General features: G+C 40.1%; 186 protein-coding genes and 1 tRNA gene. 59 read left to right on the top strand and 128 right to left on the bottom strand.

The window, feature by feature from the left end:
• Positions 1-493: 493 nt before the first annotated feature.
• From lysS to pth, 12 genes are all read right to left on the bottom strand, one after another.
• Positions 494-2,023, bottom strand: a complete 1,530-nt coding sequence (lysS, locus tag AC6UD1_RS05380) for a lysine--tRNA ligase (RefSeq protein WP_500707474.1) — start codon at positions 2,021-2,023, stop codon at positions 494-496.
• Between the two features lie 56 nt (positions 2,024-2,079).
• Complete coding sequence (gene dusB / locus AC6UD1_RS05375) at positions 2,080-3,078, bottom strand: tRNA dihydrouridine synthase DusB (RefSeq protein WP_500707473.1); 999 nt, start codon at positions 3,076-3,078, stop codon at positions 2,080-2,082.
• A 93-nt stretch (positions 3,079-3,171) separates the two neighbouring features.
• Positions 3,172-4,065, bottom strand: coding sequence for an Hsp33 family molecular chaperone HslO (gene hslO / locus AC6UD1_RS05370; protein ID WP_500707472.1), 894 nt, complete (start codon positions 4,063-4,065; stop codon positions 3,172-3,174).
• A 58-nt stretch (positions 4,066-4,123) separates the two neighbouring features.
• A complete protein-coding gene (gene ftsH / locus AC6UD1_RS05365) occupies positions 4,124-6,232 on the bottom strand; it encodes an ATP-dependent zinc metalloprotease FtsH (protein ID WP_500693969.1) in 2,109 nt (702 codons plus the stop codon).
• Positions 6,233-6,307: 75 nt separating this feature from the next.
• Positions 6,308-6,847 carry a hypoxanthine phosphoribosyltransferase gene (hpt, locus tag AC6UD1_RS05360; protein ID WP_500707471.1) on the bottom strand — a complete coding sequence of 180 codons (540 nt, stop codon included), beginning with the start codon at positions 6,845-6,847 and terminating at the stop codon, positions 6,308-6,310.
• The gene (gene tilS / locus AC6UD1_RS05355) at positions 6,840-8,222 is read right to left on the bottom strand and encodes a tRNA lysidine(34) synthetase TilS (protein ID WP_500707470.1); all 1,383 of its coding nucleotides are present in this window, start codon (positions 8,220-8,222) and stop codon (positions 6,840-6,842) included. The genes hpt and tilS overlap by 8 nt, the downstream gene beginning before the upstream one ends.
• Before the next feature lie 50 nt (positions 8,223-8,272).
• On the bottom strand, positions 8,273-8,755 hold the full coding sequence (locus AC6UD1_RS05350) for a S1 domain-containing RNA-binding protein (protein ID WP_500693972.1): 483 nt from the start codon (positions 8,753-8,755) through the stop codon (positions 8,273-8,275).
• A gap of 89 nt (positions 8,756-8,844) precedes the next feature.
• The gene (locus tag AC6UD1_RS05345) at positions 8,845-9,228 is read right to left on the bottom strand and encodes an FtsB family cell division protein (protein WP_500699654.1); all 384 of its coding nucleotides are present in this window, start codon (positions 9,226-9,228) and stop codon (positions 8,845-8,847) included.
• A gap of 75 nt (positions 9,229-9,303) precedes the next feature.
• Complete coding sequence (locus tag AC6UD1_RS05340) at positions 9,304-9,591, bottom strand: RNA-binding S4 domain-containing protein (RefSeq protein WP_500707469.1); 288 nt, start codon at positions 9,589-9,591, stop codon at positions 9,304-9,306.
• Entirely contained in the window at positions 9,588-11,159 is a 1,572-nt protein-coding gene (locus AC6UD1_RS05335) for a putative polysaccharide biosynthesis protein (protein ID WP_500707468.1), read from the bottom strand. The genes AC6UD1_RS05340 and AC6UD1_RS05335 overlap by 4 nt, the downstream gene beginning before the upstream one ends.
• Positions 11,140-14,679, bottom strand: a complete 3,540-nt coding sequence (gene mfd, locus AC6UD1_RS05330; RefSeq protein WP_500707467.1) for a transcription-repair coupling factor — start codon at positions 14,677-14,679, stop codon at positions 11,140-11,142. Before mfd ends, AC6UD1_RS05335 begins: the two co-directional genes overlap by 20 nt.
• Positions 14,680-14,711: 32 nt before the next feature.
• Entirely contained in the window at positions 14,712-15,269 is a 558-nt protein-coding gene (gene pth / locus AC6UD1_RS05325) for an aminoacyl-tRNA hydrolase (RefSeq protein ID WP_500696915.1), read from the bottom strand.
• Between the two features lie 204 nt (positions 15,270-15,473).
• On the opposite strand from pth, the gene AC6UD1_RS05320 reads away from it, so the two are divergent.
• Complete coding sequence (locus AC6UD1_RS05320) at positions 15,474-16,427, top strand: L-lactate dehydrogenase (RefSeq protein WP_500693978.1); 954 nt, start codon at positions 15,474-15,476, stop codon at positions 16,425-16,427.
• A 102-nt stretch (positions 16,428-16,529) separates the two neighbouring features.
• Positions 16,530-17,201: a cyclic di-AMP binding protein CbpA gene (gene cbpA, locus AC6UD1_RS05315; RefSeq protein ID WP_500693979.1), complete on the top strand. Its 672-nt coding sequence runs from the start codon at positions 16,530-16,532 to the stop codon at positions 17,199-17,201.
• A gap of 54 nt (positions 17,202-17,255) precedes the next feature.
• Here the strand turns inward: cbpA and AC6UD1_RS05310 are convergent, their stop codons facing one another.
• From AC6UD1_RS05310 to AC6UD1_RS05285, 6 genes are all read right to left on the bottom strand, one after another.
• Positions 17,256-17,627 (bottom strand): type II toxin-antitoxin system PemK/MazF family toxin, encoded by a 372-nt coding sequence (locus tag AC6UD1_RS05310; protein WP_010022835.1) that lies wholly within the window; start codon positions 17,625-17,627, stop codon positions 17,256-17,258.
• A 26-nt stretch (positions 17,628-17,653) separates the two neighbouring features.
• Positions 17,654-17,917 carry a hypothetical protein gene (locus AC6UD1_RS05305; protein WP_500693980.1) on the bottom strand — a complete coding sequence of 88 codons (264 nt, stop codon included), beginning with the start codon at positions 17,915-17,917 and terminating at the stop codon, positions 17,654-17,656.
• Positions 17,918-17,940: 23 nt separating this feature from the next.
• Positions 17,941-19,083, bottom strand: a complete 1,143-nt coding sequence (alr, locus tag AC6UD1_RS05300; RefSeq protein WP_500693981.1) for an alanine racemase — start codon at positions 19,081-19,083, stop codon at positions 17,941-17,943.
• Positions 19,084-19,195: 112 nt separating this feature from the next.
• Positions 19,196-20,686 carry a degradosome RNA helicase CshA gene (gene cshA, locus AC6UD1_RS05295; RefSeq protein ID WP_500695764.1) on the bottom strand — a complete coding sequence of 497 codons (1,491 nt, stop codon included), beginning with the start codon at positions 20,684-20,686 and terminating at the stop codon, positions 19,196-19,198.
• 169 nt (positions 20,687-20,855) lie between these two features.
• Positions 20,856-22,232 (bottom strand): UDP-N-acetylmuramoyl-tripeptide--D-alanyl-D-alanine ligase, encoded by a 1,377-nt coding sequence (locus AC6UD1_RS05290; protein ID WP_500707466.1) that lies wholly within the window; start codon positions 22,230-22,232, stop codon positions 20,856-20,858.
• 80 nt (positions 22,233-22,312) lie between these two features.
• On the bottom strand, positions 22,313-23,101 hold the full coding sequence (locus AC6UD1_RS05285; protein ID WP_500701207.1) for a hypothetical protein: 789 nt from the start codon (positions 23,099-23,101) through the stop codon (positions 22,313-22,315).
• Positions 23,102-23,273: 172 nt separating this feature from the next.
• Between AC6UD1_RS05285 and AC6UD1_RS05280 the strand changes: the two genes are divergently transcribed.
• Both AC6UD1_RS05280 and AC6UD1_RS05275 read left to right on the top strand, forming a co-directional pair.
• Positions 23,274-23,783, top strand: coding sequence for a low molecular weight protein-tyrosine-phosphatase (locus AC6UD1_RS05280; RefSeq protein WP_500696918.1), 510 nt, complete (start codon positions 23,274-23,276; stop codon positions 23,781-23,783).
• Positions 23,770-25,005 carry a multidrug efflux MFS transporter gene (locus AC6UD1_RS05275; protein ID WP_500699646.1) on the top strand — a complete coding sequence of 412 codons (1,236 nt, stop codon included), beginning with the start codon at positions 23,770-23,772 and terminating at the stop codon, positions 25,003-25,005. Before AC6UD1_RS05280 ends, AC6UD1_RS05275 begins: the two co-directional genes overlap by 14 nt.
• A gap of 49 nt (positions 25,006-25,054) precedes the next feature.
• On the opposite strand, the gene AC6UD1_RS05270 is transcribed toward AC6UD1_RS05275, so the two are convergent.
• The 5 genes from AC6UD1_RS05270 to AC6UD1_RS05250 form a co-directional block, all read right to left on the bottom strand.
• Positions 25,055-25,306 (bottom strand): type B 50S ribosomal protein L31, encoded by a 252-nt coding sequence (locus tag AC6UD1_RS05270; RefSeq protein ID WP_500693987.1) that lies wholly within the window; start codon positions 25,304-25,306, stop codon positions 25,055-25,057.
• A gap of 110 nt (positions 25,307-25,416) precedes the next feature.
• The gene (gene murA, locus AC6UD1_RS05265; RefSeq protein ID WP_500693988.1) at positions 25,417-26,691 is read right to left on the bottom strand and encodes a UDP-N-acetylglucosamine 1-carboxyvinyltransferase; all 1,275 of its coding nucleotides are present in this window, start codon (positions 26,689-26,691) and stop codon (positions 25,417-25,419) included.
• A gap of 112 nt (positions 26,692-26,803) precedes the next feature.
• A complete protein-coding gene (gene pyrG / locus AC6UD1_RS05260) occupies positions 26,804-28,423 on the bottom strand; it encodes a CTP synthase (RefSeq protein WP_500707465.1) in 1,620 nt (539 codons plus the stop codon).
• 144 nt (positions 28,424-28,567) lie between these two features.
• Positions 28,568-29,143: a DNA-directed RNA polymerase subunit delta gene (gene rpoE / locus AC6UD1_RS05255; protein WP_500695768.1), complete on the bottom strand. Its 576-nt coding sequence runs from the start codon at positions 29,141-29,143 to the stop codon at positions 28,568-28,570.
• A gap of 45 nt (positions 29,144-29,188) precedes the next feature.
• Positions 29,189-29,623, bottom strand: coding sequence for a YwiB family protein (locus AC6UD1_RS05250; RefSeq protein WP_500695769.1), 435 nt, complete (start codon positions 29,621-29,623; stop codon positions 29,189-29,191).
• A 127-nt stretch (positions 29,624-29,750) separates the two neighbouring features.
• Between AC6UD1_RS05250 and AC6UD1_RS05245 the strand changes: the two genes are divergently transcribed.
• Positions 29,751-31,103 (top strand): HD domain-containing protein, encoded by a 1,353-nt coding sequence (locus tag AC6UD1_RS05245; protein ID WP_500707464.1) that lies wholly within the window; start codon positions 29,751-29,753, stop codon positions 31,101-31,103.
• A 1-nt stretch (position 31,104) separates the two neighbouring features.
• A complete protein-coding gene (gene yidA / locus AC6UD1_RS05240; protein ID WP_500707463.1) occupies positions 31,105-31,914 on the top strand; it encodes a sugar-phosphatase in 810 nt (269 codons plus the stop codon).
• Between the two features lie 56 nt (positions 31,915-31,970).
• Here yidA and AC6UD1_RS05235 read toward each other — a convergent pair whose 3' ends face one another.
• The 16 genes from AC6UD1_RS05235 to trpS form a co-directional block, all read right to left on the bottom strand.
• The gene (locus AC6UD1_RS05235; protein ID WP_500693994.1) at positions 31,971-32,963 is read right to left on the bottom strand and encodes a ribose-phosphate diphosphokinase; all 993 of its coding nucleotides are present in this window, start codon (positions 32,961-32,963) and stop codon (positions 31,971-31,973) included.
• Between the two features lie 79 nt (positions 32,964-33,042).
• Positions 33,043-34,422: a bifunctional UDP-N-acetylglucosamine diphosphorylase/glucosamine-1-phosphate N-acetyltransferase GlmU gene (gene glmU / locus AC6UD1_RS05230; RefSeq protein WP_500701211.1), complete on the bottom strand. Its 1,380-nt coding sequence runs from the start codon at positions 34,420-34,422 to the stop codon at positions 33,043-33,045.
• 24 nt (positions 34,423-34,446) lie between these two features.
• Positions 34,447-35,274, bottom strand: coding sequence for a pur operon repressor (gene purR / locus AC6UD1_RS05225; RefSeq protein ID WP_500693996.1), 828 nt, complete (start codon positions 35,272-35,274; stop codon positions 34,447-34,449).
• Between the two features lie 107 nt (positions 35,275-35,381).
• The gene (locus AC6UD1_RS05220; protein ID WP_500693997.1) at positions 35,382-36,182 is read right to left on the bottom strand and encodes a metal ABC transporter permease; all 801 of its coding nucleotides are present in this window, start codon (positions 36,180-36,182) and stop codon (positions 35,382-35,384) included.
• Entirely contained in the window at positions 36,175-36,873 is a 699-nt protein-coding gene (locus AC6UD1_RS05215) for a metal ABC transporter ATP-binding protein (protein ID WP_500695771.1), read from the bottom strand. Before AC6UD1_RS05215 ends, AC6UD1_RS05220 begins: the two co-directional genes overlap by 8 nt.
• A 209-nt stretch (positions 36,874-37,082) precedes the next feature.
• The gene (locus tag AC6UD1_RS05210) at positions 37,083-37,313 is read right to left on the bottom strand and encodes a Veg family protein (RefSeq protein WP_500695772.1); all 231 of its coding nucleotides are present in this window, start codon (positions 37,311-37,313) and stop codon (positions 37,083-37,085) included.
• Positions 37,314-37,385: 72 nt separating this feature from the next.
• Positions 37,386-38,276, bottom strand: coding sequence for a 16S rRNA (adenine(1518)-N(6)/adenine(1519)-N(6))-dimethyltransferase RsmA (gene rsmA, locus AC6UD1_RS05205; RefSeq protein WP_500695773.1), 891 nt, complete (start codon positions 38,274-38,276; stop codon positions 37,386-37,388).
• Positions 38,269-38,838 (bottom strand): ribonuclease M5, encoded by a 570-nt coding sequence (rnmV, locus tag AC6UD1_RS05200; protein WP_500695774.1) that lies wholly within the window; start codon positions 38,836-38,838, stop codon positions 38,269-38,271. The genes rsmA and rnmV overlap by 8 nt, the downstream gene beginning before the upstream one ends.
• A 1-nt stretch (position 38,839) precedes the next feature.
• Positions 38,840-39,613, bottom strand: coding sequence for a TatD family hydrolase (locus tag AC6UD1_RS05195; protein ID WP_500707462.1), 774 nt, complete (start codon positions 39,611-39,613; stop codon positions 38,840-38,842).
• A 60-nt stretch (positions 39,614-39,673) separates the two neighbouring features.
• Positions 39,674-41,716, bottom strand: a complete 2,043-nt coding sequence (gene metG / locus AC6UD1_RS05190) for a methionine--tRNA ligase (RefSeq protein WP_500695776.1) — start codon at positions 41,714-41,716, stop codon at positions 39,674-39,676.
• 66 nt (positions 41,717-41,782) lie between these two features.
• The gene (locus tag AC6UD1_RS05185) at positions 41,783-42,631 is read right to left on the bottom strand and encodes a DUF72 domain-containing protein (protein WP_500707461.1); all 849 of its coding nucleotides are present in this window, start codon (positions 42,629-42,631) and stop codon (positions 41,783-41,785) included.
• Positions 42,632-42,639: 8 nt separating this feature from the next.
• Positions 42,640-43,350 (bottom strand): NAD-dependent protein deacylase, encoded by a 711-nt coding sequence (locus AC6UD1_RS05180; RefSeq protein WP_500707460.1) that lies wholly within the window; start codon positions 43,348-43,350, stop codon positions 42,640-42,642.
• 9 nt (positions 43,351-43,359) lie between these two features.
• Positions 43,360-44,331 (bottom strand): IpaB/EvcA family protein, encoded by a 972-nt coding sequence (locus AC6UD1_RS05175; protein WP_500707459.1) that lies wholly within the window; start codon positions 44,329-44,331, stop codon positions 43,360-43,362.
• Positions 44,318-45,583: a hydroxymethylglutaryl-CoA reductase, degradative gene (locus AC6UD1_RS05170; protein ID WP_500707458.1), complete on the bottom strand. Its 1,266-nt coding sequence runs from the start codon at positions 45,581-45,583 to the stop codon at positions 44,318-44,320. The genes AC6UD1_RS05175 and AC6UD1_RS05170 overlap by 14 nt, the downstream gene beginning before the upstream one ends.
• Positions 45,584-45,591: 8 nt before the next feature.
• Complete coding sequence (locus tag AC6UD1_RS05165) at positions 45,592-46,527, bottom strand: Ppx/GppA phosphatase family protein (protein WP_500707457.1); 936 nt, start codon at positions 46,525-46,527, stop codon at positions 45,592-45,594.
• Between the two features lie 51 nt (positions 46,528-46,578).
• Entirely contained in the window at positions 46,579-47,598 is a 1,020-nt protein-coding gene (trpS, locus tag AC6UD1_RS05160; protein WP_500707456.1) for a tryptophan--tRNA ligase, read from the bottom strand.
• A 307-nt stretch (positions 47,599-47,905) separates the two neighbouring features.
• On the opposite strand from trpS, the gene helD reads away from it, so the two are divergent.
• The gene (helD, locus tag AC6UD1_RS05155; RefSeq protein WP_500707455.1) at positions 47,906-50,218 is read left to right on the top strand and encodes an RNA polymerase recycling motor HelD; all 2,313 of its coding nucleotides are present in this window, start codon (positions 47,906-47,908) and stop codon (positions 50,216-50,218) included.
• 56 nt (positions 50,219-50,274) lie between these two features.
• Here the strand turns inward: helD and AC6UD1_RS05150 are convergent.
• Positions 50,275-50,347, bottom strand: a tRNA-Thr gene (locus AC6UD1_RS05150).
• 121 nt (positions 50,348-50,468) lie between these two features.
• Here AC6UD1_RS05150 and AC6UD1_RS05145 point away from each other — a divergent pair.
• Positions 50,469-51,311 (top strand): metal ABC transporter solute-binding protein, Zn/Mn family, encoded by an 843-nt coding sequence (locus AC6UD1_RS05145; protein ID WP_500707454.1) that lies wholly within the window; start codon positions 50,469-50,471, stop codon positions 51,309-51,311.
• Between the two features lie 35 nt (positions 51,312-51,346).
• Here the strand turns inward: AC6UD1_RS05145 and AC6UD1_RS05140 are convergent, their stop codons facing one another.
• A complete protein-coding gene (locus AC6UD1_RS05140; protein ID WP_500707453.1) occupies positions 51,347-52,117 on the bottom strand; it encodes a DUF4811 domain-containing protein in 771 nt (256 codons plus the stop codon).
• Entirely contained in the window at positions 52,117-53,598 is a 1,482-nt protein-coding gene (locus tag AC6UD1_RS05135; RefSeq protein WP_500694013.1) for an MDR family MFS transporter, read from the bottom strand. Before AC6UD1_RS05135 ends, AC6UD1_RS05140 begins: the two co-directional genes overlap by 1 nt.
• Before the next feature lie 184 nt (positions 53,599-53,782).
• On the opposite strand from AC6UD1_RS05135, the gene AC6UD1_RS05130 reads away from it, so the two are divergent.
• Positions 53,783-54,259 (top strand): MerR family transcriptional regulator, encoded by a 477-nt coding sequence (locus AC6UD1_RS05130; protein WP_500694014.1) that lies wholly within the window; start codon positions 53,783-53,785, stop codon positions 54,257-54,259.
• A 29-nt stretch (positions 54,260-54,288) separates the two neighbouring features.
• On the opposite strand, the gene AC6UD1_RS05125 is transcribed toward AC6UD1_RS05130, so the two are convergent.
• Positions 54,289-54,987, bottom strand: a complete 699-nt coding sequence (locus tag AC6UD1_RS05125) for a 2,3-diphosphoglycerate-dependent phosphoglycerate mutase (RefSeq protein ID WP_500694015.1) — start codon at positions 54,985-54,987, stop codon at positions 54,289-54,291.
• A gap of 42 nt (positions 54,988-55,029) precedes the next feature.
• Complete coding sequence (locus tag AC6UD1_RS05120) at positions 55,030-56,121, bottom strand: AI-2E family transporter (protein WP_500694016.1); 1,092 nt, start codon at positions 56,119-56,121, stop codon at positions 55,030-55,032.
• 202 nt (positions 56,122-56,323) lie between these two features.
• On the opposite strand from AC6UD1_RS05120, the gene AC6UD1_RS05115 reads away from it, so the two are divergent.
• The gene (locus tag AC6UD1_RS05115; RefSeq protein WP_500707452.1) at positions 56,324-57,502 is read left to right on the top strand and encodes a class I SAM-dependent methyltransferase; all 1,179 of its coding nucleotides are present in this window, start codon (positions 56,324-56,326) and stop codon (positions 57,500-57,502) included.
• 71 nt (positions 57,503-57,573) lie between these two features.
• Here the strand turns inward: AC6UD1_RS05115 and AC6UD1_RS05110 are convergent, their stop codons facing one another.
• The 13 genes from AC6UD1_RS05110 to AC6UD1_RS05050 all read right to left on the bottom strand — a co-directional run bounded on the left by AC6UD1_RS05110 (position 57,574) and on the right by AC6UD1_RS05050 (position 68,572).
• Positions 57,574-57,906, bottom strand: a complete 333-nt coding sequence (locus AC6UD1_RS05110) for an AzlD domain-containing protein (RefSeq protein WP_500694018.1) — start codon at positions 57,904-57,906, stop codon at positions 57,574-57,576.
• Positions 57,907-57,921: 15 nt separating this feature from the next.
• Entirely contained in the window at positions 57,922-58,698 is a 777-nt protein-coding gene (locus AC6UD1_RS05105; RefSeq protein ID WP_500696938.1) for an AzlC family ABC transporter permease, read from the bottom strand.
• Positions 58,699-58,824: 126 nt separating this feature from the next.
• A complete protein-coding gene (locus tag AC6UD1_RS05100) occupies positions 58,825-60,114 on the bottom strand; it encodes a D-alanyl-D-alanine carboxypeptidase family protein (protein ID WP_500707451.1) in 1,290 nt (429 codons plus the stop codon).
• Entirely contained in the window at positions 60,095-61,282 is a 1,188-nt protein-coding gene (locus AC6UD1_RS05095; RefSeq protein ID WP_500707475.1) for a sensor histidine kinase, read from the bottom strand. Before AC6UD1_RS05095 ends, AC6UD1_RS05100 begins: the two co-directional genes overlap by 20 nt.
• A 21-nt stretch (positions 61,283-61,303) precedes the next feature.
• A complete protein-coding gene (croR, locus tag AC6UD1_RS05090) occupies positions 61,304-61,990 on the bottom strand; it encodes a response regulator transcription factor CroR (protein WP_500694021.1) in 687 nt (228 codons plus the stop codon).
• 138 nt (positions 61,991-62,128) lie between these two features.
• Positions 62,129-62,869: a DUF1129 family protein gene (locus AC6UD1_RS05085; RefSeq protein WP_500699626.1), complete on the bottom strand. Its 741-nt coding sequence runs from the start codon at positions 62,867-62,869 to the stop codon at positions 62,129-62,131.
• Between the two features lie 9 nt (positions 62,870-62,878).
• Positions 62,879-63,976, bottom strand: coding sequence for a redox-regulated ATPase YchF (gene ychF / locus AC6UD1_RS05080; RefSeq protein ID WP_500699625.1), 1,098 nt, complete (start codon positions 63,974-63,976; stop codon positions 62,879-62,881).
• 14 nt (positions 63,977-63,990) lie between these two features.
• On the bottom strand, positions 63,991-64,182 hold the full coding sequence (locus AC6UD1_RS05075; protein WP_500696940.1) for a DUF951 domain-containing protein: 192 nt from the start codon (positions 64,180-64,182) through the stop codon (positions 63,991-63,993).
• A 13-nt stretch (positions 64,183-64,195) separates the two neighbouring features.
• Positions 64,196-65,080, bottom strand: coding sequence for a ParB/RepB/Spo0J family partition protein (locus AC6UD1_RS05070; RefSeq protein WP_500707450.1), 885 nt, complete (start codon positions 65,078-65,080; stop codon positions 64,196-64,198).
• A complete protein-coding gene (locus tag AC6UD1_RS05065; protein WP_500694026.1) occupies positions 65,064-65,837 on the bottom strand; it encodes a ParA family protein in 774 nt (257 codons plus the stop codon). The genes AC6UD1_RS05070 and AC6UD1_RS05065 overlap by 17 nt, the downstream gene beginning before the upstream one ends.
• A 15-nt stretch (positions 65,838-65,852) precedes the next feature.
• Complete coding sequence (gene rsmG, locus AC6UD1_RS05060) at positions 65,853-66,575, bottom strand: 16S rRNA (guanine(527)-N(7))-methyltransferase RsmG (RefSeq protein WP_500707449.1); 723 nt, start codon at positions 66,573-66,575, stop codon at positions 65,853-65,855.
• Between the two features lie 146 nt (positions 66,576-66,721).
• On the bottom strand, positions 66,722-67,639 hold the full coding sequence (rihC, locus tag AC6UD1_RS05055; RefSeq protein ID WP_500707448.1) for a ribonucleoside hydrolase RihC: 918 nt from the start codon (positions 67,637-67,639) through the stop codon (positions 66,722-66,724).
• 99 nt (positions 67,640-67,738) lie between these two features.
• Positions 67,739-68,572, bottom strand: coding sequence for an alkaline phosphatase family protein (locus tag AC6UD1_RS05050; protein WP_500694029.1), 834 nt, complete (start codon positions 68,570-68,572; stop codon positions 67,739-67,741).
• A gap of 124 nt (positions 68,573-68,696) precedes the next feature.
• Between AC6UD1_RS05050 and AC6UD1_RS05045 the strand changes: the two genes are divergently transcribed.
• Positions 68,697-69,320 carry an SGNH/GDSL hydrolase family protein gene (locus AC6UD1_RS05045; RefSeq protein WP_500707447.1) on the top strand — a complete coding sequence of 208 codons (624 nt, stop codon included), beginning with the start codon at positions 68,697-68,699 and terminating at the stop codon, positions 69,318-69,320.
• A 25-nt stretch (positions 69,321-69,345) separates the two neighbouring features.
• On the opposite strand, the gene AC6UD1_RS05040 is transcribed toward AC6UD1_RS05045, so the two are convergent.
• The 3 genes from AC6UD1_RS05040 to AC6UD1_RS05030 all read right to left on the bottom strand — a co-directional run bounded on the left by AC6UD1_RS05040 (position 69,346) and on the right by AC6UD1_RS05030 (position 72,930).
• Entirely contained in the window at positions 69,346-70,545 is a 1,200-nt protein-coding gene (locus AC6UD1_RS05040) for a zinc ribbon domain-containing protein (protein WP_500707446.1), read from the bottom strand.
• A gap of 97 nt (positions 70,546-70,642) precedes the next feature.
• Complete coding sequence (locus AC6UD1_RS05035; protein WP_500706712.1) at positions 70,643-72,082, bottom strand: zinc ribbon domain-containing protein; 1,440 nt, start codon at positions 72,080-72,082, stop codon at positions 70,643-70,645.
• An 11-nt stretch (positions 72,083-72,093) separates the two neighbouring features.
• A complete protein-coding gene (locus tag AC6UD1_RS05030; protein WP_500707445.1) occupies positions 72,094-72,930 on the bottom strand; it encodes a DUF6574 domain-containing protein in 837 nt (278 codons plus the stop codon).
• A gap of 253 nt (positions 72,931-73,183) precedes the next feature.
• Between AC6UD1_RS05030 and AC6UD1_RS05025 the strand changes: the two genes are divergently transcribed.
• Both AC6UD1_RS05025 and AC6UD1_RS05020 read left to right on the top strand, forming a co-directional pair.
• Complete coding sequence (locus AC6UD1_RS05025) at positions 73,184-73,441, top strand: hypothetical protein (protein WP_500694034.1); 258 nt, start codon at positions 73,184-73,186, stop codon at positions 73,439-73,441.
• Positions 73,442-73,566: 125 nt separating this feature from the next.
• Positions 73,567-73,794 carry a hypothetical protein gene (locus AC6UD1_RS05020; protein WP_500707444.1) on the top strand — a complete coding sequence of 76 codons (228 nt, stop codon included), beginning with the start codon at positions 73,567-73,569 and terminating at the stop codon, positions 73,792-73,794.
• Between the two features lie 45 nt (positions 73,795-73,839).
• Here AC6UD1_RS05020 and AC6UD1_RS05015 read toward each other — a convergent pair whose 3' ends face one another.
• Complete coding sequence (locus AC6UD1_RS05015) at positions 73,840-74,619, bottom strand: hypothetical protein (RefSeq protein ID WP_500707443.1); 780 nt, start codon at positions 74,617-74,619, stop codon at positions 73,840-73,842.
• A 117-nt stretch (positions 74,620-74,736) separates the two neighbouring features.
• Entirely contained in the window at positions 74,737-75,366 is a 630-nt protein-coding gene (locus AC6UD1_RS05010; RefSeq protein ID WP_500707442.1) for a YdhK family protein, read from the bottom strand.
• A 204-nt stretch (positions 75,367-75,570) separates the two neighbouring features.
• On the opposite strand from AC6UD1_RS05010, the gene AC6UD1_RS05005 reads away from it, so the two are divergent.
• Together AC6UD1_RS05005 and AC6UD1_RS05000 are read left to right on the top strand one after the other, a co-directional pair.
• Entirely contained in the window at positions 75,571-75,816 is a 246-nt protein-coding gene (locus tag AC6UD1_RS05005) for a hypothetical protein (protein WP_500694037.1), read from the top strand.
• Between the two features lie 68 nt (positions 75,817-75,884).
• Positions 75,885-76,550, top strand: a complete 666-nt coding sequence (locus AC6UD1_RS05000) for a type 1 glutamine amidotransferase (RefSeq protein ID WP_500707441.1) — start codon at positions 75,885-75,887, stop codon at positions 76,548-76,550.
• A gap of 34 nt (positions 76,551-76,584) precedes the next feature.
• Here AC6UD1_RS05000 and AC6UD1_RS04995 read toward each other — a convergent pair whose 3' ends face one another.
• Positions 76,585-77,115, bottom strand: coding sequence for a GtrA family protein (locus AC6UD1_RS04995; protein WP_500707440.1), 531 nt, complete (start codon positions 77,113-77,115; stop codon positions 76,585-76,587).
• A 130-nt stretch (positions 77,116-77,245) separates the two neighbouring features.
• Here AC6UD1_RS04995 and AC6UD1_RS04990 point away from each other — a divergent pair, with 130 nt between their 5' ends.
• The gene (locus AC6UD1_RS04990; protein WP_500695801.1) at positions 77,246-77,386 is read left to right on the top strand and encodes a hypothetical protein; all 141 of its coding nucleotides are present in this window, start codon (positions 77,246-77,248) and stop codon (positions 77,384-77,386) included.
• Positions 77,387-77,458: 72 nt separating this feature from the next.
• Positions 77,459-78,208 carry a winged helix-turn-helix domain-containing protein gene (locus AC6UD1_RS04985; protein ID WP_500707439.1) on the top strand — a complete coding sequence of 250 codons (750 nt, stop codon included), beginning with the start codon at positions 77,459-77,461 and terminating at the stop codon, positions 78,206-78,208.
• Positions 78,209-78,247: 39 nt separating this feature from the next.
• On the opposite strand, the gene AC6UD1_RS04980 is transcribed toward AC6UD1_RS04985, so the two are convergent.
• The gene (locus AC6UD1_RS04980) at positions 78,248-79,168 is read right to left on the bottom strand and encodes a metal ABC transporter solute-binding protein, Zn/Mn family (RefSeq protein ID WP_500707438.1); all 921 of its coding nucleotides are present in this window, start codon (positions 79,166-79,168) and stop codon (positions 78,248-78,250) included.
• Positions 79,169-79,286: 118 nt separating this feature from the next.
• Between AC6UD1_RS04980 and AC6UD1_RS04975 the strand changes: the two genes are divergently transcribed.
• The 7 genes from AC6UD1_RS04975 (at position 79,287) to phoU (ending at position 85,127) form a co-directional block, all read left to right on the top strand.
• Entirely contained in the window at positions 79,287-79,916 is a 630-nt protein-coding gene (locus AC6UD1_RS04975) for a TetR/AcrR family transcriptional regulator (RefSeq protein WP_500707437.1), read from the top strand.
• Positions 79,917-80,095: 179 nt separating this feature from the next.
• On the top strand, positions 80,096-80,983 hold the full coding sequence (locus tag AC6UD1_RS04970; protein ID WP_500694044.1) for a phosphate ABC transporter substrate-binding protein PstS family protein: 888 nt from the start codon (positions 80,096-80,098) through the stop codon (positions 80,981-80,983).
• Between the two features lie 20 nt (positions 80,984-81,003).
• Complete coding sequence (gene pstC / locus AC6UD1_RS04965) at positions 81,004-81,927, top strand: phosphate ABC transporter permease subunit PstC (protein ID WP_500707436.1); 924 nt, start codon at positions 81,004-81,006, stop codon at positions 81,925-81,927.
• Positions 81,928-81,929: 2 nt separating this feature from the next.
• On the top strand, positions 81,930-82,832 hold the full coding sequence (pstA, locus tag AC6UD1_RS04960) for a phosphate ABC transporter permease PstA (protein WP_500694137.1): 903 nt from the start codon (positions 81,930-81,932) through the stop codon (positions 82,830-82,832).
• Between the two features lie 3 nt (positions 82,833-82,835).
• Positions 82,836-83,636 carry a phosphate ABC transporter ATP-binding protein PstB gene (gene pstB, locus AC6UD1_RS04955; protein ID WP_500694046.1) on the top strand — a complete coding sequence of 267 codons (801 nt, stop codon included), beginning with the start codon at positions 82,836-82,838 and terminating at the stop codon, positions 83,634-83,636.
• 10 nt (positions 83,637-83,646) lie between these two features.
• Complete coding sequence (gene pstB / locus AC6UD1_RS04950) at positions 83,647-84,420, top strand: phosphate ABC transporter ATP-binding protein PstB (protein WP_500695808.1); 774 nt, start codon at positions 83,647-83,649, stop codon at positions 84,418-84,420.
• Positions 84,421-84,431: 11 nt separating this feature from the next.
• Positions 84,432-85,127: a phosphate signaling complex protein PhoU gene (phoU, locus tag AC6UD1_RS04945; RefSeq protein WP_500694048.1), complete on the top strand. Its 696-nt coding sequence runs from the start codon at positions 84,432-84,434 to the stop codon at positions 85,125-85,127.
• Positions 85,128-85,171: 44 nt separating this feature from the next.
• Here the strand turns inward: phoU and AC6UD1_RS04940 are convergent, their stop codons facing one another.
• The 3 genes from AC6UD1_RS04940 to AC6UD1_RS04930 all read right to left on the bottom strand — a co-directional run bounded on the left by AC6UD1_RS04940 (position 85,172) and on the right by AC6UD1_RS04930 (position 88,301).
• On the bottom strand, positions 85,172-85,888 hold the full coding sequence (locus AC6UD1_RS04940; protein WP_500707435.1) for a gamma-glutamyl-gamma-aminobutyrate hydrolase family protein: 717 nt from the start codon (positions 85,886-85,888) through the stop codon (positions 85,172-85,174).
• A gap of 140 nt (positions 85,889-86,028) precedes the next feature.
• Entirely contained in the window at positions 86,029-87,975 is a 1,947-nt protein-coding gene (locus AC6UD1_RS04935; protein ID WP_500707434.1) for an ABC transporter ATP-binding protein/permease, read from the bottom strand.
• Between the two features lie 95 nt (positions 87,976-88,070).
• Complete coding sequence (locus AC6UD1_RS04930; protein WP_500694051.1) at positions 88,071-88,301, bottom strand: hypothetical protein; 231 nt, start codon at positions 88,299-88,301, stop codon at positions 88,071-88,073.
• Between the two features lie 78 nt (positions 88,302-88,379).
• On the opposite strand from AC6UD1_RS04930, the gene AC6UD1_RS04925 reads away from it, so the two are divergent.
• Together AC6UD1_RS04925 and AC6UD1_RS04920 are read left to right on the top strand one after the other, a co-directional pair.
• A complete protein-coding gene (locus tag AC6UD1_RS04925) occupies positions 88,380-89,393 on the top strand; it encodes a zinc-dependent alcohol dehydrogenase family protein (RefSeq protein WP_500694138.1) in 1,014 nt (337 codons plus the stop codon).
• 31 nt (positions 89,394-89,424) lie between these two features.
• A complete protein-coding gene (locus AC6UD1_RS04920) occupies positions 89,425-90,237 on the top strand; it encodes a DUF6198 family protein (RefSeq protein ID WP_500695811.1) in 813 nt (270 codons plus the stop codon).
• A 51-nt stretch (positions 90,238-90,288) separates the two neighbouring features.
• Here the strand turns inward: AC6UD1_RS04920 and spxB are convergent, their stop codons facing one another.
• The 3 genes from spxB to AC6UD1_RS04905 form a co-directional block, all read right to left on the bottom strand.
• Positions 90,289-92,034 (bottom strand): pyruvate oxidase, encoded by a 1,746-nt coding sequence (gene spxB / locus AC6UD1_RS04915; protein ID WP_500707433.1) that lies wholly within the window; start codon positions 92,032-92,034, stop codon positions 90,289-90,291.
• 118 nt (positions 92,035-92,152) lie between these two features.
• A complete protein-coding gene (locus tag AC6UD1_RS04910) occupies positions 92,153-92,920 on the bottom strand; it encodes an ABC transporter permease (protein WP_500694054.1) in 768 nt (255 codons plus the stop codon).
• Entirely contained in the window at positions 92,913-93,569 is a 657-nt protein-coding gene (locus AC6UD1_RS04905) for an ABC transporter ATP-binding protein (protein WP_500694055.1), read from the bottom strand. The genes AC6UD1_RS04910 and AC6UD1_RS04905 overlap by 8 nt, the downstream gene beginning before the upstream one ends.
• 117 nt (positions 93,570-93,686) lie before the next feature.
• Here AC6UD1_RS04905 and rlmD point away from each other — a divergent pair, with 117 nt between their 5' ends.
• The gene (gene rlmD, locus AC6UD1_RS04900) at positions 93,687-95,099 is read left to right on the top strand and encodes a 23S rRNA (uracil(1939)-C(5))-methyltransferase RlmD (protein ID WP_500695813.1); all 1,413 of its coding nucleotides are present in this window, start codon (positions 93,687-93,689) and stop codon (positions 95,097-95,099) included.
• A 10-nt stretch (positions 95,100-95,109) separates the two neighbouring features.
• Positions 95,110-95,523, top strand: a complete 414-nt coding sequence (locus AC6UD1_RS04895) for a hypothetical protein (RefSeq protein ID WP_500694057.1) — start codon at positions 95,110-95,112, stop codon at positions 95,521-95,523.
• A gap of 61 nt (positions 95,524-95,584) precedes the next feature.
• On the opposite strand, the gene rbsU is transcribed toward AC6UD1_RS04895, so the two are convergent.
• From rbsU to AC6UD1_RS04880, 3 genes are all read right to left on the bottom strand, one after another.
• On the bottom strand, positions 95,585-96,505 hold the full coding sequence (gene rbsU, locus AC6UD1_RS04890; protein WP_500694058.1) for a ribose/proton symporter RbsU: 921 nt from the start codon (positions 96,503-96,505) through the stop codon (positions 95,585-95,587).
• A gap of 122 nt (positions 96,506-96,627) precedes the next feature.
• The gene (glpK, locus tag AC6UD1_RS04885; protein WP_500694059.1) at positions 96,628-98,145 is read right to left on the bottom strand and encodes a glycerol kinase GlpK; all 1,518 of its coding nucleotides are present in this window, start codon (positions 98,143-98,145) and stop codon (positions 96,628-96,630) included.
• A gap of 114 nt (positions 98,146-98,259) precedes the next feature.
• The gene (locus AC6UD1_RS04880; RefSeq protein ID WP_010022943.1) at positions 98,260-98,511 is read right to left on the bottom strand and encodes a hypothetical protein; all 252 of its coding nucleotides are present in this window, start codon (positions 98,509-98,511) and stop codon (positions 98,260-98,262) included.
• Between the two features lie 140 nt (positions 98,512-98,651).
• On the opposite strand from AC6UD1_RS04880, the gene AC6UD1_RS04875 reads away from it, so the two are divergent.
• Positions 98,652-99,455 (top strand): tyrosine-protein phosphatase, encoded by an 804-nt coding sequence (locus tag AC6UD1_RS04875; protein ID WP_500707432.1) that lies wholly within the window; start codon positions 98,652-98,654, stop codon positions 99,453-99,455.
• Positions 99,456-99,705: 250 nt separating this feature from the next.
• Positions 99,706-100,959 (top strand): tyrosine--tRNA ligase, encoded by a 1,254-nt coding sequence (gene tyrS / locus AC6UD1_RS04870; RefSeq protein WP_500707431.1) that lies wholly within the window; start codon positions 99,706-99,708, stop codon positions 100,957-100,959.
• Positions 100,960-101,085: 126 nt separating this feature from the next.
• Here tyrS and apf (AC6UD1_RS04865) read toward each other — a convergent pair whose 3' ends face one another.
• From apf (AC6UD1_RS04865) to AC6UD1_RS04850, 4 genes are all read right to left on the bottom strand, one after another.
• Positions 101,086-101,712, bottom strand: a complete 627-nt coding sequence (apf, locus tag AC6UD1_RS04865; protein ID WP_500707430.1) for an aggregation-promoting factor — start codon at positions 101,710-101,712, stop codon at positions 101,086-101,088.
• A 307-nt stretch (positions 101,713-102,019) separates the two neighbouring features.
• Positions 102,020-102,340 carry a thioredoxin gene (gene trxA, locus AC6UD1_RS04860; RefSeq protein WP_500694063.1) on the bottom strand — a complete coding sequence of 107 codons (321 nt, stop codon included), beginning with the start codon at positions 102,338-102,340 and terminating at the stop codon, positions 102,020-102,022.
• A complete protein-coding gene (locus AC6UD1_RS04855; RefSeq protein ID WP_500696965.1) occupies positions 102,315-103,097 on the bottom strand; it encodes a TerC family protein in 783 nt (260 codons plus the stop codon). The genes trxA and AC6UD1_RS04855 overlap by 26 nt, the downstream gene beginning before the upstream one ends.
• 29 nt (positions 103,098-103,126) lie before the next feature.
• A complete protein-coding gene (locus tag AC6UD1_RS04850; RefSeq protein ID WP_500707429.1) occupies positions 103,127-103,774 on the bottom strand; it encodes a glycoside hydrolase family 73 protein in 648 nt (215 codons plus the stop codon).
• A gap of 187 nt (positions 103,775-103,961) precedes the next feature.
• On the opposite strand from AC6UD1_RS04850, the gene AC6UD1_RS04845 reads away from it, so the two are divergent.
• Both AC6UD1_RS04845 and AC6UD1_RS04840 read left to right on the top strand, forming a co-directional pair.
• Positions 103,962-104,885 (top strand): magnesium transporter CorA family protein, encoded by a 924-nt coding sequence (locus tag AC6UD1_RS04845; RefSeq protein ID WP_500694066.1) that lies wholly within the window; start codon positions 103,962-103,964, stop codon positions 104,883-104,885.
• Between the two features lie 129 nt (positions 104,886-105,014).
• Positions 105,015-107,678, top strand: coding sequence for an MMPL family transporter (locus tag AC6UD1_RS04840; protein WP_500707428.1), 2,664 nt, complete (start codon positions 105,015-105,017; stop codon positions 107,676-107,678).
• A 40-nt stretch (positions 107,679-107,718) separates the two neighbouring features.
• Here the strand turns inward: AC6UD1_RS04840 and AC6UD1_RS04835 are convergent, their stop codons facing one another.
• The 4 genes from AC6UD1_RS04835 to AC6UD1_RS04820 form a co-directional block, all read right to left on the bottom strand.
• Positions 107,719-107,865, bottom strand: coding sequence for a hypothetical protein (locus tag AC6UD1_RS04835; RefSeq protein ID WP_500707427.1), 147 nt, complete (start codon positions 107,863-107,865; stop codon positions 107,719-107,721).
• Positions 107,866-108,101: 236 nt separating this feature from the next.
• Positions 108,102-108,872: an MFS transporter gene (locus tag AC6UD1_RS04830; protein ID WP_500707426.1), complete on the bottom strand. Its 771-nt coding sequence runs from the start codon at positions 108,870-108,872 to the stop codon at positions 108,102-108,104.
• Between the two features lie 533 nt (positions 108,873-109,405).
• Entirely contained in the window at positions 109,406-109,843 is a 438-nt protein-coding gene (locus tag AC6UD1_RS04825) for a MerR family transcriptional regulator (RefSeq protein ID WP_500694070.1), read from the bottom strand.
• A gap of 17 nt (positions 109,844-109,860) precedes the next feature.
• Entirely contained in the window at positions 109,861-110,517 is a 657-nt protein-coding gene (locus AC6UD1_RS04820) for a histidine phosphatase family protein (RefSeq protein WP_500695822.1), read from the bottom strand.
• 134 nt (positions 110,518-110,651) lie between these two features.
• Between AC6UD1_RS04820 and AC6UD1_RS04815 the strand changes: the two genes are divergently transcribed.
• A complete protein-coding gene (locus AC6UD1_RS04815) occupies positions 110,652-112,790 on the top strand; it encodes an LTA synthase family protein (RefSeq protein WP_500695823.1) in 2,139 nt (712 codons plus the stop codon).
• Between the two features lie 105 nt (positions 112,791-112,895).
• On the top strand, positions 112,896-113,708 hold the full coding sequence (locus AC6UD1_RS04810; protein ID WP_500707425.1) for a hypothetical protein: 813 nt from the start codon (positions 112,896-112,898) through the stop codon (positions 113,706-113,708).
• 40 nt (positions 113,709-113,748) lie between these two features.
• Here the strand turns inward: AC6UD1_RS04810 and AC6UD1_RS04805 are convergent, their stop codons facing one another.
• A complete protein-coding gene (locus AC6UD1_RS04805; RefSeq protein WP_500707424.1) occupies positions 113,749-114,717 on the bottom strand; it encodes a type I phosphomannose isomerase catalytic subunit in 969 nt (322 codons plus the stop codon).
• 86 nt (positions 114,718-114,803) lie between these two features.
• The gene (locus AC6UD1_RS04800) at positions 114,804-115,793 is read right to left on the bottom strand and encodes an NAD(P)/FAD-dependent oxidoreductase (protein ID WP_500707423.1); all 990 of its coding nucleotides are present in this window, start codon (positions 115,791-115,793) and stop codon (positions 114,804-114,806) included.
• Positions 115,794-115,943: 150 nt separating this feature from the next.
• Between AC6UD1_RS04800 and AC6UD1_RS04795 the strand changes: the two genes are divergently transcribed.
• A complete protein-coding gene (locus tag AC6UD1_RS04795) occupies positions 115,944-116,903 on the top strand; it encodes a nucleoside hydrolase (RefSeq protein ID WP_500707422.1) in 960 nt (319 codons plus the stop codon).
• A gap of 64 nt (positions 116,904-116,967) precedes the next feature.
• Here the strand turns inward: AC6UD1_RS04795 and AC6UD1_RS04790 are convergent, their stop codons facing one another.
• On the bottom strand, positions 116,968-117,777 hold the full coding sequence (locus tag AC6UD1_RS04790) for a Cof-type HAD-IIB family hydrolase (protein WP_500707421.1): 810 nt from the start codon (positions 117,775-117,777) through the stop codon (positions 116,968-116,970).
• 61 nt (positions 117,778-117,838) lie between these two features.
• Entirely contained in the window at positions 117,839-118,237 is a 399-nt protein-coding gene (gene spx, locus AC6UD1_RS04785) for a transcriptional regulator Spx (protein ID WP_010022968.1), read from the bottom strand.
• A gap of 202 nt (positions 118,238-118,439) precedes the next feature.
• On the opposite strand from spx, the gene AC6UD1_RS04780 reads away from it, so the two are divergent.
• On the top strand, positions 118,440-119,984 hold the full coding sequence (locus tag AC6UD1_RS04780) for a bifunctional metallophosphatase/5'-nucleotidase (RefSeq protein ID WP_500707420.1): 1,545 nt from the start codon (positions 118,440-118,442) through the stop codon (positions 119,982-119,984).
• Positions 119,985-120,027: 43 nt separating this feature from the next.
• Here the strand turns inward: AC6UD1_RS04780 and rny are convergent, their stop codons facing one another.
• On the bottom strand, positions 120,028-121,620 hold the full coding sequence (gene rny, locus AC6UD1_RS04775) for a ribonuclease Y (RefSeq protein WP_500707419.1): 1,593 nt from the start codon (positions 121,618-121,620) through the stop codon (positions 120,028-120,030).
• Positions 121,621-121,750: 130 nt separating this feature from the next.
• Here rny and AC6UD1_RS04770 point away from each other — a divergent pair, with 130 nt between their 5' ends.
• Entirely contained in the window at positions 121,751-122,158 is a 408-nt protein-coding gene (locus tag AC6UD1_RS04770; RefSeq protein ID WP_500694080.1) for a helix-turn-helix domain-containing protein, read from the top strand.
• Between the two features lie 9 nt (positions 122,159-122,167).
• Complete coding sequence (locus AC6UD1_RS04765; protein ID WP_500694081.1) at positions 122,168-123,013, top strand: SAM-dependent methyltransferase; 846 nt, start codon at positions 122,168-122,170, stop codon at positions 123,011-123,013.
• A gap of 190 nt (positions 123,014-123,203) precedes the next feature.
• On the opposite strand, the gene AC6UD1_RS04760 is transcribed toward AC6UD1_RS04765, so the two are convergent.
• Both AC6UD1_RS04760 and AC6UD1_RS04755 read right to left on the bottom strand, forming a co-directional pair.
• Positions 123,204-123,677, bottom strand: a complete 474-nt coding sequence (locus tag AC6UD1_RS04760; protein WP_500694082.1) for a hypothetical protein — start codon at positions 123,675-123,677, stop codon at positions 123,204-123,206.
• 15 nt (positions 123,678-123,692) lie between these two features.
• Positions 123,693-124,112: a hypothetical protein gene (locus AC6UD1_RS04755; RefSeq protein ID WP_500701272.1), complete on the bottom strand. Its 420-nt coding sequence runs from the start codon at positions 124,110-124,112 to the stop codon at positions 123,693-123,695.
• Between the two features lie 136 nt (positions 124,113-124,248).
• Here AC6UD1_RS04755 and AC6UD1_RS04750 point away from each other — a divergent pair, with 136 nt between their 5' ends.
• Together AC6UD1_RS04750 and AC6UD1_RS04745 are read left to right on the top strand one after the other, a co-directional pair.
• Positions 124,249-124,689, top strand: a complete 441-nt coding sequence (locus AC6UD1_RS04750; RefSeq protein WP_500694084.1) for a universal stress protein — start codon at positions 124,249-124,251, stop codon at positions 124,687-124,689.
• Between the two features lie 52 nt (positions 124,690-124,741).
• Positions 124,742-125,626, top strand: a complete 885-nt coding sequence (locus AC6UD1_RS04745; RefSeq protein ID WP_500707418.1) for an RluA family pseudouridine synthase — start codon at positions 124,742-124,744, stop codon at positions 125,624-125,626.
• Positions 125,627-125,682: 56 nt separating this feature from the next.
• Here the strand turns inward: AC6UD1_RS04745 and AC6UD1_RS04740 are convergent, their stop codons facing one another.
• From AC6UD1_RS04740 to AC6UD1_RS04725, 4 genes are all read right to left on the bottom strand, one after another.
• Positions 125,683-128,091 carry a phosphoketolase family protein gene (locus AC6UD1_RS04740; protein WP_500695833.1) on the bottom strand — a complete coding sequence of 803 codons (2,409 nt, stop codon included), beginning with the start codon at positions 128,089-128,091 and terminating at the stop codon, positions 125,683-125,685.
• 234 nt (positions 128,092-128,325) lie between these two features.
• Positions 128,326-129,831 carry a glutamate--tRNA ligase gene (gene gltX, locus AC6UD1_RS04735; RefSeq protein WP_500707417.1) on the bottom strand — a complete coding sequence of 502 codons (1,506 nt, stop codon included), beginning with the start codon at positions 129,829-129,831 and terminating at the stop codon, positions 128,326-128,328.
• Between the two features lie 150 nt (positions 129,832-129,981).
• On the bottom strand, positions 129,982-130,707 hold the full coding sequence (locus tag AC6UD1_RS04730; RefSeq protein ID WP_500707416.1) for a GntR family transcriptional regulator: 726 nt from the start codon (positions 130,705-130,707) through the stop codon (positions 129,982-129,984).
• A gap of 113 nt (positions 130,708-130,820) precedes the next feature.
• Positions 130,821-132,425, bottom strand: coding sequence for an Nramp family divalent metal transporter (locus AC6UD1_RS04725; protein WP_500694089.1), 1,605 nt, complete (start codon positions 132,423-132,425; stop codon positions 130,821-130,823).
• A 112-nt stretch (positions 132,426-132,537) separates the two neighbouring features.
• Here AC6UD1_RS04725 and AC6UD1_RS04720 point away from each other — a divergent pair, with 112 nt between their 5' ends.
• On the top strand, positions 132,538-133,038 hold the full coding sequence (locus AC6UD1_RS04720; RefSeq protein ID WP_500696981.1) for an aminoacyl-tRNA deacylase: 501 nt from the start codon (positions 132,538-132,540) through the stop codon (positions 133,036-133,038).
• A gap of 34 nt (positions 133,039-133,072) precedes the next feature.
• Here AC6UD1_RS04720 and AC6UD1_RS04715 read toward each other — a convergent pair whose 3' ends face one another.
• The 4 genes from AC6UD1_RS04715 to AC6UD1_RS04700 form a co-directional block, all read right to left on the bottom strand.
• The gene (locus tag AC6UD1_RS04715; RefSeq protein ID WP_500695835.1) at positions 133,073-133,714 is read right to left on the bottom strand and encodes an HD domain-containing protein; all 642 of its coding nucleotides are present in this window, start codon (positions 133,712-133,714) and stop codon (positions 133,073-133,075) included.
• A gap of 79 nt (positions 133,715-133,793) precedes the next feature.
• On the bottom strand, positions 133,794-134,765 hold the full coding sequence (locus tag AC6UD1_RS04710; protein ID WP_500694092.1) for an AEC family transporter: 972 nt from the start codon (positions 134,763-134,765) through the stop codon (positions 133,794-133,796).
• A gap of 133 nt (positions 134,766-134,898) precedes the next feature.
• Positions 134,899-135,870, bottom strand: a complete 972-nt coding sequence (locus AC6UD1_RS04705; protein ID WP_500695836.1) for an AEC family transporter — start codon at positions 135,868-135,870, stop codon at positions 134,899-134,901.
• Positions 135,871-135,886: 16 nt separating this feature from the next.
• Positions 135,887-137,542, bottom strand: a complete 1,656-nt coding sequence (locus tag AC6UD1_RS04700; RefSeq protein WP_500707415.1) for a malolactic enzyme — start codon at positions 137,540-137,542, stop codon at positions 135,887-135,889.
• 119 nt (positions 137,543-137,661) lie between these two features.
• Between AC6UD1_RS04700 and AC6UD1_RS04695 the strand changes: the two genes are divergently transcribed.
• Entirely contained in the window at positions 137,662-138,552 is an 891-nt protein-coding gene (locus tag AC6UD1_RS04695; RefSeq protein ID WP_500707414.1) for a LysR family transcriptional regulator, read from the top strand.
• A gap of 47 nt (positions 138,553-138,599) precedes the next feature.
• Here AC6UD1_RS04695 and adhE read toward each other — a convergent pair whose 3' ends face one another.
• The 3 genes from adhE to AC6UD1_RS04680 all read right to left on the bottom strand — a co-directional run bounded on the left by adhE (position 138,600) and on the right by AC6UD1_RS04680 (position 144,380).
• On the bottom strand, positions 138,600-141,218 hold the full coding sequence (gene adhE / locus AC6UD1_RS04690) for a bifunctional acetaldehyde-CoA/alcohol dehydrogenase (RefSeq protein ID WP_500694096.1): 2,619 nt from the start codon (positions 141,216-141,218) through the stop codon (positions 138,600-138,602).
• Between the two features lie 227 nt (positions 141,219-141,445).
• Positions 141,446-143,797, bottom strand: a complete 2,352-nt coding sequence (locus AC6UD1_RS04685) for an HAD-IC family P-type ATPase (RefSeq protein WP_500707413.1) — start codon at positions 143,795-143,797, stop codon at positions 141,446-141,448.
• A gap of 160 nt (positions 143,798-143,957) precedes the next feature.
• Positions 143,958-144,380, bottom strand: coding sequence for an Hsp20/alpha crystallin family protein (locus tag AC6UD1_RS04680; protein ID WP_500694098.1), 423 nt, complete (start codon positions 144,378-144,380; stop codon positions 143,958-143,960).
• A gap of 341 nt (positions 144,381-144,721) precedes the next feature.
• On the opposite strand from AC6UD1_RS04680, the gene AC6UD1_RS04675 reads away from it, so the two are divergent.
• The 4 genes from AC6UD1_RS04675 (at position 144,722) to AC6UD1_RS04660 (ending at position 151,269) form a co-directional block, all read left to right on the top strand.
• Positions 144,722-146,101: a hemolysin family protein gene (locus AC6UD1_RS04675; protein WP_500694099.1), complete on the top strand. Its 1,380-nt coding sequence runs from the start codon at positions 144,722-144,724 to the stop codon at positions 146,099-146,101.
• Between the two features lie 62 nt (positions 146,102-146,163).
• Positions 146,164-149,199, top strand: a complete 3,036-nt coding sequence (locus tag AC6UD1_RS04670; protein ID WP_500707412.1) for a YfhO family protein — start codon at positions 146,164-146,166, stop codon at positions 149,197-149,199.
• A gap of 129 nt (positions 149,200-149,328) precedes the next feature.
• Complete coding sequence (nrdI, locus tag AC6UD1_RS04665) at positions 149,329-149,814, top strand: class Ib ribonucleoside-diphosphate reductase assembly flavoprotein NrdI (RefSeq protein WP_500701307.1); 486 nt, start codon at positions 149,329-149,331, stop codon at positions 149,812-149,814.
• Between the two features lie 108 nt (positions 149,815-149,922).
• A complete protein-coding gene (locus AC6UD1_RS04660; protein ID WP_500707411.1) occupies positions 149,923-151,269 on the top strand; it encodes an FAD-dependent oxidoreductase in 1,347 nt (448 codons plus the stop codon).
• Between the two features lie 73 nt (positions 151,270-151,342).
• Here the strand turns inward: AC6UD1_RS04660 and AC6UD1_RS04655 are convergent, their stop codons facing one another.
• Complete coding sequence (locus AC6UD1_RS04655; RefSeq protein ID WP_500707410.1) at positions 151,343-152,521, bottom strand: aminotransferase class I/II-fold pyridoxal phosphate-dependent enzyme; 1,179 nt, start codon at positions 152,519-152,521, stop codon at positions 151,343-151,345.
• Between the two features lie 366 nt (positions 152,522-152,887).
• Positions 152,888-153,304 carry a hypothetical protein gene (locus AC6UD1_RS04650; protein ID WP_500694103.1) on the bottom strand — a complete coding sequence of 139 codons (417 nt, stop codon included), beginning with the start codon at positions 153,302-153,304 and terminating at the stop codon, positions 152,888-152,890.
• A gap of 194 nt (positions 153,305-153,498) precedes the next feature.
• Between AC6UD1_RS04650 and AC6UD1_RS04645 the strand changes: the two genes are divergently transcribed.
• A complete protein-coding gene (locus AC6UD1_RS04645) occupies positions 153,499-154,260 on the top strand; it encodes a hypothetical protein (RefSeq protein ID WP_500707409.1) in 762 nt (253 codons plus the stop codon).
• 45 nt (positions 154,261-154,305) lie between these two features.
• On the opposite strand, the gene AC6UD1_RS04640 is transcribed toward AC6UD1_RS04645, so the two are convergent.
• The 3 genes from AC6UD1_RS04640 to AC6UD1_RS04630 form a co-directional block, all read right to left on the bottom strand.
• Positions 154,306-156,579, bottom strand: coding sequence for an ATP-binding cassette domain-containing protein (locus AC6UD1_RS04640; RefSeq protein WP_500707408.1), 2,274 nt, complete (start codon positions 156,577-156,579; stop codon positions 154,306-154,308).
• Positions 156,580-156,590: 11 nt separating this feature from the next.
• Positions 156,591-157,784: an MDR family MFS transporter gene (locus tag AC6UD1_RS04635; protein WP_500707407.1), complete on the bottom strand. Its 1,194-nt coding sequence runs from the start codon at positions 157,782-157,784 to the stop codon at positions 156,591-156,593.
• 120 nt (positions 157,785-157,904) lie between these two features.
• Entirely contained in the window at positions 157,905-158,027 is a 123-nt protein-coding gene (locus tag AC6UD1_RS04630) for a hypothetical protein (protein WP_500694107.1), read from the bottom strand.
• A 279-nt stretch (positions 158,028-158,306) separates the two neighbouring features.
• On the opposite strand from AC6UD1_RS04630, the gene AC6UD1_RS04625 reads away from it, so the two are divergent.
• The 4 genes from AC6UD1_RS04625 (at position 158,307) to AC6UD1_RS04610 (ending at position 160,510) form a co-directional block, all read left to right on the top strand.
• The gene (locus AC6UD1_RS04625) at positions 158,307-159,143 is read left to right on the top strand and encodes a DegV family protein (protein WP_500707406.1); all 837 of its coding nucleotides are present in this window, start codon (positions 158,307-158,309) and stop codon (positions 159,141-159,143) included.
• Between the two features lie 63 nt (positions 159,144-159,206).
• Positions 159,207-159,593 (top strand): fluoride efflux transporter FluC, encoded by a 387-nt coding sequence (locus AC6UD1_RS04620; protein WP_500696999.1) that lies wholly within the window; start codon positions 159,207-159,209, stop codon positions 159,591-159,593.
• Complete coding sequence (locus AC6UD1_RS04615; protein WP_500697000.1) at positions 159,586-159,939, top strand: fluoride efflux transporter FluC; 354 nt, start codon at positions 159,586-159,588, stop codon at positions 159,937-159,939. The genes AC6UD1_RS04620 and AC6UD1_RS04615 overlap by 8 nt, the downstream gene beginning before the upstream one ends.
• A 67-nt stretch (positions 159,940-160,006) precedes the next feature.
• On the top strand, positions 160,007-160,510 hold the full coding sequence (locus AC6UD1_RS04610) for a TetR/AcrR family transcriptional regulator (protein WP_500697001.1): 504 nt from the start codon (positions 160,007-160,009) through the stop codon (positions 160,508-160,510).
• A 68-nt stretch (positions 160,511-160,578) separates the two neighbouring features.
• On the opposite strand, the gene AC6UD1_RS04605 is transcribed toward AC6UD1_RS04610, so the two are convergent.
• Entirely contained in the window at positions 160,579-161,415 is an 837-nt protein-coding gene (locus AC6UD1_RS04605; RefSeq protein ID WP_500695847.1) for an aldo/keto reductase, read from the bottom strand.
• A 111-nt stretch (positions 161,416-161,526) separates the two neighbouring features.
• Between AC6UD1_RS04605 and AC6UD1_RS04600 the strand changes: the two genes are divergently transcribed.
• The 3 genes from AC6UD1_RS04600 to AC6UD1_RS04590 all read left to right on the top strand — a co-directional run bounded on the left by AC6UD1_RS04600 (position 161,527) and on the right by AC6UD1_RS04590 (position 166,579).
• Positions 161,527-163,272: an ABC transporter ATP-binding protein gene (locus AC6UD1_RS04600; RefSeq protein ID WP_500707405.1), complete on the top strand. Its 1,746-nt coding sequence runs from the start codon at positions 161,527-161,529 to the stop codon at positions 163,270-163,272.
• Between the two features lie 92 nt (positions 163,273-163,364).
• On the top strand, positions 163,365-164,849 hold the full coding sequence (yjeM, locus tag AC6UD1_RS04595; protein WP_500707404.1) for a glutamate/gamma-aminobutyrate family transporter YjeM: 1,485 nt from the start codon (positions 163,365-163,367) through the stop codon (positions 164,847-164,849).
• Positions 164,850-164,992: 143 nt separating this feature from the next.
• On the top strand, positions 164,993-166,579 hold the full coding sequence (locus AC6UD1_RS04590) for an L-lactate permease (protein WP_500695851.1): 1,587 nt from the start codon (positions 164,993-164,995) through the stop codon (positions 166,577-166,579).
• A gap of 74 nt (positions 166,580-166,653) precedes the next feature.
• Here the strand turns inward: AC6UD1_RS04590 and AC6UD1_RS04585 are convergent, their stop codons facing one another.
• The 8 genes from AC6UD1_RS04585 to apf (AC6UD1_RS04550) all read right to left on the bottom strand — a co-directional run bounded on the left by AC6UD1_RS04585 (position 166,654) and on the right by apf (AC6UD1_RS04550) (position 175,020).
• The gene (locus AC6UD1_RS04585) at positions 166,654-167,034 is read right to left on the bottom strand and encodes a hypothetical protein (RefSeq protein WP_500707403.1); all 381 of its coding nucleotides are present in this window, start codon (positions 167,032-167,034) and stop codon (positions 166,654-166,656) included.
• A gap of 132 nt (positions 167,035-167,166) precedes the next feature.
• Positions 167,167-167,952: a TMEM175 family protein gene (locus AC6UD1_RS04580; RefSeq protein ID WP_500707402.1), complete on the bottom strand. Its 786-nt coding sequence runs from the start codon at positions 167,950-167,952 to the stop codon at positions 167,167-167,169.
• A 192-nt stretch (positions 167,953-168,144) separates the two neighbouring features.
• On the bottom strand, positions 168,145-170,514 hold the full coding sequence (locus tag AC6UD1_RS04575) for a hypothetical protein (RefSeq protein ID WP_500707401.1): 2,370 nt from the start codon (positions 170,512-170,514) through the stop codon (positions 168,145-168,147).
• Between the two features lie 84 nt (positions 170,515-170,598).
• A complete protein-coding gene (locus AC6UD1_RS04570) occupies positions 170,599-171,567 on the bottom strand; it encodes a WxL protein host-binding domain-containing protein (protein ID WP_500707400.1) in 969 nt (322 codons plus the stop codon).
• A 7-nt stretch (positions 171,568-171,574) separates the two neighbouring features.
• The gene (locus AC6UD1_RS04565; RefSeq protein ID WP_500707399.1) at positions 171,575-171,976 is read right to left on the bottom strand and encodes an LPXTG cell wall anchor domain-containing protein; all 402 of its coding nucleotides are present in this window, start codon (positions 171,974-171,976) and stop codon (positions 171,575-171,577) included.
• 20 nt (positions 171,977-171,996) lie between these two features.
• Positions 171,997-173,064: a DUF916 domain-containing protein gene (locus tag AC6UD1_RS04560; protein ID WP_500707398.1), complete on the bottom strand. Its 1,068-nt coding sequence runs from the start codon at positions 173,062-173,064 to the stop codon at positions 171,997-171,999.
• A 117-nt stretch (positions 173,065-173,181) separates the two neighbouring features.
• Complete coding sequence (locus AC6UD1_RS04555) at positions 173,182-173,862, bottom strand: WxL domain-containing protein (protein ID WP_500694122.1); 681 nt, start codon at positions 173,860-173,862, stop codon at positions 173,182-173,184.
• 327 nt (positions 173,863-174,189) lie between these two features.
• Positions 174,190-175,020: an aggregation-promoting factor gene (gene apf / locus AC6UD1_RS04550; RefSeq protein ID WP_500695858.1), complete on the bottom strand. Its 831-nt coding sequence runs from the start codon at positions 175,018-175,020 to the stop codon at positions 174,190-174,192.
• Between the two features lie 721 nt (positions 175,021-175,741).
• On the opposite strand from apf (AC6UD1_RS04550), the gene zwf reads away from it, so the two are divergent.
• The 3 genes from zwf to AC6UD1_RS04535 all read left to right on the top strand — a co-directional run bounded on the left by zwf (position 175,742) and on the right by AC6UD1_RS04535 (position 180,438).
• Positions 175,742-177,217: a glucose-6-phosphate dehydrogenase gene (gene zwf, locus AC6UD1_RS04545; protein ID WP_500695859.1), complete on the top strand. Its 1,476-nt coding sequence runs from the start codon at positions 175,742-175,744 to the stop codon at positions 177,215-177,217.
• A 106-nt stretch (positions 177,218-177,323) separates the two neighbouring features.
• Positions 177,324-178,754: an NADP-dependent phosphogluconate dehydrogenase gene (gnd, locus tag AC6UD1_RS04540; RefSeq protein WP_500694125.1), complete on the top strand. Its 1,431-nt coding sequence runs from the start codon at positions 177,324-177,326 to the stop codon at positions 178,752-178,754.
• Positions 178,755-178,890: 136 nt separating this feature from the next.
• A complete protein-coding gene (locus tag AC6UD1_RS04535) occupies positions 178,891-180,438 on the top strand; it encodes a multicopper oxidase family protein (RefSeq protein WP_500694126.1) in 1,548 nt (515 codons plus the stop codon).
• 191 nt (positions 180,439-180,629) lie between these two features.
• Here the strand turns inward: AC6UD1_RS04535 and AC6UD1_RS04530 are convergent, their stop codons facing one another.
• The 8 genes from AC6UD1_RS04530 to AC6UD1_RS04495 all read right to left on the bottom strand — a co-directional run bounded on the left by AC6UD1_RS04530 (position 180,630) and on the right by AC6UD1_RS04495 (position 190,580).
• Positions 180,630-181,181, bottom strand: coding sequence for an NAD(P)H-dependent oxidoreductase (locus AC6UD1_RS04530; protein WP_500695860.1), 552 nt, complete (start codon positions 181,179-181,181; stop codon positions 180,630-180,632).
• Positions 181,182-181,184: 3 nt separating this feature from the next.
• The gene (locus tag AC6UD1_RS04525; protein WP_500695861.1) at positions 181,185-181,781 is read right to left on the bottom strand and encodes a TetR/AcrR family transcriptional regulator; all 597 of its coding nucleotides are present in this window, start codon (positions 181,779-181,781) and stop codon (positions 181,185-181,187) included.
• Between the two features lie 13 nt (positions 181,782-181,794).
• A complete protein-coding gene (locus AC6UD1_RS04520) occupies positions 181,795-182,472 on the bottom strand; it encodes a 4'-phosphopantetheinyl transferase family protein (protein WP_500695862.1) in 678 nt (225 codons plus the stop codon).
• Positions 182,456-183,019 (bottom strand): hypothetical protein, encoded by a 564-nt coding sequence (locus tag AC6UD1_RS04515; RefSeq protein WP_500707397.1) that lies wholly within the window; start codon positions 183,017-183,019, stop codon positions 182,456-182,458. Before AC6UD1_RS04515 ends, AC6UD1_RS04520 begins: the two co-directional genes overlap by 17 nt.
• A 203-nt stretch (positions 183,020-183,222) precedes the next feature.
• Positions 183,223-185,022, bottom strand: coding sequence for an SDR family NAD(P)-dependent oxidoreductase (locus AC6UD1_RS04510; RefSeq protein WP_500707396.1), 1,800 nt, complete (start codon positions 185,020-185,022; stop codon positions 183,223-183,225).
• Positions 185,015-186,850, bottom strand: coding sequence for an ACP S-malonyltransferase (locus tag AC6UD1_RS04505; RefSeq protein WP_500695864.1), 1,836 nt, complete (start codon positions 186,848-186,850; stop codon positions 185,015-185,017). Before AC6UD1_RS04505 ends, AC6UD1_RS04510 begins: the two co-directional genes overlap by 8 nt.
• 12 nt (positions 186,851-186,862) lie before the next feature.
• Positions 186,863-188,059: an aminotransferase class I/II-fold pyridoxal phosphate-dependent enzyme gene (locus tag AC6UD1_RS04500; RefSeq protein ID WP_500695865.1), complete on the bottom strand. Its 1,197-nt coding sequence runs from the start codon at positions 188,057-188,059 to the stop codon at positions 186,863-186,865.
• 1 nt (position 188,060) lies between these two features.
• Positions 188,061-190,580 carry a beta-ketoacyl [acyl carrier protein] synthase domain-containing protein gene (locus AC6UD1_RS04495; RefSeq protein WP_500701296.1) on the bottom strand — a complete coding sequence of 840 codons (2,520 nt, stop codon included), beginning with the start codon at positions 190,578-190,580 and terminating at the stop codon, positions 188,061-188,063.
• 349 nt (positions 190,581-190,929) lie between these two features.
• On the opposite strand from AC6UD1_RS04495, the gene AC6UD1_RS04490 reads away from it, so the two are divergent.
• Both AC6UD1_RS04490 and AC6UD1_RS04485 read left to right on the top strand, forming a co-directional pair.
• On the top strand, positions 190,930-192,177 hold the full coding sequence (locus tag AC6UD1_RS04490; protein ID WP_500694127.1) for an MFS transporter: 1,248 nt from the start codon (positions 190,930-190,932) through the stop codon (positions 192,175-192,177).
• Positions 192,178-192,181: 4 nt separating this feature from the next.
• Positions 192,182-193,732 (top strand): bifunctional metallophosphatase/5'-nucleotidase, encoded by a 1,551-nt coding sequence (locus AC6UD1_RS04485; protein ID WP_500707395.1) that lies wholly within the window; start codon positions 192,182-192,184, stop codon positions 193,730-193,732.
• A gap of 30 nt (positions 193,733-193,762) precedes the next feature.
• On the opposite strand, the gene AC6UD1_RS04480 is transcribed toward AC6UD1_RS04485, so the two are convergent.
• The 7 genes from AC6UD1_RS04480 to AC6UD1_RS04450 form a co-directional block, all read right to left on the bottom strand.
• A complete protein-coding gene (locus AC6UD1_RS04480) occupies positions 193,763-194,524 on the bottom strand; it encodes an amino acid ABC transporter ATP-binding protein (protein WP_500707394.1) in 762 nt (253 codons plus the stop codon).
• Positions 194,517-195,986 (bottom strand): ABC transporter substrate-binding protein/permease, encoded by a 1,470-nt coding sequence (locus AC6UD1_RS04475; protein ID WP_500707393.1) that lies wholly within the window; start codon positions 195,984-195,986, stop codon positions 194,517-194,519. The genes AC6UD1_RS04480 and AC6UD1_RS04475 overlap by 8 nt, the downstream gene beginning before the upstream one ends.
• 144 nt (positions 195,987-196,130) lie before the next feature.
• On the bottom strand, positions 196,131-197,507 hold the full coding sequence (gene argH, locus AC6UD1_RS04470) for an argininosuccinate lyase (protein ID WP_500707392.1): 1,377 nt from the start codon (positions 197,505-197,507) through the stop codon (positions 196,131-196,133).
• On the bottom strand, positions 197,504-198,730 hold the full coding sequence (locus tag AC6UD1_RS04465; RefSeq protein ID WP_500694132.1) for an argininosuccinate synthase: 1,227 nt from the start codon (positions 198,728-198,730) through the stop codon (positions 197,504-197,506). Before AC6UD1_RS04465 ends, argH begins: the two co-directional genes overlap by 4 nt.
• A 96-nt stretch (positions 198,731-198,826) precedes the next feature.
• Positions 198,827-200,290 (bottom strand): APC family permease, encoded by a 1,464-nt coding sequence (locus tag AC6UD1_RS04460; protein WP_500695873.1) that lies wholly within the window; start codon positions 200,288-200,290, stop codon positions 198,827-198,829.
• An 18-nt stretch (positions 200,291-200,308) separates the two neighbouring features.
• Complete coding sequence (locus AC6UD1_RS04455) at positions 200,309-201,640, bottom strand: aspartate aminotransferase family protein (RefSeq protein WP_500707391.1); 1,332 nt, start codon at positions 201,638-201,640, stop codon at positions 200,309-200,311.
• Between the two features lie 377 nt (positions 201,641-202,017).
• Complete coding sequence (locus tag AC6UD1_RS04450) at positions 202,018-203,304, bottom strand: cation:dicarboxylate symporter family transporter (RefSeq protein ID WP_500707390.1); 1,287 nt, start codon at positions 203,302-203,304, stop codon at positions 202,018-202,020.
• Positions 203,305-203,478: the final 174 nt, after the last annotated feature.

Here is a 203,478-nt window from a genome sequence, read left to right as displayed (position 1 = left end):
ATCAAAATCTTGTTCAGTTTTCAAAGATCTACTCTTGATTGTTGCCGTTTGATTCTTCCTTAACGCAACATGTATAACTATACTACGTTGTGTTTTAAATGTCAACAGATAAACTCAATTATTTTAAATTTATTTGTTAGCAATCGGCAAAAACATCACTGCAACATCAAATATAATACAGTATTTTGCATTTCAGTGCAAGAGCAATATTTAAGATAATCAATCTTGTTCACAGTCAGTGACTTCATTAATTACCATCAAACTATTTTCCTCTCTCACTGAGCATTTACTACTATACATGCGCCCAATTACTTTGTCAACACTTTTGGTCAAAAAAGGTCAAACTTTTTTCAATTTTTATTTTCCATCTAATAAATGAACGTAATCGGACAAGTGATCAATCTTTACAAAAGCTACTCTAACAATGTTTCAAATCATTTTTGTACAAATAAAAAGAGATGATTAAAATCATCTCTTTTTCTATCAAACAAATCTATTTTTTATTATATTCATCCTGTGGATTATCAGAATTATCTTCTGGTCTCATAGTTGGGAACAAGAGAACATCACGAATGGATGGTGCGTCAGTTAAAAGCATTACCAAACGATCAATTCCAATTCCTAATCCACCTGTAGGAGGCATGCCATACTCAAGTGCTTCGATAAAGTCTTCATCGATACCCTGAGCTTCATCATTCCCCTCTTCACGTTCCTTAGCTTGAGCTTCAAAACGTTGACGTTGATCAATTGGATCATTTAATTCAGAAAAAGCATTAGCATATTCATTACCAAGAATATATAATTCAAAACGGTCCGTAAATCTTGGGTCATCAGCATTTTTCTTTGCCAAAGGAGAAATTTCAATTGGATGACCATAGACAAACGTTGGCTTCTTTAGCTTTGGTTGAACGAACTGTTCAAAGAAAGCATTAATGATATGACCAACTTTCCAGTATGATTCATAGTGCACACCGTGTTTATCAGCCAACTTCTTAGCGTCATCATCCGACATCTTAGGCCAAAAATCAACTCCCGTATATTTTTTCACGGCATCAACCATATGAATTCGATCGAATTCTTGGTTCAAATCAACTTCTTCACCCTGATACGTAACCTTACCATCATCACTAACGGCTTTGGCAGCGGCTCTAAAAATTCCTTCGGTTTCATCCATTACATCATGAAAATCAAAGTATGCCGCATAGGTCTCGAGTTCAGTAAATTCAGGATTGTGTTCCTTATCCATCCCTTCATTTCTGAACACACGGCCAATCTCGTAGACACGTCCCATGCCACCTACAATCAAACGCTTCAAATGAAGTTCCAGTGCAATTCGCAAATATAAATCAATATTTAAAGCATTATGATGAGTTATAAATGGACGAGCGGATGCTCCACCGGCAGTAGTGTGTAATACTGGGGTCTCAACCTCAGTAAAGTCCATCTTATTATCCAAGAAGTTTCGAACTGCCTTAATAATTTTACTCCGCTTCTGGAAACGCTCAAAACTATCACGATTTGAGATTAAATCAAGGTATCGCTGACGATACTTTTGTTCTTTATTTTGTAATCCGTGATACTTATCAGGAAGTGGACGAAGTGCCTTTGATAGGAAAGTAATGGACGTCGCACGAACGGTTAGTTGCCCCATGTCTGTCTTAATTACTTCACCAGTAAAGCCAAGAAAGTCCCCGATGTCAGCACGCTTAAAGATATGATACTGTTCTTCTCCAACAACGTCTTTTCGAACGTAAACCTGGATTTTGCCAGAACGATCAAGGATATCGGCAAATCCAACTTTACCTTTGCCCCGTTTAGCTACCATTCGTCCAGCAATCGTAGCCTTGACATCTTTTTGTTCTAATTCTTCCTTATCGTACTTATCAAACTCTTTGTCTAAATCTTTTGCCAAATAAGTTGGCTTAAAGGCATGACCAAAAGGATCAATTCCCTCATCTCGTAGCTCTTGCATCTTTTCTCTACGAACTTTTAATTGGTCATTCATTTTCTTCTCTTGTGCCAATTCAAATCCCCCAAACTAGTAACTTACATTCATAATAACATAGTTAAGCATCGTAATTATGCATTTTTCCGTGCGTTTCTCATCGCATCTTTTTCTAGAAAATCATCGAAGATCTGGTCCATCTCTGCTTCAGATTCAGCATTGTTTAACTTTACTTTGGTTCGAGCCGAATGAGAAATTCCTTTCAAGTAATAAGCGGCCTGACCTCTGAATTGTCTTGGCCCAACATATTCACCCTTAATTCGAACCAGCCCATGCAAATGTTCCTTAGCAGTGTTGATTTTTTTCTCAACACTTGGTTCCGGGATTAATTCGCCAGTTGCTAGATAGTGCTCAGTTTGCCTCAAAACCCAGGGATTTCCTTCAACGGCACGGCCCATCATTACTGCATCACAACCTACTTCATCAATCATTTGTTTAGCCTGTTGTGGAGTAGTCACGTCACCATTTCCAATGAACGGAATCGTCAATGCATCGGCAACTTCTTTTAAAATCTCCCAGTTAGCATGACCGGTATACATTTGTTTTCTAGTTCGACCGTGCATCGCAACAGCAGAAGCCCCAGCCGCCTCAGCAGCAAGCGCATTTTGCACCGCATAAACATGATCCTCATCCCAACCAGTTCGCATCTTAACCGTTACTGGCTTTTTAACGGCAGCAGTTACATATGACACCATTTCATAAACCTTATCAGGATCAAGGAGCCACTTAGCCCCGGCATCGGTCTTAACGACCTTATTTACGGGACAACCCATGTTGATATCAATAATATCAGCAGCCGTCTTCTGATCAATAAACTTAGCAGCCTCCACTAAAGTTTCTTTGGTTCCACCAAAAATCTGAATACTCATTGGGTGTTCATTAGGATCAACGTTAACCATGCTTAACGTTTTTTTGTTGTTATACATAATTCCACGATCGGAAATCATTTCACAGACAACTAATCCCGCACCAAACTTTTTACAAATGATTCTAAAGGCTGAGTTCGTAACTCCAGCCATTGGAGCTACTACTAATTGATTTGGAATCGTTACGTTTCCAATTTTCCACTCCATTTTTTCACCTCATCTAAATTGTTTCCAAACATTTTATATAATACCATACCAGTACAAAAAAGAGCGAACCGTATGACAGCACGCTCTTTGATACTACTTATCCTTCTCATTCAATAAATCAACCAATTCATCTTCCGAAAAGTTATACTTTTTACCACAAAAATTACATACAACCTGTGCCCCATGATCTTCATCAATCAATTGCTGCAGATCCTTCTTACCAATTCCCGCAATGTCTTTGGCAAATTTTTCTTTGGAACAATTGCAGACAAATTCGACTGGCATATGATCAATAACGTCCAGATTATCCGTGCCAAATAACTCATCCAAAATGTGATCAGGATTAGGATCCTTTTCTAACATTGACGAAATACTGGGCGCATTCTTTAAAGTCTGCTCCAACTTATCAATTGCCTCGTCAGAAGCACCAGGCATGACTTGAATCAAATATCCCCCGGCACTTTGGACGTTGTTTTTTCCGTCAATGTCAACTGAAACTCCAACGGCTGATGGAATCTGTTCTGACTTTGCTAAATAAAAGGTAAAATCATCACCAATTTTACCGCTTGCGAGTGGAACATCACTAGTGTAAGGCTCACTTGTTCCCTGATTTTTAACGACTTCTAAAAAACCATTCGTTCCTACACCCTTAGAAACATCAACTTTCCCATCCTTTGTGAGTGGCAAGTTAACGTGAGGATTCTGAATGTATCCCTTAATGTGTCCCTTAGCATCAGCATCAATAACCATTCCGCCGACTGGACCACGTCCATTTAAGCGAACGGTCATGCTTTCTTTTCCCTTTAACACTGAGGCCGACAGCATCAAGCTTGCAGCAATCGTTCTTCCAAGTGCTGCCGTTGATGTACTCCAGGTATCATGAATTTTTTGAACATAACTGACAATTCCAGTCGCGTTTAAGCCGTAAACCCGAAACATCCCATCTTTAGTAAGTGCCTTAACTAATACATCATTTTTATCATTCATTTTATTCCCTCCTTAGATTAAAAAAGAACGTGGGCTTTGATCCCAACGTTCTTTTCGTTTATTGATCTTGATTATCAGAATCTTGGTGATCTGAATTACTATCATGATTTTCATCGTGTTTTTCTTCAGAATGATCAATTTCTTGTTCAAGTTTCTTTTCGTGCTCGTGCTCCTTAGCGTCAATGGCTTTCTTAGCTTGTTCAAAGGTTTCATTTTCACTAGGGTACTCATCACTATTAGTTGAATGTTCAGGCATTTTACCGGTCTTGTAGAGACTCAAAATTTCCTTTTCATCCAACGTCTCGTATTTAAGCAACGCATCCGCAATTGCCTTGTGCTGATCACGATGACCCTCAATAATCTCCTTAGCTTCACCATGAGCTTCATCAATAAAGTACTTCACTTCATCATCAATCTTAGCTGCGGTTTCCTGTGAGTACTTAGGAGCAGCGTATGGATCTTGGTTAGGACTTTCGAGTTCCACGGTTCCAATCTTGTCACTCATTCCATATTGAGTAACCATGGCACGAGCAAGATTAGTGGCTTGCTCAAAGTCATTTGAAGCACCAGATGATTCAGAATGGAAAACGACTTCTTCAGCAGTTCTACCACCCATTAACCCAGCTAATTGTTCTTGAGCGTTCTTCTTTGAGATCAATTGTTGGTCTTCCTTAGGCAGCATGATGGCATATCCACCAGCACGACCTCTTGGAACAATGGTAACCTTATGAACAACTCGAGCGTCATTTAATACTAAACCAACGATGGTATGACCAGCTTCATGGTTAGCCACAATTTGACGTTCGTGTTCGTTAATAACCTTATTACGTTTAGCTGGTCCAGCAATAACACGATCCTCAGCTTCATCCATATCAGCCGCATTAATCTCATTATCACCATTTCTCGCGGCCAGTAAGGCAGCTTCATTTAGCAAGTTCGCTAAATCAGCACCAACAAATCCGGGAGTCTGTTTAGCAATTTCATGAAGGTCAACATCAGAAGCAAGTGGTTTGTCTTTGGCATGAACTTTCAAAATTGCTTCTCGTCCACGAACATCAGGCTGACCAACTAAGATTTTCCGATCAAAACGACCTGGACGAGTTAAGGCTGGGTCTAAAACATCAGAACGGTTCGTGGCGGCAATGACAATAACACCTTCATTACCAGTAAAACCATCCATTTCAACCAACAACTGGTTAAGGGTTTGTTCACGTTCATCGTGACCGCCCCCCATTCCGGATCCACGTTTTCGTCCAACGGCATCAATTTCATCAATAAAGATGATGGCCGGTGAATTCTTCTTAGCTTGAGCAAACAAGTCTCTAACACGACTCGCACCAACCCCAACGAACATCTCAACGAAATCAGACCCTGATAATGAGTAGAATGGAACGTTTGCTTCACCGGCAACCGCCTTGGCTAACAGCGTCTTACCAGTACCCGGAGGTCCCTCAAGCAAGACACCTTTTGGTATAACGGCACCCAGCTTAGTAAACTTCTTTGGATCCTTTAAAAATTCAACAACTTCGACCAGTTCTTGTTTTTCTTCATCTTCACCAGCAACGTCACTAAACTTAACATTACTCTTAACTGGTTTAGCCTGGCTCTTTCCGACTTTCATGACACCACCAGCGCCACCACCTGCTCCACCAGCTTGCTTCATCATAATGTAGAACAAGTAAATGAAGATTAATAATGGTAGAACTGATATTGCTAAGTTTAACCAAAAGCTATTCGATTGTGTTTCTTTAGTACTCATCGGCACCTTATTCTTATTAGCTAACTTGGTAATCTGACTAACCGATGAGTCATTCTTTAAAATGCTAGTAGTGAATCCATTTACCTTAGTGTAAGTATTGTTGCTCGACTTGGTAAGTTTTCCATTACTAAAATTAAGCGGAATTCCGTTATTTTTCTGCTTAACATTTTGGGGCTTCTTGTACTGACCAGTTATTTTATATACACCGCCAGAAGGTTGAACAGAGAAGTTTTTAACCTTGTTCGTCTGCAAATCATTTGTAAATTGACTTGAACGAATTCCCTGAGTTTGAGTGCTTTGTGATCCGCTGCCACCACCAGTGACAAGCATAATCACACCCATGACAACCACAAAGATGATGATATAAAATAGGCTACTCTTAAAAAGCCCATTTTTATTATTTTTCATTTGTGCCTCCCAATCTAATTTCTCGAAAAGATAACAAATAGAATGTTATCACTTTTACTTTAAATGGACGACCGTTTAGGCCGAATAAATTGAAGGTTTTAAAATTCCAATGTACGGTAAGTTACGATAAAAACCCTTGTAATCAAGTCCATAACCGACAATAAATTCATTTGGAACGTTAAAACCCACATAATCTGCCTTGGCAGGGACAACTCTTCCCTCAGGTTTATCAAAAATGGTACAAACTTTAATTGAATTAGCTCCTCGAGCTGAAACCAAATCCTCAAGAAATTGAAGGGTGCGTCCTGTATCAATAATATCTTCAACAAAAATGATATCGCGGCCACTAACATCACCATCAAGATCACGGATGAGCTCAACTTTTCCGGTTGAAGCAGTCCCACCCTTATAGCTTGAAACATCGACAAAATCAAGATCTAGGTATATGTCCATCTGGCGAATAATATCGCTCATAAATAACACTGCCCCAGTCAGCACACAAACCACTAGTGGCTTTTTGTCTCGATAATCATTACTTAACTGCTTCCCTAGCCTTTTTACTGCAGAAGCAATGTCTTTTTGACTATATAAGACCCGCTCAATATCGTCATTCATTTGTTATATCCTTTCGCGTAATTAAAAGTTCATACCCGTGAGTTGCACCCTTAGGCAACCACTTGCTTTCCTTATAACCAATGACGGCCAACACACTCTCCTTACTGTCCACCAGTACTTGCACGTGACGTCGCTTGGCACTTGGAACTTTCTGATTAATTAACAATCTTCTTAAACTCTGATGACCGCCATTCTTGAGTTCAACGGTATCATCCGGTTTAAAGGCTCTTTTGGACAAGGGAAACTGGGAGTCCGCCAAATCAAAATGACTTCGACGCCAAAAGTTTCCCTTTGGAACATGATTTTCATCAAAAATACCAAAATTAAATCCATTAACGTTGCGGTTCCACTGGTTTAATTCTACCACAAACGAACTTTCATCACGGTGATCATCGTAATTGTTAGGAGATTGTTTAAAAAACATGATTTTATTATAACTTTTTTCAAAAAAATAAGCATTTGAAATTCGCAATTTTCCCTGTGGTTTTCCAAAATCTTTAACTAAAGTCAAAATTTCAGTAATTTGATTATCAGAAAGAGTAACCGTTGACGTCAACTGTTTTAACAATGCGCGAAGTAAAATGGAAAGTTGATTAATTGACGTTGTATCGTACTTGGCACTTACGTAATCTCTTTTAATCTTTAAGTCATGTCTCAAAAGATCAGCTTGAGCGAAACCACTTGATCCGTCGAGTTCCGATTGCAAATTACTAGCAAACTTAGCAAAATGAGAGATAACATTAGGATTTTCTTTAATTAATTCTGGTAAAATCTGGTTACGAATCCGATTACGGAGGACCGTATTTTCAAAGTTAGTTTTATCATCATACCACGTTAATGAGTGTTCTTTAGCATACAAACGGATGGATTCTTTCGAAAACTGTAGTAATGGTCGAACCATCGTTCCTCCATTAAAGGGATGACTCTCTTTAATTCCTTGAACCTCAAACAAATTCCCACTGCGAATGAGTTTCATAAGGATGGTCTCGGCTTGATCATTTTCTTGATGAGCCGTTAACAAGACTGAAGCATTAAAATCATTCATGACTTCCGCAAAAAAATGATAGCGAAACTTACGGGCTTGATTCTCCACCCCACTCCTAATCTGGTCGTGATTCCAATTGCCAACCCGCAAATCAAGGTGGTGTTTCTTACAGTAATCAATCAGAAACCGTTCTTCAACCTCACTTTGTTTTCGTAAATGGTGGTTAACATGAGCAACAATAATATGAGGTTTAAAATCTTTTAAGTGTTGGAGTAAATCTAACAAAGCCATGGAATCAACTCCAGTTGAGACCCCAATCACAACATTTTCGTCTTTTTTCCACCATTGTTTCTTCTTAACCAACGAATTAATTTGATTACGTAAATTCAAATTAACCTCCAAAACAAAAAAGCCGAGCAATCTGCCCAGTTATTCGTTCATTAACTACGACGACCACCACGACCGCCGCGTTTTCCTTCTGTGTTTTTCTTAATGACGGACATCCGACTTTCGCTTTCTTTCATGAAGTCTGAAAGCAAATCATCAAAGCTTTCATTCTTACCCTTATGGCCATTACGATTGTCGCGGCCACTGCGATGTCCATGATTCCCGTTATTTGAGTGCCCGTAGTGTGAATGCTCATCATGATTATGTTCACCATGATGTTGATGTGATTCTTTTTCTGGATGATCGGAAGCTTTGCGAATTGATAGGCCAATCTTACCATCATCCCCAATGCTCAAAACCTTAACGGTCACTTCATCGCCAACCGACAGAATATCATGAATATCTTTTACGTAACCATCAGAAACCTCACTGATATGAACTAGTCCAGTCTTATGATCGCCTAGATCAATGAAAGCTCCAAAATTAGTAATTCCTGAAACTTTCCCAGTGACCTTCTCTCCAACCTTAATTGTCATAAAAAAGCCATTCCTCCTAATAAATGTTGTGTTAATTATAACATAATCCTTTAAAGTAAAATAAAAGAAGATTACATCCTAGTAATCCTCTATTCATTACCAATCTTACTATTCTGTGGGAAACTGTAAACAGTTTCGCCTGGTTTTGTATAATAATATTTAGCTCGCATCAATTCTTGAAGATAATTCTTGTTATTTAAAAGCTTAATTTGTTCATTAAGATTCTTTTCTTTTTGTTTTTCAACCTGGTAATCCTGTTTTTTTCTGGTAATTTGGGCATTCACACCGTGAATTTGATTCATTCCACTAACAATTTGCCACCCGAGCGCCAAAAAAGCCACGGCAAATATTGCCACGAGAGCAACCAGTCGCTTGGTTCTTTTACTTAACTTCTTATTATCTCTTTGATGTTGGTTTGCTTTACTTTTCCTTGAAGCAGAATTCAAGTATTCAACGTTGTTATTTCTGTTCATCAGGAATGCCTCCACGAATTTATATGAACATAGTACCACATGTAAAGCCAGAATATAATATTAATTCAACAATAATTATTCTAATTCATCATTTTCAGCCCGATAGTCACGATCATAGGTTTCCCTGATGGTCTTATACATCGTGTCTGAATCAGACTTTTTGGTGGTATCTAACAGTTGTAGCACCTCTACGGTTAAATTTTTATTTCCAAACTTAATCAGAATTTGATCGCCAACCGAAACCTTACTCGATGATTTGGCTGGCTCGCCGTTTACAAAGACTCGCCCTTGATCGGCAATCTTTTTGGCAACTGGACGACGTTTTATAATCCGTGAAATTTTTAGAAATTTATCAATTCTCATTTTTGCTTATCTCCTACAAACCGTTTCATAATTGGAACCATCGCTAACTCCGAAGCAGTCAAAACTTTTCCTTTCAGACACATTCCTAAAAACACGAATGCCCCAATCGGAATAACAATCATTAATTTAATAACATCCACCAGTCGACTGGTATCTCCAAGGACGTGGTTCAATCCGAATTCAGTTAAAACAACGACAATCACCATTACCATACTGATTAATGATACCTCTAATAGGAACTTCCAACTAAAAATGTGCTCATGAACCCGCTTTGGACTAGTATACCAGTTAACTAATAACACGATTAACAGAGCAATGATAGTTGATAATGAAGCACCAATGATTCCGAAATGAATTACGCACCACTTAGTGATTATTATTTTACAAATTAGACCTAACAAAATAGCGGTCCCCGTACTTTTAAAGTCATCAATACTCTGTAAAACCGAGTTAAGGGCTGTCACCATCGTAGCGAAGAGGATACTCAAACAGTATACCGAAAGCGTGATGTCTAAATCATAACTCCCAAACAAGAGATGATTTAATTGAGGCATAATACTAATCAGTCCGAAGGTAACTGCCATCGTCACTACCAGTGTAATGCGCATACTGTGGTTTACAAGGGTCTTAAATGACCTTTCTTTTCCAGCATGATGATAATACGCCATCTGCGGCAAGACGGTTGAAGAAATGGCCGTCCCAATCACTAATCCTAGTTGAACAATGGGCTGAGCGCGATCATAAATCCCCTTTTGGGTCTGAGCCATTAGATTACTTACACCACTTACTACCAACCCATTTTTTACCGTAAATGAATCGACCAACTGCATTAACACCATTAGAGCAGCTAAAACACTAAGCACACCACCCTGTAAGATGATTTGCTTCGCTAATTTCAGGTAGTTAAATTTCAAATCTTGAAAGTGAAAATGAGCAAGTATGTCACGTGCATAATATCCCAAGATAAGTGCTGAAAAAATCGCTGCTAATGGAGCCGATAACATTGCTAACGTCCCCATCTTATATAAGTTCCAATGCTGGACGGCTGCTAAATAGGCTACCACAATGATCATTGAAACCCGCACAAACTGCTCTACCACTTGAGAAGTCGCCGTTGGAATCATCTGCATGCTAGATTGAAAGTACCCCCTCACATCCGCTAAGAGGGGCATCAACAAAAACATCCAGCTTACCGCTTGAATTACGGGTTTTAATTCAAAGTCTCCCATTAAAGCAGCAATTTCTGATGAAAATAACTGTAATCCACCAAAAATAATCACCGAAATGATCATTAAGATCACCATGATTTGGAAAAACAACGTTTGTTTCTCCCCTTCAGTCTCCCGTTCCACAATCATCTTGGAAACAAACGCTGGAAGACCGGTCAAGGCAAACGCAACCCCAATCCCATAAATAGGATAAACCTGCTGATAGATGTAAAATCCAACGTTTCCAACAAAATTTTCCAGTGGAATCCGATAAACGGCACTTAGTACCTTTGAAATAATGGCAGCTACCGAAAGGATCAAGGTTCCACTAACAATCTTTTTACTTGTCTTTTGATTCATGTTCTTCTTGATCCAATCTTATTTTACTCAAGCTTTTGACAAATTGATAAAGCTGTTTCAACCAATCGGCATCTTTCATCGTTGGTTGAACAACTAACTTAATTTGAAAACACCCGTTAACCACTTTCACTGAGGAACGAAAATCCGTATCAGCAATGGCTTTCAAAATTTCCTTACTAGTGAATTTTTGGGTTCCTACCTTACTCATGGTAACGGTTAAATTATTTTGATCTTTGCGAATTTTATCAATCAGATCATAATCGGCAAGCATCTTAATGCGGTCAATTTCAAGCAGATTAGCTACTTCATCAGGATATTCACCAAACCGATCAATTAAATCACTTTGCAGTTCGGTAAATTGTTCCTCACTATCCATCTGTCGGATTCGCTTGTATAATTCAATCTTTTGTTGCTGATCCTCAATGTAAGTCGCCGGAAGATAAGCTTCAATCCCGAGTTCAACCTTTGAATCAGACTTTTCAACCACGCGATGCTGGCCCTTCTTCTTGGAGACAGCATCAGACAACATCTTAGTATACATATCATAACCAACTGAATTAATAAAACCGTGCTGCTGCTTTCCAAGCACATTTCCAGCCCCACGAATCGAAAGATCACGCATAGCCACCTTAAATCCTGAACCCAATTCAGTGAAATCCTTGATGGCTTCTAGTCGATTCTCAGAAACTTCGGTCAACACTTTATTTGGCTGGTACATAAAGTAAGCTTGTCCTACTCGATTACTTCGACCAATTCTTCCCCGAATCTGATAAAGCTGGGAGAGTCCCATCCGATCCGCATCCTCAACGAACAGGGTATTCGCATTAGGAATGTCAACTCCCGTTTCGATGATGGTCGTCGTAACCAACACATCATAATCTCCGTTAACAAAGTCGTACAGGATCCCTTCCATTTGATTTTCGGACATCTGGCCGTTGATGGAAGCAATCCGCGCATCAGGCAAAAGGGTCTGCAACTTGTCGACCGTCTGATCAATATCTTTAACCCGATTATGCAAATAAAAGACCTGTCCCCCGCGTTGCATCTCCCGTCTGATTCCGTCCACAATCGAACCCTCATTTTGTTCCATCACGTAGGTTTGAATCGGATAGCGATTAGCCGGAGGCGTTTCAATGACTGATAGGTCACGAACGCCCATCATTGACATGTTTAAAGTCCGTGGAATTGGTGTGGCAGTTAGCGTCAACACGTCAACATCCGACCTCAATTCCTTGATTTTTTCTTTGTGTTTAACCCCAAATCGTTGTTCCTCATCGACGATTAAAAGACCTAAGTCATTGAACTTCACGTCTTTAGACAGCAAACGGTGGGTGCCAACCACGATATCAATTTTTCCGTCCCTTAGGTCTTGAATGGTTTGGCGGGTCTGTTTGGGCGTGTCAAAACGCGAGAGAACTCCGATTTTAACCGGAAAACCATTAAATCGTTCAACCATGGTCTCATAATGTTGTTGAGCTAGTACCGTTGTCGGCACTAGAAAAGCCACCTGTTTCCCGGCTTCAACGGCTTTAAAGGCCGCTCTCAAGGCTACCTCAGTCTTTCCGTAGCCCACGTCTCCAACCAGTAAACGGTCCATTGGATGAGGACTTTCCATATCCTTCTTTATTTCATCAGTACTTCGCAGCTGATCGGGTGTCTCCGTGTATGGAAACGCCTGCTCGAACACAGCCTGATATTGATCATCAACCGGAAAGGCATACCCCGACTCGGCCTCCCGTTTAGCGTACAAGTCAACCAGATCATCAGCAATGTCTTCCACCTTAGAAGCGACTGACCGTTTGGTCTTGGCCCATTCCGTTCCACCAAGTTTATTAATCTTTGGATGTTTGTCCTCAGATGAAACGTATTTTTGTACCAAATTCAGTTGGTCAACGGGAACGTAGATCTTGGCACCCTTTTGATAGGTCAAAGTCATATAGTCCTGATGCCTACCATCGACTTCCATGGTCTTCATCCCATCGTATCGTCCAATTCCGTGATTAACGTGAACAACGTAGTCACCGGGTTTTAAATCGGTATAGCTTTTGATTCGCTCTGCATTAGAAAAGGTCTGTCTTCTAACTCGTTTCTTTTTCCCTTGTTCATTCACCCGCTTAAACATATCTGATTCAGAAACAAGCGCTAGGTTAGCGGCCGGCAAATCAAAGCCATTTTTTAGGTTAGCTGAAACAATCTGAGTTTTTCCCTTAATAATGTTATCAGTGGTTGATTGAATGGCATCAACACCAAAATCACTCAACGTTGACGAAACCTTTTCCACTCGTTTTTCATCACTAACGGCAATGACCACGGTTCGTTTCTCAGCTTGATAACGTTGCATTTCTGCTTTAAACATCGGCATTTGTCCAAAAAAACGCTGCATTGGGTGAACCTTGATGTCGATGATGTCAGAAAGCTTCATTCGCCCTAGTCCCTTTTGAAACAAAGAAAATAACAAGGTCGCATGATGGTCACTGCTAGTAACCGTTCTAAAATTAAGCGACAGTTTCTGGTCAGAAAACAGTTCATGATTATCTTCAACTGAATCACGCCAGTTCTGTTCGTCACTTTCAAGTTGCTTATTGGCATCCCTTATGCGACTGTAGTCATCATAGACTACCATTCCATTTTCAGGTAAATAATCTAAAATTGAGGTTTCCTTTTCAAAAATAAACTGACTATACTCACTCCATTTTTGGTCAATCGATTGGCCTTTGAGCCCGTCAATCACCTGTTGAATGTTATCAACTAAAACGTCACTGCCGTCGTCTTTGATGGTTTGGTTCAATCGTTTGGAAAGTTCCTTGATTCCATGCTTGCGATCGCTTTCGCTGGGTAAAAAATCAGAAGCCGGTAGCACACTAATCTCATCAATATTTGCCACACTTCGTTGGGTAGCAGCATCAAAATAACGCATGGAATCCACTTCCGTATCAAAAAAATCAATCCGAATTGGATAGTCCGAATTAAGTGGGTAGATATCCAAAATTGACCCACGATTAGCAAATTCACCGGGGGCGGAAACCATGTTCTTCTTCTCGTAACCCATTTGAACCAACTGTTGTTGAAGTTTGATAAGGTCCAAGTCGTCTCCAACCTTGACGTGTAATTGGGCTTGATTAAAACTAGCTGGCTCTGGTAGATATCGTTTAAGACCAGCCGTTGAAACAATCACCACCACTGGTTTCCCTGACTCAAGCGCGTTTAGGGCCCGCACTCTTTGAGCTCGATACTGCGGAGAGCTGGTTGCAATCTCTGCCGCGACGAGTTCTTCAGCCGGGAACTCAAAGACCTGATCTGAATCCATTACTTCATTAAAGGACTCGGTAATTTGATCCGCATGGTTCATCGTATCGGTTACGTATATCGTAGGTTTTTGCTTATCATTAATTAATTGTTTTAATAATAGAGTACGAGCGGATCCACTAGTCCCAGTGATCAGTTGCTTGGTATCAGGAGCAAGGTTTGAACTGATTTTTTCATACTGTGGCATTTCTTTTAACGTTTCATCTAGCTTCAAAAACTCATCTCCTCTTTTATTAATTATACGAATTAATTAAACTGATTTTCTAACTTACTGAAGGGAGTACCAGAAACCCACTCGTCTAATGCTTTAACCGCATGATCCTCCGCTTCTAAAAACGGTGCCCGTTGTTCCAGACTAAATTTACTCAAGACATAGTTCACAACACTTTCACGTTTGGGATGACTAGTCCCAATCTTAATCCGATTAAACTGATCGGTCCCAAGGTGAGCAATAATACTTTTGATTCCATTATGACCACCAGCCGAACCGTGGTTTCTTAGCCGAATTCGTCCCACTGGTAAATCCATGTCATCGTAAACAATCACTAAATCATCAAGATCTAATTTGAAAAATTGCATCAACGGATGAACTGCGCGCCCTGAATCATTCATCATCGTCGTTGGTTTGACTACCATTACCTTTTCACCATTGACTATTCCCGTACCATACATGGCATCCATCTTTTGTTTATTAATCGCAATCTGGTTTTGATCAGCAAACTTATCAACCACCATAAACCCCGTGTTATGCCTGGTACCATCAAATTCAGCACCAACGTTGCCTAATCCCACAATCATTTTCATTGCTATTGTCTCCCATTTACTTCTAATTAACCTAAAATGGCCGAAATGAATAATTACTCACTCGGCTTAATCATGTTTATTGTATCATAATAGATTAACGATTTGAGCTGATCCCGTACCATTAAGAATATGGTTCTGTATAAATAAATTCGTTCATGATATAATCGGTTTGTGAACAAACTAATTTCAAAAGGGAGAAATATTATGGCTGAAAAACACGAAAAAGTTGTTTTAGTTGGTGATGGTGCCGTTGGTTCATCATACGCATTCGCAATGATGCAACAAGGGATCGCCGAAGAATTTGTCGTTGTTGATATCGACAAAAACAGAACTGAAGGAGACGCATTGGACCTTGAAGATGCCCAACCTTTCACTTCTCCAAAAAAGATCTACTCTGGTGACTACAGTGACTGTAAAGACGCTGATTTAGTTGTGATCACTGCTGGAGCTCCACAAAAGCCCGGTGAAACTAGACTTGACCTGGTTAACAAAAACTTGAAGATTTTGACTACCATCGTTAAGCCAGTTGTTGATTCTGGTTTTGATGGAATCTTCTTAATTGCTGCTAACCCCGTTGACATTTTAACCTACGCAACCCAAAAGATTTCTGGCTTTCCTAAAAACCGTGTCTTTGGTTCAGGTACATCACTTGATACCTCACGTTTCCAAGTTGCCGTTGGTAAGAAGTTAAACGTTAACCCACAAAGCGTTAATGCTTACGTTATGGGTGAACACGGTGATTCAGAATTTGCTGATATTGATGAAGCTTCAATCGGAAACGTTCCATTGGTTGAATTTGCTAAACAAAATGGTGTTAGCAAGGACGACTTATTGAAAATGGAAGACGAAACTAGAAACAAGGCCTACGACATAATTAACAAGAAGGGTGCTACTTTCTACGGAGTTGGAACTGCTTTGATGAGAATTTCAAAGGCCATTTTAAGAGACGAAAACACCGTTTTACCAATCGGTGCCCCAATGAATGGTGAATACGGTTTGTCCGATATTTACATTGGAACTCCTGCCATTGTTAATGCTTCAGGAGTTGCCAAAGTCCTTGAAGTTCCATTAAGTGATGACGAAAAAGACAAGATGAGTGCTTCAGCTAAAACTTTAAAAGAAACCATTGCTAAGGGTATGAAGACCATCAACCTTTAAAAATAAGTTTAAAAAGAACAGACATTTATGTCTGTTTTTTTATGCTCCCAGTTATTTTGTGTTAATATTAATTAGAAATTACTTATGTGAGGAGCCTTAGCCATGATTTTGCAATCTTTAGTTAAACCTAAAAGTGACCTGATTACTGTTGATGAAAACACTGATCTCGACACCGCATTAAAATTAATGGAAAAGAATCATTTTCGTTGCATTCCCGTTTTAGATGCCACTCATAAAGCCTTCAAGGGTAACATTTATCGCATGCACATCTACAAACACGAAGCCGATGGCGGCAAGATGTCCGACTCGGTTATGACCCTGATTAGAAACGAAACTAAATTTGTTAACCTGAATTCAGCTTTTTTCAAGGTCTTCTTTACGATTAAGGATCTTCCATACATTGCCGTTCTTGACGAGTTCAACAATTTTTATGGCATTTTAACTCACACGAAATTGATGGAAAGCTTGTCACAATCATGGAACGTGAAATTTGGTAGCTACGTGATTTCAGTTGTCTCACCTGGTGAACGTGGGGACTTAGAAGAGATGGCTCACATTATTACTAGATATACCGCCATTTCAAGTGTGATCAGCTTGGATTCAGTTGATCGTTCTGGTAAAACGGTCTATCGAACCATGTTTACCCTCCCGTCTAAGGTGACTAAGGATCGTCTGGACCGCATCATTGCAGCTCTAGAACGAAAGGGATTCAAAGTTCCGGAAGTTGAAGATCTAAAACAAGAATCAAAAGAAACTCCAATTGAAGAAAATTAGATACAAAAAAGAACGTGGAATTATTCCACGTTCTTTTTTGTATCTTATGTATCATCAGACTTCGTGCGTGCTCTGACTGAGCCCTAGACTTAAACTAAGACCAGCATCAACTTTTCTCATGATATCTTTACTTAAATGAGTGACATGATCTTTAAGACGCTGCTTATCAATCGTCCTAATTTGTTCTAACAGAATCACCGAACTCTTCTCAATTCCGGCATTCTGAGGTGTAATACCCACGTGAGTAGGCATCTTTGGCTTAGTAATCCGAGCCGTAATTGCGGCTACAATCACAGTGGGACTATAATGATTTCCAACGTTATTTTGGACTACCAAAACTGGTCGCATTCCACCCTGTTCAGAACCAACGACTGGAGATAAGTCTGCATAGAAAATATCGCCACGTTTAATTTCAACGTTTTCCATAGACTATTCCTTCCGCATAAATAAACTTACAACCGTGACTTCTCGTCTTCATAATTGTCAAAGAGCCGTCTTGCAATCTCATCCTCACATGGAGAATATTCATCAACAATTATTGAATTTAGATTGGCCATGATTGAGTAGCCATAAATTAAAGAATTAATTAGAGGGTCTTTATCAAACGAGTCACAGTCCATGGCAACTTTGTGGTTGTCAAAAGAAAGTCCTAGTTTGGTGAAATATTCTTCATTTTTCTGAGACCAAATAGCATCAATCGTGTATTTGTATGTCATGGAGAACTCCTCCTTACAAATAGTTACTTCAAATGATTACTTGATTTATACACCCGTGGTAATCGATCCGAATACCCACATGCAATCTCATAGTGAATAGTATGACAATAGTCGGCAACGTCTTGGAGAGTAATAGTATGACCATGATCAGTTCCCACCAAGGTCACCTTCGTTCCAATTGGTAACTGATGTGGTAACTTCACCATCAGTTGATCCATACATACTCTTCCGACAATTGGACAATACTGTCCATCTACTAGAAGTGAAAATCCCTGCATCGAGCGACGAACTCCGTCTGCATATCCAACAGGAACCGTTCCAATCCACTCCTTTGAGTTGGATGTATAAGTTGCACCGTATCCAATTGAACGACCAGCATTAACCTCTTTAACGTAAACTAACTCACTGGTAAAGCTCAGTGCTGGTTTCAACTTAAATGGTGAAGCAATCTCAACCCCCGATGGATTCAAACCATAGCCAGCCACTCCAAAGCGGACCATGTTTCCACCCGCTGCTTTATGCCACATACTAGTAGCTGAATTTGCCACGTGAACATAACGAGGTTTATCGGGAATCGCAGTCATCAATTCGTTAAAATTATCCAATTGATACTTAAAATAATCATCATTAGCGCTATCTGCGGTAGAAAAATGAGTAAATACTCCCTCAAAGTCAATATACTCGCTAGTTCGGTTCAACTCAACTATTGCATCTCTAACTTCTGAAACAGTTTGGAGTCCGATCCTTCCCATTCCAGTATCCAAAGCCAAATGAACCCTAATCTTGTTCTTTAATTTCAGTTGCTCAGCTAAATTAGCTGCCTGCTTAATCCAATCAATTGAGCTCACCGTAACCGAAACATTGTACTTCGCAATTAATGGAACATTTGAAAGGTCACAAAGACCCAAAACAAGAATGGGTTCAGACACAAATCCAGCTTCTCGAAGCTGAATTGCTTCGTCTAAAATGGCAACACAAAAACCAGTAGCTCCTGCTTGTTTAGCAATCCTCGCTACTTGAACCGCACCGTGTCCATAAGCATTAGCCTTGACGACCATGAATAGATCCGACTTGGCATCCAATCGTTTTCGTTCCTCACTAATGTTATGAAAAATGGCATCTTCATCAATAACTAGTTGTGCATTTCGATTTCTTCCCACTGCCATAACGTATACTTCCTCGAATAAAGTACTATCTAATTATTCTTTGATAATTATTATAACACTTAATAAATTAATTTTCTAAATAAAAAAGAGAACCAAGAAGGCTCTCTCTTTGCTACTTATTCTTAATGACAAAATTCTTTGATTTACCGTGGTTACCACCATTATGACCTCGTGAATCACGACGTCTTGAGTCGTGACCACCGCGATGATTGCCAAAGCGTTTGTGACTGTTCCGGTCATTTCTCTTACCGCGATAACCGCCACCACGATGACCACCAAAGCCACCATGATTTTTAAGTGGTTTTTCGGCCGTAATGTGAACCTTAACCTGATCTCTTGTCATGTCATTCAAAAGAGCAGAAACCAAATCGACACTGTCATACTTTTCAAGGAGCTTTTTTGCGACCCGCTCAAACTTGGCAGTATCCGTCTTCTTTACTAACTTTTCAATATCATCTTCAGCAAATTTTAACTGACCAGCAAGGGCTTCGTCTTCTGAAGGTGGCTTTAAAGGAAGCATCCTAACTTTGGTAAGTCGTTCAATTCCCCTTAAATAACTCATCTCATTTGGAGTGACAAACGTTACTGAGGTACCATGATGACCGGCACGACCAGTTCGTCCAATTCGATGGACATAACTTTCTGGATCTTGGGGAATATCAAAGTTATAAACGTAAGTGACACCCGAAACATCAATTCCTCTAGCAGCCACATCAGTAGCCACTAAATAATTAATCTTGTCGTTCTTAAATTCGTTCATAATCTGAGTTCGCCGTTTTTGGGTTAAATCACCGTGAAGACCGGCTGCCCGATAACCACGCGCAATCAATCCCTTAGAAACTTCGTCGACTCGTCGTTTAGTTCGACAAAATACGATGGTAACCTTGGGTGTTTGAACGTCAAACAAACGGGTCATCGTATCAAACTTTTCGTTATCTTTAACCTTAACGTAGTACTGATCAACTAGGTCAGTGGTTAATTCCTTCGACTTAACCGTGATCTGCTTTGGATCTCTCATGAACTGAACCCCCACTCGTTTGATGGGTGCCGGCATGGTTGCTGAGAAAAGCAAAGTTTGCCGATCTTCTGGAATGTTCTTAATGATGCTTTCAATATCATCTAAGAATCCCATGTTAAGCATTTCGTCGGCTTCATCTAACACTAAGTACTTAACGTGTCCTAGTTTTAAGGTGCGACGATTAATGTGATCAAGAATTCGTCCTGGAGTTCCCACCACAATCTGTGGCTTCTTCTTCAAATCTCTAATTTGCTGGCGAATATCTGAACCACCATAAACTACTTGAACTCGAGCTCCTTCAACGCCACCAAGACGTTGCATCTCTTTTTGCGTTTGAATGGCAAGTTCTCTAGTTGGTGAAATTACAAGTGCCTGCACATCTGGATTATTCAGATCGATTTCTTGCAGGATTGGAAGGGCAAACGCAGCCGTTTTTCCAGTTCCAGTTTGAGCCTGTCCAATAACATCCTGACCCTTTAACAATAATGGAATTGTCTGAGCCTGAATTGGAGTGGGTTCGTCAAAGCCTGATTTTTCCACGGCTTTTAATAGACTATCAGATAGTCCTAAATCTTTAAACTTCAAATGTGTTCCTCCTATTGAAACTACAATTGTGAATTCAATGATTTGCTTGGAAAAAATCCGTTTTCCATAATGCGCAAATCGTCTGATTCACATTTATTTCTATATTCTTCAGCGATTACGTGTCTAAAACATATTACACCATCTGGCCTAATTTCACAAACCGAAGAACCTATTCTAACGCTTTTAAAACTCGTTCTAAGTGAATTCCGTGACTCCCTTTTAACAAGACTTCATCCCCAGTAGACAACTGGGAGTCTAGGCTTTTAGCTAATTGATCAAGCTGATCAACTGGATAATAATGAAGGGCATTTTGATTGGGATATTTTTTTTGCAACATTTGATATAGAGACTTCATAAGTGGTCCAACTAGGTAAACCTGGTTAATCAATTGCGGATCGATTGCATCAGAAATATCCTCATGCATCTCCACTCCCTTATCACCAAGTTCCAGCATGTCACCTAGAACTGCAACTCGCTTCCCTTGTAAATGAGTGGATTGAAACGCCTTTAAAACGGCTTTTAGAGCTGATGGGTTCGAATTATATACGTCACTTAAAATCATTTCACCATTTTGACCCTTAACCCATTCAGTTCGATTATTAGTAAAACTGGCATGGTCTAGTGCTGATTTCATGTTGGCCGGCAGGATTTCCGCTAGTTCACCAACTTCAATGGAAGCAAGTGCATTGTTGACGTTATAGTCACCAATTAGCGGAATGGTGAATTTCATGTTTCCAAACCGATTGGTCTTAAACGTCGTTTCGTGGTCGCCGTCATAGACATCCTTTGGGTAAATATCGTTAGTGTCTTTTCTTCCAAAGGTCAACTTTTCAACGTCAAGTGATTTAGCCCGTTCGTTTAATAAGGGTTCGTCACCGTCATAGACAAACACCCCATCTGGCCTAAGTCCATGGGTAATCTCCATTTTGGCATCCGCAATCTTAGCACGGGTTCCGAAAAACTCAATGTGAGCTTCCCCAATCATGGTAATGACGGCGATGTCAGGCTTAACTAGCTTACTTAAAAAGTCAAGTTGGCCGGGTCGATCCATCCCCATCTCTACCACCAAATATTCTGTGTTAGATTCCATGGAAAGGATCGTAATCGGGACTCCAATCTCATTATTAAAGTTAGCGTGCGTCTTAGTAACATTAAACTGAGTGGCAAGAATTGAAGCAATCATGTCTTTAGTAGTGGTCTTGCCATTACTTCCGGTAATTGCCACCACTTTAGGGTTAATCTTATTTAAATAGTGTCGACTGAGATCCTGTAGGGCCTTTAGTGTGTCATCGACTAAAATAACCGGAAAATCCTTCGGAACATCACTAATTCGACTTTGACTCCAAAACGTTGCGTTAGCCCCGTTTTTGATGGCACTAGCAATGAAATCGTGCCCATCATGATTCCCAGTGAGTGGAACAAAAAGATCATGCGGTTTTAATTTCCGACTATCAAACGAAACTCCCGTTATTTCAACGTTTTCGTATTTTTTTGAATTCAAGTCACCATTAACGGATTTTGCAACCTCTAAAAGGTTCATTTTCATAACAAAAACTCCTCTTAATTCGATGTAAATGCATTTAAAGTATATCAGAAAAAAATCAATAAAAAAGCGACTCAGCTGGTTTAAACCAAATCGTTTAATTCTCCCTCATCATCAACGTCTCTTTGAAGTTCCCACGTTTTAGTGGAAATATCATAAGTAATTTGACCAACTTTAAAGGCTCCACTTTTCAACTGGTCATAAGAGTTCCAAATTACCTTTGGAGATCGTTTTTTGTGTCTCATTAAGGGAATCTCAAGCTTTGGTCTCTTCATAACTATCATATCACACGGAATAATAACTCCCGTAATTCCCAGTTTTAACAACTTGGTCATGGTACGTTCGTCGATATCCCTAAACGGCACTGACTTTACGAACATTCGTCTACTGTTCCACTGCTTTTTTAGATGCCGTTTAATGCAGACAGCTAAAATTTGATTAATGGCACTAAAATGACGCATGTATACCTTTGTAAAGCCAGTGGATTCACCCAAAAACACAAATTGATTCTTCAATTTAACCGAAAATGGACTCGTTTGATTGAGTGGGATACCCATGTGACTCAAGTACAATAAATCTGCGATTTCATCCTCATTTAAAGAATCCAGATCCTCCCGGTTTCTAAAATCAACCCATTTCTTGGTACTAATTTTATTGTTAATCATGTACTCTCTAATTTCATTTTGACCGGTAATTAAATCAAATTTAGTGGACATATTGAAATCATTTGCGTAACGATAATCATCATTTAATAAAATAATATTTTGGGGATCGTTCTTAATTCCGTTTAAAAAATCCAACGGAAGAATTCCCCAACTGTAGGCAAAATTCTTAACTGGATTAACCTGAAAATACACTGTGTTAATTAACATATTTGTCTTGCTCCAATCCTTATTACCCCTTTCACCATAAAATAAGATTTTAATAACCATTTTTCCAACTCACGTCATTTTCTTACGTTATAATTAGCATTCATTTTTATATATATGAAGTTCAATTACTGTTAATATAGTAATAACGATTTAAATTTCGGGAGTGTGGATTATGAAAAAAACTAACGTTTTATTTGTCTGCTTGGGGAACATATGTCGATCTCCCATGGCAGAAGCAATGTTTAAAAAAATGCTTATAAATAAAGGACTTTCAAATCATTATTCAGTAAGTTCAGCTGCCACCGAAAACGATGAAGCGGGTAGTCGTCCTCATCCTGGTGCTCAAAAAACCATGGACGCTCATCACTTAGATTATAGTGGGAAACAATCCCACCCAATCACCGCTTACGACATCGATCATGCTGATTACATTATTACCATGGATGACTACAATATCAGTGATCTTAAAAAGATGATCCCCAAAAGTCAATGGAATAAGCTTCATTTATGCATGGACATTGTTCCCGGTAAAAAGGGAGTCAACATCGTTGATCCTTGGTATACCCATCGATTTGAGGATACCTATCAAATGCTGGATCAATCTTTGCCCTTGTGGCTAAAGTACATGCAAGAACATCATAACAGCAAACAGGAAGGAAGCGAATCATTTGAATCAGAATAAAGCCCCAATCTCTGATCCGGTTCCTTCAGAAATATGGCACAAAAACCTAGTAGCACTATGGTTTGGGATGTTCATGAATGGATTAGGTTTTAGTGAAGTCATGCCTTTTCTCTCCTTGTTCATCGCTACCCTAGGCCACTATAATTCTAGTCAACTAAGTATCTATAGTGGGCTTGCTTTCTCAGCCTCTTTCATTGTTACCGCCGTCGTCTCTCCCATTTGGGGATCTTTGGCTGACAGATACGGACGAAAAGTGATGCTTTTACGAGCATCACTTGGAATGGCAATCTGTCTAATATTGATGGGCTTTGTTACTGCTGTTTGGCAGTTAATTGCCCTTCGATTTATTCAAGGAATCTTCTCTGGATACATGAGCAATGCCAACGCCTTACTTGCGACTCAGGTACCAAAGCGAGAAAGTGGGAAAGCCCTTGGAATTTTAACCACCGGCAACGTCTCAGGAACCCTTTTTGGTCCCTTCATTGGCGGAATCTTAGCTTCTGTCTTTAGTTATCGTCTTACCTTCTTCATTACTGGTGGTTTACTCATTTCCGTCTTTTTTGTCACGCTATTTTTCGTTAAAGAACACTTTAAACCGGTTGCAAAAGAAGATAACCTATCTACCAAACAGGTTATTTTCGAACTTTCAAACGTCAAACTGATTTTTGGAATGTTCTTGACCACCCTGATTATTCAAGCCTCTAATTTCTCCATTTCACCCATTCTGTCACTGTACGTCAAAGAAATCATGCACAATAGTCCTCAAGTCACCTTCTACAGTGGAATTGTTGCCGCAGTTCCGGGGATTGCCACGCTTTTTGCCGCCCCCAAACTGGGAGCATTAGGCGATCGAATCGGGACCTCCAAGATTATGCTAGGCGGTTTCATCTTTGCCATCTTGGTCTACATCCCCATGGCGTTTGTAACCAACGTCTGGGAATTAATGGGACTCAGATTCCTAATTGGAATCTCCAACGCCTGTATGTTACCTGCCGTTCAAACCATTTTGGCTAAAAACACCCCATCTAACGTTACTGGTCGGATTTTTAGCTGGAACCAGTCCATGCAAGCAGCTGGAAACTGTATCGGACCCATCATCGGCTCCATTGTTTCTTCTTTGTTTGATTACTCAAGTGTGTTCATTTCAACCGCGATCCTTGTCTTCATTAACTTCTTGTTAGTATTAAACGAAACCAGAAACGAACAGAAGACCGTAAACTAAATTTAGACAAAAAAAGAGCCAACTAAAAGTTGGCTCTTTTTATTTATTATTATTTGTCGGCAAGACCATATTTCTTGTTGAAACGATCGACCGCACCATCTGCTTGGTTGAACTTTTGCTTACCAGTGTAGAATGGATGTGAATCAGATGAAATTTCAACTCGGATTAATGGGTAAGTGTTGCCGTCGTCCATTTTGACGGTTTCATCAGAGGTTGCAGTTGAACCAGTAATGAACTTAAATCCAGTACTTGAATCTTGAAAAACAACTTGATGAAAATCTGGATGAATTCCTTTTTTCATAATATTTCGCTCCTTTTGCCCTAAACACAGTTCAGAGATTGATTATCGAATATAACATCAACCATAATAGCTTAACATTATTTTTTGACGTACGCAATAGGACCCAGGCGTTAGTCGTCCTGGTCAATCATCTGGACGTTAGCGTGTAGATTGGTTAATTTATTAGTAATATTATCATATCCGCGTAAAATATTGTCCGCATTTTCAATGACGGTCTTACCACTAGCCATCAGCCCAGCAATGACCAAGGATGCCCCAGCGCGGATCTCTCCGGCTTGAACGGTTGTCCCATGGAGGTTCTCACTCTTACTGATAATAATTGAATTATCAGTTGGATTGACCTTGATATTAGCCCCCATCTTCTGGAGCTGGGCAATGTGATTCTGACGTTCCGGATAAATCGTATCGTGAATCACACTATCCTCGTCTGCTTTAAACAGCATGGGGGTAATTGGTTGTTGTAAATCCGTTGCAAATCCTGGAAATGGTGCCGTTTTAATCTCGATACCATTTAATTTCCCAGTCTTTGGAACATAAATACTGTCTTCGCCAACTTCTAATTGAACGCCGGCTTCAATCAACTTAGCTGTGTAGGCTTGTAAATGCTCAGGAATTACGTTCTTAACGTTAATTCCCTTCCCAACAGCGGCGGCTAACGTCAAGTATGTCCCCGCTTCAATTCGATCAGGGATAATCGTATGCGTCGCCTTGGCCTGGAGATGATCAACGCCTTGAATCCTGATGACGTCGGTCCCAGCTCCTCTGATCTTAGCTCCCATACTATTCAAAAACGATGCAATATCAATGATTTCCGGTTCTTTAGCGGCATTACTAATGGTAGTAACCCCATCAGCCTTTACCGCTGCTAGAATCGTGTTGATCGTCGCTCCAACCGAGACCATGTCAAAGAAAATTGAAGCCCCATGAAGTCCATTTTCCGTTGCATTAATATCGACCGAATCATCACTTTCATTGACTTCTGCACCCAAGGCCTTAAAGGCGCGAATGTGCTGGTCAATTGGCCGTGGTCCAATATTGTCTCCACCAGGGAAACTAATCGTGGCACGATGAAACTTGCCAAGAAGCGCTCCCATAAAATAATAGGAAGCACGTAGACTTTTAATTGCTTTACCGGGCAACTCACCCTCAAGTATATTAGTTGGATCAATGTTTAAGACACCATCTGAAAAATCAGATGTTACGTTCATCGACTGGAGGATTAGCATGAGATTATGCACATCCAGGATATCGGGAACCATGTCAAGTTCCACTGGACTATCCGCCAAAATAGCGGCCGGTATCAAAGCGACCGTACTATTCTTAGCTCCGCCAACGGTAACGTCGCCATATAGAGGATGTCCTCCTGATATTTTTAGTATCGTCATAATTGGTAATCCTCACTTATATCATATCTTTTAATAATAATCATAGGAAAGTTTTCACCAAAACACAATACAAAATCAGAAATTATTTTATTAAGATTATAAAGAAGCCTGGTTACTTCTTGTGATTATGCATGTGTTCTTTGTCGGAAGCGGCGACAAACGCCTTGAATAATCCCTCGGGACGATTTGGACGTGATAAAAATTCGGGATGGTATTGTGCTGCAACGTAGAAGTGATTATCAGGAACTTCGACCACTTCAACCAAGTGATCATCTGGTGAGGTCCCAGAAATAACTAAGCCAGCATCTTCCAGGTCTTTTCTAAATTTATTATTGAATTCATAACGATGACGATGACGCTCTGAGATTTCCCTTTTGTTGTCGTATGCACCGGCGGCTTTACTCCCTGCTTTTAACTTAGTCTTATAAGCACCCAAGCGTTGAGTTCCACCAGCATCAGTAACATCATTTTGATCGGCCATGAGATCAATCACATTGTGCTTAGTTTGCGGATCAAATTCAGTTGAGTTGGCATCCTTATAACCCACAACGTCTCTAGCATATTCGATGGTAGCAATCTGCATTCCAAGGCAAACACCTAAATAAGGAACATCATTTTCTCTAGCATATCGAGCGGCTTGAATCATTCCTTCGACCCCTCGATTACCAAATCCACCAGGAACCAAGATTCCGTCCATTCCCTTTAACTTCTTAGAAACGTTGTCTCTGTTAATCGTACCCGCATCAACCATGTGAATGTTAACTTTATCGTCAGCAGCATAACCGGCATGTTTTAAAGCTTCATTGACGGACAAATAAGCATCGTTTAGATCAACATACTTACCAACAATGGCAATGTTAACCTCACCCTTGAGATTTCTGATGTGCTTCTCCATCTTCTTCCAGTCTTTCATGTCAGCCTCTGGAGCTTTAACGTTAAAGTGCTTTAAAATCTCATCGTCCATGTCCTGTTTTTGAAAACTAAGCGGGATTTGGTACAAGTTAGGAGCATCGATGGACTCGATGATATCCTTAACCGGAACATCACAGAACATGGCAATTTTTTTCTTCATCTCATCACTAACTGGCTTCTCAGCACGAAGAACCAACATATCGGGTTGAATGCCAATTCCCCTCAATTCTTTAACACTGTGCTGGGTTGGTTTGGTTTTCATTTCCTTTGCGGCGTGCAGGTACGGAACAAGCGTAACGTGAATATAAAAAGTATTCTCATCACCGACTTCATGTTTCATCTGACGGATGGCTTCCAAAAACGGTAGGGACTCGATGTCTCCAACCGTTCCACCAATTTCTGAAATAACGATATCAGCGTCCGTGCTTTGAGCGGCACTCATAATCTTTTGTTTAATCATTCCAGTAATGTGAGGGATGACCTGAACGGTTCTCCCAAGATAATCTCCGTGACGTTCTTTTCTTAAAACTTCTTCATAGATTTTACCGGTCGTAAAGTTAGAGTACTTGTTTAAATTGTTATCAATAAAACGTTCGTAATGACCTAAATCAAGATCAGTTTCAGCACCATCATCGGTAACAAAGACTTCTCCGTGTTGATAAGGATTCATTGTTCCCGGATCAATGTTGATATATGGATCAAATTTTTGGATCGTAACGTTAAAGCCACGATTCTTCAATAATCTTCCGATTGAAGCCGAAACAATTCCCTTTCCTAAGGAAGAAACTACTCCACCGGTTACAAAAATATACTTAGTCATGCTTAACTCCTCCATCAAATTTAGGTTACAATATAAAAAAGCTCCCCATTCATTGAATAGGGAGCGGTTACTTATTCGAAATACTTCACATGTCTGTAAAGTGCCCAAGTAGTATGTTAAGTGATTCTACATAATTAGTCAAGTTTAATCATTGTCGTCGTCATCATCTTTTTTATCGTCATCGTCATCTGGATTGACCTCTGAGAGGTCGCCTTCAACACCATCATCATCGTCAATGGCGTCATCATCAGTATCAGGATTTTCTTCATCAAGATCCTTATGATACTTATCCTTGTCGTCAGGGGTATCATCAAAATCATCCTGATCTTCTGGATCATCGTTATCATAGTCGATCACGTCATCATCGTCAGCTGCATCAGCCATAAAAGCATTCACCTTACGATGCTTTTTGGGAGTATTACCGTTGTCTTCTTCACCTTCATTGATGGTGGCTTCGTTAATGGATTCATATGGATACCAAGTACGAAGACCCCAAACGTTATTGCCAAGGGAAATAAAACTCCCATCAACATTAAGGTCTGTATAGAATTGAGGTAAACGATCACGAATTACTTGGTTGCTGTCCCCCAAGTATTTTTGTACTTCGTTGGTTAAATCAACGAATGACATGGTTTTACCAGCATCAGCTAAAATTGCATGAGCCACTTCAACCATTGATAATTCGCTTTTATCTTGCTTGTCTAATTCTTTAAGTTCCAATTCGACCACGCCTTTCTAGATTCCTAACAGACTAATAATACTAGTTTAACATTTAAATTGCAATTTGACTCGATAGTCGCCGACTTTCTGTCCGTCGGTGTACAACTCATAGTTAATCTCAATCATTTGCCATCCGTTTTTATCATCTCTAGATTGCTTAATGCTAGTGGTATGTGCCCCAATTTTCAAATTACCAAATGGCGTTCGGTACAAGTCCTCGATTGTTTCGTTCGGTTTAAAATGAAGTTCAAGATGATTTTTGCCAGCACGAGTTAACCGAATCGCATTTTTTCCAATCCGGTAGGTGACAGGAACGTCCGGTTGTCCGTCAACGTGTTCAACGTAACGTAAATAACGATAGCCGTTGAGCATAACTAGTTGCCCATTTTCTTTAAAATGATGGTGTTCGACGTTTTCGTCCTGTTTTATTTCGATTGCAATCTCAACTTGAACTTTTTCGATCTTTTCGTTTTCTGTCAAAAATATCACCTCACAAATTTGATTTTACGCCGTTAGCAATGGAAATGCACTAACTTTGAGTTTGTCATGACGTTTATTTTTATTTCAGTTATAATGAAGAGAGATTAGTATAAGTGGAGGTCTTTTATTGAAGTATTACAATCAACCATTGAAATATGACAAAGTTTTTCGTGACCCAGTTCTGGGTCACGTTTACGTTGAACACCAAGTAATTCTTGATCTCATTAATACGCCTGAATTTCAACGTCTAAGACGAATCAAGCAGTTAGGAACTACTTCATTAACCTTTCACGGAGCAGAACACACCCGATTTAGCCACTCTTTAGGAGTGTATGAAATTACTAGACGAATTTGTGATAATTTTAAGCGAAATTATCCGTCTAAAAAAGCGGGTGATGGCTTATGGGACGATTCAGAACGAATTGTGGCCCTGTGTGCCGCTCTACTTCACGACGTTGGTCATGGAGCTTATTCACATACGTTTGAACACATTTTTCACACCAATCACGAACAGATTACCCAGCAAATCATCACTTCAAACGAAACGGAAATTAACCACGTCTTAAGTGAGGTCGGTCCCGATTTTCCCGAACGCGTCGCCAGTGTCATTAACAAGACCTATGACAATCCGCAAGTCGTCCAAATGATTTCAAGTCAAGTTGATGCCGATCGGATGGACTACCTTCTAAGCGATTCATATTACACCGGAGCACAATACGGTAATTTTGATTTGGATCGGATTCTTCAGGTGATGCGTCCGTACTCTGGTGGGATTTGTTTTTGGGCAAGTGGTTTACATGCGATTGAGTACTACATTGTTTGTCGTTTTCAAATGTATCAACAAGTATACTTCCATCCCGTCTCACGTTCGATGGAGGTTATTTTAAGTCACCTACTGATGCGGGCAAAAGAATTAGCGTTACAACCTAAGAGCACCTTTAAGCCTAGTCTTTTAATGCCAATCTTTTCTAATAACTACTCCCTAGATGATTATTTACAAATTGACGATGGGGTGCTTAACACCTACTTCGTCATGTGGCGAAAGTCGGAAGATCCGATTCTATCTGACCTCGCCAAACGTTTCTTAAATCGGCGTCCCTTTAAATCCGCTAAATACAATGATCAGACGGAATTTTTAATCCCTAAGCTACAAAAGATCATTGAAAAAGCCGGATTTAATCCAAAGTACTACACTGCCACTGACAACAGTTTTGATCAGCCCTATGATGTCTACAATCCCAAAAGTAAACATCAAAACGCCCAGATTGAACTGATGGAAAATGATGGTAATTTGGTAGAACTCTCTCAAACTAGTGACCTAGTTCGTGCCATTACCGGAAAACTAATTGGTGACAAGCGTTTTTTCTTTCCACGTGAAATGCTTAAGCCAACAAAAAACGTTGAACTTTTTCAACCTTTATACGATGAATTTCAAAAATACATTGATAATGACAACCTTATAATTCCAAAGGAGAACTAACATGGATATCAAATTAATTGCCATCGATATCGACGGCACCCTATTAAACGAAAAAAATCAATTAGCAAAAGCAACCATCGAAGCTATTACTAAAGCCTGCAATCAAGGCATAAAAGTGGTTCTTTGTACTGGTCGCCCCATTACTGGCGTAAAGCCATACCTTGATAAGCTCGGAATTGACGGAGACGATGAATACGCCATCACTTATAATGGTGCCCTAGTCGAAACGGTTAGTGGCAAAGTGTTAATCAAAGAAACGGTTAAGTATGATGACTTTTTAGAAATTGAAATGATGTCACGAGAAATGGGAGTTCACTTCCAAATCGAAACGGTTGATTCCATTACCACTACCGATCGTGATATTAGTCCCTTTTCCGTTGAAGAAAGCCATCTTGTTTCGATGCCCATCAAATATCGAACTCCTGGCGAAATCACCCGTGACGTCAACATTTACAAACTGATGTACGTCGATTATCCGGACAAGATTACCAAAGCAAAGGGCAATCTACCAAAATCAATCTACGACCGAATGAGTGTCGTTCAGAGTTCACCGGTCTTTCTTGAGTTTATGAACTCAAATTCAAGCAAAGGCAATGCCTTACAGGATCTTTCCGAAAAGCTTGGTTTAAAGCCAGATAACGTCATGGCCATTGGCGATCAAGGGAATGATATTTCGATGATCAAGTTTGCGGGACTGGGAGTGTCCATGGGTAACGGAATCGATGAAGTTAAAAAGAACGCCCAATTTGTTACTAAACCTAATTCAGAAGATGGGGTAGCATACGCCATCAATAAGTACGTTAATCAATAACAAACGAGCGCAAAAAAATAATCTTAGCATTTTAAGCTAAGATTATTTTTTATCCATTACTTTTTTTCATCATCCTTACCATAGTCAAACCGATGACTAAACAGCGGACTAACGGGACGATTTTCGTTAATTCTAGTAATTGCGTCTCCAATTAATGGTGCAACTGAAATTTGTTTGATCTTGTCAATTTTTTTATAATCGGGTAACTGAATGGAATCAGTCACAACCAGTTTCTTAATTGGCGAAGCTTCGATTCTTTCGGTTGCTGGCCCTGATAAGACGGGATGGGTACAACATGCATAAACTTCTGAAGCACCAGCATCCATTAAGGCTTGCGCACCTTTCGTAATGGTTCCAGCTGTATCAATCATATCGTCAATCATAATACAACGCTTCCCCTTTACATCCCCAATGATGTTCATAACTTGAGCAACGTTGGCTTTTGGGCGACGCTTATCAATAATAGCAATTGGAGCCTTTAAAAACTCAGCCATGGCACGAGCTCGACTCACCCCACCATGATCAGGTGAAACAACTACCGCGTCTTTTGCGAGTCCGTTCTTGATGAAGTAATCAGCAAGGAGCGGTGCCCCCATCAAATGATCAACGGGAACATCAAAGAATCCTTGAATTTGAGCAGCATGTAAATCAAGGGCTACCAAACGTGTGATTCCATCTTTTTCCAGCATGTCTGCCACTAACTTAGCGGTAATTGGTTCACGACTTCGTGCTTTTCGATCTTGTCTAGCGTAACCATAGTATGGAATAACCACGTTAATGGTTTTGGCACTTGCTCTTCTTAAAGCATCGATCATGATTAATAATTCCATTAAATTATCATTAACGGGATCAGAAGTTGATTGGATAATATAAACGTTATCGCCACGAATGCTTTCTTCAATATTAATTTGAATCTCACCATCACTAAAGCGACTGACGGAAGCCTTTCCCAAGGGAACTCCCACTCGTTTAGCAATCTTTTCTGCAAGCGGACGATTTGAATTTAAAGAAAAAATCTTTAATTTTGGATCAGCATACTTTTCAGCCATTATAACCCCCACATTTTTTTCCTACCTAATCAATTCCATTATATTATTTTCAGAAAACAATTTCACTATTTAGCTCAAATTAATTAGCGCCTTTAAAGGGAAGTTTTTTATAATAACCCGGCTTGTTAGTCTGGCGCTCTCTAGCAATTCCCATGTCATACTGATCCATGTCGTCGGTAATGGTCGAACCAGCCGCAATAAAGGTATGATCAGCGATGTGGACTGGGGCAATCAAGTTGGAATTACTTCCAATGAAAGAATCATCACCAACCGTTGTGGTGTGCTTATGGGCTCCATCGTAATTCGCAAAAATCACTCCGCAACCAATATTAATGTGTTTACCAAGTTTAGCATTGCCAACATAAGTCAGATGACCCATCTTGGTTCCCTCACCAATGGTGGCACTTTTAACCTCACAGAAGTTGCCAATGTGAACGTTCTTTTCAATCTTAGCGCCTGGTCTTAAATGACTATCGGGTCCGATATCAGAGCCGGACATCATCTCAGAATCTTCAATTACCGAAGAAAAGACCTTAACGTTATCATGAATTTTACTACCAGAAATTTTAGAGTGGGCACCAATGATACAGTTACTACCGATTTCCGTCCCATTTTGAAGTTGAACTCCTGGTTCAATAATGGTATCCTGACCAATTTTAATGTCACTATCAATATAGGTATCATCGGGATTAACAATCGTAACACCATTTTGCATGTGCTGACGATTAATCCGGGCTTGCATAATTTGAGTGGCACGGGCCTGAGCGACCCGATCGTTTACACCCATCGATTCATTAAAGTTCGCCATCTTGTAGGCAGCAATTGTGTGACCCTCATTTTTTAAAACTTCAATGGCATCAGTTAAATAATATTCACCCTGAGCGTTATCGTTATTAATCTTGTGCAAAGCCTCAAATAACGAATGATTATCAAACACGTAAACCCCAGTGTTAATCTCATGAATGCCCTGCTCTTCCGGCGTAGCATCCTTTTGCTCCACGATCTTTTCTACAATCCCAATGTCATTTCTAACAATCCGGCCATAACCAGTCGGATCAGGAGCTTTAGACGTCAAAATGGTCGCGGTGGCCTTTTTTTGTTCGTGATACTCAAAGAGTTGCTTAAGAGTAGAGGAGGTAAATAATGGAGTATCACCACTAATAACTAACGTCTCACCATCTGAGTTCTTTAAAAGTCCTTCAGCTCGTGCAACGGCATCGCCAGTCCCAAGTTGTTTATCTTGGACGACGTACTCACAACGATTGCCCAGTTCGTTTTCCACATCTTCAGCACCGTAACCAACAATCGTGATGATGTTATCCATATCTAACTTGGATACCTGCGTCAAAACATGGTCAACCATTGATTTCCCACAAATTCGGTGGAGAACTTTATATAACTTGGACTTCATCCGAGTGCCCTTACCAGCCGCTAAAATAATCGTATTCTTTGAACTCATTTTTGTTCCCCTTGTAATTAATTTTTAATTTGTACTCCCAAAAATTTTTTGGGCATAATTGCCAGGTTTAATCTCAATCTGATCATCTTTAATATCCATTTTAAGTAATGAAGTAAAATCAGTAACCTTTCTGTGACCTGGGTCATCGGTTTCAACAAAAACCGTACTGCCCACCAGATGACAATCAAACTCATCAATCAGGGACGTCAGACCAGAAATCGTTCCGCCACCACGCAAAAAATCATCAACAATCAAAACGTTAGAACCTGGCTTCAGGCTTCTTTTTGAGATGGTCATTCGTTTAACTTCCTGACTAGATGCCGAAACGTAGTTAACACTCACGGTCGACCCCTCAGTAATTTGAGAGTCGTGCCTAGCAATTACCAGTGGCACATTTAAATACGTGGCAGAAGCTTCGGCAACTGGAATTCCTCTCGTTGCCACCGTTAGTACTGCGTCAACTTTCTGAAACAGGTATTGGGTGGCAATGATCCGCCCAATGGTTTTCAACTTCTCCGGTTGGCCTAAAATATCGGACATATAAACATAACCACCAGGAAGATAACGATCGTTATCGTTTAAGATGTCAGAGACCTCTTTAATAAACTGATCAGCCGCCTCTTTTAAAATGTATGGCGTAAATTTGGCGCCCCCAGAAGCTCCGGGAACGGTCTCAACCAGACCAATCCCACGTTGTTGAAATGCTTGCTTCACAATGGCTAAGTCCTCACTAATGGAAGATTTAGCAGAATTGTAGCGCTTAGCGAAAAAAGTTAATGGTACTAATGTATGAGGACGGTTTAATAGATAGTTTGTCATATCTACTAATCGTTCACTTCTTTTAAATTTCATGCTTTCACCTCGTCATAAATTGGCACACAAGGAAATTTTAGCATAAATGTTCGTGTTTTACTTCACTTTATCGAAAAAAGAGTAAAAAAAAGAGGGACTAAATCAAATTAGCCCTCCCTAAAGTGATTATAAATAAGTGATCCAAAGTAAATGGCAACCTCAATAACAGCAATAAAGAAACTGACCGGCCAGTTCGTGTAGTATCCAAGCGTTAATCCAGCCCAAACTCCGATCAAACCAAAAACAATGGCCAGTCCAATCATTTTTCCGACTGAATGGGCAAAGTATTTAGCACTCGCAGCTGGCAAAGTCAAAAGGATAAAAATCAAAAGTGCCCCGACAATTTGAGCAGCCACGGAGACACTTAAGGCCAGCATCACTAGGAAAATCAATGAGAGGATTCCACTTGGAATTTTCTGGGCTCTGGCTCCCACTGCATCAAACGAATCAAACTTTAAGTCCCGATAAATACATAGGGTCACGATTAACACAATCACCGATAACCAAATCATCTGATGGACTTCAGAAGCACTGATTCCGACAATACTTCCGAACAAGATATTAGTGGCATAACTAGCACTACTGTTTGAAAGGGCTAGAAATAAGACTCCCAGTCCAATAAAGAGGGCCGAAACAGCACTGATGGTATCTTCTCGTCTTTCGGCAACGGAGCCAGCACTCATTCTCCCAACGAGAACCGAACTAATGGTGGTAAAGAGTAGCATCCCGTTTAACGGACTAATCCCAACAAACATTCCAAAGGAAGCTCCAGCAAAACCAATCTCGGATAGGGTGTGGGTCAGAAACGGCATGTTTCTTGAAACGACAAACACCCCGATGACCCCACAGACCACCGCAATGATGGTACTTGCTAAAAAGGCATTACGCATAAATTCAAAACTAAACATCGGCTTGCCCCTTCCAAAATTCTTCAACATTTAAGTTCTTAATTGGTCCAAATTCATAATTATCAGGACGCAAAAACAGGTATTCGTTTGCGAACTTCTTTGCTAGCGGAATGTCATGCGTAACAAAAATTACGGTTAACCCACTTTTGACGTTTAGATCGGAAACCACATTAAGCAGGTTCTCCTTGGCCTCTGGGTCAAGACTTGCCGTCGATTCATCCAAAATCAAAAGATCGGGTTTCACTACCAGCGCCTGTGCTAGATAAGCTCGCTGTTTTTCCCCCCCGGAAGTTCTTCCTAATGGTTCTTTGGCAATATCAGTTAGGTTAGTCTCAGTTAGGACCTGATTTAACGTTTCACGATCTTTTCTTGAAAGCCACGGTAGTTTAAAACCACTAAAAGCTAGAGCAACAAAATCTTTTACCGACAACGGATATTCGGTATCAATATTTCTAAACTGGGGCACATACCCAATCTTGACTTGGGAACGATCCGGGATAAACTGAACCTTTCCACTGGTGGGCTTCAATTGGCCAAGAATCACTTTGATCAAGGTGGTTTTTCCTACTCCATTCTGGCCTACAATACTTAAAAAACTACCACGTTTCACATTAAAGCTCAAATCACTTAAAACGTGTTTATCCGCAAAATTAACGGTTAAATTTTCTATCTTTAAAACTAAGTCATCCATATTTAAACTCCTACCATTTCGAGCTTCAATAGTACTAACGAAGCTTACTAACTAATCAATAGTTCTCAACTAATATAACACTGTTATCTTAAGACATGCAACTAACAGCTCGGGGAAATCATGGATTATCTTGACTAATTTAAATACCCACATCATCTTACTAACTACTAATAATATAAAGCAAAAAAAAAGACCTTTCGGTCAATTCATTAAACAAAGTTAATCTCGATGTTCTTGGTTAAAATATCAGTATAACTGTATGATACTTGTCCTAACTTCTCGTCTGGATCAAGTGTAATTAAAAATACAGCGGGAAATGTCTCAGCCAGAACCCCATTATATTCGTTAGTTCGTTTTCTTCCGGCTTGTGCAGTTACATGGATTTCCTGTCCAATGTGATTATCTAGAAATAATTTAATCTTAGATAGACTAGTTGGCATTATCAATCACCTCGCGTATTACTATTATACATTAAAATCAATATAATGTAAAGGTAATGGATGAATAGCCTGTTATGCCAGCAATCCACTTATGTGAAACTGATTTGCCATTTTCACAAATTGATCAACCGATAACTGTTCGGGACGGTCTGACTTATTAATGCCTAACCGTTTTAAATCCTGTTCAATTTGTTCTTTTACCTCAGGTTTCTTTCCAAAAATACCCTGCAAATTATTCCAGAGTGTCTTTCTTCGGTGCATGAAACATCCATGCGCAAAGCCAAAGAAAGCTTTTTCATCGTAAGCAATCACCTTTTTATCTGTTTTCGGGGTTAACTTGACCACCGCAGAATCAACTTTTGGTGAGGGAATAAAGGACTTGGCCGATACGTTAATTGCAATCTCAACGTTTTTAAGATACTGAGTGATAACCGTCAAAGCCCCATAGTCGCGATTGCCCGGCTTTGCGCTAATTCGTTCTGCCACTTCTTTTTGCATCATCAACACCGTTGAATTAAATTTAACGTTGCCCTTTAAAATATCCATCAAGATTGGTTTGGTGACATAGTAAGGCAAATTAGCCACAACTTTTAGGTGGTGTTTTCCATCAAAGTTTTCTTTAATTAATTTTGGCAGATTAGCCTTCAAGAAGTCTTCATTAATAATTTTAATGTTGTCATAGGGACTGAGAGTCTCATCTAAGATTGGGAGAAGATTCTCGTCAATTTCAAAGGCCATTACGGCGTGAGCTGATTGAGCAATTTGTTCAGTTAATGCCCCAATGCCAGGTCCAATTTCAATTACATCATCGGCTTCTGATATTTGGGCAACTGCAACGATTTCTTTTAAAACTCCAAGATCGTTCAAGAAATTTTGCCCCAAGCTTTTCTTCGCATTTAAACGGTATCGGTTCAAGATGGCCTGGGTCCGAGCTGGACTGCCGATTGCGGGAACTTTACTCATCTAATCCCTCCTTATCATCAACTTGTTTTAGTGCATCGTTAAACTGTTTTTTCGTGATGCCAAACATTTGCAATCTTTTTTGCATTTGTTTAGCGTTAACATACCCCAAATGAAGCAATTCACCAAGTTCCAGTCGGCGTTCCTTGGCTTCTTTCGTTCCTACTAAACCAGCTTGAATCAAATCCTGCTTACTAATGACTTCTGGATTCTCATCGCTTTCGGTGTACACTTCAGACAAGGCATTCCGAATTGCTTCTGGACTAGCATGCTCAACCCCAAGGGATCCCTTCTGTGTATCAGGAACTGCTTCCGACTTTTTCAAAAAGGCATGCTTTGCTTCTGGAATCTCATCTGAAATTATTTTTCTGATTTTTTCCCCAGAAAAATCTGGATCAGTAAAAACGATGATTCCACGGGTTTGTGCCAACCGATCAATTAGATCGAGGGTCTCATCCGAAATCGCAGAGCCCCGGGTTTCAATCGTATCAGCATCAACGGCTCGTTGAATTTGTTTGGTATCATCTTTTCCTTCCACCACAATTACTTCTTTAATTCTTTTCATTTTAATTATCCAATCCAAATATTCGATTCGTATTTTCGTACGTCGCCTTTGCGACCACATCAGGATCAATGTCTTTAAATCTGGCAACTGCTTCTAGGGTATACAAAGAATAAGCCGGTTCATTTTGTCGTCCGCGAAACGGCTCTGGCGTTAAATACGGGGCATCCGTTTCCACTAGAATCTTATCCAGCGGAGTTAAACGAGCGGCTTCATGAACCTCTTTGGTTTTCTTGAAGCTCACGACCCCACTGTATGAAACCACCATCCCTAAATCAACGAATTTCTTCATCCATTCACTATCTCCGTTAAAACTGTGGATAATGCCACCGACTTCACCAATATTTTCATCTTTTAAAATCCGATAAACATCCTCAAAGGCATCCCGGTTATGAACTGAGATTGGTAAATGCATGTTTTTGGCAATTTCAATTTGTCGCCGAAAGACTCGTTCTTGCACGTCTTTCGGTGTGACATCTTGAAAATAATCCATTCCAATCTCACCCACAGCGACAACTTGCGGATTTTCTAGTTGCTTTTCGAGCAGTTCTTCCTGCTCGTGATTGTAATTCATAGCGTCTTCTGGATGCCATCCAATAATTGAATACAGATTGTCGTACTGAGCTGAAATCTCCAAGGAACGCTCATTTAGCTCAGTATTGGACCCGACGTTAGCCATTCTAACAACACCAAGTCTTTTGCCGTGTCGAACGTAGCCCTCAATATCATTTTGGAATGGTTGATCGTTTAAATGAGTGTGGGAATCAAATATTTTCATTGACTATTCCTTTCATAATCGAAAAAGTTTCACTAATCATTGACTAGTGAAACTTTTTTACTACTCTAAAGTACTGCCATTATCTAAAGTTTGGTCAACAGTTGCTACTTTAATTGAACCGTCCTTTTGTTCAGCGGACAAAATCATTCCCTGACTTAACTCACCACGAAGTTTCTTTGGCTTTAAGTTAGAAACAATGATCACTTTTTTACCAATTAACTGTTTAAAATCTGGATACCACTTGGCAATTCCAGAAACAATCTGACGGTCACCGTCATCGCCAGCATCAAGTTGAAACTTCAATAATTTGTCTGCGTTTTCAACTTTAGCAACGTTTTTAATTTCTGCGACCTTTAATTCAACTTTTTCAAAATCACTAAAGTCCAAGGTCTTCTTCTCTGACTTCAAAATCGTTTTTTCTGGGTCAAAAGCTTTCTTTTGGTCAGCACGTTTCATTGCTGAACGACCCTTTGTTTTGTCAGATTGAGTCATCTGATCCTTAATGAATCTAACTTCAACGTCGCGATCTAAACGAGGGAAAATTGGTTCACCATTCTCAATTACCTTTTGTTTTTCAGGAAGTCCAGAAAGAGCGGCATTCTTGATATCAAACCCATCCATCTGATCAAGACCTAATTGACGATACATTTCATTCGCCGCATTTGGCATGATTGGACTTACTAAGATTGCAATCAAGCGCAGACTGGCAACCAAATGACTCATGACGTTTGCTAATTTAGCTTGGTCATCTGCGTCATCCTTGTTCTTAGCCAAGGTCCATGGCTCGGTCTGATCGATGTACTTGTTGGTTTGAGAAACTAATTTCCAAATCTCAGCCAAGGCATCAGATAAATGAGTGTCATTCATTAACCGTTTAAATTCTGAAACGGTTGTTTTAGCAACTTTTTGTAAATCAACACTCGGTTGATCATCAGAATCATGATATGAAGGTGTTACGCCATCTTCGTATTTATTGACCATTGCAATCGTTCGGTTCAACAAGTTACCAAGGTCGTTAGCTAGGTCATAGTTAACCCGATCAACAAAGTCTTCAGGAGTAAAAATCCCATCACTTGCAAACGGAATTGCTCTAATCAGATAGTATCTGGTAGCGTCTAATCCATAACGATCGATTAACGTCTCAGGATAAATTACGTTGCCCTTTGACTTGGACATCTTTCCGTCTTTCATGGTCAGCCAGCCGTGGCCATAAATTTTCTTTGGCAGTGGGAGACCAAGGGCGTGAAGAATAATTGGCCAATAAATGGTATGGAAACGAACGATTTCTTTTCCAACCATCTGTAGATCAGCTGGCCAAAATTTCTTAAACAACTCGTCATTATCACTGTCATAACCAAGGGCAGTGATATAGTTTGACAATGCATCAATCCATACGTAAACCACGTGCTTAGGATTTGACTTAACGGGAACTCCCCACTTAAAGGTGGTTCTCGAAACCGCTAAGTCATCCAAACCTGGTTTTAAGAAGTTGTTAACCATTTCGTTCATTCTAGAATGCGGCTCAATGAAGTCAGGATGCTCTTTGTAGTAATTCATTAACCAATCAGAATATTTACTCATCTTAAAGAAGTAACACTCTTCGTTAACAAGTTGAACTTCGTGTCCAGATGGGGCTTTTCCGCCAATCACGTTGCCTTCAGCATCACGATAAACCTCTGCTAATTGTGATTCGGTAAAGTATTCTTCGTCTGAAACCGAGTACCACCCCGAATACTGTCCAAGATAGATGTCGCCTTGGTCTTGTAACGTTTGAAATATTTTTTGCACGGCTTTTACGTGCTTATCATCAGTGGTTCTGATGAAATCGTCGTTAGAAATATCTAAATTAGCCCACAAGTCAGATATTTGAGTGGCCATCTTATCAACGTAACTTTTAGGATCAACACCCAATTTTTCTGCTTTTTGTTCAATTTTTAGTCCGTGTTCATCGGTTCCGGTTAAATAAAACACGTCGTAGCCAGATTCCCGCTTAAAACGAGCCAGTGCGTCACAGGCAACCGTCGTATAAGCGTTCCCGATGTGTAACCTTCCTGATGGATAATAAATTGGTGTTGTAATGTAATATGTTGGTTTTTCAGCCATCCCAATTCGCTCCTTTATTCCTATCGTACAAATTAAATCGTACCAATATTATACTACTTTTGCCCCTTAAAACAGATCGAGTTGCATGGGAGCTAACCCACCAAAGTTCAATCCTAAAATCTTTTTTAACTGAAGGGCATTGTCAGCCGCATCATGACCAGAATTGTTGTTAAAAATGACGCAAACTACCTTAGCTTTTTGGCGTAGATCATCAACAACTTCGGCAAAATGCTTTAATTCATCTTCGTTATAACGGTACAGAGTCCGTTTCTTACGCCACTGGGAGCTCTTTTCAAACCAGCCCTTTTGGTTTTGACCGTGCAGTCGAAGCATGACGAAATTTTTATCCGTAACAACAGGTTCAAAGGGCACGCCATCTGACAGGTTATGGGGCTCGTCAGCGATCACTTCACTCATTTTGAGGCTCTTTAGATAATCGTGGACATCATTTGAAATTTCATCACCATACCAGCTGGGATTTCGAAACTCAACTGAGATGGGTAAACTTCCCATCCACTCACGAACTAGTCGAAGGTACCTAATGTTATCGTTGTTTAAACGGAAGTACGGCGGAAATTGAAATAAAACGGATGCCAACTGGTTACTATCAACCAGTGAAGCAACCATCTCACCATACCGCATAAATTGCTCCCTTCTAACCTGCTCATTATCTTCACCAAACTGTGGCAAATGATGTTTGGTCATCAAATAATTGGCCTTTAAGATGAATTGAAAATTGTTTGGAACCTGCTTTTGCCAACTCTCCACCGTCTTAATTTTAGGGATGCCGTAAAACGGATTATCAACTTCAACAACGGGAAAATGTTCCGCATATTCTGATAAAGTAACTTTGCGATCTTCCCCATTAATCAGTGATGGATGATCAGACCAGGTTGTCAGTCCAATTAAAATCACGTTACCACCTATACTTTCAGTTTATCAAAGAAATCAACGGCATCTTCTTGCACCATGGTGAACGGAAACGGAAAATTAAGTGCCTCTTGGTTAATCGCAATCACATCGGCACTGGGATTACGGTAATCAAGTAATCCGGCAAACGGATAAACTCGCATTGAAGTTCCGACAATCACAATTAGATCACTTTGACTCATCAATCGAACACTATTTTCAATTGTTTGAGGATTAATTCCCTCACCATATAAAACAATGTTAGGGCGCAAAATTCCACCACAGTTTTGATGATACATACTCTTCATATATTCCTGATAATCAACGTGTTTGCCACATTTTTGGCAGTAAATATCATAGAGGTTGCCGTGAAACTCATTCAGGTTCTTTGCGTCAGCTTTTTCGTACAGATTATCAACGTTCTGAGTGATAATACTAGCCCGATTTTGACGGGTTAATTCCGCCTGCTTTTTGTGAATAACATTGGGTTGAGCATCTGGATAGTACATGTTCTTTTTGACGTACTCGTAGAATACCTCAGGTTCATTTACTAAGCAGTCGTGACTCAAGTAATATTCCGCTGGTTTACTGCTCTTGTCACTCGTATACAATCCGCCCTTAGAACGATAATCGGGAATTCCAGAAGGGGTAGAGATTCCGGCTCCCGTTAAAAATACGATGTTTTTAGCATTATCAAACTTTTCTTGAATATTATCTTGATTCATATTGTCACCTTATCTCAATAAATATGGAATCCGTAAGTCTTGATACAACTCTTTAACCGTCTTTGAATATAGTTCTTTGAAATAGTCTTCACTCGCCTTTTTACCAGCTGGACCATTTGTCACAAACGAATTTTGGTCATCCGATTTGGTAAAGCCCACGTACGCTCTTTTGTTAGTCTTGGTCTCCTTTAATTCTGAGTGATAAAGGTTAAAAACCTGTTTCACTTGCAAACCGAGTTGGCGCTTTGAGAAAACCGCCGTTAGCATCACAAAATCATTTAATTGTAAGGCTGGTAGTCCCCAGTTCTTCATCTGTTTATCAAAATCACGGTATAGTTTGACCACATCGCGTCTGAGGGTAAATGGTGAGTCCACCGGCTTCTCTGTAAGCATTGCGTAAAGTTCCTTAGCGGCCTTTAAAGAAATGGGAAAACTCGTTTGAAATACGTCTTCGTACTGATCAAAGTGGTCGCCAAGAAAAATCATGGCATCCAAAATGGTCACTAATCGTAATGGCATTTCATCGTCGACCCTCCCAGATTCAGGGGTAATCGTCTGTCTAACACCCTTAACATATTCTTTTTCAACCGCTTCATCAACTAAACCGTGCTTTCTCTGTTCAGCATACACGACAAAGTGACATACATCATCGTACAACTCAGTTCCCATGTACATTAACTGTTCATCAAGTTGCTTATCCCCACTAGTAAGGGGAAAGTAAATCTGTGGAAAACCACGGAGTGTCATTAACAAGTGTAACAACTCATGAGTAGCAGTAAAATCCGGCTCAGTCAGATCTCTAATCTGCACGTAAAGTCGATCACCATCTTGCACGACTTGCGCTTGGTCATGTCGCACATAACCGGACTTTAAGTTGCCAATAAATTGAACCTCAACATCCCCTGGAAAAAAGTGACTGACTTCGTTAATTAAGCCTTGCGTCGTCTTACTTAATTGCACATTATCATTATTTTCGGGCATCTGATCCAAACTTCCCTTCTATAATTTGTTTTGCGTTTTCTAAGTTTCTTTGATTTGTTGGTAATTTCTTTAATGCGTTAATCACCATGTCCAAGTTCTTACTGGAAGCTCCAGCAGACATGGCGAGTGATTTCATCTGGAGGTTCATGTGACCCCTTTGAATTCCATCGGTAACAAGGGCCTTTAATGCGGCCAGGTTTTGCGCTAATCCCACGGAAGCAATCACTTCCATGAACTCAATGGCGGAGTTAACGTTTAAAATTTGATAGTTAATCCTACTCATTGAAAAGAGCCGAGTTGCACCACCAATGATTCCTGAGGGTACCGGAATGGTAATTTCTCCCTTTAATCCGTCAGGAGTAACTCGCCATTGACTAACCCCACGATACTGACCATCCCTTGCGGCATAGGAATGAACCGCACTTTCAACGGCGCGCCAGTCATTACCAGTGGCAACGAGAACCGCATCAATCCCATTCATGATCCCCTTATTGTGAGTTGCTGCCCGTTTTGGGTACTTATTTGCAATTAATGAGGCTTCTGCGATTTTTTCAGCAACGTTTTTTCCGTCCAATTGACCTCGTTTTAGGGCCCGAAACGGAACGGTTCCTGATGCTGTAACCAAATTTTTATCCCCATAATTCGATAAAATACTCATTAAAGATGATTGACTAGTGTTGATTTCAATGTAAGTGGAAAGAGCCTCAAGCATCGAATTCATGATGTTAGCCCCCATCGCATCACCGACATCAACGAACAGTTCAATCACCAGATAATGATCGTAAAGAGGTGAGACGGTCAAATCGTGTATACCACCGTATTTATCAATTGTGGGATGAGCATCGTGTGCAACCTGCATTAATTTAACTCGATGAGTTTCAACCCATTCGGTAAATTGAACCGGATCCGAGACTCCTAAAATGACTTCACCAGTCAAGATGCGACTCTGAGACTTAGCCTGAATGCCGCCACCAACACGAAGCATGTTGGCGCCGTTACTAGCGGCCGCAATGACCGAGGGTTCTTCAATCACCATCGGAATTAAATGTTCGACTCCGTTAATTACAAAGTTAGTTGCAACCCCCTCTGGCAATCCGTAGTCGGTAAGGTAGTTTTCAATCATGTGGCTACTAGCATCTACGAAGTGACTTTCAATCACATCAAGTTGTGTTCGATCAAGATCGGCAAATTTGGCAACCTGCTGTAACCGTTTTTGATATGATTTTTTATAAAATCCATTAAAATCGTTCAAAATGACACCTATTTTCTAAAATGAGGACTATTCTCAATGTATTCATTAATCAGTCCCTCGCGCACGCCACCGTTTGAGAAAATGACCCGCTTGGAATCAATAAAATGCATCATGACAGTTAAACAAAGGGAACCACCAATGATGACGTCGGCACGGTCGTTTTCAAGCCCATTAATCTTTTGACGCTCAGCCAAAGTCTTACTCAGAAACATTTCCATCGTACTGTTGACTTGTTTTCTGGTTAACTGAAAATTTTGGATGTGATCAACATGGCTTAAATGTTGGTACTGCCGATTAATTCTTGCAATTGCGCGGGCCGCTCCACCAATCAAAACAATCGGATAATGAAGGGGCTTCTTAATCCAAGGAATCCGACTATACACTTCGATAACGTAAGACTCAGCCGCAAATAAATCAGCTGGAGTCACGTGGTTAATCAAATGAAATTGTTCCGAAATTTTTACTGCCCCAATGGGAACGCTGATACAATGGATATCTTTTTGGTTTCTAACCTGAATAATTTCAACACTAGCACCACCAACATCCATCAAGAGATAATCTTTAACCGCCAATCGATCAGAGATTCCTAGATAATCATAGTAAGCTTCTTCCTTGCCGGTTAACACGCGAATCTTAATGTGAAGCTGCTTATAAACATTGTGTAAAAAATCCTTTTGATTTTGAGCTTGGCGCACCGCTGCCGTAGCAATGGCACGAACCACAACGTTTTTATACTTTGAATACTCTGACTTAAAGGATCGAAGCGCCGAGATCGTACGATTCATTGCAGTTATCTGTAAAATGTTATTTTGTCCGATTCCCTCAGACAATCTCGTATCGTTCTTAACGCGTTTAATCTCATGATAACTTCCATCGGAATCGATGCAATAAATTGCCATTCTGACTGAGTTTGAACCGATATCAATGATAACAAAGTTCTCCATTCGATTCTCCTCCTCAAGTATTTATTCATATTTGGTGCTATGACAATTTATCTACTTAAAATAATTAATCCCCATGGCATCGCGAACTTCTTCAAGGGTGTTTTCTGCAACAATGTTAGCCGCGTCGCTTCCGTCTTTTAAGACCCTGTATACATACTCAGGATCCTTAGCTAACTTTTCTCGACGTTGTCGAATTGGCTTGAGTTCATCTTGCAAAACTTCGTTTAAATACAACTTAATTTTAACATCTCCAAGACCACCGTGTTGATATTGCTTTTTAAGTTCACCAACTTTTTGCTTGTCGTGAGCGAAAATATCCAGATACGTAAAGACCGTGTTTCCTTCAACTTGACCTGGGTCATCAACGTGAACGTGCTTTGGATCCGTGTACATGGACATCACTTTTTTCTTAATGGTATCGGCATCGTCAGCAAGGTAAATGGCATTATTAAGCGACTTACTCATTTTGGCATTTCCGTCGAGGCCGGGAATGCGCCCCATGCCTTTCGGTGGAAAGAAACCTTGTGGTTCAACCAATACGTTCTTGTGATAGGCACTATTAAAGCTTCTGACAATTTCCCTGGTTTGTTCGATCATTGGCTCTTGATCTTCTCCGACCGGAACCACGGTTGCCTTAAAGGCGGTGATATCAGCAGCTTGACTGACCGGATAAATGAAGAAACCAGCTGGTACACTTTCACCAAAATTTTTCTGTTTAATCTCAGTTTTCACGGTCGGATTTCGTTTCAACCGGGAAACCGTTACTAAATTAAGATAAATCATCGTTAGTTCATTTAAGGCTGGGATCTGAGATTGGACAAAGATTGTTGATTGATTTGGATCAAGTCCAACCGCTAGATAGTCCAAGGCTACCTGCAACAGACTGTTTTGAATCTTCTTTGGATCACGAGCGTTATCTGTCAAGGCCTGCATGTCAGCAATCATGATGAATGGATCGTAGTTACCCGAATTCTGCAACTCTAAACGGCTCATTAACGAACCAACGTAGTGTCCAATGTGAAGTTTTCCGGTCGGACGATCACCAGTTAATACAATTTCTTTTTTTGCCATCGTAATTTTCCTTTCTTTAATAAAAAACGTCCTATTGAATAATCAATAGGACGCCTTGCACGTGGTACCACCTAAATTGCAGAGGTTTCTCTGCCACTTAAACTATAAGGTTGTTACCCATTATCCAGTTCGTGTCGTCTGACTAATCTCAGTAAACATAGCCTCTCTGTTATTTGACTCCACTACTTACTAAACTAAATACATATTAACTTCATTTTATGCGATTTATGACGGGTTGTCAAAGCACGAAAAAATTGACAGTACCGGCTTTTCAAATTAGAATTATTCACGAATTAAAGGGAGGAGTATGCACTTGAATAAGGATGAAAAAAACAAAGAGCAAGAGCGGGTCACCTGGGTTGGTTCCCAGTTGGACGAAAAAATCCAAGACACCCAAACCGAATACCAAAAAGCCAAGGCAGAAACTCAACGAGTTCAAAAAGATTACGGGACCAATACATCCGCAAACTATTTAGAAGCTGATGACCGGATTGAAACCAGCGCTGACCTGCAACAACAGCGAAGTTTAACTAACAAAGTGGTTGAGGATCAAGCCATTATTGAGGGCCAACTAGCCACTTATCAGGACCTTAAAAAATCACCCTATTTTGGTCGAATTGACATCTCAGACGAGGGCTTTTCTGACGTTGATCACCTATACATTGGGAAGGCGTCTTTCATCGACAAAAACGGTGAATTCTTAATCTATGATTGGCGAGCTCCCATTTCAAGTATCTACTATAATGGTACGCTTGGAAAAGTCACTTACGATACTCCCAACGGTAAACAAGCCACTGACCTTCTAAAGAAACGTCAATTCCAGATTAAAGACGGCAAGATCATCAACATGTTTGATACCAACGAAACGGTTGGCGACGAACTCTTGCAGAGTGCTTTAAGTGATGAAAACAACGAAAAGATGCAAAACATCGTGGCCACCATTCAGCACGAACAAAATGACATTATTAGAGATACCACCAGTAATCTGTTGGTCGTTCAAGGAGTAGCTGGATCAGGAAAGACCTCAGCACTCTTACAACGGATTGCCTTTCTGTTATATCACAGTCGGAACTCTTTAAATGCTGACCAAATTCTACTCTTTTCTCCGAATCTTCTTTTTAGTAACTACATCAAGGACGTACTACCAAGTTTAGGGGAACGCAATATGCATCAGGTTACGTTAGCTGAATTTTTTGCCCACCGACTTGAGGGCATGAAGGTTCAGACCCTTTTTCAACGTTACGAAGCTTCTGATCATGATTCTGATTCTAAACTTCGCGAATTCAAAAATAGTCAGAACTTCATCGATCAGATTGAAAACTACGTCCAAAATCTCACCTCTGATCAAATCAAGTTCGATGATATTCACTTTAATGGTGAGGTTTACTTTTCTAAAAAGGAAATTCGTGAAATTTACGCTAGTCTACCTAGTGGGATGACCAGTAGTGAAAAACTCCTTCAAACGAAGAACCGCTTAATCAAGAGACTGAAGAATCGCATTCACGATGAAACTAAGAAAAAATGGGTTGCTGACATTATCGACACCATGAGCGAAGAACAGTACCACAAACTTCTGGGTGAAAAACACTTAAATGACTTTGAGGAACTAGACGATGAACGAAACTACATCGCCACTCGACTAGTTAAAGATCGACTTAGTACCGTGTACGATGCTATCTACAACGATGAGTTTTTCGATCCGTACGTTCAATACGCCGATTTTCTTAACCACGTTAAGTTGCCTGAAAATGTTGAACCAGATGCCTTTAAACAAAGCAAAAATGATTTCCTAAATCACATTGAATTTCACCAAATTGGTTTGGATGACACTGCCCCCCTACTATACTTGAGGGATCGTTTCAGTGGGGAAAACAAAAACGTTAACATTAAATACCTTTTCGTCGACGAGATTCAGGACTACTCAATTGCCCAGATTATGTATCTCAAGCTCATTTTTCCGAGAGCTAAGTTCAACCTGATTGGTGATAGTGAACAGGCCATTTTCAAGGATGTCGAGTCAGCCCAAACGTTACTGGACAAGCTTAATGATGCCATCCCTAGTAAACATTCGCGACTAATTCAGCTGAATCGTTCATACCGCTCAACCTATCCCATCACGTCCTTTGCCAAATCATTACTTCCAGATGGGAATAACATCGAGGCCTTCAACCGAAATGGGGAAAAGCCCGAGTTAATCGTGAAGGACAATTTTAATGAACTAACAAGTTCCTTATTTGACGTTATCAACGACCAACTTCAAAAACACGAAACCGTCGCGGTCATTACTAGAGATGCCACATCGGCCAAACAAGTTTACCAAAAGGTCAACGCTCACTTTGATGCTACATTATTAAAAGATAGTGACCGAGATATGACCTCACCAGTTGTCGTACTTCCCGTCTACTTGGCCAAGGGACTCGAATTTGATTCGGTCATTGCCTGGGACGTCTCAAAAAAGAATTACCCTGATCAGCACTCACTTGGAGTCCTTTACACAATTCTGACCCGCGCCATGCATTCGCTAACCCTGTTGTGTAACGGCGAGGTTTCGCCGTTGATTCCCAAACAAGCCATCAGTGATAATTTAATTAAAGTCAGCAAAAATTCAACGGCCGAATAAAAAAACTCTCACTATGATTACGTAGTGAGAGTTTTAAACTATGAAAATAAACAATAAGCCATTCCCGGGAGTCGAACCCGGCACCTTTTCCTTACCATGGAAATGCTCTACCTACTGAGCTAGAATGGCATTCCTATTTTACCACACCAAAAATGGTACACTAGGATAGAATTCATAAAGATTAGAAAAGGACGATAATATGAAACGACATTTTAAACTTTCCCTCCTAGTCACTTGTCTCGTACTACTGATGATTCCACTCACAGCATGTCACAAGTCGGCAGCCCATGACCCAAAGAAAATTCAGGTTGTAAGTTCCGTTAACTTTTATGGAGACGCGGCCCAACAAGTCGTTGGAAAGTATGGTCACAACACGTCCATCATCAATTCAGACGTTGATCCACACGACTTTGAACCAACAACTAACAACGCGAAAGAAGTTGCCAAGGCAAACGTGGTCATCTCAAACGGAATTGGTTATGACGATTGGATGAACGAATTAATTCACAACGCTGGAAACGATCATCAACAGGACGTGAACGTTGGCAAATTGATGCATAAAAAAGATGGCGACAACGAACACATTTGGTATAAACCAACTACCATGGACCATTTGGTTGATCATCTAGTTACCGTCTACAGTAAGATTGATCCAGATCACCGTGGATATTTTGAGGAAAATGCGCAAACATACAAAAATGAATGGGGCCAAACGCAACGGTTAATCAAGCAGTTATCAAAGAATTCGCACGGTCAATCAGTTGCTACCAGCGAGCCCGTCTTTGACTACTCACTTTCAGCCCTTGGTTACAAACTTAAGGACTACGGGTTCTCAAATGCCATTGAAAAGGGCGTCGATCCTTCAGTCAGTGACATCTCCAACCTGCAAAGTGACATGCGCAACCATAAGATTGCTTTCTTTGTTAATAACACTCAATCCGATAGCCCGGTGGTTACACAAATGGTTAAATACGCTAAAAAGTATCATGTGCCCATCCTAAACGTGTCAGAGACCGCTCCAAAGGGGCAAAATTACATGCAGTGGATGAATAATCAGTACCGAGAACTTGGAAAAATACAAAAACAACAATAAAAAATGATGCTCAAAATTTGAGCATCATTTTTTATCTAGTTAACTTTTAAAGCTTGTTCCATTGCCTTTTGTTCCATCTGGTTTTTAGCTTTGTTCTGCATTTGCGCCTTAAATTCATTCTCAGCTTGTTTTTGCAGCTTAGCTTGGTCCTTTGATGACATCTTTGGATTTTCGGCCATAGCTTGTTGTATCTTAGCTGCTACAAACTGTTTCCCAGAAGCAGCCATCTGTTGCTGAGCTTCAGGATTTTGTTGTGACTGCTTCATTTGAGCAGCCTCTTGTTTCATGGCCTTCCCAAATGCTTTAGCTTGTTCAGGTGTGAATACCATGTAACCTGATTTTACGTGGAAAGTATTCGTACGTTTAATAAAGGCTTCTTTTTGAGCAAACATGAAGAAGACTTTGTAAAATTTATTTTTGTAGACCCAATTCTGTTGCTTTGTAACCAGTTTGTTTGAATCGCCACCTGGTTTGATTTCATTCGTAGTGTCAATCGCAGGTGTTACGGTTGGCTTCTTTTGACTTACATTCTTTTTGTAGATCACAACTTTATCATTAGTCTGACCAATCTTCTTATACAATATCATGTTGGCTTGATTGTTCACTGATGTAAACGAAGTGGTCTTAACCGTGGTCTTCTTTTCCATCCCAAAGTGATTGTGGTAATTGGCAATCATTAGACCAATCGTAATGATAATCAAAGCAGCAAATATAAGGCCTAAAGAGGTTGCCACTTTTTTATTAGCAATCAAATTCCACGTTAAGAAAAAGGCAATTACAAAAATAATTAGTAAGATAAATATCATTATTTTTTACCTCCCTTTTCAAAAACAGGATCTTCAGTAACATGACCCTTTTTCAACGCAAACGTCAAAAGAAAGGCAATTAATGAGATTAAGAATGCGACTCCAAAGGCTGCCATGTATCCTTTCAAATTAGCGTTAATTGCTCCAGCTCGATATGCCAACGGATTAATTTTAAGTAAGTGTTTTGCTGGCATATTATTGGTAGTAACATTGGCTAAAATTGAAATCATAACGGCCGTTGAAATTGATCCACAAACCTGTCTAAAGGTATTGTTAGCAGCAGTTCCATGCCCCATTTCAGAAACTGGAAGAGCATTCATTCCAGATGTCGTTACTGGCATCATGGACATTGCCACCCCAAACATTCTAATCGCATACAAAATAACAACGTAAATGGTTGGAGTATCCTTTGTTAAAAACAAAAATGGAAAAGTTCCAACCGTCAATAAGAACAATCCACCCATTGCTAAACGACGGGCCCCAAACTTATCGAATAGTCTTCCAGTAATTGGGCTCATAAATCCGGTTAAAAGTGCTCCGGGTAATAGAGTCAATCCGGAATGAAAAGCACTCATCCCTCTAACAATTTGTAAGTAGAGAGGTAAGACCATTTCAACTCCGACCATTCCCATGAAGACCACCGCACTGACAATGGTTCCAAGTCGAAATTCACGTGATTTGAAAACATTTAAATTCAAGAACGGGTTCTTCATGACCAGTTGACGCCATCCAAAGAGAATAATAAAAATGATTCCAATAATTAATCCCCAAATGACAGTTGGACTGCCCCAACCGTCATTTCCAACTGACGAGAATCCATAAAGTAAACTACCAAAACCAATGGTAGACAAAACTAATGAGAGATAATCTAGCTTACTTTTCTTAGTTGGAAGAACTGGTTTAACAAAAAACAGTCCTAAAACAATGACTATGGCAACAATGGGAGCAATAATCCCAAACAAATTTCGCCAAGATGAAGTATCAATCACCCATCCAGACAAAGTTGGTCCAATGGCAGGCGCTAAACCAACGACGATTCCAGCAAGTCCCATGGCAGTGCCCCGTTTTTCTGCTGGAAAAATTGACAACATGATAGTCTGAAGTAATGGCATGGCAATACCAACTCCAACACCTTGAATCAAACGTGACCCAAATAAAAACCAGAAGCTTGGAGCTATCCATGACCCCACCGTTCCAATCTCAAAGATGATCATTGCTGATAAGTACAGCCATTTAGTGTTAAAACGTCCACTCAACCAGGCACTAACCGGAATCAAAATTCCGTTAACCATCATAAATCCGGTGGTTAACCACTGAACGGTCGAGGTATTAACATTAAAGGCACGCATTAATGTTGGAAAAGCCGTTGACAAAATGGTTTGGTTTAAAACCGTACAAAAAGTTCCAACCAAAAGAATAATGACAAACATGGTTCGATTATACTTTTTGCCATTCGCATCAACAGCAGGAATATTATGCATTATATATGCCCCTTTCAAAAGCTTAATTAATTAATATTTGCTCAAAATTACAACACCAACTACTATACAACCATCCGATGTTTATGTCAATTTAATTGACACGTTCATTATTTTACATATAATTAGTATTGTATTATTTAATGAATTCATCGAGTTTGATTAAGCATAGAAAGTAGGTAAACCCTTGGAAAATGAGAATGATCAAGAAGTAGCTGACCTCAACGGACGACTCGGAAAAATCATCAAAAAAAATAACATTTCGGTTGGCATTGGTGATATTTCCAAATGCTCCGGTCTTTCCCAAAGTAAGATTCGCTACTGGGAGCAGCGAGGATACATTACTTCTTTACCAGTTCATAAAAATCAAAACAAGCGATATAGCATTTATACCTTAGTAACCGTTTTATTAATCAAATCCTATCTAGAGTCCGGATTTACTCTAGCCACGGCAGTAGATAAGGCAAAACGTCACGAAGAAATCAGTAAAGTCTTTAAAAAATTAATCCTTGATCGGGTTCAATACGTTAAAACTAAAAATGACGACTACTGCATTAATATGGGACCTCTTTCAGACGACCCCAGTAAATCGGTCATTATCAAAGTAAGCGATCGTGGTAGTAAAATCACACTAATGGATACAAAAAAGACACTTCCTAATTAATTAGGAGGTGTCTTTTGGTTTAGATTAAATTATTTATTTTCTCCTAATTTAACCTTGTCTAAAATGTTTAAGTCAGAGTCAATATCATAAACAATTGGTTGACCAGTAGCAATCTCAACGTTCATGATGTCTTCATCAGAGATTCCTTCAATGTACTTAGTTAAAGCACGAAGAGAGTTACCATGGGCAGCAACGATCACATTCTTGTTGTCTAACAATTTAGGAGCAATGTGATCTTGCCAGAATGGAATAACTCGTTCCAAAGTAACCTTTAAGTTCTCACCACCAGGGATCGCCTTTGGATCTAAGTCAGCATAACGACGATCTTTAGCAGCTGATCCCTCATCATTTGCGTCCAAAAGTGGAGGCAAAACATCGTATGAACGACGCCAGATGTGAACTTGTTCCTTACCAAATTTTTCAGCAGCTTCAGCCTTATTTTGGCCCTGAAGTGCACCATAGTGACGTTCGTTTAAACGCCAAGACTTCAAAACTGGAATCCATAATTGGTCACTTTCATCCAACACATAATTTAAAGTCTTGATGGCACGCTTTAAAACTGAAGTGTAAGCTTGGTCAAATTGAATTCCTGCTTCAGCAATTAATTTACCCGCATTTTTAGCCTGCTTAACTCCTTCTTCACTTAAGTCAACGTCAACCCAACCAGTGAATTGGTTCGATAAGTTCCATTCACTTTGGCCGTGTCTAACAAATACTAATTTAGCCATTGTAATTACCCCTCTTTTGTTTTTATACTAACTCATTTTACATCATTTAAAACTTTTTTTCACTAACTTACTGATCTTACTAAACCAACCTGGTTTTCGATTTCTCGCCACTTCATCAACGTTTTGGACTCCTAAGACGTCCAGTAAAAAGGTGAAAACAGGAACCGAAACAATTAATCCCCACGTTCCAAAGATGTGTTCACCAACCAGGAGGACCACGAACGTAAAGAAGATTGGTAGTTCGGTCTTAGCCGACATGAACTTGGGGTTTAACACGTATGCTTCAAGTAGATGAACCAACATAATGATGATGAAGATGTATACCACGTATCTAAATCCACCTACAGTATAACCAATCAAGGTTAGAGGAATTAACGAAATGATAACCCCAGCCACCGGAATGAGGCTCAAGAAGAAAATCATGACAGCTAAGATCAAAAGCTGTGGAATCTGCATGATCCATAAACAAATCGTGGTAATCGTCGTGTTACAGATTGCGATAAAGAATTGGGCTTCAATCACGACCCCAAAGGTTTTGACGAAAGTCTTCGCGAAAAACAGGATATCCGAGAAGAACCACCCAAAGGTACTGGTTAAAAACTTCTTAGAAAAGCGCTTCACCTGCTTAAGTTCCAAGGTAAAAAAGAAACTCAAAAGTAGTGACAAGAACATAGCAATCCCAGTTGAACCAATGCTTGTAATGTAACTCCAAATCAGGTTCATACTTCCCTTAATCTGGTTTGGTACATTAAAGTTCTTTAGTAACCATAAAACCCACGAACGTAATTCTGGGTTTTTAATCGAATGGGGACTTTCATAAAAGGTAATTAGCGTCTTGGTTATTTCAACTCCCTGCTCAGCAATCTGGGGGAGGTACAGGACACTCACCAGTACAATGGCCCCCACAATTAATAGGTAAATCACAATGACCAAGATTGGAATCGGAATCTTAATCCGGGCACGAATCCAAAGTACTAACTTGGTTATTAATAACGTAAAGATAAAGGTCAGAAGAATGGTGGTCATCATTGACCGACAGAGATACAGAACAACGACAATTAGCAACAAGACCACTGCCCGTCTTAATTTTGTGTTATTTAAAAATTTTTGCCACCAATTAGTTAAATTCTCCATTTTGGTTTTAATCCATCCCCTCTCCATTCATAATTCGTATTTAACACTTTACTCAAATCAATTTTAATAGTAATACGTAATATTTTTATTATAGCATCTCATCTAATGTAATTTGTTAAAATTCATGTCAGTCTATTTTACGAGTTTCACAAAAAAAGGTTATAATGGCCATATAACTATTGAATTAAAGAGAGGTTTTTATATGCTTGAAAAGACGTTTTACAGTGAATTTATCAAACACAGTTTTAATATTCCATTAAAGGTAACATACTGGGATGGTTCTACCAAGACTTATGGTAAGGGTGAGCCTAAAGCTCACATTACTATCCACAAAGCAATTCCAATTAAAGATATTACCAGTAATGCTTCAATCGCTTTAGGTGAAGCATACATGGATGGTGTAATCACTGTTGAAGGGATTTCTTTAGAAGATTTAGTTGCAGCAGCCTACCTGGATAGTAGCAGTTTCTTACACAACAAGAAATTCATTAAGTGGCTACCAAAGTCTTCTCATTCAGAAGCGGCAAGTAAAAAAGATGTGCAAAAGCATTATGACATCGGAAATGAATTCTACAAAATTTGGCTGGATAAGACCATGACCTATTCATGTGGTTACTGGGAAAGTCCAGAAGATAGCCTGTACGATGCTCAGATGAATAAAGTTCATCACATCATCAAGAAACTAAACCCACAGCCTGGTGGTACTCTTTTAGATATCGGTTGTGGTTGGGGTACTTTAATGTTAGTTGCCGCTAAAGAATACGACCTAAAGGTCACTGGTGTGACCCTTAGTCAGGAACAATGCGACTACGTTAACGAACAGATCAAAAAGTACGGTCTTGAAGACATCGCTGAAGTCCGCCTTCAAGATTATCGTGAACTACCAAAGTCAGAAAAGTGGGATTACATCACGTCTGTTGGAATGTTTGAACACGTTGGGAAAGAAAATCTTGATGAATACTTCAAGGTCGTTTCAGACCACTTAGCGAAAAACGGAAACGCCCTCATCCATGGAATTACCAGACAACAAGGTGGTGCGATCAATGGTTGGTTAAATAAGTGGATCTTCCCTGGGGGTTACATCCCTGGTTTGACCGAAAACTTAGACCATATTATTGATAATGGCATGCAAATCTACGATCTTGAATCACTAAGAAGACACTACCAGAAGACTACGGAAACATGGGATAAAAACTTCAATGCGCACCGAAAAGAAATTGAAAACATGTTTGACGAACGTTTCTGCCGCATGTGGGACTTGTACCTTCAAGCCTGTGCCGCTTCATTTAAGGTTGGAAATATCGATGTCATGCAGTACCTCATTTCAAAGGGACCGGCTGGTGCATCACTTCCAATGACCCGTGACTACATGTACAAATAACTTAATATAATAGATAGTAAAAGACGTAACTTCATCAATTAAAGTTACGTCTTTTTGTTATCAAATATTCATTAAAGGACAAACGTTAACAGAAACACCGCCGCTAGTCCTGCCATCACTGAAACTAGCATAGATCGGGTCCAGTAAGCAATCCCAATTACCAACACGGCAGCGATTAACTCTGGTCCCTGACCACTAATCGAAAAGGCATATGACTGATTAATAAAAATATCCTTTACTACCAGTGAAGTAAACAGACAAATTGGTACAAATTCCATCCATTCGGTAAACCACTTTGGAATTTTGCGCTTTCTAAAAAATGCTAATGGTATAAATCTTGGAGCTAAAGCAACCAAAAAACACAGCAATATTAACAGAAAGTGTTGCATCGCATCCCATTTCATAACAATTCTCCCAACTTATTCCTTCGGTGTCCCCGCAGGGTTTTTAAACGTCTTAAGAAAAATACTTTTCTTGTTGGTCTTCCGTTTTCGACTCCGAAAGTATTTATCAAGCAAGAAACCGATGAACGATGCAACTAACGTCGCCGCAACTAATCCAAGTGTTGATTTAGTTAACACTAAGAAGAAGATCGCAAGGCCAGCAGCAAAAAGTGCAATAAACACTTTTAGCAAATCCTTTAACTGCATCACAATCATATACAAGAAGAGCGCTGTGAGTGCGAAATGCACCACGGTTAGATCAATTGTAAGAGCTGACCCAATTAAACTCCCCACTAAGTTACTAATGGTCCAGAAAAATAACGTAAAATGTTCTACTTGCAACGCATCCTTCGGGGTCCATTTCTTGTCAGTTGAAAACTTTAAATAGTTCACAGCGTAATTTTCGTCATTTAAAGAACAGGCAAAAAAGAACGTAAAGAGCGTGTTCTGCCCGTGAAGATACTTAGAAAGACTCGATCCTAATAATGCGTATCTCAGCTCTAGGAAAAACAGCATCAACACAATCGTTAGAAGTGGTGAATTAATGGTTAACATGGATGCGATCAAAAATTGGGCACCACCGGAAAAAACCAGTAGTGATACCAAAATCGTGTTAAACGTGTTAAATCCCGCGGCGTGTAGCAAAATCCCACACGCCAAACCAATTGGAATGTAACTCAAGTCTAAGGGAAACGAGACCTTGAAATTGGCTTTCCAAGTAGGTTCATTAGGATTCGGTACTAATTTTGTCAATTGAAATCCTCCACTTGATTTCTTGAATAAATAACCTAAAAAAATTAATTAACTTTTTGCGTACATTGTTCATTATAAGAAAAAATGGCAAAATAACAAACCATAATTTTGTTCTAATGGTAATTATCAGAAAAATTCCACAATTTCACGGAACAATCTCGGAAAGAAGCCAACCTTATCAACGCTTTGGCAGGTAACGATTGGTGCTTTTCCACCATCATGATTTAAAAATTCCACCTTCTGATTTTTAAATCCAACCTGATTCGTTCCAACTTCCTGATTTTTAAGCACAGGAGCTGATACCGCGTTATCTTTAGCATGCTTTGAATCAAGTATAATTTGGTCGCTAAATTCATTTGGTTGAGAAACCTTGCCCCACAGGGTAACTGGTTTGCTCATCTTGACTTTAACCGTCCGTTTTTTCCCGTTAATCACCCTTAGATGATTCTCGGTAAATTGATCGTTATCATACTCCATGGGGCGATAATTCTTGATTACGTGTTCCATTAAGTTCTTAGTAACGATAAACCGTTGATTAGGCTTGGCACCCATAACTACCGTGATAATGCGATGACCATGGTGATTATCTAAAGTCCCCGCAAAGTTTTCGCCCGCTTTCTTAGAAGTTCCCGTTTTTAGACCATCAACGTTTAAGGCTGGATCGTAATATCGTTGTCCCTTCAACATTTCGTTAGAGGTCTTGACAACTTCTTGCGGTTTCTTATCAGTATCACCAAAGGTATACTGCGTTTTCTTAGTGGTTTTTAGAACATCAGGATACTGCGAAATAATTTTGGAAGAGATAATTGCCGTGTCTTTTGCTGACATCTCATTTTCAGAATCACCAGTCACCCTTGGTAAATTCATCGGTGCAACCTGTTTGTTAGTCAGACCACAGGCATTATAGAATTTGGCGTCTTTAATTCCCAATTCTTTGGCAGTTACTCGCATGGTTTTGGCAAAATTCTCACTGTTACCAGAGATTTTATCACCAAGCGCCATCGCACTCGCGTTAGCTGAACCAATTAGGGCCGTTGAATATAGCTCCCTTACCGTGTATTTCTTATGGGCCTCTAATTTAACGTTGGTGAACCCTTTTTTGGTACTTAATTTGGCAACTGCAGGTGAAATATCCACCTTAGTGTCCCATTTCAATTGATGATCATGAACTCGTTTTTGAACTATGTATGCGGTGAGTAACTTACTCATCGAGGCTGCCGGTAAGTTTCTAGCAGCGTTTTTTTGATAAATAATCTGTCCTGATTTAGCGTCCACTGCAATGGCAGCTTTACTATCGATTTCGTTCGAGTTAGCCTTTGCCAAGGTCTCTGGAATCATTAAAACGAGCGCTAACGTCATGATTAAAAATGAAACGAGAAATTGATGACCACTATGATTACTTTTCTTGGTTTGCATTTTTCTCTCCTATCACATGTTTATCTTTCCGTAATGGATGCTTAACATCTAACGGAAGGTAAATTTTAAACGCGGTTAATTTTTTCGTTGAAGAAACGTTAATATAACCTCCCTGATTGGTGACAATCTCACGAACAATGGCAAGTCCTAGGCCAGTTCCACCAGTTTTGGTGTTTCGTGACTCCTCAACCCGGTAAAAACGATCAAAGATGTGATCTAGTGACCCTTTAGGGATCTGTTCGCCATCGTTTGAAACGATAATTTCAACTCCTTCACTACTAAATGGCTTAGCAGAAAGATAGATATGACGTCCACCCTTTCCATACTTAAAAGCATTCGAAATCAGATTATTAAATACCCGACCTAACGACTCCGCATTGGCTTTGATCGAAATATCATGCTTGAGTGACTTCATTTCAATCGTCATCTTGTGCTTAGATGCATCAAGTTTAAATGAGGTCTGAAGCTGCTCTAATAGCGCATTCACATCAATGTTATCAATTTTTTGCGAAGGCTTAGACTTGTCGCCCGCCTTAGCATACTCAAAAAGCCGATCCACTAATTGTTTCATTTGTTGCGCCTTTAAATAAGCAATATGTGAATACTTTAAAATGTCGTCTTCATTTTGATACTGACCGTCTTCAATGAGACCAAGGTATCCCAGAATTGAAGTTAGTGGCGTTCTTAAATCATGACTAACGCTAGTGACCAATTTGTCCTTTGAAGCTTCCACCTCTCGCTCATCATTCATGGATTCAATGACACTATCAACAAGCGCGTTGATACTTTGAATGACCCGCTCAGTATCTCCCTTTAATTCAAAGGGAATTCGATGGTCAAAATGCCCGTTCGCAATGTAATGCAATTCCGAAATAATGTGGCGGAGTTGCATTTGATGATAGCGCCGAATCAACCGCCAGTAAATAATAATGACATCGATCACGCCCATAGCAATGATGAAGAGATTCTCCCAGCTAAGTAGTCGAAAATGCATCGGGCCAAAGGTCACCGACTGCTTAATGATGAAGATTCCGTCCCTTAGACCCGGGTTACTCTCGATTGATTCAGTGATAATCACGGTAATCGCCAAGTTTAAAAGGAGTAATAATATTAAAGTAACTACTCCTTCAACAAATAATTCAGTTTTTTCTTTCGTCGTTAATTTCAAACTCAAGATTCCTCTTATTATTTATGCTTCCACTTTGTAGCCGACGCCCCAAACGGTTTGAATCACTTTTTCACCGCCAGTGGCTTCTTCAATCTTGTCACGTAAATGACTGACGTGGACCATGACGGTTTTAGCTGAAATGATACTTTCTTGTTTCCAAACGCGCTCAAAAATCTCATCAGCTGAAAAGACCCGGTTAGGATGGCTGGCAAGAAGGTACAAAATACCAAACTCCAGAGCGGTTAACTGGATTTCTTTGCCGTCTTCCGTCTTAACTTCGTGTGAATCCTTATTGATAGTCAGTGGACCCACGTTTAAAATGTCAGGCTTGTCCTTAGTGACATCGTTTTGACTTCTTCTAAGCAGGGAACGAACCCGTGCCATGATTTCCAATGGGTTAAATGGCTTGGTGACGTAATCATCAGCTCCAGAAACCAATCCCTGAATTTTATCCATATCAGCCGTTTTGGCGGACAACACAATGATCGGAATCTGGGAGTCTTTACGGATTTCTTTAATAACATCAATCCCACTCATTTCCGGCATCATGATGTCTAAAATTACCAAGCCAATGTCTGGCTCAGTGCGCAAAAGTGATAATGCATCACTACCGTTATAGGCTGAGATTGGTTCGTAACCTTCGTTTTTAATGTAGATTTCTAATAATTGTGCGATTTCTTTATCGTCATCAACAACTAAAATTTTCATTTTAATTACCTCGAATTCACTATTTTCTTTCAGTTTATCAGATTGAAAACAGAGATTAACCAAAATTGTTTTAATATTATAAACATTTAAACTTTCACATCAAAAAAATCGTAGATCAGTTGATCCACGATTCATTAATTAATTTCGGTTCCCGGTAAATAGTCCATTGGTAATTGGGAAACGATGACGCATGTACAAAATTCCCGCAATTCCAATCACACCAATCACTGCGTCAACAATCGGACTGGTAATCGGGTTGACCACTCTCGGAATATACGTTCCACCAAAGAAGACTAGCATCCAAATTGCGAACAATAGAACCATCATCAAAGCTCGAATGATGCCATTATATTTATGTTTTACTCCCGGAGCAAACAAGTTGGTCATAAGTGGCATCCCTGCACCAGCAACAATTGAGGAAACGAAGATTCCAGTAATCCCCATTACACCACCTTTTGATGCTTGCGAGGAATTAATGAAGAACATGGCAGCGTACAAGAAACAGAACAGGACCAAAAACCACAAAAAGTTGTACGTGGCATCAATCACGTAGGTGATGGGTGTCATCTTTTGGGGTTTCTTTGGCGGGTGAACCGTAACCTGCACTTTTTGAGCAACCGTTCCATACAGATTCTTTGCGGTAATCCCACTCTTTTGAGCCTTTTTTAGTTCGTTTACCATCGTACTGATCTGAGCAGCTTGCTTTTCTGGTTCCAATTTGGTTTCCGAAAGTTCCTGCTTAAACTTATACATATATTCAGCATTTCTCTTGGTCAAACCAACGTGATCAAATTGTTCTCGTTCAGCAATCTTAGTGTTTGAGTGATGTTGATGCTGTTTTGCTTTAGCATTTCGTTTTCGATTATCTTCCTCGCTCATAATTTCCTCCTAGACGTTGAACCTAAATTCGGCAATGTCACCATCCTGCATGACGTAATCCTTACCTTCAACCCGCAATTTTCCAGCCTCTTTAACGGCATTTTCACTCCCGTATTTATCCAGGTCTTCAAAGGACATAATTTCAGCTCGAATGAAGCCCCGTTCAAAATCAGAATGGATAATTCCGGCGGCTTGAGGTGCTTTAGTGCCCTTCTTGAAGGTCCAGGCTTTGGTCTCTTTGCCACCTGCAGTAAAGAAGGTTTCCAGTCCAAGCAATTTGTATGAAGCCCGAATTAACTTATTTAGACCGGGTTCACTAACTCCTTCAGCCTCAAGAAAGTCAGCTTTGTCATCATCACCTAGTTCAGCAATTTCCTGCTCAGTTTCAGCCGCAATCCCAATTGCCTGGGCTCCATGCTTTTGAGCATAGTCCTTAACTAGTTTGAAGTACTTGTCACTTTCTGGATCAGCCATCGATTCTTCACTGATGTTAGCGACATACAAAACGGGCTTTGAAGTTAAAAGAAACAATCCCTTAACGATTTTCTGCTCGTCTTCATCAAAATCAATATCCCGAACAGCACCACCATCTTCAAGCACCGGTTTAATCTTGTTTAAAACATCCAGTTCTTCCTTGGCTTCGTCCGAGCCTTTTGCTGCTCTTTGAACTTTGCCGATTCGTTTATCAACGGCATCTAAATCAGCAATTCCAAGTTCGACGTTGATCGTTTCAATATCGCCAATGGGGTCAACGGTTCCAGTAACTGAGGTGATATTGTCATCATCAAAGGCCCGCACCACGTGGACAATGGCGTCCACTTGACGAATGTTTTCAAGAAACTTGTTTCCAAGTCCTTCACCTTTACTAGCACCCTTTACAATCCCCGCAATGTCGGTAAATTCAAAAGTAGTTGGTACCACCTTTTTAGCTGGTATTAACTCCTGAATCCGGTCTAACCGCTTGTCTGGCACTTCCACCATTCCTACGTTTGGATCAATCGTTGCGAAAGGATAGTTAGCCATTTCAGCACCAGCTTTAGTAATGGCATTAAAAAGTGTTGACTTACCAACGTTCGGCAACCCAACGATTCCCGCTGTTAAAGACATCCTGCTTACCTCTTTTAGTTAATTTCTTCGTGTTTTTCTAGTATTTTCTTCAAACGTTTCTCAAATTGTCGTCGACTGATCATCACAATGTGACCACATCCCATGCACTGAACCTTAATGTCAGCTCCCATTCGAATGATTTCCCATCGATTGGTGCCACAGGGATGCTGTTTCTTCATTGCAACGATATCATGCATTCCATACATAAAAATATCCTCCCTAGTCGAGATGAATATCCAATAGGTCTAAAATTCGGTTCAAATCTTCATTTGACATATAATCAATCTGGATTTGTCCCTTACCAAGCTTAGAATTGGTCTCATTAATCAAAACTTTAGTTCCAAATTTATCTTGAAGCTGGTCCTCGCTCTCCTTAATGTAGGGAGACTTGGACTTTTTCACTGGTCGTTTACTCTTGGTTGAGTGAGCCTTATTAGCCTTAGCAATTAACTTTTCTAACTGTCTAACCGTGAGGGTTTCATCCTTAGCCTTAGCAGCTAAATTCAAAAGTTGTGATTTTTCTTTGACTGATAAAAGGGCCCGGGCCTGCCCCATTGAAAGTTGCTTTTTTTGCAGCATATCCTTAACGGATTGTGGCAACCCCAGCAAACGAAGATAATTGGCAATGTAAGGGCGGCTCTTGCCTAAGCGTTCTGAAACTTGTGCTTGCGTTAAATTCAGTTTCGTCATTAAAGTATCGTACGCTTGAGCTTCTTCTAGTGGATTAAGGTCCTCACGCTGCAAGTTTTCCATTACAGCGATTTCCATCATTTGCTCTTCGGTAGCATCACGAATGATTGCCGGAATTTTGGCTTCCCCAGCAGCTTTAGATGCCCGAAATCGACGTTCACCAGCAATAATCTGGTAATTATGATTATCAACATCGTGGCGCACAATAATTGGCTGAAAAACTCCTGATTCTTTAATGGACTGGGTTAAATCGTCAAGAGCCTTCTGATCAAATTTCTTTCTTGGTTGATAAGGATTAGGCGAAATTTCGGTTAGGTCAAGATCAACAACTGCTTCGTCATTACTATTAACGTCATTGTCCTTAAACAATGCTTCAATTCCACGTCCTAATCCCTTACTATTTTTGTTGGTCATGGGCAGCTAACACTTCCTTTGTCAATTCCATGTATACTTTGGCGCCTTTTGATTTGGCATCATAGTCAATGATCGGCAGTCCATGACTGGGAGCTTCCGATAAGCGAACGTTTCTGGGGATGACGGTGGTGTACACCTTATCCTTAAAAAACTTTCTAACCTCACCATTGACTTGTGCTCCAAGATTAGTACGGGAATCAAACATAGTCAATAACACTCCCTCAATCTTGAGGTTGGGATTAAAGTGTTTCTGTACCAAACCAATGGTATTAAGTAATTGGCTCAGTCCCTCTAAGGCGTAATACTCAGACTGAACCGGGATCAAAATCGAATCACTGGCAGTAAAAGCGTTAATCGTGATTAATCCTAAAGAAGGTGGGCAATCAATTAAAATGTAATCGTACTTGTCAGAGACACTCTCAAGTGCCGTTTTCAATCGAGTCTCACGCGCCATCATGGGGGTCAACTCAATCTCTGCTCCAGATAATTGAATGGTAGCAGGAACAATATCGAGATTTTGATGAGCTGAATGTAGAATAACGTCTTCGATCGGCTCTTCATTAACTAAAACATCATAAATATCTTTATTAATTTTTTGCTTACTAAGACCAACGCCACTAGTGGCATTTCCCTGGGCATCGGCATCAACCAGCAGGACTTTCTTGCCCTTTGTGGCTAGGTCAGCCCCCAGATTAACAGCAGTCGTGGTCTTACCAACGCCACCCTTTTGATTTGCAAGCGATATAACGGTTCCCATGTTGTTCCCTCCTTCTTACTTGATCGGATCCTTATTTGGAGTTCCAGCTTTTCTTGGATACTTCTTTGGTGTCTTGGTGACTTTATCAATGACAATTATATTTCTTACTTCATCGTTTTCCGGTAATTTAAACTCAAAGTCACTTTCGACCTTACCACCTAAAGTTGTAATTGCCTTCTGAGCTCCCTTCAGTTCTTCAGGAGCCCTAGCGGCCTTTAACGCAATTAACTTACCACCGATCTTAACCAGTGGGAGGCACAACTCAGACATCACACTCAACCGCGCTAGTGCTCGTGCTGTCGCAAAATCAAATTGTTCGCGATCCTTCGACCGCTTTCCACCAAATTCCTCGGCACGAGCATGAACAAGGCGCATGTCAGTCAATCCCAGTTCACTAACTAGTTGTTTCAAAAAAACAATCCGCTTATTAAGTGAGTCCACGATGGTGACCTCTAAATCGGGGTTAATAATCTTAAGTGGGATTGACGGAAACCCTGCTCCCGCACCAACGTCTACAATTGACCTTGGCTTTTTAAGCTCTGGTATGTAAAAAACGGGAGTAAGTGAATCATAAAAGTGCTTTAGATACACGTCGTCACGTTCAACGATGGTCGTCAAATTCACCTTTTGATTATAGGACACTAAGAGTTCGTAGTACTTCTTAAACTGTTCTACCTGAAAGTCCGATAGTGAGATATCGTGCTTTAACAATGCCGCTTTAAACTGTTCTGGATTCATTTACTTCTCCTATGTAAAACAAACAATTGGAAACTAATTAAAGTTAAACCAATTTAAATTAGACCCTTCACTCATTATAACGAAAATTTAAAGATTTCGTTACCAAAAAAAGGAAAAAAGTCACCGAGAAATTTACCCCGTTCCGTTTAATCTGGCATCTTTTGAACTTCAGACTTAAACCAGTCATTAAACGCTTGGGCGTCAATGTCAACGGCAACCTTAGCATTGGTTTGACCATGATGATAAGCACCACGAATATCACCAACGGTGGCGCCATTGGCGGGTCCACTAGTTTGAATATCAATCCACATCTCTTCCGTAGTAAGTAATTCTGGGTGTAACAGGTAGAAAATCGTATTAACATCGTGCATGGCCACGCCTGCATTACTTTGATCCCCATCACTAGTGATAATGGCAGAGAGCATCTCTCCCGCTCGATTCATTTTCTTAATTTCAGCTAAAGTTTCGTTAGTAAGAAGAGCCTTCTTGGTCACATCAAGTCCAATCATCACAATTGAAACACCACTTTGATACATTATTTTGGCCGCATCAGGGTCAGTAAAGACATTAAATTCAGCAGCACTGGTCATGTTACCACGTCCAAGTGCTCCGCCCATGGCAACAATCCGCTCTAACTTGGCTTTTACTTCTGGATATTCAGACAGTAGGAGAGCAACGTTGGTATAAGATCCCGTTGCGACCAACGTGACTGGTTCTTCACTGTCCATAATGTGGTCATGAAGGGCTTTCACCGCGGTCATTTTCAATGGCTCTGGCAGTTCACCCGTAAAATCATAACCGCGCATCCCAGATTCACCATGAATCCGAGCTGCATCTTCAAACGGCTTTATTAAGGGATTTGCGGCCCCACTAGCGACTTTGACCCGCTCACCATCATGAAAAAAATTAATAATTTTAAGGGCATTAATCGTCGTTTTATCAACCGTTACGTTTCCAGCGACGGTGGTCACCAAGTCCACACCCAATTTTGGCTCATTGAGTGCCACTGACAAAGCTGCTGCATCGTCAATTCCTGGGTCCATGTCCATAATAATTTTTTGCATAATATCCCTCCGTTTTAAATCCGTCGTTATTAGTCAAGTTTACCACACGCATAATTGAATTAGCTGCTTCAGCTTAAAAGCAATCAAAAAAGAGACGGCCTAAGCTGTCTCTTTTTTTAAGTATGGAAGTAAACTTATTGATGGTCGTTTTACTCGATCAAGGATTCCTAATCCATCTAGAACCGTTCCGCCAATCACACTTACTTTATTAACATCTTCAATGTGGCGATCAGTTGATTGGTTATCATACAACATTACTGGTAAAATCTTGTAAGTCGATAATCCATCCTGGGTTTGTGAATCACCAACTCGACTTGAGGTAACAATCAACAAGTCATCATCCTCTAAAGAATCCATCAGTTCTGATAACATGACATCAACTTTCTTCAGTTCCGATGAAAATTGATCCAAATCACCCTCCATAGCGGAGGTCTGAAGATCTGGAACTTGAACGTAAATAAAACCGCTCCGAACCTTTTCCAGCTGATGATTTAATTCAACAAAAGCAGAGGTATTATCGGGTACCTGAATCCGTCTGGAAAAGTCCTGAACCTGAAGATATTCCACAAACCGGGAAATGATCACGGAACTCTTTTCCGCTTTATAAACCTCTTCAAAGACGCTTGACACACGTGAATTAACGGCACAATCAAACATTTCTCGCAGTCCGGATGCGGGTCGATTAACAACGGAATTAGTTCGAACTAATCCGTAAGCGCCCTCGGGATTGACTTCATCTGATGAAGAACGCTCCCCATCAAAAAAGATGTTAAAAAGGCCCAACCGCCGAAGCGATGGTAAATCTGACTTTGAGGATTGATTCAAAACGTGTGAAAGGATGTTATCGCTTGAAGCGTTAAGTTGTTCTGCTTCATTGTCCGAGCGTAATCCGAGTGATGCTAAATCCACAACAATTACCCTTTTATAACTCACGTTTTCATCTCCCATGCGACTTAATAAAATTTAATTATATTCTATAATGCAATAATAAAATGCCCATGTCAATTGACTTAGCAGTAAAATGATAGTATCACAATTCACAACCGAGGTTTAAAAAATGAAATCAATTAATGAAGACAACATCATATTATTAGGTGACTCGTTAACTCGTGGTTTTGACGGAGAAAAAGATTTAGTGCACAATTGGCCCTATTATTTAGGTCAAATTTTACCATTTAACTTCATCAAAAACGCGGGCCAGAATGCCGGTACCATTACCGGAAATTGTGAGCTGGACTTAACCTATCAGGTTAACCACAACAATTTTGGTGACTACGACATCGCCACGATCTTTTATGGTACCAACGATTTTGCCCACCGCTACGATACTTTAGAAGTCGTTAAAAGGATGTTAAATGAAAACATCCAGCAAATCAAGATCGAAAATCCGTCCATTCAAATTCTGGGAATCCTTCCATTGAACCGCTTCGATGGTGGCACCGATAACTACAACATTGAGGGACTTGCCCACTACACGTTTGGGCAGCTCCTTTGCGGCTTAACCACCGTATACCGCCAAAATAACATTCCATACCTAAACTGGCGTAAGGTGGAACCGACCATTGTCGACGACGATAATTATAGAACAAGACTGCATGACCATCGTCTTCACCCTAATTCGACTACTTACAAAATGATGGCCGAAATCATTGCCAAATTTATTAAAGCAAACGTCAACTAAAAGGAGCCATAATTGGCCTCCTTTTTTATTTAACCTCATCCAGCCCTTTAAGTTTGAGTTGATTATTAACATCTTGTTTAACATCAGCCCGATAATTGGTCGTTTTTGACGCTTTTTGACCCTGATCATTGATTGAATCAGTTTGAACCGCAAAGTCAACGGTGGCTTTCCTTTCATCAGTACTTGTAACCTTTTTAACGTTTACCTTAATTTGAAGATCTTTAACATCTGGTTCATGATCCTTTTTCGCAATCGTAATCATCTGATTATAGGCTGGGTTACTTTTTCCTCCAACAAAGTTTTGGTCGTAATGAACTTGATCAGCTGACTTTTCGTCAAAAACGTCATGGTTCAGTGGCTCCCACACGGCTTTAAGCAGACCAGTTGCTGCCTTTTTATCAACGAGCTTTTTAAACGGGAGTTTGATCTCAGAGTGATTATTCTTCATCCCGAGGTACTGAACATCACTTTTCATTGGTTTGCCGTCAACACTCAGAGTGGCCCAGATTGATGAATCATCACCAATGGGTAAATTATTGACCTTCGCCTTGCCGTTTTCACCAATTTGAGCAACCGGATGATTGTCAACGTAGACGATGGCGTTTGGGACACTTTGAAGCCCAAACGAAACCACGTTAAACGTCAGGTGCGCCGTATCAGATGACTTCATCAGACTAAACTGACCGGAAGTCTTAAGCTGTTTACCACCAGCCATGGCAGTCGCCTCAATCTGATGAACTCCCGGGATGAGTGACTTCACGTTCAACTCCCCATTGCCATCCGTTTTACCTGCTTTGTTTCCATCAATTGTCACGTTGGCTTCTGAAAGATTGGTCTTAATTTTAGGATCAATTGGTTTAACTACCAGTTGATAACGTGGAAATACCAGGAAATTCTTCCCCGTTTGTTTATAAACCAAGTTGCTTTCAGCCACTTTTTCACCGTTAATCTGCATCTTGAGCCGATTAACTGCTTCGGAATTTTGATCGAAATCGTTAACAAGGGGTTGAAGGGCCTCTTCACTTGGAGTACCCGTTTGCCCGTCAATTTTGATTCCAGCAATCACCTGCTTTTGTTCGTGATTACGCAGAGCATTCACCAAGCGGTCACCACTGGCTTTTTTTGAATAATACTTTGTCCCGGAAACTCCGACCACAATCACGATGATAATTTCCAACACGAGTAAAAAGGCCAAGAATTTATGTGATTTACATTTTTCTGCCAATCTAATTTCCATCCTTTTATAATATTGAGGAAATCATAACATACACCAAACAAAAAGAAACGTAGCACAGAATGCTCGTTTCTTTTCTAAATTACTATTAATCGTTATCGGTACTATCCGATACTTTCTTAACTGACTGGTTACTCTTGATAATAAACGGAAGATCATCAGAATCATCACTGCCAGGATTTTTGACCAAGATGGCATTGTATTCAAACGTCTGATGACGAACCGAACTATTGTCATCGTCGTCATTGTTATCGAAAGTATAATCAACCTGATAAGTGACTTGCGTCTCCCCACTATCATAAGGTGCTACCGATTCGGTCCTTTCACTAGTTTCAAATGACTCAATTTTATCGTTGTCATTATAACTTTTGACCATCTTAAGCATATCCTGACAAGCGGGACTACCATTTCCACCGTCAAAGAAATGGGAAATATCAACGTCGTTACCGGCACCACTCACCTGAGTCCAGAGCGGATTCAAGACCTGATCAGCCTGATCTTTCGTGGCAATCCCATCAAACTTCGGTTCAATCGTGTTGTTATTATCACTGTCTTTTAAATTATAGGGTTTACTCTGAATTAATTTACCGGACTTGCCCTTCATCTGAACTTGAACGTTCATGTTCGTACTAAATGGGTAGTCAGAAAGCTTAAAGCTCCCATTGTCACCAATCGTTCCAACCTTCTTGTTTTGAATCAACACGTCTGATCCTGGTTGCCCCTTCACTGTAAAGGTGATAATTCGAAGTGGTAAGGACGCTGAACTGGCACCATCAATCCAGTCGAATTGACCATTATTGTGCAATTCACGGCCATTGACTTTTCCAGCAGTGGTGATGTTATAAAGACCCGGTGCAAGTGGCCCAATCTTCTTAGCCTTTTGACTTCCCATGTTGCTGGTAATTTGCTTGCCGTTCACACTCAACGAGACGCCATTCAGGTTAGTGGAAATACTAGAATAAACGGGTTTGACCATCAGTTTATACTTAGGGAAAACTAACCAGGTGTTACCCTCCTGCTTAAACTGCAGGTTGTCGGTCACCGGATTATCGTTATCGCGCATGAACTGACTCCTAAGCTTTGATAACTGGTCCTTATTACTAGCATAATAATTAATGGTTGGCTTCATCGCTTTCCCACTAATCTTAAAGTTCGGGTCGTTTGTTTCCGACACATTGGCTAAATTCTTTTCCTGATCATTCTTAATTGCTGAGATGACTCGGTCGACTTGATTAGCTTTTGAATAGTAATTCTTTCCAAAGAAGTAACCACCGATAAGTACCACTACCAAGACCACCACAATCACCCAAATCACTTTAGTAAGTGGTTTCATCTTCTTTTGTTTTTGCGGACGATTAACGTTACTTGTCTGACGCAGGGGCCGACTCCCTGATGTCTTGCGACTTGGTCCTGCTTGACTTTTTGGTGATCCATTAGGAGTTAATTTATACCCACAATTGGGGCAGAACTCATCATTTGCATTAATTCGGTGTCCACAATTGGGACAAAAAGACGCTTCTTCACTCATTTTGACTCCTCCTAGTATCCCTGCCCAAAGTTAGCAGCAAAGTTGTTAATGATCTCTTGAGTCAGCGTTTGAAGTTGAGAGCCCAGGCTATTACCCAAAATAGCTACTAGGACAGCGGAAATGATTGCCACGATAACCGTTACAATCAATAAAACATAGAAACTATCAATCGACCCAAAATTCTTAGAAAAGAGCATTTCATAAATTAACGCCCAACCCGAAATGGTGATGGCCAAGTCGACCACGTAGAGACCAATTAAAAATAAAATTCCAGCGGGCATGACGGCTGATAGAAGCAAACCCACTAACAGTAAAATAATTCCAACGTTTAAAAATTTACCGTACTCATTCGTATAATCACTAAGGCTCATATTGTTGTTCATGACAAAGTGAACACCGACGTAGCCTAAAATCCAAGCTAACAGACCGATTACGGCAATAATCAGTCCTAGTCCCATAACACTTGTGTTAATGACGCCATCCATCTTATGAATAAGTGAGTATGGAACTGATTCAGAGGCCAGTCCACTCTTCATTCTCATTGCTAAAATAAACGAAACTAACCAGGTCAAAACGGCGAAGATTCCAAGCGAGATATATCCCAGATACTTCTCACTAGCAGCCTCATATTTGACTGGATGTTTAATTGATTCAATGAAATAATTAAACACGCTGGTTAATCCGTTAGAAACGTCAGCCTGCGAATTACGGGGCTGTTGCTGCTTTTTTGTTTCATTATGTACCTTGTTACTGCTTGTTTGACTGTTGCCAGTCAACTTAGTTCCACACTTGACACAAAACTTTGCGCCTGGCTTGTTATTAAAATGACAATTAGGGCATTCATTCATATTAGTTCCTCCAATTAAATAAATATTAAGATTTTCTTACGTTTACATTATCACATACTGATTAGCTCAATCAAAGGGCTAAGGCACATAAATAAAAAAATCAATTAATTGCGGCACGGGATATCGGTCACTCAACAATTCCCGTTCACCAATTCCCTCAGTGTTCGTGAATTTTGATGAACTATAATCCCATTATTTGATTATTCAACTTATTTAATTATAATTATTATAAGATAATAAAGGAGGCGTGCTTATGATTCATTGTACTGGAAACGATGTTTTTATAAATGATCAAAAACTATACAATACCGTGCAAATGGAGATGCAGGATTCTCATAACTTTTACGAATTTGCTGTCCACATTGCTTATGCCCTAGAGGGTAAAATGGCTGTTAATGACATTGCCAAAATCGTGGAGGCCGCTAGTAACAACCACTTAAAGGTCACCGAAACCATTAACGTTTGTCCTAAAGCTCTTCAAGAAGCACTCAAAAAATCACAGTACCTATAAGAAATTCCTTAGCTTGGATGGGCTAAGGAATTTTTTTGGTTTCAGGTGATGTTATCTAAAACTCATTTGAAGTAATATGATTAGTATCACTGATTAAACTTCAAACTACTATTAATGGAGAAAAAATGAAAAACAAACGCAAGGTTCTACGAAACATTAACGATCTTATCTGTGGCATTGCCCTGGTAATTGCCATCATGTTCGCCCACTTCAATATTTTACTAATCACGGTCTTAATCGTTTTTATTGATGAACTCTTATGGGGCATGTTTGGCAAAAACAAGAAGACTAAGTGGTATTTAATTGCTGCGATTATTGGTCTCATTGGTGCCATCGGTTACAACTTCATCTAATCGTTATTTAATTTATAAATTATAAAAAGATAAAAATATATCAAATTAGTTATTATTACGGGAATTAGCTGTGCCTTTTTCATCAAAAACAAATTTACCTAGGGAATTCTTACTAGGAAGAAATTTACTAACATCATATGGCATTCTAAATTTTTCTACATCATGACCTTTCAAAACAATTCTGGCTTCTCGTTGATACTTAAATCTTTCAGTTTTAACAAATAATCTTTTCTCCATAACATCAGTGTTTGACGATATTCCATTACCAGATACATGTTGTGACATGTCTTTATAAAAAAGATTATCACAGTATTTTATGGGCTTAAAGCTTAAATACAGATTCTTATTTTTTAAATCTTTTATCATACCTTTTAATAAAATTTCCATATCCCTAACAGATATAAAAGTTGCATTTCTTCCCTTATTCATTGAAGAATCTAAGATGTCTTTTTTAAATTCACTTGTTAATTCACTTTCTTTGCCAGTAAACTTACCGGGAACAACCAAATCATCATTTGTTATTACTGTTAATGATAATATTTTAAAAAAATTATGGGTTGGTTCATAACAATTTACTGTTTCTGATTTCGGATGAAAATTGGAAATTCTAATTCCTTCAAGCACGTCTCCTTGCCCATCACGCATTTTAGACTCATTATGAAATTTGTATAGGTCACTAAAGAAGAATTTCCCATTAGAAAAGTCATCATAATGTTTACCTTTCTCATCAAATCTTAAGAAGGCAACTGGTTGTTCACCTATGCACTTTTCTTCGTCAATTAATTGCAAAAAAACGAATGGCACCCTCAAAATATTATTTTCCACTCACTACCACTCCCTAAAAATTTACACTTCTAAATAATTTAAACATTAATATTAAGTATTACTTGAAAAACAAAAAAATACTAGGACAATATCCTAGTATTTTTGAACTAATTTAAATTAGCATTTTTTCATTTCAGTTTGGCTGACCCACTGATGGTTAACGTATTCTTTGCCACCATTAGTTGGTTTGAATGTTACAGCATAGGCAGGACCGTCACAAACTTTAACAATCTTCCCCTTAGCGCCCTTCATGCCGGGCATGTGGTCAGCTTCAACGGTGACTTTTTCGCCCTTTTTCAAGGTAGCACCTTGTTTATCAGCCTTAAGTTGGTCTTTTGTAACGAACTCATGATTTTTAACTTCAGCCTTACCATCGGTTGGTTCGTAATCGATGACATAAAGTGGTGAATCATATGCTCCGGTAACTTTAGCCTTAGCACCTTTCATCCCTTTCATGTGGTTAGCTGATAGTTTAACTTCAGAACCAACCTTAAACTTAGGATTTTTAGCGGCAGCTAAGTCAGTGGGAAGATTCATCTTATGTTTCATTGGCATATTCATGTCCATTGACTTATCGCCCTTGGTTTCCTTCATGTCTTTTTTACTCATTGTTTTTTCGCTACTGCTACTCGACATATTTGATGACGAACTGGACTTAGAACTACTCTTGCTTTCTCCACAACCAGTAAGTACCAATCCCACACTAGCTACGGCAGCTAACGTAAATAATGTTTTCTTCATTTTCATCTTTGAAGAGCTCCCTTGATATTTTTATGATGTTTCAACTGCTAAGATAGCACCGTCGACACCAAAAAGTTACTAAAATGACTTACCGTAAGTATATTTTAAGATTCTTATAGATTCCTTCAAAATTAAGTAATATGTTTGCACATTTAACCCTAAAAGTTCATGCTAAATATATATAATCTTATGTTTGTGAGGTGAAAATTAATGGGTACAGAAAGTTTAATCATTTCAATTGTTGCATTAGTTGTGATTTTGATCATTCTAATCGCTCTAGCATGGTTGTTCTACAAGTTCCTCGGTGGTAGAGACAAGGCAGCCTGGAAATCATCAATGCAAATGGCATTCACAATTGCCTTTGGAATCATCGTTGCATTCATCGTAATGGGATTGTTCAAGATGATCGTCGCAGCCATTGCGGCCATGATCGGTATGCAAGGCGGAATGATGTAATTTACTAAAATAATGCCACTTGGCATTATTTTTTTATTATCACGGTCAATTCAAGAGGAACAACAATAATGAGAGTAAGTATTTTGCAACACACTTCTGATGAGGGACCTGGAGCAATCTCCGACTGGATTCATCACAACCATTACCAGATGTTCGTTTATCATCCTTCCCAGTTTAAGGTGCTACCAGACGCTGCTACAACCGACATGTTAGTAATCTTAGGCGGCCCAATGAGCGTCAACGACGACACAAACTGGATCAAATCCGAACGAGAACTAATCAAACGGGTGATTAGCCAAAGAAAACCAGTCTTTGGCGCCTGCTTTGGTGCCCAACAAATGGCCAAAGTTCTAGGAGCTTCCGTCTTTGACTCGCACACTAAGGAAGTTGGGTTTGCTCCCGTCTACTTAAAAACAAAACTCATCTCCGGATTATCCAACCAACTAGAAGTGCTCCACTGGCATGAGGAAACGTTTCAGATTCCAGATGGTGCCTCGTTATTGTACTCAAGTGATCAACTCGTTAATCAGGGATTTGTAAAGGATAACCTCGTTGGCCTCCAGTTTCACCTTGAACCCAACCACGACAACGTCACCGAAATGGCAATTAACGACTACCCTTACCTTACTGGGTCCGTTTTAAGTCAGTCTAAAAACACCATCATTAACCACCCAATTTCAAAACAGAACCATCGCGATTTATTCAAGATTTTGGATTACATCGCAAACAAATAGCACCCACCTAGAAAAAGTGGATGCTTTTTTGATTTTATTTAAAAGCAAAGTACTTAGAAACAAAGTAATTAATCACAATGGCCATGATTTGTGTTCCAACCACACAGATAAAACTGTTAAACAACATGGGACTCCCAATCAACCCGTGAACAACGGGAAGTTGGAACAACCAAGCCGAATAGTTTAAGTGATCTAAAAATAAAATCTTAATGAAAAATTGCGGAAACTTATCGATCATTACGTAAGTCATCAAAAAGTCTAGGACTAAAACAAACAATCGTCCCGAAACAAAGTTAACGATCTGAGCCTGAAGTGTCTTGGACTGCGTTCCACTGTTAAAAACAAAGTATTTGTTCACCACAAAAGCAAACGCAATCGACAGAACTTGGGCAATTAAGACCGGGGTAAAATCACTGGTAAAAATCTTCATCGAAACGAATCGACTGACAAAGTAAACCAGGGTGGTCATGGCTCCCCAAAACAAGTATTCAATTTTTTCATCAAAAACTAATCTTTTTACGATATCTAAGTAGTTAGTAGTATTAGCGTCGTTTGTATCATTCATGATATGCATCAAACCCCTTCTTAGTCATTTTATCACAATCAATTAAGTTATAAATTTGTGATTTCCTTAAAACTTAATCTTTTCGGTCGTGTTAAAATAAAACCAATCATTAACGAAGGGAATGGACGTCATGGATTTAAGCACGTTTATCTGGCTCGTCATAATGATGGTGGTCGTTTTCGTAGTAGTAACCATCATTACCGTCTTAGTGAGTCTTCATCGCGCCAAAAAACGACAGGAAAAAGAGAACCGACATTCTGATTCTAAGTAGCTTAGTTACGTGAAAACGTTAAAGTTACGATTATAAGCCATAAAACTGTATAATGAGTGAAGAAAAAGAAGCGTGATTTTTAATCGGGATGGTGCCATGAATCACATTGTTTTAGTGACTGAAAAATTATCATTAGCACTTAGTTTCAACCAAACTTTTAATGACAATGGATACTTTGTCGACGATTTATACGATGTTTCAAGCCTCCTATCATCCATTCAAAAGTACAAAGAACAGGCCATTATTTGGGACCTAAGTACCGTTGCAGCTCAAAAGTTGATCGAACTTATCCCTAAAATCCGCCAAACGGCCTCACTTCCAATTCTCACCCTGGGAGAAAAAAAGGACGAGGGCATCGTTGATCAATTATTTAAAGTTGGCATCGACGACTACATCATCCAACCATACAACCCTGGCGAAGTCATGCTCCGGATGAAACATCGCGCCCGTTTCTACCAAGACGAAAATAATAGTCTAAAGCAGGAAAAAAATAAGAAGGTCAAACCACGATTTCACTTTTCTGACATCGACGTTGACTTAGATCAGAAGGTTGCCACCAAAAACGGTACTTCGCTCCGACTAACGCCTAAGGAATTCAAGCTTTTAGAGTACTTTCTGACTCACCCCAAACGAATCCTGAGTCGTGAACAAATCCTAAACGGCGTTTGGAACGATCTTTACATTGACCAATCTTCTCGCATGCTTGAAATGCACATTAGTCATCTAAGGGACAAGATTGAACCTAATCCCAAAGAGCCCGTCTTAATCAAAACGATCCGTGGCTTTGGTTATGAATTTGAAGCGAAATTAAATAAACAATAATAAATGACATCCAAACCATTAACGGGCTTGGATGTCATTTTATTTGTTTTTCATTTCATTATTTTGAATTTTGACCACCTGCTGATAGGCATTATCCATCCACTCCAAGTAGTTTTTATCTTCAGGAATCGTTTCGGTCAATTTTACAACCGGCACATCATGATCCTTAGCTAATTTGACGAGGTTCTTGACCATTTTACTGTCAGCCTGCGTGTTATCAACAAAGAAAGCAATCCGATGGTGAGTGATATCATCCCTGATGCTCTGAATACTCTTAGGTGACGGATCAACCTCTTTCTCGGTCGCATTGGCAAAATCAGGGTCATTTACCTTGTATCCCATGTACTGAAGGGCATCATCGAAAACCGGTTCACTGACGTCGACCTTGCGATTTAACTGGTGATCGTTCAGATTATCTCGTGCCTTTTCTGCCTGCTGCTTAACTGGTACATATTCTTTTAAATACCGCTTGGCATTATCATGAAAATAACGTTTGTGATTCGGTTGTTTTTCACTATAGACGTCTGCCAGTCGGTAGACGAGCTTACTAACGGTGTCAGGATCATACCAAATGTGCTCGTTATCTCCATCTTTTCGGTTCATCACCTTTGAAACGTTGACAACCGACGTCTGATCACTTCCATTCTTTACCAGCTTTTTCATCCAATCGTCGTATCCAATGCCATTTTCAACAACCACGTCTGCTCTTGCAACTTGATTCGCATCACTCGTTGAAGGATCAAAATCGTGTGGGTCACCGCTTCCCTTAATAATCGGCTGAACGCTCCCCTGATTTCCCAAAACATTTTTCGCAATTTGACCATAAAAATTAGTTGAGGTAACCACTCTCAGCTTATGGTTGGCCCGTTCATCTCCTGATTTTTTGCCACAACCAACTAGCACGATGACACAAAATAAGATTAAAATTGCTGTTATACTTAACTTAAACTTTTTTATCATTGTTTTTCTCCTTTGAAACATCATCCGAAGTTAAGTTGACCATCATTAAGCAAATAATACTCACTTAATATAACACTGTTATCTTAAATTGAGCAATCAATCCACTGGAGGAATTTTCATGGCAAACGTTCGTAACCAGGATAAAACCCATTCCCTATTACTAGAGGCCGGGTTTAAGGCCTTTTTAAAAAACGGGTTTGATAAGACAAAGATTCGTGAAATTTGCCGAAACGCTAACCGGACAACCGGTTCCTTTTACAAACACTTTGAATCAAAGGATGCGATTCTAGATGAAATTCTTAATCCCTTTATCAAGCAATTAAAAGACGAATATGAGAATCAGTTTAATCAGGGAATGGCTAAAATCAGTCCAGCCAGCGTTCAAACGGTGTGGAAACAAAACATTTTGAATATGAATCCAATCATCCACACCCTTTACGCTAATCCGAAGTATAAGGAATTAATTCTTTTTAAATCAGAGGGATCGAAGTACGACAATCTAGCCGAAATGCTAACGAAATACTTTACCCAAAAAATTGCTAACGCCATTGGGATCATGCAAGAACGTAACATCATCCCTGTTAGCTTTAAGTTTAACTACCAGGAACTGCATTTTCACGTGTTCTCGTTTTATGCTACTTTTTGTGACATTTTGAAACATCGGTATAACGAGCAAGAGGCCATCATGCTGTGTAACAACCTCTACGACTTCTTCTACCCGGGATGGATGGCATGGCTGTCCATTTAGTTTGTTTTTAATAACACCGTTATTTAAGAACCCTTTCAATAGCACTTGAAGGGGTTCTTTTTGGCTTTACCAAACATTTACATAAAAAGACCGTAAAATTTACTTAACATTTACATTCACCTTATATACTTGGTTCGTAAACAAAATAATGTCCATTTAAACCAAAGGAGATTTCGGCCATGTCATTAGGCAAAAAGAAAAAGGTTGCATTGATATTAACGTGTGGACTGCTGGCGCTGGGACTCGCCGCGTGCGGATCATCATCTTCCACCAAGGCCAAAAACGGTAATAAGATTACCGCCGTTGGCTCCACGGCACTTCAACCACTGGTCGAGCAAGCGAGTCGAGAGTATCAGGTTAGTAACCCGAAAGTTAACATTAACGTCCAGGGTGGTGGATCTGGAACTGGCCTAAGCCAAATCCAACAGGGAGCCGTCAATGTTGGTAATTCAGATGTCTTTGCTTCCCAACAACCAGGTGTTACTGCTAAAGATTTAGTTGATCATAAGGTTGCCGTTGTTGGAATTGCCCCGGTCGCCAATAAAAAAGTGGGAGTGAAAAATCTCTCAATGAAACAACTTGAACAAATCTTCACTGGTAAAGTCACCAACTGGAAACAGGTTGGCGGAAATAACGTCAAGATCGTGGTGATTAACCGGGTCGAAGGAAGTGGAACCCGGATGACCTTTGAACAATCCGTTTTAAAGGGCAAAAAAGCCATCAACGCTCAGCAACAAGACTCAAACGGAACGGTGCAACAGATTGTCTCATCGACTCCCGGTGCGGTTAGTTACCTCTCGTTTCCATATTTAAACAATAAAACGCAAAGTATTTCCATCGATAAGGTGCAACCAACCGACCCCAACGTAGAACATAACAATTGGAAAATCTGGTCGTATGAACACATGTATACCAAGGGCAAGCCCACTGGAACCACCAAAAAATTTATTGATTACATGCTTTCAGATCATGTTCAACAGAAATTAGTCAAGCAGATCGGATACATTCAAGTTAAAAACATGAAATTTGAAAAGAATGCTGAAGGTCAAGTTCAAGCGGTTAAATAATTATGAAAGTGGTTTTTTATATGAATGACATTAAAGAAAAATTACTGAAACCATCAAAAGAAACTCATCAAGATAAGGTTGGTCATTTTATCAGTCTCATATGTATCGGCCTGATTGGCATCCTCGTCATTACCATCCTCTTCTTCATCACCACCAAAGGACTGGCGACCTTTACTTCCGATCACGTCAGTATCATCGATTTCTTCACCAAGGGGGACTGGAATCCAAGTCAGACGGGACCAAATGGGAAACCAGAAGTTGGGGCACTTCCAATGATCGTCACCTCATTTGCGGTCACCCTACTATCCGCCATTCTTGCCACCCCATTTGCGATTGCCATGGCTCTTTTCATGACCGAAATCGCTCCCAAACGAGGGCAAAAGATTCTGCAACCAGTAATCGAATTACTCGTTGGAATTCCATCCGTTGTTTATGGGTTCATCGGTTTAATGGTCTTGATTCCCATCGTTAGAACGGCGTTTGGCGGGACCGGTTCTGGGATTTTACCAGCTACCATCGTTTTGTTCGTCATGGTTCTTCCGACCATCACCTCAATGTCAGTGGACGCCTTAAAGGCCGTCCCACGTGACTATCGGAGTGCTGCCCTTTCACTTGGAGCCACTAAATGGCAAATGATGTACAAAGTGGTCTTACGGGCTGCCACTCCGGGAATCCTTACCGCGATGATCTTCGGAATGGCGCGCGCCTTTGGTGAAGCACTAGCCGTTCAGATGGTCATCGGAAATGCAGTCCTCATGCCAACCAGCTTGACAAGTCCAACTGCAACTTTAACCAGTCAACTGACGACCCAAATGGGTAATACCATCATGGGAACCTTGCCTAACAACGCCTTATGGACATTGGCCTTAGTTTTACTAGTAATGTCACTAGTATTCAACGTCATCGTAAAACTAATTGGAAAGAGGAGTGCATTTAAAAAATGAAAATAAATGCCAAAAAAATTAATAAGTTCGCCATTGGGACCATCTGGGCCTTAGTCTTAGTCGTAGTTCTGATCTTAATCTTCCTACTCGGTTACATCCTCATTACCGGTCTACCCGATATCTCGTGGAAGTTTTTAACCACCACGTCCAGTTCAATCAGTGCCGGCGGTGGAATTAGAGATCAGCTCTTTAATTCCGTCTACCTGCTAATACTGACGATCATCATCTCGCTGCCAATCAGTCTTGGAGCCGGAATTTACCTGGCAGAGTATGCCAAGGACAACTGGCTCACAACGCTCGTTAAAACGGCCATTGAGGTTCTAAGTTCATTGCCTTCCATTGTCGTTGGTCTGTTTGGATACTTGGTGCTAGTAATCAAGTTTCAACTTGACTACTCCATTCTGTCAGGAGCGATTGCTTTAACCATCTTCAACCTGCCACTCCTTACCAGAAGTGTCGAAGATTCCATCGAAGAGGTGCCAAAGTTACAAAGAGAAGCCGGGTTATCGCTTGGACTCTCCAAGTTTAAAACCATTACTGGAGTTGTACTACCCCTCGCGATCCCGGGCATCATCACCGGTGTCATCCTTAGTTCTGGTCGAATCTTTGGAGAAGCCGCCGCCTTGATTTATACTGCTGGTCAAAGTGCCCCAATCGTAAGTTACACCAACTGGAATCCTTTCAGTCCCAGCAGTTTCCTAAATCCCATGCGTCCAGCTGAGACCCTTGCAGTTCATATCTGGAAACTAAATACCGAGGGAATTGTTCCAGACGCACACGTTGTTTCCAGTGGCGCTTCTGCCGTTCTTATTATTGTTATCTTAGTCTTTAACCTGTCGTCTCGGTTCTTAGGCAACTGGGCTTACCGCAAGATGACTGGAACTTCTAGAAAAAAGCGAGGTTAAAACATGGCTCAACAAAATTACGATTTAGACCACCATCAAATTATTACACCACCAGGAGAAATGGCCCTTGAGACCGAGGACGTGAACGTCTTCTACGGTAAAAAGCAAGCTACCTTTGATGCTTCACTGGCGTTTTCAAGGTTCAAGATCACCGCCCTCATTGGAGCCTCGGGATCTGGTAAATCAACCTTCCTTCGCTGTCTCAATCGAATGAATGATGGTGTGGCAAACGTTACCGGTAGAATCATGTACAGAGACGTAGACATTAACCAAAAAAAATTAAACGTCTACGTCCTTCGGAAAAACATTGGCATGGTCTTTCAACACCCCAACCCCTTTGCCAAAACCATTCGTGAGAACATTAAATTTGCGCTTAGAAAACATGGCGTAAAAGATCCACAGGAACTTGATCAACGAGTAGAACAAAGTCTAAAAGCCGCTGCACTATGGGACGAAGTCAAAGACAAGCTGGATACAAGCGCCCTTGAATTATCTGGTGGACAGGCTCAAAGGCTCTGTATCGCTCGTTCAATCGCCATGCAACCTGACATCTTGTTGTTAGACGAACCAGCGAGTGCTCTTGATCCCATTTCAACCTCTAAGATTGAAGAAACGCTTCTAGAGTTAAAGAAAAAATATACGATTATCATCGTGACCCATAACATGCAACAAGCTGCCAGAGTCAGTGACTATACCGCCTTCTTCCATCTTGGACACGTCATGGAGTACGCTAAAACAGCTGACATTTTCACCAGACCACAGGTCAAAGCCACTGAGGATTACATTTCCGGCAACTTCGGTTAAGGAGAAGTAAATGACAACTAAAACGGAACCAAAAGAGATTATCAAAACTGAAAACGTCAATTTGTACTATGGAAAGCGAAAAGCGTTGCACGACATTAATTTAAACTTCAAACAAAATGAGATTACCGCCCTAATTGGACCATCTGGATGCGGAAAGTCGACATACCTCCGTTGTTTAAACCGAATGAATGATCTTATTCCAAACATTACCATCACGGGAAGCTTCACGCTCAATGGTCACAATATTTATGGTCCAAAAGAAGACATCGTGGAACTCCGAAAAGAAGTCGGAATGGTTTTCCAGCAACCCAATCCCTTCCCCTTTTCCGTGTACGATAATGTCACCTTTGGCTTAAAATTAGCTGGCGTTAAGGATAAGCAATTATTGGACGAACGCGTTGAAGAATCTCTAAAGCAGGCGGCTATCTGGGATGAAGTTAAGGACAAACTTCATAAAAGTGCGCTTTCATTTTCTGGAGGACAACAACAACGAATCTGCATTGCTAGACTCTTGGCCATTCAACCAGACGTGATTTTACTGGATGAACCAACGAGCGCGCTCGACCCTATTTCGAGTCAGATGATTGAGGACACCCTCCTAAACATCAAGGACAAGTATACGATCATCATCGTGACTCATAACATGTCACAAGCTTCTCGGATCTCAGACAAAACGGCGTTCATGCTGAACGGTCGACTAGTGGAAGTAGGCAAAACCAAAAAAATGTTTATGAATCCTGATAAGCAAGAAACAAGTGACTATCTCAACGGAAAATTTGGATAAGGAGAATGACTATGGGAGCATTATTTGATGATGAATTAAAGAAACTTAAAGGACACTTCATGGAAATGGGATTTGACAGTAGTGAACAAATCTATCAAGCCACCAAATCTTTCATTGATCATGATAAGGACCTCGCACGCAAAATCATTGCAGAGGACCCCAAGATTAACAACGAAGAAATGGATTTAGAGAAACAGTCCTTACAACTGATCGCACTCCAGCAACCCGTTGCCAGTGATTTTCGTCAAATTATCAGTATTTTAAAGGCCAGTACCGACATTGAACGAATCGGCGATCACGCCAATACGATTGCGAGAGAAACCATTAACGCCAAGGGCCATGAACGAATCCCGGCGGTCGAAAAAGTCATCAGTGAAATGACTGAACAAGTCCGTTCAATGTTAGAACAGGTACTAGAGGCCTTCTTTGAGGGCAATGCCTCGGAAGCCAAGAAAATTGCTGACCAGGATGAATCAATTGACAAGTATTACCATTCCACCAGAAAGTTAGTAACTGAATCCCTGAAAAAGAACAGTAAGACGGCGCAAGCGGCCCTAAGCTACTTAATGGTCATCCGATTGCTCGAACGGATCGGTGACCACGTCGTGAACCTCGCCGAATGGTTAGTTTACAATCAAACCGGCAAGATGGTCGAACTCAGTCACAGCACCAATCACGATGAAGAATACTTTGAAAACAACAAGTAACAAAGAAACCACCCTGATATTTCTATCAAGGTGGTTTTCGCTATTTATTGATTACTGGTTCGCTCAAAGAAGTCCAAAAACAACTGTTCCTCTTTTGGATCGTTTTGCCACAATAATTCTGGGTGCCACTGGATTCCCATGATACTAGCATCATCATTTTCAACCGCTTCGATGACACCGTCAGGAGATTTGGCCATGACGGTCAAACTATTTCCGACCTTTTTTAGGGCCTGATGATGAATTGAGTTCACCACCGGATGGTTTCCAACGGAATGGACCAACTGGCTTTTGGCTTTCACTTGCACCTCATGAAAATTATGCTTTGGATCGTCGTGTTTCACGTGTTGAACGTTAGACTTGGGTAAATCAGTGGCAATGTCTTGATAAAGACTACCACCAAAAGCTACGTTTAATACTTGAAGCCCCCGACAGATCCCTAAAAGTGGTTTTCTCCGGCGCACCATTTCTTTAATCAGTCCCATTTCCCACTCATCATGGGGTCGATAGTGCGCATCGTCTGGTTCGACTGATTTTTCGTGGAATAATTCCGGTTGAACATCTTGACCACCAGGAATAATTAAGCCATCAACTAAGTCAACATACTCGGAAATCATATCAAGCTCAGCCATGGGAATAATAACAGGCAGAATGCCGTGTTTTTGCAGTAAATCAATAAAAACTTGAGCAGTATAATTGGCGTAATCAAGGTTATAGTTAGGCGTCTTAATCCGGTTAACGTTTGCCGCAATTCCAATTCTCAAAATGAACCCCTCCATTACAATTTAGTAATTCCTAATGAATAAGAGCCATCCCGAATTAACGGGATAGCTCTTATTTGGTTTAAAAGTTAGTTTGGTCCAACTTCCCTATAATTGCAATAGCTTAATTAATTTTTTAATCTTTATTCGGAACTCAGACTCACAATTGGATCTAACTTAGCGGCCTTGGCTGCTGGAGCAAGTGCTGCTAGTAAACAAATAATAACAAAGACTAGTGCCCCAATAATGGAATTGGCCGGTGAAATTTGAACAATTGCGTACTTAATCGCTCCATTAGAAATCGTATCCGCTCCCCATTCGGCCAGGTAGGCGATGATAACCGCAAAGATGGACGAGAAGACTCCCAGAATAAAGGCTTCGGAGAAGAATAGGTTTCGAATGTTGCCCTTGGTAAAACCAAGTGCCCTTAGAATCCCAATCTCCTTGGTTCGTTCGGCAACACTAATGTAGAGCACCACGATGATCATAATTGCTGACACAAGGAGCGAGATTGCCGCAATTCCTGCTAGAACCCAAACAGCGACGTTAATGTAAGTGTTCAGTGTTGATACAATCGCCCCCGCTCCAGTAATTTGGTACTTAGCTTGTTGATTGGGCCCCTTCAACGCCTTAATCTTATCTTGAACCGGCTGAACGTTGGGAACTCCACCAGCAATGTTCACCGCGGCAAAGTTCGGTTCGTACTTCATTGTAGCCTCACTAAACATTGACTTCATTGTGTTGGAACTAACAAGTGCCATTGGGTTCACGTCACTAGTCACCCCACTCACAGTAACCTCTTTTGATAGGACATGGGGCTGCCCGTTGTCATCGGGGGCATTCGCAAACAACTTAATTTTTTGGCCCGTCATGTCGTACGGCTTCTTCTTATTAAAGCTTTGGGCCGTCTTCTTATTAATCAACACCTGATTATCTTTAGTGGGGACTGCTCCGGATTTAATGTTCTTCTTTAAGACCGCTCCTTGATAGTATGTTTGAATGTACTGAACGGAAGCGGTTTCATCGGCCGCTTTAAACTGACCGCCAGCTAAAAACTTACCCAACGTTGAACTTTTGACGTTCTTTAGGTCCTGCAACTGTTGGTTATCTTGGTTGGTCAGAAGTTCACTTTTAGGATTTTGTTCCTCTCCTTGTTTCTGTTTTCGACTAACCTGAATGGTAGTGGGATTAACCTCTGAATAAATTTCATGATTAATGTATCCCTTGACCCCATTGCCGAGACCTAACATGAAAATGACCGAAAAGATGCCGATGGCCGCCCCAAAAATAATTAACAGGTTGCGCTTCAGGTTATAACGAAAGTGTTCGAAGGCCATCGTAAAGATGGAAGCAAGTTTGGCCGGACGCGCCTGAAAGTCCGCCTGCGTTTTATTAACCGGGTAAGCGGGTTTTAAAATCCTATCTTCATCAATCTTCCCGTTGGCTAAATGAACGATCCTCGTTCCATAATTGGCAACCACCTGAGAGTGGGTGACGGCAATTACCAGTTTTCCGTCTTCTGCAATTTCGTTCATTAGTTCCAAGATGTCATCAGTATTTTGAGCGTCCAAGGCACCAGTTGGCTCATCAGCAATGATGATATCTGGGTCAGAAGCAAGTGCTCGAGCAATTGAAACCCGCTGCATTTGTCCACCTGAGAGTTGATTGGGGTACTTGTTACGGTGGTCATACAAACCAACCTTTTTTAAAAGTTCAGTGGCCCGTGCTTCTTGTTTTTTATGCATTAAAGTTGTCATTTCTAAAGAGACCATCACGTTCTCTTTAATGGTCAGATGATTCACAAGGTTAAAGTTTTGAAAGATAAAACCAATTGTGTTGCGCCGATACTCATCAAGTTGTTTACTGGTATCTTTTTTTAACGATTTCCCGTCAATTAAAACGTCACCGGAATAATCACTGTCTAGTCCAGCGATAATATTCATAAGGGTCGTCTTTCCACCACCAGATTCTCCCAGGATGGAAACAAATTCCCCACGATCGAAGTTGAGACTGATCCCGTTTAAAACATGAAAATCCTGATTATCCACATAATAGGACTTTTTGATGTTTCTTAGTTCTAAATAAGCCATTTGGTTCTCTCCTTCTTTTTTAGTAGTGTCCATTTTAAACTAATTTAAACAAAAGTAAATTTTAACCTGAAAGTAAGAACGGCCTTAACGGAAAATTAAAAAAATAATTTTGTGAAATATTTTCGTAATTTTTTCATAACAATAATTAAAATTAATTGCTTAATTCCCACTCTAATGCCGTTATCTATTTCACTTATCAAATTTCTTCTTTGTTCAATTTTTATTGGATCTATTTCAGAAGCTGGAATGCCCTTGCAAACAGTTTTCAAACGGTTTACATTATTACTTGGAAACAAATCTGATATTCCTGAAAGAAATCTTTCCATTTTTTTCGATCAGTTATGTTCAGATTGTAACGATATTAATTCATCAACTTTTCGAAAGGAAGTTATCTTATGTCAAAAATGAAAGCTTTAGTTATGACAGCTAAGCAACACATGGAGATTGAAGACAGAGATGTCCCAACCCCTAAGGACGACGAAGTCTTAGTTGAAACTGCCTACGCTGGTATCTGTGGTACCGATCACGCCTTATACAATGGTCTCCCAGGTTCAGCTGATGCTACTCCTCCAATCGTATTAGGTCACGAAAACTCTGGAGTTGTTTCCGCAGTTGGAAAGAACGTTAAGGACTTCAAGAAGGGTGATCGTGTTGTTGTTGACCCTAACATTTACTGTGACAAATGTTTCTACTGTCACACTGGCCGCTACGAATTGTGTGAAAACCTATCGGCCGTTGGTGTAACTAGAGATGGTGGTCTTGAAGACTACTTCACTGCCCCAGAAAAGGTTGTTTACCACATTCCTGATGAACTATCACTTCAAACTGCATGCTCAATGGAACCACTTTCATGTGCCGTTCACACGATGAAGATCACCGAAAACATTACCCCTTACCAACACGCTTTAATCATTGGTGATGGATACATGGCTAAGTTGTTTGCTCAACTACTTAGAATCTACGGAATCCAGAACATTGACATGACTGGTAGACATGATGAAAACCTTGCTTGGGAAAAGAAAGAACTTAACTTAAACAAGGTTATCAACACGACTAAGGAAAAAATCACTGACAAGTACGACATGGTAATCGAATGTGTTGGAAAGCCTGAAACCCAAGAACAAGCTGTTGAAGCAACTAATCCTGGCGCTCAAGTTATGATGTTTGGTGTTGGTGCACCAGGTCAAACATTTAACATGAACACTTACGAAATCTTCAAGAAGCAATTAACCATCAAGGGTTCAATGATTAACCCCCACAGTTTCGAAGATTCAATTGCTTTACTTTCAGATGGTTCCGTTAAGGTTACACCTTTCCAACACAACATCCTTACTTTAGAACAAGTACCTGGTGTATTAGCTGGTACTGACAAGGTTCAAGGCAAGTCAATTGTTAAAGTTAATGGTAATCTTAAATAATTGAACCAAAATCTGATCGTGGAGGGAAACTATGGCGAAGAAAACCGCTAATAGAAAAGCCAAACGTACCATTTCCATGACAGCTTCAATTATGTTCTTTATCCTTTCATTAATAATTAACTCTGCTGGAAATGTTTTGACTCTAGTAACAACTGCTAAGATTCATCCATCTTTTCTAGGTTCAGCTTACTGGACCGCAGCCGAAACCAACCTTGGAAATGCATTTCACTGGAACTTATTCTGGGCATTTCTAATCTTGGGAGTTGCCATTACCATTTTGAACGCCTTTTTAGTCGGTCACTGGGATTGGGGACGTGCCATTGGAAACGTCATCTTCATGGTTCCGTTCTCAGCACTCATCCAGGTCTTTGATGACTTCTTCATGGATGGTTCACTTCCAGTAATTGGAAAAGTATCATTTTTTGCTGGATTCCCTGAAGCCAAGGGTTGGATGATGGTCGCTTTCTATGTTCTCTTGAATTTCTTCGGGGTAGCATTGATTGCAACCGCCATCTCAATCTACCAACGAGTCAACTTAGTCTTGCATCCCGCTGATGATTTGATGCAGATCCTGCGATTTAAGTACTTCAATGGTGCTGCTGGGAAAGCCATGTGGGCTTCCTACATCCCACCGACTGTCATGGCAGTGGTTGCCTTTGCAATTACTCGTCAATTTACTAACTTAGGAGTAGGAACGATCTTTGCGTTTCTATTCCAAGGTGGAATCACTGGACTTGCTGATAAATACATCTTCCCTCACCTAAAGCATCAAGCGTTAGATGTTGGTGATGAATCAACGGTTGCCGTTGATATTGACGAAGACGAAAAGACGAAGAAAAAATAAGCAAAAGAAATAACCGATCTCAACCGAGATCGGTTATTTTTATTTAAACCACTATTTCAAACTTTTTAAAATCTCGCTCAATGCTGGTTGACCATAAACGTTATAACGTTTCTTGTACGCATCAATCGTTTTTTGGTCAAAGTTCTCTGGGTCAAGTGGGACAAAACTAGTATCAATTGGGTCAAACGCTTTAATCTTAGCGTCAATCACAATCGGCTTCGTGTTACCTTCAGCCTGCATTCGGTCAATCTCAACCATGACACTATCAAGTTCATCTTGACCTGAAACTTTAAAGCCATGAGCACCCATGCCTTCAGCAACTTGGGCAAAATCCGCTTGATAGAGGTCAACACCATAATCACTAATGCCAGATTGAACGTCTTCGTGTTCAATGTAACCAAAGTGTTCGTTTGACAAAACGACATTGATAATCGGCAAGTTGTACTTGGCCTGCGTAATCACATCCTGCATGACCATTGCAAATCCCCCATCACCTGAAATCGACCAAACTTGACGATCAGGATATGAGATTTTAGCAGCAATGGAAGCTGGTAGACCAAAGCCCATTGTTCCAAACCACGGTGACATGGCAAACTGCTGCTGCTGATTAAAGGGAAGTTGACGAATGGAATGCATGGTGTTGTTTCCAACGTCAAGTCCATAAACCGCATTCGACTTAGAATGGTCAGCGATTGCTTTCAAAACAGTCTCAGCTCTGAGACCCTCGTCGTAGTCAGTCGCAATGCTATCAAGCCATTTTAACCAATTCTCGCGATCAATTCGAGCGGCTTTTAAGAAATCACTCTTAGGAAGCTTTACATCTGAATCAATTAACATTTCTAAGAATTCCTTGGCATCACCGTGAATCGTGAGGTTGGCCTGATACTGACGACCCAAATCAGCCAGATTGTTATTAACTTGAATGATTTTTTTATCTTTAGGCATGAAGCGAGCAAACGGAAAGTCGTTTCCAAGCATAATAATCAGATCGGCAGCCTGAGAAACTTCAAATCCGGGTTTCGTTCCCAGTCTACCACGAGCACCCATGTAACTCAGATTGTCGTTTGGCATAATCCCAGTTGCAGGAGCCGTGGACAAGACTGGCATGCTAAACTGATCGGAAACTTTCACGATCTCATCTCGGGCACCCTTAGCACCTCTTCCGTACCAAAGAACCGGATGTTTGGCTTTCTTAATCATCTTAATGGCTTCATCAACGTCAGCTTGTTTAGGGTGAACCGTTTTAATGCTACTTGAAACGTTGGCTGTCTTAGTTGGTTCATAGTCAATCTCAGTTCCAAGTAAATCATTCGGTAAGATGACGACTGCTGGCCCCTTCTTTTGATAGGCCGTCCTGATGGCTTCATCAATAATCTTCGGTATCTGATCGGCAGTTGACGCCTGGCGGTTGTAAACCGAAACGTCAGCAAACATTGGCAGTTCATCCATTTCCTGAAAGAACCGCGTGTTCATCATTGGTTGGGGAACTTGTCCAACGAGGGCTAGCATTGGCGTATTGTCTTCCTTCGCGTCGTATAAACCATTAAACATGTGAGTCGCACCAGGACCAGCCGAACCAAAGGCGACCCCAATCTTACCGGTATACTTATGGTCAGCGGAAGCGGCCAAAGAACCGACCTCTTCATGTCTAACCTGAATATATTTAATGTTCTTTTTTTCCTCATCTAGCGCATTCAATAAGTTATTCAAAGAGCCAGCTGTGATGCCATACAAATGGTCGACATCCCAACTCTCAAGCACTTTCACCAGTGCTCTACTTGCTGTCATTTTACTCATAGAATCCCTCTTTTCGTTTTTTCCAATTTAACTGTTGACCCAATTGAATTATAAACCACTCCATCAATTTATCCTATCAGAAGCAATAAAAAAGACTCCTAGTCAGAGCCCTTACTTATTAATTCATATTTCTAAGCTGGTCATTTTTAGTGTAAAAACTATGATAACCCATGTAACATGCGATGATTGAACTAACGGCCGTAATCCCAAGCAACATGAAAGTTACCATGATCTGGTACTTAATGGCCTTAACCGGATCAACACCAGCAAAGATTAAACCAGCCATCATCCCGGGTAAACTAACCAGTCCAACGGTCATCGCAGTATCAATCGTGGGCTGCATCCCGGTCTTAATGCTGTCACGCACAATGTCAGAACAGGATGTCTTCACGTCGGCTCCCAGAGCTAATTTTTCAATAATCTGCTGTCTCCGGTCTTTAAACATGGAATTCATACTTCGATAACAAAGTCCCAAGGCAACCATTGAGTTACTGGCAACCATTCCGGTAATTGGTACCACTTGAGACGGGATAAACTTAATTGCTCCCGCAAAGACTAATACCGCAAGTACGACAATCGTGCTACTTCCTAATGCAATGATGGAAATGGGGAGTGCGTGTTCCATACCGTCACTACGTCCTTTGGCGTTATAAGCGGCGTTAAACAAAATAATTAAGATTAAAATCAGGGTTAAAAAAACGTTATTGATCCGAAAAACGAATCGTAAAACGTACCCAACTATAAATAACTGAACCACACAACGGATGGTGGCAATGATAATTGACTTATCAATGCCCAACTTTTCTTTCCATCCGACAAATAACGCGATTAAGACCAGGAGTCCAGTTAATGCGAGCGCTTGATTTGAAACAATTAAATTAGGCATCTTTATCTCCTTTAACTAGTCGTCCGTTAACAATTGTGACTAACTCGGTGGCATGGTCAATCTCACCTTGATCATGAGTAATCATGATGACCGTGGTGTGATCTTTTTGATTAATGTAATTAATCATCTTGTGCACACTTTCCTTGGTGTTTTCATCAAGGCCAGTGGTAACCTCATCTAAAATAAGCACATCAGGCACAAACATGATGTTGCGAATTAATGCGACCCGTTGGCGTTCCCCACCAGAAAGATTATCGACCGTCCGATCCAAATCACCATCACCTAGATCGACGGTTTGAAGTGCTTTTAACGCATGTTCTTTATCAAACGGTTTATTTCGAATCTGATATGGGAACTCAAGATTATCCTTGACCGTATTGCCAAACAAGGTGGGTTGCTGAACGGCGTATGATACTTTTCTCCGATACTCAATTGGATTTAAATCAGCGACGTTTTGGCCTTCAAAAATTACTTCACCAGAACTGGGAGTCAAAAGATCCGCCAAAAGTCTCACAAAAGTTGTCTTCCCACTCCCTGATGGACCAGTGATCGTAACGATCTCTCCGGCATCAACGCTCCAGCTGATATCCTTGATAATCTCACGTCCATCAGCGTCGTAGCATAGGTTTTTAGTTTCTAGTACTGCCATTTTGATACCTCTCTTTTCTTTTTAACAAATTAACAGTATGATTATACAACACTTTTGTATCATATATGAGTCTGCTATAATGACGTAGACGTTGTTATGAAGAAAAAAGGAGTTCTAATGAGTTATAAAAGAGTTAGAAACGGTTCAAAAAGATCGTCAAATGTTTCGGTAGAACTCCACCAACGAGTTACGGTCACCATCAAGCGTCTCGGAATTAATGGTGAGGGAATTGGTTATTTTCACCGCAAATTAATTTTTATTCCTGGTGCGCTAGTTGGTGAATTAGTTCAAGCTGATGTAACCGAGATTAAACCTAAATACCTACGCGGAAAATTAGTTCAAATTGATAAGGAAAGTCCCTTTCGGGTTAAACCGCGTGATCCATATGCTGGAGAAGTTGGTGGTTTTGAACTCGAAGACCTCGCATACCCTAAGCAACTGGAATTCAAACGTGATTTAGTTAAACAATCGCTTAGAAGATATCATCCGAGGGCTTATGATCATTATGATGTCAGGGAAACGATCGGGATGGATAATCCCTATGAATACCGTAATAAGGCCCAGTTTCAAGTTCGAACTGAAGCAAACGGAAGAGTCATCGCCGGATTATATAAAGAAGGAACTCACGAAGTGGTCGACATGGAGACCTGCTCCGTTCAGTATCCGCTTACCATGAAGGTCATGCACGCTTTAGTCGAAATGGTTCAGGAACTAAACATCCCAACGTTCGTTGAATCCAATCACTCTGGCATTTTAAAAACCTTGGTAGTTCGAGCAGCTCTCAATACCAACGACGTGCAGGTGGTTTTCATCACTAACACGCCCAAGTTGATTAAGAAAAATCAACTCTTAGAAATGATTTCCGATCGCCTTCCAGAAGTCACTTCCGTCATGCAAAACATCAATCCTGGTGACTCACCTTTGATCTGGGGAGAAAAGACGGTTCATTTAGCTGGAAATGATAGTATTACCGAAAAAATTAATGGTTTATCATTTGAGTTGTCACCAAGAGCTTTCCTCCAACTCAACAGCATCATGACACCAAAACTCTACGATTTAGCTGGAACAGCCCTCAATCTTGATTCTGATGATCGTTTGATTGATGCATATTCTGGGGTAGGAACCATCGGTCTTTCATTAGCAAACCAAGTTTCTGAAGTTAGAGGAATGGATACCATTAAGGAAGCCATCACCGACGCCAATCATAATGCAGCAATCAATCATATTGATAACGCCACCTACTACTTTGGCAGTGCCGAGGATTTGATGCCGCAGTGGATAACCGAGGGTTTTAAACCCACGGCACTGGTGGTTGACCCACCACGCGTTGGCCTTGACCAACACTTAATTGATGCCATTTTAACCGCTAAACCACAAAAATTTGTATATGTTTCATGTAATCCATCAACGCTAGCTCAGAATCTGGTCCAACTAACGAAGTCTTATAACGTGGACTACCTGCAACCAGTTGATATGATGCCACAGACTCCGCACGTCGAAGTCGTCGTCAAATTTACTTTAAAGTCTTAGAAAGGTCCAATTGTCAATGAATCCATTCGATAACGGCAATAATAGTGGGAATAATGGCATGAACAACATGTTCTTGCCACCTAACTACGCCGTCGTGCAAAATAAAGAAACCCAAGAAGTCAAAGTCCAAAAGGTGGGCTTCTCATTCACTACGCTAGTTTTTGGAATCTGGCCTTCTATTTTTCGTGGTGATTTCTATAATACCCTTTGTATGCTAGGGGTGGATTTTATCCTAGCAATGGCACTTACCGTCTTAACTGGATTAAACATCGCATCCTCTGCCTATGAGATTTTTGCAATCATGCCATTAGCATGGAGTTTTGTATACAATATGATGTTTTTCCGGCATTTGCAAAATAAGGGATTTGTTCCCATCAATAAACGTTCAGCTGAACTTTTAAAACGAAGTCATTATTATAAATAATTAGGAACACAAAAAACACTTCACATAATGTGAAGTGTTTTTTTGTTTGAGATTAATGATTTTATAGCATAACGGTAACGGCAGCAGCAACGATGATCAAAGCTAAACCAATCAAAGTAGCAACCATTTCCTTTGGAGTCTTCTTCTGGTGTAAGAAATAAACACCGGTCAAGGTAGCAACAACTACTGATACCTGTGATAGAACGAATCCAGTTGAAAGACCTAACATGTTTGGTTGTGCAGCAATCAAGTATGAGAATGCGGCAATTGCAAAGAAGAAACCAGCAATAATCTGTTTGTATGAAACACCCTCAGCAAACACATTTTCACTCTTCATGTTCATCAAACCGTAGATAATAGCCATCAAGACCATTCCCATTGCCTGTGGCAAGAATGCTTCCATTGGGGTCATTACTGAAGTGGACTGTGGCAAAATTCCCTTAGCCCAAGTCAAGTTATTAACCTGTGGAGCGGCTGAGTATAACCAGTAACCAATAACACCAATTAACTGTAAGATAACGGCTTTTTCAAGCGCACCTTTATTAACGTTTTCTTTGTTTTGGCTCCAAGTGGTAAGAGTGGCACCGATAATGATAACGATCAAAGCAAGGATTCCAATGATCTTGTGACCAATACCAGGCCAACTACTTAACGCAAATGCACCCCACAAAGCAGTTACAATCAACTGAAATGCGGTCGTGATTGGCATAACTCTTGAAGAACCAATCAAAGAATAACCTTTAAAGGCCATGATTTGACCGAAGCCCCAACCCATACCAGACAAGATTCCGTAGACTAAGTTCCAGCCCATTGGGAAACCAGCTTGGGTGAATAATAAGACAACAATCGCAAAAATCAATGTACCAACTGTGGCACCAAAGATTTGGTTCGTTGGTTTACCACCAATTTTTGATGAAATAGTTGGAAATAGCCCCCAACCAATCACTGGAATTAATCCAATTAATATTGCTTCAAAACTCATATCCCATACCTTCTTTTCAAAATACTTTTGTAACCCTTATTTACGAAATTAATTATAACACGTCAAAAATAAAAAGAAAACGTTTTCATTAAGAAAAATTTAAAAACTTGCCAAAGCAAGTCTTAATTAATGGGTTTAAAAGCTTGCGTGGCCTTAACCGCTCGCTTCCATCCCTGATACAATTTATCTCGTTCAGCTGCTTTCATTGAAGGGGTGAAAATCTTTCCCTCTTCGTAAATGGACTGAACTTCATCTAAATCTTTCCAGAACCCGGTTGCTAGTCCACTCAAGATGGCAGCCCCAAATCCGGTCGTTTCTTCATCGCTGGCTCGTTGAACCGGAATATTCAAAATGTCAGACTGAAACTGCATTAAGTAACTATTGCGACTAGCTCCCCCATCAGCTCGAATCTGTGGAATATCGAGATCGGTATCGGACTCCATTGTGTTAACGATATCCTTAGTTCCATACGCAATTGACTGAAGCGTGGCCTTTACAAAATCATCACTGTTAGTTCCTCGGGTAATCCCAAAAACGGCTCCTCTGACATTTTGGTCCCAGTATGGGGCCCCTAATCCATTAAAAGCAGGAACAACGTAGATTTCATTGTGGTCGGTCGATCGTTTAGCCGCCTGTCTGGACTCAGGAACACTGGTGATAATCTTCATTTGGTCTCGAAGCCACGTCAACGCACTTCCAGCCACGAAGATTGAACCCTCAAGTGCATACGTAATTTTTCCGTTAATTCCATACGCAATGGTCGTCAACAAATTCTCGTCTGAGTACTGCGGCTGGTGTCCCGTATTCATCATGATGAAAGCACCATCACCATAGGTGTTTTCAACCATTCCCTTTGAAAAGCCCATTTGTCCGATCAACGCCGCCTGCTGATCGCCAGCAATTCCAGCAATTGGGACACTAACACCATAAAATTGGTAGTTTTCGGTCGTTCCATAAACTTCATCAGAAGCATGAACGGTCGGAAGCATGATCTTTGGAATGTTTAAAATCTTCAAGATTTCGTCGTCCCACTTTAAGTCATTAATGTTAAACATCATCGTTCGACTGGCGTTCGTATAATCAGTAATGTGATATTTCCCACCAGACAATTTCCAGACGAGCCACGTATCAATGGTCCCAAATAACAATTCACCATCAGAAGCGCGCTTCTGTGACCCATTAACGTGGTCTAAAATCCACCTGACCTTGGTAGCGGAGAAATACGAGTCAATAACTAGGCCCGTTTTTTTATGAATTAGGTCCTCGTACCCCCTGTTTTTTAAGTCTTCAGCAATTGAATTAGTTTGTTTTGAAAGCCAACCAATGGCATTGTAAATGGGTTTGCCGGTCACTTTGTCCCACACTACCGTGGTCTCACGCTGATTGGTAATCCCCACTGAGGCAATGTTTTCGGGGTGAATGGAGGCGTCAATCAAGGCACTCGCAATGGCAGAAAGCACGGAGTTCCAAATCTCGTTTGGATCCTGTTCAACCCATCCGTCACTATTGATAATCTGAGGAACTTCCTTGTAACTCTCAATGACTTTTCTACCACTATGATCATAAATAATCGCTCTCGTACTAGTCGATCCTTGATCAATCGCTAGGACGTAATCTTTATTGTCAGACAACTGGTTCATCTCCGTTTCATCGTATTTTTGATACTCATACTAGCACGATTCAATTCATCTCACTACTTGAAAATAAAAGAGAAAGTAGAATAAAATCTACTTTCTCTTTTATGGCATCATTAATTAACGCTTAACTTCAACCCGAATATCAGCATCAATATCTTTTGGCTCAACCTGTTCGTCATAAGAAAAATCAGCATCTTTAAAGTATTCCTTGATTTCAGCATTAATCTCGTTTAAATCACGAACATCATTATCCTGACGTTTAATCAACAACGTGTACTGCTTGTTATCTTCATCAACGTTTTCAAAATCATAACCAACATCAACCGTGTTTAAGATTTCTTGAATCATTTGTCTTTCAGTCATTGCCATAATTCATACTCTCCTTAATAATCTTCATACGCTAAGCTTATTCTATTTTCTAATATTTGTAAAATCATATCTCAAAAATTCATGTGGAACACGGGCTTCATGATATAATTATATTACACTGACATTGAAAGGTGGGTTACATGGAAAACATGGAAAATAAAAGAGTTCTAGCCATTCCAACTGGTGAAAATTTTCGTGAGTTAGGTGGATACCAAACTGTTGATGGTAAAACCACTAAGTGGCACAAGTTACTACGTGCGGGACACTTAGGTGAGCTCAGTGAAAATGATCTAAAAACCCTTGAGCATTACGGGGTTCGCTTTGACGTTGATCTCAGAAGTCAACCTGAAGTCGACATCCTGGCCGATCAAGTGGAAACTTCTGCTGTCGACTACATTTTTGATCCGATCTTTAAAGAAGACGCAACCGACAATTCGAAAAGTCCAGCTGAAATGAAGAAAGTCCTGTGCAATCACCCTAATTATGGTCATGATCATATGGAACACGTCTATAAAAGCATGATTAAAACGAAACACTGTCGTTTGGCTTTTAAAAAATTATTTGAAGTTTTACTCGATAACAGGCAAGATGACGAGTCCGTCCTATTTCACTGTACAGCTGGAAAAGACCGAACCGGAATGTCTGCGACCATGATCCTCTCTGCCCTAGGAGTCGATCGTAAAACCATCGAAGAAGATTACCTGTTAACCAATCAGGTGGCAAAACCAGTGATTGATGCTCGATTAGAGCAAGCCAAAGAAGAAGGATATAATGATGCAGCCCTAAAGAGTCTAAGATCCCTTTATAGTGTCTCATTAGACTTTTTCAATGCCGCAATGGATGAAATCAATCAATTATACGGCGGAATGAACCAATTTCTCCATGAAGGTATTGGATTGACCAATGCCGACATTCATCAGTTACGTCAAATTTACCTTGAATAATTTGCATATTGTTAATTCGGCTAGGTAATGATACGATGAGTTTATCAAAAGTAGTCTAATATTTAAGTGATAAGAGAAGTGGCGGTTGGTGCAAGCCACACAGGATATTAGATGAACTACCTAAAATTACACATTAAGATAAGTGCAGGTACTTTTGTATCTGAACGTGGGTGGTACCGCGCACAAGCGTCCCAGTAGTCAATTACTACTAGGACGCTTTTTATTTATCAACAACAGGAGGAAAACAACAATGAATATCATTGAAGATTTAAAATGGCGAGGTGCCATTAACCAAACAACCGACGAAGACGGACTAGAAAAATTAACCAACGAGAAAAAGATTGCCCTATACTGTGGGGTCGATCCAACTGGTGATAGTATGCACATTGGTCACCTAATTCCGTTTATGATCATGGAACGTTTTTCACGGGCTGGTTTTCACCCTTACATCCTAATCGGCGGGGCCACCGGTTCCATCGGTGATCCAAGTGGGAGAAACACCGAACGTCCCCTTCAGACCAAACAGATGGTCAAACACAACGTTAACGCCTTAACAAAGCAAATGAAGCACCTCTTTGGCAGTGACAGTAACATTCACATCGTGAATAACTACGACTGGACGTCTAACGTGTCACTGCTTGATTTTCTTCGTGACTACGGAAAGCTCTTTAACGTCAACACCATGTTATCAAAGGAAGTGGTGGCTAGCCGCCTGGAAAATGGCATTTCATTCACAGAATTCACCTACCAAATCCTACAAGCATTGGACTTTCTCACTCTTTATCGTGACCATGACGTTCAACTCCAGATTGGTGGTGGAGACCAATGGGGAAACATCACGGCCGGAATTGACCTCATTCATCGCGTTGAAGGTCAAGACGCCGAGGTATACGGATTGACCATCCCATTAATGCTTAAATCAGACGGAACTAAGTTTGGAAAGACCGCTGGTGGTGCTGTTTGGCTTGATCCAGAAAAGACCTCACCGTATGAATTTTACCAGTTCTGGCTAAACCAAAACGACGCTGACGTTATCAAATACCTCAAATACTTCACCTTTTTGCCTAAGGATCAAATTGATGAACTGGCCCAAAAAGTTAAAGATAAGCCTTGGAAACGAGAAGCCCAGAAAACGTTAGCACGTGAGGTCACGAAATTTGTGCACGGTGAAGACGCCGTTAAGCAGGCCGAAAATATCTCAAAAATTCTTTTTAAAGGCAACGTTCAAGACCTATCAGTAAAAGAAGTTAGTCAGGCATTTAACAGTGTCCCAACGTCTACGATTAGTTCTGATCCCGTAAACGTAGTCGATTTAATCATTGCGGCTGGAGTTGATAAATCCAAACGTCAGGCTAGAGAAGACGTTAATAATGGCGCTATTACCATCAATGGAGCAAAGGTTACCGACGTCAACACTGAAATTAACCCCCAAGCTCAATTTGACGGGAAGTTTATCATCATACGACGCGGCAAGAAACGTTACTTCTTAGCTAAAGTTAAGTAAATAAATCCCGGTATCATAAATATGGTACTGGGATTTTTTTGGATCCAAAAAAGGGGCGAAGAATTATTCTTCGTCCCCTTTGCATCTTGTTTTTCGTTTGAGTAATCGTTAACTTGAAATTAAATCTTACCAGTAGTTATGTGATGCTCGAAATTGAGCAGCGGCAGCGATTGAACCGTAACGTGAAACTGCGTATTGACGAGCCACACGTTCTTGGTTAGCTGGAGAGTAATCACCATTTAAGTATGATGAAGACAATTGGTATTTACCAATGTACTGACCGTTTCGAGCACTGTATGAGTTACCAGATTCAACTTGTGCAATTGATGCTAAACCAGAGTTATCACCGGCATTGCTTGCATTATTGTTACTGCTTGCAGCAGGTTGAGTAGTGGTTGTAGTTGTTGCTTGTTGTTGTGTTTGAGCAGGTTGTGCGTTTTGCTGTGGTGCAGCAGTGTATTGTGCATTGCTACTTACCTGAGCAGATGGTTGTGTTTGAGTATTGTTACTTTGGTAAGTCATGTTGCTTGCGTTAGTAGGTAATGTTAACTTTTCTCCGACATGAATCAGGTTAACATTCTTAAGGTGGTTAGCCTTAACAATGCTGCCGATGCTAGTATTGTGTTGCTTTGCGATTTTTGAGACTGTGTCACCGCTCTTAACGGTAACTTGATTAGTGTTAGTGGCGGCATTGGCGTTGAAGCCTGCAGTCATTAACACACCGGCTACTGTGAAAATAGATGCTAAAAGCACCTTTACGTTTCTAGATTTTAATAAAATGATAAATCACTCCTATAAATTTTTGTTACTTCCGTTTTCTTAAAACTGAAATATACTCAAACAACAATTTCACATTCTAAATACTGTTATTTACATGGCAAAAACAGCAATGTTAAAAAAACCGATTATTTTGTCACGTTGTAACATCAATGTAACAAAACTCGTAAAAATGCCCGTTTTCAAGGATTGATCAACAATTCACAACACCAATTTTTAGCAAAAGAAAAAGCCTTCTGCCATAAAAAAAGTTATTAAAAGCATAAGACTTTACTTAATTTCATCATTTTTCAGCTAATTTTCGATTAAAATAGTGCTCTAATTTACTCTTAGGATACACTCCGGTGACCTTCTCAACGCCCTTTCCGTTACGAAATAATACTAGTGTTGGAATACTCATGACCCGGTATTTTCTGGCAATCTCCTGATTATCATCGACATTAAGCCTTAAAAACTTGATTCGACCTTTGTACTCACGTTCCAGTTCTAAAATCAACGGATCCATCATTTTACATGGACCACACCATGGTGCCCAGAAGTCAACCACGGTCATTGGTCCCGTAATTTCTGAGTCAAAATTATTCTGGTTTAGATCCACTGCCATAGTCTTTCCCCCTCTTCACGTTAATCACATGGATAACTAAAGTAGCCACTAGTGTGACAATTACCAAGATTCCAAACCATCCCGCTGGAATCTCAATGTCAATCATTGGAATCGATAAGAAAAGTTTCAATGCAATGATAATGATCAAAAAGTACGCCATCGGCTGTAGTTCAGGAATCTTTTTCATCAACATCATTATGACTTCAGCTACCCCACGCATCGCTAAAATCCCAATCATCCCACCAATTAAGACGATCACTGGATTAGGTGAAATGGCTAACGACGCTAGCACCGAATCAATTGAAAAGATAATGTCCATGAATTCAATCTGAACTACCACCCACCAAAAGTACTTGCGAGTGTGGTTTTTCTTATTTGGTTTGACCTGATGAGTTCGGCTCTTTTTGTGCTTATTCTTGTGCATATTATAGAAGAAACTAAACGCAAGATAAAACAAATAAGCTGCACCTAATACCTTAATGATCCAGAACCTAATTAGGTACACTCCGACTCCGATGATCAAAAAGCGAAAGATGTATGCTCCCCACATTCCGTAAAACAAAGATTCTTCCTGCCACTTTTTAGTAGGAAGAACTTGAGTCTGGGCCGCAAGGACAACTGCATTATCAACGGATAAAAGACATTCAATCACTACCAATGAGAAAATAATCAACCAGTCATTTCCAGACGTTATGACGGTTTCCCAGTTATGTAGATCAAAAAAAGGACCATATAATTTAGCGAGTAGGTCGAACAATCAAAGACTCCTCCATTAGTTAGTTGTAATTAGTAATTGTTAATTGCTTTAACGTCGTATTTCATTAATTGATGGTTCACGATGACACCAATCAGCTTATTAGCGTAATCGGGATCGGTAGCGTAGCCATTTTTTTGCAACAAGTTGGCTTCTTGCCTAAAGCTCGTAATGCCCGTTTTCTTTAAAAACTTGGTATTTAAAGTCTCATTATGATCCTCGATGGCATCAGCAACCGATGGATATTTTCTAAACTGACCCACTTCGGTCGTTTTCTTGTTATTAACGTACTCGGTCGTATCGTACGAGATTGACTGACCATTGTACGTTCCCTTGATTCCAAACGGATTATTGGCTTTCTTATAGAGTTCGGATTGCCCCCAATTCGATTCGAGAATGGCCTGTCCGATCACGATACTTGGCAAAACCTGTTGTTTTTTTTCGTAAATCTTAACGGCTGGGTCACCAATTTTTTGAATAAACTCTTTGTGCTGAGTTTCGATCTCTTTATCACGTTTCTTGGTTGCGTTATTCATTTGCTCTTGTCGAACTTGATATGAATGGTTAATCAACATGTGTCTAATCTTAAATGCAGCGAACACAAGTAGTAAGACGACGACTACTCCAATCACAACTGCAATCCACACGTTTTTCTTTTTACTGTGTTTCACGGACAACATCTCCCTATGTGGTTATTATACCTTAGCCAACTATTTTTTGTTGAGTATTTATGATTACTTAAAAAAGTTTCTTACTCATTTCCAATTACGCATTATAATAGAAGAAACACCCACTAAAATCGACTAACTTAGCCATTTAGTGTAGTATGAAGATATCTGACAATATAGTAACGGGAGTAGTTTTGCATTGATTAAAATTGAAAAAATCAACCAAAATATTAACTGGATTAAAACCATCGATTGCCGTCCAGCTGATAAGGAAATTTTAAAAACAGAATACCATTTAAATAACGAAATGCTCTATTATGCACTTGACCGTCACGAACGACCTCGGGTTGAATATTACGATGAAGAAGGAGTCCTCCTTTTCATTTTTGATGTGGCCGAACCGACTCGTTTTAACGGGGATGTTTCTGCTGAACCAATTGGAATCATAACCCATGACAACATGTTATTTACGTTCACGGCCGATAAAACTAACTTCGTTAACGAACTCATTTCTTCCATTATAAAAAAAGCCGGTTCAAAACAACTCGCAGAATTGCAACCAATTGACGTAATTAATAAAACGTTGTACCAACTATCCGTCCAATACTTTGATTATATTAACCAAATCAACAGTGTCAGAACTAACATTCAACGTAACTTACGTGGCAAGGCCAATAAAAGTGCCATCAACCACCTGCTTAATCTACAGACCGACTTAGTATATTTCCTAACGTCACTCGGATCAAACAACGATATGATTAACGACTTCAAGCGGCGTTTTACAAGGGACCTCACTGAGGATCAAAAAGCTGCCGTTGAAGATATCAGTATCGAACTTCAACAGGGACTTTCGATGGCAGAGATGGCGAACGCCGCGACCCAGCAAGTAGCAAGCGCTTATTCCAACCTCCTTGATAGTGACTTGAACAACACGATTAAGTTTTTAACCGTTTTTTCGTTAATTCTAAGTGTTCCAAACATCGTATTTGGGTTCTATGGTGAAAACGTAAAACTTCCATTTATGGATAAACCATCAGCGTGGATTATAACCATTATCATCACGATCATTTTTATCATCATTGTGTTGCTGTTTTTACGTGCAAACCATTTCTTTAAGAACTAATTTAATATAAAATGAGCATGAGGGGGTAGTGAAATAAAATGAAAGGAATTTTCTTCGATGAAACATTTTATAAGGACGTTACACGAAAATAGGATTTTCTCTTTAATTATTTGGCTAGTTGTCATTTTTATGGCAATTGTCAGTCTCCCCAACCTGAGTCAGGTTGTGATGCAGGCTGGCAACCCGGAAATGAACTCAAAGTCCCAGATGTATAAAGCACAGAACTTACAGAACCAATGGGGCGAAGGCTTAGATGGAACCACAAGTATGAACATCGTTTACCACGCCAACAAGGGTAAAATTACCAGTTCTGAGCAAAAGGACATTTACAATCGGGTTGGTATGATTCAGAAAAGTAACGGGGACAACGGTATTAGTCGGATCACCACCGCTCACACGAGCCCGAATGGTGCCTCAAAGTTTATCTCCAACGATCAATCAACCGAGATTGTGAATATTCATGTTCCAAAAAGCAATGCCACAAGTGCAAGTTTTGCTAACACGCTTCAAAAGCAATTCAACGTTGATAATGGACTGAAGACGTACGTCACCGGTCCGCAATTAATTAATCAAGACAACAATGAGAAGATTTTAAGCGTCACTAACATTGTGACCATTGCAATTTTCATTCTTTCTTTAGTCTTTATTGCCATTGCATTTAGATCACTATTAGCACCGGTTTTTACCTTTATCATCCTGATCATCGCTTACCTGGTTTCATTAAGTGCAACAGCTTTAATGTCAACTCAACTTAGTCTCCCGTATTCGCCATACATTCCTTTAGTAACTGGCTTGGTAGTAACTTTATTTGGTACCCTTGCTAGTTTCTTTTTGTATCGACGTTTTGAATTGGCACTTAAAAACGAAAGCGTTGACCCCAGTAAAACAGCCACTAAAAGTCTTACATATCCACTTGGGGCAACCGCAATAATTACGTCATTAGCATTTGGATCACTTTACCTGCTCAAGTTTAGTTCGGTTCGGGCCATTGGTAGCGTCGCCATTGTCGTACTAATAACTCTATTCGCCGTGATGACCGTGACCCCAATGTTCATGCAACTCCTTGGACCAACCTTTTTCTGGCCAAAGAAGAAGACTTTAAAACTCGCAAACGAGGGCTTCTGGGGTAAACTTGCCCATGTCTCGTTTTTAAAACCTCTCCTAGGACTACTAATTGCATTAGTGATTACGGTCCCACTAGTTTTATTCTATCGTCCTAATGTAACCTACCTTACTAACAACAATTTAATTGCTAATGATCAGGCTGAAGTCGGTAGACACATCCTTCAAAATCACTTTAATAAGGGAAAACCAACTCCAGTCACTATTTACATCAAAAATAACCGACCCTTTAATAATGACAACACCATTAGTGCCATTGACCAGGTTACAACGAAGCTTCAGTCCCAAAAAAACGTTGCGCAGGTGTACTCTGTGACTCAACCAGGTGGGGATGAAATTGATAAATACTATTTACGAAATCAATTGAATAAGACCACTTCAACGCTTAATGGCATTAGTAATTCCCTTAAGGGCTCACAAAGAACCCTTAAGGGTGCAAACAAGACACTTCAACAGAAAAACATTAAGAATCAAACTAAATCAGTCGATTCACTGATTAGACAACTTGATCGGATTAGCGATACGAGTGAACAAGCTGACACCAACAATTTCAGCACATTCACTCCACTTGAAACGGCTCAGTCATCTAATCAAGCCCAGAAGTCCAAAAAACTTCGCCAAAATCTCTCACAAGTGTCTGATCAGTTGAGTACCACCAGTCAAAGCTTGACCCAGTTAAGCAACCAAATCTCTGACGCCCAAAATTCTGGACTGGAAGCGCAAGAAGCGGTCCAGCAATACAACGAACAAGCGTCTAAAGTTCGTGGTGAAATTGCGTCCGTTAACCGAACTTTAAAGGAAAGTAAGGATAAGTTAACGCCCGTCACTGGTTACTTAAATGGTGTCAAGAAGTCAAGTGCTGGGAATACCTTCTACATCTCACCGCAACAGATTAATGACACCGATTTTTATCAAACTAAGTATAATTTTGCAAGCGAAAACCAAAAAATCACTAAGCTCGAAGTAGAATTTAACAATGATCCCACTGGCAACACGAACTTAAATAACGTTCACAACATGCAAAATACGGTTAGAAACCAGTTACAAAACACCAGCCTTGAAAATGCTAAGGTCGCTTATACCGGCCAGCCAATTGAAAACGCCAACGTTCAAACTAACTTTGACCACGACTTTATTATTGGAATGATAATGATCATCTTAATCGTTTTCGCCTCCATCATCATCGTTAGTCGTTCCATTCTCCAACCATTTTGGTGGTTGGTCACATACGTGATGAGTGTCTTTTCCGCACTGAAGGCCACCCAACTTATCATGTACTATGCCGCAAGTGACAGTCAATTAAACTGGCAGGCATCCGTTTCAATGCTGGTTCCCCTTTCCATAACTGGGATATTTGAATTAACCTTTTTGGCCATTTCCTACCGAAAACAAAATCCAGACTTACTAGGATGGTTGACCGGTGGGACAAGTGCATTTACAAAAACAGTTAGTTACGTGATGTTTGCTACCATTATCATTACATTCGGTCTTTTCGTTAGTCTGCTTCACTCGCTTGACTTCATCGGACTGACCGTCATCATCACGATTATTATTTTTAATGTCATCCTGCCACTTGTCACGACTGGACTTGGCAAACTAGCAATCACGTTACCTCGTTCCGATTTGCATCATTGGCCCCTTTATAAAAACAAACGAGCCAAAAATAAATAATCAAAAAGCCATCAGTTAAACTGATGGCTTTTATTATGCCCTAAACATTCATTTTACGAATTGATTTAAAGTAAAGAAACAAGATGACCAAAGAACCAGACATTGCCGTAACACCAAATAATACAAAAATCACCTGAATGTTAATAACCTTTGAAAAGGCACTGATAAACAATGACTCAAGTGCCATCAAAAGAGCCGTAAATTAGATTGCAAAAAGACATCAACGTAACTCGGAGTCGTTTTACCACTGTATCCTGCAGTTCAGCGTTTAGTGTCGTATCCCACACTTCAAAAAGTGAACTAAAAATTACAAATGCAATTAAAGCAACGATGAAATTCGAAATCCCTAAGAGCAGTGACATCAATAAGCCAATTGCCATGCTTAAAGAAATCACCCTCATTCGGCCATATTTAGCAACTACTTTAAAGACGTTTGCCGAAAAAAACAGCTCCAATGATATCAACAATCGCTAGGATCATCGCAATGTTACCGGTGCTAAATCTTGTAATGTGGGATAGATACAACGACCCGTATTGATACATAATCGAAGCCGTAGCCTGTGAAATCGCCACTACTAGGATTAACTTCTGGTAATTTTTATTACTGACCAAGAAAGTCCTCAATTGCTTTAAGACACTTGGAGCATTGGGCTCATTAACCACCGGTCGAGGTTTGATCACTAATACCGTCATGATTGAAAGAACGTGGGCCATAATTGAGGCGGTAAAGACCAGTGGCCACGAAATGTCTGCCAAATACCCACCAACCATATTACTGAAAGCAACCGTACAAATCATGATGGCGTTGTAACGTCCCCAAAATTTCTGGTAGTGTTGTTTTTCATCTGCCTCATAAATGATGGCCTCATCGGTTCCCGAAATTAGCGAAAGTCCAATTCCAAACAAAACGAACCCACCAAATACTAGCAAGTGGTTACGTGCGACAAAAAAAGTTGCCACGTATAATACACACATTATCTGACCCAAAATCAAAGTGGTTTTGTAGCCAATTTTGTCAGCAATGATTCCGGATGGTAGTTCACAAATAACCTGAGTTGCGTTAATCACAAGTTGTAATAATGCAATTTGGCCAACTGACCATCCCATATGTTTCAAATAAAGCATCCAAATTACTAATTCAAAGGTTAAGTTAGAAAAGAATGCGTACGTATACATTTTCCTGATATTTTTCATAATTTCCCTCATTTCAGTTTAACGATTACTAATGAAGTTGAGGAAATTCAATGATTGATTCAGGATGAATGTTTCACCCAAATAATCGAATGAAATTATGATTCAACTTCATTTCACAACTATTTGGGAAACAGTCTGTCTTTGAATAAATACCGTTACATGACGTGCTGAAAACTTACTGCCAATTTCTTGAAATTCGCTTTCCATCGTTGACACCTCCGACATAATTAATGATTATTCAAAAGTATATACTTTTAGTCCCTAAAAACAAGGCTCCTAACAAAAAGGGAATCGGCACCTCTGCCGATTCCCCACTGGGTTAAATTCTAAAATACTAACAAAACAGCAACTAGTATCAAAATTGATACCAATCCCAGCATTGTCAAAATGACTTTTTCAAGCAATGCCATTATCAAATGACCCTTCCTAGCACTCTACTTTTTCTACTGCCAATAAACATGCTACCGTACATGAGTCATTCCGTCAAAAAACGCCAAAACTAATTATCAGCTTTGGTGTCTTTTCGAGTAATTTTAGTTATCTTTTACGAGGTACTTAACTTCCCCGTCGTCATCAAGGTAGCCATACAAACGCTTCGTGTGCGCATCATCAAAGTATCCCATGTCTGCCATTCGTTTTCCATTCACTTCGTCACAACCATGATCCACTCGCTTAAAAAAGGAATACAAAAAAGCAATTCGTGATTTAAACTGCGTCGCCTTTTGATAAGCAGATGTCAGGGTGTAACCGTCATCTAGATATTCTTTCATTAACTTAATCAGTACAAAATTTGAAAAATTGAAAACTCGTGACGCTAATTTTTCAACTCGGGTACTTCTCACGTATCCCTTTTTCTCCCAGTATCGGAGTTGTCTTGGTGATACCCCCGTCATCTTACTAACTTCACCAATTCGAAAAATAAAGTCCTGCATGTTAAAGGAATTGATGATCTTGTCATTAGCTTCATGCATTTGTCGCCTCGCCTCCACTACTTATTGTATTCAGTGACCTTGATTTGATTACCATCAACACTCATCTTAGTAATACTGCCATTTTCGGGACGTTTTGTCATATCATACTGTCCGTCAGAAAAACGTTCTACTAAACTAAGCAGGGTATTTCCGTGACTAATCAAGAGGACGTTGTCGCCGTCTTGAACCTTAGCATCGTGAGTAATCATATCTAACCCCTTATCAAGTCGTTTCCAGTAATCAGCTGCATTTTCAGCCATATGGAAAGGATCAGCCTCTTTCATATAGTCCTTAGCCGTATTGATATCATATTTATTTACAATGTCTTTAAAAGTTGGTACTCCATGAGGTGCTCCGGCCTCGTACCACGCTTCATCCATGTTTAATCCTTCAAAATAACCATAAAATTGTTCACGAAAATTGGGAGATACGACAGGCTCATTAATATCTGAAACTAAATTATCGTTTAGAATAATCTTGGCGGTATCTTCAGCACGAGTAGTATCACTGCAGTAAGCTTGAACAAATTTGATGTTAGATAAACGTTTAGCGGTCTTTTTGGCACCAGTAATTCCCTTGTCGGTTAGTGGTGAATTACTCCAGCCTTGTAATTTGTTAAAAATATTGAAATAAGTTTGTCCGTGTCGGACAACGTATAGGGTAAATTTTGCCATTGTATCTCCTCCATTCACACTCTAAGTATATCACTTGTGGGCTTTAACTTTTCTCTAAGATTCTCCCTCAATCCTACCCAAATTTAATAAATCTGATAAGATAGGGGTTGGACTTAAAAAGGGGACTTTATACCTTGAAAACGATCAAGAAAATTCTGTCTAAATGCAATACTAGAATCGGGTTTTTCGTCTTACTAGTAGTGCTTTTTTGGGCTAAAACAATTTACGCATATTTCACTGACTTTAATTTGGGTGTCGACAGTATCTTTCAACTGTTTTTGCTCCTAATTAATCCAATCGCAACCACCGTTATTATGTTAGGTTTGGCGCTTTATCTAAAACCAGCTAAACTTTTTTATCCAGCAATCCTGTTTCTGGATTTTCTAAACACGGTTCTTTTATACTTAAACGTAATTTACTTTCGTGAATTCACCGACTTTATGACGGTGTCGACCATGACCGGTTATTCCAAGGTCAACCAGGGGCTAAGCGGAAGCTCATTAGCACTAACTTCGCCCCACGACGTTTTTTACTGGATCGACATCGTGATCGTCATCCTCTTACTTTTGTTTAAAGTGATTAAGATTGACAAACGGCCACTACAGGCCCGAGTTGGTTTTGCGGTTTTCTCACTTGGAGCCCTTATGTTAGTTGGTAACATTACTTTGGCCGACATGGATCGTCCCCAATTATTGACCAGAACCTTTGACCGCACTTACATCGTTAAATACCTGGGGTTGGATTCTTTTACCGTCTATGACGGAATTAAGTCTCAACAAACCACTAATATGCGGGCCAATGCCAATAAGTCTGACTTAACGGGTATTCTTAAATTCAAAAAAGAACACTACGCCGCTCCTAATAGGAAAATGTATGGGATTGCCAAGGGTAAAAATGTCATTATCATTCATCTGGAAAGCTTCCAACAGTTCGTGATTGATAAAAAGATCAATGGCCAGGAAGTCACTCCATTTTTAAATAAGTTGTATCACAGTAAATCAACTTATTCCTTTGATAACTTCTTCCATCAGGTCGGCCAAGGTAAGACGTCCGATGCAGAAAACATGCTTGAGACTAGTACTTATGGTCTCCCACAGGGATCCTTATTTGCTCAACTTGGCAGTGACAACACCTTCCAGGGTGCTCCTGCCATCCTTGGTCAAAAGGGATACACGTCCGCCGTCTTTCACGGAAACGTTGCTAGCTTCTGGAACCGAAACAACACTTACAAAAACCTAGGATATGACTACTTCTTTGATGCCAGTTACTACGATACCTCGGGTGATAAGTCAACCGGATACGGACTGAAGGATAAGCTCTTATTTAAAGATTCAACCAACTATCTTCAGCACCTCCAGCAACCGTTCTATGCTAAATATATCACCGTTACCAATCATTTCCCGTATCAACTAGACGCTGAGGATCAGAAGGATTCTGATTTCAAGGCCCCTGATACTAATGATGAAGCCGTTAACAACTACTTTGTAACGGCCCACTATCTCGACCAATCAGTTCAGGAACTCTATGAGTACCTTGACAAAGCCGGTTTACTAAAGAACTCCGTGATTGTCCTATACGGGGATCACTATGGCTTATCGAACTCTGAAAACACCAGCTTAGCACCGCTACTTGGAAAAGACCCTAACGACTGGAATGACTTTGATAACGCCCAATTGCAACGAGTTCCGTTCATGATTAACATGCAGGGCATTAAGAATGGTCACGTGGATCATACCTATGGTGGTGAAATTGATGTACTTCCAACCTTGATGCACCTTCTTGGAATCAGTTCCAAGAAGTACATCCAATTTGGAACCGATCTCTTCTCAAAGCATCATGATCAGGTCGTTGCTTTCAGAAATCGGGACTGGGTCTCCCCTGAGTACACCTCGGTTAATGGAACGGTTTACGATAACAAGACCCAAAAGGTAATCCATCCGGATAAAAAGTTGAAACAGAAGTTAGAAAAGACGCAGGATAAAGTCAATCTGGAACTCTCGTTATCCGATACGTTGAATGAACAAAACCTACTTCGTTTCTATCATCCTAAGGGATTTAAACCAGTTAATCCGCAGAAGTACAATTATGCTAACGGATTGGACCATGAAGAAAACATTGAAAAGAAGCTTGGAAAAGCCTCAACCAGTCTCTACTCAGAACGACATGATAAGAGTACGAACAGTTTATACCATACCGATGCTCCTGAGCTTTACCATAGTTCAACTAACTCTAATCGAATTCAGATTACCAACCCTGATTCAAACAAAGAATAACTATAAAGAATCCACATCAGTTGATGTGGGTTCTTTTGTTGGGGATCACACGCTTCTCAGCTGTGCTATAATACGGGTAACTCTAGGGATGGAAGGTTACAAATTATGACTAAGTATACAGTTACAAAAAGAGCCAAGCAGTATAAACAGCCCCGTGGTGGTTTCATTCCCGTCTCATCCCTTCACATCAAGCAGTTTACGCCAGACGAATTTCTGCCGATTGCTAGTGAAAATATCACGCCCAGCTTTATGGGACTGGTCGTCGACTATCTAACACGGTTTGAAGTCACCGGAGACGTCGTGGCAGCATTCAGTATTCCTGAAATTGGTGCCCATAACGTTGACCTACTAGCGGCCGAAAAGACTGGTCACCATTACGATGGTAATATGGACCGTTTTAAACAATTAACCAGTGAAATCAATTCCGGACTTGATGATGACAGCATTCAGTGCGCCATTCAACTCGTTAATTATGACATTGCCTACCGGATGGGACCTAATTACTACGTTCCTCGTCCCAAGTACCAAGCGAATGAGGTTACCATTGAGCACATTAAACAAATGGTTAACCGGGGCGTTCAGTTCTTGAAGCAAGCATCAGAAGATGGTCCCATTACAATTGACTTTGATTTTCCCGGTGCGTACACCGACACCGTCGTAAACGGCGATGGTGACTACCTGACCAAGGATGGGCTGTGGGATTTCAAGGTATCAAAGGCTAAACCAACCAATAAATTCACCCTCCAGATCCTGATGTACTACATCATGGGGCTCCATTCAGCAAATAAGTCTTATTTTGAAATGGTTAAGCAGTTAGGCTTGTTTTATCCACGCCAAAATTGTCTGTATTGGATTAACGTAGCCGACATCAAAACCAAGACGCTAGAAACGGTGGCAGAGGATGTCATTGGATACTAAAATACCACTATCATTGAGGTAGTGGTATTTTTGTCATATTTTAGTTTGCGGTTGTCTGAATAATTCGGAGGTCTCCCTTTAACTGATACGTTTTGGCTTGAACTGGCAAGACATACGTACTTCCCTTTTCAAGCGAATACGATTTGCCATCGACAATTAGTGTCCCTGTTCCATCAATAACAACGTTCACTGAATAAGTCTGCATGTCTTTAATCTCGGCTTGACCGTGAACCACAATTTGATAAACGTTAAAGTACTTTGATTTCAATAGACGCGTCCGGGCTGGATTATTTGAATCGACAACCAGTTGGGTTTGCTCGGGGTCTGGTAGAACGTTCGGAGTATTGGTTACTTTAATGGCATCTTCTACCTGGAGTGGTCGTTTCTTCCCCGTCTTTTGATCCACCCGGTCGAAATCATAAAACCGGAGCGTGTTGTCAGAATTTTGTTCCACCTCAAGAGCGACAATGCCTGCTCCCAAAGAATGAAGCGTCCCAGCTGGTACATAAACCATCTCACCTGGTTGAACCGTTTTCGTTTCTAAAATCTGGTCTAACTGGTGGTCTTTAATGGTCTGCCGAATTTCATCCTTACTTTTGGCGGAATGACCGTAATATACCTTTGAATCTGGTTTGGTGTCTAAAATGTACCAGCACTCAGTTTTTCCATTCTTTTCATTAAAGTACTTTTGCGCGTTCTCATCACTTGGATGAACCTGGATTGACAAGTTTTCCTTGGCATCCAAAATTTTAACCAATAGTGGAAAGGAGGCGTTAGCCGGATGCCCACCAAATAGTGCTGGATGTTTCTTCCAAACTTCTTTTAAAGTCTTTTCATCATAAGGTCCGTTATAAACCACTGACAAGTCATCACCATAAGTCGAAGCAATCCACGCCTCTCCAACGTGATTACTATTTAACTGATAGTGATACCGCTTTAGTTCGGTTCCACCCCACATCTTATTCTGTAAAACGGGCTTTAAAAATAAGGGAAATACTTCATTTGTCATGAACATCATCCTCCAGTTAAGAAATTTCAACTAGTTTCATGATAGCATCATGTTCATGGTTTCACAACATTTATCCTTTCTTGAACCTACTTGCGGTGAAGCGAAGTACTGTGAACGGGTCCCCTGCGGTCGGGATAAATTTCTTTCATTAAAACGTTAATGGCGGTGGGAGCCTCACCAAATCCAGTCGCAATCAAGTCTTGTTTGCCGGGATAAGTAATCTGATCCCCAATCGCAAAGACCCCCGGCACACTGGTCTCAAAAGATTGATCAACCTCAAGTAAGCGATGATCAAGGGCTGGTTGAATCTGCCATTCCTTTAACTGGCGATTATTCGAAATAAACCCGTAGTTCACCACGAGATCATCCACCATCATTTCCATCTCGTCATCTTCAGTCTTAACTTTTTTACTGGTAACCCTTAAACGATTATCAATCTCATCCAGTCGTTTGATTAAGTATGGAGTAACCACTTCAACGGATGACTCTTTCAATCGGTCAACCATGTACTCAAGACCACGAAATTCGTCCCGCCGGTGCAATAAAAATACCTTACTTGCAACCCGTTCCAGCATTAAAGCCATGTCAACGGCGGAATCGCCACCACCAGCAACCATAACGTCTCGCCCCTTGAATTGGTTTAAATCATTGATACTGTAAAAAAGACGTTTCCCAGTGAGCTCTTCGGCATTTTCAGCCCGTAGTTCACGTGGCTTAAAGGCACCGTTTCCGGTCGCAATGATGACGGCTTTACTCTTAGTAGTTCCCCTACTGGTTTCAATCTCAAAATAGTCATCTTTTTTAATCACATCGACTACCTTACTCTCGACCTTTTGGTCAACATCAACGGTGTCAAGTTGCTTTTGCAGTCGTGCAATCAGCTCGTCACCCGTGACGCCCGCAAAACCAGCAACGTCCAAAATGGTCTTTTCAGGATAAAGCGCTTTGACCTGGCCCCCAAGTTCAGGAAGGCTCTCAATGATCTGCGTTTTAGCATCCCGCAGGCCAGCGTAAAACCCCGCAAACATCCCAACGGGACCGCCGCCAATAATTGTTATATCGTACATATTTTCCATTTTTATCACTCTTTATCTAATTTTATCTTTAACCAAAGTTTACCATGCAAAGACAAAATAAAAAAACCAATTTCATATCTATCGCAATTTCCCACATATTAAAGTATTATAAAGTTGTACTGTAACTGAAGTTATATAGGAGGACTTTAAATGAGTACCAAAAAAATGATTTTGGACCTGGATACTGGAATCGATGACTCAATGGCACTAACCTACGCGGTTGGCAATCCGGAGATTGATTTAATCGGGGTCATTGCTTCGTTTGGCAACATCGAAGCCGAACGGGCAGCCGTTAATACCCTTAAAATTTTAGATTTACTTGGTGCTTCAGACGTTCCGGTCTTTATTGGTGAAACTCATCCATTAAGTGAAGATTATGTCAGAATGCAAGTCAGCGCTGACATTCACGGTGAAAATGGGATTGGCGACGTTGACCTTCCAGAACCAAGCGGTGCCATCCAAAGTAAAAACGGGGTCGATTTCATGATTGAATCCGCTAAAAAGTACGGCAATGATCTAACGATTGTGCCAACTGGTCCTCTTACTAACTTAGCCAAAGCAATCAAACAAGCTCCAAAAACCATGGAGAAGGTTGGCAATGTGACTTTAATGGGTGGTGCTTTAACCGTTCCGGGTAATGTCACCCCCGTCGCCGAGGCTAACATCAACCAAGATGCCATTTCAGCAAACGAAGTTTTTACCAGTAACCTTCACATCAACATGGTCGGCCTTGACGTTACGTTACGAACGCTTTTGACCAAGCAAGAAACCCAAAAGTGGCGCGATTCTGGGACAATGGCTGGAAAGAAAATGGCTGACATCGTGGACTTCTACATCAACATCTACGCTGATATGTATCCTGAACTTGGCGGCTGTTCACTTCATGACCCACTCGCCGTTGGTGTAGCGGTCGACCCCAGTTTCGTAAAATTCATTGATATGAATATGATCGTTACCACCAAACCCGACGCATACTATGCTAGAACAATTGGTGACAAGAATCGATTAGATGATCCTAACACCAACGTTAAGGTGGCAGTAGCGGTTGACTCCAAAAGCTACTTAAAAGAATTTATGAAAAATATGAATAATGCGTTTGAGACCATGTAAAGAACCAAATAAAAATGAGCTAAACATAATTGTTTAGCTCATTTTTTATTGGTTGTGTTTATATTTATTGATCTGCTTTAAAATACTGCTTTAAAAAGACTGCCACACCATCATCATCATTCGATTTGGTCACATCCGTCGCAATTTTCTTGATTGGTTCCTGTGCATTCGCCATTGCAACACCAACCTTGGCTTTCTTAATCATTCCAGCATCGTTTTCAGCATCACCAAATGCCATTAGATTAGAAAAATCATCACCATAGTGACTAAGCAATGCTCCTAATCCATAGGCTTTATCAACACTGGGTGCCAAGAATTCTAGGATTTGGGGTTGTGAACGAACAATGTGATACTGCTTTTTCACATCTTCGGGCATGTTACTAACAGCTTTATCAAGAACGTCTGGTTCGGCTGCGATAACTGCCTTAGAGTAGCTTTCGTCTGGCATCTCAGAAAACTTAGTTGGTACAAACTGCATGTCAGCATTCAACATTTGTTGATAAATCGATGGTTTTAAATCGGAGATTGGATAGACCTGGGTAAAATCAAGAATATCTAACGGGAGGCCGTTTCTTTGAGCGTATTCATAAAGTAATTTGAACGCATCTCGATTCATCCCACGCTTAAATAATTCATACTTATCGGCATTTCGAACCACGAGCCCACCATTAAAGGTGATGGTATAATCATCTGGCTCATCAAGGTCTAGTTGTTTAATGTACTTCCAAATGGCATTGATTGGTCGTCCAGTACAGAGCACCACTTTGATCCCCTGTCGGTGTAACTTTTTTAACTCGTCTTCGTTTACTTTACTGATCTTCTTATCACCTGTAAGCAGTGTGTTGTCAAGATCGAGTGCGATCATTTTAATCATATTAATTCCTCATCATTTAAATTATTCATAAAAAAACGCCCATACCGGGCGTTTTCATATCTTAAGAAGTTAACTTCGACTCTAATTGTCTCAATTCTGCTTCACGAACATCTCGCGGTAAGAACCGTCTAATTTCTTCTTCGTTGTAGCCAACTTCAAGACGTTTGTCATCAAAAATGATCGGACGCTTGATTAGGTCAGGGTACTTTACTAATAGGTCAACTAACTCTGTTAAAGATAAGTCATCTAAGTTCAAGTGCAGTTTCTTAAAAACATTTGATCTTGTTGAAATAATATCCTCACTGCCATTTTCGGTTAAACGAAGAATTTGTTTTACTTCGTCAGCGTTAAGTGGGTTTGAATTGATGTTTCGTTCCTTAAATGGAATATTATGGTCTTTCAACCAAGCACGGGCTTTACGACTTGATGCGCTGCTTGGTGCAACATATAAATTCAACATGTAATAACCTCCTCATGTCTAACATTTAACATGACTTGTTTAAATTAGTACGAATGTACTTATTAAACAACTAAATTGTATCATATATTATTACTTCGTCAACGTTATTTTAAACTTAAATAAAGCCTGATTTCTAGCTTTTATTTACACTTTCCTTAATAAATATTATAATTTGTACTATATAAGAGGGAGAGGCCAAACTATGAAACTCAAAATACTATGTACGAGCGATATTCACGGTTATTTAGCGCCAACAAATTACGTTAAACCAAATGAAAACATGCCCTTTGGTTTAGAAAAGGCAGCAACCACAATTAAGCACGAACAGGAAGGCTTCGACCACACCTTAATTTTAGATAATGGTGATTTTTTAGAGGGGTCTCCTCTTGCCTACTACACGGCCGAAGTTTTAAAACTTCCGAGTGCTAAGGCGATTAATAAAGCATACGATACGATTGACTATGACTTTGGATCACTCGGTAATCACGAATTTAACTACGGACAAAGCTACTTAAAAAATACCATCAAAAACACCAAGCGCCAGTTTATCTGCGCCAACATCCTAAACGAAAAAGATGAGCCAGCCTTTGGGTCGGCCTATGCCATTAAAGACTTTGGGGATCTAAAGGTGGGAGTATTAGGTCTTACCACTCAGGCCATTAACCAGTGGGAGAATAAGGCCAACGTTAAAGGGCTTAAGTTTAAATCTGGCTTAGAAACGGCCAAAAAATACGTCCCAATTCTTCGCCAAAAAACCGACGTGGTGGTTATTTTGTATCATGGGGGCTTTGAAAGAGACAAAGTAGGCAAACTTAGTGAAAAATTCACTGGTGAAAACGAAAGTTATCAAATTTTAAAAGAAGTTCCCGGAATTGACGCTTTAGTGACGGGTCACCAGCACCGAAAGCTCGCTAACCATCTCTTTGGCGTTCCGTACGTTCAACCCGGACATCGTGGTGATTACGTAGGCAAAATTACCCTTGATATTAATGATAACGATAAAACGGTGGTCAACAGTAACGCCAAACTAATCTCAACGGCTCAAAATAAGCCATTTCAACCAACCAAAAACGTCGTTGATCCAGTCGACCAAGATGTTGAAAAATGGCTCTCAAAACCACTCTCAAAGATTAAAGGTAATCTCAAATATAAAGATCCCTTCGAAGTTCGAACCCATGGATCGGCCTTTATCAATTTTATTCAAAGGGTCCAAATGGAAACAATGGGAGTTGATATTTCGGCAACCGCGCTCTTTACCGACGAAGCCCATGGATTCGAAAATCCAATCACCATGAGAAACATCATCACCAACTACGTCTATCCAAACACGTTAGCAGTCTTAAACATTACTGGAGCGGACTTAAAAGCTGCCCTTGAAAAAACGGCTGATTATTTTGCCTTAAAGGATAATAAAATCATTGTCAACCCCGTATATACTTATCCGAAACACCGGGACTATAACTATGACATGTACGCGGGCATTGATTACACTATTGACGTCTCCCGGCCGATTGGTTCCAGAATCGTTAACTTAACCTATCACGGTCGCCCAGTTCTGGACCATCAGCCCTTGAAGATCGTCTTAAACGCATACCGCGCCGTTGGTGGCGGCCACTACCCCATGTACGATGAAAGTAAAATTATTTCCTATAACACCATTACCATGAGTAATTTGATTGCGAAGTACCTTCAAGATCATCCCATAGTCGACGCTAACAACCAGCAAAACTTCAAAGTCATTAAATAAAAAAGTTCCTCACCACGTAAATACCAATGGTGAAGAACTTTTTTTATCCAGCTTTTTTCTTTTTATTGTTTTTCGGTTTACCGCCCACGTACTGAACGGCTTGCAACTGTCGAATTGTGGTAACCTTAATTTTACCAGGATAGGTCAATTCGTTTTCAATTTGGTCCTTTACTTCATTGGTTAACTCACTACTTTGCGTATCGTTAACCTTCTTTGGATCAACCATGATTCGAATCTCACGACCGGCCTGAATGGCGTAACTATCTTTAACGCCGGGATGTTCATTCGCAATTTTTTCCAAACTCTTTAATCGATTGATGTACTCTTCGACCGATTCGCTTCTGGCTCCTGGTCGAGCTCCTGACATTCCGTCTGCCACTGCGACCAAAATAGCGTATGGGTTATCTGGTTCCACGTCGCCATGATGAGACGCAATCGAGTTTATGACAATTGGATCTTCACCATAAGCCTCAGCTAACTTCACTCCCAGTTCAACGTGTGTTCCGGAAACTTCTCTGTCAATCGCTTTACCAATGTCATGGAATAATCCAGTCCGTTTAGCCATCCGAACATCTAAACCAAGTTCAGCAGCCATCACAGCTGATAGTTCGGCAACTTCAATGGAATGCTCTAAGACATTTTGACCATACGACGTTCGAAACTTTAAGCGTCCCACCGTCTTCATTAGGTCTGGATGAACCCAGCCAAGGTGCAAGTGACTCACGGTCATCTCGCCAGTCTTTCTTAATTCATCCAGAACTTCCTGTTGGGTTTGATTGATTTCATTTTCAATTACACCATTATTAACCTGCTTAATGGCCAACAGATCGTTAATGGAATTGCGCGCAATCTCTCTTCTAACCGGATCACTGGTACTAATGATTAACGTTTCCGGGTGTTCTGGATCAAAAATTAAATCAACCCCGGTAAGGGTCTCAATTAATCGTAATCGTTGGTCATCTTTGCCAGCAATCTTGGCGCGCATTCCGGAATCCGGAATAATCACTGAGCGCTCAATGTGGTCACGAGGAACATCAACTGGCCCCTCTTGAACTGCCTCAATCATAAGATTACGGGCCTGTTTGGCAGCATTAAATGCCATTAAGTCATTATTTTCCTTAACGGTAGTATCAAAGTCACGTTTTAAATCAGCTTCAAGAGTGGCCAAAACGAGCTGTTTGGCTTGACCCTCAGTTAATTCACCCCGATCGTGGATGATTTGTTTTCTTTGCTTCTCAAGTTCTAAGACGTCATTACGAGCCTTTTTGAGGTTTTCAACTAGAAGGTGATTACTGTTCTTTTTAGTTGTTAGAGCGTCCTCTGATTTGTCCAAGCGGGCAACGGAAGTCTCCAAGCTTTTTTCTCTATGATCAATTCGCAGTTTGCGGCTCTCGTTTTCTTGAACTTGGGCATCGAGTTCAATTTCTTCTTCTTTACGATAATTTTCAGCTGCTGTTTTACTTTTATCTTCAAGTTTTCTTTTAGTATCATTAATCTTAACTTGGTTATTATCTTTAATCTTACTAGCAGCAGTCCTGGCGGCTGTCAGTCCCTTGTCGACGTGGTTTTTTCGTACGTAGTAGCCACATGCTGCTCCAAGTAAGAGTGCAATAATAATTGCAATGGAAGCTATCAATTTGACACTTCCTTTCTTTTCAATTCATTTTAATCTATTTAAATAATAACATTTAAATCTTTATTTTAAAATAAGTCACTCGTGCTTTTTGATGATATTATGAAGTATAATGGTATTAAGGAGTGATTCTATGTTTCCTGAAAGACTCAGAGCTTTACGAACCGGTCAGAAAATCACATTGACTGACCTTGCAAACGGATTAAACACAATGTTTCCCACTGACAAAGAGCATGAGAATACCGCCTCACAGATCGGCAATTGGGAACGTGGAATCCGTAATCCTTCTTACATTGAAGTCAAAAAATTAGCTGAATTTTTTGGGGTGTCAATGGACTATTTGAGTGGCCGAGTTGACCATGAAGAATCCGATCTTTCCAAGTTATTTATCTCTGGAAAGCAACTCTTCTTCAACGGCGAAGCCATTAATAACAACGATCGGTACGAGATTTTTCAACTTATCAACGGCTACCTTCACGGTAAACAAAACAGAGACGATGACCACAAAAATCACCAAGAATCGCTTGACTTACACTACTAAGGACATCAAATGGATAAACGTAAACTCAGAAAAAAACTCAAAAAACGTCATCAGTTGAAACAGGCGACTCCACCTTACATTCATCAAATGGAACAGTATCGTGACGAGTATCGGGAGTATCCTGAGATTAAATACTTAATTAACAACGTCTTAGCAGCCAATCAATTACTTACGGCTGGTAGACTTCCGCAGGATTTGCCCAAGCTGATTCTTCCTGATGACATTCAGGACCAGATTTATCAAAAAATCAATTCCAAGTACGCCATGAATGATCGTAGCGGTGATTCCGAATGGAACCGGCTTTCAGGCGATCTTTCTAACCTTGACAAGCACTTGCGTGACTTTCGTGATTATCTCGAAAATCAATACGGGATGTGGGCCTACATCTCCTCATCGTTTACCTACCATCTTGCAAAATACTTAGATGGTAATGCTGCCCTTGAAGTAATGGCGGGTAACGGCTACATCTCAAAGGGACTCCGTGATAACCACGCAAACGTCATCGCAACTGACAGTTTAGATTGGCAAAACGAGAACGAAACTGGCAGACATCCCGTCACTAACGTGGAAAAGTTATCAGCTCTCGACGCATTTCACAAGTATCAGGACCAGATTGACTACGTAATTATGTCGTGGTCTCCAGATGGCATTCCAATCGATAATGAACTTCTTGAAGCAATCAGAAAGTCAAATCGTGATATCAAATTAATCGTCATTGGTGAGAGAAACGGGGCCACCGACTCCAAAGAGTTCTGGCAAAACGCACAACTTTACGATGACGAGGGCATTAAGAACCTGAATCAACACTATTCAAACTTCGATTTAATCCAAGATCACGTTTATTTAGCAAAATAAAAGAGCTTCCAACTTTTGTTGGAAGCTCTTTTTGGCATCTGAACAAGTCAGACGGACTAACTAGGTGTTCACATCACCTGCTAATCAAACCATCTGCAATCCGGCAGATAAACATGGTTCCCACAATCAGACTAAAAAGTCTGCTCGGCTCGTCGCATACCTTCATTGTATCATAATTAGTAATTAAAAGCTATTTAGAACTTGCGTCATCCTGTTCATTAGCCGCAATCTGATCTAATTTATCCTGAGTCCAGTCAACGAACTGCGCCAAATAAGTCCCATCGGGCTCCTTTTCAAAACTAGTTGAATCCGCCAACTCATCAATTCGCATTTTAGAACGGTTGACGTTGGGAGAAGCAATGATCATGTACACATTGACTGATTTTATCCCGTCTCCCACCGTTATTTTAGCAATGTTTTTAGCGTAGTCTAGCGGTAAATTAATGACCGAGGTCTGCAGTTTCAGCTGAATGTCATGATCAGAAACGGTGATTTCCGCGCTGGCAATCCTGTCTTCTTTCAGATTACTTGCGATAAAATCAGTCATCTTCTTCAAGTTTCCCTTTAAGTCAGATTGCAACTTTTTAAGGGACATTTCCGACACCTGTTTCTGAAAATCATCATTTCCAGCTGCTTCAACAAACTCTTTTTCATCAATTTTCATTTCATTCACCTAACTTTATTTTCTAAACTTCATATAATGAGCCACACGTTCTTTCGTCGTTGCCTTTCGGACCTGATAAGCAATCATGAACCAGTAAATATTTACACCAATGGAACCAATTACCAGCACAATGACGGCAATTCGAAGTGGCCATGTTGCATGACTAATGGTAATCATCGCAATAATCGCTGCGATTAACCCAATCGTGTAAATAACCTGAACGGCTGCCAACAAATAATATCCTAAACGACTTTTAAAAGCAACCAGAATCATCGGAATCAAATACATAATGGCTGCAATGGCTGACGTGCGAACTAGGCCACTGACACTCGACTTGACCGTTAATTTCATGATTGGCATCGTCATAACAATGTTTACAATCCAGAACAATATCAGTGAAATAAACGCCCACGTTAACGTCTGTTTTCTTTTCATTTTACTCATCCTTTTAGCTTCAGTATAACGAACTTCTCAATTTGATACCAACAATTTTTGTTTTAGCTAAATTCGTTACGTAAATTCTTAAAACATGGTATAGTTAGTGTATAAGAAAACAAATGAGGTGAGCTAAATGGCCAAGAATTACAAGAGGATTTTAGCACCGGTGGATGGTGCTGAAGATACAATGCCTGTTATGAGTCGTGCAATCACAATGGCTAAACAAAATGACAGTCACTTAGATATTTTAAATGTAATTGAAGTTAACCAATTCAACCGTAGCTACGGGGATGCAATTACCGCCGACGCTGTTTACCAGTTAACTGACAAGACAAAGAAGATTCTTGAAACTTTGAAACAACAAGCAATTGACGCTGGGGTAACCGACGTATCAATTCATATGCGTTTTGGTAATCCCAAGAAAGTCATTGCCAAGGAATTTCCAAGCGATCACCATGATGACCTGATCATCATCGGTGCTACTGGTCTTTCAGCCGTTGAACGTTTGATGGTTGGCTCGGTCACTAGCTACGTCACACGTGCTGCTACTCAAGACGTCTTAGTAGTCAAATAGTCACAAAATCTCTACCCACTTATTGAGTGGGTTTTTTATTTTGAGGAATTTTATGAAGAAATGGAAATATGAATTAACCGTCCCCAAATCATTTGATCAACAAACCGTTCGGGAGTATCTGCACGAATATCTTTTAATTCCCAAGCATTTGATTTTCTCACTAAGAAAAAATCATCGCGTGTTAATTAACGGTCAGTACCTGCCCATGAACTTTCTGGTTAAGCAAAATGATCGAGTCACACTCGAGTTTATTGCTACCGATTTTAAAGTCCCGTTCCCACACGTTTCATCAGATTCATCGAAACCACTAAACGTTGTCTACGAAAACTCTGACTTTTTAATTGTTAACAAGAATCGCGGTGACAAGACCCATGCCAATCAACCTCACGAAATGGGATCCACCCTTAATTTTGCTGCCAACTACCTTCAACCCCAAAACGACGCTTACATGGTTCATCGCTTAGATCAACAAACCAGTGGTGCACTTATCATCGGCAAGAATCCATCCGTGGTCCCCATCTTAGTCAAAATGATTGAAACTAAAGCAGTCAAGCGAACTTACTTGGCCTGGGTTCATGGTCATTTTAAAAATCAATTGGGAGTAATCAATCAGCCAATTGGTTTTGATCCTTACGACCAGCGTAAACGCAAAATTAACGGACCAAATTCTAAATCAGCGATCACAAATTACAAGGTCATAAAAACGGATCCAGACAAAACCCTCGTGGCCCTTCAACTTCAGACCGGTCGAACCCATCAAATCAGGGTGCACTTGGCTTCCACTGGTCATCCGATCATTGACGATCCCTTATACGACCCGAACGGTCATCATGATCATCCCATGCTGCTTCATTCTTGGCGGGTCCAAATGATGACACCGTTTTACCATCAACCACTTGAAGTTACTGTCCCACTACCGCCTGAATTCAATATGTAAACAAAAAGAGTGAACTCATATGAGTTCACTCTTTTCTAATTAATTAGTTACATTAATTATTTCTTAGCTGGTTTTTTAAGTGGTTCCCATTTCCAGTTTTCAACTTCTGGCAAGTCAGTACCGTACTCTCTAATGTAGTGGTCGTGCTTGTCGAGCATGTTGTTCATTTCTTGGATAAATCCAGTACCCTTAAGGGCGTATTCTGGAATATCAGAAACAACTTCCTTAGACAAATTGAATCGGTCTAATTGGTTCAAGACACGCATGTCAAATGGTGTAGTAATGTCACCATTTTCACGGTATCCATGAACGTGAACGTTCTTATTGTGACGATCAAAGAAGATGGTTCTGATAATATCTTCGAAACCGTGGAATGCGAATACAACCGGTTTGTCTTTAGTAAAGAGTTGATCGAATTCCTTGTCACTAATACCACGAGGGTCTAGTTCTGGGTTACGTAACTTAAGCAAATCAACAACGTTGATGTATCTAATCTTCATTTCAGGGAAACGCTTGTGCAAGATTGAAATTGCAGCAAGGGTTTCAAGAGTTGATTCAACACCAGCAGATGCCATAACAACGTCAGGTTCTTCACCATTGTCAGTTGAAGCCCAGTCAATGTAGCCAAGACCGTTCTTAACAAGGTTTGAAGCTTCGTCAATGTTAAACCATTGTGGACGTGGGTGCTTTGAAGTAGTAATCAAGTTAATTCTTTCGTAACTATCAAATGCTTCGTTACCTACAGCCAATAATGTGTTTGCATCAGCTGGGAAGTATTCACGGATAAACTCAGGTTTCTTTTCAGACAAGTGGGTAATCATACCTGGATCTTGGTGAGTGTAACCATTGTGATCTTGTTGGAATACAGTTGATGAATCGATGAAGTTCAATGCAGGATACTTGTTTCTCCATTCGAGTTCAGAAGCTTTTCTCAACCACTTGAAGTATTGAGTAAGCATTGAATCTACAACTCGACCGAAGGCTTCGTAAGTTGCGAAGAATCCATGACGACCAGTAAGGGTGTATCCTTCAAGCCAACCTTCGTCTTGGTGTTCTGATAGTTGTGAATCAATCAAACGACCATAGTGAGCCATGTACTCATCATATGGTGGGTTGATATTTGGCAACCATTGACGACGAGTAACATCGAATAAGTGCCATAATCTGTTAGACCATGTTTCATCAGGGCCGAATCCACGGAAGTTATTAGGATTTCTCTTAGTAACGTCACGTAGCCATTCGGACCAAACAACCATGTCTTCGTTTTCAGTAGCACCTGGAGTCTTGATATCAAGAGCGTAATCACGGTAGTCAGGTAAGTCTAATGGCTTAGGGTCGATACCACCATTAGTGATTGGGTTCGTTGACATCCGTTTGTCACCCTTAGGAGCTAATTCTCTAAGGTATGGCTTTAAAGTACCATTTTCATCAAATGATTCTTCAGGTTTGTAACTCTTCATCCATTCTACGAATTCATCAGCAGTACCCATGTCATCTGCTGATAGTGGAATTGGAACTTGGTGAGCTCTAAATGATCCTTCAATTGGAAGACCTTCAGCGTTCTTCTTAGGACCAGTCCATCCCTTAGGTGAACGGAAGATGATCATTGGCCATTTTGGTTCTGTAGCAGTTTCTGCAGTTTGGTTCTCACGAGCGTTCTTTTGAATGGCTTTAATTTCTTCAATTGAAGCATCCATAACTTTAGCAAGCTTTTCGTGAGTTTCCATTTGGTCGGTACCATAAGGCATGTTGGTTTCAACGAAACGAGGCTTCCAGCCCATACCTTCAAAGTACTTAGTAATGTCTTCGTCAGTCATACGAGCTAAGACAGTTGGGTTAGCAATTTTGTATCCGTTTAAGTTAATGATTGGTAAAACAGCACCATCAGTAACAGGGTTGATGAACTTACTTGACATCCATGAACCAGCCAAAGGACCAGTTTCTGATTCACCGTCACCGATTTCAACGGCAGCGATAACGTCAGGATTATCAAAGATTGCACCAACACCATGTGAAAGTGAATAACCTAATTCTCCACCTTCATGAATTGAACCTGGAGTTTCAGGTGCAGCATGTGATGCAATTCCACCAGGGAATGAAAATTGCTTGAACAGGCGAGCCATTCCGGCTTCATCTTGAGAAATCTTAGGATAGATTTCTGAGTAGCTTCCATCCATGTAAGAATTTGAAACCATAACTTGGCCACCGTGACCTGAACCTTCAATATAGAACATATTAAGGTCATATTTGTTGATGACACGGTTCAAATGGGTATAAACAAAGTTTTGTGAGGCAATTGTTCCCCAATGTCCAATTGGCTTAACCTTTACATCTTCAGAAGTCAAAGGCTTCTTAAGCAAAGGATTAGCACGTAAAAATAGCTGACCTACTGACAAGTAATTTGCAGTATTCCAGTATTGTTGCATTTTTTCAAAATATGATTTGGAATCATAATCTACTGCCATGCTATAACACTCCTTTTAAATAATCGGCAGCTCGTTTTCGAGCTGGATCTAATCTGTTTTTGAAAGCGCCAAACTTATTGGCTTACCTACAACAACTATGATAAAGACTTTTGGTGAAATGTCAACCATTTCGACAATTGATACGAACCAATTTTAAGCCCTTAAAAACCCTAATTTCAAGCAATTTTAAGCACTAAAAAGTCTCCAATTTTTCAATTGGAGACTTAAAATATTTTATTCAATTCCACGAAGTGCTTTATTAATTAATGCACTGATAACTGACGGTGAAAATAGCCCCATAATCTGCGCAACTTGGGGAGCAGATGTGTCACCAGTAAAGATGACGTTTAGTGGGAAATAAAGCTGTTTACCCTTCATCCCCGTTTCTTTGCCAACCTCACTAACAATTGGACCATAATCAAGTCCCTTATTTTGACCATTTTCACTGGCCTCATGAATCTTGTCTTCTAAAGCATTGAATAACTTTTCCAAATCATCGTGTGAAAAGTCGCTAAGTTTTGAGTAATCAATGTTTTGACCCAAAATATTGTAATAGAAATCCATGTATTCCATGATTTCAGTCAACTTAAACACACTGTGTTTGTAAATATCAATCACCTGTTCAGCGTAATCGTGCAGGTTGGGAATGTCATCTTCTTGAATTTTCTTGGCAATGTCAGTCTGCCCTTCGTCAACGAGTTCGACCACTCGATCGGCAAGTTCACTTGATGGCATGCTCTTTACGTATTGCGAGTTAATCCAGTCTAATTTGTGTTGGTCAAAGAAAGCTGGCGATTTTGACATTCGCTTTGGATCATACGCCTTAATCAATTCGTCCTTTGAAAAGATTTCCTTTTCACCAACCGGTGACCACCCAAGAAAGGCAATGAAGTTAAAGATTGCTTCACGTAAGTATCCTTCACGCTTGTATTCACTGATGAACTGCAAAGTATCCTTGTCACGTTTACTTAACTTCTTACCGGTCTTCGGATTATAAATCAATGAGATGTGACCAAAGTTAGGGTGCTGCCATCCTAATGCATCATAAACGGCCATTTGCTTAGGGGTGTTAGCGATGTGATCGTCCCCCCTTAAAACATCAGTAATGTCCATTAAATGGTCATCGACCACCACAGCAAAGTTATAGGTTGGTAATCCATCACTCTTTTGAATGATAAAATCGCCACCTAAATTGTCAGAATTAAATTCAACCTTACCTCTCACAATGTCGTCCCATTCGTAGGTATGATCCTTTGGTAAATGTAAACGAATTGTGTAAGGTAATCCCTTATCTTCAGCGGCTTGAATATCAGCTTCAGAAGCACCATACCAACGTCCATCGTAATGTGGAGCCTCTTTATTTGCCCGTTGCTTTTCCCGCATCTCTTTTAGTTCGTCTTCAGTGGCAAAGTCCTTGTATGCCAGACCCTTGTCCATTAATTCACTGATGTATTTATCATACAAAGCTCTTCGCTCCGTTTGATGATAGGGAGCATACTTCGGATTAGGCTTATCAGGGCCTTCATCCCAGTCAATCCCTAACCAGCGTAAGTTGTCCATCTGGCTTTTTTCACCACTGTCAACGTTACGCTTTAAATCAGTATCTTCGATTCGAAGAACCATCGTTCCGCCGAAATGTTTTGCAAACAGATAATTAAATAAAGCAGACTGTGCATTTCCGATGTGTAAAAAACCAGTTGGGCTTGGTGCATATCTAACTCTAACGTTCTTTTTCGCCATCTTAATACTTCCTTTTTTGCCAGCATTGGCACTCTTTTAAATCTCTTCGTACATTCTTACATTACGTTAATTCCGAACCAATGTACGTGCTTACAACAATTCCATTATATCACTTTTAAACTAACTCAAAAAATTGAGTAAAAGTCGATTCTAGTTATTCAAATCAACAAACGTGTTGTAATTAAAGTACTTATAATGAATGCGCATGTTGGAAATTTCAAACGGGGTTCCATCGTCTAAAAAGAAAATCCCACCCATGACCACGACTGGTTCATCAGGTTTTAAGTTCAATAGTCTTTGATCATCAATCGTGGACGGTTGGGCTTCAATCGACATGTAGGATTTGGTTCCCGTCTTGTTTAGCTTTTCCTCTAAGTAGTTAAAAATCGAACCCTTAACCACTCGCTTACTCATCTTGGGCGCCACTTTAACCGGAATATAACCAGACTCGATAATAATAGGTGTCGAATCAACCGAGCGGAGCCGTTTAATCTCATACACTTCATCACCATGATTTAGAAACAGATCTTCTAAAATCTCAGGGGTGGGGGCAACAACTTTAAATTCCAGTAAATCAATCTTTGGATCGTACCCCTCAACCTTCAGATTATTGGTAATTCCAAGGTTAGATCCCTCGTAACTAAAAATAGATTTATTCTTCAAATAAAGTGGATTAATAAAGGTCCCAGAGCCACGTTTCTTGAAAATAATTCCCTGTTCCGCTAGGATACCTAAAGCTTGCTTAACCGAGCTCCGACTGACGTGATACTTTGAACTTAAAGTCCGTTCATCCGGTAAACGATTATTATTGAAATAGTTGGAATCAATCTTCTTTTTTAAATCATCCATTACCCGTTTATAAACTAGATCAGCCATTCAATACTCCTTATTAGACGTTTCTTACCCATTATTTTAACATATTAAAAATAATAAATTTTGGCTAAAAAAATAGAGCTCCGATCAAATCGAAGTTCTATTTTTCTAATTAATTATTCGTACTGATCGACTTCTTTTTTCGCGTTCTTATGTTCCTCCATGAATCGTTTATTACTCTTGTACAAGTCCCAAACGACCCAAGTCAAGAGGGCCAGAACTAAAACAATCAAGATGTAGGCAATCCAGTTCCCCATATCGGTTTGAGCTGGAGTTGGATTATCACCAAAGAAGCTGACAATCTGACTTGGCAAACCATACAGATTCAAGAAAGTCAAAGCAATCACAGATACCCAACCAGCAATTTTAACCCAAAGGGCATTAACGAACCGTTTTCCACGCATTTCAAATTTACTATCGGTAAAGATCAGAAGCGGCAACATGGAGAATGGTAAAGCAAACGCCAAGAAGACCTGTGAGTTGTTCATCAGAGTATTAAGCGCTTCATGCTCTTCAATGGCTGGTTTTCCACTACTCAAAAGTACACAAATAACAACTGGGATGATTGAAATGACACGGGTTACCAAACGACGAGCCCACAAAGGCATTCTCATATGGATGAAACCTTCCATAACAACCTGACCAGTCAAAGTACCAGTGATAGTGGAGTTTTGACCAGAAGCAAGCAAAGCCACGGCAAACAGGATTGAAAGAACTCCGGTTTTAGCAACACTTGCTAGTAATGGGTTGGTCATAAAATCAGGATTCTTTAAGGCAGCAAACAAACCAAAGAATGATGGGTCTTTAACGGCACCAGACTTGAAGACCGCAACCCCCATAATCAATAACAATGCGTTAACAAAGAACGCCATTGTTAATTGGATGTTGGAATCCCAAGCTGAAAATTTAACTGAGCGTGCCACTGAATCCTCGTCGTTATTATCAGTCTTACGGGTTTGCGAAATGGCAGAATGTAAGTATAGATTATGCGGCATAACGGTGGCTCCGATGATACCTAAGGCACCACTTAACGGAGTTTGACCACCTACAAATGGATGGGTTTGAACGGTTTTGATGTTTGGAACTAAGTTTAAGAAAACCTTTGACCACTGTGGGTTTGAAAGAGTTACTTCATAGGCAAATACCAAGAAGATGACACAAATCAAACAAACAACAATGGCTTCAATCTTTCTAAATCCAATACTTGTAAGTAGTAACAGTACCAAAACATCAAGAACCGTAATTAAAACGGCAATCAACAATGGAATATGGAATAGCAAGTACAACGCAATCGCTGCCCCGATAACTTCCGCGATATCGGTCGCCATAATTGCTAACTCAGTTGTTATCCAAAGGATAACCCCTAATGTCTTACTACTTCTTGCACGAATCGCCTGCGCTAAATCCATTTGTGTCACGATACCAAGTTTAGCCGCCATGTATTGAAGTAACATCGCGATCAAACTTGAAATCAAGATAATTGACATCAGCAAGTATCCAAAGTTCTGACCACCGGTAATTGAAGTTGACCAATTTCCGGGATCCATGTACCCCACCGCAACTAACGCTCCTGGTCCTGAATACATGAATAATGTTTTCCAAAATCCTAATCCTTCAGGGACATCAACGCTTCCGTTAATTTCTTGGAGGGATTTACCATTCGCATACTCAATTAGGGCATGCTTTTTCTTTGGTGCTTTTTTTTCATCTTTCTCACTCATTTTCCTTTGCATCTCCTTCCACGTTGATTCTACATAAATAAGAATTAAAAGTAAATGAAATTTTTACTTATATTTTATTAATATGATAAAATACCTCCGAGAGGTGAGCCATTTGTCAAAGAAAAAAAAGAATCAAGTCCACAAAACCTTAGTCGAACAAATCCTTGAAAAACACAATATTCCTTTTCAACAGATGATTTTTGCCACCCATCAAGAGGGAGACGTTCAACAAATCACCACTAACGAAGCTGACGTTGATCAACATTTAATCTACAAAACGTTAGCGCTGACTGGAAAAACAACTGGTCCCGTCATTGGAGTGGTTCCTTTAGATGAACGCTTAAGTTACAAAAAGTTAGCCAAAGCTTCTGGCAACAAAAAAGTGGGCATGGTTCCCCTAAAAGACTTAGTTAATACGACCGGATATGAGCACGGTGCAAATACCCCCATCGGAATTTATGAACAAAAGGGTTATCCCATCTACATCGATGAAGAAGCCCAAAAACAGGGTGACATCATTGTGTCATCCGGTCAGATTGGTCGTTCTGTTAAAGTAAATGCTGAAGACGTCAAACAATTAGTCAACGGAACCTTTGCTGATATTACCGAATAAACTAAAAACGTCGATCGTTCGGATCGGCGTTTTTTTATCCATCCCACTCGTTTTTGAATTCAGCAACAAATTCACGCATGTACTGGGTTCTCTTCTTTCCAATTTGTTTAGCAGCATCGGTATTTAAATCGGAAGCAATCTTAAACAACTTTTCGTAAAAATGATTAATGGTGGTATCGTCAGTTGCGTTGCGATAATCTGCTTTAGTAGTTAAAGTCCGCGGCTTAATTGTCGGATCATAAATGGTCCGATGATGTGCCCCACCATACTGAAAGGCCCGCGCAATTCCAATCGCACCCAGAGCATCTAATCGATCAGCATCTTGAACGATTTGACCCTCTTTTGATAACGGTTGTTTGTGTTCAATGTTGTCACTAAAAGACATGTGGTTGATAATGTCCATCACCTGCAAAATCTCATCAGGACTAAAGCCAAATTTTGCTAACCGCTCTTTGACTTCCTCTCTTTTAGCGTCCGGATCATCCACCAATTTATCGTCAAAAACGTCGTGTAAGTAAGCAGCTGAAAGGGCAATCTCACCGTTAGCTGGTTCGGTCCCCATCAATTGTAAGACCATGTTTGCGACCCGTTGGATGTGGTCAAATCCGTGTCCACTCTTATCCTTACTCATGTTCTCTTTGGCGTACTCTTTTACCTTTGCAATTTTATCGTTCATGTCTCTCACTCCTACTAAAATAATTTCCCACATTATAAATATATAACTAAAAAAGAAGCCATCCAATAGCTTCTTTTACTTACATAATAAAATTAATAATTTCCATCAGGATCGGAACCACGATAACGAACAGCACGGTGCTGGTTACCACTAAATTAGTGGCATAGTCCACGTCCCCATGGGATTGACTAACTAAAATCGGCAAAACCGCTAGTTCGGGCGTTGCCGACTGAATTACCAACGTCCCAAACTCTGGAAAGGCCATGTTCACGCCAAAATGCATAAACGCTAAGAGGGTTCCAATCATGATTGCTGGCGCAATCACAAATCTTCCTACCAGTCCGGCAATGGTATCCTTATCAAAATGAATTGAAGATAAGCCGGCATCGGCTAAAATGATTCCAATGTAGATCAATGCCAACGGTGTCACTAATCCACCAATCATGTTGCAGGTCTTATCAATCCAAGCTGGCAATTTGACGTTCACGATCAAAATCCACGCCAAACCTAAGATAAATCCAACCAGTGGCGGCGGTAAAATCTGTTTGAGGGTAACCTTCTTTTTCTTTTTTCCCCTTTGTTTCGTTGGGTCATCTCCTGAAATGAAGAAGATTCCGATCGCCCAGGTTGAGACGGTGTTCATCACATAGTAGACCAAGAAATACGTCATCCCGGCGTTTCCAAACAACGCAATGTTTAAGGGTAATCCCATAAAAATCGTGTTGGCGTTGACCGACATGTTGATAAAGGCCCCTCTTCGACCCCTTCTGATCCTTAAAACAAAAACCAATGCGATTGCGATTACATAACCCAGGGTAAAACTAATCAACGTGTATAGTAGTCCGCCAACTAGTCCAACTAATTTTCCCCGATTCAAATTATCCAAAACGGAAATAAAAATCGAAACTGGTAAGGCAATGTTCATAATTAAGAACGAAACATTTCCCTTAAAACCATCCGTCATTTTGTTGGAACGACGAAGAAAATACCCTAAAGCAATAATAATAACAATCTCAGCGACACTCTCTAGTGAGGCAATAAATGCGGTCACTGTTTAATCCCTCCAATTAATTAATAAATGAAATTGTGCATACTTCTACGTTACCACTTTCAAACCGTGTTAGTGACCTGTGCAAACAAAAAGAAGCCAGATTGAACGTCTGACTTCTTTATTAATTACTTATCTATACGATAAAGTTGATAATGGCCATCAAGATTGGAACCACGATCACGAACAGAATCGTGCTGGTTACGACCAAGTTAGTAGCGTAATCAACGTCACCATGGGACTGACTAACCAGAATTGGAAGCACAGCCAAACCAGGGGTGGCAGATTGAATTACTAAGGTGCCAAATTCGATGTTTGGAATCCCAGCGCCGGTGTGCATGAAGACCAGTAAGGTTCCGATCATAATTGCCGGAGCAATCACGAAACGAGCAAGTAGTGCGGCAATGGAATCTTTATCAAAGTGAATTGATGAAAGACCGGCATCGGCCAAAATAATCCCAATGTAGATTAAGGATAATGGTGTTACAAGACCACCAATCATGTTACAGGTCTTGTCGATCCACATTGGCAGCTTAACGTTAACAATCAGAATCCAAACTAACGCAACCAAGAAACCAATCAGTGGAGCTGGAAGCAACTTCTTCCAGTTAAAGTTCCCCTTGCTTTCACCCTTCTTCTTGGTGGGATCGTCTCCTGAGATGAAGAAGATTCCGATGGCCCAAGTTGAGATGGTGTTCATTACATAGTAAATCAGGAAGTAAGTCATCCCAGAAGTTCCAAACAGTGCCAAGTTCAAAGGTAGCCCAATAAAGATGGTGTTGGCGTTCACTGCCATGTTAATGAAAGTTCCCCTACGACCCTTTCTAATTTTTAGGATGTAGACTAGGGCAATGGCGACAACGTAACCTAACGCAAAACTAATTACGGTGTATAACAGTCCGCCAGCTAGCCCGACTAACTTTCCACGGGTCAAATTATCTAATACTGATACGAAGATTGAAATAGGCAAAGCCACATTCATGATTAAGAATGAGATGTTTCCCTTGAAACTGTCGGCGAATTTTCCCGACTTTCTCAAGAAATATCCAAGTGCAATGACAATGACAATCTCAGCAACACTTTCTAGTGAAGTAATAAACGCTGCCAATGTAACATTCCTCCAATTATTTGTTTAAATTAGTTAAATCTGGGTATTCGGGATACCATTTTTCATCATCAACGGCCGACTTAACGTCCGTAATCTTTTCGCGCGTAATCCCTTGATCAACTGCGCTTTGAGCAACAGCAATCGCAACGGTCTCAGAGAATTCGGTTAACTGGTCAACTGGTGGCAAAATGGCAGCCCCAGGAACCGTTGAATCCACAATTCCACCAAGGGAATGAGCAGCAGCACTAATCATGTCGTCGTTAAGTTTAGTGGCGGTGGCAGCAATGGCACCTAACCCAATTCCTGGGTAGACTAAGGCGTTGTTAGCCTGTCCAATCTCATACTTAACTCCGTTGTATTCAACGGGTGCACTTGGAACACCGGTAGCGACTAAGGCACGACCATCAGTCCATTTGATCAAATCGGAAGCAGTTGCTTCAGCCAACTTAGTTGGGTTTGAGATTGGCATGATGATTGGACGGTCAGTATGAGCGGCCATTTCCTTAATAACGTCTTCAGTGAAGGCGCCGTGTTGAGTAGAAGTTCCAACCATGATTGATGGATGAACAGCCTTCACAATTGAGAGTAAGTCGGTCAGGTTTTCTGAGTCAGAGAATTCAGAACGACTTCTCGCAAACTCTTTTTGTCCAGGAGTTAGGTCGGACATGTCGTCAAACAAGAGGCCTTGCTTATCAACCATGTAGAAATGCTTCTTAGCTTCTTCCTCGGATAAGCCAGCTTGCACCATCTCTTCACAAACCCGTTCGGCAATTCCGACGCCGGCAGTTCCGGCACCAAAGCACAGGTACTTCTGATCGGTCATCTTTTCACCAGAAATCTTAAGGCCACCTAAGACACCAGCAAGGACGATAATTCCAGTTCCCTGGATGTCATCGTTAAAGACCAAGTAGTCATCCTTGTACTTATCAAGGATGTTTGAAGCGTTGGCACGCCCAAAGTCTTCAAAGTGCAAGTATAAATTAGGAAATAAGTCTTCTGCTTCTTTTACAAACTTGTCAACGAAGTCGTAGTACTTTTGACCGTAGTCGCGGTCCTGATGATTACCAAGGTAGAGTGGATTGTCGAGTAAACTCTTGTTAGTAGTTCCAACGTCTAAGACCACTGGTAGGACTTCAGATGGGTCAATGCCAGCAGCGGCACTGTAAACCATTAATTTACCAACTGGGATGTCAATTCCTTGAGTTCCCCAGTCACCAATTCCAAGGATTCCTTCGCCATCGGTTACAACGATCAACTTGATATTGCGTCCGGAAGCAGTGTTCTTCAAACTTTCACGGATCGTTTCAGGGTCATCGTGATTGATTGATAAAAACGCCGCGTTTTGTGGGTTAACGTACAGTCTGGAGTAATTTTCAATTGAGTCAGCAATCGTTGGATCGTAAACGACTGGCATGAATTCAGTGACATGTTTAGCGAAGGTAGCATAGAATAGAACCCGATTTTCGTTGAAAATACTCATCAAGTAGATGCGTTTTTCAAGGTCACTACCCTTGTGTTGGTATTCGTCATAAACGTTTTCAACCTGTTCGCCCAAAGTTTGAACGTTCGGTGGAAGCATCCCCACCAGTCCTAATGTCTTTCGTTCATCATCAGTAAATGCAGTCCCTTTATTGATAAAGGGATTGTTCAATATTTCTTCACCTTTAGCCATATTTTAAGACTCCTTTTTGTAGTAAAATAGTCTGTAATTGATTCTTTTAAATACTAATTCACTATCAAAAAGATAGTCAAACACAATTTATTCATAAATTTAATTTATATGAGGTCATCATGAAGCTAAAAGATTTAATGTACTTCAACAAGTTAACCGAGCTTAAAAATTACACCGACGTTTCTAAGTATTATCACGTTAAACAGCCCACGATTACCATGGCCATTAAGCGTTTAGAGGATAACTTCAACGTCGAATTAATTAATCGAAATCAGGCCCACCACCAAATTAAACTCACTAAGGCCGGCGCCGACCTTGAAAAACACGTCCAGGTAATTATGAAGGAAGTAGACAAAATTAACAACGAAATGGGCAGCATCAGTGACCATGTCATTCGCTTTGGTCTTCCACCAATCATTGGCAACTATTATTTTCCCAAGCTGGCGTCTAAACTATTTTCACTTGGGATCCTAAATGATCTTGATAACTCAGAGAGTGGTTCCAAAAAGCTTTTAGGGGAATTAAAAGACGGTCGAATCGACTTAGCACTTTTAGGATCATCCAAACCGCTTGAAAGTAGTGAGATCGACGCGACGGTTTTAACCAAAGACCACTTCATGCTGGTCGTGAATCGACAGTCACCACTGGCAGACGCTCACTCCGTTAAATTTGCTGACCTCAAAAACGAAGAGTTTGTGGGCCTCTCCAGTGACTTCGTTCACACTCAGGTTTTTTCGGATCTGTCTAAGCTTCACGCCATTCACCCCAAAATTAAGTATCGTACGTCTGACATTGAGCTAGCCAAACAATTAGTCTCTGAAGACGTGGGGATCACCTTTTTGGTTAGTAAGGCCATTAAACCTTCCGACAACCTTGTCCCCATCCCAATTGACGATGAAGATTTACCCCCGTTTTATGTTTCGGTGGCCTTTCGTAAAAGTCACGTTCTTTCACCCGAAGAGCAAGAATTAATCAACGTTTTAACCAAATCAATTGCACAAAAAAAGTAGGAATTCCGTTTGGAATTCCTACTTTTTAGTTCTTAATAACTTAGAAACTAAACTTCTTTATCAGTTTGCGTTTCAACCCCAACACCTTCGTATTCGTCAAGAATCATCTTCTTGAGATCTGCGATCAGTGGTTCTTTCGGGTTAGCAGTTGTACATTGATCAGCATATGCCAGTTCGGCAAGATGATCGGCAGCTGCTTCTAACTCTTGTTTGCTTACACCCTGTGACTTCAGATCAAGTTCAACTCCAACCGAGTGAGCTAATTCGATGAAGCGGTGAACCAAGGCTTCCTTCAATTCTTCATTGGAGTTTCCAGGAAGACCAAGGTAGCGAGCGATGTTAGCGTAATCGTCGTCGGCTCTAAATGATTCGTACTTAGGCCATGTGGCAATCTTCTTTGGTTTCTTGAAGTTATATCTGATAACGTGTGGCAAAGTAATGGCAATGGCAAGCCCGTGGGTGATCCCGAATTGTCCACCAATCTTATGAGCAATTGAGTGGGTAATTCCAAGGAAAGCGTTCGCAAATGCCATTCCGGCGATCGTTGAGGCGGTATGCATCTTGTCTCGAGCTTCCATGTTACCGTTGTACGAGTCAGTCAAGTTATCAAAAATCATCTTGATGGCCTGAAGTGACATCGGACGAGTGTAATCTGAAGCCATGGTTGAGACGTATGACTCAATCGCGTGAGTTAAGGCATCAAGTCCTGAGGCAGCAATGGTGCCCTTTGGTACCGTCTTAACAAACTGTGGATCAACAATGGCAACGTCAGGTGTCAAAGCGTAGTCAGCTAATGGATACTTAACGTGAAGCTTTGAATCAGTAATAACTGAGAATGGCGTTACTTCTGAACCAGTTCCAGAAGTACTTGGAATGGCAACCATTTGTGATTTTTCTGGTTTGTTGTATCTGTAAGCACGTTTTCTGATATCCAAGAACTTCTGTTTTGCACCGAAGAAGTCAGTCTCAGGGTTTTCGTAAATTAACCACATCATCTTAGCGGCATCAAGTGGTGATCCTCCACCAAGGGCGATGATGGTGTCAGGCTTAAAGGCGTTCATTTGGGTAACCCCAGCATTCACCATGTCAGTTGTTGGTTCACCATGAATATCATCGAAGATGTAGTACTGAACGTCATCTTCTCTTCGGTTCAATTCATCTAAGACTTTGTCAACGTAGTGATATTTAACCATAGAAGGACTAGTAACAATAAAGGCCTTCTTAATACCAGGCATGTCGTGGAGGTAGCGAACTGAGTTCTTTTCGAAGTAGATTCGAGGTAGTTTAATCCATTGCATATTATTTCTTCTCTTTGCGATAGTTTTAATGTTCAACAAGTCATAATCAGTAACGTTATGGGAGATTGAGTTTTTACCCCATGATCCAGTTCCAAGCGTAAGTGATGGGGTCATGTTGTTGTACAAGTTACCAACTCCAGCAAGACCAGATGGTGAGTTAACGATCACTCTCGAAGCCTTAACGGCTACCCCAAAGTCAACGGCCAATTGATCATCTGAGGTTTGAATTGCTGCGGTATGGCCTAATCCACCGTAGTTTAGAAGCTCAGCACAAATTCTGAAAGCATCCTTGTGGTCTTTTGACTTGTAGACCGAAAGAACTGGTGATAATTTTTCCCCTGACATTGGGTACTTAGGACCAATTCCGGTCATCTCAACGGCAAGCACTTGAGTGTCTTCTGGGATTTTGATCTTAGCCATGTCAGCAATTTGTTGCGCAGTGGCACCAGCAATTGGACCCTTAACACTAAGACGCTTGCTGTCAAACATGGCGTCAGTTAATTTTTGTTTTTCTTTTTCTGGAACAAAGTAAACCCGGTTTAATTCGAGTTGTTCTTTTACATCTTTATAGATATCGGCATCGATTACCGCACTATTTTCAGTGGCACAGATCATCCCGTTATCAAAGGTCTTTGATAAAACGATATCGTTAACGGCACGTGGGATGTTGGCGGTCTTTTCAACGTAAACGGGACCATTACCAGGACCAACTCCTAAAGCTGGTTTCCCAGCGGAGTATGCGGCCTTAACTAATCCAGGACCACCAGTTGCAAGGGTAATGTCAACGCCAGGGTTCTGAATCAAAGCGTTCGTAGCTTCTCGACTAGGCTTTTCAATCCATTGAATGGCGTCCTTAGGTGCACCAGCTTTAACCGCAGCATCACGCACGATTCGAGCAGCTTCAATTGACGATTGAAGGGCTTGTGGGTGCAAACTAAAGATGATGGCGTTTCTAGTCTTCATTGAAATAATTGCCTTGAATAAAGTAGTTGAGGTTGGGTTAGTAACTGGAGTGATTCCAGCAATAACACCGAGTGGTTCAGCAACTTTAATCAGGTCATTTTCAGAATCTTCTGAGATGATCCCAACGGTTTTATCATTACGAATATCATGCCAAATTTCTTCGGTGGCAAACAAGTTCTTAATGGCCTTGTCTTCTTCAACACCACGTCCGGTTTCTTCATAAGCCATCTTAGCTAATTTTTGGTGGGCATTAACCCCAGCAAGTACCATGGCGTGGGTAATCTTATCAACCTTATCCTGGTCGAAATTACTCATCTCATCTACGGCAATGCGTGCTTTTTGAACTTTGGCATCAATATTCTTATCGATCTCTTCAACATTGGGTTGTTGCTTTGCATCTGTCATACTTCCAGCCTCCAATATTTTCTTGTTATTTTCTTCACAACTAATATCATATCATCATCTTTTTCAAAAAGCAATGGTTCATTGTTATTTTTATCACTTATTATTCTGACGGTTATTAAACTCTTAAAAAATAATTAATTAATTTGACGAATGCTATTGTTAAATAATGCACTAACTGTTAATTAAAAAGACAAATAACGCCCGCATGACGCTATCTGTCTAAATCCTTATTTGTTAAAAAGTTTATGTCTAACTAATCTGACACACTTTTGCACCCCAACAAATGTGAAATCAGTTGTAAGAGCTAATAATAATCCAATTCCTCCGACTGACCACGTAAAGATCGTGACCAACGAGAAAATTTTACCAAGAAAGATGAACACCGCCAAAAAGAGTGTGATACTCAAAACGACGATGGTTAGTTTGTAGCGGTTAAATGGTCGACAAACCATTGTCAAAGCCAACCAACAGATGACCCCAGTAATCAAAACACTCAGTGATGAAGTAATTGAGGTGAATAGTCCAAAAATATCGCCAATCACACCAATCACTAAAATGTAGAAAACGACACTTAGTGCGGCTGGAAGTGAAATTTCATAAATGTTAGAAGCAAAGCGGTCCTTTAAAGCTCGATAATTCGGTTCAAGCGCCAAGAGAAACGATGGGATTCCGACCATTAAGTCATTAATCGGAGTGAGTTGAATTGGTTGAAACGGATAGTTTCTGGCAAAAAACAGAAAGAGCACGCTGAGCATGACCGAGAACATGGTCTTAATCAGGTACAGGCAAGCGATGCTATCAATGTTGTTAATAACCCTCCGACCTTCGTTTAACACTTTAATAAGGGCGTCGAAGTTGGAATCAATAATCACAAAATCGGCAATACTCTTGACACTTTCAGATCCTGATGCCATTGCGATTCCACAGTCTGACTGCTTTAAGGCCAGTAAGTCGTTGACCCCATCACCAGTCATGGCAACCGTCCGACCGTTTTCTTGTAGCGCCTTAATTAGCCGTTGTTTCTGGTCGGGTTTGACCCGTCCAAACACCACGTACTGCTTGACCAAATCACGGTAGTCGGCGTCGTCTTCAATCGTCGTCATGTCAACGTAATCGTAGGCATTGTGAATGCCAACTCGTTTGGCAATGCTTGAAACGGTGACCGGATCATCGCCAGAAATGACCTTTAAGTCGACCCCCTGGTTATAGAAGAACTGCAGGGTTTCAGAAGCGTTTGGTCGAATGACATCCGTAATCAAGATTAAGGCAATCAGTTCACTACCAGCGATACTATCCTCGTTTAATTGGTCCACTTTTGCGAGCGCAATGACCCGAAAACCCTGTTCGGCGTAATGCTTAACTTCTTGTTGTTGCTTGTCAGTTAGATCCAAAATGAACTGAGGTGCTCCGAAGACGTATTTTCCCTTGTCATCTAACTCGGCCCCACTCCACTTTCTCGCTGAAGAGAACGGCACGATCATACTAGCGGCGTCTGGGTGTTGCTTGAACTCATTTTTAAGCGCTGAAGCGGTCTCATTGTTGTCATCAATTTCATGGACCAAAGAGCCCATGATTTCAGCAATTTGTTGATCAGTGTAATTAGGGGCTTCTTTCACCATCTGTTTAAATTTCAATTTGCCACTGGTAATCGTCCCGGTTTTATCCAGACAGATCGTGTTCACCCGTGCCAGAGTTTCAATGGAAGAAAGGTCTCTGACTAAGACCCGTTTTTTGGCCAGGTGATAGGCAGAAATTGCGAGGGTCACTGACGTCAAAAGAACCAATCCTTCAGGAATCATCCCAATCATGGCCGCCACGGTTCCCAGAATGGCATTATTAACGCTCACCCCGTGCATCAAACGGGAAACAAAAAGTGCTACTCCAAGTGGAATGATAATAAAAGTCAGAATTTTGATGATTTTTTTAATCAGCGAGATTAAGACACTGTTCTTACTCTTGTCGGTCTTAGCCTGGTTTGTAATCGTGTTAACAAAGGTCTCATCGCCAACTTTAGTTGCAAGCATGAAGGCTTTTCCACTAACCAGAAAACTGCCAGACGTCAGTTCATCTCCGGTGGTTTTCTCAATTGGATTGGATTCACCGGTGATTTGAGACTCATCAACCTCAATCCCCTTGGTTTGTTTTACGACTCCGTCAACTGGTACCTGGTCCCCACGATCCAGTTCAACGATGTCTCCTAAAACAATCTGGTCCGGTTGAATAAGTTCAATTTTTCCGTTCCGTCGAACTTTGATCTTGCTCTGAGACAACAACGCCATTTTGTCAACCTGGCGCTTAGAACGAATCTCCTGAAAGATTCCGATGGTAGTGTTCGCTATGGCAATCACCAAGAACAACATGTTGATATAGCTACCGGTATAGAATACTAGCGCACCAAGAACTACGTTGATTACGTTAAACAGCGTAAAGATGTTTTCCACCAAGATCTGTTTCACAGACTTCGTTAGTGGTTTAGGCGCCGTATTCTTATAACCGTCTGCCACCTGTTGTTTAACTTCCGTACTCGTTAGTCCCTCACTCGGATTCACGTTATTAATATCGATCTGGTCACTTGCCACAGTTACACCTCCTTATGTAATTAATTCATTTCTAATTAATATTGTATAAGAAGGAATTAAATTTTGCACCACTAATGAAAGAAAAGCGCAAAGCTTTAAAAATAGTTAAAAAAAGAGATGGTCCAACCGGATCATCTCTTAACACTTATTCTAAATTAAATTAGTCGATTTCAACGTGATGGTTTTGGGTTTCATCATCTTGTGATTTTGGTAAAGTAATGGTTAAAACACCGCCATCGTAATCAGCTGAAATCTTGGTCTCATCAACATCAGGGATGTAAAACGAACGGTTAACGTCACTTGATGAACGTTCTCTACTTAAGATCCGACCATTGTCACCCTTGTTTTCCTTGTCAATGTCATGAACAGCATGAATTGATAGGGTATCGTTATCATAACTGATGTCAATATCATTTTTTCTAAAGCCAGGCAATTCTGCCTTTACGACGTAGTCATCGCCTTGGTCTAAAACATCAGTTTTCATTCTGTTGCTTCCAGCAACTGAGTTTAATAAACTCTTGCCAAAGTCGCCAAAAAAGTCATCCATTGGATCATAACTAGCTTTTCTTAAATCGTTTGCCATAACTAAAACCCCTTTTTATTATTTTATTTGCTAATCTCTTAGCACCCTCTATACTAGGATGGATCGTCCCTTTCACACAAGAAATTAGCTCATAATTGGGGTAAAAAGTGCTACTTACAAAATAACTTTCGTATTAACCGTTAATTTTTCCTCGAAACCGTAAAATCAAAAATTTTTCGTAACATAATCATAATAAGGAATTTATTTTAATAAATTGCTTCCATTCAAGCGGCTTTATGATAAAATCAATTAATTATGCCGCTCATCTTAAATACTTAAAAAAATGGATAAGTACGTTATAATATATTTATTGTTTAAAATTTTGAAATGAGGAATGAAATTTGAATACCGGTCAGATAATACTTGATCTAATAATTATTTTAATAACGTTCTTCTTTGCTGCATTCTTTGTCGCGTGTGAGTTCTCACTGGTCCAATCAAGGCCAAGTGCCCTCCAAGAAAAACTGGATGATGAAGATATCAGTGACAAAAAGAAGAAAAAAGTTAATCGTGAAATGAAAATGGTAACCAACCTTAATGAGTATCTTTCGACAACCCAAGTAGGTGTTTCACTTGCAGGAATCATTCTTGGTTGGATTGGTGAATCATTCGTGATTGAAATCCTGGTTTCCATCATGGAATTAAAGGATTTCAGTGTTAATCCTGCTACCGCTCACAGTGTTGGTGCGATTGTTGGGGTACTTTTACTTACCTATTTAGAAGTGGTATTTACCGAAATTGTACCTAAAAATATTAGTATTGACATGCCACTAAAAGTTTTAAGCGTGATTGCTGGTCCGCTTCACTTCTTTCACATTTTATTCTATCCATTTGTGTGGTTACTAAATGTGTCAGCAACTGGCGTAGTTAAGTTACTGGGAATCCCCGTGGCAAACGAAAACGACGAGGCCTTCTCACAATCAGAAATTTTGAGTCTTTCAAAGGATGCCGTTAAAAATGGTGATCTAGAGCGAAACGACTACTTGTACATGCAGCGTTCGTTTGAATTAAACGACAAAGTGGCCAGGGACATCATGATTGACCGGACCCAGCTAGTAACAATTGACATCAACGATACGGTCCAAGATGCTATTAACGTCTACATTCAAAAGAAATTCAGTCGAATTCCCGTTGTCAAAGACAACGATAAGGATAATATCCTGGGGTACGTTTACAGTTACGATTTGGTTAGACAGTCGCAGGTCGATTCAAACGTTAAGGTCGGAAAACTAATCCGAAAGATTAGTACGACCCCCGAAACCACCCCCATTACGATGGTACTTCAACAAATGATTAAGATGCATCAACCAATTGTTGTCGTAATCGATGAATACGGTGGAACGTCTGGTTTAATTACCGATAAGGATATCTACGAAGAGTTGTTTGGAACCGTTCGAGACGAGATTGACCCACAGGTTAACGAATACATCTTTAAACAGCCAAATGGCACTTTCCAGGTGAACGGAAAATTAAACACGTATGACTTTGAAAAGTACTTCGACGTTGAGATGCCTGCTTTTGACGACTCTGACATCGTCACAATTGCTGGTTTCATCATCGAACAAAATCCTCACATTAAAGTGGGTGACGTTGTTACAATTGATGGCTTTCAGTTTAAGGTTCTTGACTACAAGAACTCGTTCATTAACTGGCTAGAGGTCAATAAACTGGAACCAACTGATGATGAATCAGACGCAGATGACGACCAAAAAGACAAATAACTAATATCAATAAAGCCGAGGCTGTCCCTCGGCTTTACTAATACATAGGGGTAATAGAAACAATGAAAACAGTTTTAAAAAAATGTCCGGATTGGCTTTTTTACAGTCTAATTTTTCTGATTATTATCATGGCCTACATCTGGACGTTTTACTTAACCGGTAACTCACTAATCTGGGGAATGGACGGAATTGCCCAACACTACCCCATCCTCGTAAACTTTAAACACATGCTAACTGAATTTCTTGCCCATCCCAGTCACGGCTTTACCAACTGGTCGTTTAACATTGGCCTCGGTGCTGATCAGTTAACCAGTTTTTCGTACTACGTAGTCGGTGATCTCTTCAACTACCTGATCGTTTTATTCCCAGACCACTTACTGGAACTGGGATATGGGCTCCTGGTAATCCTGCGCCTGTACGTTGCTGGATTGGCCTTTTTACTATTCATCAAACAATTTCATTTTAAAAAATACAGTGTCGTACTCGGAACTTTAACTTACACGTTTGCGGGTTACGCCCTTTATTCGGGGATGCACCATCCCTTTTTTATTCTACCGATGATTTTCTTCCCACTGATTTGCTACGGCGTCGAACGCATCATTTCTAACCATTCCTTCATTCCACTGATGCTGGCCGTTTCCTTAACTTTTTTAAGTAACTTTTACTTTGCCTACATCATTGGACTTGGCAGTATTATCTACGTCGTCATTAGGTATTTCAGCCTTCGTAAAAACCCTGACTTTCATTTTGTGAGCTCACTGGTCAAAATGGTTGCGGCCATTCTAGCGGGAATCTTGATTAGTGCCGTCATTTTCGTTCCGACCCTCATATTTGCCCTGAGTTCCACGAGGACCACATCGACCTTTGCAAACGGCTATCTTTTCTATCCTCTCTACTATTACCTTTCCATTCCAAGTAAAATTATCGGAAATGGCTACCTGACCATTAGCTTCTGGCTCATTGTTGGGATTAGTGGACTCGGATTTTTGGGCATTGTTTACACGATGACTCACTTCAAGAAATACCTTTACCTAAACATCGGCCTGTTGGTGGTTTTCATTGGTGCCCTGATTCCGGCTTTTGGAGCGGTCTTTAACGCCATATCGACCCCATCAAACCGGTGGATGTGTTTGGGCTTACTTCCAATTGGGATGGCTGCCACAATTCTTTCAGATCATCTCACCACGTTAACTAAGCGTGACGTGGAAGTCATGATTTTCGCAATTATCACCCTCATTGTGCTTATTTGGGCTTCTCGTGGATTCATCATGAAGTTAAGTGCGCATGACTACGGCGAAATCGTCCTCCTGCTGATTTTAATGGGCGTCATCCTATGTAGTCAGCTATTCCATTTAAAGCCAGTGACAACCATCGGAAGTGTGACCGCCGTTTTGATCGTAAACCTCATCTCACTTGGCGTTGGCTACTATAGTCCCAACGTTGCCGGCTTTTCAAAGGGCATGCTTAATAAACACGTTGCCACTAACTTCATCAATAATTTCTACGACGGAGCCGATCAGTACGTTGAACCACGGTTAGGTGGATATCGGACCTCACTTGGTAATCGATACCACTATGCTGGTCGAAATGACGTCAACTTATCGAACTACTCTAACATCAATACCAACATCCCGATGTTATTTTCGACCCGCGACATTTCATCATATCTGACGGTGGAAAATGGGGCCATTGGCCAACTTGAAAATTCCGTTCAAAATAACCAACGGACCTTTAACGCTCCGGTCGCTCAAAATGACTACCGCACCACTCTCGATAATTTAATGGGCGTCAAGTACCTCTTTATTCGCACGGGCCAACAAAACAAATCACAACCCTTTGGCTTCAAGATGGTCAAGGGTAAGGACAAAAAGCCGCTCCTGTTTGCGTCTGATAACCCGCTCGTGAACCAAAAGGACCCCGATGGAACCTACGTTTTAAAAAACAAGAACGCACTTCCAATTGCTTACACCCAGGATCAAACGATCTCAAACCGGCAGTACCAAAAACTATCCCCAACCGCACGTGAACAAGCAATGATCAGTGGGGTCCACGTTGATTCGCCAATTAAGGGCATCAAATCAGCCAAGTTGAAACATAATCAGAAGCAACTTAGTTATGAAGTGCAACCGGACTACGAAAAGACCCTTGATAACTACGATAAATTAACGGCATTCACTAACAATTCTAAGAGCGTTGAGTACAACGAACCAACCATTAATCACACGTCTCAGAAGACCGCCTTAAAGATCCTTTCCGAAAACGTCAAATTAGAAAATGACACCAAGAAGCAAAATCAAGACGGTCTCCACGTGGTAACTAAGGATGCGCTTGGTAAATCAGTCCCATATTTCCTTAAGATTAAGCAACCTAACCGCACCAAAAATGCCGAAATTTACTTACAATTAGAGGGTATTCAGAGTCACGATTACTCGTCGGCTTCAAAGGAAAGCATGACCAAAAGACAGCACGCTATCAAAAATCAACCGTACACGAAGATGATGAAACTAAACGAGAAACGAAAGAACCTTCACACTCCGTTTGTCGGTCAGTACTCCCTTAATGCTGCAACGAAAGGAATGAAGAACGGTTACTCACAGTATGGACGCGACAATCTCTCAAACTACACGCAAAAGAAAAACGCTTTGATTAACCTAGGGTATTCCACCAAACGCCGCAATCAAATTAAATTGACGTTTGATGGTGTCCACCAGATTAATTTTAAACACGCCAAGATTATTGCCGTTCCGTTTGGCAATTCGTATGAACAACGGATTCAAAAACTTCAACGTAACCGTCTCCAAAACCTTCAGGTTAAAAAGAACGAAGTCAAAGGAATCAGTAATAACCCGAAGAAGTCCGTCTTAACCACTTCCATTCCCTATTCAACGGGATGGAAACTCTTCGTCGACGGCAAACAGGTACCAACTACCCGGGTCAACACAGGATTTGTCGGAGCACCCATTCAGGCTGGGAAACACCAGATTGAACTGAAATACCAAACTCCCGGACTGCTATTAGGAGCAATTGCGAGCGCCTTCGGAATTTTAATCCTCGCTATCAGTGGGATCGTCATCTGGATCGTAAAGAAACGAAATTAAATTAAAAACGTACGGATAACTAATTCCGTGCGTTTTTTGGCTGCTTTGACTTCTAAGATTCTGTGCATTTAAACTTGTTAGAGGTTACACTAATAGTGACTATTTTTCATATTTAAGGAGGTAGTAATCATCAAACCCATTCGCATTTTATACATCTCAATTGCCGGTAACACCCGCAACTTCGTGCAAAATTTAGAGGACTACGCGGAAACCGAGCACCAAAAAGATGCTAGTAACCCACTAATTGAACCAACCGAAATCTCAGATCAAAGTGACTTTGCTGACGAAACATCACCGTACTTTGTTTTCGTGCCGACCTACCTTGACGGTGGAAATGGAATCGATAACGGGGTCAAAGAACTCATGACCAACACCATGGGCGAATACGTTGCTTACAACCATAACGCCGACTACTGCATGGGAATCGTCGGCAGTGGTAATCGCAATTTTAACGTCCAATTTTGTCTCACAGCCAGAAGATATGCGGAACGTTTTAACGTCCCTGAAATTGCAGAATACGAATTAAGGGGCACCGATCGTGATGTCGTTCGCATTTATCAAACCATGTGTGAAAGAGCCAGAGAGTATAGTAATGAAGTCGCTTTCAAAAAATAATAAATAAGAACCATTTTATGAGTGTATTGATTAGCATTTCACAATTTTATCTGGTAGGATAACCTATAATTCATGAATATTGTTTCACACTAGGAGGTAAGTTGCATCATGAAAATTATTGTTGTTGGTTGTACCCACGCGGGAACTTTTGCGGTTAAACAAATCTTAAAAGAGCATCCCGATTATGACTTAACTGTCTATGAAAAAAATGACAATATCTCATTTCTATCATGTGGAATCGCCCTTTATTTAGGTGGCGAAGTTAAAGATCCAAAAGGCCTGTTCTATTCTGATCCAAGGGAATTAAAGGGACTTGGCGCCGACGTGCAAATGAAGCACGAAGTCACTAACATCGACTCAAATAACAAGGAAATCACCGTTAAGGATTTAGAATCCGGTGAAAGTAAGACCGAACATTACGACAAGCTCGTAATGACCAGTGGTTCCCTTCCGGTTGTCCCTCCAATCGAGGGCGTTCATAGCGATCACGTCAAGCTTTGTAAGAACTGGACCGACGCTCAAGTGCTTTTCGATGACGCCAAGGACGCTAAACGGATCGCTGTCATCGGGGCTGGATACATCGGGGCCGAACTAGCTGAAGCCTATTCCAAGACTGGCCATGAGGTCACTTTGATTGATGGCGTTGACCGGGTTTTAAGTAAATACTATGACCCTAAGTTTACTGACATCGTCGAAAAAGACTACAAGGACCATGGGGTTAAATTCGAAGGAAACCAAATGGTGCAAAAGTTCACTGATAACGGTGACACGGTCTCAATTAAGACCAGCAGTGACGAATTTACGGCTGACCTAGCTATTTTGTGCATTGGTTTCAAACCCAACACGAGTCTACTCAAGGGTCAAGTTGACATGCTTGAAAACGGTGCAATCATCACCGATGATTACATGCATGCTTCTAACAAGGACATCTTCGCCGCTGGTGACAGTGCCGCCGTTCACTACAATCCAACCCACAAAAACGCCTACATTCCGCTTGCCACCAATGCGGTTCGTCAAGGAATTTTGGTTGGAAAGAACATCGAAAACGACACAGAAAAATACATGGGGACGCAATCCTCATCTGGTCTGAAGTTGTACGACAGAAACCTAGCCTCAACCGGCTTAACCATGAGTGCCGCTAAGGCTCAGGGCATTAACGCTCATCAAGTAATTGTTGAAGATAACTATCGTCCTGAATTCATGCCCACCACGACTCCTGTTCTAATGTCACTGGTTTACAGCCCAGACACCCGCAAAATCTTGGGTGGCGCATTGACCAGTCTTTACGACATCTCACAATCCGCTAACGTGCTTTCGGTTGCCATTCAAAACGAAAACACCATTGACGACCTGGCTATGGTTGACATGCTGTTTCAACCAAACTTTGACCGTCCGTTTAACTACCTCAACATCTTGGGGCAAGCGGCTCAGGAAAAAGAAGCCCAAAACAAGTAATTGTAAGTAAAATAAAATACACCGCAAAAGAGCCCTTAACTATCGTAAGTAGTTAAGGGCTTTGGTGTCGCAATTATTTTTCTCTTTCTTTTTCGACATACTGACTAATTCGGTCCATGGCTTCTTTTAAATTTTCCATTGAAGTAGCATAACTAATGCGAACGTATCCCTCGCCGCCTGGGCCAAATGAACTTCCGGGAATGACGGCTACCTTGGCTTTACGGGCTAAGTCATAACTAAAGTCCATACTATTTTGAATTAAGCCAGCTGGGATTTTAGCGAAAATGTAAAAAGCCCCATCGGGATTGGCCATCTTAAAGCCCATTGCACTCAATTTTTCGTAAACAAAATCACGTCGTTTTCTATACTCCTTTTTCATGGCATCCGTATCATTCATTCCGTTTCCGAGTGCTTCTGCGGCCGCAGCTTGCGCATTTGTGGTGGTCGAAGTGATCGTAAATTGATCGATTTTTTCAAGTTGGCTGGTGATGTCTTTAGGCGTTGCCATGATTCCAATTCTCCAACCGGTCATCGCGTGTGACTTTGAAACTCCATTCAATAAAATGGTTTGTTCGGGAAGATATTTAGCGATTGAGGTGTGTTTACCGTCATAAGTCAGTTCGCTGTAAATTTCGTCAGAAATCACAAAGATATCATGCCTTTTAATCACATCGGCCAGTTTTTGGAGTTCGCCAGGATGATAAGTTTTGCCAGTGGGATTAGTGGGAAAGTTCAAGACAATCGCCTTGGTTTTGGGATGATCCCTTAAATTTTGTTCTAATTGTTCTGGAGTGAGGACAAAGTCAGTTTTAGAAGTGTCCATAAAAATCGGGGTGGCTCCCCTCAGTTTAATAATCGGAAAGTAGAGTGGAAAAATCGGCGTTGGAATTAAAACTTCATCCCCAGGATTTAAAACCGATGTTAATGCCGTATAAATTCCACCGGTAGCTCCAGCGGTCATAATGATCTCCGTCTCCGGGTCGTAGTTTAAATCGTATTTACTTTGTAAAAAGTGCGCAGCTGCATCCCGAAGTCGCTTAGTTCCCTTGGTAGGAGCGTAGTGACTCTCATTTTGTTGAATACTTTTAATTGCCGCGTCCTTAACGTGTTCAGGGGTGTTAAAGTCTGGTTCACCTAACGTTAACGGAATAATATCAGGAATCTGACTCACCTCATCATTAAATTTTAAAATCGACGATGGTGATAACTGCAACATCTCGTGGTTCATTTTACTTATTAAATCAGCTGACATAATAGTTCTCCTTTCGATAGACAAAAAAATCCCAGTTAACATTCGATGCTAACTGGGATTAAAAACACATTCGTTATTAGAAATATCCAACGATAATCTGTAATTAGCCTAGTTAGTATCCTTACGGTATCTAATTAGGCCCTCAAAACAACCTTACTTAGATACGCACTTGTACCAAGTAAAGTAAGTATAAAGGTCGTTTTGATGATCAATATGATTATTCATGGAATATTCCTCCTCTTCTTTAATTGCCACTAATTAAACAACTCAAATCACTTTCTGTCAATCATTTTTAAAATATTTATTTCAAAAACGCCATAAAAAAGAGAGCTAACACCAAGGTGTCAACTCTCTTTACACTTAATCTTATTGTTCGTTAAATTGTAAGTCCAAGCTAATGTGCTTACCATCTTTACTATCAATAACACGTGAATCAACAAAAACACTGTTCTTCTTAGTCTTAGTGATGTTGTCCGTTGGGTCAACGTCAACTAAAGTTTGAAAAGCGGCATCAGTTAATTTTGATAGTGGAACGTAAGGGATGAATGGAACACCCAAGTATGAGTGTAATGTTTCATCGTATTGGTCACGCAAAACGTTCATTTGGTCCAAAACGTCTTGAAGGTCTTTCCCAAAATCAGTTACATCCAAAAAGTAAACGTTTCGAACTTCATCAGTTTGTTCCCAAGGTTGGTCGGTCAAGATTGCTGACACTAAATCAGCCATTTTGTCTTCGTAATCTTTAATGTCATCGAGTTTTTCAATAATCTTTTTTTCGCTCATGTCATTCTTCCTCTCAATATTCAGTCTGATAGTTAATGACTATCACTTACAGTAATCATGATATCACATTTGAGGCGACTAATCGACACCTGATCACCCATTAAGGTGCGGGAAATTGGATTGGATTCTTTTTGTGAGATTGAGAAATAATGGTAAGATAATGCATATAAACTGATTAAAGGAGCACTCAATCAATGAACAATGAAACAGTTGGTAGTCGAATGGACCACAATGTCGGAAACGTAGTTATTAACGTTGTTGATAAAAACGGTCAAAATTTGACTAACCCATTAAAATATTCGCAAACTCCCGGGGAAGCATTTTCAATCGAAGTCCCTGACCTAAAGGGATACGTCGTTCAGGGACTTAGTGGTGATCAGAATGCCGTCAGTTACCTCACTAACGTCACCTTTAAACGAAACGTTGATTATCCGGCAAACATGGGTCGGGTTGTGGCCGTCAATCCGAACGAGAATATCAACGGAACTTTTGCAAGAGGAACGCTCACTTACAACTTGGTGTACGCACCAAGTGCGCAGGTGGTTTCCCCTGGTGTTGATAGAACAGCACCCAATCAAACGCAGTACCAAAGTGCTCTAAAAAAGAAGAAACATCACTGGTTCCGCTGGATCGTAATTATTTTTCTAATTATCATTTTGTTGGGAATCTTTGGCTTATACCGTTCAGGAAAGAGTGCCCAGCAACAGGTTAAACAAAATCCGCCCGTGGTGGTTAAAAATTATAACAATAAACCTGAGAATAATGCTGATAATGGTGGCAACAATGGCAGTAATGCAGCTAACCAAAAAACTCAAGATGTCATTGAAAAAGCCAAACAAGAAATCGAACAAAATGCTAGTGAACGGGATAATAATGCTCTTCAACAAATTATCATGACCATCCAAGATGGTATCAATATGATAAAAGCCAACATTGAGTCTTTCATCGGATTCTAATTCAAAAAGAGATCATCACTGATATCAGTGATGATCTCTTTTTGTTTATCTTTCTTTATAAGGCAACATGTACTTTTTAAGGGCTTTTCCGGTAAATGATTGGGGAACTTTTTCCGATCCCTCAGGAATTCCACTGTACAGGACGTTTCCACCGTACGTTCCTGCTCCAGGTCCCATGTCAATCAACCAATCAGCCTGACTGATTACATCAAGGTTGTGTTCAACGATAATAAGAGAATCGCCATCAGCAACCATTCGTTTAAATAACTTCAGCAATCGTTGCGTATCATTCATGTGGAGACCGGCCGTGGGTTCATCAAGAAAGTAAATCTTGCCCTTCTCTTCTAGCATCTGGGCTAATCGTAGTCGTTGCAGTTCACCACCAGATAGCGTGGTCAAAGCCTGATTTAACGCTAAATAATCCAATCCGACTTCGCTCATCTGTTTCAACGGATTAGCGATTTCAGGAACATCCTTGAAGAACTCAGCCGCGTGAGCAACCGACATTGACAAAACGTCGGCGATGTCTTGACCGTGATACTTGTATCCCAAGGCTTCCTGACTGTAGCGTTTTCCGTGACACAACTCACAGGTCTGAACGACCGGATCCATGAAAGCCATGTTGGTAATTGTGATCCCTTTCCCCTTACAACGCGGACAAGCACCCTTGCCGTTGTAACTAAAGAGTTGGGTCGAAACGTTGTTGGCCTTCGCAAAAAGTCTTCGAATTGGGTTTAAAATGTTGAGATAGGTCACGGGAGTTGAACGAATACTGATGCCGGCTTGTTTTTGCGTCAGATCAACGTAATTGCCATTTAGATGGTCCTTCATGGCCTCCGCTAGTGAACTCTTACCAGATCCAGCCACTCCTGACAAAACGGTCATAATCCCAGTTGGTACCTTGACACTCACGTCGTCAATGTTATGCATGTGAACGTGCTTCAAGTCTACAAATCCCTTAGGTTGAAGTGGTTTGGCGAAGTGATGGGGTGCCCTTAACCATTTTCCGGTCAAGGTGTCAGAGTCCAACACTTCTGGATAACTTCCAGTAAAGGTGATTTTACCACCTTCGGCACCAGATTTTGGTCCCACTTCGACCACGTGATCGGCAATCGACATGATCTCTGGGTTGTGGTCAACGATAAAGATGGTATTACCCTTTTTCTTTAGGTTAATCATGGCCTTTTTTATCAAAGCGATGTCGTGGGGATGAAGACCCACACTTGGTTCGTCAAAAACGTACAGAATATCTGACAATGAATTGGTCAGGTGTTTAGCAATCTTAATACGTTGCACTTCACCACCTGATAAGGTGCTGGTGGTCCGATCGAGGGTCAAGTACCCTAATCCAATGTCGATTAAAGGTTTAATCTTAGACTCTAAACCCCGGATGATTTCATCTCCAAGGTTATCTTTAATGTACTCCAAAAAGTCCAAGAACTGAACCAGGTCCATCTTAGAAACGTCGTTAATGTTAAAATCATTAATCTTAACACTCAAAGATCTGGGGTTAAGTCGAGCTCCCTTACATACCGGGCAAACTTCCCGGGTCACAATCTCACTAATGGCTTCTTTGTGGTGCTTACCCTCACGACTGTTGATGATTGAACGTTTGATTCTGGGAACCACCCCCTCGTACTGGCTCGTTTTGTAGTAAGCGGGCGCATTGAACAGTTTTTGTTGTGGCGCGTGCATCAACAAGTCATACTCTTCAGGAGTGTAATCTTTAACTGGCTTGTCATTATCAAACAAACCGCTGTAGCCGTATCCTCGCCAACGCCAGGTTCCGGGTCCAAAACTAACGAAGGTAATCGCTCCGTCATTAAGTGACTTTTCTGGATCAATTAACTTTGACTCATCAACTTCATCGACATAACCTAATCCCTGACAGTACGGACACATCCCCTGCGGCAGGTTAAACGAAAAGACCTCCGAGTATCCCACAAACGGCTTTCCAACCCGTGAGAACAGGAGCCGTAATAACGAGTAGATTCCCGTATAGGTGGCAAGCGTCGACCGGGCGTTGCCGGTTAGTTGTTTCTGTTCAATTGCAATGGCAACTGGCAAATTTTTGATGTCACCAACGTGCGGCTGCCCGTACTTTGGGAGATACTGTTGTGAAAAACTGGGAAACGTTTCGTTTAGTTCACGACGTGACATGGCCGCAATCGTGTCGAATACTAACGACGATTTCCCCGATCCGGACTCACCGACAAAAACGGTGATTTCGTGTTTAGGGAGCTTGACGTTAACGTGCTTTAAATTATTTTGGTGTGCATCAGACACATCAATTGAATCCTTATAATAAGTGTCGACCATGGTTTACCTCACTAATCTTGACGTGTTTTGCTTAACTTTCTTGATTCGCTCATCACACAGAACAATGCGAATAAAATCAGTCCACCGGATACGATAAATAGAGCTGGATAATTGAAAAATTCAACCATTAAACCACCAAAGAGCGGTCCCACAGCCCTTCCAAGGGACATGAAAATATTAAATAGTCCCTGAAACTTCCCCTTTTGTCTGGGGTCCGCTAACGTATCGATCCACGCCGGAATTCCCGGCAGTCCATTCATTTCACCAAAGGTCAAAATGACCATGATAATTACGAAAACGGCGTACTGTCTAGCAAATATTAACATAAAGAAGCTTAGCGCGAAAATGATTACCCCAAAGGCAATCTGACGACTCATCTTAAACCGAGACCCGATTTTATTAATAATCGGTTGAATGAAGACAATCAGTAAGCCATTAATCGTCCACAAGAAACTGTAATTTTCAAATGAGATCCCTAGTTGAGTCATGTGGACCGACATGACACTTTCCCAGAGCGTATAACTCATATAAATACAAAAAACCATGATGCAGATTAGCCAAATCAGTTTTAAACCGCGACTCTTTTTCTCAGAAACATCGTCGTCATCTTGTGAACGCTTAACGGCCGTTGGAGCTGGCCGATGTAATTTAATGTTAAATTCAAAAATCGTCATTAGTAACAACACAATGTAAAAACCAGTTGCCACGATGAAAACAATCGAAATCCCGTACTTCATCAAGAAACCAACCAACGCGGTTCCGACAACGACCCCCAGATTAAGCCCCACGTACAACGAATTAAAAACGTATCGCGTACTTTTAGAGGTGATCATCGATGCGTACGAATTTAAGAGCGTCATGCTGGACCCGTTACCCAGTCCGTACAGCAGTAACATAATTCCAAAGATGGGCCAGCCGTGAAAGAAGATCAAAGTCACAATCGAAGTCATCGTAATTAGAACACTGATGATGGCAGTCTTGTATGGTGACCAGCGATCGAAAAGATAACCACCCAGATAGTTCCCAATAATCATGAACATTGACATGGCAAACAGCACGATGCCGGCCGTTGTCAGAGATTCATGAAGGTAATTATGCATGTAGACCGTGGTTAACGGCCACATAAAGGATGACCCGGTATTTAATAGTAACGAATAGATTAAAACGGTACTCAACCTTAATTCTTTTTTTCTTCCTTTTACCATTTGCTTGCCTCACTTCATTATTCATTTTAATTTTTTCTTTAATTTCAACGCTTACACGATCGACCATAATAAAAGGGGAAACTCAACCGTAGTTGAAATCCCCCTAATAATCAGCAATGCTTACTTTTTTGTCGCATGCTTCTTTTCGTTATCACGCTTTTTGGCAACCAATCCGGCTACCATCGAACCTGCTACCAGCACCGAAACAACACTGGTTAACAGGATTTTCATTTTATTTTTCATGATGAAACTCCCTGCTTTTCTCCCTAATATAGTTATATCTTGTTTGCAACAAAAAAGCTACTTCTTTCTCTAATTTATAATTTTTATAATGTGATTGCCAACCGGTTACACCATTCACACTATGTAACCGCACTTTCAAAGATGAAGTTACCTGTCCCACGCTTAACCAAACTCTCTACTAAAATTAAATCCAATTTTAACTGGGAAAAAACCGATCCTTCTACTATAATTAAGGTCCATAAGGCAAATTAACGAAACGTTAATTGGAGGGAGAAACACATGATTCATATTGTTACTGATTCAACTGCTCAATTAACCCCAGATGAAATTCAAAAAAATAATCTCACGATCGTACCACTTCAGGTTACCATTGATGGTAAAACTTATGAAGATGGTGTTGACATTACCAGAAAAGAATTCTCCGATCATCTTGCAAACGACAAAGAATTTCCGAAGACCAGTCAACCTTCGCTGGGTCAATTCATTCAAGCCTACGAAAAAATTCAAAAAGAAGATCCAGACGCTTCAATCATCTCCATTCATTTAACCAAGGTTTTAAGCGGAACGGTTGAGACGGCTAGGACCGCTGCCAAACAAGTGGGCGGAGACATCTCGGTCTTAGACAGTGATTCCACTGATAGTGGTCTTACTTTTGCTGTCATACGTGCCAAAAAATTGGCCGATCAAGGCAAGTCTGTTAACGAAATTATGGACAATTTAAAGGCTTTTGTACCAACCATTATGACCTACGTTTTCATCAACAGTTTTGATTACATGGTCAAGGGTGGGCGTGCTAGCCGGGCGGTTGGCTTTATTTCCTCACTAATTCAACTAAAGCCCGTAATTCAACTGACTGAGGGAACTTTAAAACTGAAGTACAAGTGCCGTGGCATCAAGAAAATGACCAAGATTGCCAATCAGGTCACCGATGAAATCATTAATAATAAGGATATTTCCGAAGTTGGTCTTTCATACGTTGACGACGGAACGGCCCCAAAGAAAATTGCCGCTAAGATCAAGGAAGCTAGACCTGACATCGACGTCACTTGCCGTCTGACAAGTCCCATCGTTATGACCCACGTCGGTCCCGGTGGATTTGGCTACATCTTCGCATAACTTAATCCTAACAATTAAGATCGGACATTTATGTTCGGTCTTTTATTATGAAAAGAGGAAATCATGGAATCTCTGTTAATTTTTATTTTTGGTGCTCTTGGGGGAATTAGCCGATTAGCAATTACCAACCTGATCAACTATCACACTTTCCCGGTTGCCACCCTTCTAATCAATCTAATTGGAACCTTTCTTCTACCAATTTGGACGGACTACGGTTTTAAAAAGTTACGTCTTCCCAAAATCTTCAATCGGGTCATCGGCACGGGCTTCATTGGCTCGTTTACCACCTTTTCTGGTATCATGGCCGACACCATCAAGTTAGCACTGATGTCTAAATGGCTCTTTTTAGTCATCTATCTCGTAATTTCCATTTTTCTTGGTTTCGCCTTAGCATTGTTTGGCGCTAATCTTGCCGCCAAATTAGTTGAAAGGAGTGAATTTAATGATTAGTTCATACCTTTTAGTCGCAGTTGGAACGGGGTTAGGCGCTGTTATGAGATTCACCATGACTCAATTATCCAAAAAACACAATCGTGGTGTGCTTGCCACACTAACTGTCAACACCGTGGGCAGTTTCATCTTGGGCATGTTAATTCCATTCGCGGGATCTGGACTAGCTTTCTTAATTGGGACAGGATTTTGTGGTGGTTTTACCACTTTTTCCACCTTCAACAGTGAGATTGTCAACTTTACGTTCGAGCATAAATTCAAAGCGGTCCTCACCTATCCCATGATCAGTTATTCGTTAGGAATCCTTGCATGTCTCTTCGGATTTTTCATCAATCGATTATTGTGAATTAGCGGTTAACACCGTGTCAACATGTGGGTATAATTAAATTATTACATAGAAGGAAGGATTTTTTATGCCATCGTCAACTTTTGTAAATCTCCCCCAGGCAAAAAAGGATCGTATCAACAGTGCCCTTTTAAATGAATTCTCCGCTCATCCCTTCGCTGACGCCCAAGTTGCCAGGATCATCAAGGATGCCAAAATCTCACGTGGAGCCTACTACAAATACTTCATTACCTTAAAGGGCGGCTATGATTACACACGCAGACTGGTTTTATCAACCATTCATCGACCTTTCACAAATAAAAAGCTTGATGAACTAAAACCGAGCGACTACGTTGATGCTGCCCGTTCCTTTCTAGAAGATAGTGCTGAAAGTGAATACTTTGAATTTATTCAGATGGACATCCTGCATAATCAGAAAAACATTGATGATTCGGCAATCATTAAGCTGCCAGCCAAACGGTGGGCCATCACCGTTCTGTGCCACCAGACGATTAAAGAAGCCATGGAATCTCCCAGTGATTCCGAAAAATTACTCCATCGGCTTCAAAGAGTCCTTGAAATTATTTATTAATTAATCCGTACAAAAAGGAGACCCAGAAGTGGGCCTCCTTTATTAATTGATTTCAAGCATTAATTAATCTAAAATTCTTCGTAAGTGGCTGGATCTTGATTATGAGTTCGACCATCTGGCTTGGTTAACGAATCAATCGTTTCCATATCTTCAGGAGTAATCTCAAAGTCAAAGACGTTCAGGTTACCACTCTGTCTACCAGGATGAGCTGACTTAGGAATTGGCAGCGTTCCCAACTGAATCTCCCAGCGTAAAATCAACTGACCAACGTTTTTATGGTACTTAGCGGCCATGTCAACCAGAACTGGGTTCTTTAACATCTCACTGGCACGACCAAGTGGGCTCCAGTCTTCGGTTAAAATCCCGTGTTCTTCATCATAGTGACGCATATCAGCCTGATTAAAGTAGGGATGAAGTTCAATCTGGTTGATTGACGGCATGACACCAGTTTCATCAACTAACTTGTCCAGGTAGTCTGGTAGAAAGTTGCAGACTCCGATCGTCCGAATCAAACCGTACTGTTGAGCATCAATCAGTGCTTGCCATGCTTCAACGTAGTTACCCTCTTTAGGATTAGGCCAGTGCAACAAGTAGATATCAAAGTAGTCTAGGCCAGCCCGATAAAGTGACTCCTGAATGGCATTAATGGCGCTCTTTCGGTCGTAGTAACGGCCTGGCAACTTTGAAGTTACCAGCAAATCAGAACGGCGCACGTTCGAATTTTCAATTCCACGACCAACGGCCCCTTCGTTTTCGTAGTTATAGGCAGTGTCGATTAACCGGTAACCCTTATGAATGGCAGAAGTGATCGCCATTGCACCTTCAAAGCCCTTTAAAAGATAGGTCCCAAATCCAATCTTTGGAACCTGCATTCCGTTATTTAACGTATAATACTCATATTCCATGATGAGAACTCCTCTCAATGTGTTTCTACGATTAGGATAAGCGGAATGAATATTCGTTTCAAGCAAGTCGATTTGTGATAGGATAGTAGTTACGATTTAAGGAGTGATAACGTGAAAAAGAAAAACCAAAAAAATAACGGATCCTTCAACTTTCGGGGATTCTTTCATTTAATTCGACAAACTAAACCACACTACTGGCAACTAATGGTTGGACTAATCCTGGGTCTAGTCGCTACTGGAGCCCAACTAACGGTCCCAAAGATTGCCCAGGTCATGGTAAACGATTTTGCCAAGGGCGTGAGTCTAGTCCTGATTTTTGCTATGGTTATTTTATTTGTCTTGAGTGCCCTAATTAACGCGGGCTCAGGAACGCTCCTGGGGTTCTTTGGTGAAGACGTAGTGGCTAACCTCCGAGAACTACTATGGGAGAAAATGGTGAAGTTAAACGTTCACTATTTTGATAGCGTGAAGACCGGAAAAATGACTTCACGGCTCGTGAGTGACACGGACCAGATCAAGGACTTACTGTCAGTTTCATTTCCCAACACGATTACGTCGATCTTTCAACTGATTGGGGCCCTAATCATCATGCTCATCATGGATTGGCGAATGGCCTTAATCATGTTCATTGCCATCCCCATCGTCATGACCGTGATGCGACCAATCATTCACAAGTCGAGTCAGATTGGGAAATCGCGTCAGGACCAAATGGCAGATTTCAGTGGAAAGGCTCAGGAAACTTTAAACGAAATTCGTTTAGTCAAATCATCAAATGCCGAGCCGTACGAAACCAAGGCTGGTTCTAACTTGATTCACAATCTGTATCGGATCGGCCTCAAAGAATCGGTCTACGATTCCATTGCGGGTCCCATCTTGAACACGGTCATGATGGCCATGATCGTCGGCATTTTAGCGTATGGTGCTCACCGGGTTGCCATTGGCGCCATGACCATTGGAACCATGTTTGCCTTTCTAATGTACCTGTTTCAAATCATTGGTCCCGTTAGCATGCTGGGTCGTTTTGTCACCGACCTCTCGAAGGCCAATGGTTCTACTGAACACGTCCGAGAACTCCTCATTGAACCCGAAGAAGACTTTGCGTCAGGCTTCTCAGATGATATTGGTGGTAAAACGTTGCGCCTCAATGACGTTAGTTTTGCCTATGACCCCGACGAACCGGTCTTAAAAAACGTCAACGTTGCCGCTAAGCCCAATCAAACCACGGCCTTCGTCGGACCTTCTGGAAGTGGGAAATCAACCATCTTCAGTTTGATTGAACGTTACTACCAGCCAACGTCTGGCACCCTTACGATTGGTAAAGAAAACATCAAAGACATTAACCTATCTAACTGGCGACAACAAATCGGACTGGTTAGTCAGGATTCAGCCATCATGGCGGGGACGATTCGCCATAACTTGACCTACGGATTAGACGAACAGTTCACCGATGACCAACTTTGGCACGTCCTAAGCCTGGCGTACGCGGAGGGCTTTGTGAAGGAAATGCCCAACGGACTTTCCACTCAAGTTGGTGAACGAGGAATTAAGGTCAGTGGTGGCCAAAGGCAACGACTCGCGATCGCTCGGGCCTTTTTGCGGGATCCAAAGATTTTGATGCTAGATGAAGCCACGGCCAGTCTTGATTCACAATCAGAGGCCATGGTTCAAAAGGCGCTTCATCAACTCATGAAGGGTCGTACTACCCTCATTATTGCTCACCGATTGAGTACCATCGTTGATTCAGACGACATTTACTTTGTTGACCACGGTGAAATCAGTGGACACGGGACTCACGAAGAGTTAATCAAGACTTTGCCCAAGTACCGCGAATACGTTAAAATTCAATTTAAAAAATAAGGAATTCAGCAATGAATTCTTTTTTTGTGTCACAAATCAGGATTTTCCTGTTATACTTTAAGAATTATTTAAGAAATTGGAGGTTACATTTGATGGACAATAAAAAGTTATCATTATTTGCGTTAGTCTTAATGATCTTTACATCCGTCTTCGGATCAGCGAACATTTCCAGAGCGTTCTACCTAATGGGGTATGCCTCAATCATCTGGTACATCCTGGCAGCGCTCTGCTTCTTCATCCCGTTCGCGTTCATGATTGCGGAGTTTGGTGCGGCTTTTTCAGAAAAGCACGGTGGCATCTACACTTGGATGAGCGAATCAGTTAATCCTAAATTCGCCTTCACGGGAATCTCAATGTGGTATGCTTCCGCCATCATCTGGATGGTCAACACCAGTTCCGCCATCTGGGTCCCACTTTCAAATGCAATCTTCGGCGTTGATAAAACGTCAGATGCTCACCTCTTTGGACTTTCAAGTGTTGAAACCATCGGCCTTTTAGCCGTCCTTTTGATGATCGTAATTACGTTCATCGCTACCCGTGGAATCGGTCAAATTCAAAAGGTCACTTCCATCGGTGGGTTTGCGGCAATGTTAACTAACGTGATCCTCATTGTTGGTGGGGCCATCATCCTTTTAATTAACGGACATACCTTTCAGCCGCTCTCCTGGAAAGCCGTCTTAGTATCACCCAATCCGCAATACGATTCATTAATTAATGTCCTCGGATTTATCGTATACGCAATCTTTGCCTACGGTGGACTAGAAACCATTGGGGGGCTCGTTGATCAAACCAAGACTCCCGAAAAGACTTTTCCTAAAGGAATCACCATCTCGGCCATCACCATTTCCGTCGTCTATTCGATTGGGATTTTCATGGTCGGAGCTTTTACGAACTGGAACCAGGTCTTGGGTTCAAAACACAACATTAACCTAGTCAACATCCCTTTCGTTATCATGAATAACTTTGGTTATCAACTGGGGACCGCCCTGAACTTTCCTCATGGCGTCTCCGTTCAAATCGGGATGTGGGTCAGTCGTTACGTCGGGGTTTCCATTTTTCTAGCACTGAGTGGGGCCTTCATCACACTCGTCATTTCGCCAATCAAGACGATTGTGGAGGGCACTCCCAAGGAAATTTGGCCGAGGTTCTTTACCAAAATCAATCGACACAACGTACCAGGTAACGCCATGATGATTCAGGGACTCTTAGTCATCTTGTTCATCCTCGTAATCTCGTTTGGAGGACAAAGTGCCAAAGCTTTCTTCAACATTTTGGTTCAGATGACCAACGTGGCCATGGTAATTCCGTACCTGTTCATTGCCTTCTCGTTCATTGGTTTTAAAGCCAACCAGAAAATCAAGAAGCCCTTTGTCTTCTACAAAAATTCACTAGTCGCCAAATTAGCGGTCTGTGTCGTAATGTTAACGGTCGGATTTGCCATTATTTTTACGATTATCGCTCCCGCTTTGAGTGGCAACTACGTAAGCAGTATCTGGATGGTCGTTGGACCTGTCTTGTTTGGTATTGTGGGTTATCTTTTGTACCACCACTACGAAAAGAAATATCTAAGTAAATAAGCAAAAATGAGGCGTCCCTTTGGTGAGGGGCGTCTCTTTTTACGTTTGAACTGTTCGATCTCCCTTAGCTTGAACTCGGTGACTCATGTATAATAGTTACAAGACATCGTTTACCGCAAAGCACTAAGAGGAGAAAACATTATATGGAATTATTAGTTTCAATGTTTCCGATACTAGTCCCAATAATTCTGCTGGGCTTTTTAAACATGCCAGCTTTAAAGGGAATGAGTGTAACGGCAATACTTGTTATTTTAGCTAGTTTATTGGTTTGGAAGATGCCAATGAAAGCTCTGGCAGCTTCAGCCATTCAGGGAGTCCACAAAAGTCTGACGATTGCCTGGATCCTCCTTGGGGCACTGTTATTACTAAGAGCACTGGAATACACCGGATCAGTTGACCGGATTAACGCTGGCTTCACCAATTTAACCACCGACATGCGCCTGCAAGCCATCCTGATTGTCTTTCTGTTTGGATCCCTAATTGAGGGAGTCTCGGGCTTCGGTGCTCCAGCCATGGTCACCGCTCCACTGTTAATTGCGTTGGGCTTTAAGCCCCTCTCTTCAATCGTTTTAGCCCTTGTCGCCGACTCAACTGCCGCCTCGTTTGGAGCCGTTGGGACCCCACTAACGGTTGGTCTAAGTAACACCGTTAGTACGGCTGAGATGGGAAAAGTCGGGTTAAAGATTGCTAACCTCGAGTTAATCAGTGGGACCCTGGTTCCGCTGATCCTCATCGTTATGCTGGTCTTTTTGCTTCCCAACCAATACACCAAGCACCGCTTCAAATCAGTTTTACAGGTTACTCCATGGTGTCTTGCCATTGGGTTAATCTACTCGACTTCAACCATTATCAGTCAATTATTACTGGGATACGAATTAACATCCGTTATCAGCCCAATCATTGCGCTGATTTTTGCCATCTTAAGTATTAAGTTCAACATCTTACTACCAAGGGATGTTAAGAAAAATCCATGGCAGCAGTCCGAAAAAGTAACTATCAAAGAGCCCCGAACCGACATTTCACTAATTAGAGCGTGGTTACCATACGTCCTCGTGGTCGTTTTACTGGTAATCCCTAAACTCGTCAAACCGGTCCATAACTGGTTAAACAGCCACGTCAACCTATCATTAACCAACATTCTTGGCTTTAAGGCAATTGACTCGAGCTGGCTCCTTTTAGCTTCACCGGGAACCGTCCTCTTGATTGTTGCCCTACTAACGGTTCTGCTTCGTGAAGAATCATTTCGTTCGTTTTCACACGAAGCGTGGGACGTGGTGAAATCAATGAAGACCACGCTTCTGACCTTAATTGTGACTTTAATCATGGTCCAGGTCTTTACTAACACCAATTTTAACGGCGCCAAACTAGACAGCATGCCCGGTTACTTGGCATCGTTTATGGCTACTCACCTGCACGGCGTCTGGTTAGCAATCGCGCCAATTTTAGGCGCGGTTGGCTCATTTGTCACCGGGAGCACGACCGTCTCCACCCTGACTTTTTCATCAATTCAGGCTGATGTCGCCGTGGACGCTGGCTTAGACAAATTTCTCATCCTCGCCGGTCAAGTCATTGGTGCTGCGGTTGGGAACATGATTTGTGTCTACAACATTGTTTCAGTGAGTGGAGTAGTTGGATTGAAAGGACAGGAGGGGACGGTAATGCGGAAGACTGCCATTCCAGCAGCCGCTTATCTCTTTTTTCTCATTATCTCCATCTTCATATTCAAATAATTATAGGTAAACAAAAAAATCCATCCCAATTCAACATTGGAATGGATTTTTTTCAGATTTAATTATCAAAAATTTTAATCTTTAAACGTCCATACTTCGTTAAGTAAAAAGCCAATAAACCCTAGAATCAGGATTAAATCAGTCCACATGACGGAAAGATGAGAAATTCCAATTATTACCAAAAGAAACACAATCAGGGTCACAATCCCACCCCAAATACGTTGCTTTGGAGTAATTTCACCTGCAATCTCCATTGCTGGATTCTTAATAAATAAAGTGACCGCCCAAATAATGATACAGAGGGCACTTAAAATAATCAAAATCCAGTCAATGAAACCAATAGGAAAACCATAGATGATCTCTTGGATGCCTTCAACCACACTAGTGCCAAATAAAATCATGGCCATGGCCGTCCACAGTAAACTGATACGACTAGTAAATGCGTTTTTCTTCATATTTAACACCTACCTTTAGATAAATTTTAACATATATTTAACTTTGAAAGAAAATGTTAAAGAAAAAGGGACTGACATCGTTTGTTCATTGACGTCAATCCCTAAAAATATTTTATAGCAATGCTTTAAGTTTTACCTCTGATCAGCGGCCCACTTGGCAAACTGGGTCCAAATCTCATGCTTTTCTTCCTCATCATCAGTACCCTTTGACGCCTTAATCGTCGAAGCTAACTTGGCTTTTAAGGATTTTTTCTGATCAGCTGTCAAATTTTTAACCGATTCGGTTAAATTAACCTGGCCCTCTTCCATTCCTTGATTAGCCAAGTTCAAGGTCCCGTGCTCGTGGCTGTTTTCAATAAACGACCAAATTGGGATAATGATAAATAAAGTCAAAGCAATTCTAGGAAAGAAAAACGCCAAAATAATCAAAATGACGTACGCCGCGATTGAATAGTTAAAGTTTCTGGCAAAAATATAGTTGAAAACTTCATGTTGCTTGGAGTGCTTTCGGTACTTGACTTCAGCAATTTGCGACACAATAATGCGAAAGACCACCAATAAAATTAGTGAAAGAGTGCCATAAAGCATCACCGTGATTTGCGATGTATCGTCGGTCATAAGCTTTGTAAAAGTTGGAATTAACGACATGAAAAAGAGGAACACCAGGTCCATGACAACCGTCTTGTTGGCGACTTTTTCGGTATCGTTGAATACTTGTGCATGCTGGTACCACAAGTTCCCAACAAAACAAAAACTAACGGCATAAATTCCAATGGCACGAAATAGAACCAGATACTCAACGTTTCCACCCATCTTCTCAATCGGCAGTTCCAACACCATCACGGTAATAATGATGGCAATGATGGCGTCACTGAAGGCATCAAGTCGATCTTTCATTTTTTTCTTGATTTCACCCATAACGTTTCCTCACTTTGATAGATTTACGCTAATTATAGCACGCCATTATGGAGATTTTAAACCCATCAAAAAAGCGTTTCACAATTACCAACTTCATGATTAAATTTATCTACAACCAAAAAGGCTATCAAGTCCTTGATAGCCTTTCATTTGGCAAAACATATCATAACCGCGATCACTGATTAACCGTCTTTATGGTGTTCCACTATCTTTTGAACCATACTTGATGCTCCAGTTAAGCGTAGCGTCATATCCCCCGGTACTACCGACGGCACTTCCACTCTGGTTCATCCTTAAATCAAGTCCTTGATTAGCATTCCATTTAATTGGAGTCGTAATCTTACCATCTTCCTTTTTCCCAGGATAGTTGTAAACCTGGACGTTGCCAGTTCCTGGGTTCAAAATGGTTGGTTGTTTGCTGTTTAAGGCAAAGTAAGCCAGTGAAAATGGTGACCCGGGCCTCCCAATCTCATGTGGATTTTCAGGAGTATTCTCCTGAGAGAGCCAGACACTGTACGGACTCTTAACACGACGATCATCGGTTAAACTAGCAACCTCGTATCCCTTGTTGATATCAATCGGGGTCTTTTTCTTGCCAAGGTTTCTTGGTTGCATGTACTGATCCTTAAAGAAGTAGTCATTTTGAAAGCCGTAGTCTAAATCCTGCGGTTGATTCAAAACAACCGATCCATTGTAGAAATTATAGGTCTCTTTTCGTCCTTGAAACTTAAGTGAATCCTGGTTGCGATCGGTTCCCGTCAATTCAGGGGTTGAACTCATATTATCAGGATTATTGTCACCGAGTTGAAGGTCAGCGGTAATATTAGTTACAGCTCGACCATTCATGTCTGGAAGATTCTTAATCGTAATCTTCTTAGCGTTCTTAAAGTTAGAGTTGGAGTCTTTCCCACTAATCTCATAATCGGTGGTGTCACTTACCGTATAATCACTATTACTAATTAGTTCTCCGTTAACATCAATGTTCTTGATGTCTTTAATACTTGGAACCACAAATGAATACGAACCATCTTTAAACTGCGTGCCTTCAATCATGTTATGAAGGGAAATCTTGTACTGAACCTCACTTCCGTCCTTGACGTCGGTCAGATTATTGGTCCAAGTATTACCACCGTCATTTGACATCTGGTTTTGTAAAATAACTCGTGGTTTAACGTTGTCGTAGGGATTACTCGACATTTCGACGGTCGCCTGACTTGACTTAACAACTCCGTCATCCGGTGCAGTAAAGTTACTTCCCTTAGCGGTTACCGTATTCTGTTTAGTATTAGGATCTGGATCAGTAATAATCGTTCGAAATCCAACTGAGTCAGGTTTCCCGTCATCGTCGATGGGTTCAATTCCATTGGGGTATTCCGCCACGATTTGATCGTTATCGTCCAGACCACGCATCCCTAGATTGGTCATGTCATCCGTAACCTTAACGTTATCCCAGGTATTTCCTAAACCATTATCTTTGTAGTTGTAGGTATCGACCTTATAAAGCATCACGTCTCCAACCTTAGCATTAGTGACAAGGTCCTTAAATTCGCTCGGATCGATTTCCTTAATCATGTCATTTGCGGCACCGGTATCACTATCGTAGGGATTAATGTCCTTATACTTCCCCTCACGTTGAAGTGCACTTAAATCACAAACTAATTTTTTAACCCCAGGAATCTGAGGAATTTCGGTATTGGCAATGGCACTGACCATGTTCAACGCACCAGTTGCACCAGTAAATCCCCACCACGCGTAGTCACCTTGAAATTGGCTCAAAGGAACATTTTCAGTAGTGGTATGCTGATCAATTCCGTCAATTGAGTGACCAGACTTGGGATCATTATAAGTAACCGTTGCGGTGGCGTGATCCGACCTGGCGTTACTATCTGGTTGCCAGTCATTAGGCATCCACTTATAAGTCACCGGGATCCATGTTCCCTGATTAGCCGTTAAAGATGGCGTCTGACTATAATCATGGTGATTGATTCCAATATGATCTTTATCGTGCCAGTCAAATGGACCAGTGAATTCATTTGGGTAAATGAACGCCGTATGTGGAATCTTTCGCGGCAATTTATGGTCACTATAATCTCCGTTGTAGTATGGATCAAACTCAAACGATAAAGCATTGTGAATAAATTGGGTTCTCAAATATGCTTTTTTAGGATTAACATGATCATTGTCAATTGCCTTTGAAGCGGTTCGGACATTTCCATATGAACCGAGTGATTCACCCGATGATCCGATGGCATTTGGATTGTCATTTTGCAGGGTAAAGGTCAGTCCATCAGCTAATGTTTTAACTTTTTTCGGGTTTTTCATATAAACGTAAAACTTAATTGTAAACGGTTTTTGTAAATCAACTTGGTTCTTCCACCACATGGTTTGAGCAGAATGATCATCACCAGTATTATCAGTTACCACCTGAACGTTGGGATATCTTTTTTGAACGCTTTCATTCGGTTGAATCCCAGCAAACATAAATTCATCCATTGACGGACCTGATTCTGGTGGTGCAGGAATGTTATACGGATTATCTGGATCCGCCCTAACACTCATCATTGCGCCACAAATCATAAATACAGCAGTACAAACCACTCCTATTAATAGCTTATAAAGTACTTCTCTTTTTATTCTCATTTTTTCTCAATTCTTTTTATTTTTCTTTTTGTGATAGAACATCCGACAAATCCAAAAAATAATCCAAATTTCGATGGTCAAAAATACCGCAATTAAAACCGGTACGTATGACTCTACTTGGTTTGATAACTTTAATGGGGTAAACGTCTTGTGCAATCGAACCGTTTGCTTGTCAGAATGGATCATAACATCCATTCGATACCTACCAGGCTGCAATTTTTGATAGGGAATTGTCCACACCAAAGGAGTATTCGGGGCAATACTGACATCCGAATATTCCTTTATCGTATCCAATTTTTCGTTATGAAAAACTTTGACTCGCACCCTCGCATGTTGAATCAGCTGTGGGTAATTATTCTTAATCGTAACTTTAAACGCATTTAATCCATCATAATTTCCACTCTCAATGTTTGAAATTTTTAAACGATCTAATTTCAATCCATCCTGTCCACTTAACGAAACTCCAATAACGTAACTGGCTAAACTGTTAACCTTCTCGTTTGAAACGGAAGGAACCACTCCAGTAGCAGTGATGCCAGCAAGTTCTGTTCCCATAACTCGTGAATTTGTCCTGATTTGGTAATTGACTACCCTACTCGCATCCGGAGCCAAATTCACTTCTCTTTTAAGTTTTCCAACAACTTGTCTAGAAACCGAATTCTGATCATTTTTAAGCACGCTTGGATTAGCGTATGAAATACTGCCACTCGACGTGGTCGTTGCATTATTCAGCGTTAACCTAATTTTAATGGGACGGTCTCCATGATTTTTCAAAAGAAGCGGAAGCTGGTATTCCCGATTCGGTTTAGCTTGAATCGCAAAATACTCTTTGCCCTTTTGAAGTGGAAGTCCACCCAAAACCGGCGTGGCAGAAAATGACGGATAATCATCCGAATTGGCCTGGAAAGTCATTGGCACAAACAGTTCAATCAACAAAACTCCAACTAAAATTATAATTTTAATTAGTTTTCGCATTTGAATTTTATTTCGAATTCTTCAATTCTAATTTTTTAATGAAATGACGGTTTAATATAATCAGAAAAGCGATAAAGAGAAAAATCACTCCGGCTACCATTGTGCCCCATTGAAGCATTTGTCCTGTTTGAGGTAACGTACCTTGTTGCTCTCCACTAACAGCAATGGTTGGCGGAATTTTAGTGCCTTCTGATTCAGAGGGACCTGGGGTTTTATTAGACATATCTTCAGGTTGACCACCCTGTCCATTGGGTGCTGGAGTTACGTTTCTACCAATTCGAATTGTGGTATTTGAATTAGATTCACTCTTCGCAAACGAAACTGCATTCGCTTCTAACCCAACGGCTATTAAAATAGTTAATCCAGTTAACAGTACCATCCTTAAAAACTTAGAACATTGTATTCGCATTTGTACATCTCCCAACCTAGTTATTTAGATTGATCGTTTCTTTTATCAAGTTCTGCTTGCTGTGCGGCAATCAAATCCTTTTGTTTTTTGTGTTGACGGTACAAAACGTAGCATAAGATCAAGATTAAGATTAACAAGATAATCAATAGGATGATCCACCACCAGTTTTTATTAGCATTATTAATTGCTGCCTGAGCAATTGAGATATGGAAATCTTTTTCAATATCCCACTTGTTTCCGTTAATGTCTGAAGCCTGCAAACTCAAATGATAATTACCGGGTAACAACGCGTTTTTGCCAAAATTATTCATAAAATTAAAGTTGGAATTAGGCGCCATACTTAAGCCACTCTGGTTGGCCTTACTCAAGACCTTCTTCGGATTACTCTTTCGGTAAATCTTGTCTTTTAAATGCATTTGACTAACCGTCGTGGGCTTTTCGTTTGCCAACTTGGTATAAATCACCGGTTCACTAGCTACCTTCCCCGGTTTAATGCCTTGAGCCGTAAGCTTTGGTTTAATGGTTTGATTAGTGTTGTCACGAAGATAGACGGGCATTGCTAAAGCAAACTTATTATTAACGCTGACTCCCCTTAATTTAGCTGCAGAAGGTGGTAACTGTGGACTAACGTACAGTCCCCCCATGATGACACCTTGATAGGTCTTGTCAGGAGCTTTTACGTTAAAGTTAACGTTGGTTCCCTTGTTAGGAGCTAAGTTAATCGTCTGCTTTTTGTCTCCTTGGACTAAATCCTTGAATTTATACTTCAAAGTTTTATCAGTCGGAAACTTATTAGTCGGATTGAGCGCAATGGCACCACCACCGGAAGTAAAAGCAGTTGTTGGTTCAATGCTAAAGGACTGGGGTGATTTGGATAAATTAACGATGCTCAAACTAATTTGTTGGGTTTGACCCGGCTTGGTTTGAACAAAGATCACTCCATCTTGCTTAATTTGATTCTTAGTGTAATTCGGTTTAACCGCAATTGATGGACCTTGGGCTGCATTTGTTTTTAAGGTTCCAAGTATCGGAATCATCAAAAGAATGGTTGCAACGGCAAGTAAAAACGGTAACCAGAATTTCTTCAACCTTGATAAAATTACAATCACGTCCTACTTAATTAATTTTCTAATTTACTAAAAAGAAGACAAACCGTACGTGGTCTGTCTTCTTGGTTATACAATACACACCCGTAAAGAGAACTATTAGTTAGTTGGGTTTTGTGGGCCTTGTGCGTTAAGAGTCCAAATAATTGGTGCGTTGTAATCAGCTGGAGTAACGTTAGCTGGCATATTCAAACTAGCGTCAGTACTCTTTGAGTAGTCAACTGAAGTCGTTCCTAAACCTTGACCAGCATTAGCTGAAAGAACTTGGGAAGAATTGTCAGCTCCAGCATTCAACAATGGAGTATTTACTTGAGCGGCACTTCCAATACTGTTTTTAACAGCGGTTTGGTTCAATTGAACACCCCAACCATTACCTGGTTGATCATTGAATTGACCTAAAGCAGCTGAAACAGTCCAACCAGCACCATTTGGTTGATCTTTGACGGTACGACCATCAACAACAACTAATTGTGGTTTACCATTACCGGTTTGGTTATCATGCAACGGAATCCCAAATTGTGGGTTACTGTTGTTGGCTGCTTCACCGAAGTTTAAATCTGGAACTTCTTGTAAAGTTAAGTATCCGGTTCTTACTTGAACGTGAGCTTTTGATTGTCCTTGTACTGAACCAGTAGTGTCATTAGGAGTTGCACTAGTGTCTGCTGGAAGATGAACAGGAGCAGCGTTTACATTAATGTTCTCAATGGCCATTGACAAACCTAAAACGGCTGCTAATGATGCCACACCTAAAACTAATTTCTTACCAATATTTGCTTCCATAAAAAACTACCTCCAAAAAATATATTATTTTATTGCTAATAAATTGTATGTTTGTAATGGTGATAAAGCACCACAGACACGCAATCTAATAACATCTTTCACAAAGACATTATACCATAGAATAAAATCCTTGTGCAATAAAAATAGGAAAAATTTCACAACACCCACTTCTTTTCACAATATCCTAATAGAATCCTGGCTCCATGCAAAAGTCTACTATTAGTATAACTTATAAATTGATTATTTTTCAAGCTAAAAAAGTCACGGCGACCTTTCGATCACCGTGACTTCAATTAATTCTTCTTAATTAGTTAGTATAAATCTATCTTAGTACCAACCGTGTGATTGCCAGAATGATTGGGCACCTGACCATGAACCATAACGTGAAGTTACGTATTGGTTAGCAACTCGATCTTGGTTAGCAGCTGAGTAGTCACCATTTAAGTATGACTTAGATAATTGATACTTACCGTAGTAGTTACCATTTGAAGCAGTGTATGAGCCGCCTGATTCACGTGCAGTGATCCAAGCTTTGGCTGCATCATCACCACCGTTGCTTGAATAGTTAACGTTAGCTGGTTTAACAGTGTTAGTTTGTACAGCGTAAGTTCTTTGGTTAGTTCGTGGTGCTGCTGGGGCTGGAGTACTCTTTTGAGTTGATGCTTGTACATTAGCCTTTGGTGATTGGGTTGGTTGAGTATTAGCTTGTTGCTGTGGAGCTGGGGCTTGTTGTACGGGAGCTTGAGCTTTTGGTGCTACTGGGGCTGGGGCTTGTACTTGAGCCTTTGGTGCTGGTTGAGCAGCAACTGGTTGTTGTACAGGTTGTGCAACCTTAGCAACTGGAGCTTTAACAGCTGGAGTAGTCTTTGGTGCTTGGTAACCAGTAGTTTGTGCTGGTTGTGATACTGCATTTGGAACAGTAACACCAGTTGGGATTACTAATCTTTGTCCAACTGAGATTTGGTCAACATTTTGTAAATGGTTAGCTTTGGCGATTTGGTTAGTAGAAACTTTGTATTGTTGAGCAATTTCTGAAACAGTGTCACCTGATTTAACTGTAACGTTTGTTGAAGCGTGGGTGGTGTTAGCACCTACTGCTAATAAACCTAATGCTGCGGCACTTGATAAAACTACGGCCTTGATACTTTTTGACTTCATAATAATAATCACTCCTAATCTAAATTTCTTAACTAATTTTCGTTTTCCGGTTTTCTGTTTTTTAAATTCGTTGATCTCCTGTATCAATCAACAATGTATATACTAAACGGAAAACATTACACACAAATAACACAGTGTTTAAAAAAATCGCCGATTTTTGTTATTTTGTAACATAAGTAACATGTTTTGCAACATAACCCTAAAAATCACCGAATTATTGAGTGTTTCCTGTATCATTTTGTAATTTTTACTCGTTTTTTTGCCATATATTCCCTTCAATTTCTTCAAAATCACTTCAAAAAAAGGTTGACAACCATATTTTTAGGTCAATTCAACCTAATTTTCCCTTTTTTGACCTGTTTCTACTATGTGAATCTAACGATCATTAGATTCACATCATCACTGTTTCCCGCTTTGAATTTTCCACTACCATTTTATTTTTAACCATCGATTCTCCATTATTATGGTAGAAAACTTTTTTATGTCGTTTAAATTATCAGCCTTTTTTTACGGCCAACCACTTTATGACCTGTACCAATTTGGCAATCAAAAAATTATTTTAAACTATTTATAATGAAGAAATGCGTCAAGTTAGGGATACTTTAGATAGCGCTTTCATATGTGGAACAATAAGGAATAAACCACTTTTTTTGGTAGCAGTAGTGTTATATAATTGGTCTTGTATACGAATAACTATAATTATTAAAAGGAGTGAGTATTAATGGCAACTGCTAACCGTGCATTATTCATGCTTTTCGGTGGCACTGGTGACCTTGCTTTGCGAAAGTTATATCCAGCCTTATTTGAACTTTACAAAAAGGGCAGTATTGACAATCATTTTGCACTGCTTGGGTTAGCTAGACGACCCCACACCGATGAGGAATTTCAAAAAATGGTTTTAGATTCCATCTCGTCAGAAGCAGATAATCAAGAACAAGCTGAAGAGTTTGCTAGTCATTTTTACTTCAGATCTCATGATGTTACCAACGTGGAACATTATCAGGCCTTGAGTAAATTAGCCGACGAACTTGACAAGAAATACGAACTTAATGGTAATCGGATCTTTTATGTTTCAATGGCCCCAAGATTCTTTGGAATCGTTGCTAAAAATCTGAAGGAACAACACGTTCTTTCAGACAATGGTGGCTTTAACCGCTTGGTAATTGAAAAACCATTCGGTCGGGACTATGAATCTGCTGAAAAATTAAATGATGAATTAACCGCTGCGTTTAAGGAAGACCAAATCTTTCGCATCGATCATTATTTAGGCAAAGAAATGGTTCAAAGTATCCCAGTTATTCGATTTGGTAACCCCATCATCGATGCCGTTTGGAACCACAACTACATTGATAACGTCCAGATCACCCTATCCGAAAAACTTGGCGTAGAAGACCGTGCCGGATATTACGACACAGCCGGTGCTTTACGTGATATGATTCAAAACCATACCATGCAAATCATGACCCTCCTTGCAATGGATAAGCCAGAATCATTTGTTGATACTGACGTTCGTGCTACCAAGGTCAAAACCCTTGAAAGTATGAACTTCTACAATACTGAGGGTGTCAAAGAGAACTTTGTTCGTGGTCAATATGGAGCTGGTAGTGGTTCAGCCGCCTACCGTGACGAGCCAGACGTTCCACACGATTCTAATAATGATACCTTTGTTGCCGGAAAAGTAACTTACAATCTTTCTAGATGGGAGGGCACTCCTTTCTACGTTCGAACTGGTAAGAAGTTAAAAACCAAAGCCACTAGAGTTGATATTGTCTTCAAAAAAGACATTAACAACATCTTCAGTAAAGCCGGTTTGCCAGATACTCTTAAAACCAACGTCCTCTCAATTTTAATTGACCCTCGCGGTGGAATTACACTGAGAGTCAACGTCAAGGATTCCAAACAAGGTTTCCATACCGAAACCATCGACCTTAGTTACCTACAAAATGATGCTCGGGCTTCAGAAGTTCCTCAACCATACGAGCGTCTTTTCCATGACATCTTAAATGGTGATCACACCAACTTTGCAAGCTGGCCAGAAGTTGCCGCCGCTTGGAAGTACGTTGATCCCATTCAGAAGTACTGGGACGAAACCAAACCTGATTTTCCTAACTACGAACCAGGCTCAATGGGACCAAAGGCAGCAGACGAGTTATTAGCTCGAGATGGTCACAGTTGGTACTTCCCTGCTGAAAAGTAAAGAAAGTGCTTACAAAATTTGAAGTTTCTATTTCACAATTCTAATGTGAAATGGTAAACTACTAGTGTAATGAATTAACATATATATTCGAAAAGGAAGGTATATTATGGCTGATAAAAAAGCAAACATTGGTGTTGTTGGTATGGCTGTTATGGGTAAGAACCTTGCCCTCAACATTGAAAGTCGCGGTTACACAGTTGCAATTTATAACCGTACTGCAAGTAAGACTGAACAAGTAATGAAGGATCACGGTGACAAACACTTGATTCCAAGTTACAACGTTAAGGATTTCGTTGAATCAATTCAAAAACCTCGTACGATCTTATTGATGGTTAAAGCTGGAAAGCCAACTGATGCCGTTATTGCTGAACTATTACCATTACTTGATAAGGGTGACACTCTTATTGACGGTGGTAACACTAACTTCCACGATACTATGGCTCGAAGTGAAAAACTTGCTAAGTCAGGTATTAACTTTATCGGAATGGGTGTTTCTGGTGGTGAACTTGGAGCTCTTAAAGGCCCTTCACTAATGCCCGGTGGTCAAAAAGAAGCCTACGACCGTGTTGCTCCAATCCTTGAAAAGATTGCTGCTAAGGCCGAAGATGGCGAACCATGTGTTGCTTACATTGGCCCTAACGGTGCTGGTCACTATGTAAAGATGGTCCACAATGGTATCGAATACGGTGACGAGGAATTAATCGATGAAACCTTTAACCTTTTGAGAAATGCTGCTGGTTACTCAGTTGATGACCTTGCTAAAATCTTCAAAGATTGGAACAAGGGTGAGTTAAACTCATACTTGATCGAAATCACTGCTGACATCTTGACTAGAAAAGATGACTTAGGCGACGACAAGAACAAGCCAATTGTTGACGCAATCTTAGACCGTGGTGCTAACAAGGGTACTGGTAAGTGGAGTTCAATTGATGCTTTAGACATTGGTGCTCCTCAATCAGTTATCACCGAATCAGTTTACGCTCGTTTCATCTCAATGATGAAAAAAGAACGAATGGCTGCTTCAAAGGTTCTTCATGGTCCTGCCAAAGAACCTAAGTTTAACAGCGACGAAATCGTTGAAAAGGCTCGCCAAGCATTATACTTCGGTAAAATCATGAGTTATGCTCAAGGTTTCGAACAAATGCGAATGGCCTCAGAACACTACGGTTGGGACTTGAAGTACGACCAATTAGCTAAGATTTGGCGTGCTGGATGCATTATTCGTGCCCAATTCCTTCAAAACATCACTGATGCCTTTGATAAGGATCCTAAGTTAACTAACTTGTTAATGGACCCATACTTCTCAGACATCGCTAACAAGTACCAAGACTCAGCTAGAGAGATCGTTTCGTTAGCTACTGAAGCAGGTATTCCTGTTCCATCATTGTCAGCTGCCGTTTCATACTTCGACTCATACAGAGCTCAAGTACTTCCAGCTAACTTGCTTCAAGCACAACGTGATTACTTCGGTGCTCACACTTACGAACGTACTGACCGTCCAGGTAACTTCCATTACCCATGGTACAAAGAACAATAAAATCAACGTTTTAAAAAGATCGACTTTAATAGTCGATCTTTTTCTATGTTTTTAGCTAACAAACAAGCATTATAGTCTAAAAAGCTGTATTATGATGGTGTAGTAGATAGTTAAACAATTAGGGAGGAACAAGACAATGTCCGAACGAAAAGTATACAATGATTATTTCTATGATGAACCAGCTTTTAACACCCATGACGGTGGATACATTCCACTCAAGGTGCCTGATGTTCCAGAACACAAATTAAACATCCCCGAAATTTTAAAGCCCGATAAAGAAACCGATACCGACATGTGGTACACGGTGGATGCTCAACCAGGTGAAACTCAGATTTTACCCGGTGAAAAAACAAAGACTTGGGGTTACAACGCTAGTATTTTAGGTAAGACCATCATTTTAAAAGAGGGTAAACACATGCATGTGACCTTAAAAAATGACTTACCAGTTTTAACCACCTTTCATTGGCACGGACTAAATGTTTCCGGTCCATACGTTGACGGTGGTTGTCACGCACCAGTTTACCCTGGTGAAAGCAGTGAAATTGAGTTTACGGTGGATCAGCCTGCTGCCACATTGTGGTTGCACGCTCATCCATGTCCAGAAACTTCTGAACAAGTCTACAAGGGTCTTGCAACCCCAGTGGTTGTTCAAGACGACATTGAATCCAAGTTACCTTTCCCAAGAAATTACGGAGTCGATGACATTCCCGTTGTCCTACAAGACCGTCATTTCCACAAGGGTAACCAACTAAACTACAGAGAAGACTACGATCCAGACGGTGTTCAAGGTCCAACTGCCATGATTAATGGTACCGTGAACCCCTACTTTGATGTTACTACCCAACGAGTACGACTCAGATTCCTGGACGGCTCCAACCGTCGTGAATGGCGCCTTCACTTTGATGACGATCTAAAGTTCACCCAAATTGGTTCTGATGGCGGAATTCTTCCTGAACCAGTCGAGTTTACACACCTCATGATGGTTTGTGCCGAACGTGATGAAGTCATCGTTGATTTCAGTGGTTATAAACCCGGTGATGAAGTTCAACTCTACTCCGACGACGTTCCCATCATGACGTTTAAGATTCATGAGTTCGCACCAGACAACACCAAGCTCCCAGATCACCTCGTTGACATGCCACCATTTGCCAAAATTGACAAGGACGCTCCCGTTCATAAGGCAGCTATGTCTGGAATGGACGAATCCGTTGAAATCAACGGCAAGAAGTTTGACATGCAACGAATCGACGATCGCCAAGAAGTTGGCAAAGAACGAATTTGGGAAGTATCTAACTCAAATGAAATGGATGGTGGGATGGTTCACCCCTACCACATGCACGGAACTCAATTCCGAGTACTTTCCAGAAACGGTGGTGATCCTTATCCAAACGAACACGGTTGGAAAGACACCATTGGGGTTAACCCTGGTGAAGTAGTTCGCCTGCAAGTTAAGTTCGACTTTCCTGGTGTTTACATGTATCACTGTCACATCACGGAACACGAAGACGGTGGCATGATGCTCCAAATTCAAGCTTATGACAAGAATGATCCACACAAGAAGTACAAGTTAATGAACATGGATACCCTACTGAACGCTCTTTCAAAAGAAGAGGGCATCCCGGTGAAGGACTTAGATATCCCCGCTATGAATTCATACAAAAAGATGGGAATCCACATGTGTTAATTAAAGATTGGAAAACAGCTGCAGTGATGCGGCTGTTTTTTTGTGGGTAAAATAATATCCATAAGATAATTTAATTTTCAAACAAAAAAAGACTTAGCTCAATTAAATATCGAACAAAGTCTTTTAAGGTACAAGAATGTGTACCATATATCATACTATAAAATTATACGTATTTAAGAAATAATTGTTATTTATATCTTACTTAAATATTTACTTCTCTTTATATTGTCTATTTTTTTGATGTTTCCTAAATTACTCCAATGACAATTATTAATTCCAACTTGCTTTAATGTACTTTTTATAAACACTCTTCTTATATAATTACCAGCAAATAGTTTTAAATACCAAGTTGGAGACTTAGATGTAGTGTAAACTTCAACATTCTCAATATTTTTTATATTACCTTTTATTCCAAATTTAGTGTCAGTATATGAAAATTTACATTTAAAAACTTTATCAAAGAATCCCTTTATAATTGCCGGAGCTTCATTCCACCAAATTGGGAATATAAAAACAATTTTAGATGATGATAAAATCATTTTTTGATATTTTTCCACTAATTGATCTGTTGTTTTACCATATTTAAATAGCTTTAATTCATCAGTAGTATATACAGGATTAAATTTATCTTTATATAAATCAATAACAGTACAGTTTCCTTTATTTTTATCCTCAATTGCTTCTAAAACTGAGTGATTAAAGCTTTTATTATATGGATGAGCATAAACGATTAATGTTTTCAAAATTTACCTACTTCCTAGTATATATATATTTACCATTTTAGAAATAATTACCTTTGTCCAATTCTTATCATAACTTTGGATATTATGATGTCCTATTATTATAGATAAACCCATAATAAAACTCCATAATTGCATTGTTTCAATATTATTTTTCATATGGATTTTATTTTCTAAAGAAAACTTATTGACAATATCTTTAAACTCATCAAAACCAGGTAAAGATACATCAGATGTTAATTCTTCATTTTCTGATTTTGTTGGTATGACATAATCACTTAAAAATAATGCATCAAAAAATTTTGGATATTTGACTGAAAATTCAACAAATTTACAACCCATATTTATAAGCATATTTTTATAACTAGATTCAATGGAAATATTTTTTGTAAGATACGCTCCAAATATTGATGATATTTCAAGTATTACATAGTTCAAAAAGTCATTTTTATTTTTAAAATGCCTATAAGGACTCGAATGCGTGACTCCACATAAACTAGCTACTTTTCTTAAAGAAACATTATCAATTCCACCTGATTTAACAATTTCAACTCCCTTTTTTATCATTTCATATTTTAAAGATTCTTTTTTATTTTTAACCATAAAACTCCTGCTTTTAATAAAGAACACAATAACAATAGTTGTTCAAAAAAATTATTCTTGCAGTATGACATTGACTATTTATTCTAGTATGAACTACCAAAAATTTTTGACTATATCGAATACTATCAATATTTAATTTTATGCTTCTAGGTAAAACTATCTCTTTATGACTAGTTAACTTTATCCAACTCTCTTTAATACACCACAAAATTGTCATATATTTATTAATACTCATTTCTTTTTTTGCTATCTCAAAATATCTTAATTCTTCATCATTATTGCAAAAATATTCAAAAAAATTATGATTATTTTTTAATACCAATTGACAATCAATTCCACAATTAACCGTAGTTATTCCAACAAATTCCTTATTGGAATAATGAGAGATACTTATGAAATATTTATCTTTAACTATCCCATTATAAATTAATATTGGCTTACCATTTTCTCTATTTACAATGTCAATATTAGAAAACTCACTTTTAGCATTAATTTCTAGAAAGATTGATTTAAGAAGAATTCTACTATAAACATAAGACAATTGTCTCTCTTTAGATAAAGAGTTGAGTTTTTTAGATCTAATTTCTTTTTCAGTTAAAAATTTGGTCAGATAATTTATATTACTATTATAATCAAATTCAAATGATTCAAATATACCAACTTTATTACTTATTTTACTCAATAATTTCATTGTTTTTTAAACTTTTTTCTAATTTAATTAATTTCATACAAGGTATTTCAAGCATAATATTGTTATCATTATCCACAACAATTGCCATATACTTAACATATTCATTACTATCATTGATTTTTTTACAAAAAATTTTATAATCATTATTTTTATTCATTCTAGAAAAAAAGACAGAATAAATAATATTTATAGGTATTATAGAATTCCCATAATTATTAAACTCATTTAATAACATTACTCGACCTATATTATCAATGCCAATAGGATTTATTTGACTATAATAATCTTTAATATCATTCAAAATTACACTTTCATCTTTTTCCTCCATCATAGCCATACCAATATCATTCTTAAATAACTCAACACTATTTAAATATTTAAAATCATTCCCAAAATAAATATTGTCTTTTGCTACACGATAATATTTAGAAAGATCAATATTAACCCCTTTATTGGATATATAATCATAAGGATGAAATTTCTTCTTAGCTTTTTTCTCCTTAGATAAAATTATCTCACCACTAGAATGTAATCTATCTTCTCTCAATACTTTATGATTTGAATTCATAAAATCAGATCTAATTTCAAACTTAAACATCATTTCATTACTGCTTTTATTAACTAAAAAAAGCCTAAATTTTAATAATAGTGGATTTTGTTTATAAAATTTAACGAATTCATTAAATTTAAAGTTCTTTATCTTGTTTATTTCAAACCCATCAAAATCGTGAATATCACAAAATAACTTGCTTAGCTCGGCGCATATTTCAACATGGAAACTCCTGCCAAAACATTTTGTCCTTTAACAATATGTTCTTCTAAATGTTTATCAACAGAAATATTTATTTTCTTCTGACCCTCAATAAATTTGTTGCTATATTTATTTATTTTGTTAATCCAAGGATACTTTATCTTGTTTACCACATGATTATTCTCGTCTAATTGAGTTTTATAATTATATTTTCCTAAATTAATATAATCTAGTTGCCCTTTAGGCATATTTTCTGTACCCAATTCTCCAAAATATAAATATTCTGAACCATTTCCATCATCATTAAGTTCATTTAAAAAATGTCTTACTCCTTCTGTTGGATCAATATAAGTTAATCCCCGCTGATTTTGTTGAATTTCCATAACATCTGAATTAGATGCCATTCCAACTTTGTCCCATGCAGGCCAACCAATAACTTTAAATATAGCATTAGAATTATAATTAACTGCTTTTAATTCATTAGTTATTTTAACTAGAACATCTGCGCCAGCGGAATAGTCAGCTTGACCATCCATACCAAATCTTCCTGAAATGGATCCCATACTAATTACAAATTTTGTATTCTCATTAATAAAATATTTATTCAATAAAAATAAAGAATTGGCTTTTAATGTAACAACTTGATTAGCTAATTTCTCATTTTTATTGATTATCTTACCAAACGATGGCAGACCTGCACCATTAACTATTCCTTTTATGTCTATACCTTTATTTATTAATCGTTTCTTTAAATTGTTAACATCATCATCATTACTACAATCACACGAAACATAATCAATATTATATCCATTACTTTTCAAATACTCTAAATTTTCTAACAATTCTTTAGAATGTAATAATTTATTAAATTCATTAGCCATATATAAAGGTGATTCTTTACTATGTTTATTAAATTCATCCATCATGAATTTTCGTTTATAATCATTTAATTCATCATCATTCATTCTTGCAATTTTATATGTTTCTTCGGTTATTTTAGTTCTTCCAGTTATAACAGCAGCGCATTGGTACCTTTCTAACATCCCAATTAATATTTTATTTGTTATTCCTCTGCCACCGCCAGTAAACAAGATTGTATCGCTCTTACTTATTGAAATATCTTTACTTTTATTTAATTTAATTGCAGGTATTGTTACTACCTTTTTCCTCTCATTTTTCGTGTATGCTATCTCAATATTATTTCCAAATGAGGTCATTTCAGAAATGATTGTTTTTTCTAGAATATCATTATCATGTATATAATCACTATCGAAATCTACAACTTTACAATTAATCGGCCTTAGTTCTTTTTCTAATCCCTTAATAAATCCGGTTAAAATTCCACTTAAACTATTACTTGTATTACCACCCTTTTCAATGCCAAAAGCATTGCCAACATTAGTTAGTCCTATATAGCAGGCTCCATTACTCAGCATTTCATAATTATATTTAGATGAATAAAATGCACAATTGTAAATATAATTAACTTTGTCATTCCATTTATTAAATGTATCGTTTAAATCTGAATTAGTAAAAAAAGAACTCATATTCAATATTACGTCGAAATTACTTTTATCTTTAAAATAATTTTTCAATTCATCATCAGATGTATTATAACTAAATGAACAAAATTCAACATTATTCGTTTTACTTAATAACATAACCAAATTACTGGAAAGCTCTTTATTATCACTATTTCCAATAACCATAATGTTCTTATTATACAAGTTTAACTTACTATCTTCGTCTACTATTGAATATGGAATAGTAACTGCTTCATATCTATTAGCTTTATTCATAATACTTTCCCTTAAAGGCCTCAATAACATCATCAACAGTTTTAACTGATGAATTATTGTTAATATCATCAATGTTTAAATCTTTAGCTATCTCATTTACAATTTCGCCAATTTTTACGGAATCAATGCCCAAGTCCGCTTCCAACTCTGCGTCATTTTGTAAAATTTCTTTAGGATATCCTGTCTTCGATGCAATTGTATTTAATACAAGATCATCAATGTTTGTACCATTTTTATCCTTTACTTTGTCATTCTTCTTATCATTATGTTTAATAGATTTAATTTCACCTGTATTATTTAAGTTAGTATTAAAGAAATCAATTATATCTCCTACAGATTTAGGAATAATTGTTTGATTTGTAATATCAATGTTACTTTTTTTAGAAATTTCATTTATTATTTCACCGATTTTAACTGAATCGATACCCAAATCAGCCTCTAATTCAGCATCATTTTGTAAAACCTCTTTGGGGTACCCTGTCTTCGATGCAATTGTATTCAATACAAGATCATCAATGTTTGTATCACTTTCATTTTTTATTTCATCATTCTTTACATTATTATCTATACTTTCATTTTCTAAACTTGAATTGCTTATACTTCCAATATTAATATTTGTATCATTAAGGTCTATAATAGACTGAATCTTTTTAGCTACTTGCGGAGAAACTGCATATTTTATGCTGATATTGTCATATTTACTATGAATCATTTCAAATACGACATTTTCCGGATAGCCAGTTATTTTTTGGATCTCAGTAATTTTACTATCGTTTTCATTCATTGATTTATTACCTTCCATTTCTGTACGATCTTTAATTAAATTCAATTTAATTTGTATTATTGCTTCACAAAACGTTAAATTATCATCGCTTTTAGGAGAATTTAAATTAATTGAAACATAACAATCTGATAAAATATTATCTACTAGATTAGTCAATATATATCCTGATCCAATTTCTACAAATATTCCTACCTTATATTGATAATGAATCTCTTTAATGCTTTTCTCAAAATCAAACTTTTTAATTAAACTATTTGAAATAATTTCAGGAATATTTTTAATATCACTTTTAGTTAACTCTCTTTGTAAAATTGGCGAATAAATATTATAGTTCATTTCATTAAACTTAAATTCAGTAATAGACTTTTTAAACTTTTCAACTACCGGCTCCATTAGTTTTGAGTGAAATGGGAATGGACTTTTAACTATAGATGATTTTATTTTCTTTGAATCCAAATATTTTCTTAATTTTAAAATTTTAAAAATATTATCTGAAGTAACAACATGTTGATTGTCGTTAACAATAGATATTTCCATATGATAACTATCAAGTATTTTTTTAATTGAATCTTTATCCATATTGATACTTAACATTATTCCATTATTTGTTTGGGGCAAGAAATTCAATATTTTAGCCCTTCTGTAGCATATATCAATTCCGTCTCTAAAAGAAAATACATTTGCACAACCTAATGCAGATATTTCTCCTAAACTATGGCCAATTAAAATATCTGGTTTTATTCCATAACTAATCATCGTTTGAAACATTGAATATTCAACTATAAATATAGCTGGTTGCATTACATAAGAATAATTAATAGCAGGGGTGTTAATTAAATCGCTTAATTTGTCATTAGTTTGTGATACTTCCTGATAGTATTTATCTCCTAGCGCTAAATATTTTTTAAAAATACTATTGTTAAAATCTTTAAACATTTTTTTATATTGAGATCCATGTCCAGGAAAAGTAAATGCTATATTATTATATATTTTTGGTATACGTTGCAAAATATCATTATTTTTTAATAAAGTGTTGTCTTTCATTATCAAAACCCCTTAAAGTAATCCATTACTACTAAAAACAGCTTTAATAGTCGATAATGAATAATCAATTTCGGCATTTGTTAATGACGATGTAATCGTTGCTCTCAACCTACTCGAATTATGAGGAACAGCTGGGTATATTGCAGTTGCTATATAGACACCTTTATCTAATAATTCTTTTGTGATTTTCATGTTTAGAACATCATCACCAACAAATATAGGAATTATTGGTGATGTGCTTTCCATTACATTTAATCCCATGGATAATAGTCCACGTCTAAACCTTAGTGTATTTTCCCATAATTTTTTTCTCCTCCATGTTTCTGTTTGGATTTTTTTAATAGATTCAATTGTTCCAGCAATAATTGTTGGTGGTAAGCTTGCATTAAAAATATATTGATTGGAATTATGCTTTATATACTCAGCAGTTTTTCTATCTGTTGCAATACATCCACCAACCGTAGCCGCCGATTTACTAAAAGTTATCATCCTCATATGTACATCTTTCTCTACATTAAATAATTCTGAAACTCCTCTTCCATGTTTACCTATAAATCCAAAAGCATGCGCCTCATCGACTAAAACACTTGCATTATATTTTTTTGCTAATTCATTGACTTTATCTAGTGGGCATAAATCACCGCCCATAGAATAAACACCTTCAACAATGATCAATTTTTTATCATAGTCATCATTATTAGAAAGAATATACTCTAACTTTTCCATGTTATTATGTTCAAATATTCTTACGGTTGCACCAGATAATTTAATTCCATCATCTATACTTTCATGATTAAGTTTATCAGTAATAATTAATGTTTCATCATCAGCTATAGATGAAATGGCAGCCAAATTTGCCATAAATCCAGAACTTAAAATAACCGCAGATTCAGTATTAAAAAATTTGGCACATTGCTTTTCTAATTCAACATGCATATCAGTTGTTCCATTATGCAGTCTTGCACCACAGGTTCCACTTCCATATTTATCAATAGCATCTTTCATTTTCTCTTCTACATCCGCATCTGTTGCCATACCTAAATAATTATTAGAAGTAAGCATGACAACATCCTTATTATTTATTACAGATGTCCCATCTTGTGCAGATTCAAACGAGGGTTCAAATACGTAATTTTTAGTTCTTTTCCCTTCAATTATATCTTTTACATTGTTATTAATTTTTTCTTCTAATCCATTTGAAATATTCATACTATTCTCCCTTTTTAATTTTTTTATATAATCTACTTTTTTCAATTAAATCTTTCTTACATTTATACACAATTGCAACTCTCGACGTATTTAATAATTTCTCTGAAAAACTATTATTATTAATCATATCTTCAATACTATAAGCATCATAAGTATCAAAAAAAGCAATTTTTTCTTTACGAATATTTGTCACTCTAGGCAAAAAATTATATTCCCAATTCTGATAATTATTAGATTTAGTATGAAATTCAGTTTTTGTATCTGGATCACTTATTACGGAAGTTAATAATTCTACTGCATCTTGAGTTCCTAAATAATTTCTAAACTTAGATTTAAATGAGTTATCTTTGTTTGAAATATGGGAAGGTACAGGATTCGTGACGTACCCATATTTAGAATCTTTTGTTGTATTTTTGGTAATTACAAAAAAACATGCTGATTTTTGTGGGTCAATCACTTTACTATTTTCAATTGTTGCTTTTAAATCTAAATAACTATCATCAGTATTAGCATGAACGGCACCTACAACTACTGCATCATATTCATCTATATTTAAACTATTAATAGCTTGATGCAAAGTTGTAACAAAAGAACTATCACCTGCATCGATAACTAAATTAGAGCCTTGAATATTTAATGCATTAGAAATTCTTCCTGCAACAATATTATCCATAAATCCAGGCAAACTATCTTCGCTTAAACTAGTAAAAGAATTTTTAAATTTACCTTCAATTTCATTTAGAGTGCTATCATTAATTTTCGAATTTAATTGATGCAAACACTCAGATAGTTCTTTACTTCTAATCCTACTATCATAAGAGTAAGCTTTTTCAAGCCCAAGCATTCCTCCAACAAATAATCCTATTCTATCCCGTTTTATTTTTGATAAATTATTTTTTGCATCAATTAAAGCATCATTAGCCGCTATTAAGCCAATTTTTTGAGAATAATCAATCTTTTCAGCAACGGTTGGAGGTAATTTATATTTTAAATATGGAAAATCAATAGTAGTTTCATTATTTTTAATAAAAGAATCAACATCTTTAAATTTACTAGATGCAAAACCAATACCATTTATTTGATATACATCATCATATTTAGACTCTTTTTGTTCTTCACTAAAATATCCTTCTTTATACTTTTGAACTATTATATTTGCATTAATACCACCAAAACCAAAAGCATTTATCATTGCCGTTTTAGGTGTTTTGTTTTTACTGAGCCAATCAACCTTTTTATCAACTACAACTATATTATTTTTTATATCATCGTCTAAGTCACTTGGATACTTATTAAATCCAAATGTAATTGGATAATTAGGTTCATCAAAATATAACAATACTTTAAATAAATTTGCCATCCCAGCTGCTGAAAAACTATGGCCAATTTGATGCTTCATAGAGCCAACATATAATTTATCTTTTCGTAAATATTCATTCATTAAATGTTCAAGTGCTGTTAATTCGACTTTATCCCCAACTGGTGTTCCAGTAGCATGCATTTCAACATAATCAACATCACTAAAATCAATGTTGCTCCTCAACAAACTTTTTTTCATTGCTCTATATTGACCTTCAGATGAAGGGGCATAAATCGACTTACCTGATCCATCACTTGAGACACCAGAACCTGACACAACTCCCAATATATTATCGCCATCATTTTCTGCATCAGTTAATTTCTTTAAAATGACCGTGCCACATCCTTCACCAGGAATTAATCCATCAGCACTTTCGTCTAGAGGATTTGCGGTAGTTGAGGATAAAGCTCCGATTTTAGAAAACGCAACATTTCCAGTAACTCCAATATTCCCCAATACACCAGTAACTATTGCACTATTACATTCACCCAAATGAATGTTTTTGATTGCTTCATCTAAAGCTAATAAACTACCCGAACAAGCGCCATCAAGAACAAAAGAATTACAATTCAAATTAAGTGTTTTTGTAACACCAGCAAGCAAATTAGATGGAAATATATTAAAAAGAGATATATTTTTACTAATAAATTTATCAAACATTGAATCCTTTAATTTGCTCAATAAATCAGATGAATTAATCCCAAATTCTTTAGCAATCTTAAAATATTCTACATACCTTTTAGCTAAGACAAAATTTGCATAAGCTTCATCACCTAACATATTTCCTACAACCAATAAAGAATCTTTAAAATCATCAACTGAAGATCCCGTCGCGTCAATAGCACTTAATATGGTATGTAACATCAATTGCTGAGTTTTGTTTAACACTTTTACAGAATCAAAATCTATATCAAACTTTTTTAAAAGCAAAGAATCCATAGGCATTTTATTTAAGAATCCTGATTTTTCACAATATGTCTTGTCATCTTCACTATGATTTGAAGAATAATACTTAGATTTATCCCATATAGAATCATTAACAACATTTACTCCATTTTTTCCACCTTTAACAAATTCAAAAAAGTCTTTTTCGTTAAAAATTTCTGGTGGATAAGCACAACCAATTCCTACAATAGCAATTGGTTCATATACATCATTCATTATATATATTCCTTCCGTGGACAGTGTCCACTTTACTATTTTTATCATTCTAGTTAACTTTGGAATAAAACACAAGCATAATAAACATAAAACTGAAAAATAATTCTTTAAATTAAATACAAACTGGTATATTTAATAACTAATCTCATAACCATAATTTATTTCAGTAAAACTGCATTGCATTTTATCAACTTTATGATAATATTAATTACAATATAGAGCTTTAAATGGTTCAGAGAAGCCACAAGCATAACATGTTATCCATATAATGATTGAACGATTGTGTTCTCATGCTATTTTGTGCGGTGAATCTGGACCCTGCAGAATTAAATGGGAGGACAATTTTTTTATGCCAAAATTGACAAAGTATCAAAAGCGCATCACGTGGTCAACTGGGATTGGGTTCATCCTGGAACGAATGGACGCCATGTTCATGTCACTGGCGCTGGCTTCAATCATCATTAGCTTAAACATCTCAAAGGCTCAGGGTGGCTTACTGCCAGCCATTACCGCCATCGGATCCATTTTCGGTGGGATTGGCTTTGGCGCAATCGCCGACCGTTATGGAAGGGTCAAAACTCTCTGCTGGACCATCATTATCTATGCCATTGGAACCGCCGGAATGGGACTTACCAACTCGTTCTGGATGCTATGTCTCTTTCGCATCATCATCGGTGTCGGTAATTCTGGTGAGTATGGGATTGCGATTACCATGCTAAGTGAGGCCTTCTCCAAGAAATATCTCGGTCGCTTGTCGGCCGCTGCTGGAGTCTGCGGTCAGATTGGTTCAATTATTGCCTCCCTCCTATCTGCCTTTATTCTTCCCCACTTTGGTTGGCACGTCCTCTTCTTCATTGGGATCGTTCCCGTTATCTTAGCTTGGTTTATCAGATTTCACTTACCCGAGAGTAAAGAATTTACCGAGAACCGAAACGCCATTGAAAAAGATCCTAACCGTGATTTCAGCCACTGGACCGAATTATTCGCCACCCCGAAAGAATGCTTTCTAACGGTCAGAATCATGATTATGTTCATGATTCACATCGCCGGCTATAACGGTCTCATTAGTTGGCTTCCCTCAATTGCTCAAGAAAGAATGCACATCTCAGTGGCCGGTTCCTCCCTCTGGATGATTGCGACCATCGTCGGCATGTCACTTGGGATCATGTGTTTTGGGATCGTTCAGGATCACCTCGGCAGTCGTCTGGCGTATGGCATCTGGCTACTAGCCGCCGCTGCCTCAGTCTTTTTACTGATTATCGCGCAAAATAAGTTGGAATTCCTCATCGGTGGTGGAATCGTTGGTTTCTGTTCCGACGGGATGTATAGTGGTTATGGAACCATCGTCAGCAAGCTCTACCCAACCGAGATTCGGGCAACGGCCAACAACACCATCATGAGTATTGCTAAAAGTGTCGGCAGCTTTTCCACCGTCCTGATTGGATTCTTGATGGATCGCTTTAACCTCATGGCGGTGATCCTCTTTTTGAGCGGGATTTACCTCGTTAGCTTCGTAATCATGCTGTCAATCAAGGAATTAAAACACGAAAACAAGACTCCCATCACTACATCAGAAAACACGGAAAAGGTGGCATAATAACTTGAAAGTCCGAATTTTATCAACCAGTGACGTGCATGGATACGTGTACCCCACTAACTATACAACCCGCAATAACCACGCTTCACTCGGCATGCTTCAGGCGGGTGCCATCATCAAAAAAGCACAACAGGACGAAAAAGACGACGAAATTATCGTAGCAATTGAAAATGGGGACTGGATTCAAGGATCACCATTTTCAACCTTTTTGTCAGAACAGGGCGCAGACAAACGTCGTCTTCTCAGTCAAATAACGGCTGACGTTGGATATGATGCCGCTACCCTGGGAAATCACGAGTTCAACTACGGCCAACAGTACATTAGGGACACTGAGAGTAAACGGAATTACCCCATTTTGAACGCCAACATTGAGGGTGCCATTTCTAACAAGATTGCCGATCAACCGTACGTAATTATCGAAAAAAAAGGCGTCAAGTTTGCCATTCTCGGACTAACGACCGCCTTTATTCCCAATTGGGAGCGTCCCAATAACATTCATGGATTAAAATTTAATTCAGCACTAGCAACGGCTAAGCAGTATGTTCCTGAATTACGTCAAAGGGCGGACGTGGTCATTGTCGCCTACCATGGTGGGATTGAAGCCGATCCCAAGACCGGTGAGCCAACTGAAAAAGACACGTCAGAAAACGAAGGCTACCGCATTGCGACGGAAGTCCCTGGAATTGATGCCCTCATTACGGGTCATCAGCACCGTCAGTTGGCGGGAAAAATTAATGGCGTTCCCTTCACTCAACCTGGAGTTCACGGCAGTGATGTCGGTGAAATTGACCTGGATTTAACTTCTAACAAACAGCTTGTTAGAAGTTCCAGTCATCTCATTTCAACGGCTCACACCCAACCAGACTATGACCTAATTCCCGATCATCAAATCGAAAGCGAGGTGGAAGACTGGCTGGATCAACCAGTCGGCCAAACAACGGGAGCAAGCATGCTGATTGACGATCCCATGAAGGTCCGAATGAACAATCATCCCTACATCGACTTTATCAATCGGGTGGAGATGGATGCGATGAACGTTGACATCGCCGGAACCGCCCTCTTCAACGATGATATTAAGGGCTTTCATCATGACATTTCAATGCGTGAAATCATCAACGGTTACAGTTACCCCAACACCATTATGGCCGAAAAAATTACCGGAGCGGATTTAAAGCGGGCCCTCGAAAAATGTGCCGAATTTTTCGCCATTCAAAACGGTAAGATTGTCATTGACCCCAAATTCATTACCCCCAAAATGCAACTATTCAACTACGACATCTACAGTGGAATTGACTACGAATTTGACATCTCCCAACCGGTTGGCAACCGGGTGGTTAAACTCAACTATCACGATCAGCCCATTGCTTATAATCAGGAATTAAAGGTTGCGTTAAATAACTATCGGGCCATTGGTGGTGGCGACTATGACATGTTTAACACCCAGAAGGTAATCAACGAAAGTCCAGACAGTGCCTCCGACTTAATTGTGCAGTATCTAAAAAGACACGACCCCTATGTCGCCACCATCCCGAATAATTTAACGGTCAGAAAATAAAAAGAGCTTCCAAACGGAAGCTCTTTTAGTCTACTCATCTTCATTAATAATTTTATCGATAAATTCTTTGGTTCGCTGATTTTGGGGATGGTCAAAGAGCTGATCCGGCGTATTCTTTTCCTGGATGTAACCGTTCGCCATAAACCAGACTTCATCGGCTACCTTTTTCGCAAAACCCATCTCATGGGTCACAACCACCATCGTCATGCCCTCGTTGGCCAGTCCTTGCATGACATGAAGCACTTCACCGACCATTTCAGGATCAAGTGCACTTGTAGGCTCATCAAATAACATAACTTGCGGATTCATGGCAAGTGCTCTAGCCATGGCAACTCTTTGGGCCTGTCCACCAGAGAGACTGGACGGATAAACATTGGTCTTCCCCTTTAATCCCACTCGGTCTAGTAATCTCAGTCCAATTGAAGCGGCCTCCTGATCTTTGACGTGTTTCACTTTTTTAGGAGCCAGCTTTAAATTTTCTAAGACGGTCATGTTAGGAAAAAGATTAAAGCTTTGAAACACCATCCCAATCCGTTCACCCAAAGTAGCAACCTCTTTGTGGTTGAACCTGGTAAGGTCCTTTCCATCAAAGATAATTTGTCCGCTGGTGGGTTCTTCCAACATGTTCAGACACCGTAAAAAGGTACTCTTACCGGAACCAGAGGGACCAATCACACAGATGACCTGACCCGTTTTAATGGTTCCGTCGATGCCCTTTAAGACCTCATTTTCCCCAAAATCTTTTTTCAAATCGTTGACTTGAATCAACGTTTCATTATCAGTTTTAGTCATGGTTCATCCTTCTTTCAAAGTAGTTCAGCACCCTTGACAACGAGAACGAGAGGATAAAGTAGAGAATCATTGCGACGGCAATCGGTGCCACTCCTCTGTAAGTGTCAGCCCGAACGATGTTTAGTTCGTACACGATTTCTGTTACTCCAATGATTGAAACGATGGAACTGTCCTTGATAATGGTGATAAATTCATTTCCAAGGGCGGGCCAAATGTTCTTAAAGGCCTGGGGCAAAATAACCGATGCCATCATGTCTTTTTTAGAAAGCCCCAAACTTCTCGATGCTTCTGACTGCCCCTTGTCAACGGCGTTAATCCCACCTCTGATGATCTCACTGACATAAGCACCACTGTTTAAGGAAACGGCAATAATGCCGGCGGTTAACGCGGGAATGTTGACCAGAACGCCTAAACCGAAGTAGACGAACAGCACCTGTACCATCATAGGTGTTCCTCTGACAAACTCGGTGTAGGCGACTGACGGCCAGCTCAAGAACTTGTATTTCGAGAGTCTCATCAGTACCAAGATGATGCCAAGAATGATGCCGAAGAAGACGGAAACGACCGAGATAATTAAAGTGTATTCAACCCCAGTGGCAAAGTATTTCCAGTAGTGCCACATTGACGTGTTGTGGGTATTAACCTTCATGTGCTTCCCGGCATCCTTTAGGTATTGTGGAATCAGGTTCTTTTGGTGAATCTGATCAATACTTTGATTGACGGCGCCTACAAGGGACGTGTTACCCTTCTTAAACGCAATGGCAGTCCCAACGTCGTTTTTATTTAATTTGTAACCCGAATCAACGGCCCTTAGGGCATGATCGTTTGCAACATAGGCTTGGGCCACTGGCTTTTCAACCCCAACAGCGGCAACTTTATGGGTCTTAAGTGCAAGAACTAAATCTGGTGTCTTGTCCATCCCAACTACGTGCGCGTTGGGAATATACTTTTTAGCTAAACTTTGTTGCAAGGTTCCGGTCTGGGTTCCAACCTTTTGCCCACTTAAACTATTTTTGTTTTTAATCTTACCAGTATCATTTTTGTTGATGAGAAAATCTTGTCCACCGCTATAGTAAATCTTGGAGAAATCAGCATTCTGCTTCCGTTCGGGAGTCGGATTAATTCCGCCAATTGCCATGTCAATCTTACCCGACTGAACGGCTACCAGCAGAGAATCAAAACTCATATTTTTAATCTTTAACTTAACGTGTAAATTTTTCGCAATCTGTTTGGCAATGTCAATATCAAGGCCGACATCGTCCTGTTTCCCATTCCTATTAACCTGAAACTCAAACGGAGGATAATCCGGAGCGGTTCCGACGGTCAGTGTTCCTGATTGCTTGACTCGGTTCAACGATTGGTCATCCGCGTGTGCTGGTCGTCGTGTTAACAAGGTACCCATTCCAACAATGACAACGACCAACAACAACTGCATGACAGTCTTTAACTTCGACTTACTCATTGAACTTCATCTCCTTAACAATTTCTTAATTAATTTTTCAAAGTGTACCACCTGTGAAATGAAAAGCAAATCTAATTTAAGAAATTCTGCTATCAAAGAACGCAAAAAGACTGAAGCCATGCGGCTTCAGTCTTTTTTACTTTTTTATTTTAATTCAGCTTTAGCCTTGTTAATCTGCGCTCTGACCTGCTCAAATCCAGTTCCACCTTCGGAGTTGCGGCGCTTCACGGCCACTTCTGGATCGAGTTCGTGATAGACATCATCCTGGATTACAGATGAGGCTTTCTGTAACTCTTTTAAACTCAGGTCCTGTAAGTCACGGTGCGTTTGAATGCAGTTCAAGACCAATTTACCAACAATTCCATGGGCTTCACGAAATGGAACCCCCTTGGCCGCCAAGTAGTCGGCCAGCTCGGTTGCGTTTGATAAATCATGCTTGGTACTATCACGCATCTTGTCCTTATTGATCTTTAGGGTGGAGAGCATCCCGTTGAACACCTTGAGTGCCGGTAAGACGGTCTTAACCGCGTCAAAGACCCCTTCTTTGTCTTCCTGTAAGTCCTTGTTATAGGCTAAAGGTAGTGACTTCATGGTTGACAGAAGTCCCATCAAGTCACCATACACGCGCCCGGTCTTTCCCCGAATCAGTTCAGCCATGTCTGGATTTTTCTTCTGCGGCATGATCGAGCTTCCGGTCGAATACTCGTCACTGATTTCTAGGTACTGAAATTCATAACTAACCCACATACTAATCTCTTCACAGAAACGGGACAGATGCATCATCAAGATGGAACAGTTACTCAAAAATTCCAGGGAAAAGTCACGGTCAGAAACCGCGTCTAATGAATTGGCATAAACCTGATCAAAACCAAGTTCTTGAGCAGTAAACTGGCGATCAATGGGAAACGTAGTCCCGGCAAGGGCTGCCGCTCCCAGTGGCAGCATGTCCGTGTGCTTCTTGTTAAACTCAAAACGTTCCTTATCACGCTTCAGCATCTGGTAATACGCCATCAAGTAGTGTCCGTACGAGATGGGCTGGGCATGCTGAAGATGTGTATAACCCGGCATGATGGTCTCCACGTTTTCATCCGCCATCTTCACCAACGTTTTCTGTAAAGTCGTAACCTCGTCAATGATTTTGGGAAGCCGCTTTTTTAGGTATAAATGAAAATCCGTTGCCACCTGATCGTTTCTGGAACGCGCCGTGTGAAGTTTTCCGGCCACCGGACCAATCCGATCGGTGAGGATCTTTTCAATATTCATATGAATATCTTCATTTGCTTTGGAGAACTTAATTTTACCAGCGTGCAAATCGGTTTGAATGCCCTCTAAGCCACTGACAATCTGTTTAACGTCGCCAGCGGGAAGAATGCCAGTCTTTTCTAGCATTTTTACGTGAGCTAGCGATCCCTCAATATCCTCGTCGGCCATTAACTGGTCAAAAGAGATTGACGAACCAAAATTATCAACCGATTCATCAGGTTGCTCGGTAAAGCGGCCACCCCATAGTTTATCGCTCATTTACTTTTGTCCTTTTGCTTTTGATTTTTAATCTGAACCTGGGAGTTCACCTTCGTTGGAAGACCCCACAATTTGATAAAGCCCTTGGAAGCTACCTGGTCGAATGAATCCGATGAGGTATAGGTAGCAAGATCCTTATCATACAGCGAGTTCTCTGACTTTCTGCCAAGGACGGTGACGTTACCCTTAAATAACTTAACTCTGACCACCCCACTGACGTGTTTCTGCGAATCCTTCAAAAAGGCCTGAAGTGACTCCATTAGTGGTGAGAACCAGAGTCCGTCGTAGATGACCTCACTGATTTCGTTTTCAACAATGGGCTTGAAGTGTGCCAATCCTCTTTCAAAGGTCAAATCTTCAAGTTCCTTGTGAGCTTTAAGGAGCACCGTTGCTCCAGGAGTCTCATAGACTTCTCTGGATTTGATTCCAACTAACCGATTCTCAATGTGGTCAATTCGACCGATTCCATTTTCACCAGCAATCGTATTTAACTCTTTGATGATATCAGCGAATTTCATGGGCTTGCCGTTCAACGCAACTGGAAGACCTTTTTTAAACGTAATTTCTAGTTCGGTTGGTTCATCGGGCGTTTCTTCAACCGGTTTGGTCATATCAAAGGCATCCTCTGGAGCGCTAACCCATGGATCTTCTAAGACCCCGGCTTCGTTAGCACGACCCCAGATATTACTGTCAATTGAATATGGTGAATCTAAATCAATTGGGATATCAATATTGTGATCCTTAGCGTACTCAATCTCGTCTTCTCTAGACCAGTGCCAGTCACGAACTGGACTTAACACGTCTATGTCGGGAGCAAGGGCATGAATAGCAACTTCAAATCGGACCTGATCGTTTCCTTTTCCAGTACAACCATGAGCGATCGCATCGGCGCCTTCGTTCTTTGCGACCTCAACCAATTTCTTTACAATCAAAGGTCTTGATAAAGCAGAAACAAGCGGATACGATCCTTCGTACATGGCGTTGGCCTGTAAGTCGACTGAAGCATACTCATCAGCGAATTCATCTTGAGCGTCAATGACGTATGAGCGGACGGCACCCACCTTTAGCGCTTTATTTTTAATGAATTCTGGGTCCTTGTTTTCGCCAACGTTGATGCAGGTTGCAATGACGTCATAACCTTTATCAGTCAACCAAGCGATCGCAACTGAAGTATCAAGACCACCAGAATATGCTAGAACAACTTTCTTCCTTTTATCTGACATTACTAATTCACCCTTTTCTTTTAAGATTGTTCTAAGAGTACTACGCGAATATTGATTTTTCAACCACCTTTGGGATAAAAGTCACATATTCAACACTTAAAGGTTCTCGTCAATCTCTTGATCATCACTGTCGGGAATCTTGGAGTCGGCGTGACGCATGCCGTAAACGAAGTAAATAATGACACCCAACAGGAACCAAACGACCGCATAAATTTTAGCCTGAATATCGAGTCCCATAAAGACAGCGAGGGAACCCAAAAAGCCTAATGCGGGTAAGATTGGATAAAAAGGAATCCGGTAAGCCGCCTTGGGGAGGGTTTTCCCTTCGCGTCTTCTGAGTGGATACATGGCCAGTGAGACCGCCATGAAGGCAATTAACGTCCCAGCTGAAATCAATTGGGCGAGGAAGGTAAACGGAAAAATGGCCCCCAGAATGATTCCAATGATGGTGATGATCCAGAGCGCATTACTTGGAATCTTTTTTTGATTCAGTTTGCCAACGGCCTTGGGCAACATTTTGTCACGGCCAAAGGAATAGATTAAACGGGAACCAGCCATCATCATTCCAATTAAAGCCACTAACATCCCGGCAACCGCCACGGCCTGCACGACGGTGGCAACAATAGTGTGACCACTTTGTCGAAGCGCCCACCCCACTGGTTCGGCGTTGTTAGTATACATGGTGTACTTAAACATCCCTACCAACACTAGTGAAACACAAATAAAGAAAATCGTAGCGATTACTAACGAACCGATGATGCCACGTGGCATGGTTTTTTGGGGATTCTTAGCTTCACCAGAGTTAGAGGCAATGGAATCAAACCCAATGTAGGAGAGAAAAATCGTTGAAATTCCAGCGTAGATCCCTTGCCAGCCACCAAAGACCGTTCCATCAGGATTCGGATGACTTTTCGGGAAAAACGGAACGTAGTTTTGGGCTTTGATAGCGGTCGCACCAACCACGATAAAGGTCACGATTGCCAGCAGTTTCAACACTACCAACACGTTTGAAATTCGAGTTGTTTGTCGGTCACCACGCATCAAGATGTAGGTGACAAGTGCCAACACTAAAACGGCAATAATATCAATTACCCCTCCGTTAGTACCAAGTGGGGAAGAAATTGCCTTTGGTAGCGTAATTCCAAGCGGCGAGATTAGTCCTTGGACGTTTGATGAGAGTCCAGCGGCAACAAAGGCCACGGCGATGAGGTATTCCGCTAGTAGCGCCCAGCCAACGATCCAGCCCCAAAATTTACCAAACAGGACTGAGATCCAAGAATAAGCAGAGCCGGCAAAGGGCAAGACGGACGCCATTTCAGCGTAATTCATTGCTACGAGGCCAGCTACTAGTGCTGCTAGGATGAACGAAATGACAACGGCCGGTCCGGTATACTTAGCTGCTACAATCCCAGGTAAGGTGAAAATTGACGTTGAAAGGATGGTTCCAAGGCCGAGCGCGAGGAAGTCCTTAACGGTCATGGTTTTTTCCAAGTGTTTATCTTTAGATATATAGAAATGAAAATCAACTTTTTCATTCATCTTGTGCCAAATATTTTTCATGCTTCAAACTCCTTTTGGTTACCAACCCATGTTTGCGGGTGATTTAGTTAATTTTCCGTCGTTTAATTCTTGCATTGCTCGTTCAATAATTGAAAAGGACCTTTTTAAATCAGCTTCTTTAATTACCAACGGTGGTTGGAAACGTAAAACATTGCTACGGACGGTAATCATGATGGCCCCTAACTCAAATATTCGATAAATTAGTTTGTTAGCGGCATCACCGTCTGGTTTCTTGGTCTGAGGGTCAACAATGTCAATTCCACCATTTAATCCATACATCCGAACGTCACCAATAAATGGAAATCGGTCTTCCATTTGCTTAAAGAATTGATTGGCCTGTTTGCCTAATCTTGCGCTTCGTTCTACCAAGTGTTCGTTTTTAATGACGTCTAGAGTAGCGTTAGCAGCGGCCGCCGACACTGGATTACCAGCCGTCGTAAAGGTATTCCCAGGTGCATCCATGGCATCCATAATTTCTTTTCGACCCGCAACAGCACTGAGCGGCAATCCGGATGCAATTGACTTTCCAATCGCAACTAAATCTGGATGCACATCCTTAAAATAATCAATTGACCACATCTTCCCACTTCGTCCAAGGCCCTGATTAACCTCATCTACGGCAAATAGGATGCCGTGATCCTTGGCAAATCGATACACCCGATTTAAAAAACGTTCTGGTGCTTTAATAAAACCACCATCACCTTGAATGGCTTCGATCTCAATGACCGCCGTCTCTTCAGCTGGTAAATAAGTCTCAAATGGCAACTTAAAGGCCTCAAACATCCGATCACTGAATTCATCATCATTTTCACCCTTTAGACGATTCCATGGACTTGGATAGGGAACCTTAACTACACCAGGTAAGAGTGGCCCAATTTTGCGTGACATGTTGAGACTAACTGCCGAAGTACTAATTGCACCATACGTGGAACCATGATAAGCACCGGTAAAACTCACAATGTACTGACGGCCCGTGAATGCTCTCGCAAATTTAATAATCGCATCGTTCGCGTCAGACCCAGAATTACCAAAAGCCACTTTAGTTGGCCCGTCAATTGGAGCCAATTCAGCTAATCGTGGCGCTAACTTAGCTTCTTCAGAAGTCGCAAAATAGGCTGGAGTGTATTGAATCAACCGGCTAGCTTGATCTGAAATGGCTTTGACAACTTTCTGATGACAGTGTCCGGTATTAGTTGAAGATGCACTGGATAAGAGATCAATGTAAGTGCGGTCATCTTCGTCCGTTAAAATTGCTCCGGCCCCTGATTTAATTACAATATCAAAATACTTAATTCGTGCTGCCTTTGAGTAAGCGCGCTGTTCGTGAGCCAGCGTTTCTTTATTTGTCATTTCAAACCCTCCTTGAACTATTTATTAAAGTTAACTTCTTGAAAATAAAAAAGTCCCCCAGTTCACGTAACTGGAGGACATTACCTGCTTACCCCCGCAGTTACCAACAAAACTGTGAGGACTTAAAGAAGAAGTTAGCTCTGACTTAAAAGCATCTTATTATCCACACAATTTTTAATCATCACTGTGACTAAAATGAATAATAAAATGCTAATCATGGAAACTACGGGTGCCGTCATCGCTAAAACTTCCTTTCATTAGTTTCACTGATTGTAAATTGAAACGACCAATCCTGTCAATGCTTTTTTATCAATTTCTTAACAAACGACAAAATAAAAACTGAAACCAGCTTAAATGTCCAACTTCAGCTTTAACGATTATGCTTTTTTTGATTTAACTTGTTTGACATAACTATTCGCTTGCTTCCGGTTAAATTCATGTTCAGAACTTCCAATTACCACCGTCGCAAGTGAATTGCCGACCACGTTGACTGCCGTCCGACCCATATCAATGAACCGATCGATGCCGGCGATGAAGGTCAAACCAGACATGGGAACGCCAATCGTTGAAATAGTCGCAAGCAGCACAACAAAGGAGGCCCCTGGAACTCCGGCCATTCCCTTTGAAGTGATCATCAATACAATCAGTAAGGTAACCTGCTGTCCAATCGATAAGTGAATGTTATAAGCTTGGGCAAGAAAAAGAGCCGCCAGTGACTGGTAGATTGCCGAACCGTCAAGATTAAAGGTGTATCCGGTTGGGATAACAAACGAAACGATTGATGGATTAACGCCAAAGTGATCCATTTTTTGAATCATCTTAGGTAGAACCGCCTCAGAGCTGGCAGTCGAAAAGGCTAAAACAATTTCATTCTTAATAACCGCCAAAAGGTCCGAGAGTTTGAAATGGCAGAGGCGAGCCACCACTCCCATTACTACCAGAACGAAGACAAGCATAGTGAGGTAAACTAAGAAAACAAAATAGCCTAACGGTAACAGGGCCTTAATTCCTAGTTCGGCCAAGGTGACCCCAATTAGGGCACAAACTCCAATTGGAGCTAGGTGCATGACCCAATTTGTAATTTTAAACATAACTTCTGAGACCGCACTCATGAAGTTAATAATGATTTGTCCCTTTTCACCGATGGCTGCGGTTCCTAAACCAAAGAAGACCGAAAAAACAATGATGGGCATCATATCACCCTTGCTTAATGACGCAAAGATGTTAGTAGGAATTAAGTTCATGATCATGGACCAGATTCCTGTATTTTTGGATTGATTGGCAGTCGCTATGTATTGACTAATGTCCGTCGATCCATGCATTTGATGAACATTAATGTAAGTTCCGGGATGAGTGATGTTAGCGACTAAGAGACCCAAAATAATAGCAACCGTGGTCATTAATTCGAAGTAAACCAGCGTCTTTACCCCAATTCGTCCGACCTTTTTGATGTCACCCATTCCGGCAATCCCAACCGTTAAACAAGAAACCACAATTGGTAAAACAATCATTTGAATTAGGCTAATAAACATAGTCCCAATGTTTTGCATTACATTAATGGCATCTTTATTCTGATAAAAAATAACACCTAAGATAATCCCTAAGAACAAGCCAAATACAATTTGCCAACCGAGTGAAAAACGGTACCAGCGTTGTATTTTCATAAAATCACTACCCTTATGACTTAATTGTTGGTAATTATACACCTAATTTACGGCACAAAAAAAGAGTTCCTAACCAAATGGTTAAAAACTCTGGGTTGCGTGGCAACGTCCTACCCTTGCAGGGGGCGATCCCCCAACTACTCTTGGCGTGCTGAAGCTTAACTTCTGTGTTCG

The sequence above is a fragment of the Fructilactobacillus sp. X8R1C1 genome, assembly GCF_059900945.1.
The sequence above is the reverse complement of the archived record's forward strand: the minus strand, read 5'-3'. Positions and strand labels throughout refer to the sequence as shown.

Excerpts from the sequence above, each read along its gene's own strand:
- dusB (WP_500707473.1), bottom strand. The coding sequence starts at position 3,078 with ATGGAGTGGAAAATTGGAAACGTAACGATTCCAAATCAATTAGTAGTA.
- hslO (WP_500707472.1), bottom strand. The coding sequence starts at position 4,065 with ATGAATGATAAAAATGATGTATTAGTTAAGGCACTTACTAAAGATGGG.
- ftsH (WP_500693969.1), bottom strand. The coding sequence starts at position 6,232 with ATGAAAAATAATAAAAATGGGCTTTTTAAGAGTAGCCTATTTTATATC.
- hpt (WP_500707471.1), bottom strand. The coding sequence starts at position 6,847 with ATGAATGACGATATTGAGCGGGTCTTATATAGTCAAAAAGACATTGCT.
- AC6UD1_RS05350 (WP_500693972.1), bottom strand. The coding sequence starts at position 8,755 with ATGACAATTAAGGTTGGAGAGAAGGTCACTGGGAAAGTTTCAGGAATT.
- AC6UD1_RS05345 (WP_500699654.1), bottom strand. The coding sequence starts at position 9,228 with ATGAACAGAAATAACAACGTTGAATACTTGAATTCTGCTTCAAGGAAA.
- AC6UD1_RS05340 (WP_500707469.1), bottom strand. The coding sequence starts at position 9,591 with ATGAGAATTGATAAATTTCTAAAAATTTCACGGATTATAAAACGTCGT.
- AC6UD1_RS05335 (WP_500707468.1), bottom strand. The coding sequence starts at position 11,159 with ATGAATCAAAAGACAAGTAAAAAGATTGTTAGTGGAACCTTGATCCTT.
- pth (WP_500696915.1), bottom strand. The coding sequence starts at position 15,269 with ATGAAAATGATTGTGGGATTAGGCAACGTTGGTGCTGAATTTGATGGT.
- AC6UD1_RS05320 (WP_500693978.1), top strand. The coding sequence starts at position 15,474 with ATGGCTGAAAAACACGAAAAAGTTGTTTTAGTTGGTGATGGTGCCGTT.
- cbpA (WP_500693979.1), top strand. The coding sequence starts at position 16,530 with ATGATTTTGCAATCTTTAGTTAAACCTAAAAGTGACCTGATTACTGTT.
- AC6UD1_RS05310 (WP_010022835.1), bottom strand. The coding sequence starts at position 17,627 with ATGGAAAACGTTGAAATTAAACGTGGCGATATTTTCTATGCAGACTTA.
- AC6UD1_RS05305 (WP_500693980.1), bottom strand. The coding sequence starts at position 17,917 with ATGACATACAAATACACGATTGATGCTATTTGGTCTCAGAAAAATGAA.
- alr (WP_500693981.1), bottom strand. The coding sequence starts at position 19,083 with ATGGCAGTGGGAAGAAATCGAAATGCACAACTAGTTATTGATGAAGAT.
- AC6UD1_RS05290 (WP_500707466.1), bottom strand. The coding sequence starts at position 22,232 with ATGAAAATGAACCTTTTAGAGGTTGCAAAATCCGTTAATGGTGACTTG.
- AC6UD1_RS05285 (WP_500701207.1), bottom strand. The coding sequence starts at position 23,101 with ATGTTAATTAACACAGTGTATTTTCAGGTTAATCCAGTTAAGAATTTT.
- AC6UD1_RS05280 (WP_500696918.1), top strand. The coding sequence starts at position 23,274 with ATGAAAAAAACTAACGTTTTATTTGTCTGCTTGGGGAACATATGTCGA.
- AC6UD1_RS05270 (WP_500693987.1), bottom strand. The coding sequence starts at position 25,306 with ATGAAAAAAGGAATTCATCCAGATTTTCATCAAGTTGTTTTTCAAGAT.
- murA (WP_500693988.1), bottom strand. The coding sequence starts at position 26,691 with ATGACGATACTAAAAATATCAGGAGGACATCCTCTATATGGCGACGTT.
- pyrG (WP_500707465.1), bottom strand. The coding sequence starts at position 28,423 with ATGACTAAGTATATTTTTGTAACCGGTGGAGTAGTTTCTTCCTTAGGA.
- yidA (WP_500707463.1), top strand. The coding sequence starts at position 31,105 with ATGGATATCAAATTAATTGCCATCGATATCGACGGCACCCTATTAAAC.
- AC6UD1_RS05235 (WP_500693994.1), bottom strand. The coding sequence starts at position 32,963 with ATGGCTGAAAAGTATGCTGATCCAAAATTAAAGATTTTTTCTTTAAAT.
- glmU (WP_500701211.1), bottom strand. The coding sequence starts at position 34,422 with ATGAGTTCAAAGAATACGATTATTTTAGCGGCTGGTAAGGGCACTCGG.
- purR (WP_500693996.1), bottom strand. The coding sequence starts at position 35,274 with ATGAAATTTAAAAGAAGTGAACGATTAGTAGATATGACAAACTATCTA.
- AC6UD1_RS05220 (WP_500693997.1), bottom strand. The coding sequence starts at position 36,182 with ATGTTTAGTTTTGAATTTATGCGTAATGCCTTTTTAGCAAGTACCATC.
- AC6UD1_RS05215 (WP_500695771.1), bottom strand. The coding sequence starts at position 36,873 with ATGGATGACTTAGTTTTAAAGATAGAAAATTTAACCGTTAATTTTGCG.
- AC6UD1_RS05210 (WP_500695772.1), bottom strand. The coding sequence starts at position 37,313 with ATGCCAACTAGTCTATCTAAGATTAAATTATTTCTAGATAATCACATT.
- rsmA (WP_500695773.1), bottom strand. The coding sequence starts at position 38,276 with ATGAGTAAAGTTCCCGCAATCGGCAGTCCAGCTCGGACCCAGGCCATC.
- rnmV (WP_500695774.1), bottom strand. The coding sequence starts at position 38,838 with ATGAAAAGAATTAAAGAAGTAATTGTGGTGGAAGGAAAAGATGATACC.
- AC6UD1_RS05195 (WP_500707462.1), bottom strand. The coding sequence starts at position 39,613 with ATGAAAATATTTGATTCCCACACTCATTTAAACGATCAACCATTCCAA.
- metG (WP_500695776.1), bottom strand. The coding sequence starts at position 41,716 with ATGGCTGAAAAACCAACATATTACATTACAACACCAATTTATTATCCA.
- AC6UD1_RS05180 (WP_500707460.1), bottom strand. The coding sequence starts at position 43,350 with ATGAATCAAGATAATATTCAAGAAAAGTTTGATAATGCTAAAAACATC.
- AC6UD1_RS05175 (WP_500707459.1), bottom strand. The coding sequence starts at position 44,331 with ATGCCCGAAAATAATGATAATGTGCAATTAAGTAAGACGACGCAAGGC.
- AC6UD1_RS05165 (WP_500707457.1), bottom strand. The coding sequence starts at position 46,527 with ATGGAGAACTTTGTTATCATTGATATCGGTTCAAACTCAGTCAGAATG.
- trpS (WP_500707456.1), bottom strand. The coding sequence starts at position 47,598 with ATGGCAAAAAAAGAAATTGTATTAACTGGTGATCGTCCGACCGGAAAA.
- helD (WP_500707455.1), top strand. The coding sequence starts at position 47,906 with ATGCACTTGAATAAGGATGAAAAAAACAAAGAGCAAGAGCGGGTCACC.
- AC6UD1_RS05145 (WP_500707454.1), top strand. The coding sequence starts at position 50,469 with ATGATTCCACTCACAGCATGTCACAAGTCGGCAGCCCATGACCCAAAG.
- AC6UD1_RS05140 (WP_500707453.1), bottom strand. The coding sequence starts at position 52,117 with ATGATATTTATCTTACTAATTATTTTTGTAATTGCCTTTTTCTTAACG.
- AC6UD1_RS05135 (WP_500694013.1), bottom strand. The coding sequence starts at position 53,598 with ATGCATAATATTCCTGCTGTTGATGCGAATGGCAAAAAGTATAATCGA.
- AC6UD1_RS05125 (WP_500694015.1), bottom strand. The coding sequence starts at position 54,987 with ATGGCTAAATTAGTATTTGTTAGACACGGCCAAAGTGAATGGAACTTA.
- AC6UD1_RS05120 (WP_500694016.1), bottom strand. The coding sequence starts at position 56,121 with ATGGAGAATTTAACTAATTGGTGGCAAAAATTTTTAAATAACACAAAA.
- AC6UD1_RS05115 (WP_500707452.1), top strand. The coding sequence starts at position 56,324 with ATGCTTGAAAAGACGTTTTACAGTGAATTTATCAAACACAGTTTTAAT.
- AC6UD1_RS05110 (WP_500694018.1), bottom strand. The coding sequence starts at position 57,906 with ATGAAATGGGATGCGATGCAACACTTTCTGTTAATATTGCTGTGTTTT.
- AC6UD1_RS05100 (WP_500707451.1), bottom strand. The coding sequence starts at position 60,114 with ATGCAAACCAAGAAAAGTAATCATAGTGGTCATCAATTTCTCGTTTCA.
- croR (WP_500694021.1), bottom strand. The coding sequence starts at position 61,990 with ATGAAAATTTTAGTTGTTGATGACGATAAAGAAATCGCACAATTATTA.
- AC6UD1_RS05085 (WP_500699626.1), bottom strand. The coding sequence starts at position 62,869 with ATGAGCGAGGAAGATAATCGAAAACGAAATGCTAAAGCAAAACAGCAT.
- ychF (WP_500699625.1), bottom strand. The coding sequence starts at position 63,976 with ATGTCTTTAACAGCGGGAATCGTTGGGTTGCCGAACGTTGGTAAGTCA.
- AC6UD1_RS05075 (WP_500696940.1), bottom strand. The coding sequence starts at position 64,182 with ATGTATGGAATGCATGATATCGTTGCAATGAAGAAACAGCATCCCTGT.
- AC6UD1_RS05070 (WP_500707450.1), bottom strand. The coding sequence starts at position 65,080 with ATGACCAACAAAAATAGTAAGGGATTAGGACGTGGAATTGAAGCATTG.
- AC6UD1_RS05065 (WP_500694026.1), bottom strand. The coding sequence starts at position 65,837 with ATGGGAACCGTTATATCGCTTGCAAATCAAAAGGGTGGCGTTGGTAAG.
- rsmG (WP_500707449.1), bottom strand. The coding sequence starts at position 66,575 with ATGAATCCAGAACAGTTTAAAGCGGCATTGTTAAAGCACGATATCTCA.
- rihC (WP_500707448.1), bottom strand. The coding sequence starts at position 67,639 with ATGCAAAAAATTATTATGGACATGGACCCAGGAATTGACGATGCAGCA.
- AC6UD1_RS05045 (WP_500707447.1), top strand. The coding sequence starts at position 68,697 with ATGAAATCAATTAATGAAGACAACATCATATTATTAGGTGACTCGTTA.
- AC6UD1_RS05035 (WP_500706712.1), bottom strand. The coding sequence starts at position 72,082 with ATGAGTGAAGAAGCGTCTTTTTGTCCCAATTGTGGACACCGAATTAAT.
- AC6UD1_RS05030 (WP_500707445.1), bottom strand. The coding sequence starts at position 72,930 with ATGAATGAATGCCCTAATTGTCATTTTAATAACAAGCCAGGCGCAAAG.
- AC6UD1_RS05025 (WP_500694034.1), top strand. The coding sequence starts at position 73,184 with ATGATTCATTGTACTGGAAACGATGTTTTTATAAATGATCAAAAACTA.
- AC6UD1_RS05020 (WP_500707444.1), top strand. The coding sequence starts at position 73,567 with ATGAAAAACAAACGCAAGGTTCTACGAAACATTAACGATCTTATCTGT.
- AC6UD1_RS05010 (WP_500707442.1), bottom strand. The coding sequence starts at position 75,366 with ATGAAAATGAAGAAAACATTATTTACGTTAGCTGCCGTAGCTAGTGTG.
- AC6UD1_RS05005 (WP_500694037.1), top strand. The coding sequence starts at position 75,571 with ATGGGTACAGAAAGTTTAATCATTTCAATTGTTGCATTAGTTGTGATT.
- AC6UD1_RS05000 (WP_500707441.1), top strand. The coding sequence starts at position 75,885 with ATGAGAGTAAGTATTTTGCAACACACTTCTGATGAGGGACCTGGAGCA.
- AC6UD1_RS04995 (WP_500707440.1), bottom strand. The coding sequence starts at position 77,115 with ATGAATGATACAAACGACGCTAATACTACTAACTACTTAGATATCGTA.
- AC6UD1_RS04990 (WP_500695801.1), top strand. The coding sequence starts at position 77,246 with ATGGATTTAAGCACGTTTATCTGGCTCGTCATAATGATGGTGGTCGTT.
- AC6UD1_RS04980 (WP_500707438.1), bottom strand. The coding sequence starts at position 79,168 with ATGATAAAAAAGTTTAAGTTAAGTATAACAGCAATTTTAATCTTATTT.
- AC6UD1_RS04975 (WP_500707437.1), top strand. The coding sequence starts at position 79,287 with ATGGCAAACGTTCGTAACCAGGATAAAACCCATTCCCTATTACTAGAG.
- AC6UD1_RS04970 (WP_500694044.1), top strand. The coding sequence starts at position 80,096 with ATGTCATTAGGCAAAAAGAAAAAGGTTGCATTGATATTAACGTGTGGA.
- pstC (WP_500707436.1), top strand. The coding sequence starts at position 81,004 with ATGAATGACATTAAAGAAAAATTACTGAAACCATCAAAAGAAACTCAT.
- pstB (WP_500694046.1), top strand. The coding sequence starts at position 82,836 with ATGGCTCAACAAAATTACGATTTAGACCACCATCAAATTATTACACCA.
- pstB (WP_500695808.1), top strand. The coding sequence starts at position 83,647 with ATGACAACTAAAACGGAACCAAAAGAGATTATCAAAACTGAAAACGTC.
- phoU (WP_500694048.1), top strand. The coding sequence starts at position 84,432 with ATGGGAGCATTATTTGATGATGAATTAAAGAAACTTAAAGGACACTTC.
- AC6UD1_RS04935 (WP_500707434.1), bottom strand. The coding sequence starts at position 87,975 with ATGGCTTATTTAGAACTAAGAAACATCAAAAAGTCCTATTATGTGGAT.
- AC6UD1_RS04930 (WP_500694051.1), bottom strand. The coding sequence starts at position 88,301 with ATGGAAAGATTTCTTTCAGGAATATCAGATTTGTTTCCAAGTAATAAT.
- AC6UD1_RS04925 (WP_500694138.1), top strand. The coding sequence starts at position 88,380 with ATGAAAGCTTTAGTTATGACAGCTAAGCAACACATGGAGATTGAAGAC.
- AC6UD1_RS04920 (WP_500695811.1), top strand. The coding sequence starts at position 89,425 with ATGGCGAAGAAAACCGCTAATAGAAAAGCCAAACGTACCATTTCCATG.
- spxB (WP_500707433.1), bottom strand. The coding sequence starts at position 92,034 with ATGAGTAAAATGACAGCAAGTAGAGCACTGGTGAAAGTGCTTGAGAGT.
- AC6UD1_RS04910 (WP_500694054.1), bottom strand. The coding sequence starts at position 92,920 with ATGCCTAATTTAATTGTTTCAAATCAAGCGCTCGCATTAACTGGACTC.
- AC6UD1_RS04905 (WP_500694055.1), bottom strand. The coding sequence starts at position 93,569 with ATGGCAGTACTAGAAACTAAAAACCTATGCTACGACGCTGATGGACGT.
- rlmD (WP_500695813.1), top strand. The coding sequence starts at position 93,687 with ATGAGTTATAAAAGAGTTAGAAACGGTTCAAAAAGATCGTCAAATGTT.
- rbsU (WP_500694058.1), bottom strand. The coding sequence starts at position 96,505 with ATGAGTTTTGAAGCAATATTAATTGGATTAATTCCAGTGATTGGTTGG.
- glpK (WP_500694059.1), bottom strand. The coding sequence starts at position 98,145 with ATGAACCAGTTGTCTGACAATAAAGATTACGTCCTAGCGATTGATCAA.
- AC6UD1_RS04880 (WP_010022943.1), bottom strand. The coding sequence starts at position 98,511 with ATGGCAATGACTGAAAGACAAATGATTCAAGAAATCTTAAACACGGTT.
- AC6UD1_RS04875 (WP_500707432.1), top strand. The coding sequence starts at position 98,652 with ATGGAAAACATGGAAAATAAAAGAGTTCTAGCCATTCCAACTGGTGAA.
- tyrS (WP_500707431.1), top strand. The coding sequence starts at position 99,706 with ATGAATATCATTGAAGATTTAAAATGGCGAGGTGCCATTAACCAAACA.
- trxA (WP_500694063.1), bottom strand. The coding sequence starts at position 102,340 with ATGGCAGTGGATCTAAACCAGAATAATTTTGACTCAGAAATTACGGGA.
- AC6UD1_RS04850 (WP_500707429.1), bottom strand. The coding sequence starts at position 103,774 with ATGTTGTCCGTGAAACACAGTAAAAAGAAAAACGTGTGGATTGCAGTT.
- AC6UD1_RS04840 (WP_500707428.1), top strand. The coding sequence starts at position 105,015 with ATGGCAATTGTCAGTCTCCCCAACCTGAGTCAGGTTGTGATGCAGGCT.
- AC6UD1_RS04835 (WP_500707427.1), bottom strand. The coding sequence starts at position 107,865 with ATGGCACTTGAGTCATTGTTTATCAGTGCCTTTTCAAAGGTTATTAAC.
- AC6UD1_RS04830 (WP_500707426.1), bottom strand. The coding sequence starts at position 108,872 with ATGAAAAATATCAGGAAAATGTATACGTACGCATTCTTTTCTAACTTA.
- AC6UD1_RS04825 (WP_500694070.1), bottom strand. The coding sequence starts at position 109,843 with ATGCATGAAGCTAATGACAAGATCATCAATTCCTTTAACATGCAGGAC.
- AC6UD1_RS04820 (WP_500695822.1), bottom strand. The coding sequence starts at position 110,517 with ATGGCAAAATTTACCCTATACGTTGTCCGACACGGACAAACTTATTTC.
- AC6UD1_RS04810 (WP_500707425.1), top strand. The coding sequence starts at position 112,896 with ATGACTAAGTATACAGTTACAAAAAGAGCCAAGCAGTATAAACAGCCC.
- AC6UD1_RS04805 (WP_500707424.1), bottom strand. The coding sequence starts at position 114,717 with ATGACAAATGAAGTATTTCCCTTATTTTTAAAGCCCGTTTTACAGAAT.
- AC6UD1_RS04800 (WP_500707423.1), bottom strand. The coding sequence starts at position 115,793 with ATGGAAAATATGTACGATATAACAATTATTGGCGGCGGTCCCGTTGGG.
- AC6UD1_RS04795 (WP_500707422.1), top strand. The coding sequence starts at position 115,944 with ATGAGTACCAAAAAAATGATTTTGGACCTGGATACTGGAATCGATGAC.
- AC6UD1_RS04790 (WP_500707421.1), bottom strand. The coding sequence starts at position 117,777 with ATGATTAAAATGATCGCACTCGATCTTGACAACACACTGCTTACAGGT.
- spx (WP_010022968.1), bottom strand. The coding sequence starts at position 118,237 with ATGTTGAATTTATATGTTGCACCAAGCAGCGCATCAAGTCGTAAAGCC.
- AC6UD1_RS04780 (WP_500707420.1), top strand. The coding sequence starts at position 118,440 with ATGAAACTCAAAATACTATGTACGAGCGATATTCACGGTTATTTAGCG.
- AC6UD1_RS04770 (WP_500694080.1), top strand. The coding sequence starts at position 121,751 with ATGTTTCCTGAAAGACTCAGAGCTTTACGAACCGGTCAGAAAATCACA.
- AC6UD1_RS04765 (WP_500694081.1), top strand. The coding sequence starts at position 122,168 with ATGGATAAACGTAAACTCAGAAAAAAACTCAAAAAACGTCATCAGTTG.
- AC6UD1_RS04760 (WP_500694082.1), bottom strand. The coding sequence starts at position 123,677 with ATGAAAATTGATGAAAAAGAGTTTGTTGAAGCAGCTGGAAATGATGAT.
- AC6UD1_RS04755 (WP_500701272.1), bottom strand. The coding sequence starts at position 124,112 with ATGAAAAGAAAACAGACGTTAACGTGGGCGTTTATTTCACTGATATTG.
- AC6UD1_RS04750 (WP_500694084.1), top strand. The coding sequence starts at position 124,249 with ATGGCCAAGAATTACAAGAGGATTTTAGCACCGGTGGATGGTGCTGAA.
- AC6UD1_RS04745 (WP_500707418.1), top strand. The coding sequence starts at position 124,742 with ATGAAGAAATGGAAATATGAATTAACCGTCCCCAAATCATTTGATCAA.
- AC6UD1_RS04740 (WP_500695833.1), bottom strand. The coding sequence starts at position 128,091 with ATGGCAGTAGATTATGATTCCAAATCATATTTTGAAAAAATGCAACAA.
- gltX (WP_500707417.1), bottom strand. The coding sequence starts at position 129,831 with ATGGCGAAAAAGAACGTTAGAGTTAGATATGCACCAAGCCCAACTGGT.
- AC6UD1_RS04730 (WP_500707416.1), bottom strand. The coding sequence starts at position 130,707 with ATGGCTGATCTAGTTTATAAACGGGTAATGGATGATTTAAAAAAGAAG.
- AC6UD1_RS04725 (WP_500694089.1), bottom strand. The coding sequence starts at position 132,425 with ATGAGTGAGAAAGATGAAAAAAAAGCACCAAAGAAAAAGCATGCCCTA.
- AC6UD1_RS04715 (WP_500695835.1), bottom strand. The coding sequence starts at position 133,714 with ATGAACGATAAAATTGCAAAGGTAAAAGAGTACGCCAAAGAGAACATG.
- AC6UD1_RS04700 (WP_500707415.1), bottom strand. The coding sequence starts at position 137,542 with ATGGCTAAAGGTGAAGAAATATTGAACAATCCCTTTATCAATAAAGGG.
- AC6UD1_RS04695 (WP_500707414.1), top strand. The coding sequence starts at position 137,662 with ATGAAGCTAAAAGATTTAATGTACTTCAACAAGTTAACCGAGCTTAAA.
- adhE (WP_500694096.1), bottom strand. The coding sequence starts at position 141,218 with ATGACAGATGCAAAGCAACAACCCAATGTTGAAGAGATCGATAAGAAT.
- AC6UD1_RS04680 (WP_500694098.1), bottom strand. The coding sequence starts at position 144,380 with ATGGCAAACGATTTAAGAAAAGCTAGTTATGATCCAATGGATGACTTT.
- AC6UD1_RS04670 (WP_500707412.1), top strand. The coding sequence starts at position 146,164 with ATGAAAACAGTTTTAAAAAAATGTCCGGATTGGCTTTTTTACAGTCTA.
- AC6UD1_RS04660 (WP_500707411.1), top strand. The coding sequence starts at position 149,923 with ATGAAAATTATTGTTGTTGGTTGTACCCACGCGGGAACTTTTGCGGTT.
- AC6UD1_RS04655 (WP_500707410.1), bottom strand. The coding sequence starts at position 152,521 with ATGTCAGCTGATTTAATAAGTAAAATGAACCACGAGATGTTGCAGTTA.
- AC6UD1_RS04650 (WP_500694103.1), bottom strand. The coding sequence starts at position 153,304 with ATGAGCGAAAAAAAGATTATTGAAAAACTCGATGACATTAAAGATTAC.
- AC6UD1_RS04645 (WP_500707409.1), top strand. The coding sequence starts at position 153,499 with ATGAACAATGAAACAGTTGGTAGTCGAATGGACCACAATGTCGGAAAC.
- AC6UD1_RS04640 (WP_500707408.1), bottom strand. The coding sequence starts at position 156,579 with ATGGTCGACACTTATTATAAGGATTCAATTGATGTGTCTGATGCACAC.
- AC6UD1_RS04635 (WP_500707407.1), bottom strand. The coding sequence starts at position 157,784 with ATGGTAAAAGGAAGAAAAAAAGAATTAAGGTTGAGTACCGTTTTAATC.
- AC6UD1_RS04630 (WP_500694107.1), bottom strand. The coding sequence starts at position 158,027 with ATGAAAAATAAAATGAAAATCCTGTTAACCAGTGTTGTTTCGGTGCTG.
- AC6UD1_RS04625 (WP_500707406.1), top strand. The coding sequence starts at position 158,307 with ATGATTCATATTGTTACTGATTCAACTGCTCAATTAACCCCAGATGAA.
- AC6UD1_RS04620 (WP_500696999.1), top strand. The coding sequence starts at position 159,207 with ATGGAATCTCTGTTAATTTTTATTTTTGGTGCTCTTGGGGGAATTAGC.
- AC6UD1_RS04615 (WP_500697000.1), top strand. The coding sequence starts at position 159,586 with ATGATTAGTTCATACCTTTTAGTCGCAGTTGGAACGGGGTTAGGCGCT.
- AC6UD1_RS04610 (WP_500697001.1), top strand. The coding sequence starts at position 160,007 with ATGCCATCGTCAACTTTTGTAAATCTCCCCCAGGCAAAAAAGGATCGT.
- AC6UD1_RS04605 (WP_500695847.1), bottom strand. The coding sequence starts at position 161,415 with ATGGAATATGAGTATTATACGTTAAATAACGGAATGCAGGTTCCAAAG.
- yjeM (WP_500707404.1), top strand. The coding sequence starts at position 163,365 with ATGGACAATAAAAAGTTATCATTATTTGCGTTAGTCTTAATGATCTTT.
- AC6UD1_RS04590 (WP_500695851.1), top strand. The coding sequence starts at position 164,993 with ATGGAATTATTAGTTTCAATGTTTCCGATACTAGTCCCAATAATTCTG.
- AC6UD1_RS04585 (WP_500707403.1), bottom strand. The coding sequence starts at position 167,034 with ATGAAGAAAAACGCATTTACTAGTCGTATCAGTTTACTGTGGACGGCC.
- AC6UD1_RS04580 (WP_500707402.1), bottom strand. The coding sequence starts at position 167,952 with ATGGGTGAAATCAAGAAAAAAATGAAAGATCGACTTGATGCCTTCAGT.
- AC6UD1_RS04575 (WP_500707401.1), bottom strand. The coding sequence starts at position 170,514 with ATGATGAGTGTTAGGGCGGATCCAGATAATCCGTATAACATTCCTGCA.
- AC6UD1_RS04570 (WP_500707400.1), bottom strand. The coding sequence starts at position 171,567 with ATGCGAAAACTAATTAAAATTATAATTTTAGTTGGAGTTTTGTTGATT.
- AC6UD1_RS04565 (WP_500707399.1), bottom strand. The coding sequence starts at position 171,976 with ATGCGAATACAATGTTCTAAGTTTTTAAGGATGGTACTGTTAACTGGA.
- AC6UD1_RS04555 (WP_500694122.1), bottom strand. The coding sequence starts at position 173,862 with ATGGAAGCAAATATTGGTAAGAAATTAGTTTTAGGTGTGGCATCATTA.
- apf (WP_500695858.1), bottom strand. The coding sequence starts at position 175,020 with ATGAAGTCAAAAAGTATCAAGGCCGTAGTTTTATCAAGTGCCGCAGCA.
- zwf (WP_500695859.1), top strand. The coding sequence starts at position 175,742 with ATGGCAACTGCTAACCGTGCATTATTCATGCTTTTCGGTGGCACTGGT.
- gnd (WP_500694125.1), top strand. The coding sequence starts at position 177,324 with ATGGCTGATAAAAAAGCAAACATTGGTGTTGTTGGTATGGCTGTTATG.
- AC6UD1_RS04535 (WP_500694126.1), top strand. The coding sequence starts at position 178,891 with ATGTCCGAACGAAAAGTATACAATGATTATTTCTATGATGAACCAGCT.
- AC6UD1_RS04525 (WP_500695861.1), bottom strand. The coding sequence starts at position 181,781 with ATGGTTAAAAATAAAAAAGAATCTTTAAAATATGAAATGATAAAAAAG.
- AC6UD1_RS04520 (WP_500695862.1), bottom strand. The coding sequence starts at position 182,472 with ATGAAATTATTGAGTAAAATAAGTAATAAAGTTGGTATATTTGAATCA.
- AC6UD1_RS04510 (WP_500707396.1), bottom strand. The coding sequence starts at position 185,022 with ATGAATAAAGCTAATAGATATGAAGCAGTTACTATTCCATATTCAATA.
- AC6UD1_RS04505 (WP_500695864.1), bottom strand. The coding sequence starts at position 186,850 with ATGAAAGACAACACTTTATTAAAAAATAATGATATTTTGCAACGTATA.
- AC6UD1_RS04500 (WP_500695865.1), bottom strand. The coding sequence starts at position 188,059 with ATGAATATTTCAAATGGATTAGAAGAAAAAATTAATAACAATGTAAAA.
- AC6UD1_RS04495 (WP_500701296.1), bottom strand. The coding sequence starts at position 190,580 with ATGAATGATGTATATGAACCAATTGCTATTGTAGGAATTGGTTGTGCT.
- AC6UD1_RS04490 (WP_500694127.1), top strand. The coding sequence starts at position 190,930 with ATGCCAAAATTGACAAAGTATCAAAAGCGCATCACGTGGTCAACTGGG.
- AC6UD1_RS04480 (WP_500707394.1), bottom strand. The coding sequence starts at position 194,524 with ATGACTAAAACTGATAATGAAACGTTGATTCAAGTCAACGATTTGAAA.
- AC6UD1_RS04475 (WP_500707393.1), bottom strand. The coding sequence starts at position 195,986 with ATGAGTAAGTCGAAGTTAAAGACTGTCATGCAGTTGTTGTTGGTCGTT.
- argH (WP_500707392.1), bottom strand. The coding sequence starts at position 197,507 with ATGAGCGATAAACTATGGGGTGGCCGCTTTACCGAGCAACCTGATGAA.
- AC6UD1_RS04465 (WP_500694132.1), bottom strand. The coding sequence starts at position 198,730 with ATGTCAGATAAAAGGAAGAAAGTTGTTCTAGCATATTCTGGTGGTCTT.
- AC6UD1_RS04460 (WP_500695873.1), bottom strand. The coding sequence starts at position 200,290 with ATGAAAAATATTTGGCACAAGATGAATGAAAAAGTTGATTTTCATTTC.
- AC6UD1_RS04455 (WP_500707391.1), bottom strand. The coding sequence starts at position 201,640 with ATGACAAATAAAGAAACGCTGGCTCACGAACAGCGCGCTTACTCAAAG.
- AC6UD1_RS04450 (WP_500707390.1), bottom strand. The coding sequence starts at position 203,304 with ATGAAAATACAACGCTGGTACCGTTTTTCACTCGGTTGGCAAATTGTA.